This window comes from Paenibacillus nuruki (assembly GCF_963311185.1).
GTDB lineage: Bacteria > Bacillota > Bacilli > Paenibacillales > Paenibacillaceae > Saccharibacillus > Saccharibacillus nuruki.
The window spans coordinates 2,982,717-3,213,402 of the sequence record NZ_OY725677.1 but is presented as its reverse complement, the minus strand read 5'-3'; the positions used below and the strand labels follow the sequence as shown (position 1 = coordinate 3,213,402).

The following is a 230,686-nucleotide window of genomic DNA, read 5'->3' as shown; positions in this document are numbered from 1 at the left end:
ACAGCCTGCAATAATCAAAAATAGCGCTGTGAAGATAAGCAAAAAGGCTACATTTTTACGTGATTGACGCAACATCTGACGATTCATCTCCTTGGGGGTTATCAATTGTAATTTTGAATCCTTTTTAATCAGCAATCATTAGTATAAAACGTCTACAGAACAACATACAAGTTTGTATCAGAGTCATCCATTGAATCTTGATGTCTGATCATCCTCTTTATCTTATAAATGATGAGACAAAGCGATAACTGCTGTAATCGTAAATACATTGACTAAAGTCGATACTAATACTGTTTGAGCAGCAAAGTCAGGTTCATTCCGATACTCTTCCGCCAGGATCGATGTATTCACCCCTGTAGGCATCGCAGAAGCAATCAAAAGCGCTTGTGCAGGTATGCCATGAATATCCAGTACATAGATCAGGAGAAGCCCGATAGCCGGTCCTACGAATAAGCGTAATGTCATACTCAGATAAATATCTTTACGATAGAGACGTAATGGGTACTTCACTATCTGTGCGCCAAGAGTGATCAAGGCGATTGCTACCATGGATTGTTGTGCATAGGTTAACGGTTGAGACAGAATCACAGGCAAAGGAATAGCAAAAGCATGCATAAGTAGACCCAGTAACAACGCATACGGCACAGGCATTTTCAGAAATCCGATAATGACCGTTCGGTAATTACCATTTAACTTGGAACCTTGAATCGAAATTACACCATACGTAAATGTGAGTAGACTTTGCAAAGACATAATCAAAGCCTGCATCGAAGCAGCCAGTGGATCACCTTTGAACACTAGATCATTAATAGGCAATCCATAGTTGCCCGAATTATCGAGCATAATACTGTTGTTAAAAGCGGCTTTTTTGCCTTTTGTATATCCCATGATTTTGGATGTTGCTGATCCCAAAAGATACAGAATCAACACATACAGTGCGTAAAAAAAGATAACACTTCCAAGTAATTGAGCAGACATATCGGAATGATACAGACTCATAAAAACAGCCGCAGGTGTAATACAGTAAAAGTTGATTTTGGCGAGTGTATACAGATCCAACTGAAAAACACGCTGTAATATGGACCCGACCGCAATCAGAACAAAAATCGGTAGAACCACACTGTACAAAATCGTAAAAATCAATCTCTCCACTTCTTTCTCTAGGCATTCATTTTGGATCTTTTCATTTATGAAAGATCATCATTGTTTTTAGGTTTTGGATCGTTTAGCGGATGATCATCCTTGTTGCCTTCAGTATGTTGTTGATCTGTACCGTGATGCTCGGCAGGATTCGATATTTCTTGCTGTTGTAATGGAGGTTGTCCATTCGTATCCCGACGTTTGTAGAATAGACGCGATAATCCGAGTCCAACCACACCTAATATAATAAACAGAATCGCACGTACACCAATCGAAATATCAGGAAGATCGATAAAAATAATTTTGAGTAATGTGAAAAAGATAAACAGTATTCCGATAATCCGCAGTTTGGATTTCTGAACAACCATCCCGATCACGATAATTAGAATCGCGTAGATAATCCATGCACTGGAAAGGCTAAGATGACGAACATCTGCATTTTGCGACATTGAAGCGACCTGTACCAGTTGGCTGATATAGATCAATCCTAATATCGCTTCTGCCCACATCAAGATATAACGTTTGCGATACAGTGAACCATAGTTCTTATCATCTGAACGTACAAATTTGCCGATAATACGATAGATCACAGCAATCGTAATTAGTAAAATCAACCAGTTGAATGTATGTGCAGACCAGAAGCGTTCAATCGGAACAAGGAACGTTGCCAAAAAGGCATAAGCATATACAATACAAGCCAGCACCAATTGCAATTTGTTGCGGAATCGAAGAGCGAGTAAGAACGCAAGTGTACCTTCTACCAAAATCACAGCCATACGAGCCGGGAAATTGGGAATCATATTTAATAATAAGAACCAGCCAAAGATTGCCATTGCAGGATAAGCGATTCCGACAGGAGTACGCTTTTGAATACCTGAAGCATACAAAATGCTGTACATGAGCGATAGAATAGCAATCATCCAGCGAGCGCCTGTCTCACTGCCATCCAGATAGTAAATTGTAAGCCAACCACCGACAAAGGCGAAGCTGGTAAATAGAACACCGAGTTGCATGCTAGTATTGCGTTGTTTCCAGAGTACAGAAATTGCTAAAATCACAGCATGCTGAACCAAAACGGCTACTACATTTTGCACAGAGAAGCCATACCAGATCATACTCAATCCAAGCGTAATATGTAGTAATGCAAATGCCAGGATATAACTGACCCGGAATGAATATTTCATAGCTACGACTAACATGACCGCTGAGAAAATCGTTTCAAATCCAGCGAATATCCATAGATTCGGATGAGTAGGTGCAATTAATACGGGTGCAAGATAACCTGCAACCAATGTAATCCCAACAATCGATTGTGATCGTTGACTAAGAGCAATATAGACAGCAAAAACGAGTGCGCCTATATAAAGTAAAAACGCAAAAATAAACGGAAGCAGATCATATAATAGATACGATGCGACAATAGACAAAATCAGAATGGCGATTGAGCCGCCTAATAAGACTTTGCCAAGTGCGGGTCGTTCTTTGCTGACCTCACGTTCTCCTAACCAGTACAGCACAGCCGCTACAAGTACGCCTAAAATGCAACGAATCGGTTCAGACAAATAGCCTGCTTTGACGACAGCAATAAATCCCCACACAATCCCGAGAATAAGGACAACGATAAACACACGTGGTAACCATACACGCGCAATCAGATGTTCCCAGTCTTTGGGTGGCTTAGGAACAGGAGGCGTATAAGGCGGTTGCTGTGCTTGTGCAGGTGGACGTTGTGCACCTGCATACTGCCCCTGTTGTGGTGGCTGTGGTGGTCTCACGCCATAATTTGCATTAGGTGGTGGTGCATTCACGTGAGCGCCTTGCCAGTGAGGTTCTGGCGGAGGCGGAGTGAAAGGTGAACCAGATGGTGGAGCTGTTCGCTGGGGAGGAACAGGTGGACGAGGTGCTGAAGCCTGTCTGCGCTGCATTTCAAATTGCTTCAATTCAGCAACTTCATGCTCAAGCCTGCGTATACGCTGTTCCAGTTGTTCCACTTTATCGTTATGTTCCACAGTGATAGAGCCTCCTTTAGGAATGATTTGATTCACAAATTATACCATAAGGAGTAAAGGTTGAAGATGGATTTAAAGATCGTAAAGCGATATATTTAAGATAGCAACTTAATATAGTAAGGGTGTGACCTTTTGAATAAATGGTTAAATACGATTTTGCTGTTAATCGCATCTGCTGTTTTGACGCGGTTGATTCCATTTTCCTCGTTATTTCGTAATTTGAATACGATGATTCATGAATTCGGGCATGCCATGATTACGTTGATTACATCCGGTCAAGTAAGTGGTATAGAACTCAATGCAGACCATAGTGGAGTGACTTATACTACCATAAGTTCAACCTGGAGTGGACTTCCGATCGGATTAGCAGGATATATGGGTTCTTCGATTTTTGTGATTGTTTTATTTTACCTGTATCACAAACGCAAGCAAAAAGCAGGCATATTGCTAACGGGTATGATTGGACTCATTATGCTGATCTTGTATGTGCATCAGGGGTTCGGTCTATACTGGTTAATCGGATTTGTGATTGTAAGTGGTGTGATGATGATTGCACCGGAATGGTTACGTAATGGGTATTATTTAGTGATTTTATTTTTGACCTTAGAAGAATCCGTATTATCTTCGATTACGATTCTTTGGCTTAGTATTACCAGCCCTTCGGGAGCAGGAGATGCAGCAGGATTAGCCCAACAATTTGGGATTCCAGCTGTGGTATGGGGTGTGATCTTTACCGGCTTTTCATTGTGGTGTGCACACCGATCTCTTCAGTTGTTCTGGCGTAAACGAAAACCACCGGTATACCGAGCAGGAGGAGCAAGACGATGAATACACCTCTACAGCGTAATCGTCCATGGGCAATGCATGGTGCAAGTATACAGATTGATCCGTTATTTCCGTATTATGCGAACCGTTCACCAGACAGTATTGCAGATGAATTGGCACTTGCCGGATACCGAACGGTTCATTATTTTGTTGTTAATGAACAGCAGGTTGATGTGTTATTAGTAGAAGCTTTGCAACGGCGAGAAATCGCTGTCTGGGCATTGGTGCTAGGCAACGGTACATTCAGTGTTGAACTTGCTCCTGAAGCATGGTCATCCTGGCGTATGGAATTGATCAAGCCGATCAATGATGGATTTGAGCGTTTTTCTCATTTTTCAACCGACTATATTCAATGGAAAAAAGAAGTGATTGCTTATTTAGTCGAAAATGTTCCTTTTGATGGCATTGAGATTGCCGAACCTTATTTTCCAGAATGGAATGGGATTGAGCGTGGAGTCTATGGAGATGTAGGACCGCTTGCACAGCAGGCTTTTAAAGATAGATATGGTATGGACATGCCGAACTTTACCCATTCTTCAGCAGCCAATTATTATACAAAGATTCCTTATATTTACGAACGCTGGGTAGAGATGCGTGTAGAAGCAGTCAATGGATTAATCCATGAAATTATTAATGGCGAACATGGAGCAAGAGATGTGCGCCCGGATATCAAAGTCGCTACATGGTCACTAGCTGTACGTGATGCAGAAGCAACAAAGAAACTACGTGAATGGCAAGGGTTGGATGCACTAGCGATGATCGATCTAGTGAAGCCAGATATGCATATGTTGCAGACCCACTGGCCGGATTGGATGAAGCGAGGTCTACCGTCTAATTATATACGAGATTATGAAAGTATCGCTGCACCTATACGAGCTTTACATCCCAAATTACCACTTGGGATTCAAGCCGATATCGGTTCCAAATCCAGTATGATCAAAGGACGACGCTGGATTGATGAGATGGAACATCATGCGTATTCACTTGGATATCAGAACTGGACCGCTTATGAATACCATATTGGTGGGTATATGTATGCAGAGCCTCCTTTACCTTCATCAGGTCTACGTATAGCGCCTGATGAAGTGATGATCATTTACAATAAGCGCATTGATCCTCATTCGATCGGTACAGTAACGTTATATCCAGCCACAGGATTGGGTAAATCTTATGAGTTGAAAGTCAGTCAATCAGCTGTAGATGGTAATCGCTTATTTTTGCGTTTTAATCGAACGTTACCGAATACTTCTTTTCAATTAGAAGTGAAAGATGTAAGTGATACACCAGATCTATGGCTACTCAAAGGTAAAAAGGCGAATCGTACACCGCGCAAAACCAAAGTGTTTATCGTACAGGAAGAGTAAGCGGGAAAAGAGGAATCAACATGGTTTTGACCACCATTGAATGGTTGATTATTGTAGCGGTTGTCGTTGTTGTCATTTTATTTGTAATTAAGCGTCCTACCCGTGTAGTAAGCTTTGAAGAGTCTCCATTATACAAATGGAATCGTGTGGATCTAAGTGGTATTGTGGTTGCAGGCGATGGATCACCGTACTATTTGCTGACCAAGCGAGGAAGAAGTAATAATGTGGTTGTATATTTTTCAGGTGGAGGGATTAGCTGGGATCGCAATACAGCCTCCAAGCCATTTGGGTTACGTACATTGTTGCATAATCGAGAATTAGGTTATTATTTTGCCAATATTCCTTTTTACAAAACTGACTTATTAGGCGGTATGCTCGATAATCATCGTGAAGATAATCCTTTTTACGATTGGACGATTGTCTATATTCCTTATGCCACAGGAGACTTCCATATTGGTAACAATAAAGTGAAGTACAAAGGAAAAGGTAAAATTCATTTTACTGCTCATTACAGTGGCAGACCGAATACGTTAAAAGGATTAGATTGGTTATTCGATCATATGACAGAGCCGGACAAATTATTTATCGCAGGAGCCAGTGCAGGCGGTTTTGGATCAGCCTTCTGGGCACCTCATATTGCTGAACAGTATCCTAATGCTCAGATTTATCATTATGCAGATGGTTCGTATTTATCCTCTCATCAGTGGCACCATATTATGGATGAGGTCTGGCAATCCAAGTTCGAACAACATTTCGGTTATCCGATCGAAGAAGATATTATTGCTGCTGCTTTTCGTTATAATGCACAGAAATTGCCAGCCAATACGATTTTGCTACAATCGAATACGTTATATGATAAAGTACTACCTTCTTATGAAGCAGTGTTGAATCAACAGACGATTGGACTGGTGAGTGGGGACGACACGATGACTCAAAGTTGGTCTCAAGGTATGCTCGATTCCGCGGGTCAATTGGATCAAGAATTAGAAAATTATTATTACTTTGTAACCGACTATGGAGTGGGTACCAAAAAGCGAAGTACACCGCATACGTTATCTCCATCACGTGTTTTCTATACCGCAGAAGAGAGTGGTGTGAAGTTAAGCCGTTGGTTGGGAGATATTATTAACAAAGATAAACGGTATTCGGTAGGCAAAGAGTTCGTCGAATCACCTATGGGCAAATAAAATAAAGAGCGCTGAACATCATGTTCAACGCTTTTTTTATGATCAATAGACATCAAAACGGGTAAACTAACAATAACCCTAAACTCTGGAGAAAATAAGGATGTGACCCGATGCTACATTCATTAACCGCAATAGAACATTACCGAGAACTTGGATATCCGACGGTAGAACAGCCACAGCTCTGGTTAACATATTTGGTATCCGCAGAAGAACGTATTGTGAATCTGGAACGTGTAACCACTTTACAAGAATTAAGCCATGCGAATCCGGTGCTTGATTATGTAGAGCGTACTTTACGTATATTAGATCAATTACGAGTATCGTTCTGGCAAAAAGAACTGATCGAAGAAGTACTGATCTGGTCGGAAACAGCCAAAGGTGGAACAGTACGTGAGCGGATACGCTGGCAAGAACAAGGGATTAATTTATTTGTACATAATGAAGGCTCAGCAGAACTGTATCTGCATGCTTCAGCCGATCCAGAGCAAGAACGGACACAACTGGTAGCTACATTGATTCGTACGCATGGACTGATAGGTCAATGTCTGCGTGGAGAAGTACCTTTTGCAGAAAATCTTCCGCTTACCGATCAAGTCAGTCATGGTATTTTGTCTCCTGAAGAAATGAAAAGCACATTGCTTGTTTTGAATCGCTGTATTATAGAAGCTGTATCTCCAGAGTTATGGCAAAAGGTACAAGATGATGTGCTTTCTTTAATTCAACCGATCGTGTATGACCAGCAACCGGTAGGGTGGACAACAGAAGATCGTATCCTGCGTTTGCGTACTGCCAGTATCAACAAAGGGGAAAATACCGCCGAAAGTCTGCATCAGTTGAATACTGATTTTCCGGTAATATCCTCTTTTGAACGTCTTCACGATCAGACATTCTGGTATGTAGAAGCAGCGTTGCAAGACTTTTCATTTGAAGAGTTTGCAAAAATATTCACATGGATCAGTCGGATGATTCCTGAAGGGGTACGACATATTAGTTTTGAACGACTGATGAATACGATGTATTACGATTATAAAGGGATCAAAAAAGTGAATGTCTACAAAAAGCGAATCATCGAAAAAGTACTTGGTGATTGGTCATGGGATCAGTTGTCTTCCGGTAAATGGGTACAAGATAGTCCGCATTTGGAGTATGAATGTGTACAAGAACCTCATATTGCGGATACTGTCTTTTTTAACTTTGTTTTTTCACCAGCGGCAGAGAAATTAATCGAATTCTGTATCGAAGCAGAGAAATCTCCATTATATGAAAAAGCAGTATTGTTATTATTCGATCTATTTGGATTACGGCGGGATGCGTATGATCGTTTTCATAATGAAGAAAGTTATCTGGAAATGATGAATCAGACCGTCGATTACAAACGAATCTTACTTCAGTATATTGTCGGTCAGACGATTATTGATATCGGCCCGGGTGGCGGTGTGATGCTAGACTTGATCGAAGAAGAATGGTCGGATAAGCGAGCAATCGGAATAGATATTTCTGAAAATGTGATCGAAGCGTTACAGCGCAAAAAGCAGTTAGAAGGTCGTTCGTGGGAAGTGAAAAAGGGCGATGCACTAGCGTTACGAGATATCGTCGAACCTGGAAGTGTAGATAGTGTATTATTTTCGTCGATCCTACATGAGTTATATTCGTATATTCCATTTCAGGGCAAAAAGTTCAATCTGGAAACCGTAGCAGCAGCACTATCCAGTGCGTATGATGTGTTATCCACAGGTGGACGGATTATTATTCGAGATGGCATTATGACAGAACCGACAGGGCAGAAGCGACGTATTCAATTTTTACAAGAGGATGGTCTATCGACATTACAACGATATGCTCAAGATTTTGCTGGGCGTTCGATTCAGTTTGAAGTGATCGGAGAACAAGAAGTGTTGATGCCTGTGAACGATGCAATGGAATTTCTATATACGTACACATGGGGAGAAGAAGCATATGTACATGAAGTACAGGAACAATTTGGCTACTTAACACCATCTGAATATCGTGCATTTATCGAACAGACTTTAGGAACATCGGCAACTATAGTTCATGCAGAATCTTTTTTACAAGCAGGATATACCGAAGCTTTGCAAGATAAAGTTAAAATGATGGATGAATGGGGCGAATCGGTTCCTTTACCGGATAGTACTTGTATTATCGTTATTGAGAAGACGTAAGTAGAATATGTAGAGAATAGAATAACATTTAATATAAAATAAAAAGAACCTTTCCTAAGATGAATAAGGAAAAGGTTCTTTTTATTTAATCACATTCTATTCGATTTCAGGTTTGTCTTTATCTTTCTCATGACGTGGTAACTCGTTATCGTGAGGAAGTTCATTATCGATCACTCTTTTTTGAATCTCGTCTGGAGCAGAATCGGGAAAAGAGTCTTCTTTGAACAATCCAAATTCATCATCATTATCGCGTTCAGTGACCAAGTTTTTCTTTTCTTTGTCCTGATCTTTATCATGAGTACTCATATCTATTCCTCCTTATTAACGTCCAAAACGATCGGGTTCGTCTTCACCTGTTGATCCGTTTAATATATCGGTTCCATGCGCATCTTGATCTTCTAAAGGTACAGCGGCTGGATCGACAGGCGTCTCACCATCTAATACATCTGCATCTGGAATATCAGGGAATTCATCATCCAGTGTTACATCTTCCAAATCGGTCAATGGATCACTATTTAGATCATTACCTGTATCAACCGGTGTCTCTGCCACATCTAGATCAATACTGTATGGAGTCACATCATGTTCATTTTCAAGTTCTGCATTTGCTTCACGTACAGCTACATCTTCACCTGTGATTGGTTGAATACCTTCTTCATCACGTGCAGTAGGATTGATAATATCAAGATCATTTTCAGGAATCGTACGTAATTCATCCTCTATATCGGAAGTGACTGGTTCTGTTGTCCGGTATCTGTTATATTCTTGTGCCGCAGCATCTCTATTATCGTCAAATGGTTTGTTCATTATCATTCATCTCCCTTAGGTTATAAGTACATCTATTTTGATTTCGTTAATCATGGATTTGGCTTACATGTACTTTACCCGAATTTATAATATTGCAATCGCTCTCTTATAAATTGGTATCACTTTGTTTATTTGTAGATCATGAATTTGGATATTGGGTTAAACAAGAGTAGAATGTAAGATATTTGACTTGTCTACTGGAAAGGGCGTGCAGACATACGTGGTAGCTATCGAAGACTTTTCATGGAAACGAAATTTAGTTGTACTGTGGTTAGGTGTATTTTTTTGTAGTACAGCGTATTCGATCTCGATCCCATTTTTACCTATTTTTCTAAAAGCAGATTTGGGCGTGACAAGCAATTTGGAAATATGGTCAGGGGTCGCATTCGGCATTACCTTTTTAGCCAGTGCTTTGATTTCACCGTTTTGGGGATCATTATCGGATAAATATGGACGGAAACCGATGTTGATTCGTTCAGGCTTTAGTCTAGCGGCTTTATATTTGATTAATTATTTTGTGACCGATCCGTATTTATTTCTAGTGGTGCGTATTTTTCAAGGGTTGCTTGCTGGATTCGTTCCTGCATCGATCGCTCTTGTTGGAACAAATACACCAGAGAACAAAACGGGTTATGCGCTCGGTGTGATGGCAACATCAGGAGCGACAGGAACGATCATAGGTCCACTGATCGGTGGAGTCGTCAGTTACTATTTTGGTAATCGAAATACATTTTTATTTTCAGCAGGTATTGTATTGATAGCAGCTCTTATCGCTACATTCTGGGCGAAAGAACATAACTTTAATCGATCTGCTAAGCGTTCTCATGTACGTGATGATCTCAAGCAAGCCGCAGGTAATCCGATATTTGTCGCTTTGCTCACTCTTGCAGGGATTAGTACCTTCTCGATTATGATTTTGGAACCGTTGATTACTATCTATGTACAAAGTATAGGCGTATCCAGCAATAATGCTTCTTTAAGTTCAGGAATTGTCTTCTCTGCGGTAGGTGTAGCCACATTAATTATGGCTCCACGCTGGGGCAAAATAGGTGGTAAAATAGGATATGGAAAAATTTTATTTATTGGTTTATTAGGAAGTGGGATTGGTAATCTTCTGCAATTTTTCTTTACGAATATTTGGGGATTTGGTATATTGCGATTTGCATATGGTTTATTTTATGCGGCAGTCTTACCTTCGATCAACGCTATGATTGTCAAAGTCACACCGTCTGATTTTCGCGGTAGAGCTTTTGGCTTAAATCAATCCGCTTCCCAGATCGCAACGATGGCAGGGCCCATTATCGGTGGTCTACTTGGACATTGGATCGATATTCGCTGGGTATTTGTAATTAATGGACTGATGTTGTTGGTCTGTGCGATTTTTGTCAAACGGCGCAGTTGGGAGATTCCTATTCTTGAAAAGTCATCTCATTCAAATTAAACATGTAATACAAATACGGAGGTCTGTATGGCAAAGTCAAAATATTATGTAGTCTGGGAAGGGCACCGTCCGGGGATATACAGCTCTTGGGCAGATTGTCAGCAACATACCAATGGATACAAAGATGCAAAATATAAATCGTATGAAACGTTAGCTGAAGCTGAAAAAGTATATGCAGAAGGATGGAAAAAGCATTGGGGACAAGGAAAAAGTAGTTCTTCTTCCAGTTCTTCCAGTAGCGGGAATAGCTATAGCAAACGCACTTCGTCTTCCTCTACGATTTCCAAAGATCAAATAGAGTATGACAGCATCTCAGTAGATGTAGGCACACGTGGCAATCCAGGGCCTGTAGAGTATCAAGGGGTCGATACACAGACAGGCAAAGTGATCTTTAGTTGCGGTCCAATCGCCAAAGGAACCAATAATTTGGGTGAATTTCTAGCGATTGTGCATGCGCTGGCGTATCTTCACCGTCAAGGAAGTAACCGAACGATCTATAGTGATTCTGCCAATGCTCTAAAATGGGTGAAACAGAAAAAAGCAGTTTCAACATTGGTTCGTGATGCTTCTACAGCTGAAATCTGGGATCTGGTCGATCGTGCTGAACAATGGCTACGGACACACAAGTATGAAAATAAAATTCTAAAATGGGAAACGAAAAGTTGGGGCGAAATCAAAGCTGATTATGGTCGCAAGTAATGATCATCCCGGTGATATTGCTATTTTAAAATACAAAAAGAAACCTGTTTTCACTATTTACGTGAGAACAGGTTTCTTTTAATAAGTGATATTTTAATTCATATAAAATATCACATTATTCTTTATCGTTGTGCTCATGGTTAAGATGAGCAGCATCAGACTCAGGATCTTCGGGGTCAGCGCTAGGATGCGGACCTGCATCTTCTTCATCAGCAAGTTCTCCAAAAAGAGGCGTATCCATCTTTTCAGGTAAAATCACTGCTTTTTTAGCATCTTCAGGTAATTCATCATCAATGTTGGTTTGTGAATCTTCATCATTTAAAAGAGTGTTGCGTGTTTTCCAAAATACGTCGTCGTAATGTTCTTTGTCTGTCATTATTAATTCCCTCCAATACGTCCGTATATGAGTAGTGCTTACCCTAGTCTGCCTATAACCAAACGATAACTGCTTATTTTTATGAATAGTATTGTCTTTTTTTGTTATTTATTGATAAGGTATCTAGTATAGTTCATGTTTCCGAAAGCGTAATCACCACTTCATCAAATAAAGCTTAAATAAATGAAAAAACAGTCGATATAACAGGCTTTTTGCCATGTTTTGTAGACCTTTTCTGGTTATGAAATTAATGGTATCTCTGAAGTGAGAGAGCAAGTATAATACATAGAGGTGGGTATATTTTCCAAGAAATACGTATTCGATAGTTTATTTATAATGAGGTGCTGAAATGAAGATTCTGTCCAAAGCCTTAATAGGGGTTTTAATCGCAGTTATAGTAGTCGTACTGGCGTTATCTTTATTTTCAACTCAAAGTGAAAAACGAACAGGTCAGTCTATTAATTACTGGCAAATCAAATGGCAATCTCAAAATACACTCACATCCAAACCATGGGAAAGTGAACAAGATAGCTCATGGATCTCTTCCGAAATTATGAAAGATGGCAAACCAGTTAATAGTTCCTCAGCATGGATTCGTATACCATTGCCTGAACTTACATGGAACACAGCAGGTGTATTGATTCCTGAATTAAATGGTAAACATATTATCGTCTATTTGGATAAAGATAAGATTTTTGAATCTAAGCGAAGTTATGCGTATGAACAAAATCAATTGTTGCTTCCACTGATGAAGCAAGATTCTTATAAGATGCTGTATATCTGGGTTGAGTCCGCTCGTGAGCAGATTAGTCTCAAGCAAGGGATTATGGTCGGCGATTATCAGGATATGTTAATCCAGTATGTTAGTTCGGATCTGATTGATGTGGTACTGGGCAGTGCTTGTATCTTTATATCGTTGGTCATGGTGATCTGTTCTGTATTCTTGCGCCGCGATCAATTACGCATGTGGCTTAGTCTAGCAGCCATCATTCTTTCTTTGGGCATATTAGTGGTAACTTACTCGCCATTTTTGTTTACTTTTTATCCAACGTATTATAAATTGTATTCGGTTTTACTGGATTTAAGCTTATTTATATTATTGCCTGCATTACTTTATTTCTTTGAATGTGTTTTTGGTAGTGGATACAAAGGGATCATCACCAAAATGAAAAAGATACAATATGCGTATTCTTTTATCTGTGTGATGGCAATGGTTTTTAATATTTTGACCAGTGAACGCTATTTCTCTATTTATTACTTTGTTTCTGTCAAAGTATTAGGCATTTTACTGATTGTGCAATTGTTAATTTTGATGGTAGTCGCAATCACTTATGCTTTCCGTAAAAATAAAGATGCGATTTTGTTTGCTTCTGGATTTTCTATTTTTGCTTTGATTAGCGGTGGAGAATTAACATGGTTTTATATTCAAGGAGGCGCCTATAGTGTGACCCTGTGGAAATGGGGAGTTATGATTTTTGTGATATCGTTGATCTCTGTAATGGCAAGACGATTTGCACAAAATCATCAACAAATGGTGCTTTACTCCAGCCGATTAGAACTATTCAATAACGAATTACAACGCTCAGAGAAAATGGATATTATTAGCGAACTGGCTGCTTCTGTCGCCCATGAGGTACGTAATCCATTACAAGTCACACGAGGATTTTTGCAATTGTTACAGATGAATACCGATGATAAAGGCCGTGAACATTTAAAAATCGCTTTAGAAGAACTGGATCGGGCATCAGCGATTATTACAGATTTTCTTACCTTTGCGAAGCCTGAATTTGATAAAATAAACACACTGAATCTATCGCAAGAATTCCAACATATCGAAGGGATTATGCGACCACTGGCTACATTAGCAGGCGGAACGATCAGTATCAATATACCGGAAGATATTGAGATTCGAGGGAACTCTTCCAAGTTTAAGCAAGCGTTGATTAATATCGTCAAAAACAGTATTGAAGCTTTACCGGAAGAAGGCAAAATTCATATCTGGGCAGAACAGCAAGATCAAGAAATTGAAATTCATATTCAAGATAACGGAAGTGGAATGACAGAAGAAGAGTTAAAACGATTAGGAGAACCTTACTTTTCGAATAAAACCAAAGGAACAGGCTTGGGGCTTATGGTGACTTTCCGGATTATAGAAGCGCTCGGGGGAGTGTTAGAGTTTAAAAGTCAAAAGAATATAGGAACAGAGGCTGTTATTCATCTTCCAGCAGCGAACCCGCAAGATTAAGGGGTTCGCTGTTAGAAGAGTTTAACAGTTTTTTTGTGTGAAATAGCCTATGTGTTTTAAGTATAAAAGAACATACAAGTATCAAAGAGGAATATTACCAACCAGCATCAACTTTCACTTTAGCATCAGCCATCATAGATGAAGGCTTCGGAGGAATGACCAAATAGAACTCATCGCTTTTTTCTTCAACCGTTTTCAGTTGCACATGATCCGGGAAAGAAATACCTAATACATCTTTTAATGCTGTTTTTGGATCGGTTTTTAACATCTCCATAAAACTAGGGTCTTCCCATGCCTTTTGAATAACCTGTGCTTGAAAAATAGCTTGGCTGGACATATTAATCTTCCTCCCTCAAATGGTTATAATTACCTAATAAGTGTATCATGTCTAATTCTAAAAATCTATGAAGATGTCAGGTCTTTTTGGATATAGTACAGTAGGCTACCCTGTAAAAGGGTATTTCGAGCGTCATTTACCGAAGATGCTGCTTGGTATAGTTGTGTAATTAAATAGTTGCGAAATGCGATTAAAGACTCTGAACCAAAGGATGAAGGGTCCTCGGTAAAAGAAGATTCAGCATACTGAGCATACCGCTGAAGCACATCTTGATCATAAATTGCTTGCTGCACTTGAGTAGGAGTCACTTTATCTGTAAATAAAGCTTGTTTCTGTTCAACAGCCTCATGACGAATAAAAGCAAGCAGACAATTATAATTGCGTTCGACCATATCTTCTTCCCAATCCGTAAGATCATCATTCATTTGCAGAACGATAAGTGCTTGATCCAGTTGATGTAATAGATCAGGTAACATATCCATACGATCCGAATGAAGCAACATAGCAATAAGCGAAATTTTGAGCGGACTGACTTTGCCAGCAATCATTTCAGGTTGTTGGAACAAATAATCTGACTCTGCTTCATTGTAGACAGCGCTTGCCCATTGTGCTAAAAATTGCTTGTAATATGACCAGAATAAAGAATGATCCCCTAGATTTTCGCCACAGATACTAACAAACTCATTCCAAAATAACTGACTGAGCGGGATAAGATCATGTAATTGATCAGCAGGTAGATTGGGCGTATCCATCAGATCATCTTGAATAAAAAAATGAAGCATACAAAATATATTGGCTACGCCCATACGATGAGATAATTCAGGCAATGATTGAAGGGAAGATACAGATCTGGAGACAGGTACAGTCGTAGAATGTAGATTTGAAAATGGATGGGCTTGAAGAGTGTCTGCAATCCAGAAAGGTAACAAATAGCAGACATAATTTTTGGTGCTATGTTTTTGACGAATATCGAATTTGGCTAAATAGGTTAATCCTAATTCATTTAATGGCTTTGGAAAATGGGCTACTTTTTGCTTCGCTTCCTCAAAAACAGCATCTAATTGAAGTTCAAATGGTTGTAACCAAAGCATTAGCGTCCGCTCCTCAAATTCGTTTAGATCCCAAATACTTTTCATTATAGGTAGTATACGACATGATTTGAATATATTGGATGATTATTTGCTATTATATCGAACTTTGTACATGTTGACTAACAAATTCCTTTTTTATTTATGTATGATATTGTCGAAAATCATGCCAATAGACTACGTAAATAGACGGATTCAATCATTTCAAAAAATAAATACAGAATAGATACAAAAATCAAACACAGCTCGTCTTTCTTATAGCTGCAGCGGAAAGGAGCATGCAAAACATGGACATTCCGGAACCGGAACAATTTCAACAGATATTTTATGAACATTATCCGATCGTCAAACGCAAGCTTTATGCTTTACTACGGGATGAAGCGATAGCAGACGATCTGGCACAAGAAGTCTTTCTACGTTTATATCGCAATCCACCCGATGACCCTCAAGCGATAGGGGCATGGTTACACCGCGTATTAACACGGATTGCTTATGATTATATGGATAAAAAGGCTAGAGAACGCCGACTGCAAAATAAACAAGAACAATACTATGATCTTCAACATTCTCCACCTTCTGGTGAAGATGTGGTCATTCAACAAATGGAACAAGCGGAAGTACAAGAATGGTTAGAACAATTACCGCTGCGAGATCGACAAGCTTTACTGATGAAATACTCGGGTTACAGTTACGCAGAGATTGCGGAAGAGCTTCAACTCAAACCACTGCTTGTCGGTACACTACTACATCGAGCGACCAATAAATTACGTAAAAAGATGTTACGGTCTACGTAAATCAATCACAAAAGGAGGAATAGACGTGAGCAAATTTCCGCATGAACCAAGTGTCATTCAGCCTACAGAACCCACAGATTCATCTCATGCGACGGATGAAGCCTGGAAAAAACTACAACGTCGCCTTGTCACGGAGACACCACATCCGAAATGGCAACAATGGACAAATGAACCGCAATTATTTCAAATAGATGATCCATCATCACAACCACAACAATCTCAAAGGAGTGTAAATACTATGAAAAAACCGAATGAAGAACAATCTCATACTTCGTCAACAGAACCAACAGTTAAGCGTCGCCGTAAAATGAGTTCTGCTCGCAAAAGATGGACTACAGGTGTTGCTGCTTGTGTGATTGCTGGAGCAGTCATATCCACTCCATTTGGAAATAATGCAATGGCTGCACTGTTAGATCAATTCCGTGTACAAACATTAACGACTGTAGATGACCAGCAATTGTCTGATATGTTTGATCAATACAGAAGCAAAGGTGACTTAGGAGAAAGTGAAAATCGTTTTGGAACATTCACTTCAACATATGGCAAAGTAGAGGGAGACTTTAATCCTTCAAAAGCAGCTACGCTATTAAATTACACATTAATCAAAGAAGCTTCTAAAAATGATGAAAGCACGGCTTACGTACGAAGCTCAAGAACAGAGACATTAAATATGAATGTTGATGAGATTAACAAAGCGATCCAAAGTCTAGGAGGTACAGATTTGTTACCTCAATCGTTGAACAATACTCCGATTACAATGCATTTTCCAGAGACTATTGAATACACTATGACTACAGAAGATCGATTTGCAATGTTAACTCAAACTAAAGTTCCAACTGTACAATTTGATGCTTCTGTTTCAACAGAGGAAGTGTTTAAAGCTATTGCTAATTTACCTTTCTTACCGCAATCCCTTAAAGATGGATTGCAAAGTGATAAAATTATTGATGGTTCATTGCCATTACCTGTAGTATCAGATGGCACAAATGAACGTGTAACCATAGCAGGAGTACCTGTTTTAGTTACAACATATAATTATCACGATGATACAACAGCAGCTTATGGTGCAACATGGATTCACAATGGAGAATTATTTACGTTTGAATTGAATAGTGCAGACAAATCTAACACCAAAGAAACATTTACAAAAGAAATTGAGAAGTTGATCCAATCATGAATACAGTAGCGATCGATATTCAGCAATTAACCAAAGAATATGATAATGGTCGAGGTTGTCGCAATGTAACGATTAGTGTGGGAAAAGGGGAAGCCTTTGGCTTCCTCGGTCCCAATGGTGCAGGCAAAAGTACGCTGGTCAAAATGCTAGTTGGATTAACAGCACCGACTTCAGGAAGAGCTACATTATTTGGAGAACCGATTGGTTCTTTAGCCGCTAAGCAACATGTCGGTTATTTGCCTGAGCTGTATCGTTACCAAGAATGGTTAACCGGTGAAGAAGTGGTTCGATTGCATAGTCGTCTGTGTAGTATGGATCAGAGTACGATTAAGCCACGGATTAAGCAATTGTTAGATCAAGTCGGTATCGGTAAGCGTGGAATAGACAGAGTCAAACATTACTCTAAAGGGATGCAACAACGCCTAGGTATGGCTTGCGCATTAGTCAATGATCCACCTATTTTATTTCTCGATGAACCTTCTTCTGCATTAGATCCGATAGGTCGCTCAGAGGTACGTGAACTGCTTAAAAATTTAAAAAATGAAGGTAAAACGATCTTTTTAAATTCACATTTATTAGAAGAAGTAGAAAGTCTATGTGAACGCATCGCCTTACTGAATAATGGACAGATTTTGCGTCATGGACAAGTCAGTCAAGTGTTATACACACAGACCAAATGGCGTTTTAAAGTTGGCGGATTCACACCGGAGATTCTACCGTGGTTAAGCGAGACAAGCGGTATTTCGATAGAGCGATATATGAATCCATCTATAACATCGGCTACTTCGGTATTGCCTGTAGGACAAGAGACTGTTTGGTTAGAAGCAACAATAGATAACGAAGAACAGATTGGTTGGTTGAATACATTGATCGTAAATCAAGGGATGACCTTATACAATGTAGAACCAGTGAAAGAACGATTAGAAGAGTGGTTTATGGATGCTGTATCGGGTCTAAGTCACAGGGGGGAGCAATAATGACAACAGTGATTGGTATGACCTGGAAAGAATTAATGCGCAAAAAAGTGGTAATGATGACACTGATTATGACTGTGTTATTTATTATTGTTTTTTCATTTATTGCCCGAATTCTCGGGGAATCATCGGGTATAGATCCCAGTCAACAGTTAGTGATGCAGTTTATAAATGGAGCTTCTATTTTGACGTTAGGTTTCTTTTTTGGAAGTTTTATTTTAGCTTTTTTAATTATTTTTAGTTCTTTTTCTTCGATATCTGGGGAAGCCGAGATTAGCATGATGCAATCGATGTTAACCCGTCCAATTCAGCGTTGGAAATGGTATCTGGGACGCTGGCTCGGATACACTTTATTTGGCATCGTGTATGCTTTAGTTTTGTATATTGCTATCGTTGCTGTTGCAAACACCTATGCGACTGTACCGCAAAGTCTTGTTTTACATATACAATCGTTTTTATTATTTGCGCTTACCGTACCTCTACTAGTTACTGTGACTTTACTGGGCGCTACATTATTTTCAGCACTTGGAAATGGTGTATTTATGACGATGTTATATGGAGCAGGTTGGTTAGGGGGTATGGTGGAAAAATTATCTGCTGGAGCTGATATGAAGCCCGAAATGGCTCGTTCTCTGTACAATATTACAGGAATGATTTCATTGGTGATGCCAGCAGACGCCATCCAACGCAAAATGTTAGCTGTAATGTTAAATGTAGATCAATTAGCAGGGATGTTTAATATTGATCAGCAGATGCGTGGTGGTATGGGGATTGGACAAGCACCGTCTGCTACATTTATTTTTTATGCTGGTATTTATACGGTTATTTTATTCTTCTGGGGAATGCGTCGCTTTTACAAAAAAGACTTTTGAATGGTCAAGCAGCAGACGCTCTATTTTATAAAATCTATAGAACGTTCTTCAATACGCAAATACGCTTATTGAAAGAACGTTTTTATTTTGGAAATGATACATACGATAGAATATGGTAAAATGTTCAAGATCAAGTGTGTAAGCAAAGCAAGGAGATGAACGCATAATGAAACATCAATTTGTACTGGATGCGAATTGGTATGGCGGACGGAACAGTGAAGGTACGATTGAGTCAGGCAATCTCAAAACTGCGATTTCTATCCCCCAACCTATGGGTGGACCGGGTACAGGAACCAATCCGGATGAGATGCTTTTGGGTGCAGCAGCAACCTGTTATATTATTACACTTGCAGCGATGCTTGAACGTTCGAGTATTACGGTTGCACAGTTAACGATGAAATCTGAAGGTATTGTAGATGTAACCAATAATATCTTTACGTATGAACAGATTATTCATCGCCCGGAAATTGTACTCCACGCAGAGTCAGCCGATCAGGTAGAGAAAGCGACTGTACTGGCACATAAAGCAGAGCAATCGTGTATGATCTCACGCGCTATTACAGGCAATGTAACGATTACAACGCAACCTCTGATTAGTATTGCCGATTAACACCACACTCCAAACTTTGATGAAAGAAGGTTATTGCACATGGGAACGAAATTACCTTTATCTCCATTAGTGAAATTACTCGATATGAACGAACACCGTGAAGGCGGTTGGTACAAAGAAATGTGGAAAGCTTCTTTTGAAATTCCAAAAGATATTTTGCCTGAACAATATTCAGGGCCACGTTTCTCAGCAACATCGATCTATTTTATCCTGCATGGCGATGAAATCTCGGATTGGCATGTTGTGCATTCAGACGAATTGTGGTTGATTCACTCCGGTAGTCCGCTTGAATTAACATTAGGTGGAAAAGGCGATCAACCCGTAGAAGGCAAGAAAATGATTCTGGGTATGGATATTGAAGCCGGGCAGACACCACAAGTATTAATTCCAGCAGGAGAATGGCAAATGGCACGTCCACTAGGTAATGATCCTGTATTTGTATCTTGCGTGGTAGCACCAGGATTCCATTATGATGATTTCAAATTAATTCAACGCTAGGACGATCTATCTATGCAGTGGTATACGTTTGGACAAATGATAGCTATGATTCGTTTGGGGCAAAAAGCAAGCACAATAGACGAAGCACGTATCATTAGGCGTACAACAAAAGGCATCATTTGGGTCAATGGTAGACAACAAGGACAATGTGTTGCGATCCAAGACTATTTATTTTCAGATTTATGGCGTATTTACGATGATGAAGATAGTGTCATCTCTTTATCTGAGCGTCAGCAGTATGAACAACAGGAATACCATATGCTTGAAAATCAGTATATGGAATGGTGGGCTGAACGCAAACAGCAAAAAGATCAGTCTTAACCATAAAATATAGATTGGGTTCTATCCACAAAGGTCCTGAATAGCATTAATAGTGCTTACAGGACCTTTATTTATGGATTTATTTAGTTCACTCAGTTACAATAAATAAAGGTATCTTTTCCATAAATTAATAGTATAGTTTTGTGAAAATTAGGTGTAGTCCTATGCTGTTCATGGTATGATACTAAAAAAAGAATCGAAATTTGTCGATATTCGGACATTTGAGATTTTAATATGGCTAAAAGGCATGGAGTAAGTGCTGATATAGATGGGGGTTAATTTGCTAAAATGAAACAACGTAAGAGCCTGTTACCCAAACCTTTTCCGGTGACTGTATATATTTTGGCTGTTATGACAGTTGTCTTGATTATTGTGAATACTACCTATTACGTAACAACGCGAAAAGCATTAATTTCGGTTCAGGAACAAAATATGCGTGCAATCACAGATCAAATTAGATCGTCTATCAAGTTATCTCAAAGTGGCGAAGCTTTTGTAGAGGATTTGATCGGGGAGAACTTGAGAATGGCAGCGCAGGCTGCACAATCTAAAATTGGGACAGACATGAACAATATTACCAATAAGCAATTGGCTGAAGTGAGTAAACAAGTGGGTGTTGATCGAATTACGCTCTTAGCTCCTTCTGGTAATAATATTGTACCTGTACGATCTTCTGATCCTAGTGAACTAGCCGTCAAAGAAGAATGGCGAGCCGATTGGCTCAAAGCGGTTCAAGAATTACTGGCTGGCAAAATACCTACAGTTGAGATCGGGCAGAAGCTTCCTGATTATTGGGGAGCACCGATGATCTCCAAAGTAGATAATGCGAACTCGGCGGGTGAGAAGTGGGGCTATTATTATGATGGATCTACTAATTATGTTATTAACGTCTATACCAATGACAAATCGGTCCGGCAATATCAGGAAAATACAGGTGTAGAAGCGATTATTCGTGAAATATTGAATGGAGAGCGCAGTCGACAGACATTGGGGATCGCTATTTTTAATCCACCTATCTTTCTCGATCAAGCCAATCAATTCAATTCGCGCGGTGTCATCTGGTATTCAGACAATGAGACATTATATAACGATTATTCGTATAAGAGTGCAACTGACAAAACAAATATTAAGCAAGTTAATAAATCAGGAAATACGATATCGATTACCGACGAATTTGATAATGTTCCGGTGCTCAAAACCTTTATTCCCGTGGAGCTGACGTACCCGGCGATTATCACCGTAGTATCTGATCTGACCGAAGTACAACAGACACTGAATGAGCAACTAATCAGGTTAACCCTGACTATTTCTGCTTGTTCGGTTGCGATTATTGCTTTGGTATTAGGATTGATTACGATTCTGAATCGTCGTACAGAAGCAGCAGCGCAAAGTGTACAAAACGTCTATTTGGAAAATATAGATGCGCTATTTAACTCGATCAAAGAACAACGTCATGATTTCAATAATCATGTGAATACGATTCAATTATTGGTCAAAATGAAAAAGTATGATGATCTATCTACGTATACAGCTGAATTGGTCGGCGAATCAATCGCCATGAATCAGATTATCAATATTAATCTACCGGCATTATCGGCATTGATTCAAGCGAAGACGACACAAGCCTATGATCGCCGTATTAAGTTCGAATACGATATCAGTAATCTCAAATCGGTACAATTTGGAACAGTGAAGTCCACCGAACTGGTCAAAATTGTGAGTAATTTGATCGATAATGCTTTTGATGCTGTAAGTGAAACAGACCGTCCTGAGAAAATGGTTAAAGTGACCGGACGTGTTCGTGGAGAACAACTAACATTTACAGTCGGAAATAATGGCAATCCGATTCCCGAAAAATTAAAACAGCAAATCTTTGAAGCAGGATTCAGTACCAAGCCGCTTAACCGTAAAAATTCAGGGTTAGGTCTAGCGATTGTACAGAAAATTCTAGCCAAACATCGTGGTATTATTCGGGTTGAGAGTGATGAAGAATGGACAGAATTCTCTGTTCGTTTGCCCCTTTAATAGGGACTTATCCTGTGCTTGAAATGATGAAGTTGAACACCGTTTTCGGCATGAAATAGTGATGGCATTGTGCTGCATCACTACCATGGTATAACTAAAAAACCGCTACGTTCTCTGAGTATAGAGAGCATAGCGGTTTTGTTTGTTTAGGAGTCTTGAGGTAATGTGGATGAAGGTCTGGTGGCATGAGAAGGGATAGCCGGTTTGCTTTTTTTCCAGCTGATCCGGTTAACCATTGCCCTCCCGGTAATCGTGACAGAAAGCTCGTTAACGCTATCGCTGTAGGAGCGACAACCATAAAAGTCAGTATCGTCATGATTAGATTCAGCCCGGGCATTGTAATCTGACGTGTAAAATAAGACACGCCCATCAGAATCAGTGCATGAGATAAATAACCCCCGAACGAGTAACGACCACACCACTGTAAAAAGCGTACGATCACGCCTTTTCGTTCCACCAGTATTAACGCTAATCCATACATCAACAACATATGACTGACTACAGCTATAAAAGTAGTCGGTTTAAGATACGTAGAAACATTAAGATTGATAGCTACAGGATCAAAACGTAACAGATCGTAGCCTAAACAGATATACATGATTCCAAAAGCAAGAGCTGTCCAAGGCAATATTTTGAGCATAACGGCTCTCCAGCGCTGAATCGCTGAACCACAGATCCCACCAAGTACAAAATAAAAAAAGTAAAATATAAATTCACTGGTACGATGTTCTAAAGCAATTTTCCAAATGCCTTCAACTGTCCATGTAGGCATAGCATAATAGCATAACCACATGATCCATCCGTACACAATTCCGATCACCACTAACATTATGATAATACGCTGTTGTTGCTGTTTTGACGAACGATGAGCGAGTACATGAGTTCCAAATTGCTTACCTAGCCAGCGGAACAACGGAAATAACAGATAAAATTGAAAGATCATAATAACAAACCACAGATGATATCCATTGGTCGGAGCAAATAACTGCCCTACAATATCTTGTACACTGTCTGCTCGTAACAATGGAACTTTGAATATCCATTGCATTACAATCCAGTAAATAATTGTCCATACAACAAATGGAATATAGATATCACCAATGCGCCGAAAGATCACCGAACGGTAAGGTCGTCCATCTCCATATTGATAAAACAAAATCGCACCTGCTAAAAATACAAACGTTAACGTACCAAACCGTGTAAAATGATAAAGCATACCTAGCATGATTGAATCGGCTTGGATAATGCCACTTCGATAAATATATTCACCAATCGAATGTTGCATCACCACCGCCAAAAAGGCAAAACCACGTAGCAATGCCCACTCATTGATCCGTTCTTTAGACATGTATTCACCCCAATTATCCCTAACAATTCTTTACACTAATAAAGCATTATATCAGACATTTGTTAATAGAAGATGAATTATATTGCTCATCTACTTATCAATCATCAATATATGTTTTTATTGTAAATTACATACAAACTATCATTTTTCACTATGATCAATATGGACAATTACCCGAAAATAGAACTTTCATCTATTCCAAAAAGGTTATGTCTATAGACCTATTTTCCAAATATGGAATTGACAATTTCAAAATATACCGAGTATGATGGCTATATTATAAACAGGAAGGAGGTTGAGGAACATGATCTTACGTAAAGATATGAATATGCAGAATACCTATCAACCGGGTCAGCATTATGATCTAGGGTTAACACAGGATGAACGTCATATTAATCGCTGCTTGAAAACTTCATACTCTTGCTTCATGTTCATCAATCTCTTACGGACGACATAAACTGCAATACGGAAATCATTAAGCGTAGTCTATATTGAACCAGTTACTTATACGCATATTGTGTATATTCAATGCTAACTAGCTACCTATTTCCTTATTCAATCAGTGCCCCTAATCTCAATAGGCATCTAATTAAATATGCAGGGTTTATTCGATCGCAAATAGCGCCGTTACACCTATTTGCCTATAAACCACCAGCCGCAGACCGTTACAGAGGTCGCGGTTTTTTTGTGTCATAAACATCCATAAAGTTTATAAAAAGGATTTAAATAACATCTAAAACATAAAGTCAAGATATGACACCATTCAGCTATCATCCATAACAGTTAACCCAATAACCATTTATATATGTATATCTAAAATCTATTAAATAGACAAAACCATAAAAGAAAAAATAAAACCATTTCCAACGCCCAACCGTCTTATTTATAAACGATAAAAATATTCAACATCTCAAAATAAACTGAACTTTTTCAATGCATAGAACCAATACCAAATTTAGACTATTACTAAATTCTATCATCAACCCAATCATAACCAAGAAATACTAACAAATAATCAACTATTCTTAAAAGCGGCTATCTCCCCCAAAAGGAGAAAATAAATAACGCTCTAACTCAATCGTTTCTACACAAGCGGAAAAGTACCATCTAGCACAGAGCGAAAGAAATAGAATGGATTCTGAAAGAGTGCAGCACTCGCCTTTGAGATGGAATCCCGACTGCTTGCAGTCTCATCAAGGGATTCCATTTCACCAGTGACGACAAGAACCATTCTATTTCTGTAGCGGTCTTCATCACCAACCGCCAATTGTAAGTAAATTTTCACCCATCCCCTTCATATGAAAGGAGTGATCGATCATGTCCGTAACTCAAGCCATGACTTCTATCATTCAGACTGAATTAAAACGTATTGAACAAGAACAACAAGTTCGTATTTTATATGCTTGTGAATCCGGTAGCCGTGCATGGGGGTTCCCTTCTCAAGATAGCGATTATGATGTGCGCTTTATTTATGTGCATCCTCCAGAATGGTATTTGTCGATTTTTAACAGGCGAGATGTTATCGAATATCCAATCAGTGAGCAGTTAGATATCAACGGTTGGGACTTGCGCAAAGCACTGAATCTGTTCCGCAAATCCAATCCACCATTGATGGAATGGTTGCATTCTCCTATTCAATATGCTGAAAATGGTTCACTTGCTGAGCGAATTCGAAACGTTTCGCCGACTCATTTTTCTCCTCGTTCTTGCATGTATCATTACCTGCATATGGCAAAAGGGAACTTCCGTGGGTATTTGCAAGGGGATACCGTTAAGATCAAAAAATACTTTTATGTATTGCGTCCGATCTTAGCTTGCTTATGGATAGATCAAAAAGGAACGATGCCACCTGTAAGCTTTGATGAGTTGATTGAAGAGATGTTGCCACCGGGGCAATTGCGTAGTGATATCGATCAGTTATTGACTCGCAAAAAAGCAGGCGAAGAGCTTAATCTAGAGCAACAAATTCCGTCGATCCAGTATTTTTTAACCGATATGATCGATATTTTAGAACAACAAGTCGTGCATATGTCGACTTCGGAACAATTACAAGATGATCTACTGGATCAGTTGTTCCGCGAAGCATTGCAATATGCCTATCCAAACGAAGTTTCGCTTTTGTAAGCAGACTCGTTTACAATAATAAAGAAGCCCCTTTAGAACTAGAGGGGCTGACTTGAAAGAGGTTTTACCGATTATGAGTACTCCAATATCATCTTCTTATATTCATGAAGTGAAGCTTCCTGCGGGAAGTGTACATGTTTACGCCAATCCAGAATTATTTGCAGGATTGGACTATAAAGTATTTAATATGGCCAATAACAATTTACAAATCCCGGGTATTCAGTATATGGGGTATACACCTGATGTTCATGTAGGCATCGGCACCTGTATTGGCACAACCGCGGTCTGGGATGCAAGTGCTGGTTATGTATCGCCTTCGATTGTAGGAAGCGATATAGGCTGTGGGATGCGTGTGCATTTGACCAACCTGCATCGTGATGATCTACAAGACGTGAAGTTGCGTCGTAAATTAGTCAAAACCATCGAAAAGTATCTGCCGATGGAATCACAACAGCGTGGACATTTTGCAGATTTGAGATTGGAACATGTGGTACGTAAAGGGTTACAAGGTCTACCTAACAAATATATACCTGACAGTTATACACCGAAGAAATCCACATCACTGACGCATGTAGAAGAAAGTCGTTTTTCTTTTAATGAAGAAGTGTTAAATGGTGTGCGTGATCAGACATGGGGTAGAGCACATCGTCAACTGGGTACACTGGGTGGTGGCAATCACTTTGCAGAGATTCAAGCGCTTGAGATTGATGAAGAACATCGCCATATTGCTGAAGCATGGGGCATGAGTGATGGACAAATCGTTGTCATGATTCATTCAGGCTCTCGTTCATGGGGAGGAAGTATCAGTCAGGAAAGCAATCAAGTAATGCTGTCGCAGATGCAACGCTTGGGACTAGGGACTGCTGATCCTAGACTGGCTTTTCTACCGTTAGCTCATCCAGAAGGTCAGTATTACGTCAATATGATGTATTCTGCGCTTAATTATGCGACAGTGAATCGTCATCTGATCGCTTACAGTATCCGTGAAGCATTCCGTGATGTATTTGGTAATGGATGTGAGATGCGTACATTGTATGATCTGATGCACAATTACGCTTGGGCAGAAGAACGGGATGAAGGAGCTGTATTTATCCATCGTAAAGGTGCCACTCGTGCACTGCCAGCTGGTCATGCTGGCAATCCGAAGCCATATCTAGCAACAGGGCATCCAGCATTGATTCCCGGCTCGATGGGAACCTCATCGTATATTATGGTGGGTCAACCCGGTGGATATGACAACTATTATTCGATCTGTCATGGAGCAGGACGAGCCCGTTCTCGCTCAGCCACCAAAAAATTAGTGACTGTCGATCAATTTGCCAGTTCACTCAAAGTAGGAACAGCCGATGAGATCGTCGTCAATCAGCGTTCACTGGAATCAATATTAGATGAATCACCACAAGCCTATAAAGATGTCGATCAAATTATTGAAAGTGTCACAAGAGCAGGACTTGCTTCTGTCGTGGCAAAATGTAAGCCGCTTGCGGCAATCAAGGGGGCCAAATGAATGGATTCACTTTTTCAGACAAGTCATACAAATGTAGAACCGATTGAAAGTGAAAACACTCCTGAAGCGATTGTAATTTATACAACCGATGAACAAAAATTACCTACCGAATATGCAGATTATGCACGGGTTATTAAAGGCATCGAAGAATCGTTAACATCGCGTTATGGAGTGACTTATAAATTATATTCAAGCAGTGATCCGAATACCGAATATTGGGAGTTGCTTGATGAAGACTTACGTCATAGCAGTACTGATGTAGAACATGTGATTCGTATTTATGATCGTTTGGAAGAACGTACTTTTGTCTATGATGGAGATCGTACAGAGCCAGATTATTGTGTACATCCATCTGTGATGAATAATGTATTTGCGTATGCGCAAGCAGGCGTAGCATTAGCACGTATGCCCGTATTCCGTCCACATGGCGTGAGTAGTGAAGATCTTGTTTTCGCAACAAGTGATGAATCATTATTGAAATTTCTAGGTGATGTCCGTGTGCGTCAACGTGAACAAAGTTTGCGCCGTGTGACAGTGTTTACAGATACACGTCATGGCATTAATCGCCAAATGGAGCCGGTGAGTCGTGCGGTTTCTCGTGATGACGTGATTATGGCTCCAGAGATCAAACAAGATATTTATCGTTCGCTAGATCGCTTTTTTGCAGAAGATCGTTCTTTTTACAAAACATATGATATTCCGTATAAACGTGGTATTTTACTATACGGGCATCCGGGTAATGGTAAAACAACCCTTGTGAAATCAATCGCTGGTAGCGTACCGGGACCTGTAGCATACTGGCAGATTACCGAGTATACAAGCAGTGAATCGATCGAAGAAGTGTTCGATGCCGCTGTTCGGATGACACCGATGGTACTGGTGATCGAAGATATCGACTCGATGCCCAAAGACGCACGGTCGTTCTTCTTAAATACACTGGATGGAGCTACTTCCAAAGAAGGTGTATTTCTAATCGGAACAACCAATTATCCTGAAAAAATCGATCCAGGTTTGATGAATCGTGCAGGACGATTTGACCGTGCTTATGAAATTGTACTACCTGATGAGAAATTGCGTTCTGAATTTTTCTATCGCAAACGTCTGCATGAATTTGCAGGAGAAGAGATTGTACAGGAAACAGCCAAATTAACCGAAGGATTTACCTTTGCTCAACTGGGCGAATTGTATATCTCAGCAGCATTACACTGGCATGAAGATGGTCAATTGGATATGAAAGAATTGATTCAAGGGCTACGTGGAGAGCTAGATAAGAGTCGTAAAGGTGTCTGGCTTCAAAACAGTGAAGGTCGGGTCGGCTTTCATTTCTAATAGCGTTGAACAGGTAAATCTAGCATCCGTAAATATAGTGTGATCCAGAGGATTGGAAAAGTATGTAACTATACTTTTCTGATCCTTTTTTTGTGCGTTGGTGAATATGGACGATCAGACAGATAAGGATATTTGGTATTCGTTTTTCATATCCACAAGCGGGTAAAAATTTAATTTGACCTCTATAAAAACACGCTTTTAAGATTGTGGATAACTCGTTTTCTTTTTGCAATTTCATCGGGTTTATTTGACCGTTTACTGAAAAATAAAGATAAGATATTATTTTCGCTATTCTTATATGTAATTATTGAATTAAATAATCTATTTCTTATTAGATCGAATATGAAAATAGAACCATAAAATACATCGTTAATCGTATATGGAATAAACATACATAGAAATATATAATTGGATACATCGCAAAAGAGTAATATGGGATCAGCGATAGAAAGGAGCCGATAAGTAGCGAAATGGTATAGAACAAAGTTCGGCAGACAGGGTATAACTGCACCACTATAAATCATTCAGGAGGGTATACAATGACCAAAAGAAGTAAAAAATCTTTCGCAGGTATGACGATGTCCGTACTCAGTGTCATCATGTTATCCACATTGTTATTTCCAGGATTCACAATGAGTTATACACATGCAGCATCGACTGGTGGTTATGCAACAACAACAGGATCGAACGAAGCCGCTGTTACAGTAACTACACTTGCTGAATTGAAAAATGCGTTTAACGCAGGTAAACATCATATTGTGATTAAAGGCAATATTTATGGTGGAGCCAAACCATTAACACTGACGTTTGCTACAACCAATTGGAATAATACCACGATTGAAGGCGCAAGCGGTGGTGGTGCAGTATTACAAAATATTCAGTTGAAATTTAGTGGGGAAAATCTTCCGGCAGGAACCAATATTGAAAATGTAGTCATCAAAAATATTACGTTTTATGGGAATATCAAAGATTTACAAAATTTGAGCGGAGCAGATACACAGCCTGGCGGGATCGGTACTAACTATTTGGGCGTCTCTTTCCGTCGCACGAGTAATATTTTAGTCGATCATGTCACTATGTATAATATCAGTGATGATCTATTTGTGATCTCACAGGGTTCAGATTACGCAACCTTGTCGAACAGTCACTTTTATTTTACAGACAGCTGGTTGAATATGAATCCGAATCCGATCTGGAACTGGGTAGGAAGCAATCAAGATCTGGCTTCTGAACGTTTAGCACTGATTATCGGTTCGAACAAAAATGATTCCTATACTTACGGTGGTGGCAAATTACATGTGACTATGCATCATAACTGGTTCGGGCCGAATATGAAAGGACGCCCGTTGTTACGTGGATATGTGCATATGTATGATAACTATTTTGATAATAGTACAACACCATCGGGCAACAATGCACAAGGTTATTCACAGCAACAATACAATGCAGCACAGATCGGTAGTGGCGGTAATATTTTTTCGGAAAATAACTATTTCTACAAAACGAATAACAGTAATCAGATCGGTCTAGATAGCAACGGAGATGCTTATAAATTCTATGAACGCAATAATGTGTATAATGCAGTCACAGGCACATCAGCTACTGGAGCAGCCTTCCCGGGTGGCACTTCATTCCCGTATAGTTATTCACTAGATCCAGCAGCTAATGTACCAAATATTGTTCAAGCGAATGCAGGTCCTAAATAATAAATATGTATTTCAAAGAGAATGATTGTCAAAAAACAAAGAGTCTGCTAGAATAAACAAAAACGAATGTAAGCGTATTCATAAAGGAAAAAATTACAACGTTGTAATTTAAAAGAAAAAGAGATATACAAGATACAAGAGAGTCATTATATTTATATATGATAAATTGATAATACTTTTATATTTTGTTCATACTCTTATCTTTTATACTAAAATTACAACGTTGTAATTAAGTTGAATATCAGAAAGTATGATGGTTGAAGTAGTGAAAGGGAGTGGTATATAGTGGATAAAAAATCAATCTCACTGATGAAATTGATCAAGCGTGATAAGTACTTATTGATTATGTTTGCACCTGTTTTTGTGTACTATGTGATCTTTATGTATATTCCTATGCCCGGTGTACTGATTGCTTTCAAAAACTTTACACCAGGACATGGCATTTTCGGTGGAGATTGGGTAGGGCTACAGTGGTTTGCTCAATTTGTACATTCGATCTACTTCTGGCGGTTGTTACGCAATACCTTTTTACTCGCTTTTTTACCTCTACTTTTTGGTTTTGGTATTCCTATTTTGTTCGCTGTATGTATCGTCGAGATCAAAAATCAAGTCTTCAAACGATTCGCACAAACGATTACGTATTTACCTCATTTTATATCCACAGTTGTCGTTGCAGGTATGTTAATTAATTTTTTATCCCCAGCTGATGGAATTGTGAATACATTGTTAGCAAGATTCGGTATGGAAAAAGTTAATTTTATGATGGAAGCGGGTTGGTTTCGAACGATTTTTACCAGTTCTGAAATCTGGCAAAGTTTTGGATTCAGTTCCATTATCTATATCGCTGCGATTATGAGTATTGATCCTGAAATGTATGATTCGGGCAAGATTGATGGTGTTAGTAAATTTCAAGAATTGTGGCATCTGACGTTACCTAGTATTAAGCCTACGATTGTTATTTTGTTGCTGTTATCTCTGGGTGGCATTATGAGTGTAGGTTTTGAAAAAGTATATTTATTGTACAACGGTGCAACGTATGAGACGGCAGATGTATTATCCACCTATGTGTATCGAATGGGAATAGAAGGACAGAATTATGGATTTGCCACAGCGGTAGGTTTGTTTAATTCAATTATTACTTTTGTACTTGTATTCACAGTGAACCGGATCACAAGACGTATGACCAATATGTCTCTCTGGTAGATTTTGATACAGGTTAGCCACCAGATAGACAAAAGGAGACGCCCATGAAAAAGTCTATGCTCGACAGTCCACATCGTCCGTATGTGAATATCAACAGCAACACCTTTACGACTAGAAAATCATTAAGTGATCGCACCTTTTACGGGTTGATTTACTTGATGACGATTGTCGCAATTATTGTGACTTTGTATCCGTTCTTGTATGTGTTGAGTATTTCATTTAGTTCGGTCGAAGCGATAGATCAACAGAAAGTGATTTTGTTTCCAGTAGGGTTCACGTTATCGGGCTACAAAATGGTATTGCAGTACCAAGAGTTATGGGTGTCGTTTTATAATACGCTCTGGTATACGGTTGTAGGTACGGTGCTGAATATTTTGTTTACCTGTTTGGCGGCTTTTCCTTTATCCAGACCTCGATTCTTTTTACGCCGCAAATTGAACTTCTTTATCGCTTTTACAATGTACTTTTCCGGTGGATTGATCCCAGTCTATATGTTGATTACTTCATTAGGGCTCTACAATACACGCTGGGCAATGGTGCTACCTGTACTGGTGATCACGTTCAATGTCATGATTTGCCGATCTGCTTTTGAAGGCATACCGAATGAAATATTTGAGAGCGCTAACATTGATGGAGCGAACGATATTACGATGTTATTCAAATTAGCGATTCCGATCATTAAGCCTACACTGGCAGTGTTGACGCTATATTATGCAGTCTATCACTGGAACAACTTTTTCTCGGCTCTGTTATATCTGGGCAAACAGGATTTACAGCCGTTACAGATGTTTTTGCGCAGAGTATTAATTATGGCTTCACCTGAAGTGATGCAGAAAATGGGCGGATCTATGTCTACCAGTGCATTAGCAGTATCGACATTGCAAGTACGTTATGTGTCTATCGTGGTCAGTATTTTACCTATTGTAACGATCTATCCGTTTATTCAACGTTATTTTGTTAAAGGGATTACATTGGGTGCAGTAAAAGGATAAATAGATAAGCAATGTGTTATGAAGTGGAATGCACTACAGATGGATGATCATAAAGGGGGCAAGAAGAATGAAGGCTAAAAAAGTAGGTAAATTAGTACTGGTGACTGTATTAGCAGCAGGGATAGCAGGTTGTAATAGCGCAGGGAATGGAGCACAGACCAGTGCCCCAATGGAAGCAGAACCGAATTTTACATATACAGGGAAAGGACCTGTTACAGCGATAAAGGATGCAGAGTTATCGATACTTGCCACCAATGCGTGGACAACCAATGTCGATCTAGCACATGCCCAAATCGTACAAAAAATTACTGATAATGCTGGTATCAAAGCCAATTGGGATCTTATTCCGCCTCAAAACTATGCTGATGCAGTAAATCCAAGACTTGCCGCAGGTGTAGACTTGCCTGATATTATTTATATGCCTGATCAAGATCAATTGATGAAATATATCAATAGTGGTATTGTGATTCCGATTGATGAATTGTACGAAAAATATGGTGTGAATTTGAAAAAAATCTATGACCAATCACCAGATGTCAAAGCAAGTCTAACTACACCAAATGGGAAAATGTATTATGTTCCGCAGCAGACGCTCACTAAAAACTATATGCCTGTGTTTATGGTGAATGAACGATGGCTCCAAACATTAGGGTTACAAGAACCGACTACACTGGATGAATTTACCGAGATGTTGCGCCAATTTAAAGCAAAAGATCCGAATGGAAATGGCAAAGCAGATGAAATTCCAATGTCGATGGAACCTAAGTTTTTAGAAATGGCATTTGGTCCTGTATTTGGATTAGATTTGTCGAACCAATTTTATGCGGATGATCAAGGAAAAGTGCATTTTAGTTATAATGAACCTGCTTACAAGCAATACTTAACCTACCTTAATAGCCTATACAAAGAAGGATTGTTGGGTGTCGATTATGCAAGTACAACCAGCGATCAGGTGACTTCGAGAATTTCGCAGAATGTAACAGGAGCTACGTTTAATTTTAGCTGGTATATGTCGATGGTCTATAGCCCATTATTCAAAGATTACAATCCGAAAGAGCCGATCTTCAAAGGTATTCTTCCGCTTAAAGGACCCAACGGAGATCAATTTTATGTCGGACGCACACCGGTAAGTGGTATTTTCGGTATTTCAAGAGATAGTAAAAATCCTGCGTTAGCATTTAAATTTCTAGATTATGCAGTTAGTGAAGAAGCACAAACGTATTATACCTGGGGAATCAAAGACGATACGTATACAGAAAAAGATGGCAAAAAACAATTTACAACCAAAGGACAAGACAATGACTATATTCAGAAGCTAGGCATAGGTCCTGTCAATTTGCCTAATATTCAATCGGCTGAATCCGCAGATGCGTTAGTGCCTGCATGGCATTCTGAATTAGATAAAAAGTTAGAATCGTATATTCATCCTCCGTTCCCGTTTGTCTATGCTTTACCGGAAGAAGCAAGTACAGATAGCATGTCGATGCCTGATATTACGACTTATGTTGAAGAAATGAATTTCAAATTTGTTAGTGGTAGTCTAGGATTGGATCAATTCGATGATTATATCAATACGCTCAAAAGTATGAATATCGATCAAGTGATTGCTAACAAACAAGCTCAATACGATCGTTATCTAGCTGCTCAGAAAAAGTAACCCATGCTTATTGTGCGCTATCGACTTAGAAAATGGTTCCTCAACCCTATATAATAGAATAGTCACCCATCGTTTAAGAAAAAGAAGGTGTTATATGATTACGATCAAAGACATTGCGAAGCTAGCGGGCGTTAGCTATAGCACAGTGTCCAAAGCATTAAATCATGATCCACGAATCAAACCAGCTACACGTGAGAAAGTACTGGCTGTAGCTGAAAAACATCATTATCGTAAAAATATTATGGCACAACAGCTATCTTCAGGCAGAAGCAACATTATAGGATTTGTACTGGATGAACTGAACAATCCACTGTTTGCTAATATATCGGGTAATCTACATGCCGAATTGAAAAAGTTAGGATATCAGATGATTCTGGTGGTTGCCGATGAAGGCATGGACGTTTTAGATCATTTACGAGTGGATGGATGTATTTTTTGGGATTATGAAATGACTGATCGAGCTGCATTCTGGCAACGATTTGCTAATATTCAGATTCCCTGTTTTGTACTAGGAACAGATGATTCTCCTAATTCTCCATATATCAAAATTGATCGTAAAGAAGGCATTTACAAAGCAGTAGAGCATCTCAAAAACAACGGTCATACACAGATTGGATTTATCGGCAATTCTCAACCGATCAAGCTAGAGGGATATCGTGAAGCTCTACAGCGCACAGGATTGGAATGGAATGAAGATTATATTTTACCTGCATATTCTTCATGGGAAGATGGTTATTTTGCTATCCGCAATTATGAATGGACTGCACATGCACCGACTGCTTTTATCGGATTGAATAATATGGTGACACGTGGAGCTTTACGAGCTTTATTGGAAGCAGGGTACAAAGTGCCTTCCGATATTTCGTTAATCGGTTATGATGATCTGCCGGATATGCAATATGCAGAAGTGGCTTTGACTACGATTGGACCGCCATTAGATGAACTCGCTATTCAAGCTGCTGAATTGATTGTTGCTTTAATTCGGGGAGAACAGGTGCAATATCCTGTAGTAATCCAACCGCAATTATATCATCGTCAATCGGTTGCTTTATACCAAGCCACTTAAGTGAGGAGGGTACACTGTGCAGTATATTCCAGCTTCATTATTGGAAATAACAGTATCGTTAGATGGAAGTGGTGATTATACTAGCATTCAGAGTGCTATTGATGCGATACCACCTGATCGAGAATATCCGACGACTATTTATATTCAAGCAGGCATCTATAATGAAAAACTTCATATTGAAAAGCCTTATGTTCGATTGATTGGGGATTCTGATCAACCTACTGTTATTACTTATAATGATTATGCACGCAAAACGTTTCCTGATGGATCGTTATATCACACCTTTTATTCGTATACCGTATTTGTAGGTAGTGATGATTTTAGTGCAGAACATGTAACTTTTATCAATACTGCTGGTGCAGGGGAGCAAGTAGGGCAAGCATTAGCGATGTATGTGGATAGTGATCGAGCTGTTTTTCGTCATTGTCGATTTATTGGACAGCAAGATACGTTGTTCACCGGGCCGTTACCGCCTCAACCGATAGATCGTGGTACCTTCGGAGGACCTCGTGAGGGAGCGCCTCGCCGTAAGCAACGTCAATATTATAAGCACTGTTATATAGAAGGAAATGTCGATTTTATTTTTGGATCAGCAACAGCTGTGTTTGAGCAGTGTGAGATTTTTGCTAGAAAGCGAGCGCTTCTGTCTCAAGGTTCTGTTAATCCAGAAGGTTCAAATTCAGAAGCTATCGATCATACGCCTATTCATGGATGGTTAACAGCGGCTTCTACGCCGGAAGATGTAAAGTATGGCTATGTATTTATCGATTGTCAGTTAACAAGCGATGCACCAGCACATAGCTTTTATTTGGGAAGACCGTGGCGCAATTATGCCAAAGTAGCATTTGTACGATGTGATATAGGTGGGCATATTCATCCTGAAGGTTGGCATAACTGGAATAAGACTGAAGCCGAATCCTCTGTCATCTATAAAGAATATGGTAATCAAGGTGCAGGAGCTTTTAGAGAGCAAAGAGTATCTTGGAGTTCGCTATTAGATCGAACTGAAGTAGAAGAATATACAGTAGCACGTATTTTAGCAGGAGAAGATAGCTGGCTACCCGAAGCAGGATCATGAGTCTGTGTAAACGGTAATCGTTTAAAAACATACGAAAAATTATTTTATAGATACGTAAAGTCTTGAACATTATTGTTCAGGGCTTTTTTTATATTTGATTTTAAGTCAAAAATCAGTGAAAACCCTTGTGTAACAGTCTTAACCATATTAAAGTAATATAAAAGTTTGAGAACGGATTTGGCGGAATAAGAGATTAGTTTGTTATAAAATGATTGTTTATTCCGCATATTACCTAAAAAAGGTTTGACAAAAGGCGACAAATTTCTTAGGATTAGTGAAAACATACGTTAAATTTGGATGGAATGGGGAATAAAAAAGAATGAAGAAGCGTTTAATGTTCGTAATTACTATGGTTATGGTGTTCGCATTATTAGCAGCATGTAGTTCTGGTGAGTCTAATTCCGAACAATCAGCGTCCAATGGTAGCAGTGCTGAAGGCACAGGTAAAAAGATGAAAATTGCTCTTGTTCTTCCTGAAGAAATAGGGGTTAACCAGTTTTTTGTTCAAATGGATGAAGGTTTCCAAAAAGCAGGAAAAGAGTTTGGTGTAGAGACTAAAACAATCCAATCTTCTGACCCTACTGCTTTTGAACAAAATATGCGTGCAACTGTAGCAGAAGATTATGATCTGATCATTACAGCGACTTTCCAAGCAGAAGATGTGTTGAAACAAGTAGCTGAAGAAAATCCTGACAAATCATTTGCTATCATTGATACAAGTGTAGATCTTCCTAACGTACGTAGCGTAGGATTCCGTGAATATGAAGCTTCTTATCTATTAGGAGCAGCAGCAGGACTAGCAACAAAAACAAATGTAGTAGGTATGGTAGCAGCGCAAGATGTTCCATTGCTTAAAAAATATAGTGAAGGTTTCAAAGAAGGATTGGCTTCTGTAAATCCGAAAGCCAAATTCTTAATCGGTTATGTAGGTAGCTTTAACGATCCAGCCAAAGCCAAAGAATTAGCATTAGTACAATACGGTCAAGGCGCTGACTTTGTAGCTGGCGCATCAGCAACAAGTGATCTAGGTGTATTTGAAGCCGCAAAAGAGAAAAACTTATACACATCCGGTCAAGATACTGACCGTACGGTTGAAGATCCAGACCATGTGGTATTGTCTCAATTAAAAGGAACAGATGCAGTCGCTTACGAAACTGTAAAAGATTTCGTCGATGGTAACTTTAAATTTGGTTCTACTGCTTATGGATTGAAAGAAAAAGGTGTAGGTCTTACTTTTGTCACAACAGACAGTACATCGAAGCTGAGTCCTTTTATCGGTGAAGATGTGATCACTAGAGTTAAAAAAATCAGTGATGATATTATCGCAGGTAAGATCGTTGTTAAAGATCCGTTAGCACAAAAATAGTAGATATGATAAGCACGGCAAGTTGATCTAACCGGCTGCTATACCGAGCAGCCGGTTTTGTTGTTATCTGAGGTACTTTGTAATCTGGAATGGAGGTTTACACCGATGACGTTGTTATTAGAAATGAAAAATATAACTAAAAAATACGGCGATTTTACCGCTAATCACAATATCAATTTCGATGTCCGTAAAGGTGAAATTCATGCCCTCGTGGGTGAAAATGGTGCAGGTAAAACCACCTTAATGCGTATGTTATACGGTATGGAAGAACCGACTTCCGGTAGCATTATGATCAATGGTAAAGAAGTTCATTTTCATGATCCATCTGAAGCGATTCGGCAAGGGATTGGCATGGTACATCAGCATTTTATGTTATTTCCAAGTTTTACACTGGCTGAAAATATCGTGATCGGTGGAGAACCGAAGCGTAGTGGATTATTCGACCGCAAAGCGGCGGCAGATAAAGTGAATGAACTCGGACAAATGTATGGTATGCCTGTTGATCCGTGGCGCAAAGCAGGAGATTGTCCTCTTGGTGTGCAACAACGAACTGAAATTTTGAAAGTATTATATCAAGGCGCAGATGTGATTATTCTGGATGAACCTACAGGTGTGCTAACGCCTAGCGAAGTGAAAGAATTATTACAGTCGATTAAACGTCTGGCTGCGCAAGGGAAAAGCTTTATTCTAATTACTCACAAACTACATGAAGTCATGGAAGCGGCAGACCGGATTACAGTGCTACGTGATGGTGTGATCACCGGACATATGGAATCCAATACAACCGATGAAGAGCAGATTTCTCGTCTTATGGTTGGACGTGATCTGATTCCAATGAGTAGAGTAGCGAATGAACCGGGTGCGTCTGTGATGCATGTGCAAAATGTAACTCTTGCTGGAGCCAAAGGCGCTAAGCCCTTACTAGATAATGTCACGCTAACTGTACGTCAGGGTGAAATTGTAGGAATTGCAGGCATTTCAGGTAACGGACAATCTGAATTGTTGCAGGTTATATCAGGGCTTGTTCAGCCAGATAGCGGAATCGTAGAGCTTAATGGGAAAGATGTAACCGGAGATTCAGTGCGGGCGATCAGAGAGCAAGGCATGGCTCATATTCCAGAAGATCGGTATATGTGGGGAGCTTCGCGTGAAGCAACTGTACTGGATAATGGCTTAATGGGGCATCAACATCAGTACAAAAAAGGCGGTCTTATTCAAAGCCATAAACTTCGTAAAGTAGTTAGTGGATGGGTAGAACGTTTTGCAATCAAAACAGGATCACTGGATACTCAAGCTCAATTTCTATCCGGTGGTAATCTACAGAAGTTAATTGCCGCCCGTGAATTTGCCCAAAATAAACCATTTTTGATTGCAGCGGAACCTACTCGTGGGGTTGATGTAGGCGCAATGGAAACGATCCATGGTGAACTGCTTGCCAAGTGCAAAGCAGGCGATGGTATTTTGTTAGTCTCTTCCGAGTTAACCGAGATTCTTAAATTATCTGATCGTGTGCTGGTGATGTATGAAGGTGCGATTGCAGGAGAATTATCTGCCGCAGAAGCCACCGAAGAGCAGATCAGTCTATTAATGGCAGGAGGGAAGCGCCAACTATGACCAGACTCAAACGAAATCTATTTGCGCTTCTACAACCGATTATCGCTGTGATTATCGGTTTGCTTGCAGGAGCGATAGCCATAGTCTTACTAGGCGATTCCGTAATTGATACTTATGCTGAAATGTGGAATGGTGCGTTCGGAAGTTTTTACTTTTTAACCAATACATTAACCCGGGCAACACCGATTATTTTAACAGGATTGGGTGTTGCGCTTGCTTTTCGAGCGGGATTTTTCAATATGGGTTCTACCGGACAGATGGTACTGGGTGGACTCGCCGCAGCGATTACCGCTCTATATCTACCCGGACCGGGTTGGATGGTATTGGTGGTATCTCTCGTTGTAGGGATGGCAATCGGTGGGTTATGGTCACTATTTGCAGGTTATATGGATGCCAAATTCGGTATTAACTTGTTGATCTCTACCTTGTTATTGAACTATATCGCTTCATTATTTGCTGGCTATATGGTCGCTTTTCCTTTGAAAGATCAAAGTGGGTCAGCAGCGATGGCACAGACACCTATGATCGACAAAAGTATCTGGTTACCCAAATTATTTTCCGGTATGAGTCTACATGCTGGCTTTATTCTAGCGATAGTAGCAGCAATAGCATTGTACATCTTTATACAAAAAAGTGTATCCGGTTATGAGATTCGGATGCTTGGAAACAATCCTTTTTTTGCAGCTTATGGTGGAGTGAAAAGAGGGCGGATGATGGTCGTAGCGATGTTAACCAGTGGAGCACTGGCTGGACTAGCAGGCGCAGGCGAAGTACTCGGTACCCAGCATCGCTATCTAGATGGTGCACTTGCTTCCGCAGATTATGGATGGAGCGGAATTATGGCGACACTGTTAGCTTCTTCTAATCCGTTAGGAACAGCGGTAGCAGGTATCTTACTGGCGGCATTACAGACAGGTGCGATGGGTGTAGAACGTAATACCAATGTACCTTTAGAAGTAGCTAGCGTTATTCAAGCGGTATTGACGCTATTTGTATCGGCTCGGTTTGGCTATGCGTTCCTCAAACGCAGAAAGGAGAAGAAATAATGGATCAGTTATTCGATGTGTCTCTATTTAATTCCATGTTGCGTATTGTGACGCCAATTCTTCTCGCTGCTCTGGGTGGAGCCATCTGTGCTCGGGTTGGACTGTTTAATGTAGGTTTGGAAGGTCTGGTACTGGTTGGAGCCTTTTCTGCAATACTGGGTAATCATTTGCTTGGCAATGTGTGGTTGGCTATTATTTTTGCGATTTTATGTGTCATGTTATTCTCGCTGATCTTTGCTTATATCAGTATTAATCTGAGGGCAAATGTAATTGTAGTCGGGATCTCAATGAACTTTTTAGCCGCAGGATTAACAACATTCTGTCTACGAGCGATCTTCGATGTGAAAGGCGCTTATTACGATAAAAATATGATGGGGTTGCCGAAATGGGATATTCCGGTGATCAAAGACATTCCGGTATTAGGTGGCATTGTATCCGGTCATTCACCACTTGTATATTTAGCTTTTTTTGCCGCTATTCTTATGCAAATTTATCTATTCAAAACGGTTAGTGGATTCCGCTTACGTGCCGCAGGTGAAAATCCTGTTGCTGCTCAAAGTCTGGGTATTCCTGTGCGTCGTATTCAATATGGAGCCGTATTAATGTCAGGTGTATTATGCGGTCTAGCTGGAGCACAATTATCACTTGGACAAGTAACTATGTTTACAGAAGGCATGACCGCAGGACGTGGATTTATCGCATTGGTGGCGACGATGTTAGGTCAATCCAATCCGATTGGTGTAGTTGCATCGAGTCTACTGTTTGGCTTTATGGATGCATTTAGTATTCGTCTACAAGGTTTTGCTTTACCTGCTCAATTCACACAGATGTTACCGTATATTGTGACACTGGTAGCGATGTTCTTTTTCAAAGATCGTAGTTATCTCAAAGATGCTCAACGAGCCAACGGAAGCTCGCGTTAATTTGAACTGAAAAGGAGAGAATAGTTTGAAAAATAAAGCAGAACGGATCAAAAATGCTAAAGTTCCTTTTTCCAAAAATCTATTAGCAGAACAAGCCGATCGCTTGCCACCCGGACAGTTTTTAACAGAAACGTTTCCGATTCTTCATGAAGGTGATGTACCGAATGTGGATACAGACACATGGCAGTTGAAAATATTTGGCGAAGTGGAGCAAGAACAGATATTGTCGTATGCTGATTTGCAAGCTTTGCCCAAGTCACAGATGACGAGCGATATTCATTGTGTGACCCGTTGGTCGAAATTTGATACGCTGTGGGAAGGGGTACGTTTTCGTGATCTGTTAGACGTATTGCAAGTCAAGCCAGAAGCAAAATATGTTATGGTACATGGCGGTAACGATTACGAGACCAATGTTCCACTGGCTGACCTATTGTCTGAACATGTATTGCTAGCGTATCATTATGATCATAAGCCACTGACACCCAAGCATGGATATCCTGTGCGTCTAGTGGTACCGCATTTGTATTTTTGGAAAAGCGCCAAATGGATAACAGGACTTGAATTTATGAAAGAAGACCGCCCCGGATTCTGGGAGCAAAATGGTTTTCATAATGAAGCTGATCCGTTTGCCGAACAACGTTTCTCTGGTGAAGCTTTGCCGATACCGGAAGATGAATGGACAAAAAAGGAGTTTGATTAATTCAATGTTAATGCCTATTTTGCAAATCAATAGTGAAGATGTACCTGAATACGCCATTGTCTGTGGTGATCCTAAGCGTGCTGCTCATATCGCTTCATTGTTAGACAATACACGGGAATTAGCATTTAGTCGTGAATATCGTAGTTTTGTCGGTACACGTGATGGGATCGAACTTGCTGTTGTAAGTCATGGTGTAGGTTCTCCTGGAGCAGCGGTTTGTTTTGAAGAATTGATTCGTGCGGGTGTCAAAACCATTATTCGTGTAGGGACAGCAGGTTCGTATTCTGCGGATCATCCAGCAGGTAGCTTGATTGTCAGTACAGCGGCAGTCCGTACGGACGGCTTAACTCGTCAGCTCGTTCCTGAAGCGTTCCCGGCTGTAGCAGATAGCGAGGTTACCGAAGCGCTATATCAAGCGGCACGTCAAAGTGAGGGCATTGTACAAAAGGGGATTACAGTTACACTGGATGTCTTTTTCAACGGAGTCGAAGAATTTCCACATAAAAAGTATAAACAAGCAGGCGCTTTAGCTGTTGAAATGGAAATTTCAGCACTATACATTATCGCCTCACTACGTGGTATTCGTGCAGGAGCGATTGTAGCTCTAGATGGTTATGCCGATGCCGATCTAGCTGAAGAATATGATCCTAATACAGATACAGTTGCAAATGCTGTTCAACGTGAAATTGAAGCGGCGATTCAAGCAACCGTACAATTAGCAAAACGTGCATAAATGATGAATGATTATTCGTAGAATATGTCAATATAGTATGGAGAAAACCTGTATCTCGTATAACGAGTGCAGGTTTTTTTGGTATTATTTAGGGTTAAATTGTCAATCGTTGTACATACGCTAACAATTAGATTGACAAAACATTTAACCATCCCTATTCTTATTAAATGAATATGATAATCATTATCATGTTTGATAGATAAGAGAGAAAAGGGGTTTTATTATTGAAGTCATTTTATTCTAAAAAATCAGTTACACCGATCATGATCGTATTGGTTGCTATTCTTCTGGTCGTAGCTGGATGCAGTAGCAATCAGAACAGTACAACTGCAACGGATAACAAAGCGGTTCCCAAATCAATCACCATGTCATGGCCTCGTGATATCGGAACAATGAATCCGCATACATATAATCCTTCTCAATTATTCGCCCAATCCATGATGTATGAGCCGTTGGTCAGCTATCAATCCAATGGGAAGCTAACACCTGCCTTAGCGAAGTCGTGGGATATTTCCAAAGACGGTAAAGTCTATACATTTCATTTGCGTCCAAATGTGAAGTTCTCAGACGGGACTCCATTTAATGCTGACATCGTAAAGAAAAATTTTGATGCCGTCTTAAAGCATAAAGATACACATAGCTGGTTAGGAATTGTAGGAGTGATTGACCAGACAGAAGTGGTGGATGACCATACGTTCCGCTTAACGTTAACTGAACCTTATTATCCTGTACTGCAAGATTTATCGGTTGTACGTCCATTCCGTTTCTTAGGTGCAGCTGGATTCCCTGATAACGGTGATACTGCTGAAGGCATCAAAGAACCTGTTGGAACAGGACCGTGGTTACTTTCAGAATATAAGCAAGATGAATATGCTGTGTTTAAGCAGAATCCGAATTACTGGGGAACGCTTCCTGATGTCCAACAAGTTACTATCAAAATCATTCCTGATGCAGAGACACGGGTCGCTGCTTTTGAAAAAGGTGATCTTGATCTGATCTATGGTGAAGGTGTAATCAGTCTGGATGCATTCAATCAACTTCGTGAAAATCAAGAGTATACCACTCAGTTATCTGAACCTGTAGGTACACGTAGTCTATTGTTAAATTCATCTAATCCCAAATTAGCAGATATCAGAGTACGTACAGCGCTTAATCAAGGATTTAATAAAAAAGATATGGTTGAAGGCATCACTTCTGGTCTAGAAGAACCTGCGGATTCGCTATTGTCCAAAAACTATCCGTATACCAATATTGATCTCAAACCGGTTACGTATAATGTAGCATCATCTCAAGCTTTACTGGATGAAGCTGGTTGGAAATTGCCAGCAGGTGGAACCGTACGTGAGAAAAATGGAGAACCCCTAGAATTTGAATTGATTTATGACAAAACAGACCCTATTCAAAAAGCGATGGCAGAAACGATTCAAGCGGAATGGGGAGCATTAGGCGCTAAAGTCAATCTTTCCGGTCTAGAACTGACGGTACAGATCAAGCGCTTAAAAGCGAACGATTTTGATTTGTATTTCTGGTATAACTATGGTGCACCTTATGATCCTCATTCATTTATTAATGTGGTAGCAAGTCCCGGGTTTGGTATTTCGGAGACGCTTAGTGCTGTACCGAATAAAAAAGAATTGGATCAGCAGATTCGTGCCACATTATCTTCAACAGATGAGACCAAGCGTCAAGAATTGTATCGTTCGATTTTGACAACATTACAAGAACAATCAGCGATCGTACCTATTTCGTATATTAAGAAAACAGCAGTTTATCATAAAAATATTGCCCAATTCGTATTCCCGGCTAACCGTGATGAGAATCCATTCTCCGGGATTACATTGAATGCCCAATGATTGGTTATATCGGTAGACGAATCGTCGCTATTGTACCGATCGTTTTTATCGCTACACTGATTACATTTGCTTTAATTCATATTTCGCCTATTGATCCAGCCGAAGCTTATTTGACAGCCGCTCATATCTATCCGACAGATGAATTGTTACAGCAGAAAAGGCATGAATTTGGACTGGATCGTCCGTTACTTGTGCAATATGTCCATACCTTAGGGAATATCGCTACCCTTGATTTTGGCAAATCATATCTAACCAATCAGCCTGTCTGGAATGAAGTGGTCTCCAAGCTTCCTGCTACTGCTGAATTAGCCTTTTGGAGTATGTTATTTTCAGCATTAGTCAGTATTCCACTAGGAGTATTAGCCGCTGTTTACAAAAACAGTTGGATCGATATGTTAAGTCGTATTATTGCTTATCTCGGTGCTTCGATTCCGCAATTCTGGCTAGGTTATCTATTGATCTTCTTCTTCGCGGTAAAGTTAGACTGGTTACCTGTAGAGGGACGTGGGGATTGGAGAAATCTAGTATTGCCAACAATGACATTATCTATGGTGCTAATCGCAGTATATACAAGGCTGTTACGTGCGAGTATGCTCGATCAGCTTCAAGAAACATATGTACAATACGCACGGATGAGAGGATTGCGAGAACGAGTCATTATGTTAAAACATGTTCTCAAAATGGCAATCATGCCTCTGATTAGCGGAATGGGCATCAATTTAGGCAAGTTGTTAACTGGAACCATTATTGTAGAGCAGGTATTTTCATGGCCTGGATTCGGTCGTTACTTTGTAGAAGCGATCTTTAATCGGGATATTCCGGTTATTCAATGTTATATCTTTTTTGCCGCTTGTTTGTTTATTCTATGCAATTTGTTGGTTGATCTAGTGCAATTGTATATGGACCCGCGAATTTCATTGAAAGGACGGGCGAAACGTTGATCAAAAGATGGAAAGCTATATTTTTAGGGCAAAAAGCGATTATGATCTGCTCTATACTGATTATTATTTTTTTTGGAGCTGCATTGTTAGCGCCATGGATTGCTCCTCATGATCCGATAAAAGTAAATTTATTGCAAAAGCTCAAAGACCCTTCAGCAGAACATCTGCTAGGTACCGATCATCTAGGAAGAGATACCTTATCCAGACTGTTGTACGGTGCACGTATCTCTCTTGGATTTGCAACGGTGATCTTCATATCTTCTTTAGGCATTGGTCTTATTATAGGCGCATTGGCTGGTTATATGGGTGGTTGGATCGACAGTATATTGATGCGTCTGTGTGAAGGGATTATGGCTTTTCCCAATCTGGTACTTGTGCTCGGAGTGGTCGGAATCTTCGGTCCCGGACTGATGCAAGTATTGCTGGCACTGATGTTAGTACAGTGGGTATATTATGCAAGGGTTTGCCGAAATATGGTCGTTAGTTTGAAGCAACAAAACTTTATAACAGCGGCACGCATTAGCGGATCTTCTTCATGGAAAATCATTTACAAACACATTATTCCTAATATACAGCGACCTATTATTGTAATCGGTACATTGGAAATGGGCTGGGCGATTATGGATATCTCTGCTCTTTCTTTTCTAGGGCTGGGTATACAACCTCCTCATGCAGAATGGGGCGCTATGATTCATGAAGGAACCAGCTATATTCGTAGTCATCCTGAATTAATGATCTATCCCGGTATGTTTATTCTTGCAGTCGTAGTAACTTTTAATATTCTCGGTGAAGCTTTGTCAGAAAAATACGGGGTCAAAAGACGTTAATCGTGCATAGTGGTATACAGAAGGAGGCACATATGACAGCGGGCACAGATCATGTATTAGAAGTGGAACATTTACAAGTACAACTGAAATCAAATGCAGGTCTTATCCCTTTACTGGAGCCACTTCACTTTAAACTTCAAAAAGGACGTATTCTTGGGATTGTTGGTGAAAGCGGTAGTGGTAAATCGTTAACTTGTCATGCTATTTTACGCTTACTTCAACCACGCCAGATGGAATGTTCAGGTACGGTTCGGCTCAATGGACGTGATCTGGGAACTCTATCAGATAAAGAAATGCGAACGATACGTGGTAAAGAAATAGGGTCTATTATGCAAAATCCTATGAATGCTTTTACCCCTGTCTATACGATTGGATCGCAATTTGTAGAAACATTACGTACTCACACTCGCATATCCAAGCAACAGGCGATACAGCAAGCTATCAAAGCGTTAGCCAGTATGAATCTTCCTGATCCGCATAAGTTGTTGAAAAAGTATCCATTTCAGCTAAGTGGAGGGATGTTGCAACGAGTGATGATCGCTATCTCAATGTGTCTCAAACCGTCATTACTTATTGCAGATGAACCGACTACAGCGCTTGATGTTGTGAATCAGTTGCAAGTTCTGCGTGAACTGGATCGACTTCGTTATGAATGTGGAACTTCAATAGTACTGGTATCTCATGATCTTGGCGTTATTTCTCAATTGGCTGATGAAGTGGTTGTGATGTACAAAGGACGGATTGTAGAGCAAGGAGAAGTGACTCAGATCTTTGACCAACCTCAACATGAGTATACGCAGATGTTGCTTCGGTCACGTCCAACAGCGATTATGGATCGTTTGTCTTCTTCAACAGCTATTGAATTGTAGACGATAAAGGAGGGGATGACTTGTTAGAAGTAGCCAATATCAGCCATCAGTATGCGAATCGTAGTCATTGGTTGCGCCGAACACCACCTACTCCCGTATTAAATAACATCTCTTTTACTTTAGAAAAAGGTTGTTGTCTGGGTCTGCTTGGGATGAGTGGAGCAGGGAAAAGTACACTGGGCAACATTATACTAGGTCTGGAAAAGCCGACACAAGGACAGATTTTATTTGAAGGTCAGGATCTATATCGTGTGAATACACCCACACGTCACCGCATACGACGGGACTTACAGGTTGTTTTTCAAGACTGTTATTCTGCGGTGAACCCATTGATGACAGCTGCACAGATTATTGGTGAACCGCTAGATAATTACGAGAAGCTGACATCTGTACAACATAAGCAACGGGTGACGCAACTGCTGGAGCAGGTTGGACTTCGTGCTGAAGATGGCAACAAGCGTCCTCATCAGTTTAGTGGAGGGCAGTTGCAAAGAATCAATATTGCTCGAGCCATTGCACTGAATCCCAAGTTAATCGTGTTAGACGAGTCGGTTAGCAGTCTAGATATGGTCAATCAAATGCAGATTTTATCTTTATTAGCTGAATTGAAAAAAACGCATCAATTATCGTACTTATTTGTGACTCATGATATTCGAGCAGCTATGACAATCTGTGATCGTGTGATGGTAATTGATCAAGGTGAACTGGTCTATCAAGATGATATGCACCAATCCATGATGCAATCGAATCATCCAGCTGTGCAAAAGTTAATCGCTGCGATTTTGCCTGAACATCCGTCAGAACGTATTGTATTTGACCATCAAGTGTAAGAAAGATCAATCAGCAATAAAGAGTACAAAATGAATATAGATAGAAGAGGTCACTTTTTCGCTATGATTGCGAAAGAGTGGCCTCTTTTGTTAAATAAAGAATGCTAGGGAGAACACAAAGTTAATCGTTGCAAGCACTTCTAATTAAAGCGTTTTCTTAATAATTGATTTGAGTTATATTAGATCATATGAAGATTGTGCAGGGAATGGATCTGGAGGGAATATCGAATTATGCGTAAAATGCTGTTGATCTATATGATTTTGATCGGCGCTCTGATTATTTATATTATGCAATATCGATTAGACGAGAAATCTGCGGCTTGGACAGAGCAGGGATTAAAGGGGAATATTGACGAAAATTATGTCATGGTTACTTTCCAATCAGGCATGGAATACTGGAAAAGTGGACTCAAAGGATTTGAAGATGCTGCTGAAGCGCTAAATGTATCGGTTGAATACCGTGGAGCGACTCAATATGATGCTCGTGAGCAAGCACTTGTGTTGGATCAGATTATCGCCAAAAAGCCCGCAGGAATTGCTATCTCAGCTATCGATTCACCAGCTCTTGTAAAGTCAGTTAATAAAGCGGTAGATGCAGGTATTCCTGTCGTGATGTTCGATGCAGAAGCTTCGGGCAGTAAAGCGTACTCTTTTCTGGCGACAGACAATACCAATGCAGGCACGACAGCCGCTGATCAGATGGCAAAGTTAACGAAGCATCAAGGTAAAATAGCGATTATCACGTTAACCAATCAACAAAATCATAAAGAGCGTACACAAGGATTTGAACAAGAAATAAAAAATCGCTATCCTCAGATGAAGATTATTGCAGTAGAAAATCATGAAGGAGATGCCGTCAAAGCAGAACAGATTACGACCCAATTGCTACGTCAATATCCTGATCTCAAAGGTATATTTATTACCGAAGCGACTGGAAGTTATGGGGTAGGACGAGCGGTAGAACAGTCTGGACGTACAGGTTCAAGTAAGCCTGTCATTATTAGCTTTGATACTAATAAAGAAACGTTAGATATGATCAAGTCAGGTACAATCAATGCCACGATCGCGCAAGGAACATGGAATATGGGGTACTGGTCGCTACAATACTTATTTCATTTGCATCATGGATTAACGGTTCCTGCTCGCTCGCTAAGTGGAATTGTATCCCCTGTACCTGTTCGTGTAGATACCGGAATCTCTGTGGTTACTCAAGAAAATGTGGCTGATTATTATGCGAAATAAATGGATACGTCGATGGTTACAAAAAGATTGGCGGTACTGGCATCCTGAAAATTTACCTTTGCGTCATCAATTAATCGTTTTGTTTCTGATGGTAGGTATTTTGCCTGCTATTTTACTAGGCATCATGGTGAACTGGACATCCAATCAAATTATTGAGCGTCAGGTAACTGCCAATACGATGCAATTAATTAACAAAGTCAACCAAACGTTAGATACTTATATGGAAAATATGCAAAGTATCACTTATCTGATTAGCTTTGACCGTAATGTCGATCAATTTCTAGCCGGTCAATCGTTAAACAAAAATGATGCTTCCGATACATCAACCTATCAGATTCGGCAGTTTTTGCAAGGATTCACTACTGTTTATTCTGAGATTGCAGGGATCTTAATTGTAAATACCAAAGGCGATTATATCAGTAATGAACTGTACGCTAGATATAATCGAAGTCTGACGCAAGAAGAATGGTATCAACAAGCGATCAAGCAAAAAGGGATTTTCACCATTATCGGACATCCATCCGGTCGTAATATTACCAGTCATGCTAATTATGGTGAGGATGAAGTAGTCACAGTCGTACGTTCAATCAATGACCCCACAACAGGTAAAGTGAAAGGGGTTATTTTGATCGATCTCAAATTAAGAGTCATTGCTCAAGCTGCCAAAGATGTCACTCTGGGCAAAACAGGGTATCTGATGGTAACCGATCCGAGTGGACATGTTATCTATGCACCATCAGACACTTTTATGCAAAGTATTCCTGCGAAGTTGGCTGCTTCCTTGCGCCAGTCTGAGAATGTATTTACAGAAGAAATACAAGGACAGCAATTGCAATTTATTTATCGGACATCATCATATACCGGTTGGAAAACAGTAGGTGTCTTTCAATTTAGTGAATCCGTCGCCGAAGCGCGCACGATTCGCTTTTATATCGTTATTTTTCTATTTTGTGTGTGCTTTACAGGGCTAACTGCTTCCTATGGATTAGCGAGCTCAATTTCTAGACCGATCTATCGACTGTCTTCGTTAATGCAAAAAGCGGAATCAGGTGATATGACGTCTCGTTATATCAGTAATCGGCGAGATGAAGTTGGAATGCTGGGTCGTAGCTTCAACCGGATGATGAATGAGATTCGTAATCTTATCTCACTGAATCAGCAAAAAGAGCAACAAAAACGAGAAGCCGAATTACGTAGTCTACAAGCTCATATTCGTCCACATTTTCTATACAATACATTAGACACAATCCATTGGATGGCGCAAAAGAAAGGTGCAGACGATGTATCAAGTATGGTCGATGCACTATCCAAACTTTTCCGTATTGGACTAAGTCGTGGTAGTGATATGATCACCCTTGCAGAAGAAGAACAGCACATCGTCAGCTATCTCCAAATTCAGAAAACTCGTTATCGTGATCGACTGCAATATGATATCGATATACAAGAATCTGTTCATAACGTATATGTGATGAAATTATTGCTACAACCCATTGTAGAAAATGCAATCTACCACGGCATCAAAGCCAGACGTGGCCCTGGAAAAATTCATATTTCTGCTGAACAACAAGAAGATAAATTAGTCTATACGATCAGCGATGATGGTGCAGGCTTCAGTGAAGAACGATTGATTCAAATACAGCACCAACTGGCTGAACCGCTCGCATGGATCGGACAACAAGGCCCAGAACCGACAGGTAGCTACGGATTATTAAATATTCAAGCCCGTATCCACCTCGCCTATGGAACAAGCTACGGTGTCCAAATCTGCCCACGCCCAGAAGGCGGCACAACCATCCAAGTCACCCAACCACTGTTATGGAATATGCCCAGCGCTTGGCACCAGAAGCGCGACCAAGTCTAATGAAAAAATGATTTTTGCAAAGCAAAATAGAAAGTAAAGGAGACGAGCATAAATGAGTGCGGTATATAACGTATTGATCGCTGATGATGAGCCGATTATTCGTGAAGGGATTCGAGATTGCGTCGATTGGAACAGTCTGGGGATGATCGTTACCGCAGAAGCAGAAGATGGAGAAGAAGCATTAGAAATGGCGATGGAACAGCATATTGATATTTTGCTTGTGGATATGAACATGCCTTTTTTAGATGGGATTTCGCTGATGAAGCGATTACGTACTGAACGACCACATTGCCGATTTGTGATTATTACCGGACATGATGAATTCAAGTATGCGCAAGAAGCGATTCGGTTAGGGGTCAAAGATTATATTCTCAAGCCTGTGGATCCTCTTCATCTGTATGATGTGCTTCACCATATACGCACAGAAATGAACGGCTCTTTACATCAAGAACAATATTTGAAATTAGCGACCGATCAAATACAGAAAAATACGTCATTGTTGCAAGAACAGTTTTGTCTGGATTGGTTAAGTGGCAGACTTCATCATGATGAGATCAAGCAACAGTTATCCTTTTTGCATTTACCCGTAAGATTACCAGACACATTGACATTAATTCGCTGGTCTGGTCATGCCGAAGGAAGACCGATGCTCAAAGAACAAGATAAACAATTAATGCTGTTTGCGATTGGCAATATTGCTGCTGAACTGTTACAGCCTGCTCCGCTTGTCATTTGTAGAGAATCATCAGGATTACTGGTGATCTGTACATGGAATATGGAGCAAGAACATGATGATTCCCCATCGATCCATCAGTATGAGCAACAAGCCGATGAGATGATGACTGTGGTGAAAGACTATATCGGTCTACATGTTCAGGTACATCTACAACCTGTAGCTAAAATAGAGCAAGAGATTCATATCGAAGATAGGCTAACCGATCTTTCTGTCTATTCAGAACCATCTGTAGATTACAGTCAAGTGATGACACATGCTTACCGACATGCCAAATTACAATTGGATGGTCAATCTCGTTTATCTCCATTGGTGAGACGCGCAAGAGACTATATTCAATCTCATTATCATAATCCCGAGTTAACCTTGGAAAAGTTAGCAGAAGTATTGCAAGTATCTCCCACATATCTAAGCCGTCTGATGAAGCGTGAACTAGGTCATTCTTTTATCCATGTACTGGTACAAGTTCGCATACAAAAAGCAGTCCATTTACTCAAAGAAACCGATCACTCTATTTTAGATATTGCGCTCCAAGTAGGTTATGATTCACAACATTATTTCAGTACCGCTTTTAAAAAAATGATCGGCGTATCGCCTAATCAGTATCGACGTGAAAAAGTAGAGAATCAATGAAAGAGCTACTCAATCATAGTAAGCCAAAAGACCTTCTGTATATGCGTTGAAGGTCTTTTGGCTTTTTCTAGTTTTCGGATAATGGTAAAGTTTTTATTTTTCTTTCACCAGTTGAATAACCACTCCATACGGATCTTCGACAATAGCATACGCTGTGGAAAATAAGTTCGGCGCAAGTGGAATAATAATACGGGTCTGCGGATGCTCAATAAGTCGATTGTACAATGTACTGATCTCTTCTTGGGAAGCAGAAGTAATACATAATGAAAAGTTGGTACCTAAGACTAATTGCTTGGCATCACTCATTAATTCATCTGCGATCATCAACTGACTGTCTCCAATATTTAATACAGAATGAGCGATCCAATCATTCTCGCTTGCTGGATACGTATACGTAGGGTCTAGCCTTTCTGTAATTTCTTGATTGGTAATGCAGAATACAACTTGTGCTTGAAGATGATTTTGGTAAAAAGAGATAGCTTCTTTGGCTTTGCCATGTAGAGATAAAAACGTACTTACTTTTAATTGAGACATAGGTTTCACTCCTTTATTTGAATATCTTTAGTGTATGGTAGAATAGTGTCAAAACATGACACCATTAAAAATGAAAGGAATCATTTATGAATAAAAATGAACGTTTGATTCAGCAGATGATCTATATTAATGCTAAAAAGCAATTTAATCTTAGCGATCTTATCGAAACATTTGAGATATCAAGAAGTACAGCGTTACGGGATATTGCTTCTTTAGAAGAGTTAGGTGTGCCATTGTATTCGGAGAAAGGAAGTCATGGCGGTTACCGTATATTATCCAATTCCCTATTACCACCGATTTATTTTAATACTAACGAATTACATTCGATTTTCTTTTCGCTACAACTATTGAAAGGATTAGTCAAAACGCCTTTTCAATACGATTACCAAGAGATCAAAAGCAAATTATTAGCGACTTTACCTGACAAGCAAAAAGAGCAGATGACCGAAGCCGAACAATGGATTCAGTGGGTAGGTGTAGATCAGCAACAAGAAGTACCGTTGATTGTAGAATTATTTGCTTCGATTATTGCTAGACAAGTGATTGAAGTGGATTATCATCGGTATCAGCAAGATATTCGTGTTATTCAGCCGCTACGGTTATCCATATGGGATGGGCACTGGTATTGTTTAAGCTGGGATCTGAATAAACAAGCTTTTCGAAATTTTAGATGTGATTATATTCAAAAGCTACATATCACCGAGAAGCAAGCTATCGATTGGACAGCAGAACAGATTCACACCCTAGCGACAGAGCAGTTTAACGTCCAACGTCCGCTCACTTTTAAAGTTAAAGTGAATGCAATCGGTATCGAACACTTCCATAAAAAAAGCTATTCTAATATGTCTTTGCAACAGGTTCATTCTGAAAATGATTTAGAACCAACAGAGCATTATATCGTTGGAACGTTTGGCGAAAGTGAGATTTCTTTTTTGGTCGAGTACTTTTTGGGGTTTGGTCAACATATTGAAATTCTTTCTCCACCTCTATTACGAACTTCGTATCAGCAATATGTTCAAAACATATTAGCTCAGTATGAGTAGTCCTTTATTAGAGGTCGTCTATTCGGTTGTCTAAAATTTTAAAGAGTGCAAGTAAATAGCGATTCACCGATCACATATCCGTGTAATAATGCTCACAAGATGATAATGCGTACCGTACAGGGCGCTCAAAGGAGATCACGGACAATGGACGAAAATCGTAATGTAGATGTGGATAAAAAAGAGGTACGTGTAGAACGTAAATCGGATTCAAGTATGGTCGCGTCGACATTTATTAAATATGCTGCATATATTATTATTTTGGCAATTGTGTTATGGTTCTTAGTGAAGTATATTTTCCCTATGTTCTCATAAACATATCTTATCGGATTAGCAATCCATATTATAGCGCAACAAAAACGGAGGAGCCTGTCACCAAGGCTCCTTTTTGCTGTTTTTTGGGTTATTTTGAGCTAATTTAGCCTAAAATGATGAATTTAAGGGCAGAAGGTATTGTTTTTGGGTAATATAAAAGAAATAGATAAAGAAATTGGGGGTGTCAACAAGAGTGTATGTATTGCATGCTGCTATTATCATTCCGTTTTTATTTGCAATCTTCGTGCCTCTGATCCGTAAAGGATTGCCACGTGTACATACAGGTTGGATCGTTTTAGCCATCCCAACCTTACTCTTTGCAAATTTTTTGCGTTATTTACCATTGATTCAGTCAGATACCAGTCAATCAGTCAGCCTACCTTGGGTTCCTTCATTAGGAATTAATTTTACGGTGTATTTGGATGGATTAAGTCTATTATTTGCACTGTTGATTACAGGGATTGGAGCTTTAGTTGTTCTGTATTCTATCTTCTATCTCGATCCTGCCAAAGAAGCGATTCATCGATTTTATTTATATCTGATGATCTTTATGGGCGCAATGCTCGGGATCGTTCTTTCAGACAATATGATCGTATTGTATACCTTCTGGGAATTGACCAGTATCTCTTCATTCTTACTGATTGCTTTCTGGTATGAACGAGATCGTTCGCGTTATGGAGCACTCAAGTCGATGCTCATCACGGTACTTGGTGGATTTGCGATGTTAGCTGGTTTCATTTTGCTACATTCTATGACAGGTACATTTAGTATTCGTGAGACGATTGCTGTATTAGGCGATATTCAAGGACAATCTTTATTTTTGCCAGCGATGTTGTTGATTCTGCTTGGGGCATTTACCAAGTCAGCCCAATTTCCGTTCCATATCTGGTTACCGGATGCCATGGAAGCACCAACTCCAGTAAGTGCTTATCTACATTCCGCTACGATGGTAAAAGCAGGAATTTATCTAGTGGCACGCTTTAGTCCTATTTTTGCAGGACAAGCCGAATGGTTCTGGATTGTATCGACGGTAGGTATAGTCACGATGTGTTACGGATCGATACTGGCTGTCAAGCAGACTGATCTCAAAGCATTGCTTGCGTATTCTACAATTTCGCAATTGGGACTTATTATGTCCCTTTTCGGAGCAGGTTCAGCGGCTGTTTATTATGGATACGGCAATGAGTCTTTGTTATATACGACTGCCACAATGGCGGCTATTTTCCATCTGATTAATCATGCCACCTTCAAAGGTGCTCTATTTATGGTAGCCGGTATTGTCGATCATGAAACAGGTACACGCGATCTGCGTCGTCTGGGTGGATTGATGAATGTGATGCCGATTACCTTTACTGTAGCAGGAGTGAGTGCTTTTGCTATGGCTGGTATACCACCGTTCAATGGATTTCTGAGTAAAGAATTATTTCTAGAAGCGATGGTAGAACTAAGCCATATGGAAATGTTCCGCTTAGAAACATGGGGCATTTTGTTCCCTATTCTGGCTTTTGTCGGTAGTGTATTTACATTTGTATACAGTATGATTCTGGTGTTCAAGACATTCAGAGGACCGCTTCAACCGGATAAATTAGGTGGTACACCTCATGAAGCACCGATCGGTATGTTGATTTCACCGATTGTCTTGGGATTATGTGTTGTAGGGTTAGGATTTTTTCCGAATGTGTTGTCGTATAGCATTATCGAACCAACGATGCGTGCAGTATTACCAAGTCTGGTCGCATCAGGAGAACATTTTGAAGTACATATCTCCTTCTGGCATGGCATTACACCTGCCTTTTTAATGACGATTGGTATTATTGCACTGGGAACGATTATGTATCTATTGTTAAAACGCTGGAAAGGGATATATAGCAAATATCCTCAAGCTTTAACATGGAATAATCTGTATGACGGTACTTTAAAATGGGGCGAAAAAGGTTCCAATGCGCTCACTGAAAAATATATGAATGGTTCCGTTCATAGTTATCTCGTCTACATTTTTGTTTTTATGATTGTATTGATAGGAACTGTATTTATTCGAGCAGATGGATTGTCTCTACTGACCCAAGGAGCTGCACCGATCAGTATTTATGAAATTATACTGTTGATCGGCTTGGTAGCGACTGCTGTGGCTGTTCCATTTGCAGGTAAACGACTGACCGCTATTATTATGACCGGTGCTGTTGGATATCTGGTGACCTTGTTTTTTGTTCTTTTCCGCGCACCGGATCTAGCGTTGACCCAAATGATTGTCGAAACGGTCTCCGTCTCTTTATTTTTACTGTGCTTTTATCATATGCCTGAATTACGGCGTGAAATTGTATCGAATCGTTATCGGATCGTAAATATTATTGTAGCTGTAGGCGTAGGTGTTGTGATGACCTTTGTTGCTTTAGCGGCAAGTGGTAGTAGTACTTTTGATTCGATTGCTACATTCTTTGTGGAAGGTAGTCATGATCTAGGCGGTGGCGATAATATCGTTAACGTTATTCTGGTCGACTTCCGTGGATTCGATACGATGTTAGAAATTACCGTATTGGCGATTGCTTCACTCGGAATTTACTCTTTGATTCAACTGCAAGTCAAAGGAAATGATGCAGGCGCACGTATTCATTATCTACGTAATAAAGATGTACAGACGCATCGTGTCGATGTAGGTCGTACTCGCCGTGAGACATCAACCGTTCAACGAAATATGACGCAATTCAAAAGTAACGATGTCATTTTGGAAACAAGCACTAAAGTAATCGTGTTTATTATTTTGACGTTTGCACTGTATCTATTCTTTGCAGGTCATAACAATCCAGGTGGCGGATTTGTCGGTGGATTGATGACCGCTTCAGCATTGATTTTACTTGCTTTGGCTTTTAATGCAGAGACGGTTAGACGGATATTACCTGTCGATTATCGGACAGTGACAGCTGTAGGCTTAAGTATTGCGTATGCCACTGGAATAGGCTCATTTTTCTTTGATGCTCCTTTTCTCAGTCAGACGTTTGGTTATTTCGAATTACCTTTCTTGGGAAAAACCGAATTAGCGACAGCAACACTATTTGATCTAGGTGTGTTCTTAACGGTGCTTGGTGTGACGATGACAATTATTTTACAGATTGGGGAGGATCGCTGATATGGAAGTATGGATGTCCATTGCTGTTGGGATATTATTCGCAGTCGCGGTATACCTGATCTTGTCGAGAAGTCTACTACGCATTATTTTGGGAACTTCCATTTTGACACATGGTGTGCATTTATTGTTGCTAACGATGTCAAGACTCAAGTCAGGTGCGCCACCGTTATTAGGCGAAGAATCAGGTTCTTATGTTGATCCACTGCCACAAGCTTTGATTTTGACATCAATCGTGATTAATTTTGGTGTCACAGCGTTTTTCTTTGTCCTCGCTTATCGTTCGTATCTTAAGCTGAAGACCGATGATATGGAGGAGGTGAAGATGGAAAGTGACGAATAATTTATTAATTATGCCACTATTGATTCCTTTGATTGCTGCTGTACTTCAGATATTCGGGATGCGTCATATACCGATCCAACGCTGGCTAGGTGGAATTGCTGTAATTGTCAATGTAGGTGTGGCAGTATGGATTGTGATTACCGTGCGGATGGAAGGGATTCAGACTCTAGCAATGGGTGGTTGGGCTGCACCTTATGGCATTGTATTTGTAGCTGATATGTTCGCTGCTTTGCTGGTGCTAACCACTTCGATATTAGGAGCAGTATGTTTATTTTACGCCTTTGCCAGTATCGGAGAAGAACGTGAAAAGCATCACTTTTATCCGTTTTTCCAATTTTTATTAGTAGGCGTCTACGGTTCATTTTTAACAGGCGATTTGTTTAACTTATTTGTTTGTTTTGAAGTGATGTTGGTATCTTCTTATGCTCTGATTGTATTGGGTGGAACGAAGCGTCAACTACAAGTGACGTTAAAATATATTTTGATCAATATTGTATCGTCTTCCTTATTTGTCGCTTCGATGGCTTATCTGTATGCCGCTGTCGGTACACTGAATATGGCTCATTTATCCCAGCGTGTAGCTGAAGCAGGACAAGATGGGATTATAGGTGTGATTGCGTTTCTATTTCTAATTGTGTTCGGGCTCAAAGCAGGATTATTCTTATTCTTCTGGTTACCGGGTTCGTATGCTGCTCCACCTTCAGTCATTACAGCGATTTTTGCAGGCTTATTAACTAAGGTTGGATTATATGCGATTATTCGTACATTTACATTGATCTTTTACCATGATACCGGGTTTTTATATACATTGATTGGTTGGATGGGGATCGCCTCGATGGTACTGGGTGTGATTGGTGCTGTAGCTTATCGGGATGTGAATAAGATTCTTGTCTATAATGTTGTCGCAGGTGTAGGCTTGATCGCTTTTGGATTAGCGACTGCGAATGTAGCTGGGATCGAAGGCGCTGTCTTTTATATGCTACATGATATGATCGTCAAAGCTTTATTGTTCTTATTAGCAGGGATTATGATTGGAGCATTAGGGACAACGAATTTGAAAGACATGAGCGGCTTAATTAAGCGATATCCATTTACAGGTTGGATGTTCTTTATCACCGGTCTAGCGTTAGCAGGTGTCCCTCCACTGAGCGGATTTATCGGAAAATTATTGATCGTGCAAGGCGGTATGGAGCGCGGTTGGTATACGATGACGATTATCAGTCTTATCGCAAGTTTGTTAATGCTTTATTCAGTGATGCGAATCTTTATGCTAGCCTTCTGGGGCAAAGATCGTCCATTAATTGATGATCGTGCTGTATTTCAAGATAGCCCTGAGGTGAAGCGAGAAGTGTACCATGAATGGTCGCCTTTCCGTCCTCGTCGCTTGATGGCTGCATCTTCTGTATTGTTTGCGTTTGTTATTCTGATAGGACTTGGAGCAGGGTGGATTCAGACGTTTGTTGCACAAGCAGCCGATGTATTGGTTCATCCAACACTGTATATCCAAGCCGTATTGAAGGAGTAGGTGAAGCTATGGCTTTTCAAATTATACTTAATCTGTTGATAGCTTTGATCTGGATGTCCTTGCATACGACTTGGGATACTTTAAACTTCGTGATTGGCTATCTGATCGGGTTATTGTTAATCTACGTGATGCGCCGCTTTTTTCCCAGAGAATTTTATGGGCAGAAAATATGGGCGGTTATCAAATTGTTAGTCCTTTTTATCAAAGAATTGATCGTATCGAGTGTAGTCGTACTCAAGCATATTATCAGTCCACGTCTCAAATTCAAACCAGGTATTCTGACATATCAGACTGAACTGACTTCGGATTGGGAACTGACTTTATTGTCGACACTGGTGACGTTAACGCCGGGAACGATTTTGATTGAAATTTCACGTGATCAGCATCTGGTCTATATTCATGCGATGGATATTCAAGATGCCGATGAGTTATCTGCTCATATTCGTGGAACATTTGAAAAAGCGATCAAGGAGGTGACTCGGTAATGTTACAAGTCTCATTATTGATCGCACTGATTCTGTTATCTATTGCTATTGCGGGTTGTATGTATCGAGTCCTCAAAGGGCCTTCGATGGCTGACCGAATTACAGCACTGGATACCATCGGAGTGAACTTGATCGCCATTATTGCAGTATTGTCGATGATGATGGATACACAAGCCTATCTTGAAGTGATGCTGTTAGTCGGAATTTTAGCGTTTTTGGGAACTGTTGCATTTGCCAAGTATATTGAAAGGGGAGTGGTTATCGAACATGAAGACGAAGACAGAGATGATCGAGATGATTCAGTGGATCGGTGAGCCTGTAGTATCGGTTCTTGTTCTGATCGGTGCTATATTGAGTGTACTGAGTGCATTTGGTATTATTCGCTTCCCTGATGTGTACTTGCGCTCTCATGCGGCTACCAAAAGTGCAACGTTAGGCGTACTATGTGTACTTTCGAGTGCGTTTCTATTTTTCTGGATATACGATCATTATATAAGTGCTCGTGTGTTGTTAGGGATTGTGTTCGTATTTATCACTGCTCCTGTGGCAGGTCATTTGAATGCTAGAGCGGCTTATCGGACAGGTGTCCCTTTATGGAAGCTAGAAAAAGATGAATTAAAACCAGCCTTGAAAGAAAAAGGAATTGATCGCGAAAAAGCGAAAAAAGAACCTTTGAATTAAGTATTCAAAATAACTTCGTATGAATACGATATGAAATACAGTTATAAAATATATTTCTACAGCCTAAAAATCCCCCACCTGATCAATGATCTCAAGGTGAGGGGTTTTTAGTTTATTCTAAAGCGGTTATACGAAAAGATCATCTAAGTATAGTGAAGAGACAATGGAAGATAGACCGAATATCGTAGCTACTTAAGCTTGAGCCATCTCTATTCCTCGTTGTGCGAATACATCTTTAGCTACAGCAATCGCATTTAATACTCGTGGAAAACCGATATAAGGCGAGCAATGAATCATCGTTTCTATAATTTCAACAGGTGTAATCCCTACATTAAGACTGCCATGCAGGTGAACATTTAATTGGGATTCACAATTTCCTTGAGTGATCAGTGAAGAGATTGTAATCAGTTCGCGTTGTTGCAATGTAAGGGTAGGACGGGAATAAATATCACCAAAAGCAAACTCTATAATATAGTTGCCAAGATCAGGTGCAATAGAAGCCAAAGAATCGATCACTCGTTGCCCTGCTTCACCATCCACTTCCAACAATTTGTTCCACCCTTGAGTATAGCGTTCATTAGACATATAGATTGCTCCTTTATGATTCGATATGAAGTACAAGTGCAACATTACACGTTAGAGCGCGCTCTAAGGCAAATCTTTTTTTATTCGGCGTATCAATTAGCTATAAAAGTACAAGAAAAGGTGCCAATCATAGTATAATTAGAGGTATGGACACCTTATATTCGATTCAGCAGATCACTGAGATTACAGGATTATCTGCACATACGCTACGTTATTATGAAAAAATCGGCTTAGTACAAGATATTTATAGAGATGCTAAAGGGTATCGTCAATATACAGAAACAGATATATTATGGTTGGATTTCTTGATAAGACTTAAGGAAACTGGTATGCCTATACGAGAAATGAAAAAATTTGCAGATTTACGCAGTGAAGGAGAGACTACGGTATCCTTAAGGAAGGAACTGTTGGAACATCATTATCAATATGTACAATCTCAGATTAGACAACAGCAACACCATCTAGCTAAGATTGTGGACAAAGTACAGTATTATGCAACATTAGAAGAGCAAGCGAAACAAAGTTAGCTTTTTCAATAGATTGCTAAAGGAGATTATTCCTCATGAGTATAAAAGTCGTTCAAAATATATCTGAATTAGTCGGCGATACGCCAGTGGTACGTTTGCATCAGCTGATAGATGATGATCATGCGGCAGTGTATGTAAAGTTAGAATATTTTAATCCGAGTGGCAGTGTAAAAGATCGTGCGGCACTTAATCTGATTGTACGTGCTGAACAAGAGGGGCTTCTTCATCCGGGTAGTACGATTATTGAACCGACTAGCGGGAATACAGGGATTGGACTAGCGATGAATGCGGCGGCAAAAGGGTATAAAGCGATAATGATTATGCCTGATAATATGTCACGTGAGCGCATTCAGACTTTGCAAGCTTATGGAGCAGAAGTGATTCTGACACCGGCTGTTGAAAAAATGCCGGGTGCGATTCGTAAAGCTGAACAATTGCTGACTGAAATTCCCAACAGTTATATGCCCAGACAATTCGATAATCCAGCCAATGCAGATGCCCATCGGCAGACAACCGCTATCGAAATCTTAGAGCAAATGGAATATACACTGGATACCTTTGTTGCTTCCGCAGGTACAGGTGGAACGATTACAGGCACAGGTGAGACCTTAAGAGAGCATTTACCAGATGTGCGTATTCTGGTCGTCGAACCTCAAGGATCGCCTGTATTGTCTGGTGGACAGCCAGGACCGCATAAGCTAGTTGGCACCAGCCCGGGATTTGTGCCAGCGATTTTGAATACCTCTATTTACAATGAGATTGTACAGGTATCTGATGAGAATGCGATTCAGACGATGCGTGATCTTGCGAGATATGAAGGGATTCTAGTGGGGCCTTCATCTGCGGCAACCGTATGGACTGCATTGCAGGAAGCTAAGCGTCTCGGTGCAGGCAAAAAAGTATTATGTATCGCACCGGATAATGGAGAGCGGTATTTGAGTATGGATTTGTTTTAGCGTTATATAGTTCACTTCGATATAGCCTACAGTATCATCATGCTGTAGGCTTTTTTATTTGTATAACGAAGGATCATTAGCTAGTAGATTGAAAACACAACCAGCATCAAAAAGCGATGCAAGTTTTCTTACATAATAAGATCAGAAAGGAGAAGTGATCATGACCGATTGGATTCAAGAGATGATCGATTGGATTGAAGTCCATCTTTTTGAAGATTTTTCATTGCTTCGATTAAGCGAAAAGATGGGCTATTCTCCATACTATTGTTCGTTTAAATTTCGGCATCATACCGGAGTAAGTATCAAAAGCTATCGTACCCTTCGCCGATTATTTTTGGCATCCATCTCGCTTGCTGAGACGCGTGAACGAATACTCGATATTGCAATCGAGCATGGTTATTCTTCTCAAGAAGCATTTGCTAGAGCATTCAAAGAGGTATTTGGTGTAACACCTATGGTTTTTCGCAAGCACCCGAAGCCGTGGCAATCGTATTTCAAACTCAATATTGAACAAGGAGAGGATATTAAGATGTTAGACATTTCCCAAAAATTAGTCATTACCGAATTACAAAATCAATTAACTGCTTTTGCCGATCAAGACATTCTAAATGTATTAAATGGACAGGTAATGTATGAGCAATTCCGTACACAGGAATTAATGGGGCAAAGCGATTATGTTCCTTTTAATGAAGCGATGTGTGTACACGCGGCAACAGGAGATATTTTCAGCCCATCGTTCAATCAAGTACGTGCCGAGGGACATCATAGTTCAGTAACAGGTTATGAGAAAGTCGTTATTGAACCTTTGGAGCCTCTATTTACTCATTCATATCGTTGTATCGTCCTCTGGTTTGGTGAAGACATGTTCTGCCAGATCAACCTACTCACCATACTGTCTTATCTGGAGCAATCCGGGTACGATGGCATCGTCTATTTCAATGCTGTACAAGAGCAGACTTATGATGTACAACAAACTGAAATTACATTAGGCGGATATACGTCATTTTATCGTGAAGTCGTATTAGAGAAAAAGATGCCAGACAGTCCATTAATGCCTGTGATGTACCAAGGAGTTTCTTTGTATCTGGACTTGCACCAAGCTGATAATGAGCTCACCCGCTACATTGCAAGCCATCCCAAAGAAAGCAAAGAAGAAGTGATGCAAACCATGCTGAAGTTGTTCCAACGCTACGGACTTGGTGATCGCCAGTATTTGGAGTTGATCGAGAAGGTAAGAGGAGAGGTGTAAATAAAGAAGTAAGGTAGGCTGACGCTGATATTATCAGGTCAGTCTTTTTTTGCTTTTAAATAGTGGCATTTTAACGTGTATATTTTATACTTATTTACGATACTATTTATTTAAAAATGATAAAGGGAATGATTATTGAATGGAATGAAAATACTCATTTAAAGAGTGTTGAATCAAATAAATCTACGTAAACTATAGATTTATTAAAAATTTTTATTACAATAATTAAATATAGCATGTTTTCGATATATGATTTTCGTTAACTACAGAATATAATAAAGAAAAGAAAGGAGAAGAACTATTATGCAAAAAAATGTATTAGATCAATTTTCTTCGAGTATTCAATCAGGTTATGCCCAAAAAAGTGATGTCATTTTAGAAAAAGAGACGGATACCATTTTTAAAAATTTGTTTTTTTGTATTCTAACTTTGTTTTCAGATAAAGTTTCTAGTATCAAGGTTGACCCTAAGCCATTTAATTTACCCAAAGAATATTTATTTTCAGATAAACACAAGAAGAATTTAAATAAATGGCTTCAACGTTTAGAAGATATAGATGATCTTCATTCAGAACTAGAATTTGGCAAACTGAAAATAGATTTTGAATACTGGTATTATGAATTGGGTGGAGAAAGTATGCAATTTGTCTATCAAGAAGATTATTTGTTAACACCACAAGCTGCGGCTGATGCACTGGGTATATCCAAAGTCACATTGAATAAGTATGTGAAACAGGGCTTGGAATATATAGATAATCAGACTCATAAACGCATTCCAAAATACGTAATTGAAATTATGAAAGATCCTATTTATAGCATTCGAATGCAACAGATTGCTCAATCCAAAAAGCTTCTTCAACAAACACCTGAAGATCGTTACCATGAAGTAATTCAAGAATTGGCTGATCTTCAATTAAAATATGGAACTCAAACAGTACAAGAAACGTTTGGTGAATACAACGGAGATAGTATGGATGATCCTACTGATTACTATCGTTGGAAAGACTTACAAGAAGAAATGACAGAAATTCTAGGTTGGCGTGGAGGGAAAAAGGATCAGTGACTCTATTGCTACCAACAGATATTGATCAAATTTTAGAAGATTATGGTCATTTGCTAAAAGTGTATCCTGCTTTGCGCGAGCGTCATTCTATTTTTACTGATTATAAAAGAACTCATAAACGTCTTGAAGTATTATTCCCTCTTAAAGAACATCCTGTGCACGGGATTACAGGTCTACATGTGTACGAGAAATATAACGATGCAGGAACTGTAGAATTATATTCGTACTCTTGGAAACGAATTATTCCTACTCAAGGTATTCAATTTAGTCATATTTCTTCTTGGGGAAATGATCCTCACCCTCCAGAAACGACACCTCAGCATTTACAGGTGACTACAGAACCGCATCATCATCATTACGATCCTGATCAACGAAGTAAGCGAAAGAGCAGTTATATTCGCTCATTGGATCAGGTTTTCATGTATGTTGCTTATTATATTGAAACAGGTGAAATGTACTACAAAGATGTATCTAGCGCAGTTGATCTTAAAAGATAAATACTAAAGAGCCTTGTATTGAGACTACAAGGTTTTTTAGTATTGTAAATCAATTATTAATAGTCCAAATAATTAGCAAAAGTACTTTATGGTTTAATAAAAAGTAAAAATGAATTTGTTATCACAATAGAGGTAACAAATAACGGTAAAAATTTTTATAAGAAGAGAAGTTACATAAAGTGTTAAGAACTATAACATACATCTTGAAATCACTTGCTTAAAATCCTCGATAACTCCACACCATCTTTGATCCCTTGCTCATACATCGTGGATTCAGCCAACCCCTGAATTAATATCACCTTATCTTCATACTCTAACCATAACCGGTTCATTTCTTCCGACATCTCAGCATTCAGCATAGCGAACAACCCACTGCATTCATCATTCGATCTCTGAAAATCCTCCATTTCAGATAAAATATGTTCTCCTATGTAATCCATACGATTTGCTAATAATTGATTAAAAGCTTCTTGTATATTCATCAAAATACATCATTTCTAAGATCCTCCTTTCATTAATACTATTTGAAATAAAAACTGCTGAATACAACGTAAACTTTTGATACGCTTTTGAATATAAACTGTCCATTAAGATGAACTATAAGTACTATGTTATAAACTTCTAAAATTAATTAGGATTTCAATCCCATAAATCTTTTCCCTGCTCACTCCACCCAATGAAATGCAGGTGCATCAAGCGGAGGGAAGAGAATCATTCTGAAAGTCGCCTTGTAAGGATTTATCCTTATCGCGACTGCAAGAAGATTCTCTCCCCGTAGCGAATCCCCTCATTTCACCCCAATCTATAATTATGTCCGATTTTTATAAAAAAGGTCGGTTTATCAAAAAGACTCCCAATCTTTACCATGCTATTATACATAAAAGAAAGCGTTACCAAAAATAAAAGACGTTCATTGAACACCTACTCGAAAGGAGAATAACTGATGAAAAGAGGATCGTTATTAACCTTGATCATCCTCATGATGTTTACCTTATCTGCCTGTAATCTTGCGGAGAGCAGTGCAGGAAGTAAAGAAAAAGGATATATCGGCATCTCCATGCCTACCAAATCGTCTGCACGTTGGGTAGCAGATGGTAGCAATATGGTGAAGCTGTTCCAATCCAAAGGATACAAAACCGATCTGCAATATGCAGAAGACGTGGTCGAAAACCAAATTTCCCAGATTGAAAATATGATCACCAAACAAGTTGATGTGATTGTTATCGCTTCGGTAGATGGCAATACACTGACCGATGTAATCAGCAAAGCGCATGCACAAGGCATTCAAGTCATCGCTTATGATCGACTGATTATGAACACAGGATACTTAAGTTACTACGCGACTTTCGATAATTTCAAAGTCGGGGTGCTACAAGCATCGTACATTGAAGACAAATTGGGACTGAAAAAAGGCAAAGGTCCTTTCAATATCGAGCTATTCGGTGGTTCACCGGATGATAACAATGCCTACTTCTTCTTTAACGGAGCGATGTCTGTTTTGCAACCGTATATCGATTCAGGCAAATTAGTCGTTCGAAGCAATCAGAAAACGATGGCACAGATTTCCACACTACGCTGGGATGGCGCTTTAGCCCAATCTCGTATGGATAACTTGGTCAGTGCTTATTACGCTGATGCCAATCTAGATGCTGTTCTTTCTCCGTACGATGGTATCAGTATCGGAATCATTTCATCATTAAAAGGTGTAGGTTACGGATCAGCAGAGAAACCGTTACCTGTTATCACCGGACAAGATGGCGAATTAGCATCGATCAAATCAATCGTAGCCGGCGAACAAACACAAACCATTTTCAAAGACACACGCCAACTTGCTGAAAAAACAGCCGACATGGTAGACAGCATCTTGCAAGGTAAAAAAGCCGAAGTCAACGACACCAAATCATATAACAATAACATCATGGTCGTTCCAGCTTACCTACTAGATCCAGTCTCCGTCGACAAATCTAACGTCCAAAAAATCATCATCGACAGCGGATACTATACAGAAGCAGAAGTGAAAGGCAATTCATAACAATCTCTAAAACAAACCAATGATTGTCCTTAAAAAACTGCCAACCCCACCTCAAAAGTGGATAAAACATGCCCTTAATCTCTAAATCTCTAAATCTTTCCCATCTTTAAAAGGAAAGCGTACGTGCCAACGGAGCGAAGGGAGAGGAATCATTCTGAAAGTCGCCTTGTAAGGATTTATCCTGACCGCGACTACAAGAAGATTCCCCTCCCATAGCGTCTCCCAGCACACGCAAACCATCACCAACTCAAGAGTGTATTTTCCACTCCCACCATCTAATGAAAGGAGCACCACCATGTCCAACAACATCATTTTAGAAATGAAAAATATCACCAAAACATTCCCCGGTGTAAAAGCATTGGAAAATGTAAATCTACAAGTCAAGCAAGGTGAAATCCATGCCCTGTGCGGTGAAAATGGCGCTGGTAAATCAACGCTAATGAAAGTACTCAGTGGCGTGTACGGATATGGAACCTACGAAGGCGATATTATTTTTCAAGGCAAAACCTGTGAATTTCGCGATATCAAGCAAAGTGAAGAACTAGGGATCGTTATTATTCATCAAGAACTCGCCTTAATTCCTTATCTGTCGATTGCTGAAAATATCTTTCTCGGTAATGAACGTAAAAAAGGCGGCATTATCGACTGGAATGAGACACTTCAACGCACCCAAGAATTGCTGACCAAATTAGGCTTAAACGAATCACCGAATACATTAATCACTAATATTGGAGTCGGTAAACAGCAATTGGTTGAGATCGCCAAAGCCTTATCCAAAGAAGTGAAATTGCTAATTTTGGACGAACCGACAGCAGCTCTCAACGAGAATGATAGTGAAAATTTGCTGCAATTAATGCTTGAATTTAAACGTCAAGGTATCTCCTGTATTCTGATCTCTCATAAGCTCAACGAAATCTCTAAAGTGGCTGACTCCGTAACTATTTTGCGAGATGGACAGACGATTGAGACACTCGATATGCACAAAGACGAGATTACCGAAGATCGGATCATTAGTGGAATGGTAGGACGTGATCTGACCAATCGTTATCCACACCATGAATCGAAGATCGGTGAAGTCGTGCTTGAAGTGAAAGATTGGAACGTATTCCATGAGCAACATGCCGATCGTCAGATGATTCATAACGCTAACTTTAATCTACGCCGTGGTGAGATAGTAGGGATTGCTGGATTGATGGGTTCAGGTCGTACAGAGCTTGTGATGAGTATTTTCGGCAAATCGTATGGCAAAAAAATCACTGGTACATTGATTAAAAATGGTAAACCTATTACCAACAATACCGTGACACAAGCAATCGATAATGGATTTGCTTATGTAACCGAAGATCGCAAAAACTACGGTCTAATCCTAATGGACGATATCAAGCGCAATATTTCATTAACAGGGCTTGGTAAAATCACCAAAAATACAGTGGTCAATGAGCAAGAAGAAGTCATGGTTGCTGAAGATATGCGTGGACAAATGAAAATTAAAACACCAAATATTTTGCAGAAAACAGGCAATCTTAGCGGTGGGAATCAGCAGAAAGTGGTACTGGGGAAATGGATTTTTTCTGGTCCAGATATCTTGATTCTGGATGAACCGACACGCGGTATTGATGTAGGTGCTAAATACGAAATCTATACGATCATTAATCGCCTTGCAGATGAAGGCAAAACAGTATTGGTGATTTCATCCGAATTGCCAGAGATTTTAGGAATCTGTGATCGCATTTATGTGATGAATGCAGGACGGATTACTGGTGAAGTGAGCCGTGAAGAAGCCACTCAGGAAAAGCTAATGACGTATATGACACGCAGTTCTTCTTAATCGTACGGCTCTGCACTAAAACGTTACATTCAATCTATTTAACAAACGAAAGGGGTTAGCATAACGTATGTCTACATTAACCAAGCCAGAGGAAAAAAAGAATCGACACTTGGCAAAATGTTTAAAGGAAATATTCGTCAGTACGGCATGATTATCGCATTACTATTTATCATGCTGTTGTTTGAAGTTTTAACAGGAGGTTTGCTACTCAAGCCGATTAATATTACTAACCTGATTTTGCAAAATAGTTACATACTGGTACTCGCGATCGGGATGGTACTTGTTATTATTACAGGTCATATTGACTTGTCTGTTGGATCGATCGCAGCATTTGTGGGTGCTGTATCTGCAATCTTTATGGTGCAATGGCAGATGAATCCAATCGTAGCTGTTATTCTATCTATCGTAATCGGTGGATTGATTGGAGCATGGCAAGGATTCTGGGTGGCTTATGTCCGAATACCCGCCTTTATTGTGACCCTCGCAGGGATGTTATTATTCCGTGGATTGACGATGATCGTATTGGAAGGTCAATCGATCTCGCCATTCCCGAATGGTTTCCAGAAGATCAGTTCAGGCTTTATCCCTGACTTTTCTAATATGGCAACTAATATTGTAGCTGTTCTTGCCGGGATTGCATTATCTATTCTGTATATTATTACAGAACTACGTAACCGTGCAGCACAGCGTCGATATAACTTTGATACAGGATCACAAGCCCTCTTTTTCACCAAAATGGTTCTAGTGGTCGCTGTAATTAACGCATTTACCATTGTACTTGCAAGCTATGCAGGGATTCCAACGATTCTTGTATTGTTATTCTTGCTTATTATTATCTACTCCTTCGTGATGAACAAAACGGTTATGGGTCGTCATGTATATGCAATCGGTGGTAATGAAAAAGCAGCTGGATTATCCGGTGTGAAAACGAAAAAAGTAACCTTCTGGGTATTTGTGAATATGGGTGTATTGGCTGCTGTATCTGGCTTGATCTTCGCAGCTCGTCTAAATGCAGCAACACCAAGAGCAGGAACAAACTTTGAGCTAGATGCTATTGCAGCTTGTTTTATCGGTGGTGCTTCCGCTTCAGGTGGTATCGGAACAGTATTCGGAGCAATTATCGGTGGTCTAGTTATGGGAGTACTGAATAACGGTATGTCTCTTGTAGGACTGGGTATCGACTGGCAACAAGGCATCAAAGGTCTAGTATTACTACTTGCAGTTGCTTTCGATATTTACAACAAAAACAAAGGTACATCATCTGTATAAGAAAATGTTTTCGATAAAATAAGATCTGAATACGATGATTACTTTAGAAAAAATGAATTTTTCATACTATAATAATGCTAAAAACCGTCAGAACAATACGTTCTGGCGGTTTTTATTGGTGTTCACCCGAAAAATGAGACACCTAATACGAAATATGAAGCATTACCGATCTGACATCAGCAGGATATAATTAATTTAATAAATGTAATCGCTTACATAAAAGCAAAAAGAATGATACAGGCTGTTCACCAAATGGAGGATAAGACGCAACAGCAATACAGACATCGACAGAGAACGCAAAGGAGGATTTATGTATGGACACAGATCTCAAAAGAGAATCCAAAGCCACTCGAAAAACTAAAGATAAAATTACCACTTCACCGACCAAACGCTGGTTTCGTCGATTGTATACACAGCGACACTTGCAGGTGATGGCATTACTTGGTGTGGTATGGATGTTGATTTTTAACTATATCCCTATGTACGGCATCATTATTGCATTCAAAGAATTTAATATTGTTGAAAGTATTGCTGATGCACCGTGGGTCGGATGGGAACATTTCAAAGCATTTATGGATGATGAAAATCTACCCGATGTGATTCGAAATACACTCGGAATCAGCTTAATTAAGCTATTTATCGGTTTCCCACTACCTATTATATTTGCTCTTTTTCTCAATGAATTACGTTCAGTACGTTTCAAAAAAGCAGTTCAAACCATTTCGTATCTACCGCATTTTCTATCATGGGTTATTCTTGGCGGTATTTTGACTACATGGTTAGCGGATGTCGGTATTATCAATAATGTACTAATGGCACTTCATCTGATCAAAGAACCGATCTCTTACTTAGCCGAACCGCAATACTTCTGGACAATCGTGATCACTTCAGATATTTGGAAAGAACTGGGCTGGTCAGCGATTATCTACTTAGCAGCCATGGCAGGTGTATCTCCAGAAATGTATGAAGCCGCCACAATTGATGGCGCAGGACGCTTCCAGAAAATGTGGTACATCACTTTGCCAGGTATCCAAGCGACGATTGCTATTCTATTCATACTAGCCGTCAGTGGTGTACTGAACTCTAACTTTGACCAAATTCTCGTCTTACGTAACTCGCTCAACGAAAGCGCTAGTAACGTTATCGATATCTATGTCTATCAAACTGGTCTATTATCTGGCCGCTTCTCCTACTCAACAGCGATCGGTCTTATCAAATCCATTATCGCCTTGATTCTGCTCGTAATTGCCAATCAGGTGACCAAGAAACTAAACAACACTTCACTCTTTTAAAAGGGTGAGCGTTAGGCGCTTTGAGAATAGGGTATTCTTGTCGTCGCTGTTAAGAATGAATATTTTGATCCCTGCTTTAGCAGTAAATATTCATTCTTAAAGGCGATCGTTTCACTCTTTCAGAACACCCTATTCTCGCCGCTAAAGCTACCCTGAGTGGGGGGCGGCAGGAAAGATTAGTTAGTTTAACTGCCTTCACTGCTGCAATGATTTAGCTATGAGTTTTTAAGTTGCTAATCCCCTAACCTAAGCTTTTGCAAGAAGCATAATTTTTTGATCTAACGAATTTGATCTATTGCCTTTAAATTCTTGTATTTAATCTCTAATCTCAAAAATGGTTTAAAAGAAAGTGCGCCTGAAAGACCCCTCACTCTAATGATGAAGGAGAATGATGATGATTAGTCTAAAAGCAGATCGTAAAACGCGTGGTGAAGCGGTTTTTGATACATTGAATACAGTGTTGATGGTGTTGATTTGTTTTGTCACGCTGTATCCGATCTGGTATGTGTTAGTGAATGCATTGAATGAAGGAACCGATGCCATGCGTGGTGGCATTTACTGGTGGCCACGGATCTTTAGTCTTGAAAGTTTTAAAGCTGTATTCCAAAGTCCCGGTATTATGCAAGCCATGTGGATTACCGTCGCCAAAACATTGATCGGTACAGCAATTCATGTGTTTTTCACAGCAATGGTGGCATACGCTTTGTCTCGAAAAGGATTGATTGGAGGCAAAATTTATATCTGGATCGGAACGATTACTTTATTTTTTAGCGGTGGATTGATTCCTACCTTTTTGTTAATGAAAGATCTACAGTTGTTAGATAATTTTCTGGTCTATATTATTCCAGCGATGTTTAGCTTTTTCGATCTTATTATCTTTATGACCTTTTTCCGTGAAATTCCAGAAGGATTGGAAGAAGCTGCACGGATCGATGGTGCGAACGATTGGTCGATCTTTTTACGGGTCGTGTTACCTGTATCCATGCCTGTTATTGCAACGATCGCTTTGTTTCATGGAGTATTCCAATGGAATGACTATTTCACAGGGATGATCTATATGAATGATACTAATCTGCAACCTATTCAGACGTATCTGTACCGTGTGGTAGCCGAATCCAGTTCGAACCAGATGCTAGCGGCTGTACCGGGAGGGATTACGCGTTCAGTCACTTCACAGTCGATTAAGCTAGCGACCATGGTAGTAACAACAATGCCAATCGTATTCGTTTATCCATTTTTACAAAAATATTTTGTTAAAGGGATGATGATTGGCTCGATCAAAGGTTGAGTTCACTTGTATACCAAGTAAACAACTCCATCTGCAATCCCATATTTTGTATTCACTGTATGAAGCATAAATAGTACATTCTAAAAAAAGAAAAGGGGTATATCTCGGATGAAAGAAAATATAACTCATCGCAAATGGTACAAACCGGCACTGATGTTAACCCTAGCAAGCATGATGATGTTCACTACAGCTTGTTCTTACTTTGGTGGCGGAAGTAAAAGTGCATCGGAACAAAGCAATACACCGGTCAAAGCCGCTTCAGCCAACGAACCGGGCTGGAAAGTGGATACATCACCAATAACATTTGATTGGTATATGAACTTCTCCTGGTACACAGGAAGTGACTGGGGAACCGATCCTACCAGCCAATATGTAACCAAGAAAACAGGAGTAAGCTTGAAATTTATTGTGCCTGCGGGTAATGAAAATGAAAAGCTGAATACAATGATTGCTTCTGGTAAATTGCCTGACTTTATTACATTGGGTTGGGGTGAAGATGCTGTTAAAAAAATGATCGAAGGTAAATTGGTATTGCCACTCAATGAGTTAGCAGACCAGTATGATCCATACTTCTACAAAGTAACCGATCCAGCCAAATTAGCATGGTATACACAGCCAGATGGTAATGTGTATGGTTATCCGAATGCGTCTTCTTCTCCGGCGGACTTTGCGAAATACGGTAAAAACTATCTATCAAATCAAGTATTTGTCGTACGCAAAGATATGTATGAAGCACTTGGTAAGCCAGATATGCGTACACCGGAAGGCTTTTTGAAAGCGCTCAATATGGCAAAAGAAAAGTTCCCAGAAGTGAACGGACAGCCATTAATTCCACTAGGCTTACATGAGTTTACCGAAAATGGAAATTACTCATTAGAAGGATATTTACAGAATTTCTTAGCGATCCCGATGGAAAAAGACGGCAAGTTGTATGATCGTACCACCGATCCTGAATATTTACGCTGGCTCAAAACATTCCGTCAAGCGAATCAAGATGGATTACTATCCAAAGATATCTTTATCGACAAACGTTCTCAAATGGAAGAAAAAATTGCGCAAGGGCGTTACTTTGCAATGTTGTATCAACGTAGTGATTTCAATACACAACAAAATGCGTTATATGCCAAAGATCCAAATTCAGTCTATATTGCAGTCGATGGACCTTCTGATTCCAAATTAGATCAACCAATTTTATCAGGGCCTGTTATCTCAGGATGGACAGTAACCCTAATCTCCAAAAATGTAAAAGATAAAGCACGTGCTATCCGTTTCCTTGAATACATGATCAGTGAAGAAGGACAGAAAGATTTGTATTTAGGTGAAAAAGGAGTCACATACGATACAGTCGATGGCAAAGATCAATTTAAGCCTGAAGTGCTGAAATCACTGAATACCGATCGTTCAGAATTTGATACCAAGTATGGTGCTTCTCATAAATACTGGATGCAAATGAATACGAATATTACAGATCAATGGAAACCGGAAAGTGTAGCTCCATTCAAACAAATGGAAGACTGGACAAAAGGCAAAACGGTCAGTTCATCTGAATTCGATCAATTGAATCCAACCGGTAATTCACCTGAAGGGATTATCAATACCAAAATCTCACAACTGTGGGGTAAAACATTACCTAAATTACTATTGGCTTCTTCAGACAGTGAATTTGACCAGTTGTTTAATGAGTATCTAAGCAAACGTGAAGCAGATGGATTAGCGAAAGTTCAAGCGTATCAACAAACCGAATATGAGAAAAATAAAGCCAAACTAGAAGCGCAGTAACTTATATTTCCAACATGAAAAGCGAATAGAATTATAAACCAAGGGACTTGAGCAGAGCATCTTCTGTGAAAGTCCCTTTTTCTACACAATTTTCCAGTCAATTCGGGTACAATAGAATACATAGTTTAACCGCTTACATTTTTTGATAAAGAGACATATTTTTGGAGCTCAATGGATAGGGAGGAATAGCTTACGTTTCGTCAGATGCTACAGCCTTTTTTGCGCTGGATCAATAATCTTTCTTTGCAAAGTCGATTAATCGGCACATATATTATTGTCATTTTATTACCCACTACAGCGGTATCCCTTTATTTCTATAATCAAGTGAATGAGACCTATATTCAAGATACACGGCTCAAAAGTATAGATGCATTGCAAAATGAAAAGCAAGTATTGCTTACACAGATTGAGACGATGGAACGGGCAGCACAATTAGCGTTATCCGATCAGGAAGTGATTCAATATCTGGCAAGTAATCATGATACACCTACCGCTGAGTTGATCGAATTTAATAACAGTTCGTATGCTAATCTAGCACAGATTGGGATCAATAATCCGTCTATTTTGCATCTGCGATTGTATAGCGATAATGATCATACGTATGAAATGTGGCCGATCTTTTTTAAAGAGACAAGGGTCTGGGATGAGCCGTGGTATAAGCTGGCTCGAACACTCGGAGATCGAGAAGGTTGGTATGTACAACGCCAGAATTTGTTACCCCGTTCGACTCGCTTTATGGTGCCTGAACTGGACCCACCTAAGGTCTCTCTTTTACGAGAAATTCAAGTCCCGAAAGGTCATCATGCGGGTATTGTACAGATTGATATGTTGTTAGCTAATTTTGCTCCACGTACATTTGGTGCATTACAAGAAGATGAATCGCAAATGTTATTACTGGATGCAGGTGGCGGGTATATTCCTCCTTCGAGTAAGGATCAGCAGTATACCTTTCCTTTACAACAATGGTTAACAGCTAACCATACAGAGCAGAATGAGACTCGTTCTTATCAAGCCGATACGGCAGCTATAGCAGATCAGGAATTATCTTCGATACGGTATACGTATCAAGGAACCGCTTATTTAGCCACATCAACTAGCATTGATCGGTTGGGTGCTCAGTTGGTGCATATTGTATCGTTAGAAAAAGTATTGCAAGACACAAGACGTGCACGTAACGGAATTGTCCTCCTCAATATCGGATTTATTTTACTGGTATCTCTGATTACGTATCTAGCCAACACCTTTATTCTCAAAAATCTGCGGTTATTAACAGCAGCGATGAAAAAGGTACGTCGTGGTGAACTGCATCATGGAGTGGAAGTAGATGGTGGTGGAGAGATTGGCGAATTAGCCTACCATTTCAATCGAATGACTCTCACAATCAATGAATTAATCGCGCAAGCTGTCAGTAAGCAAGCCTTAATGAAAGAAGCAGAGTTACGCACATTGTACAGTCAGATTGATGCTCATTTTTTGTACAATACGCTTGAAAATATCAAAATGTTAGCTGAAATTGAAGATCAACGCCAAATCTCAGATGCGTTAACCTCTCTTGGCGGTATGATGCGCTATAACTTCAAATGGTCAGGTGAATATGTGAAGTTGAGTGAAGAAGTACGGCATATTCGCAATTATATCGAAGTGATGAATATACGATTTGAAGAACCGGTACGATTGGAATTAAATATTCCAGAACCCTTATTAGAACTGGAAATCTTAAAAATGTCGTTACAACCGTTAGTCGAAAATGCATTCAAACATGCATGGAATGAAGAAGAGGATATGGAACGTTGCTTATTGATCGAAGTCGCTGCCACACCTGATCGAGTCATTACAGTGATTGTTCAAGATAATGGTAGTGGCATGGATGCTCCACAATTAGAAGCGTTGCAACAATGGATCTATGTTCCAGACGAACCGGACCATCATCATATTAGCAACAGTTATCCAACCAATGCGCCCAAAGAACAGCAATTACGCAAAGGCGGAATTGGTCTACGCAATGTTCAGAGACGACTGGCTTTATTTTATGGAGAAGATTATGGATTACAGATTACAAGTACGGTAGGGGAAGGGACAAGAGTCACTTTACGATTTCCCAAAGTACTGCTGACAGGAGGAGAATCATAAGATGATACAGCTATTAATCGTAGATGATGAACGGAATATTAGACAAGGACTGCAAGTGATGATTGAACGGGAGTTCCCTAACCATTATGAGTGTATTCATGCCCGTCAGGGTCAAGAAGCATTGGATAAAGTGATGCAGATGTCTATTGATATTGTGATTACTGATATTCGGATGCCTGTTATGGATGGTGTGCAATTTTTGGAACAAATGCGTGGTCTGGATAGATCGATTGTAGCGACTCAACCGTATGTTATTGTACTGAGTGGATATGATGATTTTGAGTATGCCAAAGCCGCTATTCGGTATCAGGTTAGCGAATATTTACTGAAGCCAATTCGGCGTGAAGACTTATTTGATGCGTTGCACCGACTGGAAGAAGAGTTAGAAAAGCGTGATCTAGTGTCTCTTCGTCTGGCTGAAGTGGAACAGTATCATTTGCAAAAAGATCAAGAACGATTACAACGTCTGTTGTACACCTCTGAAAATGATCTAACTCTTCTTTCTGAAGTAGCAGAGGGGCTTGTATTACCAGAGCATTATCTTGTATGTGTATTTCAGTATAAAAATAAAGAAGGTACCTCTATTTCTCGAGAGGAGCTAGGTGTACTGGTCAGTCGATTGTGCTCCAGTTCATCCATTCAGTATGTCGCCCAGTTATATGATCGTGAAGATCGCTTAGTCTGGCTGATTCCAACCAGTGAAGTTCATGCGTTAGAACAATTGGCTGAACTTGCTGCACAACGGGAAGTGGAAGGATTATTGATCGGTGTAAGTAAACAAGGCAGTCTATTGCAACATATTCCTCATTATTATGATCAAGCCTGTCAGGCACTTAATTATGGATTTCTTCATCCCGGTGTTTATTTGATCCGTTATTCATTGATTCAGCAGACTTTTTCGACATGGAGTGTTCCTGAAGAAGAGATCCGTTTGTTAGGTAATACGCTGGGGAGTGATCGTGATCCAGAGATTGAGCAACGACTGTATCAGATTTTTCGGATTCATGAACTTATCTATCTTCCTTTAGCTTATATTGAACAAGTAGCTCAGCAGATCAATGAGCAAGTCTTAGATGAGATTTTCAGACACTATGGAGAAGCTTCAGTTGAAGTATTGCGTCTTTATCGGCGTGTAGGCAACCTAAATCATTATCGTTACTTTCAGGATTATTTTCACGATCTGGAAAATGTATTGATCTGTCTGGATGATTATATCCGGCAATTACGCTTAATCCATACTCAACCTCAACATCTCAAAGAAGCCGTCCAATTTATTCATGCGCATTATGATCGTCCACTAAATATGGCGATTGTAAGCAATCATGTGTCGCTGAATTATTCTTATTTTAGTGAAGCATTCAAAGCTTATACCGGAGAAAGCTTTGTCGTTTATTTGAAAAAAGTACGTATTGCCAAAGCAAAATTGTTACTGATCGAGAGCTCTTGTCGATTAAACGAAATCAGTCAACAGGTCGGATTCGAGAGCAGTCGACACTTCTCCAAAGTATTTCGTGAGCTCGAAGGAATCACGCCTCAAGAATATCGGTCAAAGATGAATTTGCGTTCATTGATCTAATTTAGAAAGCCGATAATAAAAAATAATTGCATATGCAAGAAATAGATTCCTTTTCATTAAAGTTTGCAGTAAAATAATGAAGCGAGAACCGATTAGATTGCGGAATATGGAGTAGGTATTGGAGGTTTTACGATTGCCCAAGCGTGCAAATTGGAGTATTCGCACCAAAATTATTTCTGGGTATGTTGTGATTATTTTATGCGTAGGCGTTGTGTTATTGATGATGTCTGGACGTGTGAATCAATTAGAACAGGAAAATAGATATATAAATGATCATGATCTGGAAGTTCATAACTTAACCAATCTGATCGAAAAGCATGTGCTTGATATGGAGACAGGACAGCGCGGCTTTGCTTTGACCGGTGATGATAGTTATCTGGATCCCTACAATAATGGGGTTCTGCAATGGGAATCTGATTATAACAAGTTAGTCACTCTAGTGGAAGATAACGAATTGCAACGTAGCAATTTGACAACGATCAAGTCAGGTATAGAGAAATGGATTGAAGATGCTGGCGATCCTGTTCTACAGATGAGACGTAATAACGATGAAGCTGGAATTACGCAATTTTTCAAAGTCGATCCGGGTAAGCAACAGATTGATCGATTACGTAGTGAGTTAGAAGCTTTTCGAGTCACTGAAAAAGCACTCACAGATGCACGTATTGAAAGTATTGCTGCTAGCAATCAACGTTTATTTGTAGCGATGGTGACCTTGTGGATTGTGGTTGCGATTGTATCGTTGATAACAGCATGGGTGATTGCTCGCCAGATTGTACGAACATTACGCGATGTCACCGATACGATTCATGATATTGGTGAAGGTGGCGATCTGAACAAACGGATCACTATTCGTACCCGTGATGAGATTGCAGAACTGGGTACAGCGACCAATCAATTATTGGATCATGTCCAGCATGAGAATTGGATCAAAGACCAGATTGCGATTGCATCAACTCGTTTTCAAGAATCTGATCGTATAGAATCGCTATCTTCTGCATTACTAACCAAAATGAATAAATGGTTTGATGCTTCATATGGAGTGGTCTATTATGATAGCGAAAATGAAGAAGAAGGCTGGGTCAAAACAGCTTCATTTGCCGCACATCATACAGATATTGAATTAGGTGCAGCTTATATTACAGAAGGCGAAGGATTAGCAGGGCAATGTATTGTTGAAAAAAGAATGTTAACGTACAGTCCGCTTCCTAAAGGTTATGTTCAGATTAATTCAGGTCTGGGTAGTACCGAAGCCAAAGCTTTAGTAGCGGCTCCGATTATGTTTGAAGGTAAAGTACTAGCAGTTGTTGAAATTGCTTTTATCGAGCCAATGACGATCGAACAATCCGATTTATTTGAACATTTACTCAATATTTTTGCAGTAACGATGAATTCATTATTGATTCGTAAAAAGATTGAGCAGATGTATCATGATTCTCAGAATATGAACTATGAACTACAAGTTCAATCAGAAGAATTACAAGTCCAATCCGAAGAACTTCAGACCCAAGCAGATGAACTGCATATGCAGACTGAAGAATTACAGATGCTGAATGAACGTTTGGAACAAGGTAAGATGGCTGCGGAAAGCACAGCGATTGAACTGGATAAATATGCACAACAGCTACAAGTGAGCTCACGGTACAAATCAGAATTTCTGGCAAATATGTCTCATGAATTACGCACACCGCTTAATAGTATGCTAATTCTTTCACAAATTCTGTCTGAAAATAGCGCGAATACGTTAACAGAGAAAGAGCAAGAATATGCTTCGATTATTCATCATTCAGGTAAAGACTTGCTTAATCTGATCAACGATATTCTTGATCTATCCAAAGTGGAAGCCGGTAAAATGCATATTGAGATCGATCCAGTCAGCACTCAAGCGATTCCTGAACAAATGGAGCGTTATTTCAAAGAAGGTGCGGCATTGCGTGACCTTTACTTCGATATTGATGTGAAAGATAATGTGCCTGATCTGATCTACTCCGATGATATGCGTCTACAGCAAGTGCTTCGTAACTTATTATCCAATGCTTTCAAATTTACTGAAGTGGGCGGTGTCACGTTAACGATTGAGAAGTTAGATCGTGTACAGACGCAGGAATATCAATCGGATCAACCAATGATTGCTTTTGTTGTTCGTGATACAGGTATAGGCATTTCACCTGAAAATAGCCGCTTAATCTTTGAAGCCTTTAGACAAGCTGATGGAGCTACCGCTCGCAAATATGGTGGTACAGGATTAGGATTGTCGATTTCCTCACAATTGGCTCATTTGTTAGGCGGAGAGATTACATTGGAAAGTCAGGTGGGTGAAGGTAGTACCTTTACGTTCTATATTCCTTGTTTGGAGTCGGATCCTAATGATGAGAGTGAATTGTTTACAGTAGCAGAGCCGATCAGTCACACCGTCTTTTTTGAAAAAGAGTCGCTGAATGTTATGGATACTGATTCGGATCTCAATCTACCGATTCAGTCAGCACGTCTAGCTGCATCATATGCTGAAACAGACCGCTTAGCTTTGCACGATAACGAAAATAAGATTAACCTGACTCCAACTGATCTCAATACAGAACAATATGAAGGTCTAGATGGTAAGAAAATTCTAATCGTTGATGATGATATTCGGAATGTGTATGCTTTAACAAGTCTGTTAGAGCGTCATAGTGTTAATATCCTGATTTCCCAAAATGGTCGAGATGCTCTGGAAATTTTGCATATGACACAGGATATTGATCTCATTCTGATGGATATTATGATGCCACAATTAGATGGGTATGAGACGATGCGTACGATTCGTAATCTGTATGGATATGCGCAGGTGCCGATTATTGTACTCACTGCCAAAGCAATGAAAGAAGATCGTGAAAAAGCAATTCAAGCCGGAGCTTCAGATTACATGAGTAAGCCACTGGAAATGCAACAAGTATTGCTTCGTATCGAGCATTGGCTAGGCAAAACGCAGAATGATTATTTTACAACATAAATAGTATCCAAAAAGATACTTTCCAAAAGGAAAGTATCTTTTTGCGTTTGGGTCTTAATACCCTTGTCGAAAAGTATAATTAATAGTAAATTTGAACTATTAATAATGCTAACTAACTTAATAAAAAAAGGGAGTTATTTCAAAAAAAGGAGTACGAATGATGAACATTTCTTCATCTACAGGCTATGCGGGAGCTAGTAATCCCGGATACAACGCATCAGCTAGCCAAGACTCGGTTAACAAGCCCTCTGGATCGTTACCCAAAACAGATCATGATGTCAAAACCTCAGCCTTACCAACCAGCGAAAAAAGTCTCCAAGAACAGCAATTAGAAGAAACCAAGCAATACAAAAAAGAAGATCAGCAAAAAGAATTAAAAAAACAGGAAGCTGATCAATTTTTTGAAAAGCAACAAAAGAAACAAGAAGAAATCAACAAAATGGCTTATGAGATGTTAGCCAATCAGGGGATTGCACAGATCGGCATTGATAATCAGCTAGCATTGAATAAAGACAATTATGAAGATACGGTCAAACATCTTGTCGCCAAAGGTTTTCAAATAGAAACCGATGAGCAAAAATTAACGATTAGCTCTCAACTCCATCAACTCAAGCTCGAGATTAGCAAAGAATCGTATAATCAATATGTCAAAACAGTATATGGCAAAGAAATAGCAGAAGCGTATACCGATATCGAAGATTCGCCTGCTCCTGTCTATCCAGAGAACTCGGTAGCCGAAACTAAAGCTACATCAATACCATCCGAACCAAGTCATTCATCTCCTTCACCGACAACACAGACCGAACACTCAACTTCTCAATCCACTTCATCAACTACTACCAACAGCACAGTTACACCAGATCCTGTTTCTTCCTCAGATCCAACACCTGTAACCAATAACAACAATAGTTCTACAACGGGAACCACCAACAGCTCTAATAATAGTAATTCTAGTACTTCCGCAAACGGATCGTCTGGAAGTCATACAACATCATCAGGTCCTTCATCGTCCACTAACAATGGAAATACCATTGGAGCTATTTTGACTGGTGGATTAGTGAAATAAAATAATGTAAAAGATCTTATTCGAATAGTCATGTCGAATAAGATCTTTTTTTGTAGAACGGTTAATATTCGACAAAATTCGATTACAAATTATGGAATTTTTTAAAAATTATAGTTCAAATTACCCTTGCTAACTAAGTCGTTAAACAGTAAATTATTACTATACTAATTTGGATAAATATTACTATTATGTTTTTGGAATGGAAAGAAGATACTCGCCGCTCGCTGGTTAATAAATATCAATATGTGAAGGAGACTGCCTTATGAATATTACATCTAATGCGAGTTACTCTTCGACGGCTAGCCAGAATTCATACTACTCCTCGTCCTCTAATGATTCTACAACTAGAGCTACAGCTAGCACTGTGAAAAGTCCTGTTACTACTAATTCTGCTACAACAGATAACAATCGTCCGGATAAAACGCCAGCAGAGCAAAAGATAGAAAGTAACAAAGAATACAAAAAAGAATTACACCAAAAAGAAACAAAAGATAAAGAATTGGATGAATTTTTTGATAACCAACAAGAGCGTAAACAAGAAATACACAAACAAGTTCATGAAGCTTTATCCAATAATAGCTTTTACCAATTAGGTGCTCAAAACGGAATGGCACTGACTAAAGAAAATATGGACGAAACGATGAAGAATTTGTTTAACAAAGGATTCAAAGTGGATTCCACTGAAGATAAAATGACGCTGACTTCTAAAGTGCATCAGATGAAAATGGAAATTAGCAAAAATGCATATGATAAATATGTAGAAGCGGTCTACGGACAATTGAATCCTGTAGCAGACCAAGGTGCCAAACCTAAAGCAGATCCTTCTATCATTAAAACAGGTATATATGCGCCGCCTGCAACGATGGTTAAGCCCGTATTAACCACAGTAGGTAATGTTACAGGACAGACGCCAACACCAGTACAAGTAACAACACCGACACCAGCACCAGTGCAGACCGCAACACCGACACCAGCACCAGTGCAGACGCCAACACCGACGCCAGAGCCAGTAGCAACAACGCCAACACCAGTACAGACTACACCAACACCAACGCCGGTAGTAACAACACCGACGCCAGAGCCAGTAGCAACAACGCCAACACCAGTGCCAGTGCAGACTACACCAACGCCGGTAGTAACAACACCGACACCGGAGCCAGTGGCAACAACGCCAACACCAGTGCCAGTGCAGACTACACCAACACCAACGCCGGTAGTAACAACACCGACACCAACGCCAGTACAGACAACTGCACCAACAACCAATACAATCAGTACACCAGTGAGTACAACAACGAATACGACAACCAATAATACAACAACAAGTTCAACATCTGTTAATATTCCAATCACTGTACCTAATGTGATTACAGTCAATACATCTATTCCTTTAGTATCTGCACCGACAACATCAACAACAGCACCGTTGATATCGGTAACCAGTCCATTGTTAACGCCAAAACCATCGACTACTGTTGTCCCAACAACAACATCGACTAGCACAACAACGGCTCCTACAACAAGTACACCTACTAAGAATCTACTTGGACTTTTGAAATAATGGGTAGTCTATGATAGAACAACGTAAAATCCCTTTGGTGCATACGGGATCAGGTCAAGACAGACCTTAATCTTGTAGGAGTATGCATCAAAGGGATTTATTTGTTTTAAGCTTGAATGACTTGCTGATTCGATTGTCTAGCATGAAGATATAATTTGGCATACGTTCCATGCTGAGCGACTAATTGAGCATGAGTTCCTTGCTCAATAATTTCGCCGTATTCCATGACCAGAATACGATCGGCATGCATGATCGTAGATAGACGGTGAGCGATTACAATCGTTGTGCGTCCATGGGATACAGTATCTAGCGCTTGCTGAACCAGTTGTTCGGTATGTGAATCTAGATTGGCTGTTGCTTCATCTAGAATCAATACTTTCGGACGGAACACTACGATACGGGCAAATGAAATCAATTGACGCTCACCTGCGGATAATCCACTTCCACGCTCGGATAGACGGGTATCATATTTTAACGGTAATCGTGTAATCATTTCATGCGCACCTACAAATTTACACGCTTCAATAACTTGTTCATCACTAATCTGTGGTTGGAACATTCGTACATTATCTATAATCGAACCGGAAAATAAAAACGGTTCTTGTTGAATTAATCCGACTATTCGGTGTAGTGTTTCTTGTGGCATATGTCGTAGATCAATATCATCAATCGTTACAGAGCCTTTATTCACATCGTAGAAACGGTTGAGTAGAGCAATCAATGTACTTTTACCAGCACCTGTTGTCCCAACAACCCCGATCATTTCGCCTGCTTGAATATGCAGATCTAGATGAGGAATCACCGTCTGATCTTTATCATATCCGAATGAAATATGATTGAAATCCACCTTGCCTTTGACTTTGTTTAGATCGACCGTCACTGCTTGTTCAGGTGCAGGATCTTGAATCTGTGGTTGAAGTTTGAGAATGCGCCAGATTCGATCCATTGAGACAGTGGTCGATTGAAATGTATTCCATTGCATCGTAATCTGGTTAATCGGTTGAAAAAACTGGCGAATATAACTGATAAAAGCGTATAAAACCCCGACTTCGATCTGCTTATTAAATACAGCCATACCTCCAAGCCAGACCATTAACACGAGTGCAATATTGCCCAAAATATCAAAGGTACGGTTAAAAAATACATTGGATTTTAATTGTTCCACATTAGCTTGCCAGTAATCAGCATTGTATTCATTAAATCGTTTTTTCTGTTCTTTTTCTTGATGGAAAATCTGGATTAAGCCCATGCCCGATAAGTTTTCTGCTGTAAATCCGACTAACTTGGATAAGCGGCTACGTGTATATTGATACACCTGTCGTAATTTTCCCCGGAACAAAATCGCTAGTGTGGCAATAACAGGTAACGTAATCATCGAATACCAGGCAAGTGTTGTATCCAGACGGAACATAAAGTAAATAATAAACACAAGCATCATACCATCACGAATCAGACTTAATAGTACTTGCGTGAAAAATTGGCTGATCGTCTCAGTATCACTCGATACATTGGTCACCAAGCCACCACTACTAGAGCGATCAAAGAAGCTCATCGGTAATTTGGTAATATGAGCGAATAGATCATTACGAATACTAGCTACAATATGTTGTCCTACATATTGCAACAGATTACTTTGTACATAAGAAAAGATAAAACTAACGACTGCGAGTCCAAGATAAATAGCCGCCATCCCTGTTAAAAAAGGCAAACCATTTTGTCCGGCAGCAATATGATCATCGATCACAATTTTGACCAGATACGGTTGTAACAGATCAGCCGCAATCGCCAGCATCGTGGCAAAGAAGATACCAACAAATGTCCAACGATGTGGACGAGCATACGCTAAAATGGCACGCAGTGCTTCATATCGGATCGGAGCGCTGGTGGATGTACTGGCTTTGGTCGTAGAAGATGTCTGGCTCATGCGCGCAACCCTTCTTCCTGTAATTGATACAAGGATGAATAGATGCCTTGTTGTTGCAACAATTGTTGATGGGTTCCTTGTTGTACAATCGTACCTTCGTCGAGCACGATAATCAGATCAGCATGTTTAACAGCACTGATTCGATGCGAAATAATCAAGTTCGTATATTGATCTCGTTCACGAATTAAGTTGTTCAGTATTCCTGTTTCGGTTACAGCATCAACAGCACTCATACTATCATCCAGAATTAGAATCGGCCCTTTTTTGACCAATCCACGAGCAAGACTGGTACGTTGACGTTGCCCACCGGATAAAGTGATACCACGCTCACCTAATTTGGTATCGAACCCTTCTGGGAAATTAGAGATTGGCTCATAGATCATCGCTTGTCGTGCATGATCTTCTACTTTTTCAAGCGGTGTATTCCGATCACTGAACGCAATATTATCTCGAATCGTCGTGCTGAATAAAAATCCATCTTGAGGTACATAAGCGATGCGAGAACGTAGACTTTGCAGTGAAATTTGCCGAATATCAGTGCCACCTAACCAGACGGTATTTTCAGGTGGATCGTAAAGGCGCAATAATAGCTTCACCAGTGTGCTTTTACCAGAACCTGTTTTGCCGACAATGCCTACTGTTTGTCCAGCTTCGATATGCAGGTTAATATCCGATAGGGCATAACGTTCACTGCCCGGATAAGCAAATGATAAATGTTCGATTTTGAGATCAGGGGTAGAAGCGAGCGGTTGCGCATCAGGATGATCTTCGATATCAGGCTTTTCGGCAAGTAAACGATTCACTCGATCCAAAGAAGCGCCTGAACGTTGCATCATATTGATCACGTTACCAATTTGTTGCAAAGGGCCTGACATAATGCGTAAATACAAAGTCAAAGCAATAAAGTTACCAATCGTAATCGTACCTTGAATCGTTAGATAACCTCCATATAGTAACGAAATAACTAACGACAATGCACCTAGAAAAGGGACAGCCGCTTGAAATAGAGATGACATTCGTACCAGATGCAACTGATTATCACGAATATGATTGACTGTTGTACCAAATCGCTGACGTGCCGTAGGTTCAATAGCAAAAGTCTTCGTCACTCGAATCCCGCTTAACTGTTCTTCTGCCGATTCTGTCATGACAGCTAACGATTCCTGTACATTTTGCGAGCGTTTGCGAATGCGTGGGCCAAAGTAAATCACTAGAAAAGGAATCCCCACCATCGGAACCACGCTCACCAGAATAAGATACAGTGGAATATGACTGAGTAACATCATCACAATACATGATAAAAATAGAAAAATAGCATTGGTGGTCATGGTCACACCATTCGAAATCGATTCACGTACCGAGTTCACATCATTGGTCATTGAGCTTAATAATTTACCTGTACCTTGTTTGGAAAAGTAATATTCACTTAGTGTAGAGAACTTGCTAAAAAGACTTTGACGCATTTCAAATTCGAATTTGCGTCCTAAGCGCATGACTGTGAATTGTCCAGCACCGAAAAAAAGATTATACATAATCCCAATTCCAGCTAATATCAGACTGTATTCAATAATCATTTGATACTGTATTCCACCATTCAGCAGAGCATCTGTAAATTGCCCCAGTACACGGGGAATTGCAGCCTGCCCGATATTAGACAGAATGATCAGACTGACAGCGAGTAGATAATATCGCCAATGCTTTTGGACATAATCAGTTAGAATACTCCGATCTTTCATATTTATATGTTCCTTCTTTCTTAAGCGGTATATCTTTTTACAACCCTTGAACTCTAATTGTTAAACAGTTCAGATAAAATATAATCCATATAGATAAGGTAAAGGGACAGTAGGGAAAGCCAAATTCATCTCAACGGTAAGTGTAGCAGCAGGATCAAAAAGCAGATCATACCATTCTTGCGCACTATTGAAAGGATAAGAAGCAGATGGTGTATGTAGTGCATAACCATTGTCTAATTGAACTTTGATATTATGAGCATTCAAAAAGTCGTGCACACCCGTCTGTTCTAAAAGAAGATCATGATCTATTACCAGCAAGGTACCGCCATTTTTCTCAATACTTACAGGAATATTTGCTTTAAGAAATAGATCGATTAATGATTTGTCTTGCCACGGAATACGAATGGTAAGAGAAGAGAGCTGATAATGAGTGATCGCGTCTACAAATAATTGATAGACCACTTCAGGATCACCACCATATTCAATCACACTACCGATTCGGGATGTTGCAGTATCTTCTTCATATGGAATAGACAAAATCACAAAACCAGCGACCTGATGATCAGCCGTCTCTGCGACTCGAATATGTTGTTGCTGTTTGTTAATATTAGCCATCGGGTGAGCAGCAATAAACTGCTGTAAATCGCCAAGCCCCCAACGAATATGAGCATATTGTGCTTGAATATGATGAGCAACAGCAAAAATATCCTGTGGTAAAAGATCACGATAACTTAAATGCAAACTAGCATCTGGTAATGTGCTAAAGGAAGCTGTAGATAATTCAAATACACTGATTTGTCCAAAGGGTACGCTTCCTACACGTGTATATAATGAACGATCTCCTGATATAAATAACACTGAAGCTCCAGCTGAACGTGCATGTTGTCTACACAACTCTAATAGCTGTCCAGCTAATCCTTGCCCGCGATAATCAGGATGAGTGCAGACTGCCCCGATCGAATAGGCGGATACTGTATATGTACCGGATTGAATCTGTACCGGAACCATTCCCATAAAAGAAACCAATACACCTTCCGGTGTAAATGCACCATAAGAGTGACTTATACCTGTCTGAAAAAGAGCAGGGAAAGAGGACTCCATATATCGATCTCCATCTGCGCAAAATACATCTTCTGCTAACAAAGCGGCTTGCTTCAGTTCATGTGTAAGAACACGTCTAATTTGCATATATTGCCCTCCTCGTGAGAATAATAGAGAAAAAGTAAGCCGAATAAATGAAAGAATAAGTCATTTACAGATAGTTCTAGCATACATTAGTTATAGAGCAAATACGATGGTTCACAAGGGCGATATATTGTATAAATACAAAAATCTCCAAACCTGAATATATCAGATTTAGAGATTATGATCGTCTGTATATTATAGATAACGTAATGAAGCCGGACGAATACATACAGCAGATACTTTAAAGCCTGGCATTTTACAATAAGCATCCAGTGTAGGGTCAGTAGCTTGATTTACATTTTGGGCACCACCCCAATGCATCGGGACGAATAATGTATCTTCACGAATATGATTTTTGATCCGGCAACGAATAGTAAATGAACCTCGAGCCGAAGAGACTTCAACCCAATCGTTATCTTTAATATGATATCGCTTAGCAGTCTGAGAATGAATCTCCATAAAATTCTCTGGTTCGCGTGCTGTTAATGTAGCACTGCGTCGGGTCTGTACCCCTGTTAAATAATGCGCAAGCACACGTCCATTAGTCATCAGCAGAGGATAATCTGAAGAAATCGTATCTTTGGTTGCTACATTAGCAATCGATGTAAATACAGCACGACCATCTGGATGAGCAAACGAATCTGCAAACATCGTAGGTACACCTGAATGATCTAGCGAAGGACAAGGCCAGTATATTCCTTCTTCTGTACGTAGACGATCATAAGTAATACCGTAATAATCAGCAAGTCCGCCACGACTGGCTAACCGTAATTCATTAAAGATATCTTCCGCCTGTGCAAAATCAAAACCTGTATGCTGACCAAGTGCTCGGGCTAACTCACATAGGATCTGCCAATCATGTTTACTTTCATATGGAATAGGGCGGGCTGCTTCTCGTAACAGTACCCGACCTTCTAAATTGGTTAATGTACCTGTATTTTCTAAATAGGCAGTAACAGGCAACACGATATCTGCTAATTGCGCAGTCTCTGATAGAAATAAGTCAGCTACAATCAACAAGTCTAATTTCTCTAATCCAGCACGTACCAGTGGAATATTAGGATTAGATACTACAGGATTGGAACCCATTACGAATAAAGTAGTGATCTGTTGTTGATCAATAAGTTCCATCATCTCGTAAGCAGATACTCCTTTATCTGGTAAATCTTCAGGATCAATATTCCAGACAGAAGAGATATAAGCACGATCTGCTGGATTTTCAATAGAACGATAGCCGGGTAATTGATCTGCTTTCTGTCCGTGTTCTCGTCCACCTTGCCCGTTGCCTTGTCCGGTAACGGCTCCATATCCACAACCAGGTTTACCAATTTTACCTGTTGCTAATACCAGATTTAGAAAATAACGGACAGCTAAATGCCCATCGGTCTGTTGTTCGACGCCACGAGCTGTAAAAATAATACCTGTACTTGCCTGAGCATAGACTTGGGCTGCTTGATAAATAAATGCGGCAGGTACATCACAAATGCTAGCTGTCTGTTCTATATCAATATCGCGGACAAGCTCGGCTAACTCCTCATATCCGTTGGTACGCTTTTTAATAAATTCATGATCGATCCAATCTTGTTCTAACATGATTTTGAGCATGGTGTTAGCTAACAATGCATCTGTACCGGGGCGAATTTGCAAATGAATATCTGCTATTGTAGCCGTTGCAGTCACTCTGGGATCTATAACTATAATCTGTGCTCCATTTTCTTTGGCTTGGTTAAAATAAGGCATTAAGGTAGGCTGACATTCAGCAATATTGGTACCCGCCAGAATAATACATTTAGCTAATGGAATATCGGACAACTGACATGTTAATCCACGATCGATCCCGAATGTTTTACTTCCAGCCGAAGCGGCGGCAGACATACAAAAACGTCCATTATAATCAATATATTTGGTACCTATCGCAACACGGGCGAATTTGCCTAATAGATATGCAGTCTCATTGGTGAGCGAACCTCCACCATAGATACCGATGGCATCTCGTCCGGATTGTTGAATAGACTGTTGTAGACGGTTGGCTATATAATCGTTCACTTCTTGCCATGAAGCACGTACAAGCTCTCCTTGACGACGAATAAGTGGATATTTCAATCGTTCACGGTTGAACACATGTTGATGAGCATTCATGCCTTTAATACATAGACGACCTTGTGAAGCCGCATTAGGTGTACCTTCTGCCTGATAAGTCATCAGAGGCAGAGTAGGATGTAATGTTGTAGATTCGGAGGAATGAAGAGTGATTTTACATTGTACGCTGCAAAAAGGACATTGCGTGTGCATCATAAGTTCCGCCTCCTTCACGGTCGTCATTCGAATGAGTGATCGCTTCATTGTAAAATAAAGATAATACCTGTTCTCGCAGTGGAAGTATCCCTGTACGTTCCATCCAATGCCATAAAGGTTCGCTGTAATATGAATCATAACGATACAATTCCAGAGCAATATTCACTACGTACAGTACATCTGAGATATGTTCTACTGTGGTTAATAATGAAGATGCTTGAATAGGATCTGTAGCGCATCCTCCTATACTTATTTCCCAACCTGCTGGTGAATATAATATGCCGATGTCTTGTACTCGTACACTAACAGGGGAATAGATATCAAGGGCTATCGCTATATTGACTGTATGCGGTAGGGGCATCTGTTCTATATTGGATTGCCATTGTTTGATCTGATGGATCACATCATTAGAATCTGTAACCTGTTGACCAATAGCATCAGAAGAAAGTAAGTTCCGATCTAATAATAGCTGTGCATAAGGTAAGCGATAGGTATCTAGCTGCGCTACAGCATTCGCTGAATACAGATGCTGATAATAATGAATCGTTGTACGGCAAGTGCTACAATCATGATCGTGCAATATGAATGGAGATATCATCTCTGGAGTATTGTTCCATATGTTATCTTTGACCTGTTCTTTAAGAGCAGTATGAGTTAACGATGTCGATAAACAGATAGGTACGGTATCAGGATGCTCTGGAAGCTCTATTATTAAAAGAGGATCTATAGCCGTTGTTGGATCTGCTTGTGCCTGATTATCTGCCAAGCTATAACGCACAAGGGATTCGACGATCGGACGACAACCTCCGCATGAGCCAGATGCTTTGGTATGTTGCTGAACTTCATCTGCTGTCTGCAATCCATGAGTCTGTATCGATTGCAAGATCGTCGCTTTAGTTACTGCATTGCAAGCACAGACTGTAGCGGTATGTTCTAATTTGGCAGTAGCTATATCGGTGGGGCTTTGTGATTGTTGTTCGCTTAATGTAGCCGTAGATTCTAATGGATGAAGATAGGACTCCACAGATGCACCTTGTTTGACCATTTCTAATAATGCAATGCCTTCTGCGGTATCTCCATATAAAATCGCCCCTGTAATTTTGCCTGCAACAGCACTCACTTTTTTGTATGTTTTGCGTACACCATCATATTGCTGAATAACAGGTTCACAATCAGGAGCAGTCGTATCACCGACTGAAAATACAGATACACCGGATATTTTTAACTGAGAATAAGGGATAGACCCTTGATAACGATAAGGACGTTGCTGACAAATATGCTGGGCAAGCACTTTACCTTGTTCATAGAGTGGAGCGACTAAGCCGTAAGTGATGCCTTGATGTTCTGCACATTCGCCTACAGCATAAATATGTTCAATACTAGTCTGCATATAATCATTGACTACAATGCCACGCTTAACATGTAGCCCTGCATATTCGGCTAAGCGGATATGAGGACGTATACCAACAGCCAGTACAACCAGATCAGCCGCTAACTTATCTCCACTGGCAAAACGTAACCCTTGCGCACGCGTAGTTCCGGTAATTCGAGTCGTATTTTGGTTCAGATGAAATTTCATCCCTTGTTGTTCCAGTTCTTGTTGTAGCAATTGTGCAGAAAGTTGATCCAGTTGTCGATTCATCAAGTATGAAGCATTGTGAATAACATGAGCTTCCATCCCTAAATGAAGCAGACCACGCGCAGCCTCTAGACCGAGTAACCCCCCACCAATTACAGCCGCTTGACGATATTTCTGAGCATAAGTTTTCATTTGTTCGCAATCTTCAACGGTACGGAAAGAAATAACTCCTTTTTTATCAGAACCTTGAATAGGCGGAATAAACGGAATAGAACCTGTAGCAAAAATAAGGGTATCGTAAGTCTGTTGTAGACCTGAAGCGGTGGTCAGCGTGCGAGTATCGGGATCGACGTGGGTGACTGTTTCGTTAGTATATAAAGTGATCTGTTGCTGTTGATACCATGACCAATCATGCAAAATAATATGTTCAAATGTATGTTCACCCTGTAATATTTTGGAAAGTAAAATACGATTATAATTGGGGTGTTGTTCAGTACCAAAAATCGTAATTTCAAAATCATCAGGGGCTAACTTTAAAATCTCTTCGACACAGCGTACACCTGCCATGCCATTGCCGATAACTACTAATTGTTGTCGCATAACAAGTTCCTCCTTTGTCTCTATTTCAAAGGTGCATCGTTATTTACACAGAAAAAGCCCTTCTCCGTATTCTGGAAAAGGGCATCGTTGCCGTTACATCATCACACTCCATTGTGTGAAATCTTATAGATAAGAGTAATAGATCAATCTTTTAATGTCAATATAATTAACACAAAATAAAAATAAATAGAATTTAAGTTAATTATATTGACATATTAGTCAGTCGTTCATATAATTTGAATCAAATTCACATTTTTGATGACAGACAATCGCACACCACTCATATTATTTATCTCATGGCACACAATGACGTGTACCATGTAACAACGGCAATGAAGCCGCAACTTGTCCTTCAGCAATATAAGGGCAAATTGCGGCTTTTTTTATGATTACCTATAGAAAAAAATAAACACACTGTGGAGAGGATGATACACAATGATGGACAAAAAAAGTTTTTGGCAAAGCGGGCATAAGCCTACATTATTAGGTTCTTTTTTGTACTTTGATATCAGCTTTATGATCTGGGGGATGATTGGGCCGCTTAGTGTAATTATTGCGCTCGATTATCCGATGGATCCTGTACAAAAAGCACAGTTAGTCGCTTTACCGGTTCTAGGTGGTTCGATTTTACGCTTAGTCTTAGGATTCTTGTCTGATTATATTGGTCCCAAATTAACCGCACAGATCGGAATGATCTTAACATTGATTCCACTATTATTAGGCTGGCAATGGGTGCAATCTTTAGAGCAATTGTATGTTGTAGCGATATTGCTAGGGATAGCAGGCGCATCTTTTGCCGCTGCTTTACCACTTGCTGGGCAATGGTATCCTAAAGAACATCAAGGGCTTGCGATGGGGATAGCCGGGGCAGGGAATAGCGGAACCGTTATCGCTACTTTATTTGCTAATCGACTGGCTCAACATTTTGGAAGCTGGGAAATTGTATTTGGAATTGCCATGATTCCGATTATACTTGTTTTTATTTTCTTTACGATTTTTGCTAAAAACAGTCCTAACCGTCCTGAACCTAAAAAGCTATCTCAATATGCTACTGTACTTAAACAACGAGATGCATGGGTATTCTGTGCATTCTACTGTGTGACCTTTGGTGGGTTTGTAGGGCTTGCCAATTACTTAACGATTTTCTTTAATACTCAATATGGATTAACAGCCGTACAAGCGGCAGATATTGCTACTATTTGTGTGATAGCAGGAAGCTTTTTCCGTCCGGTAGGTGGATTTCTGGCAGATCGTATCGGTGGAACCAAGATGTTGATGTATCTATATTCAGGTGCAGGCATCATGTTAGCATGTGTTTCGTTTTTACCACCACTTCCGGTAGTTGTCAGCTTACTCTTTGTCGGTATGATGTGTCTGGGGGCAGGGAATGGATCTGTGTTCCAATTAGTGCCTCAACGATTTGGAAATGAGATTGGTCTAATGACAGGGATTGTAGGTGCGGCAGGTGGATTAGGCGGATATGCATTACCTCTTATTTTGGGCAATCTATACAAAGCGACAGGCTCCTATACATTAGGATTTATTATGCTCAGTATTATTGTGTTATGTTGCCTTAGCTTGCTAGTAATTATGCAGATCAAATGGCGGACAAGCTGGTTAGACCATAACGTTACCAAAACAGCACGTCAGGCAAGCTAATCCTTGTCAAATCAGTACTTTTGAGCAGAGATTGATACCATTCATCATGCTAAATATGCACTGATAATGTTAAATATGCTATGAAAAAAGCGCGATCTTATGACTCTATTGCAGAGGATAAGATTGTGCTTTTTGTGTATAGGATTATAGGTAGGTGGCTCCTCCTAATTCAGATAAGATAGATAATCCAAAGATCAATTGGTTTAAATAGTGTGGTTTGAGATGATAAAGAGTATAATAGATAGCATTGATTCAAGATGAAAAGAATATACTTGCTAAGTAGTTAAGTTATAAATCATCTATAATTGATTCTTGCATTACTTGTTCGTAACGTGATTACAAAAGATCATAAAGGGGCGAAGAAAATGAGTGAATTCAAATTAATGTTAGAAAAATATGCAGAACTTGTTGTTAAAGTCGGCGTGAATATTCAGCCAGGACAAGTACTGATCGTACAAGCGCCTTTAGAAACAGTCGACTTAACTCGTCTGATTGTTGGCAAAGCGTATGAAGCAGGGGCGAAGTATGTACAGGTCGATTGGGATGACGAACAGATTACTCGTATTCGTTATGAAAAAGCAACAGACGAGTCATTTGGCTATTATCCTCAGTGGCATGCTGATATGTTGGAGAAATTCGCTGAAGAAGGCGGAGCGATTTTACATATTAAAGTGCCAGATCCTGAATTGTTCAAAGGAGTTGATTCATGGAAAGTATCTACAGCTGTTAAAGCAGCAGCGATTGCTCGTGAAAATTATCAGGGATATACACGGAATAGCCGAATTAGCTGGTCATTAATCAAAGCCCCTACACAAGCTTGGGCGAATAAAGTATTTGCAGATTTGCCAGAAGAAGAACGTGTATCTGCGATGTGGGAAGCGGTATTCCAGATGAATCGTGTCGGTTCAGATAATCCGGTCGCCGCTTGGAGAGATCATATTGATCATTTGAAAAAAAGTCAGGATATTCTCAATGCTAAACGCTATAAGAGCTTACATTACCGTGCACCAGGCACCGATCTACACGTTGTCTTGCCAGAAGGTCATCTATGGCGTGGTGGCGGTGGCGAAAATGAAAAAGGCGTTTACTTTGTTGCCAATATGCCTACAGAAGAAGTGTACAGTATGCCTCACCGTACAGGCGTAAATGGAACAGTGAGAAGCACATTACCACTTAACTTGAACGGTCGTCTGGTTGAAGGAATCGAACTTACGTTTAAAGACGGCAAAGTGATTGATTATCAAGCGACATCAGGACGTGAACATTTAACTTCTCTTTTGGAAACAGATGAAGGTGCTTCTTATCTAGGAGAAATTGCGTTGGTTCCTTACGATTCACCCATTTCACATTTAAAACGAGTCTTTTATAATACCGGTATTGATGAAAATGCTTCTTGTCACTTTGCGCTAGGTAGTGCGTACCCGACCAATATTGAAGGGGGTACACAAATGACGAAAGAGCAATTACAAAGCAAAGGTGCAAATGTAAGCTTAACTCACGTAGACTTTATGGTAGGATCAGATCAACTGGATATTGACGGAGAATTAGCAGATGGAACGATCGAACCTGTATTTCGTCAAGGAAATTGGGCTTTCTAAGCCCTTTTTCTTTATCTTTTTTTAATGTACAGATTTTTGATAGCGTTATCATTTTGAAAAAACGAAAAATTTAGTTCGAAAACAAGTGAAATTAGATGTAAGAAGACTTGTCATGAACTAAAGAATAACGGTAAGATAAGCGTAATTAATCGATCACGACACAATTTCACAATTTTCGACAGAAGGTGGCTAGGTGATGAAAGTATTACTTGTTGATGATGATGTCATAGTATCCCGCGGACTTCGTAATATTATTCCATGGCAAGAATTAGGAGCAGAAGTGATCGGAGAAGCTCGTAATGGCAAAGATGCTTTAGAAATTGCTTTGCGTCTGCATCCTGATCTGATTATTACCGATATCAAAATGCCTATCATGGATGGTCTGGAATTATGTTGTCGTATTCGTGAATTAATGACGGATACAGCAATCGTGTTACTCAGTGCTCATGAAGAATTTGATTATGCTCGTCAGGCGATGCAATACGGAGTAGATACGTATATCGTCAAGCCTATGGGACGCAAAGAAATCAGCCAATTAACCACTTATATTCAAGAAGTCTCCCGTCGCAAAAACGAAAAGCTACATCATTATTCTTCCCTTTTTAATCGTCAATTGGAACTGAACTGCTATGAAGCACTCAAAACAAGTAATCTACTTTTTTTTAAAGAGCTATTTGAACATGAATTAGCGTTATCCACAGCCAGTCATAATGAGATCAAAGAATTATGTATGCGTCTACTCAATATTTTATTTGATTTTTATCAAGGAGTAGGCGGAGATCGAGCGTCTACGTTATTACAATCCAAATCGACACGTTTTGATGATCTCTATAATCTCAAAACCCGTCATGAAGCAATATCATTTACGTATGATCTGTTCCGTCAGGTCAATGAACTAGCCACCGAGAAGAAGGAAGATCGTCAGCATTCATTAGTGCAATATGTGAAGCAGTATGTACATGATAATATCTACAATGTAAATCTATCACTTGCTGATATTGCTTATCATATGGAGCGTTCACCTGCGTATCTCAGTGCAGTATTTAGTCAAAATACCGGTGTGAAATTAAATGTATATATTACGCAGAAACGCATCGATCAAGCCAGACAGTTGTTACTTGATCCGTCTTTGCCGATCTATAGTATTTCGGAAAAATTAGGCTTTCAAGATCCGCATTATTTTGCCCGTGTATTCAAAAAAGTAGAAAGTATTACACCTTCAGAATATCGAAATCTATATCTGAACCATAGTGTACGTGCTGATGCTGAGGTGAAATAATCGTGTTCAAAAACAAGTCGATGTCTTTTATCCCCAAAGCGAGCATTAAAATCAAAATTGCAGTTTTATTTATCGTGCTGATTACTTTATCTGCACTGTTGTCTAATGGAATACTGTACTTTGTATTTATGAACATTATGCGAGAACAACTGCTGGAAGATCAGCAGAATATTATGCTTCAAAGTCGCAGTAATGTGCAAAATGTAGAGAATAGCATCGATCAGGCGACATACTACTTTTCAACAGACAAAACGATAGCTGATATTCTTAACAAAGCGACATTTGATGATATCGAAAGTTATCGGGATCTTAATACAATCAATCAGCAATTTATCAAGTATCTGGATGTGCCGTTGAGTAATGTGGTCAGTACGTATTCAGCTACTTTTTTTGTCAAAAATACATTTCCTGTTGCCGCAGAATTACCTACGATTCAGTTAGAGCAGTTGAGTAAGTTACCCGGTGGAACAGGCTCTAATCGCTTTTTTAATTCAGATGAAGCGGAAAATGAAGAGTGGTTTAAGCGTACCGTTGAATTGAGTGGTACATTAAATATCTTTTATGCAAATGACGATCGTGATCGTGTTTATTTTGCCAAGCAAGTACGTAATCCCTTAATTCTCAATACCACTAATGAAATGGGTGTTATTGTGATTGCGATTGATACGTCTGAATTTGGTAAGCAGATTGAAGCGTCACGACTGACACAGGGAACACAGTTATTATTAGCAGATCAGAATAATCAAGTCTTGTATAGCAATAATCCTACTTTAAAAGGAATGGATATTAGCAGTACACCTGACTTAGCACCTGTGTTGCAGTATACGGATATCGGCGGAACCAGTGATCTTAAGTACAATCAGACACGCTATATTGCAGATACGTATCCGCTTAAATGGGGCTGGAATCTAATCGCCTTAATTCCTTATAGTGATATTACAGATCGGTTATCGATTATTTTCGATATTATCGTAGGAATTACAGTAGCTGTTATTGTAGCAGGAATAAGCTTTACTCTACTCTTGTCCAACAGTATTGCACGTCCGGTGATCAAATTAGCCAATGTAATGAGAAATATCAAAGATGGCTCGACAATGGATGTATTTATTGAGCCACCAGAGCAAGATGAAGTGGGTGTGTTATATCGTCAGTTCAATAATCTTATGAAACGGATCAATGGATTAGTAGACGATGTAATCGAAAGCGGCGAACGAGAACGACAAGCCGAAATGAAAGCTTTGCAAGCTCAGATCAATCCTCATTTTATATACAATACACTTGATTCGATTAACTGGATGGCGCTTAGTAAAAATGAAGATGATATTGTCACCATGGTATCTTCACTGGCTCATATTTTGAGATACAGTATTAAGCAACCCAATGAACAAGTTCCATTACGACAAGAGATCGAGCATGTGCAGAATTACGTCAATATTCAATCTCTTCGTTATGGCGATAATTTTCAAGTGAGTTATGATATAGAACCTGAACTATACGATTATTTATTGCCCAAATTTATTATTCAGCCCTTAATCGAAAATGCGATCCTACATGGCACAGAACAAATTACAGGTCAAGGTAAGATTGTATTACGCGCTTATACAGACGGTATCGTGGTACGCATTATTGTAGAAGATAATGGCCCAGGAACCGATACAGCATTGTTAAATGATTATTTGGATCGAGAGCAAGAAGTATTGCATAGCTCAGATGGAATCGGAATTAGCAATATTCATCAGCGAATTAAGTTGCATTATGAAGATAATATGTTCGGTTTACGCTTTTATTATACAGATAATGTAATGAAATCTGTCATCACTGTTCCGTATAAAGTAAGTAAGAAAACGCTTACCGAAAAAATATCCACCTAATCTAAAGAAAATACGGTACACCTTTCTGACAGCCTGAAGGATAATAAAGATACAAAGTTTGAGCCATTCCAGAAGAAGAATTCTAAAGGAGTGGCTAAAGAATAATCCCTGTACGTTACAATTACAAAAAAGTACATATTATTCTTTAAACAACGGTTTAATAACATTATTTTGCAGTGAAGATGGATAAAGAACGAAAAAGGGGATGGGTCTATGTTACGCAAATCAAAAGCATGGTCTTTAAGTCTAGTCGTGATTATGATGTTATCTATTGTCTTGTCTGCCTGTGGCGGTTCCAAAGAAAGTAACGGAACAACAGCAGATGGTAAGCTGGCTCCTGTCGAATTGATCTTTTACAATTATGCAACGCCGATGAAAGGTCAAGATCGAGTGATGGAGAAAGTGAACGAATATCTGAAGCAGAAGATCAATGCTACGATCAAAGTAGTAACGATGGAAGGCAGTGACTTTGAAACCAAAGTACCTGTGATGTTGGCATCGGGTCAACCTATGGATATCGTATTTACAAGTTCATGGACCAATAACTATTTGTCCAACGTCTCCAAGCAAGCTTTCACACCCTTAACTCCACTACTGGATCAGTACGGACAAGATTTGAAAAAAACAATTCCTGATACCCTGTGGAAAGGGATGACAGTGAACAAAGAATTATATGCTGTACCGATCTACAAAGAAATCGGTCACCAAGTAGGCGTCTTATTCCGTAAAGACCTGGTCGATAAATACAAATTAAATGTAGCAGGTATTCAATCCTGGAAAGACATGGAGCCGATCTTACAGACTTTACATGAAAAAGATCCAAGTATTCTTGCTTTAGATGGTACAGAAGGAATGTATCGCTCTTTCCCTGTCCAACATATGTCTGGTGACTGGAACTTACCGGGTATCATCAATGTAGGCGACAAACCATATTATGCCCGTTCCGACGATAAAATTTTCAATCAATATGATACACCTGAATTTAAAGAGTTCGTGGAGACAGCTTACAAATGGAATCAAGCAGGCTATACACCTAAAGATGTCGATTACCAGAGCGAAAACGATTGGAAAGCAGGCAAAGTGTTTGCCGGTTCTCTACTATATGCTCCCAACTATGTCTACAAACGCAGTGCTCAATTAGGATATGAATTGGATTATCAAAATCTAGGTAAAGGCGTTGTGGAAACCAGTGATGTTCAAGGCGGCGCCTATGCGATCCCTCGTTCATCGAAAAATCCAGAACGTGCCATGATGTTCCTTAACTTGCTATACACTGATCCAACATTAGCGAACTTATTTGTACACGGTATTGAAGGACAAGATTATACTAAAGTCGATGATCAATTTATCAAGCCTGCAAAAGGTGTAGATGCCGCTAATCCAGATTATGACTACGGTTATGGTTGGATGTGGGGAAATGTGAATATGTTCTACTATGATCAATCGTATCCTAAAGATACGTTAGAACAATTCAAAAAGTTCGAAGACAATAACACCCCTGCACCAGCATTAGGATTTAACTTTGACACCACACCGGTACAGACTGAGATCGCTGCGATTAATAATGTGATCAGTGAATATTACAAACCACTAGTCACCGGAACCGTTAATCCAGATGAATATCTTCCTAAATTTATCCAGAAGTTAAAAGATGCTGGTGTAGATAATATGCTTGCTGAAATGCAAACTCAATACGACACATGGAAATCCCAACAAACCGGTTCCTAATTTCCAAAAGCATCACCAGCAATTCCATACCACACCAAAGGACGGAACCCCCATTCCGTCCTTTTCTTTTTAAACAAATCAAATAATAAATAAAATTTACAGGTATCCCACCTCAAGAACAGAAGTAGTTAATATAGCCAATTTTTTAAAAAGAAACCAAAGATCACGAAATCTCTATATTTTTTTAACTAAGATGCTATTCATAATCCTAAACAATCTATCTCAAACTCATGACCTCAAACCATATACAAATAAATAAAAAGGAACTAAAGCAAAATAACTAAAGTAAAAAATACCAGACTATCACTTATTAATACACTAACAGCCAAAAAGTAATAACTTCTCACCCAAACCAAACCTAAAAAACCTAAATTTAAATCCAAGTTTAAATCAAATCACCATACTAAAAGCAAAACTAAATATTTCTATCTTACATCACTATCATCTTTACCATGTCCTACCCTACCCACCCAAGTTGCTAGAAATAAAGGTGAGAAATTCGCACCTAGCACAGAGCGGAGGGGGAGGAGAGGCTATGAAAGAGCGAAGCGCTCGCCTTTGTAAAGAAATCCCGACCACTAAAAAATTCATTCAGGGATTTCTTTACACCAGCGACGACAATAGCCACTCTACCCCCGCAGCGGTGTACCCTAGACGTGCAGAAACTTTCCACTTTATTCCTACCCTGCAACTCCAATTGAAAGGATGATCACACATGACCAACTATAAAAATCCAGCACTTTCAATCGAAGAACGCGTACAAGACTTGCTTGCTCAAATGACATTAGACGAAAAAGTAGGGCAACTGATCCAATTGTTTGGCTGGCGTACTTTTAGCAAAAATGAAGATGGAACCGTTACCCTTACTGAAGAATTCAAAGAAGATATCCGCCAGGGTAAAATTGGTTCATTATATGCGACATTACGTGCCGATCCGTGGACAGAAGTGACACTGGAAACAGGGCTGTCTCCAGCAGAAGGAGCCGCCGCACTCAATGATATCCAGCGCTTTGTGATCGAACATTCCCGATTAGGGATTCCACTGATGTTTGGCGAAGAATGTTCACACGGACATATGGCAATCGGGGCTACGGTATATCCAGTTCCACTGCTTGCCGCAAGTACATGGAACCCTGCTTTGTATCAACAAATGTGTGAAGCGGTAGCGATAGAGACACGTAGTCAGGGCGGAGTAGCGACCTATTCCCCTGTACTCGATATTGTGCGTGATCCACGCTGGGGCAGAACCGAGGAGACATATGGCGAAGATCCTTATCTCGCAGGAGAACTTGCCGCCGCCGCTGTTATGGGTCTACAAGGAAAAGGCTTAGATTCACCAGATACCGTAATCGCCACGTTAAAACATTTTGTCGGTTATGGCGCTTCAGAAGGTGGACGTAATGCCGCACCTGTACATATGGGAATGAAAGAATTGCATGAGATCGATCTGGTTCCTTTCCGCAAAGCGATTGAAGCAGGAGCAATATCGGTCATGACCGCATATAACGAAATTGATGGGGTACCTTGTACATCCAGTGAGTACTTATTAGATGAAGTACTGCGCAAGCAGTGGGGATTTGATGGATTTATTATTACAGATGCAAGCGCTATGAATATGCTAGTGCACGGCTATAATGTCGCGGAGACAGGAGAAAAAGCGACTGCCTTATCGCTACAAGCAGGAATTGATCTGGAAATGTCAGGTTATATGTTTGGTAAATATCTCAAATCCGCATTAGAGCAAGGCATTGCGCAAGAAGCCCATTTGGATCAAGCGGTTAGCCGTCTACTCAAAGTGAAGTTTCAGTTGGGTCTATTTGATCAACCTTATGTCGATCCCGAACGTGCTGCCCGGGTGATCCACAGTCCAGAACATATTGAACTGGCTCGTGAAGTGGCGAGACAAGGGATTATTTTGCTCAAAAATAAAAATGAAGCATTACCTTTACAACCAACATCTACTGGAAAAATTGCAGTGATTGGACCCAATGCCAATAAACCATATAACCAATTGGGTGATTACACTTCACCTCAACCGGCAGGCAAAGTGATTACGGTGTTAGAAGGGCTTCGCCAGAAGCTCGGTGTAGACAGCGATCAACTGCTATATGCTCCAGGGTGTCGGATTAAAGACGAGTCACAGGAAGGATTCGATCTTGCGTTAGAGACTGCCAAGCAAGCAGAGACCGTAATTCTGGTATTAGGTGGATCAAGTGCACGCGATTTTGGCGAAGGAACGATAGACTTACGAACAGGGCAATCACTAGTGCATGATTCGGAAGAAAGCGATATGGAATGTGGAGAAGGTATCGACCGCTCTAATCTGAATTTGACAGGAGTGCAACTCGAATTATGTCAGCAGATCTATGCACTTGGCAAAAAGTTAATTGTAATTTATATCAATGGACGACCTGTAGCAGAGCCGTGGATTGATGAACATGCAGATGCGATTATCGAAGCATGGTATCCAGGGCAAGAAGGCGGTCATGCTTTAGCAGAGATTTTGTATGGCGAGGTAAATCCTTCCGGTCGGCTGACTATATCTGTTCCTAGACATGTTGGACAGTTGCCTGTTTATTACAATAGTAAGCGGACACGTGGGAAACGTTATTTGGAAATGGATTTGCAACCAGCTTATGCTTTTGGACATGGACTCAGCTATACCACTTTTGCATACAGTCTACCTGTAGTAAGTCCTGCTGAGATTGCGCGTGATGAACATACTCAAGTGAGTGTAGAGATCACCAATACAGGACAAGTCGCAGGTTGGGAAGTGGCTCAATTGTATTTGACGGATTTATTCGCTTCTGTTACTCGTCCAGAAAAAGAACTGAAAGGATTCCAAAAAGTCTTTTTACAACCTGGCGAGACACAGACTGTGACGTTCACACTCACACCAGAACATTTGGAATTAGTCACTTCTCAATTGGATCGTATTGTCGAACCCGGCGAGTTCCATTTACAAATTGGTAGCAATTCGGTTGAAGGTCAGGTCGTGACGTTGACGGTTCGTTAATCTCTAAGGGATATGAAATGAATATAGATATAAGATGATACCTTAAGTCAATGACTATTCGAGGAGGCAGTATATGTACCGGATCGAACGATTTATCAAACATTTATCTACCAAGCAATGGTTAGAGACCAAAGAACTGAATCAATGGACTGTAGAAGAAGCACGTTATGTGACACCTGATCATTATGAGATCACAGTTCCGCGCCAGAACAGTGATATGAACTTACGATCCACCTATGGCATCACTTACTTTTTACACACGCAAGAGCAGATTCCAGCTTCATGGTCAGCACATCCTGTCGGCTTAGTATTCAGTGCAGGCGGTGGAGAAGGATTACTTAAAATCAATGGCGAGTTCTATCATGGGCTGGATAAAAATCATACGTTTGTTCCTTTAAGAGAATCTTATACTGGTACAGAAATTCAGCTAGATATTGAATTATACGATCCTATTCCTGAACCGCACGATCCACTTAATGGGCAACCTGAATATGTAGCTCCATTAAGCCGGTACAATGCCAGTCTGGTAAGCATCAATGGTGGATTGCGTAGTCTAATGTACAGTGTACGTGTATTGCTACATAGTATGCGCCGTTTACCTGAAAATGAATTACGCCGAATTGCTATTCAGAAAGCGTTAGAACAAGTGATGAATACCGCTTATAATCTTCCAGAAGAATCATGGCAACTGGAAGAACCGTGGCAACAACTGGAACAGTTATTACGAGAACAAGTACAAGCTTTTGCTCCAACAGCAGCAGACAATGGCTATATGTATATGATCGGACAATCACATATTGATATCGCATGGTTATGGCCTGTACGTGAAACGGTACGTAAATCCAGTCGTACATTTTCAACGATGTGTACATTAATGGAGCAGTATCCTGAATTTATCTACTCTCAGAGTCAGCCACAACTGTTTGCTTATGTGAAAGATCATTATCCAGAGCTATACACCAAAGTCAAAGAACGGATCGCAGAAGGTCGCTGGGAATTGGTAGGCGGAATGTGGGTAGAACCTGATCTGAATATTCCGAGTGGAGAGTCGTTAGCACGTCAGTTATTGTATGGACAACACTTTTACCGTGATGAGTTCGGGATCACTTCAACGATTGAATGGTTACCGGATACGTTCGGATATTGCGCATCTTTACCGCAATTGTTGCGTCAAGCGGGAATCGATTATTTTATGACCACCAAGCTCAATTGGAATGATACCAATATCTTCCCGTATGATCTATTTCACTGGGTAGGTATTGATGGAACGCCAATATTGTCTTATCTCAATCATGGTGTGAATGAGTCGACAACTCCCAAAGATATTGGAGAGCACTGGGAATATTTCCGTCAAAAAGATGTCCATCCTCAACAAATGTTATTGTACGGGCATGGCGATGGTGGTGGCGGAGTCACTCATGAAATGATCGAATATGTAGAGCATGCAGACTTGATGGTAGGATTACCGCAAGCTGAATTTGGAACAGCTAAAGACTTTTTTGCACAGACATTAGAGTCAGCCGATGATCTGCCGGTATGGCGTGGCGATCTGTATCTAGAGTTGCACCGGGGAACGTATACAACACAAGCATGGAATAAACGCCACAATCGCAAAGCAGAACTCCTTTATCGTGAAGCTGAGATTTGGGAACGTTTAACAGCTATTTATTTTAATCAACATAGTCTAACAGAGACATCGGTAGTCGAATCATCCATAGAAGAGGCTTCATTTCAAAAGTCGCAACTGTTGTCTAAGCAACATGCAGATGATGGATTGTCAGTACATGCAAGTCTGTTTGAGCAATCAGAAGATGGCATGATTACCAAGCAACAATTTAAAAATGGATGGCTCGGTATTATGCTCAATCAGTTTCATGATATTGTACCAGGTTCAGCAATTCCTGAAGTCTATGATACTTCAGAAGTGGAATATGCTCAGATTTTACGTATTGGAGAAAGTGCTCTGAATCAAGCCCTAACTCCGTGGACAACCATGATCGCAGAACAGCTTGCATATTCTAATCAATATCATGGAACAGCCTATGCCATATTTAACAGTCTAAGTTGGGAACGTGGAGAATGGATACAGATCGAAGGTGGCGAAGAGTTAGCAGATGTGCAAGTCTATGATCAAGCTGGGCAATTACTACGCAGTGATCTAGTGACACCAAGCACTCTTGAACCATCAAGTATACCTTCTACACCGTCAAATTATGCGGATGTTCCCAAGCTTCTATTTACAGCAGCTCAGCCTATTTTACCCGGACATACCACCAATATAGATTCAGCTGCAACTCAAGAAACAAAAAAGTTATCCACAGAAAATGATGATCAATTGGAAAATAAATACACTCTACGTATCTATGTACCATCAATTCCAGCATTCGATTATCAAGTGATCTGGTTACGTGCAGAGGATGAAATGAATACAGTATCAGCGTATGCAGATATTCATTCGACGGTAGAAGTAGAAGTAGAAGATAGAATAGGAAAATCTGTTCCAGCAGTATGGGAAACTCCTTTTTATCGTATCCAGTTTAGTGAACAAGGTGAGATATCGTCTTTGTATGATAAAGAGTATGAACGTGAAGTGTTGAAAGAACATCAACATGGCAATGTGTTCGGCTTTTATCATGATCGCCCGTTGCTGTGGGATGCGTGGGATATTGATCCACATTTTGCAGAACAGATTGCAGATACAGCTCAATTGATCTCTTCACAAGTCATTATGCATGGACAGACAGGCGATATTTTACACTTCCGCTGGCAAATTGGGCAGTCGATTATTTCGCAAAAAGTGTTCTTGTATACCGATCATCGCCGAATCGATTTCAAAACAGAGGTAGAGTGGAATGAAAGTCACAAATTACTAAAAGTATCGTTCCCTGTAGATCTCGTTGCAGAGCAAGCCACCTATGAGATTCCTTTTGGTGCTCTAGAACGTACGATGAATAGGAATACCAGTTGGGATCAAGCACAGTATGAAGTCTGTGGACATCGCTGGGCAGATATTTCAGAAGGTAATTATGGGGTTAGTCTGCTTAATGATTGTAAATATGGCTACGATATTAAAGACTGCAATATGCGTCTGTCTTTACTACGAGCACCGAAATGGCCAGATCAAGGTGCAGATCTAGGTCATCATGAGTTTACGTATTCGCTATTACCACATGGTGACAATTGGCGTGAAGCTCATATTGTGCGTGCCGCCGCAGAACTTAATCAACCAGCATCACATCGGATCATCGAATTCCAGACTACAGCTGAACAGACACAACAACCAAGTCAGTTACAGGATAATTTATCTTATTCTATTTTCTCGTATGATAGTGAGCATGTTATTTTAGATACGATGAAGCCAGCAGAAGATGGTCAAGGAACGATTATCCGTCTCTATGAATCTTCAGGCAGTCGAGGTAAAGCGCATATTCAATTACCTGCACAAGCAGAAGATACCACCGAGCATGTAATGACATTAGTCAATATATTGGAAGATCATCTAGACACGTTAACTATCACCGATCATCTTGTAGAGCTACATTTCAAACCTTATGAGATCAAAACATTGAAATGGAATAAGGGGGATCTATCATCATGCTAGAAAAATTAGAACATGTTCAAATGTCCACATTCGAACTGCCACAGGCCGTTCAGGATGTGCTAGCAGAAGCAGAGCAAGCGTTAGTAGATCGTCCAAAGTTAGCTGAACTCTTTCGTAATTGTTTTCCAAATACATTAGAAACTACAACCAAATTAATGGACGATGGCTCTACATTCGTAATCACAGGCGATATTCCGGCAATGTGGTTACGTGATTCGGTCGAACAGTTAATGCACTATGTGCCATTGTGCAAAGAAGATAAACAGCTACAACGAATAATCAGTGGATTGATTAGACGACATATGTTTTATCTAGAGATAGATCCATATGCCAATTCATTTAATGAAACTGCCAATGATTGGCATTGGGACCCGGCAGATGAGACAGAGATGAGCCCGTGGGTCTGGGAACGCAAGTTTGAACTGGATTCGCTTTGTTTTACGATTCGCTTGGCGTATCACTATTGGAAAACAAGTGGCAATACCGATATTTTCGACGCAGGTTTTAAGCAAGGGTTACGTACTATTTTCCAATTATGGAGAACAGAACAACGTCATATGGAAGAATCACCGTATCGTTTTACCAGACGCAATTGTCCGGCAATTGATACGATCCGTAATAAGGGACTCGGGATGCCTGTTAACTACACAGGAATGATCTGGTCAGCTTTCCGTCCTAGTGATGATGCTTGCGAATTTCATTACAGTATTCCTTCCAATATGTTCGCTGTCGTTTCTCTGCGCCAAATGCAAGAAATGGTACGAGCTGTCTATCGTGATGAAGCGTTCTGCGCCGAATTGGCTGAAATGGAAGAAGAAATTCAGCATGGTATCGAACTATATGGTATTTATCGTCATCCTGTACATGGCAATATTTATGCTTATGAGACTGATGGTTTTGGCAATTATTGTCTGGTAGATGATGCAGGAACACCAAGCTTGTTATCAATGCCTTATCTTGGTTATTGTGATGTGAACGATCCGATGTATCTTAATACACGGAAGTTTATTTTAAGTACCGAAAATCCATACTATTTCGAAGGAAAAGCTGCCAAAGGCATGGGTAGCCCTCACACACCAGCAGGTTATATCTGGCATATGGGATTATCCATGCAAGGATTAACAGCCAATAATGATGCTGAAATAGTAGACATGATCCATTTATTAGAAACTACCGATGCAGATACAGGTTATATGCACGAAGGATTCCATTCAGATGATCCGACAATCTTTACCCGCCCATGGTTTGCATGGTCCAACAGCTTATTTTCACAGTTAATCTATAAAGCGATACAAAAAGGTTTACTTACCAAGCCATCATCATAAAACACATCAAAATGTTGAATAAAGTTGAAATTCATTATTTCAAAAATTACTTAATGCGTAACTTAATAAAATCAGTTATAGTAAAAGAGTACAAAATAACAAAGTACAACATCATCACCAGAAAACAAAACGATAACTAACCAATCTTGATCAAGCATTATTATTCAACTAAAGTTATTTCTAAATTTGTTAACCTTTACCCACCCTCATTACGAAAAAACGATTTAGAAATGAGGATGTAAAAGAAGAGAGCGAAGGGAATATGATTGTTCTGAAAGAGTTACAAGCTTTCGTAAGAAAGGTACTTCAGCGACAATAAGAACAATCCTATTTCCATAGCGGTCTATCTCACCATCCGAAACTTTCAAATCCAGTTTTATCCTAATCCAATATCAATGATGAAGGAGATTATTATGACATTAATTTCTAAGCTCCATACGGTAATTTTTTATGATCCTGCATTCCCTTTTGATGGACAACGACCGAATGAACAACAGCTAACCGAACTGCACAAGCAAGGCACAGTGGTTACAGCTAGCGAACTTTCTAAAGCGCTTACGCAAGCGGATTTATTTATTCATCTGCACGGCAGTTACTTTCCCAAACAAGCATGGACAGCGATCCATAATCATTTGAATAATAGCAAAGGATTTGTACATATGGGCGGTATTCCTTTCCGTATGCCTGTCAATGAAACGTTAGATGGCTGGAAAGTAGAAAATGAACAAACCGCTTATCATCAAATTTTGAATATTAACGAAGTATTACCGGTAGAAGTAACACCGATTGATCATTATGAAGCAAGCAAAGATTTTCCGTTATTTGCAGGACAAGAATCATTATTTGAGCGTCAAAGCACATGGGGATTTGCGCTTCATGTGACCAAAGCCAATGACCATCCTGCACAAGGCGGTTCCAGTGGACCGATGGATGCACATATTTATCCTCTGCTCAAAGGAATCTCCAAAGATGGACGTGAAGTAGCCGCTCCTGCTATTTTGCTTGAAAATACAAAAGGAGCTTATGCTGGTGGACGATGGATATTTGTTAACCAATTAGCAGGTGAAGCCTTCTGGGAAAAAGGAATCGAAGCTATTTCCAAATGGGGCGAATTTGCTGCCAAAGGGGTTACTGAAATCTGGGTGAAGCCCAACTATGCAAGTTATGAACCGGGTGAGCGTCCAACGTTAACAATTCAATTACAATCGCTACAACGTCATTCCACCAGTGTAGATATCAGTGGGGAATGGATATTCAATCTACAAGTATCCAAAGAAGATCAGGATTTATCCGGTCAATTTACAGACGTGTGGACCCAAAAATTAACGATTGCTGCTTCTCGTGAACTGGATATTGTACGCTTACCTGTTGAGATTACGATCGAAGCTGGATATTATCGCTTGGAAGGAACGATCACTTCACCATCTGGAGAAGTACGTAGCATTCATCAAGGATTCTGGGGATTTGATGCAGACTTTTTGGCACAAGGTGAAATGTTAACAGCTGATCGTGATTATTTCCGCAAAGAAGGTCGTCCATTACCGATTGTGGGAATGACGTATATGACTTCGGATGTGGCACGCAAATTCTTATTTTTACCGAATACAGCGGTGTGGGATAAAGATATGGCACAGATGAAACATGCAGGGATTAACTATCTACGTACAGGTGTATGGAGTGCTTGGCGACATGTGATGTTTGTCGATGGTCATCCCTATGAAGAAGTAATGCGTGCAATTGATGCGTTTATTTTGACAAGTAAAAAGCATGGGCATGAACTGACATTTAACTTTTTTGCATTTACACCGGAAGCTTGGGAAGGGGTTAACCCGTATCTTGATCCACGTAGTGTAGAAGCGCAAAAGCGTTTTATCTCAGCGATTGTAACCCGTCATCGTCATACCTCCAATATTCATTGGGATCTGATCAATGAACCGTCTATGTTTAATCCAGATCGTCCATTTTCAGGTCCGCAACCGGTGTACGATGAATTTGAGATTGCGGCTTACAAAGAATGGGTAGAAAAGCGTTACGATAGTGATATTACCCGAGTACAAGAACGCTGGAATATGACACCTGAAGAGTTACCTAATTTTGATGCGGTATATCCAGTACATGTTGATGATATCAGTTATAATCCAACATCGATTCATCCGAAAAAAGGAACTCGTTGGCTCGACTATAATCTGTTTACGATGGATATGCACAATCGCTGGGCGACAGACCTCACTCGTATGATCCAAAGTATTCAACCGAAGCAGTTAGTGACGGTTGGACAAGATGAAGGATTAGCAGGGCAACGTCCATCTCCATTGTTGTATGCAGAGACTGTCGATTATACGACAGTACACTCCTGGTGGGAAATGGATGATCTCGTGTGGGATGGTATTTTTACCAAAACACCACAGAAGCCGAACCTCATCCAAGAAACAGGGATTATGTATATTGAGACACCAGAAGGCAAAGCCAAGCGTACAGAAAATGAATTGAAGTATATTTTAGAGCGCAAATATGCCTATGCTTTTTCAACAGGTGGAGCAGGGGCGGTGCAGTGGATCTGGAATATCAATTTCTATATGCACAATGTCAATGAATCTCATATCGGTGCTGTACGAGCAGATGGAACAGAAAAGCCAGAAGCAGACGTATCTTATGACTTTGGACGCTTTATGAATGCAACTCGTGATTTATTTGAAAATCGTCAATTGGAAGAAGTAGCTGTTGTTTTCCCATATTCCAATGATTTGTCGAATCGCAAACTAGCACATGATGCAACAACCAAATTAATTCGTACCTTATCCTATGAACTGAATGTACATGCACGTGCTTTTGGGGAATATCATTTACATGAATTAACGACAGGCGATGCGCCGAAATTAATCATTGTATCAAGTCCTCATAATTTCCAGACAGCAGCGCTCAAGCAACTGGTCGATTATGTAGAAGAGCATGGCAGTACTTTATTATTTACAGGGCCGTTATCATTAGATGAATACTGGCAGCCTACAGATCGTCTAAGCAAAGTGACAGAGAGTGCTCCATTATCAAATGTCCGCCGTGAAGAAGCATTACAGTTAGGTGAAGAAGTGTTACCGGTATCATTTAGTGGCAAACGTATTGCTGAACTGGTCAAACAAGCTCCACTGACTGGTGTTGCTCAGGTGAAAAATGTAGCGATAGGTAAAGGTAAAATCATCTGGAGCCCATTGCCTGTAGAATTAAGCGATCGTACCGAAACTCAAATTGCACTGTATGAATATGCGCTAGCAGAAGCAGAAGTGTCTTCTGAACTGGAATGGTTGCAAGGCGATGAATTATCCGGTGTTTATGGACGTAAATTGTCTTTCGATCAAGGTAATCTGTATATCTTTGTATCCGAGTATGGAGCGAATGCTCAAATTCAAGTACAAGACCCGATCAGTCACAAAACGTACAGTTTCCAATTGGATGCCGAACGTACAGTGATGTTCGCTACCGATACAGAAGGTGCAATTAGCACCGTCTATCGTCCAGAAGAAGTAAGTATTGATGTGAAATAGCAACAACGACTATAGCAAGAATCAAAGGGGTTACCTACACAGGTAATCCCTTTTTTAAATAGGAATAGCTTCATATAACACGAAGTTAGCTTATATAAATAAAATACTTTATAATTGAAAGAAGTTACTTATTCATCAAGTCAATATTAAAGGAATGAATTTATGAAAAGATTACTCAAGTTTATGCTCAAAGCTATTGCAGTTGTTGTTGTATTAATCGTTATTTTTTTAGGAACGGTGTATACCGTTAATGTCTTCGCCAGTAAGTCTGAACAAAGCAAAATACAACCATACGGACAATCGGTTGCTGTAGATGGTAAAAACATGAATGTAATGATTCAAGGAGAAGGTAAAGAAACGATTGTATTGATTCCCGGTTTTGGTACAGCATCGCCAGCTCTAGATTTCAAACCATTGATTGATCAACTATCACCGCATTACAAAGTCGTTGTTGTTGAACCATTTGGTTATGGATTAAGTGATGTCACCGATAAACCTCGTACAGTCGACAATATTACGAATGAGATTCATGAAGCTTTGCAACAATTGAAGATCAATAAATACATTCTGATGGGTCACTCGATCTCAGGTATTTATGGATTAGATTATGTGAATAAATATCCTAATGAAGTGACTGCTTTTGCAGGTATAGATACAAGCTTCCCTACACAGCCAACTGAAGTGATGGATACTGAATCCGTTAGTATATTGCAAAAATCAGGCTTTTACCGCTTGCTCGTTAAACTTAATCCGACTCAGATCATGACACCTGATGTAGATGAAGCGACCAAAGAGCAGATCAAAATGATTACGCTCAAAAATATGATGAACCCAGATATTGTGAGTGAAGCACAGTTATTACCGACGAATTTCAAAGCTGTACAAGGCTTACAATTCCCTAAAAACTTGCCTGTGATTTTCTTTCTAGTCAAAGATGATCCTGATATTAAAAACTGGACAACTCAACATGAAGAACAAATCAAAAATTCACTACATGGCAAAATCGTTCTATTAGACGGTACTCATTATCTGCATTACACTCAATCCAAAGTCATGGCAGATGATTTGAAAAGCTTTATCGATAGCGCAAAATAATCAAAAAAGTCGAACGATATACACAAAGGTGTAGCGTTCGACTTTTTTTGATTATAGGTATAGGCTAAACTACTCTGATATCAAATTCTAAACATCCTATATTTATTCTGATACTATATATTATCCTTAACTTCCTGTAACAGTTTTTAATGTATCCTTCCTTCAAATATACTCCCAGCACAGAGCATAGATCAAGGAATGACCCGATAGAAGCGAAACGGTCTGCCTCTACTAAATATGTAACTAAAACTAACATAATGAAGTCGCCTTCAATCCCATAACTCTATTTTGAGAACGCTTACCTAAAAAAAGTACACATAACCTAAAGAACTTAGCGTAGTTTCCTTTCCTTCTCTTGCCCATAATTAAAGAATAAGCACACAAGAGAGATACCGGAGAGAAAGGGGACTTCAATCATGACCTTTTTGTACGAATTACGTAAAAATAAAGTTCTTTTTTTGATGGCGTTACCTGCACTAATCTTACTGGTCTTGTTCAACTACTTGCCGATGTTCGGAGTCATCCTTGCTTTCAAAAATTATAATTTCTACGATGGTATTCTAGGTAGTCCCTGGATCGGATTCAAAAACTTTGAGTATTTATTCAAAGGCGATGCATGGCTGATTACACGTAACACATTATTATACAACTTCGTGTTTATTATTTTCGGACTGATTCTCGCAGTTGCCCTTGCTATTGTGCTTGATGAGATTCGTAACCGATTTCTATCCAAAACCTATCAGACCATATTGATTATGCCTTACTTTTTATCATGGACGATTGTTGCTTTGATTTTTTATGCTTTCCTTAGTGCAGACAAAGGGATTATCAATCAAGCACTAACGTTTATGGGAATGCATCCGATTAATTTCTATTCTGAAACGACCTATTGGCCATACATTTTGATCTTCGTCTTTTTCTGGAAAAGTGTAGGGTATAGCAGTATTATCTACCTCGCTTCGATTACAGGTATTTCACCAGAGTATTATGAAGCCGCTACGATTGATGGCGCTAGTAAATGGCAACAAATTCGCTTTATCACGATTCCTTGTCTCAAGCCAATCATTATTATTATGACTATTCTCAGTATCGGCAAAATCTTTTATGCTGACTTTGGATTGTTCTATCAAGTGACCTACAACTCAGGCGCTCTGTACCCTGTTACACAGGTTATTGATACGTATGTCTACAACGGCCTAACTTCGATGGGGAACTATGGTATGACCGCAGCAGCAGGCTTATATCAGTCTTTTGTCGGGTTCGTGCTTGTCATCATCACCAACTGGATTGTGAAAAAAATGGACAAAGACAGCGCGCTGTTCTAGAAAAGGGGGAATTTCGATGGAGCAAACATCTAGTAAATTCAATCAGCTTCCAAAAAGTTGGAATCTTGTATTTAACCTGATTTTGATTGTACTGTGTGTGGTCTGTATTATTCCAATTATTCTGGTTTATGCGATCTCATTTACCAGTGAAGCGAGCTTGTCTGCTAAAGGCTATCAGTTTTTACCTTCCGAATGGAGCTTGGATGCGTATCGTTATGTGTTCCGCAATGGAGATCAGATTCTGCAATCGGCTTATGTGACGATTGGCGTTACAGCGATAGGAACGTTATTCAGTCTGTTAGTGACTGCGTTATTCTCGTATGTATTATCGAGACGTGATTTTCGTTATCGTAATGTGATGGCATTTTTCTTATTTTTCACAATGTTATTTAACGGTGGATTGGTGCCTTCTTATATTGTAAATACGAATGTTCTTCATTTAGCAGACTCATTCTGGATTTTGATTTTACCGTATTCACTGAGTGCTTTTAATGTTATTATTTTGAGAACGTTTATGCAGCAATCTATTGAAACAGCGATTCTAGAAGCCGCACGGATTGATGGAGCAGGCGAGTGGTATATCTTTGCTCGTATTGTGATTCCGTTGTCCAAGCCAGGACTCGCTACTGTTGGATTATTTACACTGGTTACCTATTGGAACGATTGGTTCCTTGGACAGTTGTATATTACCAATCCCAAATTAGTCAGTCTACAATATATGTTAATGAAATTGCAGTCTAATATCGACTTTGTAACCAGTAATGCGACTTCAGCGACTAACAATATGTTAATGGCGCAGATTCCAGCCGAAGGCGCACGTATGGCTATCTTAGTTATCGTATTAACACCGATTCTTTGCGCATATCCATTTTTCCAAAAGTATTTTGTAAAAGGATTAACAATTGGTGGTATCAAAGGTTAACACAAGGTAAGGAGGAATAGGATGAACCATTCCAGATACAGGTATCACCGAATGCTTTTGCTTCTGGTGGTATCTGTATTGTTGTGTATTGGGGCAGGTTGTCGGCAACAAGATCAGAAAGATGTGACCTTATATTCAGCCACTTCACAATCTTCACAGACAGGGCAAGAGACGATGCAAAGTAATCTTCCACCTGCGGAGTTGGTATTTTACAATTATGCGAATCCTATGCCAGATCAAGATAAAGTCATGGACGAAGTCAATAAATACCTTAAGCGCAAAATCAATGCAACTATTCGTATTATTACACTGAATCCAACCGAATTTGAAGCGAAAATACCAGCGATTCTAGCCTCCGGTCAACCAGCAGATCTGGTATTTACTAGCTCGTGGACCAATAATTATTTAGCCAATGTGTCTAGAGGAGCCTTTTTACCATTAGATCATTTGCTAAAGCAGTATGGAGTGGGGATGCAGAAATCGATTCCAGCTATTTTGTGGAAAGGAATGCTTGTGGATAATCAGACCTACGCTGTACCGCTTAACAAAGAAATTGGACATCAATACGGTGTGCTAATGCGTAAAGACATTGTAGATAAATATCATCTCAAGATAGATCGTATTCAGACATGGGAAGATGTAGAACCCCTTTTACAGATTGTGCATCAGCATGAACCTCAACTAAGACCACTGGATACACCGGAAATGTTATATCGGTCGATTCCAATGAATCATATTTCAGGTGATTGGTATTTGCCAGGTGCGATCAATATTGGAGAATCGCCTGCGTTTAAGCGTGATGATCATCAAGTGTTCAATCAATATGTCACACCTGAATTTAAGCATTTTGTAGAGACGATGTATCGCTGGAATCAAGCAGGATATTTGCCTAAAGACCCGATGTATGAAGCCGAAGGGGATTGGAAAACAAGTAAGATATTTGCAGGAGCACTATCCTATGCACCTAATTATGTGTATGAGCGCAGCAGTCAACTGGGATACGATCTGGATTATGTTAATATCGGGCAGGGGGTTATTGAGACAGGCGATGTGCAAAGTGGGGCTTTTGCAATTCCTCGTTCTTCCAAGCAACCTGAACATGCAATGATGTTTTTAGAATTGTTATATACTGATCCTTATCTGGCTAATCTGCTCAAGCATGGAATCGAAGGGGTTCATTATATCAAAGTAGATGATAAACATATCGAACCTGCACCAGGTATGGATCCGCTGAATCCAAAGTATGATTATGGATATGGCTGGATGTGGGGAAATATCTTTATCTCGTATTTTGATAAATCGTACCCTCAAGATACGTATGAGCAGTATGAAGCATTTAACAGCGGTAATATTCCAGCGCCAGCACTGGGCTTCAATATGAATATTGCTCCGGTATCTACAGAGGTAGCTGCTATCAATAATGTATTAGCAGAATACTATCGTCCACTGATTAATGGTACGGTTGATCCAGAGAAAGTATTGCCTGTTTTTTTGCAAAAATTACAGATCGCTGGAGTAGAAACGTTGATTGCTGAAGAGCAAAAGCAATTGGATCTGTGGAAAGCCGCCCAATCTTCGGCTTCTTCTATTCAATGATCGAGCGACTTTCTGTCTACTCATTCGGACAAACAAGCATACCTAAGCGAAATATCTTTGAACAGATTGTTTTCCCCTATGCTGTGTTTATGGTACATTTATAAAAAAGAACTGTATGTGAGTATAAGTTCTTACGGGAATAGGGGGATCATCATGGCTGTAGATGAGAATTATCAGCGTAAGTTAGAAGACCAAAAACGTTTATTTAAGCAGTTGGGGATTAAGTTCGATGCCCTTACCATTCATGAAAAAGATTTTGGGACCAAAATGCGAGGCTATTCTCAAGAAGAAGTCGACTTTTTTCTAGATGATGTTATTTTAGATTATGAGCGTTTTTACAAAGTCATTACAGACTTGCTTGATAAATATAATGAACTTCAACGTCGCCAGACGTATGAAAGTGAGCGTGCTTCTGCACGGATGAAAGAAGTCGAGGATTCGGTAGATCGCAGTATTGTAACAGATGCGATTGGAACACTAGAACGTACAATTGATCAACTTAAAGTTCGCTTGCGTGATAGCGACAATAAAAAAATGATCTAATCTTAAAGTGATATGGATACATTAATCCATGTAGAGATATATTTGAAATGAGCAATAAAAAAAGCTGCTTCCTGTGATCATAACAGAAAGCAGCTTTTTGGTATCAATAGGATTAGATATCCAGCACTGATTGTAACAGATGACATTTTTCAACCAGAGTGGGTTCTTGAGATAGAAAAGAAAACATTGCTTTAAGCATCCCTTTACGTTTTACATCGCTCAATATTTCTTGTTCTAGCTCTTGCAGAACCTGACGATACTCTTCTTTTTGCTCATCAGAGACTTGGAGGTGATGCAGTAATCGCTTGAGGTCTAGCAAAGCATCATGAATCATAATCCCTTTGAAAATAGGGCTATCTTTGATATGTTCAGGATCTACTTTGAGCTGTTTCCAATCCCAGATCGGTACATAGTTGTATTCCATCATACCCTTAATCCATAGATCGACAGTGTTAGCCAGTAGAGCAGCAAATTCTTCATCTGTTGTATTCGGCTTGAGTCCCATCATAGGCAGAATCAGGTATTGCATCATCATGCCTCTAATCATAAAGATCACATCATAAGCAAAAGGCTCTACTTGCTCACCATAAATATCCACCAGACAATCGGTAGTCCATTTGCTTAATTTGTATTCTACGATAAGAAACGCTTCGATTAACTTCTCGCTGTGAAATAGACTTTTATCATGCATCGAAATCATCATCGAATGGAATTTGGTATCCAAAGAGTTCTGTAAGTAAATGCGCACAAATTCAGCTATTTTTTGTTCAGGTGGTAAATGAGTATCGGAATACATTTTGCAGATGGCATCATCGATTTTGTGTCCATGCATTACAACAGTAGCGACAAGAACATCTTCTTTACTTTGAAAAAATTTGTAAAAAGAAGCTTTCGCTATTCCACTTTCTTTAGCAATCTCATCTACAGAAGTAGAAGTATATCCTTTTTCGGAAAAAAGTTGAAGTGCTACTTCAATAATTTCATGTTCTTTGTTTTTCAAGTGCACGTCTCCTTTACCGCTATATCATCACGTCATTATAAAATAAGAACAGGCTCTGTGAAAAGAAGCCTGTTCTTATTCAGTACAGATTCATGTATCTAGAATAATAAAATTACATTTTTTTGCTTAAATTCAGTTTTTCACGACGTTGTTGTTTGCGTTCTTCTTTACGAGCTGCTTTTTTTAATTTGCGTCTAGCCACAACCATATATAAAGAAGGAACTACAAACAGTGTCAAAATTGTCGAGAAGACCAGACCGAAAATAATCGTAACTCCCAGTGGTCGGAATAGTAATTCACCGACAGTAGCGATAGGAATCATACCGACAATCGCTGTCAAAGATGTTAAAAGAATCGGACGGAAACGAGCAGATGCAGCAGATATAATAGCATCGGTTAGTTCCATACCTTCATGCCTTGCATCTTCTATAAACTCGATCAATACGATACCATTCCGTACAACAATTCCGGCAAGAGCAATAATCCCCATGACTGACATAAATCCAATCGGCGTACGAGTGATAAATAATCCTAATATACCGCCCGCGGCTGCTAGATATACAGTTGTCATAATAATCATTGGAATTGAAAGCGAATAGAACTGAATCATAATTAAGATAATAATCAGGAAGATAACGACTACAAACAATTGACCTAAATCAGTAAAGGTATCTGTTTGACTGGACGTTGCTCCACCGACATCCCATGTGTATCCTTCAGGGAAATTAATTTGTTGTATTTTAGGTTCTAATTCCTGCATAACTTCTGTAGCTGTACGTCCATTCGCATCTGCCTCAATCGTATTCACTCGTGTTAAGTTGTAACGATCGATTTGTTGAATCGCAAATGATGGTTTCATTTCAACCACTTGTGATAATGGAATCTGAGTTCCAGCAGAGTTGGTAATACTGACTTGTTGGAATAGTGCTGTTGGACTAGCGTTGGTAGAATCTTTCATATAAAGCTTGATATCGATTAGATCTTCACCGTTATCAAAGTCACCTACACTAATACCGCTACCCATCATCAAAAGCGTACGTGTTAAGTTTTCATAACTCACTTTGTATTGATCCATAGCTTGTTTGTTTACGACAAAGTTCAAAGCATAATTTTCTACACCAATACTATCAGTGATACCGTATGTTCCTGGTGTATCAGCAATCGCAAGTTTCACTTTATCGGTTAGGCTACGAATTTCTTCTAGATCATCACCTAGAATACGGATCGATACTGCTTTACCTACAGAGACACCCAAATCTGTAGCTTTTACAGAGATACTGATACCTGGATAATCTTTTTTAAGTTGATCAGACCACTGTTCTGACGCTGTAGCTACATCGAGCTTATGTTCTTCACCGGTGACTAGAATCTGTCCGGTTGTGACACCACCGCCACCTAGACTAAGGTTGGTAAACAACTGAGGTGCACCGCCGCCAGAAGCATAAGCTATATTTTCAACACCTGGCTGTTTTTTGACCCATTTAGCAACACCTTTTACGACTTCATCTGTTTTCTGTAAAGAAGTACCTGTAGGCAACGATACATTGATCGTTAACTGAGGATCAGATGAACTTGGGAATAGCTCGACAGGTGTAAAAGCAGCTAACCCGTAAGCAAGTGTACTCACAATAAGCCCTGTTAAAGCCACAATTAATGGACGTTTTAACACTTTAGGCATTAATTTTTTAGCATAGCCATTAGTTAACGATTGGATTTGTTTACCTAATAGTCCAGCAGGTTTTTCTGTGCCATGTGTTTTACCTTGTTCATTACGACGCTCTTCATACCATTCACGGAAAATAGGAATGATCGTTAATGCCATAATCATCGAAGCTAACATACATAACGAGATAATGGTTGGAATCGGACGAATAAATGATCCCATATCGCCTTCAAGTAGCATCAATGGAGCAAAAGCTGCAATCGTTGCTAATGTAGCTGTAACGATAGAGATGGATACTTCTTTGGTACCATTGACTGCTGCATCTGTCGGATTTTCTTTGAGTACGGTTAATCGCCGTTCAATATTATCATTAACAACAACCGCATCATCGACCAGAATCCCCAGTACAATAATAAGTCCTACAATCGTGATCTGATTCAGTGATATTCCAAGTGTAGGCAGAAGGATAAGACCTAGTGCAATCGAGACTGGAATAGCCAAAGCTACAAAAGAAGCGGTTAACCAGTTCAATCCCAACATACAAATGATAATAACAGCCAAAATAGCAATTAACATTTCACGAATCAAATCATTAAAGATACGATCTACTTCTGTTTTTTGAGCAAACAAGGAAGTAAGTTTGATATTAGCAGGCAATGTTTTTTCAAGTGAAGTCATTTTTTCTGCTACACGCTCATGCATGGTAGGTACATCAGAACCTGTTTCACTACTAATATCAAGCGAAATGGCAGGTACACCGTTGTAATATCCTAAGTATGTTTCTTTATCAGTAATCAATTGTACATTTGCGATGTCTTTAACATAGACAGGAACACCGGCTTCGGTTTGAAAAACAACAATATTTTTGAGGGAATCTACATTATGAGATTCGTCTACAGTTAATTGATAAGTACGTGATTCGTATGCAATATCACCTGTAGGTACACGGTTATTTTCAGACTGGATCGCTTGCATAACCGATTCCCACGAAATATTATACTGTTTTAACTTCGCCATATCTGCATCAACTCGTACTTGTTGATCGGGAATACCTTTGATCGCTACATCGGTGATACCCGGTACAGAACGAAGTTGGTCACGCCATGTGTTCATAAGATCACTTAAAGCATAGATATCTTCTTTTGTTTTGCCATATAAAGCAAAAGATTGGACAAAGGTTTGTGTTAAGTTGTCATTGACAATAGGCGTGTTTGCATCAGCAGGAAGTTCACCTTCAGCATCCTGTACTTTACGACGCAATTCACTCCATGTATCTTTTGCATCTGCCGCTGGTAATGCTTGAATAATAATGCTGGATACACCATTACTTGAAGTAGAAGAAATGGTATCGAGATTAGTGACTTCTTTAATTTTTTGTTCTAATACTTTGGTAACCGTCTGCTCCATTAATTCTGGAGTTGCACCCGGATAAGTCGTCGTTACTGTTGCTGTTTTGATAACGATATCGGGCATTAATTGTTTAGGCAACTGCAATGCACTTACGATACCGAACAGAATAAGCATGATAAAGAAGACAAGCGTAATTTTACGCTTTTTGACGATATATTTGATCATTTAGCGGTCGCCTCACTTACTGTAAGGGCATCTCCATTAAATAAACGGTCCGCTCCTTGAGTCACCACCTGATCGCCTACTTTTAAGCCTTTAGTAATCTGATAACGATTATCGTATAGATTACCAATTTCAATAGGGGTTTGAACGGCTTTACCATTTACATTTTTAAATACATAAGGTTCAGATCCTGTACTAACGACTGCCTCTACAGGAATTGCGATTCCTTTTAATGAAGCAGCTTGACGTGAAGCTTTGACAACCTGACCTGGTTTCCAATCGAGTTTAGGGTTATCAATGGTAACTTCTGCATTAATAGAACCTGTATTTTCATTGGTTGCAGGATATAGCTTCGTCACTCTACCTGTACGCGTCTCATCATAAAGGTTCAAGCTAACTTGTTGTCCAACTTTCCACTTACTGATTTCACTATCTGCGATAGGAAGCAACACTTTAAGTTTGTTAATCTCACCTAGAGTAAACATAGCTGTTCCAGCAGTAACCGTTTGTCCGTTAGAAATCGTTTTTTCTAAAACGACACCAGATACTGGAGCGGCAAGTCCTACTCTTGATAAGTTCAATTGAGCGGTTTCTTTAGCGATAACAGCTTGCTCATAACTAGCTTGAGCTTGACTGATACCGGCATTGGCTTGTTCGATACCCGCATTGGCTTGTTCAATACCTGAATTAGCTTGTTCTACACTAGCTACAGCACTTTGACGACCTACTTCTGCTTCTTTTACTGTAGAAGCCGCTGCTGCACGATCGGAAGCACTTGCTCCTTCTAATAGAAGAGAAAGTTGTTCTTTCGCATCGTTAAGACTATCTTGTGCAGTTGCAAGAGTCGTTTGCGCTTGCTCATTTTCTTGCTGAGTTAGTAGACCATTTTGAAATAATGTTTTGGCACGATCTGCTGCTGTTTTGGCCTGGTTATAAGCCGTTTGTGCTTTGTTTACAGCATTTTGCGATTGTGCTCTTTCTTGTGTACGTGCTCCAGCAGCTACGCCTTGTTCACGTACTTTAGCACTTTGAATCTGTGCATCAGCGGATGCGATACCTGCTTGAGCAGCTTGTTTGGCGGCTTGCGCATTACTGAGGGAAGCTTGCGCGCTGGTAAGAGAAGCTTGTGCATTGCTGAGGGAAGCTTGGGCTGCAGCAACACTTTGGTTCGCATTGTCGAGGTCAAGTTGTAAATCTGCGCTATCTAATTGGGCTAAACTTTTCCCTTTTGTAACCTGATCTCCAATATCGGCATTCACTGAAGTGACTGTTCCACCGATTTTAAAAGAAACAGGGGTCTCATCATATGCTTGTAGTGTGCCTGATAAGTCATAGACCGCATCTAATGTTACTTCTTTGACGGCTGTGACTTCGACGCTACTACTTGCCGGCTCCACTGCAGCTTTCTCTGTCGAACATGCTGTCAAACTAACAGCTAACAGAATCGCTGTAAAGGCCGTTGGCCAGCTTTTTTTCATAGTTACAGTATCCTCCTCTGAACTCACCAGTTTAATTTATACTCTATAGTTCATGGCTGAATTATAGATTGTTTATACGATGCTTGTCAATTGTATCAAACTAAATTTGAAGAGACCTCAACCTCTGGATGTAGATTTGAAATGGATAAATTAAATCGGAGAGTGGATGCTTATTTTAATTGGAATCATATTGTGAATATTGTGTGACGGATGGTAAGATTGTAGTATCATAAGATATACAATATATGGAAGAGTAGGTGAGACACTGTGAAAACGACAGATCCTTACGATCCAGATCAGAGGAAGAATAATAGACCTAATCACAAACTTCATTATATAGATACGAAGCCTGCGATGATGAAGGAAAAAATACATCTTTCTATTGCTGCGTTTATTTTAGTAGGTGTAGTGGTCATATTGTTAGAGTGGACTTAGTCAAGCACACTATTATTTAATAATTTTATTTCAAAATAATGTTTAAACAAGGATTACGTATATGTCATTTAAGGTATATAATATAGAAGTAGGGTATTGGAACATTTATATAAGTAAGAAAGTGATTTTTTTCAACAGAACTTATTTATAATTATAAATGATTTATTGAATTGTAGTTGATTTATTTTGTTAGTAATGCTAAATTAATTTTATTAGCTATACTAAATGTTTTTGGCAGAGGCATTCATTTGAGATTGGAATTAGGGTTTTGAATATATGAAAAGAGGTAATTTGGATATGAAAAAAGGAATCGTCGGCGCTTCTCTTCTGGCTATGGTGCTTGTTGCATCACAACCATTAACAATGGCGCACGCTGCAGATGCAATCCCAACTCCAGTAGTGACAGACACAACAGCAACACCAGCATCACAATTAACGATCTCTGGAGCAGGCGAATTGAAAAAGCTTGATACTTTGGATCTAAATACAGTTATTAATTTAGCATTAAATGATTCATACAATCTAGCACTTCTTCAATTAAAATATAAAGTGTTGGATCAACAAAATGCGAGCTTAGGTGTGAACCTTGTTGATTTGAACAACAGTTTTAATATTCAAGCAGGTAATGGATCTCCTGTATTGCATGTTCCATCTGATAATAACAGTGGTACAGATTCAGGTGTAAATGGTGACGATCCACAAAGTGGTTCTGTTACTACGGTAAGTCCTGCATTAAAAGCAGCGAACACCGTTAGTGCTCAAGCAGATGAACCTACTCCAGCACCAACAACTGACAACAGCGGATCAGGATCTGCTGGTGCAGCTGCAACTGATCCTGCTGATCCCGCAGATCCTGGAACACCGGCTCCTGAACCATCCAAACCGGATCCAAGTGATGCTTATGAGCAACAATTGAAAGAACTTCAAAATGCTGTAGGTAAAATTTCCGATGGACTAAACAAAAGTGCAGCAGCTCAAAACACACAACTTGAAACTTCTCGTAAAACATTAGAGAAAAATATCAATAATTTGGATACCCAAAAAGAAAATACTGAACTTCAAATTAATGAAGCTAGAGAAGGCATCAAACTTGGAATGACAGGTCAATATGTACAGTTATTGGCAAGTCAAAAACAAGTCCAATTGTCTAAAGATTATATCGATGTATTGACTCGTGATGTACAACGTGCTCAGACATTACAATCTCTAGGATCAGGTACACAAGAAGATATCGATAAAGCTAATCGTGCTTTGTTAGCTGAAAAAGATAACTTAACGAATCTTGAAGATGCGTACCAAAAAGCGTTAATCACTATTTCTTTCGATCTAGGTATTGAATATAATCCAAATATTCAATTAACAGATATCGATGTAACTGTAGAACCAGTTGCTAAGAAAAATGTAGATAGTATCCTATCTTCTTCATACCAAGTACAGACGCTTGCTAATGGCATCGTTCAAGCTCAATGGGAAGAAGATAACCAAGATAAAAATGCAGCTAATAGCTTTGATGAGCAAGCAACCAAAGCAAATACTGAAATTGCTAGACAACAATTATCTCAAGGCAAAATAGATTTGGCTAAATCTATCGAATCCAGTTACACAGATGCAGATACAGCATACAAAAGTGTTGTAACAGCACAACGTACAGTAAGTGATGTAACATTGGATAATACCAATATGCAGATTCGTTACAATGCTGGTGTCGTAACAAAATATGATTTTGATAAATTCCAATATCAAGTGCATGTCGATCAAGTGAAACAAGACTTGGCTAAATTGCAATTCTATGTACAACAAGCTAAAGTACAAGCAATGGAAAATGGATATATTGCAGCTTCTTCTAGTTCTGCCGCTGCTGGTGCTTCCGGTGGCTCATCTGCTGCTAGTGCAGGCTAAATCAGTATTGTTTTCAAATAAAAGCCTATCCTTTTAGTACAGGATAGGCTTTTTCTTTTTTGCTTATTCAATTAAAATAAATCCTATACATATGATAGAGTACTAAGCTTCCGAAGCGCCTTCTGTCCATTCGCTTAATTTGCGATCAGAGGGAAGTAAGAATGTAATGACTCCAAGTAGTGGTAAAAAGCTGCATAACTGCATAACAGGTGATATACCAATTTTATCAATCCAGTTACCCACAACCAATGCACCAAGTCCGCCTAATCCAAAAGCAAGCCCTGTAATTAATCCAGATACGGTACCGATTTTGCCTGGAATCAACATTTGAGCATAGACGACAGTAACTGAAAAGCTAGAAATAAGAACAAAACCGATCACAGCTAGCAATACACCGCTCCAAAATAAATTAGCATAAGGCAGGATTAAAGCTAAAGGAGCAGAACCTGCCATGGATACAAAAATTAAATTTCGTTTACCAAAGCGATCAGCTAGTGTTCCACCAAAAAAAGTACCTAAAGCTCCAGCTGCTAAAAAAAGGAAAATATAAATCTGCGCATCGCCCACACTTAGTCCAAAACCTTCAATCAGATTAAAGCTATAATAACTTGCGATCGATGATGAATACCACGAACGTACAAATACAAGTGAAATCAAAATAATCATCGCAAAAGCTATTCGGTTTTTCAGCTCAGGACGTATTTTTCCAACGTTACGATGTTTTTTAGCAAAGCTTTCACTACGAATCGTGCGTCCATACCAGCGTGCAATAAAGATTTGCACAATAATACCTGCGGCTGCGACTCCTGTAAATCCGATAGCACCAAATTGACCATAAGGCACAAAGATCAAAGAAGTCAGCAGTGGAGCCAGTGATTGTCCTGCATTTCCACCGACTTGGAAAATAGATTGTGCTAATCCTCTTCGATTGCCTGCTGCCATGTGAGAAACTTTAGAACCTTCAGGGTGAAAAGTAGCAGAACCCAAGCCAACAAACACGACAGCTAATAAAACAGCAGAATAAGAACTTGCATAAGCAAGTAATAGCATTCCTGTAAACGTAAATCCCATTCCGATCGGTAACAATGCAGGCGTAGGGCGCTTATCTGAAAAGAGTCCTACAACAGGTTGCATAATCGAAGCGGTGAAGTTAATTGCAAAAGCGATCCAACCAATTTGCGTATAGCTAAGATTCATCGTTTCTTTCAAAATAGGAAAAATGGCTGGAATGACTGACTGCATCGAATCATTAAATAAATGAACAAGGGAGATCGCAAGTAAAACCCCGAATATGGTCTGATTCGCTGTAGAACCAGGAGAAGCATTGTTTATCTTTTTGGTGAGTGATGGCAACGACATGTTCGTAATACTCCTTTTTTCAGTATGATATACACGTTGTAACGCAAAAAAACCTTCTAGTTCATCACTAAAAAGGTACTGAGTCCAAAAAAGAATCACACGGCGATCATCTTTTCTGTCTCGGTCCCAAACAGGATCAGAGCAGAAAATAAGGTAAAGTCAGCTTGAATGGAAAATACATATGTATTGTATAGCTATTTGTAAAGCTAAAAGTACCATTCGGATCTACCGATATCGTCTTTTTATCAGTATATCAGAAATGACATACAGGTTCATTCTAGAAATCAAATAAAATAAAACGTATCTACATCTACAAGAAAGTAGACATAGATACGCAGAATATAGATCTGATGCATTTAAATATTGAGCAATCTAGCTATTGTTTGCGGTTTGAACAGTTTGGCAAGTTCTTCTTGAGCTGTTAGATAGACCATACCATTTCCTTCTAGACGAGGAGAATCACCGAGAGGAATCGTACGTTTGATCAATTGCGCATAAAGCTCAGGTTCTGTTAACTCTCGCTCAAAACTTTGATTTGCGATGACTTTGATCAATGCCATCGCACCGGAGACATGTGGAGTAGCCATAGACGTTCCGCTAAGTGTGGCATATTTGCCATCCAAATACGTAGATAATATATTTTCACCAGGGGCAACCAAATCTACTTCATTGTTAGAATTAGAAAATTCAGAAGACTGGCGGTTGAGGTTAATGGCACCTACACTAATGACTTCATTGTAGTAACCCGGATATCCGTATTCATCTGTATTTGAATCGTTATCACCTTCATTACCGGCAGCACAGATGACTAGAATATTGTTATTCACTGCTTTTTGAATCGCTTCATGTAATTCAGGCACATCCTCAGGGCCACCAAGCGACATCGAAATAATATCTACTTTTTGCTCAATAGCATATAGGATTCCATTGATAATCCAGTCGATTTGCCCGGAACCGTCTTTATTTAACACTTTTCCAATCAGTAAATTTACTTCTGGAGCTACACCGACAACACCTGTATTATTTTGAATGGCTGCAATTGTGCCCGCTACATGAGTACCATGACCATTATAATCTTCATAGATATCAGGGTGACTCTGATCATCGTCTGTAAAGTTACGCCCGTTGCGAATCCGTCCTTGCAGATCAGGATGATGAGTATCACAGCCTGTATCGAGGATAGCGATAGTGACACCTGCACCTTTGGTGATATCCCAGACCTTAGGCGCTTGAATCATTTCTACACCAGTAGGTGTTTCGGTGACCTGTTCTACATGAGCAATCACTTCATAAGGAATAATACGCATTTTACGTTCCATGTTTTGCCCTCCTTCAAATCATATCGGATCAGATCAACAACAATAAAGCTTGAAAGCTTACTTGCATGAACGAACGATAAAGTAGGACGGAAGTATGAATCAAAAGGATATATTCGAATATAGATACAGTGTAACAACAATACATCATCCAACACAGTTGCTATAGCCTTAGAAATACCATTTCTTTTATCAATAAATATACAAAAATTGTTAAAAAATGACGAATAAACATACAAAAAAAGAGCCTACCTATTCTTATTAAAAAGAAAGGTAGGCTTAGTATAGGGAGGGTATAACAGGTATTTCCTAAAAATATCATCAAACACTAAAAAGTGTGTTGATTTAATAAGCACCTTCAGCAGTCATGATATCGCGTTCCAAGTTCGGAGCTTCCAGATTAGCTTTTAAATAATCTTGATCATGTGGAAGAGCTAATTGAAAATCTTCACTGCTACATACTGAAATTGTGCAATGATCCACAATAAAGTCTAATACGTGACCACCACCATTACGTTCATCATTGATAAAGTGTAAGTGATATCCAGCCACACCAATACCTTGAGCAAATGCTGGTGTCCAGAAACCTGCAATCACTCCGCCTGTATTTGGAAAGTGGAAAGAAGGCTGTGACTTGGTCACTTCGATAAATGGTTTGTACGGTTTTTCTTGATGGGGAACGGTTCGTGTATTGACCTCACGGAACTGCCCATCAATACGAATCGCATGAAAAATATTAGGGCTCGCTAATAGATCATCTAATACTTTTTCCAATTGTTGACGGTTTAACGTACGATTGATTTGGAATGTTTTTTCCTCTTTGAAAAAAGTGACAGTAGAGAACGGTGTACTTTCTTCCATACCGACTTGTTTGGCACTACCATCTGGATAAAGATGATAAAATTTACCGTCAAAAGCAATCATTTCACCATCCAGTTGATGAAAAGTACCGATCCCAAAATCACCGTGTTTTTTGAGTTCACCAAAAGTGACTGAACCATCATACATACCACTGAGTAAAGCAATCATAGTTGAAGCTTGATAAATCACGTGATTTCCCATTTCGGTCTAGCTCCTTTTTTGAATAAAATCCAATCGATCTATTGTTCTAAATAAAAGATGTTTATCTCATAAGTCTAATTAGTTGATCGCATCCGGTAATAATTTCTCGCCTAATTTGATATTGTCTTGATAATCGATCGGTACATCAACTACAACAGGTCCTTGATGTGCCATCGCTTGGCGAAGTACACGTTCTAATTCTTCAGGTTTGTTAACTCGTAGCCCTAGAGCACCGAAGCTTTCAGCATATTTTACAATATCGACTTTACCGAAATCGACTCCGGAAGTACGACCGTATTTCATGACTTGTTGAAAAGCAACCATATCGTAAGCTCCATCACGCCATACAATATGCACCAGTGGAGTATTCAAACGGACAGCTGTTTCTAGTTCCATCGAAGAAAATAAGAATCCACCATCACCCGAAATCGAAATCACTTTCTCATTCGGACGAACCAATGAAGCACCAATCGCCCACGGCAGTGCCACGCCTAACGTCTGCATACCGTTACTGAACAATAGGCGACGAGGTTCGTAAGAACGGAAGTAACGTGCCATCCAAATGTAATGGGAGCCAACGTCGCAAGCCACAGTCACTTCGTCGCCGATCATCCCACGTAATGTTTTCATAAATTCTATCGGATGAACGAGATCAGGATGAGAGGAGTGGAATCCTTGACCGTCTTGTTCTAATTTGTGATGTAAGCGTGCAAGTACGTCAAGAGACTCGGCAGGAAGTCGCAACCCCTCCAAGTGTGTAGCTAAAGCTTGTATATTCAATGCAATATTACCGATCAATTCGCTTTGTGGTTGATAATAATGATCAATATCGGCTTTGCGATTATCTAGGTGGAACACCAATCGTTGGCCTTCTTGATTCCATAAATGAGGATCATATTCGATTGGATCATAGCCGACGGTAAGCACCAGATCAGATTGCTTGAGTAGTAGATCGCCCGGCTGATTACAGAACAATCCTACTCGGCCTAAAAAGTGTTTTTCCAGATCACGCGAAATCGCGCCTGCCGCTTGGAACGTTTCTACTACAGGAATATCGGTATCACGAATCAAATCACGAATCGCTTGCGTCACTTCGGGGCTACTTGCTTTCATCCCTAGTAAAATAACGGGTAATTTCGCTTTACGAATCGCTGAAGCTACTTCATCAATCAGATGAGTCGGTGCTGTACCCAATTGAGGAGTATGCATCGTATGGAAATTGAATTTTTTGGCTTCACTCACCAATACATCCATCGGTAGACTAACAAAAGCCGCGCCCGGTTGAGAAGCAGAAGCTTCACGGAAAGCATTCGTGATCGCTTCACCTACATTGTTAGGATGTTCGACTTCTACACTGTATTTGGTTATCGGTTCGAATAAGCCAGCATTATCCATCGATTGGTGAGTACGTTTGAGGCGATCTGTTCTGGAGACTGCACCTGCAAGAGCAACTACGGGATCACTTTCGGCATTTGCTGTCGCAAGCCCTGTGACTAGATTAGATGCGCCTGGACCTGAAGTCACTAGACATACACCAGGTTTCCCTGTTAAACGACCAATAGCGGCTGCCATAAAAGCAGCATTTTGTTCATGACGACATACGATTAATTCAGGACCTCGATCTTGTAGAACATCAAAAACGGCATCAATTTTGGCTCCTGGAATCCCAAATATATATTTAACCCCTTGAGCGATAAGGCTATCGACAACTACATCAGCACCTGTGGTTACCTTTGTTTTCGCTACGTCGGTTGGATTCGTTGTTTTAAGTTTGGTTTCTGTACTCAATCTGTCCATCTCCTTTTCTGTGTATGAAAATAATCATTTTCTTTTCTGTACTTTCTTGTAAGTATGGAAAAGAGTACATAATCTATTCTATTCCCAAATAAAGTAAAATCAACTGTTAAAATTTTAAGTATTTATATGGAAGCGATACCAGTAATTAATCTATGAACGATTTGAAAATCACAGAATATAATTATAACGAAATTTAAAATAACGCTTTCGTATCAATGTTTTGAAATAAGGAAAATGTATAAATACCAGATTGTTGATATAAAATTAAATGGAAATTAATGATTGAATAAGAAGTGAATAATTTCCAGATTAGAAATGCGGAGAAGATCATATGTAGGTCTATGACTGTAAGGATAGGGGTTCATTTGTAATTATAAGAATGATTTTTATATTAAAATTTTTGTATATGAAGAGGTAGCGGTAAAGGCATAAAACCAGATTGTTCATCTAGTTATTCCGACTAGATAGATGGGCTTTTATATGATTATGGAAGTAAGGCAGAGGATTAAAAGAGTAAAATTTAAAAATAATTTGGATTGAAAATATTTTTAGTATATTTTGTGAACATACAAAAAAGCTTCATCTCATTCACCAAGATGTGAAATAAAATAAAGCTTTTGGTGTACTAAATATTGAATATTATTTTGAAATAGTTAAGTAGTAAGATAGATATTTATTTCAAATCTATAGTTATTATTCTGGGTTATAATCTGCATCTTTTTCAGTAGAGCGATAATGATATGGATTAGCAACCTCGCTCATATTATCAAAAAGAGTTTGGAAATCTGCAATTCTCATGTCTATGCGAATATAAGCTTTCATTTCTTCATTGCTTATTTGCTCATGCGGAGACAAACTAGATGCTTCTTTAAGAAGATATATCGCTTCCCATACATCTGCTGGTACAGAAAATCCGATACCGTCTGCAATGATATCAATAATATCTTCTAAATTATCTATACTTGGAAAATCAGACTCAGAGTCTAAAGCATCATCGTAATCTTGATTGAATTGCGTAATTTCATCTTTTATATTTTGAAATACATTTTTATTTTGCCAATTTTTATTTTTTAAAATATCGTTTAACATATTTTCGATTTTTATGGCTGATTGTGCGAGAGTACCATTTTTAGTTCTTTCAACAGATGCTTTCATAAATTTAGTGGCCATATTTTTGCGATCTGCATAATGTGCTCTATATACTTGTACCATATTGCCGGTATCTCCCATATGCAATTTATCTTGAGTAAATGGAAATTGATCATCATCTCTTATATGGTCAATACCGGGTATGTTTTTCATATAAGTGTTAGCATTTATTTCGTTTATCCCCATATCTGCAAAGTAAATTGAACTAAATTTTTCGAGTAAATCACCTTGAACAGAACGACCAGGTAACTTTTTGTTTTTTTCTTTAACTTTTGCTTGATACTTTGTATACAGATCATCGTATATTTCTTGTTGATTCGGATCAAATTCATCTGCTTCAAAGTCTGAATCTTCATTATCTTCATCGGTGTTGGTGTGATCTTCTTCAATATTCATTTTTGTTGACTCTTGCTCAATAGTATGAAGCTGGTTAAACCAAGTATCAGGATTAATAGGATTATTTTTATTTTTTTCATATTCTAAACGGCTAAAAGTTGTCCTCAGCTGATTCAGGTCATTGTCGTCTAGTTTCCAGATATTTTCGTTCATATTGTGTTTAATCAAATTAAATTCTTCTTCAGTAATATTGTCCCAATTAACAGGAACTTCTTCACCTGTCTTAGTATCTATTATGCGCTGAATCGTTTCTTTAGAAGTAGATAGTTGATTTTTTAAAGTTAATTTTTTTAGATGCTGATTTCCTAAAATTTTTTGCAATTGTAGTATAGATACATGTGGACTTGAACTAGATTTAGAATATGAAGTTTTGGAAATTGATGCAGAGGTTGTTGGTGTTTTCTTTGTATCATCATAACTAAAATGAGTTGAACTTACAGCTCTCGAAAAAAGATCACTCTTTCTTTTCAATTCGATCACTACCTTTCATTGTGAAATCATTGAAGCTAGTATACAAATACAAACAGTTATTAGTAATTATAATTTACTTTAATATAACAAATTCCCCAAAATGAAGTGAGTAATTTTTTCGGTTGGTGTGCTTAATATAAAATTTGATTCAAATCATAAAAAAGCTAATGCTGGTTAGCATTAGCTTAAGTATAACTTTTAGGTTTTAACGATTATCGATCGTCTCAGGGTACATATCATGATTCATCATACGGTGTTCAGCCATTTGCTCGTATTTCGTTCCGGGCTTACCATAATTGGTATATGGATCAATAGAAATCCCGCCGCGTGGCGTAAATTTACCCCAGACTTCGATATAACGAGGATTCATTAATTTAACAAGGTCATTCAAAATGATATTCATACAGTCCTCATGGAAATCACCATGATTGCGGAAGCTAAATAGGTATAGCTTGAGTGACTTGCTTTCTACCATTTTCTGATCAGGGATATAACTAATATAAATCGTTGCAAAGTCAGGTTGTCCTGTAATCGGGCAAAGGCTTGTAAATTCAGGGCAGTTAAACTTAACGAAGTAATCACGATATGGATGTTTATTATCAAAATTTTCAAGAATACTTGGATCGTATTCAAAATTGTATTTGGTTCCTTGATTGCCAAGCAGTGTTAAATCTTGCATTTCATCGGGTTGTCTTCCGGACATAGAAATTAATCTCCTCTAAATATATAGTTACTTTCATCGTACTTCTTCTAGCGTTTTACGCGAAAAAATAGGGTATATCATGTTCTGCTAAACGCCGCGCTTATTGCCCCATACCAGAGTGTGCAATTGCGGTAAAATACGAGCATCGTTAAAAGCAGGCATATCCATCGCTTGATCAATCAGCCACTCATAATGCTTCAATAAAGAAGCTGCAATCTGATCATCGGCACTGGTCACATCAGGATTACCTGTCTGTAAATAAAGCAGTACATTTGGATAACGTAGATGCACTTTCTCTGCATAAGCCAGATCCTGTTCATCAAAGATCACGACTTTGAGGCTAAACGAATGAGCAAACTGTGATGTTCCCGCATAAGAAAGAGGTGCTTCTTGTGCTTGCGCTGTATAGCGACTGATCTGATTGTGCTCCAGACGGCGAATAATATCGTCTAACATCTCAAAATTAGTGGTCATTCCAGAACTTGGTGGCTTCGGTGAAATGGTGACTTCATTAATATCAGTCAACCAATCTTGCCATTTGGAACCTTGTGTTTCGACTGCGGTACGAATCCCTTTTTCACTTAGCAATTGTACAAGTTGTCCCAATTGAGGAAGCAGAGCAGGGTTACCGCCTGAAATCGTGACATGGTTAAAACGATCTCCACCAATGTCAAACAATTGAGCATACACTTCTTCAGCACTTAGACGCATAATCTGATCTTTGGCACTACCATCCCATGTAAAAGCAGAATCGCACCAGCTACAACGATAATCACAACCAGCCGTACGGACAAACATTGTTTTTTGCCCGATCACCATTCCTTCACCTTGAACGGTAGGTCCAAAAATCTCAAGTACTGGAATCGGAGCGATTTTCGGTGTATGAGGGTGTTCGGAATGATCATGATTATCTGTATCTGAACCTGCTAATTGATTGGCTTTGGCGATTTGTTCCGCATTCACTTTAAATGTTGTACTCATGCTTGCATCCACTCCCGTCTTGCTTCTGCATAACTGGTTGGTGTCTCATACAATTGTACAAATTCTACACGTCCGCCTTCGACTTGCCCTGCATAAGGTTCGCTTTGCAGTGCTAATTCCATTTGTTCATATAACCACACGACCATATTTTCAGCCGTTGTATTCATTGGAGGCAACGTTTCATTGAGATAGCGGTGATCAAGAAAAGGCTCAATATGAGCTTTCCAGATGTTTTTGATATCCCCAAAATCGACTACGATCCCGTTATCACTAGGGATACCGCTAATACCAAAAATCACTCGATACGTATGACCATGCAAATTCATACATTTGCCGTCATAAGCATGTAAATGATGCGCTGCATCAAAGGTAAACTCTTTATTGACAAGCACCCGTCTACGATGGTAGCGGAGCTGTTCGTGTTGAATATCTGTACCATACTGTTGCAACTTCTCGACGATACGGAAAGGTCCCGGTTGATTCATCGACGTGCACCTTCAGTAGAGTCATTAGATTGTTCACGTTCTGCAAGATAACGATCCAGTCCAGCTTGACGTAATTTACAAGCAGGGCATTCTCCACAACCGGAGCCTACAATACCGTTATAGCAAGTTAACGTTTTTTCACGTACATAATCAAAAGCACCTAATTGATCTGCCATTTCCCATGTTTGAGCTTTATCGAGCCACATCAAAGGAGTATGAATAACAAATTGGTGATCCATCGACAGATTTAACGTTACATTGAGTGATTTAACAAAAATATCGCGACAATCTGGATATCCGCTAAAATCGGTCTCACAGACACCGGTAATGATATGACGTGCTCCTTTTTGTTTGGCCATAATCGAAGCAAAACTCAAAAACAACAAATTACGTCCATCAACAAATGTGCTTGGTAATTCGCCTTCTTCGTGGGTAATATCAATATCCGAACGAGTCAATGCATTAGGAGCCAGTTGATTGAGTAGACTCATATCGAGAATCGTCTGCTCAACACCTAATTCTTGTGCAATTTGAGTCGCTACTTCGATCTCTGCACTATGGCGTTGACCGTAGTTAAAAGTCACCACTTCTACTTCAGCAAATTGCTCTTTTGCCCAGAACAAACAGGTTGTACTATCTTGGCCACCACTGAAAACGACGACCGCTTTTTCATTTTTAAGCATAAAAAAATCTCTCCATTTCCTTAAAGGGATATCAAGACATTAGAATGAGGATCACTTGGTTAGAAAAGAAGAAGCATGTATTTCTTTACTAGCGATACACTATGTATCTATAGTAAAAAAAGATCGGCTATATTCTGATCTGTAAAGTGTTCAACACACTATATCTTGTCGTCCTTCGGGAAGAAGAGAGTTCCATGAACCTATCCAACAAAAAACAAACCTCATATCAATGCTAAAAAAGACAGAGTCTTCTTTTGAAATACACGCATTGATCAGGATTGATAGTTTTTTATAGAGGGAGTTCGCGAACCTCTCCCGTGTTGCTCTGTACAGAACTACGATTTCTACTTATATAAAGAAGAAAGGAGTCTGATCAAGTACAACTACGGATTATCTTCTGTTCAGGATAAAACTTGAAAAACTGCTTCGTTAGTATAGCATATTTGTAGACAATGATGCATGATTAGAACTAAATAATTTATAAAGATATTGAAGGAGGTTAAGCTTATTATTCACGATATAGGACATATTACCTTTTCGGTAGCTGATATAGAGCGTGCGATGACTTTTTATATTAATGTATTCGCTGTTCAGCCGTTACTGGTTAAACCAAAGACTGTTTATTTTGAAATAGCCGGTATTTGGTTAGCATTGAATCTACAAGAAGACATACCAAGACAAGAGATTCATCAGTCATATACTCATATTGCTTTTTCAGCAAAAGAAAAAGATTTAGATGCTTTACGAGCTAGACTTCAAAGAGCAGGTGCAATAATAGAAGAAGGACGACAGCGTAATCCAGAAGGAGAAGGACAATCCATCTATTTCCGCGATCCCGATGGACATTTACTAGAGTTCCATACAGGGACGTTAGAACAACGATTGGATTATTATCGAAAATAACTAATAAAACAGAAAGAAGAGATAGCACTTTTTAATTAATCTTATTTAATAGTGGATGAGAGTTATAGTTGAATTGCTCAAATAAACAGAAGGATTTTAAAATAAAGAATGAACACTATGAATGCCATAGGTTTGATTTTAAAATTTGTATAGGATTAGGTGAATGGCAATGAAATACATATGTGCTGTATGTGGATATGATCAATTGGATGAACCACAATGGGAAGGTGATGCTCCAAGTTATGAGATATGTCCTTGTTGCTTTTTTCAAGCAGGGTTCGATGATGATGGAGCTAGTGAGCCTGTGACTGTCGAAGAATATCGTAAAAGTTGGTTAAGGTATAAGGGTACATGGGCTAACTTTCTTATACGCAGACCAGAAAATTGGAATTTGAGAGAACAATTAAAAAATATTAATGTGGATTTAGATAAAGAGGATAAGCCTGTTATTCGTAGTATAGGACATATCACTTTTTCTGTAGCAGATATGGAGCGTGCAGTAACTTTCTACATTGACATTTTTGGCGTACAGCCTTTATTAGTGAGACCCAAGACAGCTTATTTTGAAAGTGCAGGAATTTGGTGGACATTAAATCTGCAAGAGAATATTACAAGACAAGATATTCAACCGTCTTATACTCATATTGCTTTTTCGGTAAAAGAAGAAGATATGGAAACTCTACAAGCAAGATTGTTAAAAGCAGGTGCAACCATAGAGGAGAGTCATCAGCATAATCCAAATGGAGAAAGAAATTCTATCTACTTCCGTGATCCTGATTGACATTTACTAGAGTTCCATACAGGAACACTAGAACAACAATTGGATTATTATCGAACATAACTAAAAAGATGCCCTGATTAAAAGGACAAAATTGTACTAGAACTTTACAAAAATTAATAGAAGATAATCTTTTAAATAATAAAGACAAAGAAATTGCCAAAGTACTTTATGGATATTTGTAAAAGCCTTAAATGGGAATTGAGGAGTGAATGATTTGTTATATACAGAAATAATCCCAAAATTATTATCAGAAATACCACAAGTCAGATCTAAATATTGTGAAGAAATGGAATGGTTAGAAGAAGATTTGCCGCATGTTATTTTTGGATTAGTTGTTACACCTTTTATAATAGAATCATTGAAGAATAAATTGAATTTAAGTTTGATCTTTAATTTTCTAGAAGAAATGGCTACAAGTAACGAACAAGTTCAAGAAGTTTTACTTTTGTCTATTTTAGATTCTTTAATATTAGAAGAAAGAAACTTGCTAGATTTTGCTAAAACACAAATGGGAGAATATACAAAAACACTTTGTGAAAATGCAGAAAAAAGCTATGGCTTTTGAACGAAAAATTTTTGAATAATAGGCTTAGTAGAATGGAACTTTAATTGCTCGAAAAATAATTATAAAAGTACCCAACTGGAATAAGATTGTTGGAGTGGAAGGAAAAGGATTATAGATGAGTTCAATCCAAGAACAGCCTATTGGAAAATGTTGTGTATGCTCACAAGGTTGGATTATCGTTGTTAAAGAAGTTTTCGATATAGGTTGGTCTAAATATATTGATCAAACCATGTTACAATAAAACAAACAACTGATTTTCATCAATAAAGGAGAATACACAATGAATATCACGATACGTAATGCTCAATTGGAGCAAGTGCCTGAGCCAGACAAAGGCTATATTGGCAAAGTAGAATTAGTCGTCGAGGGGCATGCTGAACCGTATGAAGTAACTCTGTTCACCAAGCGTGGCAAAGAGTGGGATTATAGCTTGCACTTTCTAAATGAACCGGGCAAAGAAGAAGAAATTCTGGCGCTGGAAACACTTATTAGTGAAGATGATGATACGTTCGATCGTATTATTGATGCAGTTTGGGATTTCTATGAAGCGAATGAAGAACATTCAACTTCTGAGTAAATGATATAAACCATACTGAAAAGTAGCTGGTATCCGTCATGGTTAGACAGGATATTAGCTATTTTTTGTTGTTTTTACATGAAAAGGAGTTATAAGACTTGGCGTAAAGGGTTATTATAGGATAATATGCAAATGAAGAATACTGTACTCTTCATATATCTAACAACAGAAAGTAGGAATTCCAGGCCGCATGATTTCATGCCGCATTGATTGCACACATCGTAGCTGATTATAGACACAACAGATCGAAGGGAGATGTATGATGATCGGTTTTTTTCGCAATAAAACAGTACCTTTAGCAGATCAATGGACACGCCTCAAAGAAGCAGGAATTACAGTAAATGAGGGAATCAGTCTCGAACATTTAATGAATGGTCAAGATAAAGCGTGGTTTGAAGAAAAGCCTTATGTGCATCTATTAATTGCACTCGGAGGTCAGACATTGATCGAGGAAGAGTGGGTTAATCATACAAACAATATTTGGTATGTGGATCTCAAAGCTGTAGATAATACAGATATTTATACTCAACTGGCTGAACGTATGGTTCAAATGACAGACGGAGCGCTTGAAATGAAGCATATTCGTAGTTGTGTGGATCATGAGAAGCGTAACGTATTGTTTTCTTTTATCTATCATGGAGAACGTATCGAATGGAATTTGGAATATAAGAATGAATGGATTGATAAAAGCTTTTTCGATTATATAATTGCGCTTGATCGCAAACGTAATCCTGAAAAACAATTTGTAGCTAGTCCACAAGACCATCATCTATTAATAGCGTATATTGATCAGAAGCAGTTCAAACAGCTCAATAAATGGGTCAAACCGGAGTTCGAATTATGGGATAATGGAGCTCGGTAATGACAAAATGGATCGACTGGCTACCTGATTGGATAAGGTATGCTAATCGATCCATTTTTGTATAGTGGATTATTTGATAAAAATGCCTCCAAAAGGAATCACTTCACGCAATACACGTTTGAATAATCCATCTCCTTGCAAATGCTTTTCCAATTCACCGCTATCGTGTCCGCTTTGGATCAGTACGGAGCCACTACCAATCATCTGCCATTGATAATGCATATGTTGACTGGCAAGGTGGTTACCATAGACACTTAGCTTCAATTGAGCATTTTCTGGATAGGCAAGTAGACTACGAGCATCAACATACAGTGGTTCTGTAGGATGAAGTTTCATTTCCACCACAGCCCCTTTAGTCAAAATACCAATCTCACCTTCACCGCTAAATTTAACTTTGATGGCATCACGAGTAATCAGCATATTTTTGAATTGTAACAGTCGGGTCTGCATTTTGATACCATCGGTATAATAAAATAAATGACGAAAATCATAGAGCAGATCACTGCCACCACTAATCGGAATAGGCATTAGATTAAAGCCAGGCGGAAGAGAAGCAATAAAGCGACAGGCTCCTGTAAAATCGGCTCGAATCAGATTCCGTTTGCGGTACATGCCTTTGACATCCATAAAGCGATCGCTACGTCCTCCAGAAGGACCGGTATAAGCAATTACTTGTCCGGGATGCAGCATATGCAGTTTTTCAGCTTCACCGAGTACGATCGTAACCGCTTGACCGGACGCGGGCATTTTAGTTGATTGTTGCCATTCCAATTGCAAAAGGATTCCTCCTGAAATGTATACTCAAATTTGTACGGGCAGATAGGATGATCTATTCTATCGTTGTTAACGACGACGTAAGCCAAAGCGGATCAGACGGGTAGATACAAAGAAAAGGACGACTATCCCTATAGCAGTAAAGACTAATGCTTTCCAAAAGCGAGCGCTTTGTGCACGATTAGCTTCAGATTGTTTGAGTTGTTCTACTGTTTGAGCAAGTAGAGCATTTTGTTCAGCCAAACGAGCATTTTCTTCGCGATACGATTCTATATTGGATTGCGCTTGGTTAAGTTGAGTCTGAGCTTGATCGAGCTTGTTGAGTGCTTGATCATAGCCTTCTTTTAACTGATTGACTTCCTGGGGCAAATTCGTAAAAGTCTCAATCCCATTTTTGTAGTCTTCCCACCAACCTGCATGGGCCATTGTCTGACTGCTGAATACTCCAGACAATACTAACAATAAGACCAAAAATGTGCGTAACGGTTGAGTCCTTTTTGACATCGTAATCCCCCTTCCATATAAATAGCTATTGTGTACCTATTCATCATAATAGATATACCCTAATATTACATGGTTTAGATACAAAAATACATTTTGATCTGTACTTTATCATGTATTCCAAAGAAAAATAGTAGAAAAGTACAGATCAAATGTTTAGGTTGGAAAATATATGGGTAATACTAAGACAGGCTGAACAAAATAAATATTCTGGTTACACCACATACACCAAGAAGATTAACTATACTAGGAGTGAAATATAATATGTACAATTCAAATTTTGATAACAATTACAGAAAGATTCAAATTACAGTAAATGGCGAGCCTGTAGGCGATGGTCTGGTACTAGATCGTATCACTTATGCTCCTTTACGCGAAGAAGACGACAAAGCAGATAAAGCAAATCAACATAACGCTATATCTTCTATCTAAATACAACTTGTATACAAAGTATCACCGATAGACGCGGAGATCCACGACCCGCGGCTTTTTTTATATCTAAAATAGTGGCTATCGAACGGATATAGAGAGATATAAGCCGGATAACTGTTTTTTCGATCTACAGGAAAAATAGCTATACGGTTTTTTTATAAATAAATATTGAGTTATATTTGGTATCTGCTACGTATCTATTATAATAAGTAAAACAAAGTATTAATTATGGATTGAAGGAGCTCAATACGATGAACACTATGGAGAGTCAGGCTGAACTGGAACAAGCGTTACAACAGATCAAAAAGTGGGAAAAAGATCAAGGCGGCATTATGTTTTGGGACAAATTGGGACGTATTCCTTTTATGATTCTGGACAAAATGACACCGAAAATGATTCGTAACAAATTAGGCGTAGTATTAAATGAATTAGGACGTTTTATTCAAAGTGGTGGAACCTATCTTATTTCATCCAAAGCGGTCATGCAGCGTCTAGCCAAAGAACAAGGGCAAGCGGATCAAGAGTTGACGATAGCACAAGCTTCTCAATTGCCTCTTCAAGTGATGAACAAAACAGCAGATTCTTTATCTAAAAATCGCTCCAACTGGGCAGCACTTCAAGGCGCAACGACAGGCATTGGTGGGATTTTTACCATTTCAGCCGATATTCCAGCGATGATCGGAATGTCACTCAAAATTCTGCAAGAGATCGCTTTATGCTATGGTTACGATCCTAAAGATCCCAAAGAACGTTTGTTTATTATGAAATGCCTGCAATTTTCTTCTTCTGATATCGTTGGCAAAAAATCAATCCTATCCGAATTGTCTGACTTTGATCATGCAGATACGTCCAAAGAAGTCTTTTCCCAAATGAAAGGATGGCATGAAGTCATCACCACTTACCGTGATAATTTTGGGATCAAAAAATTATTTCAATTGATACCTGTTGCAGGAATTGCTTTTGGTGCATTTACCAACCATACAGCACTTGAAAGTGTCGCAGAAGCAGGCAAAATGTTATATCGCAAACGTCGTGTTCAAGAACGTCTGCAAGAATTACAACAAGCCGACTCAACGGCTACTTCTTTAGAAAAAATGTAACTGAATAGATACGATCACATCGATTCTATTTTACCTATATCGCTAGCTTATAAGTATAAAAAAAGACAAGCATTCTCCTTTTGAACATGGAGATGATGCTTGTCTTTCTCTTTTATACAAAAGCGAACATACGTGCTATAATGAGGGATGCATAGTCTCGCCTTGAATCGGTGAAAAGTGATTCGCAAACTGTACAGGTAACGAAGTGGATGCTGCCCAATTCGCTTGATCCATCACTTGAAAATGGATATGAGGTTCGCTGGAATTGCCAGAATTACCACATTGTCCGAGAACTTGACCACGCTTCACCGTATCACCGACTTGAACATCAATCGAGTGTTGTCGGAAATGAGCAAGCATACTATATTCACGATCAGCATGTTGAATGATGACATAATTACCAGCAGGTTGTTGTTCATTTGTTGAACCTACAGGCTCGTTATCTGCAATATTGTTCACGACTTTAACGATTTTGCCATCAGCGGGTGCAGTCACAGGTCTACCAAAAGCAAAATAACTTTTGTTCTTTTTCGGATTGCCTCGATAAGAAGATCCATTCTGAGTCACGATTAGATCATAAGCATACCGTTGATTAGGATATTCATAATGATAATTGACCAGTGTATTCGAACCACCCCAGACCACTTGCCAATTTTGCTGAACAGGTGGGCTAAATATCGTCTGTGTCTGAATATGATCGGTTGCCGGGTGCTTTTCTAGATCATTTACACGTAATCCTAAAATCGTATGATCTGGATAATCAGGAAGCTGATCTGCAAAGACAGCAACGATTCCACGGCGTTGTTGTTCATCGATCCATACTTTGCGAATCGTATGATCTTGCTTGAGTTCGGATATTGATTGATAACCTTGTACATCATCGCTAAAAGAAGAGATCACTTTTAAAAAAGTATCCCATGAAACTTCTTGTTTGAACGCTTGTGAAGTCTGCGAATAAATTTGCTCATAATTGCCTTTCATTAATTCATTTGTCAGATGATCGGGATGAATCGGATATTCAGATGTATCACTAGGAGTGACACGTACAGATTGTGAAGTTTTAGTTTTATGCATAAGATGTTCTCCTGACTGTATGGTAAAAGATGACGTAGCTACAGATGAAGAAGCAAGATGATCTGGATTACAACTGGTAAGAATAAGACTCATAAGTGAACCATATACAGTGATACGGAGCCATTTTGATAAGGTTCCCATAGTAACGCTCCTTTGAAAGATGGTAAGAAAAGGTTTTTCTATTTTGAACTATTGGTTTGTTTACAGCTATTTTACTATGGATTAGAAACATAAAAAGATGAATAGCAAAAAATTAACATTCACCGAACAAAATAAATCGTTCATTTACAAAACAACAAGAATAACTTGATGGCTCGGCAGAAAGGAAGATTTTTGTATTATGATGGGTAAATCGCATTTTATTATTAGTACTGGAGTCACTGTTTCTTTGATGACACTTGCAGGTATACCTGTGACATCAGCAGCTGTTGTAGCAGCGGCTGTTAGTTCTTTATTACCCGATATTGATGAGCCTAATTCACTACTTGTATCCAAAACATTATCTGAACCTCTGTTACGTGTATTGCAGACGGTTATGCTTGTAGCTGTTGTGTGGATTTTGTGGAAAGGGTTATTTGGAATGCCGTGGGATATAGGGATCGCTGTAGCGGTGGTCTTTATCGCTTTTTTACCAGTGCGTTCGTTACGCAAATTTGTAATGTTTATGATTGGTGTCGGTATGATTATTTATGGTCGAGACATAGCTCCGTGGAATTATATGGCGGGATGCTTGCTGATTATCTGTACATTTTTACCGCACCGGGGATTAACGCATACGATTTATGGAACAGCCGCATGGTCAGCATTGTTGTATGGAACAACTGCTCATTTAGGGAAAAGTATCTGGATTGCAGGTGGAGTCTCTTATTTTCTACATTTATTGGCCGATTCGCTTACAAATCGAGGAGTGAAGTTATTGCCTCCTTTGAAATGGAGATTGCGTTTTAATCTAATGAGCACAGGGACTAAAAAAGGAGATAAATTTGAAAATATCTGTATAGTACTGACACTTATTTTGCTTGGAATTGTCTTTTTACCAAAGTTATCAGGCTAGAACGAAAAAAAGTATACACAATCATAAAAGAATCATGCAGGAAGTTCCCTCTGTATCTCTAATTGATATAGTAAGCACGGAATATATGAATAAGCGACAGGGGGAAAAGACAATGAGTGAGCAACCGATGAATGAACAAGAACGTGAAATGATGGAAAAGCTGATGGAAGTACAGGGTGGAGTACATAATTACAGCAGTGAGGAATCTTGGGTTAAGCCAGAAGATCCGTACATTTTGGAACGATTAGAATGGTTCAAAGATCAGAAGCTAGGGCTGATGATGCATTGGGGTCCTTATTCGCAGCTCGGCGTAGTCGAGTCCTGGGCGCTTAGTGATGATGATGGTGATTGGTCAAGAGACGGCATCGATTGGCAATCGGATAAAGAAGAATTAAAAAGAGAGTATTTTGATCTCAACAAAACATTTAATCCGATTCGCTTTCAACCGGAAGTCTGGGCAGAACTTGCGGCAGAAGGTGGATTCAAATATTTAAATTTTACAACTAAGCATCATGATGGATTTTGTATGTGGGATACGCATACAACAGATTATCGTATTACAGGAAAAGATACTCCTTTTCACCAGCATAAATATGCCGATATTGTAGGTAACGTGTTTAATGCTTTTCGAGAAAAAGGGTTAGCGATCTCTGCTTATTTCTCCAAAGCTGATTGGCATACTCCGTATTACTGGGCAGATGGGATGGAGCGCGGACAAGATTCATGGCGTGGACCTACGTATGATCCTGCTGAATATCCGTGGTTATGGGAAAAGTTTGTTGAATTTACGCATGAGCAGATTTTGGAGTTATTGACGAAGTACGGACGAATCGATGTCTTGTGGTTAGATGCGGGTTGGGTTAGACCGGGCAAAGGTAATCAAGATATTCGTTTAGGTGAAGTGGTAGAAAAAGCGCGGGAACAGCAACCGTGGTTATTATCAGCAGACCGTACAGTAGGCGGCGCCTATGAAAATATCGTGACTCCTGAACAGACGGTTCCTGAGCATGCGATGTCGATTCCTTGGGAAAGCTGTGTTACGATGGGAACTTCTTTTTCTTTCCGATATGAAGATAAATATAAATCAGTACGTGAATTGGTGCATATGTTGATGGAGATTGTAGCCAAAGGTGGTAATCTAGCATTGAATGTAGGGCCACAACCTGATGGACGTTTGCCAGAAGGGGCTATCGAGCGCATCAAAGGATTAGGCGCGTGGCTCAATATATATGGAGAAGCAGTCTATGGAACACGTAGTATTGCGCCAGTCTACACACAAGGTTGGGCATTTACAGGTAAAGCTGCTCAGAAGACAGTCTATGCTACTTATTTATATACCAATGCAGCGATGGTGATTCCATCTACCATGAGTATCCCTTATATGGAGCAGATCGACAACATCGATTTGTTAGGCGAAGAAGTAATTGAAGGGCTAGACTTTGAACAAAATGAAGAAGGTATTATTGTGACATTGCCTGAATCGATCACCGATGTTACGACTGCACCAATCGCTCATGTATTTCGTATTCTACAATCATAAATTAATAATGAATCTATACGACAAAAAAGAGTGGTTATCGCAACCACTCTTTTTGTTTGGCATAAAGTAAACGTAAAAGCGCTAAAAAGAACGTATGTTCGATTAATAGTCAAAAAAATAATACATCTCTGGTGGGATGCCTGTTCGTTTGGCAAAAGCTTCGGTCGTTTCTCCGATCCGTTGCTCTTGCCCGGCGGTCAATAATGTAATCGCAAAATAGTTAGCTTGTCTTTCTAATTTACCCGGCCAAAAATAAGAATGTTCTTCTAAAAAAAAGCGATTAATGCCTTTATGCAACCGATCATGTCCAAGTTCGTGTGCACATACGAATCGCTGCCATTGATCCGAAAGCCCTTCATTAATAATAATAAAGCGTCGTCTCAATTTTTTGTAGTATAAACCTTTGGTGGATTTACCAAGATCCATGTAGCGAATATGTATGCCGAGCGCTTCAGCAATTTCAAAAGGGCAATTCGTTTTATACTTGCGGACCAGATGAGCTGCGTTCTCTTCCATCGTTACAAGCCACCTCCGAGCGCTTAATCGAATAAGCGCGACTTCTTCTAGTCTGATAAGAAAGTGATTTTGGCAAAGCAAAACTTCTTTCAATGAAGCGCTTGGCAGTAAAAGCGCATTTTTTCTATTGATATAATTGCTTACTATACATTAGATAAAGTGTTTACTTGGATGTAGAATCGTCGGAAGAAAGAGGTTTACGTTTATTCATATGTTTAGCTTCCCAGAACAAACCGGTTAATACATCTTTGATCCGTTGCTTATCTTCATCATCCAGTGGCACTCCATCAAACATTAATTCACCATCTTCCTCTAACATCTTTTTAAAATCTCGTTTATCGCGCGAGCTTGCCCATTCGGGGATTTGCTCTGCTTCTTCAGGGCGCAGATAACCTGCCTGATCCATCATTTCGGAATAAGAAACAGCCAGCGCTTTCGCTAGCTTTTCGATCGTTTGCGGTTTGGGCACACCACGTCTACCATTTTCGATTCGCGAAATTTGTGAAGTGCTGATGCCGGCGATCTCTGCCAACTGATTAATACTCCAGTGTTTTTGCTCACGTATTTGTTTCAAATATAGACCAAATGAAAGATTATCCACCGACAATACACCCTTTCTATAGGTACACTTGCGAAATATTCAATGAAAGTAAGAACACTTATAATATACCCTAGTATTGCCATTAGGTAAACATTGTCTTTTACTTCTTTGCCAAAAGGTATGGGTTTGCAAGAAAAAGCGAGATAATGTATCCTTTTTGCGCAAAAATCGCTTTATTTCCGGTTTTACCAATATTCTCCGGTGTGTTATTGTAAAAATATAAAATACGAACAAAATACGAACAAGATCAATAATTTGGAATTTATAATGATTTATTGATTGGAAAAGGATGTTTTATTTCTTGATTTATTGCCAAAAGGTAATGAAGAGAAAACCACTTTTATTGCCAACTGGTTGTATCTTTTCAGTTTCTTTCTACTTTATATCTATACTAACCCTATTAAAGGAGTGTTACCTCATGAATTTACTTACTGCTTTGCCTGAATTAGATCGCCGTCAAACACGTACTGCTGTAGAAGCTGTATTTGAAAAATATCGGATTTATAAAACTATCACTTTTGAAATGCGTGAAACGTCGATGACCGCTTCTTATCAAGAACGGATGCATGGATCAACCAATGTAACTAGCGATTCAACTGCGAATGCAGCTATCTATAATGTAGATACTCCTGCGGCACGACGTGCCTATTGCGAACGAATTGAAGCCATTGTAGAGCGCTTAGGCGAACGTGAACAATTACTATTAAAAGAAAGATATCTCAAACACGATGATGTATTCGATTATAAAGTGTACAGCTATCTGTTCGATCCACCAATCAGCAAAGATACGTATGTTAAAGTAAGAACCAAGGCTTTTTACAAAATGGCATTAGCGCTTGCCGATACAGGCATGATTAAGTTAGATGAATTGATGCCCAAAAAAAGTCGTACACGCCGAAGTACAGAAGTTCCTTATAGTTCTTAATCGTTACATCGTTGATATAGATTAATTCGATCATGTTCATGAAGATAAAGAGCCCAATGCTAAAGTGGAATAGAACTTATGTATTGTGTTACGTTTAGACAGATATCAATAGAAATGAGGCGTAATGATGAGTCTAAAATCAAAACCTGCATGGTGGATCAAAGTCGCAACAGCATCCGTATTGCTTTGTGCAGTGGATATCGTACGTTCTCGCAAAGTAGTCAGCCAGCCTTTTCCCAATACTGTAGACCCATCAACAGACGACCCTCTGGCGAAATGAATAAATGTCCAATCCTATATCAATTGTCCAAAACGTTTGCTTACGAGCAAGCGTTTTTTTGTTTTTCTCTTATCTGTTGGACTTTATCTTCTATAGAAGAAAAGCATTTCCAGAGGCGTAAAATCCTTTGTAAAGTCGTTACTATCCGCAAAAACCAAGCAGAGCAAGCCCTAATCTAAAGGCTCTTCTTTTTACCGCCGTAAGTCCCCTATTAACCGTCCTTTTTTCGTCCGATACACCGTCTCCATTAGGAGAAAAACGAGGTAAGATTGTATTATCGGAAATGAAGCAAAAGGAACACAATCAACCGAAAGCACATACGCTAATGTTCAGACTGATCCTAGAGATTCAGTCTTTTTTTCATGCGGTGAGATGATTCTTTTGCTTATATTTCTGGATAAAGGAGGTGAACAATATTCCTAAGATGCGAGCTACGATCAAGTCCAAACTGGCAGAAATTATTCCAGAATGGAAGGGTCAAGTGTATGATCTTTCACCACTTGATTTGATTTTGCCAGGGTCTTGTGCAGTGGTGACTTTTGCAGAAGAAGTTCAGAAATCATCTTGGGCAGGCTATCGTCGGATTGTCAAAATCTGGCCTTATGCCCGTATCAGTAATGGTGGCTTTGAACAAGTGGAAGCATGGACCCAAAAGTTAATTGAGGTCTTACATGATGCACGATTAGAAGATGAAGAAGGTCATGCATTTACATGTATCTATCTAGGGGCTTCAGACAGTGATCGAATTGATACGCTGAGTGGACTAGCGACGCGAGCGATACGATTCGGTATCTATGTTCCTGAACCATTAGATTCATCTACTAGTTCTCATGCACTTCAAGCTTCCAATGTTAATGCATCTACGGCAGTACTTGAATCTGTACAGCCTGATTCATGGCTCACAGCTCTACACCATTGGACACAAGCACAATTAGGTGAGGAGTGGACCATCTATGAAGAAGCATGGCCTATTGATTATAAGGCTCCTGCTGTACTTTGGCGACTGACTGCAAGTAATTTTGCAGCAGCAGGTACTTCTGCTTTCGATGTTCGTAAGCAATGGATTGGACATGTCTATGGGCGAAATGCACAAGAAACACAGCGAATAGCGACAGGTCTGGTAGAACGTTTGAGTTCGCAGACAAGAATTCCTTTGGATATTGCCGATCGTCGTTATTTGACAGTTAGTGAAGCATCTGTAGATATACAAGCAGATGCTTTTTTAAATGGTCAAATCCGCTTAACGTTGTTGCATCGTGTTCAACGAGCATTGCCTAACGCACCATTGATTCGAGAAGTAACCAACAAACCTGTTTTAGATTACTAATTTCATAGTTATTGCAGAGAAAATGAGGTGTTCTGATGGCAAATGCTAGCAAAAAGAGTGTGACTGCTAAAACAAGCGACACTCCAATCCATGAAGAGACAGAGCAATCTTCTTCCAAAGCTGTTCAGCCCCAATACCCGCTGAATGAACTTCTGCAACATGCAGATGAGCTTTTTGGAGTAAAAGCTGAAGTACTACATGGTGTGTTTTACGATGATTCCGACAAATTATTTTCAGTAGAAGAAGCTACACAAAAAATCCAACAATTTATGAAAGCGAAGGTGAAGTAAAATGGCAAGTGGCACATGGGAAAGCACGAACAAACCGGTACTTCCGGGTTTATATATGAATTTTGAGGCAGCAGCAGCTTCAGCAATTCAAGCAGGTAATCGTGGTACAGTGGTTGTTTTGGTCAAAGGAAACTGGGGACCTGTAGGAGAGTTTGTGGAAATTGGTAGTGAAACAGCAATCTCACAACACTTTTCTGGAGATAGCGAAAATGGAGCAACAGCTTACAATTCACTCTATCTAGCCTTGCTTGGCGGTCCTAAAAAATTGCTAGCTTACCGCTTAGCAGATGATACGGCTAAAGCTTCTAGCCTAGTGTTGAAAGCGGCAGGTGCTACAGAAGGTACAGCAGGAGCGAACGTACTTCAACTAGATACAAAATATACAGGTACACGCGGTAACGGCTTTACAGTAACTGTGCAACCTAATGTAACAGACAGTACACAACAAGAAATTCGTTTGTATGAAGGAACCAAATTGGTACGTACATTTGTAGCTAAAGATGGAAAAGCATCTTCTTTTGCCAAAGCGATCAATGAAGATACAGATAATCTGTGGATTACAGCAAAAGCTTTAGTAGATGGTGGGATTCCAGCTAACGTAGCAAATGCAGCATTCGCAGGTGGCGCAAGTGGTAATGCTGGTCTAGCAAATGCAGATTATATTGAAGCACAAGCAGCACTAGAAAGTGAAGAATTCGATGTATTGGCATTAGATTTTGCTGCTGATCCTGCGTTACTGAAAAGCTTTGCCGCTTGGATCAAACGTGTACGTAGTGAAGGGAAACATACGGTTGCAGTAGTCGGTGGTACAGCAGCAGATGATCTATCTTCCAAAGCAGCTACGATTGCAGCAACACGCTCTCTTTCATTGAACTACGAAGGTATTATCAATGTAGGTACAGGTGTGCGTATTGGTACAACAGATTATACTTCTGCACAAACAAGTGCTTATGTAGCAGGTCTGATTGCTGGTCAACGTCTAAATGAATCAACAACGTACCATATTACGCCTTTTGACGATGTGACTCGTCGTTGGACACGTTCTGAGCAAGAACAAGCTGTCAAAAATGGTGTGTTTATTTTCTTCCATGATGGTCGTCAAGTGAAAGCTCTTCGTGGTGTGAATAGTCTTGTGATTCCAGCAGCTGGACAAAATAATGCTTGGAAAAAAATCCGTTCCATTCGTGTGATGGATGCAATCAATGGTGACTTGCAACGTGCGGCAGAAGATTCTTATATCGGTAAAGTAAATAACACTGAAGAAGGTCGCCTTGCTCTTATTGGTGCCATGAAAGAATATCTGAATCTTTTGGCGCAAAGTAGCGTGATTGAAGCATCTGGCTTCGATGTAATTTTAGATCCTGCTTATTATGGCGCAGCTCCAATCTTGCGTCCTGAAGCAGATCAAGTATTCTTGCAATGGAATGTGAAATTGACAGATGTCATGGAACAATTGTTTGGCACATTTTACGTGCAATAAGTGATAGCAGTCAGCGCAATATCTATTCATTTAGGTATAGCTTTTTGGATTTCAAAATAAAAATAAGAACCGAAAATCGAAGGAGGAAATATATATGTTAGACGCTTCAAGAGTTATTCTGGGTACACATGGACAATTGCACATTGATGGGGTATGGCAAACGCATATCAACAAACTGGAAGCAAGCGTGGAAATTGAAAAACGTGAGCTGAATCTGGTAGGTAACGAATGGAAAGTACACAAAAATGGTTCCAAAAAAGGTACAGGTACAATGACGGGTTATAAAGTGACTTCGGATATGTTGGTACGTGGTTTCCAAAAATTCGATATCATTTCCAAACTAGACGATCCTGAATCTTATGGTCATGAGCGTGTACGCTTAATGCGTTGTATGCCAGACAAAATTCAATTGGCGAACTGGACAGCAGGTGAAGAAGTTCCAGAAGAAACAGCGTTTACGTTTGAAGGATATGAGTTGTTAGATCCAATCGTAGCGAACTAATGAATAAATAGCATATTACCAAAGCAATACAATTAAGTTATGTAGCTAGATAACTAATGGCTAATACGAAAAAAAGCTACTTTTAATATCTATAAGCGATGATGTCTTATTCCACTAGATCAGTAAGCGATAAGCGAAGGATGAGTATGTTTTTCTTCGTTTGTCGCTACTTGGCGTGGAATAAATACGAAATAATCTTTATTTTGATGTAAAAAACTATTATTGACGATCCTGAGGAGGACATAATCATGAGTTTGAACGAAAATTTATCAGAAGAACAAATCTTGGACAGCCTATTTGAAGCAGCAGACAAATTGCCAGAAGAAACAGTAGGTATTCAACGTCTGGATTTGCAAATGACATTGCGTGGACTCACTTCCAGTAAAGTAGACAGTATTCGTGAACGTTGTACGGTTCGCAAAACGACTAAAGGTCGCACAGAAGAAAAAGTAGATAGCGAAACGTTTAACGCACTATTGATCTCTGAAGCGACTGTTCAATTGGAAGTCAAAGGCTTGAAATTGAATGGATGGGGCGATCCGCGTATTACCAGTCGTTTAAAATTATCCGGTGGCGAACAAGCGGTGCGTCGTATGTTACTAGCTGGTGAACTGGATGCGGTCGGAGATAAAGTTCTTGAACTTTCTGGCTTCGGTGTGGAGCTTGATGACCTAAAAAACTAATTCACTCCGGAGGGATCACGACGATGCTGTATCACATGTGGGTACGGCACCACCTCCGTCCCGGAGAGTTTTGGAATTTGTCTCAAGGCGAGCGCTCACTATTGCTAGCTTTTTCGCAAGAAGAAATGGGAGCAACAAATGAAAAGACTAACAAGTAAATTCAAGGTGTAATCATTTAAGGAGGTGAAGAAGTGGCTGATTCTAAAAATTATAAAGTTAATTTAATTACAGATATAGAAGACCTTTTAAAAGGGAATAATGAATTACGAGCAACTAGTCGCTATATAGACAGCGTTAAACGAGCTACAGAACAATTCAGTAGAGCTAGATATCAAGGTTTAATCAAAGTAAATACAGAATTGAAATATATGCAACGTCATCTTAGCAATATTTATAGTTTGGCGGTACGCGTTTCACGTTTGCGTATTATTCCCACTGTTTATTTAATTGATCATGCTACTCCAGCATTAGAACGTCTGCTTAAAAAGTTAAAAGAAGTCAATTCGTATGCAGTAGTCGCTAGAGCAAATATCCATTTTAAAATGCAAGCATCGATGGCTCCTATGATGCCTGCAACTTCAGTAGTTACGCAAGTAGATACTACAACGACTACTACTATTGAAGGATTAAATATAGATGGATTAATCTCAGCTTTGAATAATAATACTACTGCTATAAATAATTCGAGTAGTGTGACGAGTAATTCAAATTCAGGAGGAAGTCCAAAAGAACCAGATAAGCCCAAAGGAATTTTTGATTCTATTTTGGGAGTATTTGATGGACTTAAAAGTTTTGGTGCAGGTGTCAAATCAACAGGAGAATCAATCGAAACTCTTAAAAAAATTCGTGATGCATCAAGGCTAACTCCTACAACTACTGCTGGAAAGATACTTAAATGGGCAACAATAGTGAAAGAATCAGGGAGCCTAATTAGTCATGTAGGTACATCTGTTTCAGGTATATTGGGTGGTGGAAAAAGTATAGGAGAAAATTTTTCTAGTCTTTGGAGTAATGTGATAGGGGATGCATCTTCAGGAGCTACAACAGAAGAGGCAGGGTCAGGTTTACTAAAAGGAGGACTCAAAGCAGGCGGAAGATTATTAGGTTTTTTAAGCTTACTTCCTGATACATTTGACTTTATGAAAGCTCAGAATAATGAAGAACGCGGTTCTGCTATAGGTTCAGCAGTAGGGGGAGTAGGAGCAGGGATATTGGGTGGTGTTGCTGGTAGTGCTTTACCAGGAGTTGGTACTGCTGTAGTAGGTGCCATTTTTGCAGTTGGAGGTAGCATCTTTGGAAGAGAATTTGGAAAAGCTGTTGGTGGATTGTTTAATCCAGCTACACCTAATCCATCAAGTGTTACTAAAGATACAACCGGAAACAATACAATGTTTATACCTGATTTATCTAATTTAACGGGTATACCTTTTCCACCCAATAAAAATATGTTAGCACCAAAACCTTCGTTTGCAGACAGATATGTTACGCCTGTTTGGGAAAATAATATAAAACCGCGTGTAAACAATCCTGCGCCATCTGTTCCCCCTCAACCGAAAGCTAATGAAGTAGCGAACAAAGCAAGGATTACCACAACAACTAAAACTAGTGTTCAATCAACAGTGCAATTGAGCGATACACAGATGGGAACTCTTTCTGGAATGCTTAAAGATTTCAAAGCACAAGTGACAAATAATGTTTCCGTAAATGTTCCTGCAGGTGCTGTTCAGATTACAGTCAAAGAAAATAAAATTGATTATGATGCTTTAGCTATAAAAGTAGGACAACGTGTTATTAAGCAAGTACGCCAAGCACTAGAAAATCAGAAACCAGCCTCAGCTTCTGGAACAGCTACACCTGCCTCATAAGTATGAATTAAAGTTGAATTACTTTTAGAAAGGAGGAGAGACATGGATATCTATCTCATTGATGGAACACGTAACTTTTTTCATTTTCCTGTTAATCCAGAAGAGCTTAGCATTTCCCGTTCTAAAGGATACGAGACGATCACTATGCTAGAATATGGCGAATTTGATTTTGCACAAGGCGATAAGATCAAGGAGATCAGTTTTTCATCCTTTTTCCCAAAAGATTATGATGCTTCTTATTGTCGTTATTCGAATCTACCGACTCCACAAGCAGCAACAAATTCGTTAAATCGCTTTCTAGTATCGAAACGTCCGGCACAGTTGGTGATTACAGAAACAGGAGTGAATGTTCCTGTATATCTTATTTCGTACAACACTTCGTTTCGTGGTGGAGAGCCGGATGATATTTCATTTGATATTACTTTTCGTACATGGCGAGATGCTAAAGTACAACAAAAGAAAACGAGTAACAACGGTAAAACAACAAGTAAATCAGGTTCACGTACAGATCTAAAAACTAACAACAAAACGTATACTGTCAAATCCGGTGATTCTCTCTCCAAAATTGCCAAGCTTGAACTTGGAGATAGTTCAAAATGGAATACGATTTATAAATTAAATACAAAATTGATCGGTAGCAATCCCAATCAGATTAAACCCGGGCAAAAGCTGGTGATGCCCACATGAGTTACAAAGTAATGATTAAAGATAAGTATGATGTCACATCTTTAGTAGAAACGATTAGTTTACGCGATTCTTTGGATCAAGTAGCTTATCAAGCAAGTATTCGATTAGCTGTTTCTTCTACGGTGGGATTACCGACGATCGCACCGGGAATGGATATTCGCATCAGTGGAATCCCATTTGCACAGAAAAATTTTCATCCTCTTTTGCCAGGGGTTATCTGGGAAGTTGAAAGTTCGAATAGTGGAACTAAACGCTTATCCATGACAGTCTATGATCGAATGATCTATTTAGAAAAGTCAGAAGATGAATACCTTTTACCCAAAGATCAGACAGCGAGTCAGCGTTTGAAAAAGTATGCAACAGACTGGAAAATCACATTAGGTAAAGTTCCAGATACGAAAGAAAAATTAGGTAAAGCGGTATATCGTTCACAAACCATTTTTTCGATGGTATTTGCAGATCTTAAAGAAACCTCTAAATCTGGTGGAGCGATGTATCATCCGCGTATGACGAGTAATGGTCTGGAATTATTTGAATTAGGAAGTAACAGTGAGGTTCATATATTGGATCATCTGATTGACCTTACTCAAATGCGTACACTTGAAGGAGCAGTAACAAAAGTGAAAATTGTAGCCGCAGCTGAAGCAGGAAGCGGTCAAGAAGTTCCTTCTAAAGTACGTGCTGTAGAAGCAAAAGGCACAGAAGAATTGGGAACATTACAAAAGTTAATGGAAGACGATCAAGTCAAAACCGCAGCAGCAGCTAAAAAATTAGCAAAAAGTTATCTGACAGGAGTACAGCAGACATTTACAGTAACTGCACCGGATATTAATACCATACGTGCGGGAGATGCTGTGATGCTGAAAGGAATGAAGCTTCTTGTTACTGCTGTGAGTCATGATCTAGGCAATCCTGGAACGATGACACTTGATCTAGCAACTGTAGAAGCGGTCAAAAGGAGGTTTTATCTTGAGTAAAAAAGATCCTTACGGACAATTCGCAGAAGTGATGCGCTCCACCATGTCCAAGCATACGCAACAAGCGACAAGTGGTCTAGGTGCAGTACTTGGAACGATGACGGGCTCTGGTGTAAAGCTAGATGATTTCAAACATGAAATTCAAGATTATATGATCGCTGAATTGCCAGGGATGTTCGAAATGCCTGAACGTACTGAGGTAGGACGCACTTACCCTTTAGGTCAAGGTGGTAACGGTGGAACAGCAACGAAAAGTGATTTTGTGTTCGATAAAGTCGAAGTCGAAGAAACGGTACTGCATTTAAACAAAGGTCTTAAAGCGGGTGATCGGGTGCTAGCGCTTCGTGTAAATAGTGGTAATGACGTTGTTATCGTATGCAAGGTGGTGAGTGGCAATGGCTAACCTTTTTCCTGATACCGATGCTTTTATCTGGGGAGATGAGTCAGATACAACTGCAATAGAAAGTACAGAAGTCATATTCGGCAAAAGTTGGCGTTACGACTATGATGCGGGTGAATTTGTGCTTACCCCTAGTGGGAAAGTAGCTATTGCTGATGAAAAAGAAGCATGGGTGCAATGGTGCCATAAAGCTATTTTGACCCCTCGTTATCGTCATGTGATCTACTCTCGTGATTACGGAAGTGAATTAGAAGAATTAGTAGGTCAAGGATACGGGCATGCGATCATGGAGAGTGAGATTACTCGCATGGTTACTGAAACGTTGTTGACCGATGAACGCACAGAAAGTGTAGATCAGTTTACTTTCAAATGGGTAGACGATCAATGTGTATTTACCTGCCGGATTACAAGCGTACAGGAAGATACGCAAATTTTAGAAAGTGAGGTGATCTAACTTGGCAGAACTTCCTATGTATTTGACGGAGCAAACCGAAGAAAATATTATGCAGCGCATGCTGGAGCGAGTACCTTCTGATCTAGACAAATCGGAAGGTTCTTTTATTTGGGATGCAGAAGCGCCTGTTGCTTTTATGTTATCTGAAGCTGCGATCTGGGCACAAGAATTATTGCGCCGTGGATTCGCAAGCACAGTTGCAAGTACAGATGACAATTTCCGTTCAGATGAATTGGATTTGCGGGCAGCAGAACATGGCGTGACTCGTAGAGAAGCGGTAGCTGCATCTGGCGTAGTTGTATTTACCGGTGAAGTCGGTAAATCGATCCCTACAGGTACAGTTGTTGCTACACCAGCCGATGAAAATTCAGGCGAAGCCTCATTGGAATATGAGACGACTGTAGCTGGTATTTTAGATAGCACAGGCAAAGCCACCGTGCCTGTTCGTGCAATCGTTGCAGGCAAAGCAAGCAATGTACCTACAGGTATTATTACGATTGTATCGACTTCGCTTAATGGTGTTACTGGTGTAACGAATACCGTAGAGATCAAAGGTGGAGCAGATATTGAATCAGACACCTCTTTGCTAGAACGGTTTTATGCGAAAGTGCGTAATCAAGGCACAAGCGGAAATAAAGCGCAATATATGCAATGGGCTGGTGAAATTGCTGGAGTAGGCGGAGCACGAGTAATTCCATTATGGAAAGGCCCGGGAACCGTAGGTATTTATATTTTGGACACAGACAAACGTGCAGCGAATGCAGATATCGTATCCAAAGTGCAAAAGTATATCGATCCTACACAAGATGGACAAGGCGAAGGAACTGCTCCAGCGGGTCCAATTATTACGATAATGCCTGCTGAAGAAGTACCTATGAATATTGATGTTACATTAACACTGGCTAGCAATGCGTCAGTAGCAGAAGTCCAAGCATTGATTCAGCAAGGAGTAAAAGCTTATCTCAAACAGTTGGCATTTGCGGATTCACTTGTACGTTATACACGAATTGCTGCGATCTTACTCGATATTCCGCCGATTATCGACTACGCCGAATTAAAGGTAAATGGTACTAGTGACAAAAATATTGAAATGAGTGCGAATCAAGTAGCCGTACTTGGGACGGTGACTGTTCATGAGTAATGTGTCTGGTCGTGCTCTGTTTCCTTTTTCTAGTGTAAAAGGAGTGGAGTTATTTTCTTATCTGCCTGCTTATTATGAGACCTCACGTGTTATGCGATCTGATATGGATACTAAAGGGCATGAAATGGATGATTTTTACCAAGCCCTTGAAGAAACATTTCAACAGTTTTTTGTACGGACAGCTACATGGGGATTGGTTCGATGGGAAACAGAGCTAGCGATTGAATCAGATCTGAACAAGCCATTGGAGCAACGCCGTGCAGTCGTTGAGTCTAAGCTACGAGGTGGCGGTAAGTTTTCAGGAAAATTGGTCAAGAATGTCGCTGAGGCATATGACGGAGGAAAAGTAGCTGTTACTTTTCAACCACAAGAGTGGAATTTTACGATTAAGTTTATCGATACTATTGGTATTCCACCTAATTTGGATGATCTTAAAGCAGTGATCGAAGAGATCAAACCTGCTCATCTATCTGTAGAGTATGAATTTAGTTATTTGTTAATAAGAGATATTCATGGCGTGAAAACATTAAAAGAAATGGATAATCTACCGTTATCCAAATTTGCAGGAGGTGTCGTGTAATGGCAAGTAATACGCCTAATTTAAGTTTGTTGAAAAAAGACCCGTTGACTGATGGTAATGAAACATTTAATATCCAGACGATGATGAATGATAACTGGGATAAAATTGATACAGCTGTCAAAAAAGTACAAGATGATGTAGCCAATATTGATCCAGATATTCCAGATGCTAGCACTACTACAAAAGGAATTGTACAGTTAACCAGTGCTACAAACAGTACAAGTGAAACATTGGCTGCTACAGCTAAAGCTGTTAAGACAGTCTCGGATAATTCATTTTCAAAAACAGGTGGTACTGTTTCTGGTGATATCTCTGTTTCAGGTAAATCAGTATTAGCTGGACCTGTTGATTTTCGAAATGGAATCGATGGTTCAGGAGATATCAAAACTACTGGTGGCATTAGAACAAACGGAACGGGTAATTTCACTGCGAAGTTATTTGTTAGTAGTGGCGACAATAATGGACAGCCTAGTTTGAGTTTGAGTATAGGCGATAATGATACTGGTTTTAACCATATTCGCGATGGATATGTAGATTTTGTAGCAAATGGAAGAACAGTGGCATTTATGAATGAAGTAGGTAGATTCTGTGTACGTGGTGATGGTGATGATTATTATGATGTAGCAAGAGATATTATAAATTTAAAGCAATCTGTCAGTAATGGTAAATCAGTAATTGCATCAGCAATTACTGACAGAGGTCTTAACACACCAGCTGATGCAATTTTTTCTACAATGTCTAACAATATACGCAATATACCAGCGAGAATTGTAGACGGTAATTTTAATACACAGTATGTAGAAATATCTCGGGAGAGCGGTGCTACTGTTCTAACTTACAATTTTCCTGATATTAATTTCACTCCTAAAGCAGTCTCAGTTATTATTGGTACAAGGTATACTTACAATAATGGACAATCTGTTTTATATGGTGATATGAATCCTGTAACACTGGATACAAGTAATGCATTTAGTGCTAGTGTTAATGGAGCAAGTGTTTCAACAACTATCTCTGGATCGCAAGTCACATTTAGATTTTTTAGACAGACTTCGGGAGCTTATTCTGCTGGTGTTATGTATGCACAAATCAAAAATTTCAGAGTTATAGGTTGAAATTTAACGATACAGTAAGATAAAAATATTATTTTTAATAATTAACTACTTTGTAAAAGAATCTTAAATCTTTTCCCAAAGCCTCCGGCATTACGCCTGGAGGCTCTTTTTTAGCCTAATGAAGCAACATACTACACAATAACAGGAGGAAAGGTCCATGGGTGGGGAGGTTGAAGCCATTGTCAAATCGGTATCGACTGGTGCGGGGGCCATGATCGGGTACTTTTTCGGGGAGTGGAGTGTAATGATCAATCTACTATTGATGCTTGTCATCGTCGATTGGGTAACAGGATGGGCAGCTGCATGGATTAATGGAGAGTTAAAAAGCCGAACAGGTTATAGAGGGATCGCTCGCAAAGTCGCTATTTTCGTGATGGTTACGATCGCTCATTTTATCGATAAAGCGGTAGGGGATCTGCATTATTTTCAAGATGCGGTTATCTTTTTCTATTTAGCGAATGAATTGTTATCTGTGATCGAAAATATGGGACGGATGGGTGTTCCAATGCCTAAAGTATTACGTCATGCTGTGAAAATATTCGAATCGCACAGTGGAGAAGATGAACCCAATGAAGATACTAATTCTTCTTTGAATCGTTCTAACCCTTCAACAACTATCAACTCTACAACCAATAGACAGATTGAGCCTGACATAAATGGAAATGTAGAGCCTAACGATTCGCACAATGACCCATCTCATCCAACAGCAGATGATAAGCCAAAGCAAGATGAAGATACAACCGTTACTGACGAACTGTCTCCAATGACACAAACTGAACGAGATCAGCAATTTGTACGTAAAGAAAACACGTTAGAAAATTTCATCTTTCCAGAGTGATATTATTGCTCATCGTAATCTATAAAGAACATGAGTCTCGCACCAAATCGAATCGCAAATAAAGCTGAAAGAAGGTGAATCTATGCAACCCAAAACACCTGATGGTGCGCAGGGGATTGATGTATCTCACTGGCAAGGAAGCATCGACTGGAACAAAGTCAAAGTGGATGGGAAACATTATGCGTTTATCAAAGCAACAGAAGGTACCCGGAATAAAGATGCTAAATTCATTTTTAATATCAAAGGTGCTAAAGCTGCTGGATTGTTAGTAGGAGCTTACCATTTTTTGAATGCTACCAGTCCAGCAGTAGCCAGACAAGAAGCGAACCATTTTGTGCAAAGACTACAAGAGATCGGTGGAGCCAACGTATTGGATTTCCCGCCTGTACTCGACTATGAGAACAATCCGGGTCGACTGGATAAAAGTACGATTAGCGCTATTGCTAGAGCTTTTTTGGAAGAGGTAGAGCGCTTAATAGAGATCAAACCTATGATCTATACAGGTAATGCTTTTGCGGCTAACTTTGATACCTCACTGAGCTCATATTCGTTGTGGATCGCAAGATATAGCACCACACGAATTCCAGATGATTGTACTGCATGGAAGTCATGGGATTTTTGGCAATATTCTGATTCTGGATATGTTAGAGGCATCGGTGGTAATGTCGATCTCAATATTTACAAAGGAACACTAGCCCAATTGATCTCTACGTATGGCAAAAAGCCAGAAGAAAAACCAACCGACAAAGGAGATGAACCGATGACAGCCGAAGAGAAAAAAGCATTTCAAGCTTTAGAAGCTACAGTCAAAGCACAAGCTGAACGCATTGCTGCATTAACAGACAGTCGGGATTTACTCAAAACCAGTATTAACAAAGTAGATACTCGTATTCAACGTATCGAACAAACGCAAAAAATGGATATCCCTACATGGGCAAAAGAAGCAGTAAGTAGCGCATTAGCTACAGGTGTTATTCAAGATCCAGAAGGCGGTAGTTACGACTTTTATCGCTTGTTAACTGTATTGCATCGCAAAGGTCTGATTTAATACCCTCTGCGTAATATGAATATTTCTATTCATGAATAGCTATAAACAAATAAACAAAATAAAAATGATATTAATAAACTTTTTGAGAAATAGAAAGGAGAATAACGATGGAAGAATTAAATATTGTTTTAGCCTTTGCATCTACTTTATCTCTGATCATCTTGGCACTTGTACAAGCACTCAAAACAGCAGTAGCTATTCCTAAAAATCTAATTCCAGTGATTGGCATTGTGATCGGTGTAGGTATTGGCGCGGCAGCGTATCCGTTTACAGAATTGGGATTAGTTCCTCGTCTATGGGCAGGTGGACTTGCTGGTTTATCTGCAACCGGATTATTTGAATTAGCTTTTAATCCGAAAGTAGGAACCAGTAAAAGCATCTAATAGTGTAATGTACAGATTCTATGATTTTTAAAATGTATGTAGACACAGTAAAAAGATCCTTGGTATATCACTATATTGGTAAGTGAGTACTACCTATCTAGTTTACGATATAAAAAGCATGTCTAGATCTAGAAGAGAATGAAACGATGGAAGCTATTCGACTCATTGTTGAATATTACTGCTATGCATACTATTTCTTATTTTTCTAAATGGATAACAAAAAAAGGATCTGGAATAATCCAGATCCTTTTTAATTTGAAAGTTACCACATTTACGTTGAAAGCTACCAAAGTGCATGATGGAATAACTTCTTTATTTACATATATCCGATGACTCTTATAGCATCTTTATGAACAGATTAGCTTAAGATGCAGCTGTTGCAGTCATAGCAGGTAATTGAAGTTTTTGACCTGGATAAATCCAGTGTGCATTCGTAAGGTCGTTAAGATCACGTAAAACTTTCCAAGTTGTACCATGATCTAAAGCGATTGAATACAATGTATCTCCCGCTTTAACAACATAAACATCGCTTGCTGCTGGAACCGGTTTGGTAGGAACTGGTTTTACAGGCGTTGCTGGTTTAGTTGTAGATGGTTTAGCAGGAACTGGCTTCGCTGGAGTTGCTGGCTTAGTAGCTGCATCTTTAGCAGGCATTGCTGCTTCGCTAATTCGTCCATCTGTTTTAATATTGACTTTGCCCAAAGACTGCATGTATTCGATCAATGCTTCGTCTAATGAACCGTAAATACCTGTTTGTGCTTTTCCTTTGAACATCGTGTATTCGTCTCCGCCTACAGCCATAAAGTCGTTGGTTGCTAGACTATACGTAGCTTTCAAATCAAGTGGTTTACCAGCTACAGTGACAGAGTGGACACGATCGCCTTTTTCTTTCGCTGTATCAATTTTGTAAGTCATACCTGAGACTTGAGTAAATGCGCCTTTTTCGTTCGGGAAATCGCTAGCACCGTTATTCAATGCTGCTAATAGTTCAGCACCGGTTACATTGATCGAAACGATTAGGTTACCAAAAGGAAGAACAGTGATCACATCACCTTTGGTCACTTTACCGGCTGCGATTGAAGCACGGATACCACCACCGTTAGTAATCGCTACATCTGTACCCGCTGTTTTGCGCATAGCATCTGTTAACAGATCACCAAGATTCGTTTCACCTGCACGAACTTGAGTACGCTCACCGTCTAATTTGACAGAAGATTCAGCAACCGTTTCTTCAAGGATCGACTTTTGTGATTCTTGAATAGAACTTACAAGTGCTGCTACTTTAGGATCTGGAGTAACATTTGCTGCTGCTTTTTCGTCTAATACATAAGCTTGTTTCTTCGTGACTTTACCACCATCTACCCATAGATCGATAACACCCATATGTTCACCGTATTCGCCTGTACTTGCGATCAGTGTTCCATTTTCGGTTTGACCATTTTCAAGCAAAGTATGGCTATGGCCATCGATAAATACATCAATACCTGGCACTTCTTTAACTACTTTCAAGCTTGTGTCTGTACTGGATTGGTCCATACCTAAATGTCCCAAAGCCACAATCACATCCACTTTACCTTGTAGTTCAGCTACCATTTTTTTAGCAGCTACCGCAGGATCAGTAAATTCAACATCCGTTACATTTTTAGGATTTGTTTTGTAAGCTGTTTCAGGCGTTTCTAATCCGAAAATACCAATTTTGACTCCGTCCAATTCACGGATAATATAAGGTTCGAATGGAGAAGTTCCATCTTTTTCAACAATGTTAGAAGAAATGATAGGGAAGTTCGCCATTTTGGAAAGTTCTAGCAAACGATCATAACCATAATCAAATTCATGATTACCCGGCTCCATTGCAGCATAACCCATAAGGTTCATCGTTTGAATAACGCTTTCACCTTTAACCAGTGTTGCAAAAGAAGTACCATGAATCTGATCTCCGTCATCTAACAACAACGTATTCGGATTCGCTTCGCGATACAGATTAGCAATTCCTGAAAGTTTGGCGTATCCCATATAAGGAGTAGCCTCTGTAGCATGAGCATGAACATCATTCGTATGTAAGAGAGTGATATGCTTCCCAGTACCAGCATCTTGCTGTACCTGTTGATTAATACCTTCTACCGTAAGTGATGAAGGTACAGCCGCAGACATGATGCTTGAAAAGCTCAAAGTCAGCAATGCTGACGCAGCTATTGATAAAACCGTTTTCTTTTTTAACATATGAATAATATGCCTCCCTTTTGATTGTATTCTACTTATTCTATCAGCTAATTGTTAACAGTGTCACTAGGTTTCCATAAACTATTTGTAAAAAATATAATAAAAGTTAGTTAATATGACATTATGTATATAAATGTAGTCACAGCAAAGGAAATTAGAAATTTAAAATCAAAGTATATTGCGAGAACAAAAGAAAATAGAACTCAAATAAAAGAAACATCCATATAATAAAACCGCAATAAATCGATATTACTGTCGTATGATGTAGCCTTTTGTAACAAATAAACGTTTTATGTGAAAAAACATTGCCAAACAAGTAACAATGATGTAAATTAAGTTCAACCTGTGGTCAATTCCAATTTTAGCCATCATTCTCAAAATACATATACAAGAGAATATGTTGGATAAAAAGGATTGAGTACGTATCCATGATTTTCCAATTCAGAAGGGAGTTTGTTGCTTGTGAAAAAGGGATTATTGTTAATGTTTACGTTGATGCTTACGTCTATTTTATTGTTGGCAGGTTGTACCGGAAACAAATCAGCTACAACAGCACCAGAAGCAAATGGAACAGAAGAAACCGCTGCTACAGGAGGCGGAACATTAATTGTAGGTCGTGGTGGAGATTCAGCCGCACTCGATCCAGCCATTGTTACTGATGGCGAATCGCTTAAGATTGCACAACAGGTATTTGATACACTATTAGATTACAAAGAAGGAACAACTGAAGTGATGCCATCTCTCGCAGAAAGTTGGACGATTTCAGAGGATGCTTTAACGTATACTTTTAAATTGCGTGAAGGTGTCAAATTCCATGACGGTACTGATTTTAATGCAGATGCTGTTGTGTTTAACTTCGAACGTTGGAGTGACACAAAAAGTAAATATAAATTCGAAGGCGATTCCTTCGATTATTATGATTCCATGTTTGGACCGGAAGAAGAGCGCGTTATTGCAAGCGTAACCGCAACTGATCCAACAACGGTTGTATTCAAATTAAACAAACCTCAAGCTCCATTTCTCCAAAATCTAGCGATGACTTGTTTTGGGATTGCAAGTCCTAAAGCGATTGAAGATGAAAAAGAAAACTTCAAATCCAATCCAGTCGGTACAGGCCCATTTGTATTTAAAGAATGGAAACGTAGCGATTCAATCACACTCGACAAAAATCCTAACTACTGGCAAGAAGGATTGCCAAAAATGGATCAAGTCATTATCCGCTCTATTCCCGATAACACTGCTCGTTACAATGCCCTTCAAAACGGCGAAATTGATATGATGGAAGATTTAAGTCCAGATGATTTAGCAAGCTTGGAAGCCAATCCAGCTCTTCAAAAAATCAATCGTCCACCATTCAATGTTGCTTATCTCGGTTTTAATACAACCAAAAAACCATTTGATGATCCTAAAGTGCGTGTAGCACTAAATCATGCTGTTGATAAACAAGGTCTAATTGATGCGTTCTTCGCAGGACAAGCAGAACCAGCTGTCAATCCAATCCCACCTACATTATGGGGATACAACAAATCAGTAGAAGATTATCCATATGATTTAGCCAAAGCGAAGCAATTGCTAGCTGATGCAGGCTACCCGAATGGAATTGAGCAAGAATTAACATTTTATGCAATGCCTGTACCACGTCCGTATATGCCAGATGGACGTAAAGTAGCAGAAGTCATTCAAGCAAGCTTTGAACAAATTGGTGTCAAAGTGAAAATTGAATCTCCAGAATGGGCAACGTATCTGGAAGATTTGAAAAATGGTACTAAAGACGATCTATTTATTATTGGTTGGACAGGTGATAACGGTGACCCTGATAATTTCTTCTATCCATTACTTGATAAAGATTCTATTGGTGGTAACAACTACAGTCAATATGATAGTAAAGAATTCCATGACTTGGTCGTTAAAGCTCAACAAGAGACCGATCAAGCTGAGCGTAGTAAGTTGTATGAACAAGCTCAAGTCATTGTGAAAAAAGATGCACCATGGGTTCCATTGGTACATTCTACACCGCTACTCGCAGCTAAGGCTGAATTGAAAGGTTATGTACCTTCACCAACCGGCTCAGAAGCATACACCAATGTGTATATCGAACAATAAAAGCATGGTAGGTGATCAACGACATGGGTTCTTACATTTTGAAGCGTCTGATTGTACTGATTCCAGTATTGTTAGGAATGACTATTATTGTATTTTCGATTATCCATGCGATTCCAGGTGATCCAGCAGATACAATTCTAGGTGAAAAAGCGACAGAGCAATCTAAGCAAGCTTTGCGTGAACAGTTAGGATTAGATCGTCCGTGGTTAGAACAGTATTTCGCTTATTTAGGTGATTTACTGACAGGTGATCTAGGAAGTTCGATCCGCACGAAGGAGCCTATTTCGCAAGAAATAGGTCCTTACCTAGCGGCAACGATGGAATTGACGGTAGCTAGTATGTTATTTGCTATCGTTATCGGGGTAAATGCAGGAATTGTCAGTGCTTGGAGACATAATTCATGGTTCGATTATATTTGTATGATTATTGCTCTTGTAGGTGTATCGATGCCGATTTTCTGGCTAGGCTTAATGGAGCAATGGATTTTTGCAAATAAACTGCATTGGTTACCTTCTATTGGGCGGCTCAATGTACGTGAACCGTTAGAAGCTGTGACAGGATTCTATGTGATTGACGCTATTATTTCAGGGCAGACTTCGCAGTTATGGACAGTCATTAAGCATCTTGTTTTACCTTCAATAGCACTCGGAACGATTCCGATGGCAGTGATTGCACGGATGACACGTTCCAGTATGTTAGAAGTAATGCAATCTGATTATATCCGTACAGCCAAAGCCAAAGGATTATCTCAATTTTATGTCGTTTATCGACATGGGTTGAAAAATGCGTTTATTCCAGTCCTGACCGTTATCGGTCTTCAGACAGGAGCACTTCTGGGTGGAGCCGTATTGACTGAGACTATTTTCGCTTGGCCAGGCGTAGGCAGATATATTTATGAAGCAATTAGCAATCGTGATTATCCGGTAATCCAATCAGGCATTTTAATTATTGCTATCATTTTTGTTGTTATTAATCTGCTGGTGGATCTGCTGTATGCCTTATTTGATCCACGTATCCAGTACAAGTAAGAGGTGATTAGATGACACAAGCATCCCTGAATACCGGATCAGGTGGCAACGTCAAAGAAGTAAAGTCTGGTCCCTGGCGTGATGGTATACGTTCATTTATGCGTAACAAAACAGCCGTGGTCGGATTCGCAATTGTAGTGTTCTTTATTATACTGGCTTTACTTGCGCCGCTTATTTCGCCTTACGATTACAAAGCACAGGTATTGTCTGAACGTCTGCAAGCTCCATCCGCTACACACTGGTTTGGCACAGACGATTTAGGCAGAGATATTTTGACCCGTACACTGTATGGAGCACGTATTTCATTATGGGTTGGTTTTGTATCGGTGATCGGTTCTATTATTATCGGTACTTTTTTAGGGATACTGGCTGGATTTTATGGTCGCTGGGTAGATATGATTATCTCGCGTGTGTTCGATATCTTGCTCGCTTTTCCAGCTATTTTATTAGCTATTGCGATTGTAGCTATATTAGGACCTTCTTTGCAAAATGCGCTTTATGCGATCGCTATCGTCAATATTCCGACTTATGGTCGGTTGGTACGATCGCGTGTGCTTTCATTACGGCAAGAAGAATTTATTACAGCTGCTCGAGCGACAGGTGTTCGAGATGCACGGATTTTGTTTAGACATATTTTGCCGAACAGTCTAACACCGATTATTGTACAAGGTACTCTAGGTGTAGCGACAGCGATTATAGAAGCCGCAGGATTAGGCTTTCTAGGAATGGGTGCGCAACCGCCCGAACCCGAATGGGGCAAAATGCTATCCGATTCACGTCAGTTTATTCAGACGGCTCCGTGGACTGTTATTTTTCCAGGGGTATCGATTTTGCTGACTTCTCTTGGATTCAATCTTATGGGCGATGGATTACGGGATACATTTGATCCACGAATGAAGCGTTAATCTTGAGCTAACTGTATAAAAGGAAAAGAAGATATACGAACCGTTTGTAGGCTCGTGTATCTTCTTTTTTGATTATAAATAGAGAAGTGCTAAATTTTTTCTTCTATAATATACTGTCATTTTGTATCGTATATTTTTCAGTGTAAAATGGGTATAAATAGTTTACGATCTAGATAGACATGGATTCGCAACCGTGCTTTACTTTGATAAGTGAGCAAAAATGTGTATAATCACTCCAACCATGTATAGACAATCGATATAGAGATATAGGAGAAACCATATGGAAAATAATTTGAAATCGATGCGTGAACATCGTCAATACACTGAAGACAAACATGAAGCTTCCAGAGAAGCATACGAACGTGATTATTCGCGTCTGATCCATTCACCTACTTTTCGCCGTTTACAAGGAAAATCACAGGTGTTTGGAGCAGGTACCGGTGATTATTACCGTACACGATTAACGCATTCTTTGGAAGTAGCGCAGATTGCAAGACAAGCCGCCAAAAGTCTGCTTAGTCGTTATCCTGAAATTGATGAATCGGCTGCCAGTAATCCAGGTCTGATTATTCATCCTGAAGTGGTCGAGTGCGCTTCGATCGCTCATGATTTTGGACATCCTCCGTTTGGGCACAAAGGAGAAGAAGTACTGGAAAGCATTTTAGAAAATTTAATTACAGAGAAAACGCAAAAAGCGTTGAAGGGCAAAAAAGTAACGCCTGCTGAACGTGAAGCTGTGCGTCAGCAAATGCGAGAGAAATATGAACATTTTGAAGGCAATGCACATAATTTTCGTTTGATTATGTTTTTGGAAAAGCGTGAAAACTTAGATGGGCTTAATCTGTGTGATGCAGTACTACTTGGAATTAATAAATATCCGTATACCGGTATTGTTAACAAAAAAGGGCTGTATCATCGGGAATGGCAATATATAAATGAGATTCGTCAACAATGGCAAATTCCTGATCGCAAAATTACACTGGAAGCGCAATTGATGGATTTGTGTGATGATATTGCTTATTCTGCTCATGATCTAGAAGATGGGATCAAAGCAGGCAAGATTGAAGTGCATGAACATTTTATGCATGATCCGTATACGCACAAATTAATTATTGAAAAAATTATGACACTTGAAGATCGCTTCTGGTTAGGATGGAGTCGTGAAAGTATAGCGGCTAAAGTGGATGAAGTGCTTACAGCTTATTTGCGTATTTGGCGTGAAAAACTTCCTGTCTGTGATCATGATTTTTCCCGTACTCGTCGCGAAGTGAAGGCGTACTGGGTCAGTCATTTTGTCAGTCATCTAGGTGTAATTGATGATGGAGATTGGAAAAAGGTAACTTTTATCAACGATCAATCAGAAGATGAAGATCTGTTACGAACTGTAAGTGTACTCAAAAGTTTTGCATGGGTGACAATGATTCGTGATCTACGGGTACAACGATTGCAAAAACGCAGTGAATGGATTATTCGCCGCTTGTGGGATGCTTTTCTGGATCAAGAATCGTCCGTTTCGATTATTCCTTCCGATTGGTTACAACGATTTGAACGTGATCAATTAAGTCCTAACCCGGTATGGACATGGGAACGAATGGTCATTGATTATATTGCGGGAATGACTGATGCTTTTGCTGAGAAAATTTATAATGAATTGTATGGGCTCAAAGTGGGTTCGATATACGATCTTGATTAAATCGTATTCTGTCTACCGAAGCATATATATAGAAGAAACATCATAGAAGAGGTGAGACCATGAAAGCAATATCCCTTGGTATTCTAGATATGTCACCTGTATTAGAAGGCGTATCGGTTGAAGAAGCTTTACAACAATCTGTACGATTAGCAAAAATGGCAGAAGAACAAGGTTATGAGCGATTCTGGTTATCTGAGCATCATGATATGGCTGGACTTGCTTGTACAGCACCTGAAATTATGATTACTTATATAGGAGCACATACGTCTACAATACGTCTGGGTTCTGGAGGTGTATTATTACCTCATTACAGTGCACTCAAAATCGCAGAAACGTTTCGGATGTTATCTGCGCTTTATCCGGGAAGAATCGATCTGGGTATTGGACGTGCACCGGGAGGATCAGCCCATGCATCGATTGCGCTAAGTGGTAATTATTTAGCGCATGTTTCCCAGATGCCTTCATTAATGCAAGACCTTACTCAATTATTGCAAAATAACTATGAGATTGAAGGCGGACAAGTTCAGGCAAGACCGATTCCTGCGCAAGAGCCAGAATGTTGGTTACTGGGCACGAATATTAAAAGTGCAGGTTTGGCTGCTGAATATGGAACAGGATATGTTTTTGGATATTTTATGAGTGATAATGATGGTCAAAAAGCGATACAACATTATCTTGATCAATATCAATCTACCTCATTGCAATCTCATCCTAAAGTCATGATGGCGATATCTGTTATTTGCGCAGATACGCAAACAGAAGCAGAGCAATTATATGAGAATTGGAAAAGTAATTCGCAAGCACAGGGAGGAAGTACCGAAGAATCCCCATCTCCTATTGTAGCGAGCACCGAAAATATTATTCAGCAACTTCAACAATTACAGACGGAATATAAGGCGGATGAACTATTAGTGATTTGTCCATTACAGACCTATGATCAACGTATCGGCGTGTATCAAAAAATTGCTGAAGCGAATCAATCGGTATCTTCATTTTTAGCACAATAAACTACTAAAACTGGAAATTATCATAGGGAACAATGTGATGCGATCAATTGAATAAATAATCGAACCGTTGAATAAATGTTACTTTTTCACACACAAAAAAGACTCGTTCCTGAGTAAAGGACGAGTCTTTTTGTTATTTTATTTAATACTTTTTACCATAATCAACCAGATTAACAGGAAGAGTCTGATTTTCTTGATATGATTTTAAATTGGTTAAAAAGATATCTAAAACACGTTCTGTATAATGTTCATTACTGCCAGCAATATGAGGAGTAATAATGACTTGTTCCATATTCCATAACACATGATCTTCAGGCAAAGGTTCTGGATCGAACACATCAAGTCCAGCGCCTGCAATCACTTTTTCTTCCAAAGCATGAACCAATGCATCGGTGTCCACTGTAGAACCACGCCCGACATTAATAAAAATAGCATTTTTCTTCATCGCTGCAAAACGTTCTTGATTGAACAATTGCTGCGTCTCATCGGTTAGTGGCAAAATATTCACCACATAATCAGCTTCAGCAAGAGCGGTATCTAATTTATCCATTGTATACATCTGTTTAATATATTCTGTTGCTTCACCAGAACGCCGAACACCGATTGTATGCATACCGAATGCTTGAGCAAGTCGAGCTGTTTCTTGTCCGATATTACCAACACCTACAATAGCGATCGACTTTCCTTTGAGTTCAGTAAATGTTCCACTGGTATCCCATGTCTGTTTACTTTGCTGACGAATAGCTTGATGAAAGTTGCGAGAAAATGCAAGCATGTATCCAAAAATCTGTTCGGAGATAGGAACGGTATGTACACCATTCGCACTGGTCAACTGCACTTGTTTATGATGCAATTTTTCTAAAGGCATATTATCTACACCGGCTGACCATGTTTGAATCCATTTAACCGGACAGTCCTCCGCTAGAATATAATCGGCTAACTTTTTAGACCATCCTACAATAATTTCTGCATCTTTAAAAAGAGAGGCATCGGCTTGTTTAGCAGGAACTGCTTTTAATTGGTATTGGGGTGCTGTGGATTGAATCTGTTGTTGTTGAGCTTCATCTAGTTCTTGTAGAAATAGAATAGTAGACATCGTATTCCCTCCCTGAGTGATCAAGCTGATCGATCTATGACCTTTTTAAATCATATCAAATAATAACCCGCACACCAAATCAGAAACTACGCATTACTGTAGTGTTTTGCAGATTTGGAGCAATTGGTGTATACTAGGTGGAAGTAATGATAGAACGTGTGTTCGTTAATAAGAAGGTTTGAATCAAGGAGGTGATATGAATCATGGGTACACAATTAGGACAAGAACGTATTTTTGTTGCTTTGCGAGTAGGTCAAGAAGCATCAGAATCGTTAAGTCATTGGAGTGCTTCTATACGTGAGACATATCATTTTCGTAAATGGACACATCCACAAGACTTACATATCACGATTCAGTTTTTAGGTGATGTGTGGGAAGAAGAAATAGAAACAATAAAGTATGCACTTTATCAGGTCGCCAAGCAGAATCATTCCTTTGCTTTGCAGTTAGGATCATTAGATACATTTGGTCTGATCGAAGCGCCCAAAGTATGGTGGGTACAGCCTGAAGGTGATCTTCAATCTTTGGATCATCTACAAAGTGAAATTGGGCACACTTGTACAGCATTAGGGTATTCTCCGGAAGATCGTCCGTATCGTCCGCATATTACAATCGCTCGTAAGTACAAAGGTGAGGTTCCTTTTTCAGAGCTGGAACATTCTTTTGAATTGCCGTCACTTTCATGGCAAGTTACAGAGATTGTATTGTGCAAAATACGAGTAGGATCTCAACCGACTTATGAAAATTTAGCAACATTTCCGTTGTTGACCAAGTAACCTATACCTAATATTGCTTATTTGTCAATTTGACAAAAGATAAGTAACTATACTACTATACGTTCTGCTGCAATTTTGTAGTTGAAGGCGGGATGGAAATCGAATTTTCATAGAGCTGAAAATTCAAAATTAGGTTAGTCACTTCGACTTGTAATCGAATATTCGAGTGAATCATAAAATGACAAAATGATTCAAAATTTGATCGTTGGTGTATTCAAATGAAATCGGATAGGTTACATAGAGGATGGAGTAAGCTAACAATATTGGAGGAAAAAAATGGAGTTTATTAAACGCAATCAGTGGATTACGCCGTTGCTAGGCGTGCTTTTTATATTTGTAATGTCTATGCCTTTCTGGATGGATAACCGTACAACCCAAGAAGAAACATTTACCGAGTTGCCTATGTGGGGAACTAAGCCTGTAGTAGCTTCTGCATCTACACTAGAAGCAAGGACAAATATAAATTTTGTCACCTGGAATAATACCCATACCAAAAAAGTCGTTAAACAAGTCAAAGCAGAAACTGTGGCCGCTCAAGCAAAAGTGACAAAAGCTAAAAAAGTAGCAGAGCAAGCCAAAATAAAAACAGCCCATGCAAAAATTAAAGCAGCGAACGCACGTTCAGCCAAAGCGAAAGCATCGTCAGGCATTGTAACGGCAAGTTCGTCTATTAATCATTCAACTCCAACCCACTTATACTTTACTCGGACCGAGCTACTTAACCAGAAGGAGAAATCCGAAGCAACCTGGACCTACGCGCTGTCTAGTAAAGATCGGCTACTGTTAGAACGTATTGTTATGGCAGAAGCTGAAGGCGAACCGTACGAAGGCAAAGTGGCAGTTGCTAACGTTGTCTTGAATCGGCTACGGTCAGCTAATTTTCCCAAAACTATCAAAGATGTTATTTATCAAAGATACCAGTTTTCGCCTGTAAACAACGGTAGATTTGATCGTGTTCAGCCTAATGCTGACTCTGTTAAAGCAGTAAGTGAAGCTCTATCCGGTCATAAACAAGTGCCTGATGATACGTATTATTTTGTATCTTTATCTCTAGCAACTGACGATACGATTGAACGTACACGTACCAAAGTGGTGCAAATAGGGCATCATACTTTTTTTAAATAAAACCACGAAATGTGCTGGTTTGTTTTATTTTGCTCTTTTCTAGTTTATAAGAAGTAGAGGAATTATACTTTCATGTATGAGAATGATAAGATCAATTCTGAAGCATATGAATCTATTTCGGAGGTGCATTTATTTATGAAAATCACATATTATGGTCAGTCTTGTTTACTGGTTGAACACGATGGGAAAACAGTTATTATTGACCCTTTTCTTTCAGGTAATCCGCATGTAAATGTTTCTCCAAAAGATATTAAAGTGGATGCGATTATTTTGACTCATGGTCATGGTGATCATTTTGGAGATACAGTAGAAATCGCTAATAACAACAATTGCCCTGTGATTGCAGTCGTAGAATTGGCTCAATACACAGCAAGCAAAGGTGTTGAACATACAGTAGGAATGAACCTGGGGGGTAGCAAACAATTCGATGGGTTCAAAGTGAAGTACACGTTGGCATTCCATTCTTCCTCGATTGAAGAAGGCGGTCAAAATATTTATCTTGGAGAGCCTGCCGGTATTTTGTTAACAATGGGTGACAAGACGTTGTACCATGCAGGAGATACAGCGCTATTCGGAGATATGAAGTTAATCGGCGAATTGAATCATATTGATGTGGCTGCATTGCCAATCGGAGATTTCTTTACGATGGGACCTGAAGATGCTCTTCTTGCTGCTAAATGGATCAAAGCGAATCAAGTGATTCCGATCCACTACAATACATTCCCGCCGATTGAGCAGGATGCTCATGCCTTTGCAACAGAGTTGCAACGGGATAATATCAAAGGATTACCACTAGAGATTGGTGAAAGTGTAGAGATTTAAGTAACGTCTACATGTTAACTTTGTAATAAAAGAATGAATCTTTAGATAAATAGTATAAACCCGTATCCAAATCGAAAGCCTACCTTTACTATAAAAGGGTAGGCTTTATTTTTTATCAAAAAGAATAAAATAATGAATCTACATATATATTAAATATTAATTTTAATGTATAATAATACACTATATTATTAAGTAGCTTATACGATACGTTATTGCACTAATGCTTTGACGCAAAATAATATTTTATCAGAACTATAAAAATTTTGAATTGCCACGATGTCAGGTCAGTGTTAAAATGAGATAACTAATCCAGGGTAAGAGCATAAACACTTGTGCTATGTATAATCTCTCTTAGTAGAGATTCGGATAATTATACTACTACTATTCATTTCTAATATCATATTCAGAGAGGCTGCTTCCAACCATCTGTATCGTAAATGTACGTATACAGGTCGTGATGATTGGAAGAGCAGCCTGTTTTGTATACCCTGTCTTTGAGCTTGCGATCTTCAATGTCGTCCTCGTAGTGCCGTCCACTGGCTGTTCTCTTGACATCTTATTTCATAATAGAAAGGTTGCGTATTATGAACATTACAGGTTTGCCTCCAAAACAGGGGCTTTATGATCCTCAATTTGAAAAAGATGCTTGCGGTATGGGTTTTACTGCACACATCAAAGGAACACCTAGTCACCAGATCGTTAGCCAGGCGCTGACGATGCTTGAAAATATGGAGCATCGCGGTGGTCAAGGTAGCGAGCCGAATTCCGGTGACGGAGCCGGTATTATGGTACAGATTCCTCATCGCTTTTTTGTTAAAGAAGCCAAAGCACTTGATTTTGAATTGCCAGAAAAAGGTCAGTATGGTGTAGCGATGGTGTTCCTCTCCCGTGATGAAGAACTACGTAACCGTCATGAAGACCTGTTGAAAGATATTATTGCTCAAGAAGGACAGGTTCTTCTAGGTGTACGTACAGTACCAACAGATGACAGTACACTTGGCAAATCCGCTAAAGATGCGAAGCCAGTCGTTCGCCAATTTTTTATTGGAAGAAGCTCAGAGTTACAAGCTCAAGATGAATTATCTTTTGAACGTAAATTATATGTGATCCGCCGTTTGGCAGAACGTCATATTCGTTTTGCTAGTGAACCGGGTGGAGAAACATTTTATATCCCAAGTTTGTCTTGTCGTAAAGTCGTATACAAAGGTATGCTGACAACGATTCAAGTGGGCGAATTTTATTTGGACTTGCGTAACGAAGAATTCGAATCAGTGATGGCATTGGTTCACTCCCGTTTCAGTACAAATACATTCCCGAGTTGGGATCGTGCCCATCCATATCGCTTTATGATCCACAATGGTGAGATCAACACGATGCGTGGAAACGTAAACTGGATGCATGCTCGTCAATCTCTGTTCGAGAGCGAAGTATTTGGTGATGATATCGATAAGATTCGTCCTGTGATTAATCCAGATGGATCCGATACAGCGATGTTTGATAATACACTAGAATTTTTGTATCTGAATGGACGTTCATTGCCACATGTTGCGATGATGATGGTTCCTGAACCGTGGAGCAATCATGACAGTATGGATGCGAAGAAAAAAGCATTCTATGAATATCATAGTTGTCTGATGGAGCCGTGGGATGGACCTGCTGCAATGGCATTTACCGATGGTATTCAGATCGGAGCAACACTTGACCGTAACGGTCTGCGTCCAGCACGTTATTATGTCACTAAAGATGATCGTATTATTCTTTCGTCTGAAGTGGGTGTGCTCGATATTCCGGCAGAAGATATCCTGTACAAAGATCGTTTGCGTCCAGGTCGGATGCTACTTGTCGATACAGCAGAAGGTCGTATTATTTCAGATGAAGAAATCAAAGATAAAATTGCTTCAGAACAACCGTATGGTGAATGGCTAGAAGAGCATTTGATGAATTTGGATGAAATTCCAGATGCGCCAGAAGCGATTCAACCAGACCATAGCAATATCGAACAATTGCAATTGTCATTTGGTTATACATTTGAAGAATTGCGCAAAGTATTAGAGCCTATGGCATCTACAGGTGCAGAAGCGATTGGCTCGATGGGATATGATGCACCGCTTGCGGTATTGTCTGATCGCCCGCAACGACTGTTCAATTATTTCAAACAGATGTTTGCACAGGTAACCAATCCTCCTATCGATTCGATTCGTGAAGAGATTGTAACGTCAACTGCAACATCTATAGGACCTGAACGCAATTTGCTTGATCCACAACCGGAAAGTTGTCGTCAGATTATTCTGAATACACCGGTATTGTCGAATGAAGATTTTGCTAAGATTCGTCATGTTCGTCGTCCGGGATTCAAAGCAATGACCATTCCTATTTTCTACACCGCAGCAGAAGGTGCAGAAGGATTGCGCAAAGCACTGGATAATTTATGTGCAGCAGCAGATCGTGTTATTCGTAAAGGTCATAATTTCTTGATCCTTTCTGATCGTGGTGTGGATAAAGAAAATGCGGCTATTCCTTCATTGCTAGCTGTTGCTTGCTTACATCATCATTTGATTCGTCAAGGAACAAGAACCAAAGTCAGTCTATTGCTTGAATCAGGCGAACCGCGTGATGTGCATCATTTTGCATTGTTGTTAGGTTACGGTATCAGTGCAGTCAATCCGTATCTGGTATTTGAATCGTTGCAAGATATGATCAAGCAAGGGTTACTACGTGGTATTTCACATGAAAAAGCTGTGAAAAACTATGTTAAAGGTGTAACCAAAGGCGTAACCAAAATTCTGTCCAAAATGGGAATCTCAACGATTCAGTCTTACCGTGGTGCACAGATTTTTGAAGCTGTAGGCTTGCAGCAAGATTTCGTTGATCAATACTTTACATGGACAGCTTCTCGTATAGGCGGTATTGGTTTGGAAGAAGTAGCCGCAGAAAGTCTGTCTCAGCATTATCGTGCATTTACAGACAAAGATGGTAACGATAAAGTATTGGATTCTGGTGGTGACTATCAATGGCGTAATGACGGGGAAAAACATTTGTTCAACCCGCAAACGATCCATTTGTTACAACATGCAGTCCGTACTGGTGATTATAAATTGTACAAAAAATATGCAGCTTTAGTTGAAGGCGAGAATGAAGAACGTCTTACACTACGTTCTATGCTCAAATTTAAGCCTAATGGTGCACCGATTCCTTTGGAAGAAGTAGAGCCGATTGAATCGATCTTCAAACGCTTCAAAACAGGCGCAATGTCGTTCGGTTCAATCAGTCAAGAAGCGCATGAGAGTCTGGCTATCGCAATGAACCGGATCGGTGGTAAAAGTAATACCGGTGAAGGTGGAGAAGATCCTGCTCGCTTTGTTCCTGATGCGAATGGAGATTCACGCCGTAGTGCTATCAAACAGGTTGCTTCTGGACGATTTGGTGTCACATCGAATTATCTGGTCAATGCGGATGAAATTCAGATCAAAATGGCGCAGGGTGCTAAACCCGGTGAAGGTGGACAATTACCAGGACGTAAAGTGTATCCTTGGGTAGCAGAAGTTCGTGGTTCTACACCAGGTGTAGGTCTTATTTCACCACCACCGCATCATGATATTTATTCGATTGAAGATCTAGCTGAACTGATCTATGATCTCAAAAATTCAAATCCACGCGCAGATATCAATGTAAAATTGGTTGCTGAAGTAGGAGTAGGTACGATTGCGGCAGGTGTTGCTAAAGGTCGTGCAGATATTATTTTGGTAAGTGGTTACGATGGTGGTACAGGTGCGTCTCCACAAGGTTCGATTCGTCATGCAGGCTTACCGTGGGAATTGGGTCTAGCAGAGACACAACAAACATTGATTATGAACAATCTTCGTGATCGTGTTGTCTTGGAGACAGATGGTAAAATGCTGAGTGGACGCGATCTAGCAGTAGCAGCTCTATTGGGCGCAGAAGAATATGGCTTCTCTACAGCTCCATTGGTAGCATTAGGCTGTATTATGATGCGTGTCTGTCAGATGGATACTTGTCCTGTAGGTGTAGCTACTCAGAATCCAGAACTCCGTAAAAACTTTACAGGTGATCCTGCTCATGTTGTTAACTTTATGAGATTTGTAGCGGAAGATTTCCGTGAAATTATGGCAGAGCTTGGATTCCGTACGGTACAAGAAATGGTTGGACGTATGGATTGTCTGGATGCTGTCGATGCCGCAGAGCATTGGAAGAAAAAAGGTCTGGATCTGTCTGTATTGCTTCACGAGCCTAAGCTTGCAGAAGGCAGTGAACGCTATAGAGTTCAAAGACAGAATCATCAATTGGAAGAGACATTGGATATGCAACAATTGGTTCCTCTGGCGACTCCAGCTTTGGAAAATGGAACTCGTATTGAAGCCGATCTTGCCATCTGTAACGTAAATCGTGCGACTGGTACGATTCTAGGTAGCGAGATTACACGTAAATATGGCGCAGCAGGTCTGCCAGAAGATACCATTACATTTAACTTCAAAGGATCAGCAGGTCAAAGCTTTGGTGCATTTGTTCCTAAAGGAATGACGCTCAAAGTGGAAGGCGACTGTAATGACTATGTAGGTAAAGGATTGTCTGGTGGTAAATTAGTGGTTCGTCCAGATGCCAAAGCTACATTTGTAGCAGAAGACAACATTATTATCGGAAATACGGCTCTGTATGGCGCTACAAGCGGCGAAGCCTATATTAATGGTATCGCAGGCGAGCGATTCGCTGTACGTAACTCTGGGGCAAACGTTGTGGTTGAAGGCGTAGGTGATCATGGTTGTGAGTATATGACAGGGGGACGTGTCATCGTTCTTGGAGATACAGGTCGTAACTTTGCAGCAGGGATGTCCGGCGGTATCGCTTATGTGCTTGATCCAGATCGTAGCTTCGTTGAGCGTTGCAATCTTGAAATGGTTCTACTCGAATCCATTGAAGATGCAGCGGAACTAGAAGAAGTACGTACTCTGATCGAACGTCACGTAGAGTACACAGGTAGTCAAGCAGGGCAACGTGTATTGCAGGATTGGAATCAACAATCTCAAGACTTTGTTCGTGTTATTCCAAAAGACTACAAACGGATGACCGAGCAGATTCAAAAAGTTCACGATACAGGCTTAACAGGCGAAGCCGCTTTACTGGCAGCCTTTGAAGCTAATATGCGCGAACTGGCACGTTCCGGTGCATAGTCTATTGTCTTCACTAGGATGGTTGCTGGCACTTTTCGACTTTTTAGAATAGAAAAGAGTTAGATCATTTTATGCTTCAACATTAAAGTTCATGTATCAAAGAACCTGTAGTTACTGGAAGTATTCAGTAAGCAGGTTCTTTTTTTGCCTATATGATGTCTGTTCATAAACTGTGATACACTGGATAAAGATTTAGAGAAGTAGTGCCTATTTCGATTCATACTTAGAGCAGGAGGAAAATATATGGAATCCAACTCCAATCCGGTTGTACCTTCTACCGTACATATCTCCAAAGATCCAATGCCTGATTCCAATGAACATCATGGAGCAAATCATCTCCCTGTCGTTCAATTTCAGAATGTAAGCAAAGTTATCGGTGGCAAAACATTAATTGATCATTTAACTTTAGATATTCCAGCTGGAAAAGTATTCGGTTTTCTGGGTCCTAACGGAGCTGGTAAAACCACAACCATACGAATGATGGTTGGTTTGATGAGTATTACAGAAGGCGATATTTTGATTGATGGTCAAAGTATACGCACGCATTTTGAAGAAGCGATTGCCAAAGTAGGCGCGATTGTCGAAAACCCAGAAATGTATAAGTATATGACAGGTCGACAAAATCTAATGCAGTATGCGCGTATGTCTCCTGGAGTAGATCCTCAGCGAGTCGAAGAAGTAGTACAATTTGTAGGGCTAACCGGACGTATTCATGAAAAAGTAAGTACGTATTCACTGGGTATGCGTCAACGCCTTGGTGTAGCTCAAGCACTGCTTCATCGTCCCAAGCTACTTATCTTGGATGAACCTACCAATGGACTTGATCCGCAGGGTATTCGGGAACTACGAGATTATTTGCGTGCATTAACTCGTGAAGAGGGGACTACTGTTTTTGTATCCAGTCATTTGCTCGCCGAAATGGAATTGATGTGTGATGCGATTGCAGTGATTGATGGCGGAAAATTAATCGATGTACGAGAACTGCATACGACTGCTGAAGCCGAAGCAGATCTGATCGCCAAAACAACAGTTATCTTCGAATTGGATCAACCCGAGCGAGCAGTTGAATTGACTTCAGTAGGACAGGTGCAAGGTAACACATGGACCATTGAAGCAGATCGTCAACAAGTCGCTCAATTCAATATGTTATTTGTAAGCAATGGCATAGCCGTATATGCGATTCGTCCAATCAAGCGAAGCTTAGAAGATCAATTCTTAGAGTTAACGCGGGGAGGGCAATTATAATGGATTTTTGGAGACTGGTGCATAACGAAAATCTCAAAATTGTACTTAAAAAGTCCACATGGATTTTGACGATCTTGATGATTATTGGATCACCGATCGTACCTATTTTTCTCAAATTAATCGATATTCCTTTTTCAGCACCTGACGTTATTTATCAGTCATTTAACTTATATTTTATTGTGATTATGTTATCGCTTATTATCGCTTCTGAATCGGTATCCAGTGAGTTTTCAAGAGGAACGATTAAGCTATTATTGATTCGTCCGTGGGATCGTTGGAAAATTTTATTATCCAAATACATTTCAGTGATTTTATTTTCACTAGCGGCTACGATCGTATTTGTTATTTTAAATGTAATCTTTGCTTATATCTTATTTCCGGCTTCAGGCAATAGTATTTTATCAGCAGCTTCATCGACACCGGATCTAGTGCTTACTGTGGTCTACAATTACATTCGTGCATTAGTATTGATCACTGTTGCTTTTATGTTATCTTCTTTATTCCGTTCCACTGCATTGTCGATTACGATCTCAATTTTGCTTTATTTTTCGGGCAATACATTGAATGGCATTTTCCGTCTTTTTTTAGAGCAAGAACATCGTGAGTTTATTAAATATTTGCTCTCCACGAACTTGGATCTAACTCAGTATTTTGCTTCACCTACAGGAACATTCGGAATGACATCATTAGGGTTCTCTTTAGGGGTATTGCTTGTTTATATGATCGTGTTTATCGCAATCACATGGTTTTCTTTTGTAAAACGAGATGTACGAGCTTAAGTTAGACCAAGCTATGATTAGAGAGGCGCTATTCTTCTTTTGAAGAGTAGCGTTTTTTATATGGTAATAATTGCATTTCAATTTGTGAATCAACAGACAATGAGTTGGTTATATGGATAGAAGAAGTGATTGGATTATCGAACAAATTGGATTTGAAAGTTCAAGGAAAGGAAGCACAGTATGATTTGGATTGTATTGATTTGCCTTGTTTTTATTTGTCAGACAGGAATTATATTGATTCTTGAGTTTCGTCGCCCATCCAAAGCTGTTGCGTGGATGTTTATTTCATATTGTGTTCCGTTTCTAGGATTTGTTTTGTATTATTTTGTAGCACGTAATTACCGGATTCGTCGTACGATTCGTAAAAAAGGAACGATTATTTTCCGCGAAGTTCGGCATCGGTTATGGAGACAATCACATGTAATACGTGAAGCACAAGATATGGGGAATCCCCATTTTCAAACCGAAGAGCGTCTATTCGGTCTTCTTTCTCATCTGACTGAAAATCCGATTACTGCATGTAACAATGTTAAAGTACTGACAGATGGTAAAGTGACATTTGCAGCGATGCTTCGAGCATTAGAGCAAGCAGAACACCATATTCATATTCAGTTTTATATTTTTAGAGATGATATGATTGGCAAAGAATTCACTGATGTTCTGATTCGCAAAGCACAAGCCGGTGTGAAAGTACGAATGTTATGTGATGGGTTGGGCAGTTATCATTTGAAATATACATTTGTCCGTCGACTAAAAGCCGCAGGAATAGAGTTCCACTTCTTTTTACCTCCATTTACTTCGTTTATTCAACGTGAAGTGAATTATCGTAATCATCGCAAAATTTTGGTGATTGATGGTGAAGTTGGATTTATGGGTGGATTAAATATTGGTGATGATTATTTGGGCTATGATCCTAAGCTGGGATATTGGCGGGACACTCATCTGGAGACACGTGGCGATATTGTTTATTTTCTACAGACGGTCTTCTTGGAAGACTGGGAATTTGCTTCAGGGCAACGGATTACTGATCCGATCTATTTTCCGAAGCATCAATGTGAAGGCAATGAACGAGCATTGATTGTATCGAGTGGACCTGATCGGAACTGGGATGCGATTCAAGAATTGTGTTTTAGTGCGATTGCTGTAGCCAAGCAGCGTATTTGTATCACTACACCTTATTTTATACCGGATGCAGGCATCTATACAGCACTCAAAACAGCCGCAGTCAGTGGTGTACAAGTCGATATTATTATTCCGAAAATATCCGATTCACAAGTTGTTCATTATGCCTCGTTATCTTATATGCAAGAGTTGATGCGTGCTGGAGTGCGTATTCATCAATATGAAAAAGGATTTGTGCATGCCAAAGTGATGGTGATCGATGATCTACTGGCTTCAGTAGGTACAGCAAATATGGATATGCGTAGTTTTTATAGCAATTTTGAATTGGTAGCTGTTTTGGTAGAACCGTCGACTATCGAGCGCTTAATGGAAGACTTTGAACGTGATCTTGGACATAGTCGTCTATTGAATTATGAGCAGTTTATCAAGCGATCTCGTGTTCAGAAAACGATGGAGACGTTATCACGCATGTTATCACCACTTCTATAAAATAACCTGCTGATTGCTGAACGTATTTCTACAATGGTCTATGATCTTAACAAGGAACTCGATCAAGAATATGGTATAATCGCTCTATCAAACGATTTGGCAGACGATAGTTATTAGATATCGTATCACTTGTCATTTTATATGGAGGAACACATGTCTGAACGATTACCAGCAACATCATATACATTTACCAGTCCAAGCTTGGAAGATACCGATCAACTAGCTGCTTTTTTAGCCAAGCGTTCATTGCCTGGCACTATTATTACACTAGACGGAGATTTGGGAGCAGGGAAAACTCATTTTTCCAAATCATTTGCTCGTTATCTAGGTGTAACATCATTGGTGAACAGCCCAACATTTACGATCATTAAGGAATATGAAGGAAATATGCCTTTTTATCATATGGATGTATACCGGATTAGCGAAGATGAAGCGGCTGATCTGGGGTTAGATGAATACTTTTATGGACAGGGTGCTACATTGGTCGAATGGGCGAGTATTATTCCTGACTTATTACCTGCTCAGCGATTAGGGATCGAGATTACAGTCAATGAAGACAACACACGCAAGTTCGTCTGTACAGGTTATGGAGAACCTTATTCAGAGTGGTGTCGTGAGTTAATACAGAATGGAGTTAGTGACAATCAATGAATGAAATCAACGAACAGCCGCGCAAGCGGTTTTTGGTTTTGGATACATCTACAGCTTCTCAAAATGTAGCTGTTATGCAAGAAAATGAAGTACTTGTAGCTGAAAATAGTTATGCTGATCGCAATCATTCTGTCGGTCTCGTGAATGGAATCCAGAAGCTGATGGAACAGTCTAATACATCTCGCAGTGAATTAGCAGGTATTGCTGTAGGTGTGGGTCCTGGTTCATATACAGGTATTCGTATTGCGGTAACAACAGCCAAAACATTAGCATGGACATTACAGATTCCAGTCGTAGGCTTTTCCAGTCTAGCAGCGCTGGCTTGGAGTGGATATCGTGAGTATCTGTCTACCCATATAGAATCATCTGAATTATCTCAAACAACAGCATCCTCTCAGCCGTCCGTATGGATTATTCCACTGATGGATGGTCGCCGTGCTCAGGTATATACTTCGTTATTTGATATTCAATCTATGTCTACAGAATCTACAGCAGAGACAGTAACTTTGCCAAAGCGTATCGAAGAAGATCGGATTATGCTTATGGATCATTGGATGGATCAGATTGCTGCTCAGTATCAGGGGTTGTCTGAACAAGAACGTCCGCATCATATTTTGATCGTCGGAGAAACGGCTAACCATCAAGAGCGAGCAGAGCGTTTACAGGATGTTATTGAAGCGAAGATCACCATACTAGCATGTGGACTTGATGCAGGATGTGCAGGAGAAGTCGGAGCAAGTCTACTTTTAGATGGCAAATATGATGATACGCATCATTTACTACCCAATTACACACAACTGTCAGAAGCTGAAGCGAATTTGCTACGCCAGTCAAAATAGAAAGGAAGTGTGCTCATGGCATTACGATACGAGCAGAATCAACAACAACCTGTGCTACGTAAAATGACGATTGATGATATTCCAGAAGTGATGGAGATTGAACATGAAGCATTCACACTCCCCTGGACAGAAGAAGCATTTCGTAATGAATTGACGATGAATCATTTTGCTCGTTATATGGTGATGGTAATCGATGGACGAACGATCGGTTATGCAGGCATGTGGACGATTATGGATGAAGCTCATGTTACCAATATTGCGATTCGGGAAGCTTATCGTGGACGTAAGCTTGGAGAAGCTTTATTAGTCGAACTGATGAACTGGGCGCTAGAATTAGGAATGTTACGCATGACACTTGAAGTACGCGTCTCCAATGAGATCGCACAGCAATTATATATGAAATTAGGTTTCAGTAACGCAGGTATTCGTAAAGGGTATTATTCGGATAATAATGAAGATGCCATGATTATGTGGTGCGAGTTAGCCGAAGCGCAAGGTCATCTGGAAGGAAGCGTGGAATAAACATGATGCAACAAGATATACAACGTGAAGGATGCCATATTCTAGCGATAGAGACGAGCTGTGACGAGACGTCCGTGTCTATTGTGAAAGATGGTAAAATCGTGCTGTCCAATCTCGTATCGAGTCAGATAGAGACACACAAAGCTTTTGGCGGTGTGGTACCCGAAGTCGCTTCACGCAAACACGTAGAAAGTATTACATTGATGATTGAAGAAGCAATCCAAGAATCGGGAGTTGCATTAGAAGATATTTCAGCTATTGCAGTTACTCAAGGCCCCGGCTTAGTAGGTGCTTTATTAGTAGGCATTATGGCGGCAAAAAGTTTGGCATTTGCATTAGACAAGCCTTTGATCGGAACCCACCATATTGCAGGTCATATTTATGCAAATAATTTAACCGCAGAGATACAATATCCTTCGATGGCATTGGTCGTATCAGGTGGACATACTGAACTGGTATTACTAGAATCTGAAGGACAGTTTCAATTGATCGGTAGCACTCGTGATGATGCAGTAGGGGAAGCGTACGACAAAGTAGCACGAGCATTAGGATTCCCTTATCCGGGTGGACCTTATGTAGATAATCTGGCGATGGAAGCAGAATCGGTAGTATCTTTGCCACGAGTATGGTTAGAAGCCAATTCATATGATTTTAGCCTGAGTGGATTGAAGTCAGCCGTTCTGAATGTAGTCAATCAGAAGAAGATGCGCGGCGAAGAACCGATGATAGGCGAGATCGCACGAGGTTTTCAAGAATCGGTAGTTGAAGTACTGGTGGAAAAAGCTGTTCGTGCAGTGCGCCAGTATGGAGCGAAGCAGTTGTTATTATGTGGTGGAGTAGCTGTTAACCGTGGGTTACGAGCGAATCTAACTGATCGTTGTGAAAAAGAAAAGATTGAGTTGTTGATTCCACCGTTTGAGTATTGTACTGATAATGCAGCAATGATCGGAGCAGCTGCTTATTTGAAATGGAAACATAGTCAATTCACTACATTGGATATGAAAGCAGAGCCATCTCTTTCACTTGAAAAATGGTCGGTCACGTATCAACCTGTAGAGCAAACTGAAAATAGTATTGACTAATGCAACTCGCGCTTTTATAATATCAATAATTCGTTATCTATAATGATCTTCATCTTAAATAGAATAAACGCTTGGAACGGGATTAGTAGGGAGATTCGCTTGAATCCAGAGAGCTGCGGGATGGTGCAACGCAGTATGAAGGCAACCCTGAACTCACCCGGGAGCGGAATGATGGAAAGTCTAACGAGTAGACAGGTACATCATTACGGTTGATCCCCGTGATCGGATACCATTAGATTGTATTTCATATAATGCATTTTAATGGATAAAGCGGGACGCCGTTTTGAATGATTCTAATCAGCGTCCAATAAGAGTGGTACCGCGAAGGTAAATCAACCGTCGTCTCTTTTACAGAGATGGCGGTTTTTTGGTATTTTCATAAAGAGATACTATCGCTCTATTGGAATAGATAACGAACTGTGAATTCACAAACTTACTAATAACATCATATACACACACGCAAAGAACAGGAGTAGTAAAAAGAAAGCTACCACAATCAGAGAGTTGCGGGAAGGTGCGACGCAATACGGTAGATGGTCTTTTGAACTCGCCTGGGAGCGGAAGTAGGGAACATGATGATAGATGTCATCATCGTACTTACTTACGGGTCATTCCCGTCATCCAATGCTGATCCAGTACATATGCCTATTATCTATGTACATCTACTGGATCAGATTAAGCGGGAATCAATACGATTCCAACAAGAGTGGTACCGCGACAGCATCGTCTGGCGTCTCTTACATTAGTGAGAGAAGTCAGGCTTTTTTTGTATTCTTTTTTCTTGAAATGTATCTAATCATGTATGCAAATAAAGAATTTGGGAGCGTGAATAAGATGAGTCAGATCAGTCAACCAAGCTACAAAAAGATTGCTATTTTAGATACCACTTTGCGTGATGGAGAACAAGCACCGGGAGCGACACTACAATGGGATCAGAAAATAGCATTGGCAGAACGGCTACAAGCGTTAGGTGTCGATGTGCTAGAACCTGGTTTTCCTATTTCCAGCCCGGGAGAGTTCGAAGCCGTACAGAAAATAGCTAGAACATTTCAGCAATTTGAAATTTGTGGATTTGCACGAGCTGTAAAAATCGATATCGAAGCCGCCGCCAAAGCAACAGAGGATGCTGTTAATCGCAGAATTCACTTGTTTTTGTCCTCTTCCGATATCCATTTACAACATCAATTACGCAAAACAAGAGCAGAAACGGTGCAGATTGCGCATGATATGGTGTCTTTTGCCAAGCAGTTTACCGATCGTGTGCAATTTACAGCGATGGATGCTTCTCGGACAGCAATAGATGATCTGATTGAAATGGTAGAGGTGGCTATTGCCGCAGGGGCAACGATTATTAACTTGCCTGACACTGTAGGATATGCTTTGCCAGACGAATATGGACAGATGTTTAGAGCTGTTCGTCAAGGAGCACGAGGAGCTGAAAATGTTCAGTTGAGTGCACACTGTCATAACGATCTAGGATTAGCAGTAGCGAATAGTCTAGCAGCGGTTCAAGCAGGTGCAGATCAAGTAGAAGTCACTGTTAACGGAGTCGGTGAACGTACAGGGAACTGTGCATTGGAAGAATTGGTCATGGCAATTGAGACACGCCGTAATAGTCTAGATGTAACAACGAATATACGCGCAGAAGCATTATATGAAATTTCACATGAAGTGAGCCGAGCGATGAGATTTCCAGTAGCTTATAACAAACCAGTAATCGGTAGAAATGCATTCCGACATGAATCAGGAATCCATCAGGATGGATTATTAAAAGACCTATCGACGTATGAAATTATGAGTCCAGAACGATTAGGTATTCCGCGTACGATGATTATATTAGGAAAGCATTCAGGTCGACATGCTCTTTCTAATCGTCTAGCACAATATGATATTTATCCTGAAGAGCAACAACTTCATCAATGGTATGAAGATTTCAAAAAATACGCCGATCACAAACATCATGTGACAGATGAAGAGCTATTAATGTTGACAGGAAATTCAAACGCAATCACCCAGTCTCAACTTTCGATTGAAGATATTCAGTGGAATGCTCATTCAGATGGAACGATCGCATCCAAAGTCACCTTAAACAGTCATGATCATCCATATACGACTCAATCGATTGCTATTGGAGCGATGCAATCGGTGATGAATAGTCTTCAACAAGCCGTTCAACAATATATGGGCCAAGAGATGATTGAACACTCAGAAGATGAAATAGAAGGTATACAATTGGAAGATATGGAAATGCAATCGTTCTATACGAACGGTATAGCATACACAGATGCTGTGGCAACAATCTGTTATCAGAAACAGACCTTCCGTGGTACCGCTTCCGGACAAGATTCGTTACAAACGGCAGCGATTGCTTTTGTATCTGCATGTAATCAGGCGTTTACAGAAACCATTAGAATGAAGAATGATTTGTCAAGATGTTAACAAAGTTATCCACATATCCCCCACAAAGTGTGTATAAGTACAAAATAAGTGATTATACGAAGCTTTTTCAAAATGATGAAATAGGGGATATGTTTATCACCTGATTTGCTCGAAATCTGTGGATAATGTGCATAACTCGGTGGATAAATATGGATATGGATAAAAAATAGTAGTATAACAGTGAAAAATGACCCTAATGGGTCATTTTTTGTGATCAATAAATCGCTAATTTTGTGGATAACTTTGTTTGTAAACTTTTTTACTTGCTTAAAATAAAGTTTTTGATCTTTTACAATCTCGTGTACAAGTCTTGACAAAACGAACTATTATTCCGCAGCTAACGTTTCCCATTCTTCATAAGCCTCTTCTAATGACTGTTGCAATTGAGCAATTTCCTCTTGATGCTTTTGGACAGCTTCATAGTCTTGATAGACCTCAGGAAGTGTTAATTGTTGCTCCAATTCACTGATACGTTCTTCCCAATCGGCAATATCTTTTTCCAATTGTTCTGTGCGTCGTTGACGATTACGCTCATCTCGTTTGGCTTGTTTGCTTTCTTCATACGAATTGGCAAAGGGTTCTTCTGTTGTCCCTGTTGTAGTCGTATTATTTTTGGATTGTTGTAGTGCATTTTCAGCAGCGATTTCGAGTAATTCTTGTTTTTTAGCTGTATAATCATCGAAATTCCCAAGATAAGCCGTTAATCCTTCAGGACGCAATTCTAAGATTCGTTCTGCCATTTTATTTAAGAAATACCGGTCATGTGAAATAAATAATAGGGTGCCTTCATAATCCATCAGCGCGGATTCTAACACTTCTTTGCTCATTAAGTCCAGATGGTTGGTTGGCTCATCTAGAATCAGCATATTGGCATCCAGTAACATCAATTTGGTCAAAGAAACTCTGGCTTTCTCACCACCGCTAAGCGCAGATATTTTTTTGAGTACATCTTCACCACTGAACAAGAAGTTACCAAGCACTGTACGAATACGTACTTCTTCTAAATGAGAGAAACTACCCCATACTTCCTCAAGCACAGTATTGTTGGGATTCAAATGACCTTGTTCTTGATCATAGTAGCCAATTTTTACTTTTGCTCCCCATTCGATCTTACCAGTGTCTGGCTGATGCTCATCAATAAGTGCTTTTAGCATAGTGGTTTTACCGGTTCCGTTCGGTCCAATAAGTGCAACCATATCTCCACGTCTTAATTCAAATGAAATCGGTTCAAAAAGCTTTTGCTTATCTTCATACGAAAGAGTCAATTGATGTACACGCAACACTTCTTTACCAGAGACGACAGATACACCGAATGAGAAGTTTGCTTTTTTGAGGTCACCTGCAGGACGATCCAAGCGATCCATTTTATCAAGTGCTTTACGACGACTTTGTGCACGTTTGGTCGTGGATGCGCGTACAATATTTTTTTGCACAAAAGCTTCCATACGTGCGATTTCACCTTGTTGTTTATCGAACTGTTTCATTGCCGTTTCATATTCAGCGGCTTTGATATCAATATAACGACTGTAGTTACCGGTATATCGTTTGGAACGATGACGCTCAATCTCGACAATTGTAGTCACTAAGCGATCTAGAAAATAACGGTCATGCGATACAACCAGTAATGAACCCGAATAACCACGTAAATAATCTTCTAGCCATGTCAGAGTATCGATATCCAAATGGTTGGTCGGTTCATCCAGCATTAATAGATCAGGTGCTTGTAACAGAATACGTGCCAGTGCTAATCTTGTTTTTTGCCCGCCACTTAGCGTCTCGACAGTGGTTTCTTGAGAAAAGTCACCAAATCCCATACCATGCAAAATACTGCGAATCCGTGTATCCATTTCATATCCGCCTTGTTCACGGAACCACTCGGAACGTTCTGCATAACGAGCGAGAAGATCAGCATATCCTTTGTCATCTTCCATCATGGCAGAATCAGCAATCTGTTGTTCCATAACACGTAATTCTTGTTCGGTATCAATTAAGTTAGCAAATACAGAACGCATTTCTTCGCCGATCGTATGGCCATGATGTAATCCACTATTTTGCGCTAGATAACCAAGTGTCATTTCTTTATTGCGGAAAATCTGCCCACTATCATAAGACATTTCACCTGCAATAATTTTGAGCAAGGTTGATTTGCCTGCGCCGTTTACCCCGACCAGACCAATCCGTTCTCTTTCTTCAATTTGCAAATTCAAACCTTCTAAAATAGGTGTAATTCCGTACAGTTTAGTAATTCCATTTGCTTGCAGTAACATTGACTGATTGAGCCCCCACATCATATATATAATTGAAAATCATGAATTTGTATAAAAAGTTATTGTATTTAGTTTACATGAAAGGATGTTAATTTGCACCGTAGATCATTTTTAATAGAGGGTGAAGTTGGTTTTTGGAAAGAACAATGATACACTGTCACTATCGGGATTTTTGCGAAATTTGCGATGATCATACAGGCTTATTATTCCTACAACAGCCTGGTCTGTGCAAGGAGGTAAACCATGGAAATCGTCTCAAATAAACAGCGTTTACGACAAGAGTTGAAACGTAAGCGAATGGCATTAACTCCTGAACAACGATTACAAGAATCAGCAGACATTTGTGCTGCTGCTGCCTCATATATGAATCAATTGCGTCAACAAAAACAAAAATCAACACTAACTTTATTTACTTATCTGGCGTATCGTGATGAACCAGATACAATGCCCTTATTGCATCAATGCTGGCAAGCAGGAGATACTGTTTTTGCCCCGCGTATTGATGCAGCGCAAGATGCTCTTTTTCATTTATACCCAATTACAGGTATTCATGATATCGAACCTGGAGCTTTTGGTATTCCCGAACCTAAGCACGACCTGCCAATAGTACCCGAATCAGCGTGGCAAGAGATAGATCTTATTCTTGTTCCGGGACTTGGATATGATAAGCAAGGTGGACGTATTGGTTATGGTGGTGGATACTACGATCGTTTTATGTCCAGATTAGAGCAGACTTCTTCTCATCTATCTGTATGTGGAGCATTTGTTTTTGGCACGCAAATCACGGAAAAGATTCCGATGGAATCGCATGATTTCCGTATCGACGTGCTGTTTATGGCGTCTGAATATAAAGTAACAACAAAAAGCGAGAAGTAGACACAATAGGTGGGATAGATAACGATGAGTGATCAACATAATCAAGAGTATGAAGGTCTACCAACACCGGCAGGGAAACTGACTCATTTTAATGAGCAAGGACGTGCGCGGATGGTCGATATTTCAGATAAAGAAAGTACATCACGTACAGCGATTGCAGTAACTACCGTTCAGATGTTACCAGCAACACTGGCTGCGATCAAAGCAGGACAGGTAGGTAAAGGCGATGTATTGGCTGTTGCACAGGTAGCAGGAATCCAAGCTGCCAAGCGTACATCAGATTGGATTCCAATGTGCCATCCTTTACCTTTAACAGGTGTAAATATTACCTTTGGAGATAATGATCATGATGAGCTTCATATTGAAGTTCAAGTGAAAACAGAAGGTAAAACAGGTGTAGAGATGGAAGCTTTAACCGCGGCTTCTGCTGTTGCTTTGACCGTATATGATATGTGTAAAGCATTACAAAAAGATATGGTGATTGGACCGACGATGCTGTTATCCAAAAGCGGCGGAAAAAATGGAGATTTTAAAAGAAACGAATAGAAGTCATCCATATACGTGATAGAGACGAATCCTTATAGTAAGAATAGTGATCCACCTGAATCGATGAATACAGATGTAATAGATAGAGGAAGATGGCAGATAGATGGGGAGGGTGAGAGCATGGTTTGGAGAACGGCTATTCTTACAGCCAGTGACAAAGGTGCACGAGGAGAAAGAGAAGACACAAGTGCACAAGTCATTCGGGAATTAATTGAAGAAGAATTAGGTGGAGAAATCGTTGAATACCGGGTCGTGCCTGATGAGCCTGATGAAATTATTGCAGCATTGATTGAGATGACAGAGTATTTCAATGCAGATCTGGTATTAACGACTGGGGGCACCGAGCTAGCGCAGCGAGATGTTACTCCTGAAGCAACACGGCGGGTGATTCAACGTGAAGTACCCGGAATGGCAGAAGCGATGCGTGCTACAGTAATGAAGAAAAATCGTTCTGCTATGTTATTTCGTGGCATCTGTGGTATCCGTGAACGCAGTCTTATTGTGAACTTGCCAGGTACACCCAAAGGGGTACATGAACACTTAGCCGCTATTATGGATCAATTGCCTGAAGCGCTACTGATGATTACAGGTCAATACAGTAATCCAGATGAGCGTTAAGAACGATCAAGCTTAGCCGTTATAAGAGTAGGTGTACCACAATTTTTTTGAATAAAGAATTGTGTCTTTTTGTCGTTGTTATATCCTATCTCCAAAGATGAACTGTACATTTGAATATGCTATGATAAAAAAGACAAAGCTAGCTTTGTCTGATTAATAAGGAGGAATACCAAATGCTTAGTGGTATAGGACCTACAGGATTTATATTGTTGATAGTGTTGGCGCTTATTTTATTTGGTCCAAATAAACTACCTGAATTAGGACGTGCTGTAGGAAGAACTTTCCGTGAGTTCAAAGAAGGCACACGGGATATGATGAAAGATGATGATACAACATCAAAGACTCGTACCGATTCTATTCAGTCCGCAGAAGTTATTCCACCTGTTCAACCAGAAGATAAACGTTAAAAGGATGCAGACCATTCCGAATCCCTTCCCTACGGAAGGGATTTTCTTTTGAGATAGGAGGAACCTATGGATAATCCTGAAAAGCAGATGTCCTTGATCGAACATATAGGAGAATTACGGCGACGATTGATTATGATTATCGCTGTGTTATTTATAGGTATGATTTTGGGGCTATTTGTCGCTCAACCAATATATCAGTATTTAGTTGCCGCAGAGACTGCGCGAAATCTTGTATTTCATGTCTTTTCATTTTGGGATGGAATTGGCTTGTATATGAAGATTGCAATGGTCGTTGCTTTGTTACTTGCTTTACCGGTCACCGTCTATCAAATATGGGCATTTGTTAGCCCTGGACTGTTAGATAAAGAACGCAGAGCTGCTTTACGTTATGTTCCTTTTGTATTTATGATGTTTTTACTAGGCGTTTTATTTGCTTATTATGTCGTCTTTCCGATGGCGCTCACGTTTACCTCCAATGTCACGCGTAATATGGGATTAGCGGAAACATACGGAGTCGTGCAATACTTCACGTTTATGTCGAATATCGTATTTCCAGTAGCAGCGCTATTTGAATTGCCGATCTTGATTATGTTCCTAACGACATTACGTATTCTTAATCCAACGGTACTGCGTAAATGGAGAAAAATCGCTTACTTGGTTCTGGTATTTATAGCAATCGTGATTACACCGCCTGATTTTATATCTGATATTTTGGTTGCGATTCCGTTGTTATTTTTATATGAGTTAAGTGTGATCCTGTCAGGTGTTGTTCATCGTAAACAACAACGATTAGATGCTACACGATTGGAGCAAGAGCTATAAGATTTCAATAGGTGAAGAGTAGCATATATCAAAAAGTAAATACTATCTATAAAGTGAAAAAGAGTATTTTTGCAAAGTAGCTATGTTCTGGAAATTCAGGCAAAGCTAGCAAAAATACTCTTTTTATTTGAAGTTTTTATAAAAAAATCACTATCTTTTTTAAACATCAACTATTATAAATAATAGAGAGAAGAAATAGAAAAAATAACTTATTTTAGAAAGGAAAATAAAATAATCGTCAAAATATGACAAATACTGCATAAAAGCATAGATAAAGCAAAAAAGAGAGTGTTTTGTTCAGTATTTGTACAGAGTGGTTGGTTTAAAATGATAAGGTAAGGAACGAAAAAAGGGGATAAGTATCATGAAAAAAATCATATTTTTATTGTCTACATTTGCGTTGATTTTTATTTTGCCATTACTGGGGAGTTTGGCGAAATGGGATGGATTGCCTCCGGGATATGGAGTATTTCCTGTACAAAATAATGTACAAGATCCGGGGTTTAATTTAATTTATTTTATAGGTGCATGTTGTATCGCAGCATTCATACTTATATTTTTATTATTTCCACGTTTGTTCGGATTTAAAAAAGAGAAGATTGTACGTGTCGCCAAAACAAGTGTACCTTTTCCGATCTGGTTCTGGGCTGCTTTCCCAATATTGCTGATTTGTTGGTTTATTATATGGTCACGTGCTGGATTTGTTAGTTTACTTGAGCCGTATACTTTTGTACCCTTATGGTGGGCATTCATTCTGATTCTGGATGGTATCGTATACAAAAGAAATAACGGTGTATCTCTTTTATCCAGCAAGCTATACATAATGCAGTTGCTGGCAATCGTATCTTGTTTTAGTTGGTTTGCATTTGAGTATTTGAACTTTTTCGTGATGGAAAATTGGTATTATCCGAATAAAGATGTATTTTCTAATTTTGGTAATATCTTTTGGTTTGCGTTATCGTATACCACAGTACTTCCAGCGATTATTGAATGGTATTTGTTACTACAAACGTTCCCAAGCTTGAAAAAAAGATACAGCAATGGACCTAAGATTCATTTGAATAAGCCATTGTTGATTGCATTTTACATTGTAGGTTTAATTCTTGCTTTTGCGATGGGGTATTTCCCATTCGAATTATTTTTTGTACTGTGGGTAGCTTTAGTACCTATGTTGTCTGCGGCTATGGGTCTGATCGGGTTTTGGACACCGTTTACCTCGATCAAAAACGGAAACTGGTCACCATTACTACTTATCGCTATTGCTACAGTAGCGAACGGTTTCTTTTGGGAAATGTGGAACTTTGGTAGTGAATGGTTTAATCAAGGGATTCCAGTCAATCCAAATTACTGGAAATATTCTGTACCGTATTTAGATAAGATTCACATCTTCTCAGAAATGCCGATCTTAGGTTATTTTGGCTATCTATTCTTTGGTGTCAATTGTTGGATTATTTGGTTGACAGGTGCATACGTATTTAAATTTGATCCTAATTTTGAAATTGTCGGAACAGGGGATAAAGCGAGGGAACACTAATGATATGGAAAGATCAGAAATATACAGTGGTCGAAGAGATCGCCGATAACGGCAGTAAAGCGATCTATCGTTGCATTGATAATCTTTCCGGACAGACAGTCATTGCCAAGGTTCTAGGAGCCAAAGCATCCACATATGAAGCAGTGATGCGTATCAAAAAAGAATACAAAATGCTATCCGAATTGAAAGGTGTAGTTGAAGGGGTTATTCAACCGATTCAGCTGGAAGAACGCGGTGGTTTTTTTGTACTAACTTTGGAAGATATCGACGGGCAATCGCTAAGAAATGTAATCCGGGATGAACAACTAGAATTATCAACTATTTTACGGTTAGCTATAAAGATTGTAGATATTGTCGGACGTATTCATGAGCAACAGATTATTCACAAAGACCTCAAACCAGCCAATTTGATTTGGAATCGTCAAAGTGACCAGATTCAAATTATCGATTTTGATCTATCTGTCAAACTGACCAATGAAAAGCAAGAATTTCAAAATGCAGGTGTGATGGAAGGTACATTATCTTATATTTCACCTGAACAGACAGGACGCATTAATCGGAATATCGATTATCGTTCTGACTTTTATTCGTTGGGTGTTGTTTTGTACGAAATGGTCACTGGTCAAAAGCCATACCCTTCGGATTCGGTTGTCGAGCAAATTTATTCGATTATAGCGAAGAAGCCAACATCTCCGTATGACCTTACACAGGGGCAAGTATCTCGCTCGCTATCAGATATCATTATGAAATTGTTAGAAAAGTCACCGGAAGATCGTTATCGCAGTGCATATGGAATCAAAGCGGATCTTAGAAAATGTTATGATCCTCAAGCAGAGTTTCAAATAGGACATGAAGATCGCTTAAGTCTATTTCATATTCCACAACGATTGCATGGACGTGATGAAGAATTAGCCCGGATGAAGCACATTTTAACAGAAGGTATTCAAGAGCATGTTCAGCTGGCTCTGGTATCTGGAGAAGCAGGAATCGGAAAGACTGCTTTTGTTAATGAGTTGCACAGCTTTATTTCGAAAGAACGCGGTTATTTTATTCAAGGTAAATTTGAGCAATACAATAAAAATATCCCGTATAGTGCGATTATCCAAGCATTTCGTACATTGCTGGTGCAGTATCTTAAAGGGTTGCCTGAAGAAACCCAACAGTTACAATTGGCTCTTCGCAATGGATTAGGGAATAATGCAGGTGTGATTACCAAATGGTTACCAGAACTTGAGCAAATACTAGGCATACAGCCAATGGTCGAACCCCTTAATCCAACCGAAGAAAATAATCGCTTTTTCTTATCGTTTATTCGCTTTCTTGAAGGATTAACAGCAGGGCAACGTCCGCTTTTATTATTTCTAGATGATCTACAATGGGCAGATGTAGCCAGTATTCAATTGGTAGGGCGATTGATGGAAAGTAGCAGTTTGAAAAAGCTGTTTATTATCGGTTCGTATCGTCCCAATGAAGTGAATCCAGGACATCCATTAGCAACTACGTTGGAAGAAATTGAAAAGCAGATGACGATTCATCATATTCAATTGACTTCGTTATCTGCTGAACATGTACAATACCTGATTGAAGATACGCTAAATACAACCAATACGGATATTATTGAGCCGTTGCGTGAAAATATTTATCATCAGACCAAAGGGAATCCATTTTTTATTCATGAAATCCTTAAAGATTTGTACAAAAATAAAGCGATCTTTTTCGACGATCAATTAGGAACATGGAACCTGAATCAGACTCAGGTGAAACAGATGACAATGAATGAAGATTTGATTGATTATCTGATTCAGAAAATGCAAACGCTCCCTGTCCATATGCAGCACATTTTAGGATTGGCGGCATCGATCGGTCGTAGTTTTGATTGGCAGATTCTTCATCTGGTCAGTGATGAGACAACGACAGTTATCATAGAATCTTTAATACACGCAGTACAAGAAGATATCATTACACCACTTCATTCGAATTACCAAATGTTAAGCAGTGTAGAAGAAGTCAGTACTGAACTGAAGCAGTTGGATATTCCGTTTGCGTTTGGACATGATAAATTGCAACAAGCTTTGTACCAAATGATAGATCCACAGAGCCGTCAAAGTCTGCATCTTCGGATTGGCTGGTTATTACTGGATCATTGGTCAGTAGATAAAGTCCGCGAAAATAGTATGGAAATAGCAGGGCATTTGAATAAAGGTGTATCTCTGGTGGACTCTGTAGAAGAGCGCGAACGTATAATTATCATCAACCTTCAAGCGGCTAAGCGTGCTAAAGAATCTTTTGGCTATGAGATTGCTTGTCAGTTTTTGGAGACTGCGCTCAGTCTATTAGGCTCCAATAGCTGGACAACGCATTATCAGACTACATTTGATATTTATTATCTGTACAGTGAATGTTCGTATTTGATTCATCAGCTAGAGTCAGGAGATCAAGCTTGTCGTGCACTGATCGAACATGTACAGATTCCGATGGAACTGGCTAGAATCTATGAGATGCAGTCTAATCATTATATGTACCTCGGAATGATGAAAGAAGCGATTGAAGCAGGGAAATTAGGTCTGGCGAGTCTAGGTGTATACGTGCCCACTAAGCTCAATATGGCGATTGTAGGTAAAGAAATGATACGCGTCAAGCTCAAGCTCCGCGGCAAAACCACTCATGATTTATTACATGGCCCTGAAGTACAAGATGAGAAGATTAAGTTGGTTATGCGGTTGTTAGTAAGCTTTATTCCACCTGCCTTTATTTCAGGAGAACAGACCTTATTCGCATGGGCAGTTCTGAAAAAAGCTTATTTATCTATCCAATATGGAAATGGCCCAGAATCGGCGGGTGCTTATATCGGTTATGCCATGTTGCTCTCTGGTATGGGTGATCTCAAAGGCGCACAAGAATACGGCAAGCTTGCAATGGATATCAACGAGAAATTCAATGATCTACAGTGGCGTAGCCTTGTAAAAGTGCTCTACACACTGTTTTGTTACAGTTGGAGTCATGAGTGGGAACTGCTAGAGGAACAATACAGTCAGGCAATCGATTCCAGTATATTGTCAGGTGATATGCTCTATCTGGCACATGCTTGTTATTATATGAATCTCTGGAATCCAGCACTTGAGATTGAAAAGTATTTGCAAGAAAGCGATCAGATGATCTCTATGATCGAAAATACCAAGTATAAAGAAGCGCTGGCAACCGCTCAGTTATCACGCCAAAAGTTCCGGATACTGGCTGGAGAGTTGAAGCAGACCGATTCTTTTGACGATGAATCTTTTAGCGAACAAGCTTATTTAGCACAATTAACAGAAGCCAATTATTATTCAGGCATCGCTATTTATTATATTAATAAGATCCAGATTGCATTTATTTTTGAAAATTATCGTGAATCGTTGAGTGATATCGACAAAGCGTATAAAGTCGTAGGCACATTAGCAGGTTCAACCTTTTTGGAAGAGTTCTCTTTTTACACCTTTATGAACATAGCGGCTTGTTATGAACATATGAGTGTAGGAGAAAAGCAGACTGCTCGTCTACGTATGCGCAAAGAGTACCGAAAAATGAAAAAATGGGCAATTCATTTTCCTCATAACTTTTTGACACAGCAGCATATGATGAAAGCAGAATGGCTACGCATTAATCGAAGACACAAAGAAGCTGAAAAGTATTATCATCTTGCTTTATCTGCAAGTGGACATGGTAACTTTACAAGATACAAAGCGATTGCAAGTGAACTTATGGCTCGCTTTTACCAATCCAGAAGATTAAATGAACTGGCAGCTTACTTCTTCAAGCAGGCTTCTTATTATTATTCTGTCTGGGGAGCCAAAGCCAAAGTTAAGCATCTAGAGAAACGTTATCAGGATCTGATGTATCATGTGCAATGGATTCCTTCTCATACCGAGAATACGCTCACTTCTTCTACAGAAAATATTGATATTCATCTGTTGTTCAAAGCATCGCAGATCATTTCCAAAGAGATTGAATTGGATCAGTTGCTACAAAAAATTATGGAAGTTGTGATTATGAACGCAGGCGCAGAACGTGGTTGTATGGTGATGCAGTCTAATTTTTCTTTGTGGGTTGAGGGAGAATACAAACATACCGAAAATCAGATCGAAGTCTTGCTTCATCATGAACAACGTAGAGATCAGCAACAGCATTTCCCATGGGACATTATTGATTATGTAGCGGAAAGCGGGCAAATCTTACTTCAGAGTGATGCACGTTCAGGAATTGGTCTAGCAGCATACTCGTATATTGCAGAATATCAGCCAAAATCGATGTTGTGTATGCCTCTTTATAATCAGAATAAGCTGATTGCGATTATTTATCTGGAAAATAATTTGATGACAGGTGCATTTACCAATGAACGTCTGAAAATGATTAATTTGCTATCACGAGATATGGTCTATTCTATCGAAAATGCAAGTCTGTATGCGAACATGGAAAACCTGGTCGCAGAACGTACAGAAGAGCTAGCGATCAAAAATGAACAACTAAGTAAATACTTTAACATTGTTGATAAAAATGTCATTATTGTGCAGACGGATCTGCATGATGAGATCACGATGGTGAGTGAAGAATTTTGCATTATGACTGGCTATTCTCGGGAAGAATTAATTGGTAAAAAGCATCGTTTCTTATATGCCAAAGATCGTCGCGAAGGCTCTTATCAGGTCTTTGTGATGAACGAAGAAAAGACATGGACAGGCGAATTAATTCAACCGAAAAAAGATGAAAGTTTACTGTGGCTGGATATGATTATTGAGCCTATTTTGAATCATAATCAGATTACAGGATATACCTTTATCGGTCATAATATTACAGACAAAAAGCAAATTGAACGTATCTCTATTATTGATGATTTGACTGGTTTGTATAATCGCCGACATTTTAATGATCGTATTGTGCACAAAATTTTGAAAGCAGCCAAAGAGCAAAAAGGGCTTGCTTTTATGTTGCTCGATATCGATCATTATAAGAAATACAATGATACCTACGGGCATTATGAAGGTGATCATGTACTACGAATGATCGGTTCCACATTAACGGCTCAGATGCGAAAAAGAACAGATATGGCTTTTCGTCTGGGTGGTGAGGAATTTGCGATCTTGCATATCAGTACAGGGATTGAAGAGGCGCATGAATTTGCAGAGTCTTTACGTGCTTGTATTGAAGATCTTCATATTCCTCATAATCAAAATGATGCCAGTCCATATATTACTGTTTCAGTAGGTCTAGCTGTAGTGACGGCTGTCGATGATGAATTAACCGAAGAGAAGATTTATCGATTAGCAGATGAAGCCTTATATCGCTCCAAAACCAAAGGTAGAAACTGCATCACGATCAATGTATTGTAAGAAAAAAGAAATTAACGTGAAGGTATCCAAATCGCGTTGATTTCTTTTTTTATAACTCGATTGATGTTTTATTCCCTAGGATTGGGTAATTGTAAGAGTGATTGTATGGTAGAATAATCGTTATTTTGAACCTAACTTTTATAAATTTACACAAAGAGACTTGAAATTATCGCTCAAGTTGAGTATCATAAAGTTGGTTGTTAGCACTGAAAGGTGTCGAGTGCTAATTACATAAATAACAACCATCATATGAAACAAATCAATATATTATTTTAAGGAGGCTATTTTTCATGATCAAACCTTTAGGTGAACGTGTATTGGTAGAAGCGATCGAACAGGAACAAACAACTTCATTTGGTATTGTCCTTCCAGACTCTGCTAAAGAAAAGCCGCAAGAAGGCAAAATTATTGCTGTAGGTAGCGGTCAATTAAAAGATGGAGTGCGTATTCCTTTGGAAGTGAAAGAAGGCGATCGTGTCCTTTTCTCCAAATATGCTGGAACAGAGATTAAATTCGAAGGTAAAGAATATTTGATTATGAAAGAAAGCGATATTCACGCTATTCTATCTTAATACCAACGAATATACATGTACACAGTCGGTGTAAGCCGGTCTGTCATTATAATGATTTTAAAATATCAAGGAGGTAACTATTCTTATGGCTAAAGAAATTAAATTCAGTGAAGATGCTCGTCGCGCAATGCTTCGTGGTGTAGATGCTCTTGCAAATGCAGTAAAAGTAACATTGGGACCTAAAGGACGTAACGTGGTTCTTGAGAAAAAATTCGGTAGCCCATTGATCACAAATGATGGTGTAACGATTGCAAAAGAAATCGAACTTGAAGATGCTTTCGAAAACATGGGTGCGCAATTGGTTAAAGAAGTAGCAACTAAAACCAACGATGTAGCTGGTGATGGTACAACAACTGCAACTGTTTTGGCTCAAGCGATGATTCGTGAAGGTCTTAAAAACGTAACTGCTGGTGCTAACCCTATGGTTATCCGTAAAGGGATTGAAAAAGCGGTTCGTGCAGCTGTTCAAGAATTGCAAAACATCTCTAGACATGTAGAAGACAAACAGTCTATCGCTCAAGTTGCTTCTATTTCTGCGGCTGACGAAGAAGTAGGTCAATTGATCGCTGAAGCTATGGAAAAAGTAGGTAAAGACGGTGTTATCACTGTTGAAGAATCTCGTGGATTCGCTACTGAACTTGAAGTGGTAGAAGGCATGCAGTTCGACCGTGGATACCTTTCTCCATACATGATTACAGATACAGATAAAATGGAAGCTGTTCTAGAAAATCCATATATCTTGATCACTGACAAAAAAATCACAAACACACAAGAAATCTTGCCATTACTTGAAAAAGTAGTACAACAAAGCAAACCATTGGTATTGGTTGCTGAAGATATTGAAGGCGAAGCTTTGGCTATGCTAGTTGTGAACAAATTGCGTGGTACATTCAATGCTGTAGCTGTTAAAGCTCCAGGATTTGGTGACCGTCGTAAAGCAATGTTGCAAGATATCGCTGCTCTTACTGGTGGTCAAGTGATCACTGAAGAATTGGGTCTAGACCTAAAAACAGCAACCATCGAGCAATTGGGTACAGCACGCCAAGTACGTGTAACGAAAGAAAACACAATCATCGTAGACGGTTTTGGAGACAAAGCGGATATCGATGCTCGTGTTAACCAAATCCGTTCACAACTGGAAGAAACAACTTCCGAGTTCGACAAAGAGAAATTGCAAGAGCGTCTAGCTAAATTAGCTGGTGGCGTTGCAGTAATCAAAGTCGGTGCAGCAACAGAAACAGAATTGAAAGAGCGCAAACTACGCATCGAAGATGCTTTGAACGCAACTCGCGCTGCGGTTGAAGAAGGTATCGTATCTGGTGGTGGTACAGCGCTTGTGAACGTATATGCAGCAGTATCTGCTGTACAAGTTACAGGTGACGAGCAAACAGGCGTAAACATTGTACTACGTGCGCTTGAAGAGCCAATTCGCACAATCGCTGCGAATGCTGGACAAGAAGGTTCTGTTATCGTTGAGCGTCTGAAAAAAGAAGTAGTGGGTATTGGTTACAATGCAGCTACAGGCGAATGGGTAAACATGTTCGAAGCGGGTATCGTTGACCCTGCGAAAGTAACTCGTTCTGCACTACAAAATGCAGCTTCTGTAGCAGCTATGTTCTTAACAACAGAAGCAGTTATCGCTGACAAACCAGAACCAGCTGGATCTGGTGGCGCTCCTGATATGAGTGGCATGGGCGGTATGGGGGGAATGGGCGGCATGATGTAATAAGATTCTTTTGAATCTTTTACATGATCCAACTGTTCTTTCAACAAAAGAGGTTGTCCACAGGCTTAATCACCTGAGGGCAACCTCTTTTTGCTATTTTAAATAGACTTCTATTAGATATATCGTATGTTCTGTATAAGTTAGAGCAATGAAGTGTAATGGCGTTATACTATGTGACCAGAGATCATAGTCCATTGTACTTGAAAGGTATCATCCAGTAGCACTAAGTCTGCATCCATGCCTACTGCAATTGCTCCTTTTTGCTGTAGATCTAGAATACGTGCTGGTGTAGTCGAAGCCATTTGCACAGCATCTGTCAAAGAAATCCCTGTTTCAACCGTATATCGGAGTGCTTCATTCATCGTAACTGTACTTGAGGCTAACGTTCCATCATGTAATCTAGCGACACCATCGGTTACAGTTACATGGTGACCTCCAAACAGATAATCACCGTCTCCCATACCCATCGCTTGTAAAGCATCTGTAATCAAGACCATCCCTTCAGGCCCTTTTGAACGATGCATTAATCGAATAATAGCAGGATGCAAATGAATATGATCTACAATAGCTTGAAGACTGACATGTTCTTCTTCAAAAGCCGCAACGACAATTCCCGGATCACGATGATGGATCGGTCGCATCCCGTTAAAACAATGTGTGACATGACTTGCACCAGCTTTAAATGCTTTTTTGGCTTCTTCATAAGTCGCATCCGAATGTGCAATAGATATAATAACACCTTGTTCTTTAAGAAATGAGATTAATTCCATCCCTCCCGGTAACTCTGGAGCGATCGTTACCATTTGAATAAGAGAGTCGGCTTCTTTAAAGATCATCTTCATTTCTTCTATATCAGGATGACGTAAATATTTTTCATTTTGCATTCCTTTACGTATGGGATTCAGATAGGGTCCTTCTAAGTGAATCCCTGCAATTTTGGCGCCTACTTCATGACCGACGACGCGTTTCACACTATGGATCATCGCTAAAAGATCTTCAATCGTAGAACTGACAGAAGTAGCTAGAAAAGAGGTACACCCTGTAGAAGCACACGTACGAGACACTTCTTGTATACTTTCTTCACGACCATCCATCATATCAAAGCCATTCGCTCCATGAATATGAACATCAATCATGCCAGGGATTAACCGTTGCCCTTTACAATCGATTTGTTGATATTCTTCATATGTAGAAATAGGATCTGCATCAATCTTTACGATTATTCCTTGTTCGATCCCTACATGAACGTTTGATAGAATTTTATTTGGAAGTATCAGTTCTACATTTTGCAAAATAGTATACATCGATATTCTCATCCTCATCATATGACTTAGTCATTATAGTTCGTTCCATGCTCCTCATCTTGATACGTAATAACCGTAATATTGTTCTGACTAAGTATTTCTTTTAAGGGGTTAGGAACAGGCTGATTCGTAATTAAAATATCTATATAATCAAAATCTAATCGATAAAATGATTTACTTGTAAATTTAGTATGATCTGCTACCACAATCACTTGATCTGATCTTCTAGCCATTTCTTGCTTCACCCGAGCATCTTCTTCATAAGAGTAGTAGATACCATCTGAACCGATAGCTACAGCCCCAATAAAGGCTTTATCTGCACGAATCTGACTAAGCTTATCGAGAATAGAAGGGCCAAATAAAGAACGATTTTTTACATTCAAATAGCCACCAAGTAAATAAATCTGCATATCTTCTCTATCTGATAAAATCCCTACATTATCAATAGAGTGTGTAATCACTGTAAGATGTTGAGCTTTGATCTGTTCTGCGACGAATTGTACCGTAGTGGATACATCCAAAATAACAGTCTCATGATCTTGAATAAGTTGAGCGCCAAGCACTCCAATTGTTCGTTTAGGTTCGGCTTCATCAATAAGACGATCTTGGTACGATAATATTTCTTTTTTTAATTGAGGTAAAGAGACTCCGCCATGAGTACGGATAACGACTCCTTCTTGCACTAATCTAACAATATCTCTGCGGGCTGTATCTTTGGATATTTCAAATTCAGTACATATGTCAGTTACGCTCATTGATTGATGCTGTTTTAAATATTCTAATATTTTCAATAATCGTTCTTCTTGATACATAATAATCACCTCTTATAAGTAATATTATTCGTTTATATAATGATATTCAAGTAATTTATTTTAATTATTAATGATTTGTAAGTTTTTAGAGATTATAATAGTAATGAAAAGCGTTATATCATTTAACATAAGCATTTAACAAGTATGTAAAAAATGAATATCCATTTGTGATTGATGACTTGAAGCTTTAAACTAACTATACTGAGCTACATATTAGTATAAAGACGTGTTATTCAGTTAATAGATGAATTTAGAAGAAGGGACATACATATGGAATACGGAAATGTAGTTACACTGATCGTTTCGATCGTTACCGTTATTAATATTGCTTTGTCGATCGGATTTCTGTTTTTTGAAAAAAGAGATGCAGGGTATACTTGGGCATGGTTGATGATTCTCTTTTTTATTCCGATTGTTGGGTTTCTGGTGTATATCTTTCTGGGACGTAATCTTAAAAAGAAAAATTTCTACGGGCTTTCTGCGGAAGAACGAGGATTTGTACAATCTGAGGTCGATAAGCAGTTACTTACATTACAAGATAAACAGTCACAAGAATTTCCGATACCATCCAAATATGATGAATTAGTCACGCTGAATCTTAGATCAACCAATGCTTTATTATCGAATGACAATGAGATCGTTATTTTCGATGATGGTCATGTTAAGTTCGATGCTTTGCTTCAGGATATTCAAGCAGCTACGGAAGAAATTAATATCCAATATTATATTATTCAACCTGATACGCTGGGCAGAAGGCTAAGAGATGCTTTAACTCAAAAAGCTCAAGAAGGCGTGAAAGTAAGATTACTTTATGATGAAGTAGGTTCTAAAAAAATCTCAGGTTCCTTTTTTAAAGAATTACAGTTAGCTGGTGGAGAAGTAGAAGTATTTTTCCCTTCCTTTTTCAAATTAATCAATTTCCGCATCAATAATAGAAATCACCGCAAACTTTGCATTATTGATGGAACGATTGCTTATATTGGTGGGTTTAATGTAGGTGATGAATATCTTGGATTAAATAAAAAATTCGGTTATTGGAGAGATACCCATTTTAGAATAGAAGGCGATTCAGTCAATCATATTCAGGGCAGATTTATTCTGGATTGGCATCAAGCTCGTAAAGAACAAAAAGAAGATTATCATGAATTTGAATACCGTTCTGAAAAGCATCAGGGTAACAGTATGATCCAGATCGTGTCCAGCGGGCCTAACTCGGAGACAGAACATCTCAAAAATATGTATATTAAGATGATTTTATCGGCTAAAAAGAATGTCTATATTCAGACTCCTTATTTTATTCCAGATGCGAGCTTTATGGATGCGTGTAAAATTGCTCTTATCTCAGGGATTGATCTGCAAATTATGATCCCTAACAAACCAGATCATCCGTTTGTGTATTGGGCAACATGGGCACATGTAGGGACATTACTGGATTATGGAGCTAAAATTCTGTTATATGAAAAAGGATTTTTACATGCCAAAACGATTGTGGTGGATGAAGAAGTGGCTTCTGTAGGGACGATGAATATTGATTCTCGCAGCTTTCGGCTGAACTTTGAAATTAATGCGATTGTGTACGATGAGCAGATCGCGAAGAAACTGCATGATTTATTTGATCAAGACAGCCTGGAGAGTAGTGAACTTACATTAGAGCGATATCAGAGTAGATCATGGATCATCAAGTTTAAAGAAGGTATTTCCAGGTTGCTTTCACCTATTCTGTAAAAAATAACAATCAAGTGTAGATAATTAATATTGTTTGTATAACAAAAAAGCAATTTCTAGATAACCTCTAGAAATTGCTTTTATTTGCTTATAATTAATTTTTTTGGATAGTAGAAACAGTTAATAATACAGCATTCGTTGTTCCGCCACCAACATTCTCAAAAGAATAAGATGCTGTAGGCACACCTCTCATCGTAACATTATCTCCATCAAGTATGTCACCTGTAGAACCTTTATAAATGCCTACAATAGAATTATCATTTTCATCAGTAATGTGAATCGTTGCAACTGTACCATAAGCGGTTTCTTGTTCTTGAACTTGTATAATATCACCAGTAAGTGAAACCATAGTGTCTAAATAAGGATTGATATTTTTAAAAAGGTGTTTTGAAGTAATAGTAGAATCAACTTCCGCTTTAGCTAGCTTCTTGTCAGCAGCAGTAGTTGCAGGAAATAGGTTAGAATTGTCTACAATATAGTTATAGGTAGAATCATCCAGAGCACCATCTTCTACCACATTAGGTACAACTTCAGTCATCATATCAGCTGTTACTGTTTGAGCAGAGCTTGTTGCTTGTTCAGCAGTTACTTCATTATTTGTATTTGTTTCATCATTTAGTGTAAATGATTCAATCATTTGGTCAACCATAGCTTTTCCACCATTATCATATGAAGCTTTACCCAAACTTAAAGAAATAGCATAAAAATTTCCGTTGGAAGGAACCAAGTATTGAGTTAATACAACATTTTCTTTAGTTTCTGGTTGAGTATATTCGCCTACAAGAACTCCAGAGTTATTATCATTATCTTTATATTCAATTAATTTAAAGTTCTCCATGTATGTGGCACTTGTTTCATAAAAATTTATTAATTGTTCAGAATTAGCTTTAGCAGTAATATTGGAGCTTGAAGCTTCCATTGTTACATTTAGATTGTCAGCAAATTTAGCTTTAGGTGCAGGATCTACAAATGCTATTTGAACAGAAGGTTGATTGAGATTAGAAGTATCATATTCTTTCCAAGATGCAGGATAGTCTATTGAAAATAAATCAGCATCATACGTTTTAAATTCTGTGGTAGTTGCTTGTGCAGTTGTTGTTGCAGATTCATTCGTTGCTACTGTTTTGCTTTCGGCTGCTGGAGTCGCTTCTTTATTAGCAGAACCACAAGCTGTTAAAGCTACAGATAGTAAAATGACAGGTACGATTTTTTTGTACATTTGAATAATAACCCCTTTTATGTGTATTGTCTCATCGGCTGAGAATATAACTTGTGCCTTATGTCGGAAAATAAATATAGCCATGTATCTACAAAATATACATAACACTATCTTTATCGGTAAATTCAGGAATAATATGAAGAGTCATGCTATTTATTAGATATGACAAAAAAACAAGCGCACCCCTATACATGGATTGCGCTTGTTTTAAATAGACCGTATCGTTTCTACCAATGTAGAACAATTAGATGGAAGAGCGATTTCAGGAATCGTTGCAGCATACGTAAGGTGAATCTGATGAGTTTCAAAGATTAATCTAGCGGTCTCATTTAAATAATAAATATATTTATAAGGAGAATCTTCTTCATCGTGATGAGTTGTGCAGTACAGTAGAACTTTGTCTGAACTGGTGGTGGGGTGACCTGATTCTATCCCCTCCAGGTGTTCTTTTTGGATCAACTGATTCAACGTCTCTTGAATATAACTAGAATATTTCTCTTCTCTAACCATATAAAATTTAGACATGCTATCAGCTCCTTTCATAATATAACCATTCTAGATAGACTTACAGATTCCTTTTGCATATACTCACTTCTTTAGACACATTTTATTTATTAATAATGATAGATAATGTGTAATTGACATGCTCATTTAATCGAATCAGAAATTCATTTAATTCCTCGTTAGAAGGAAATTTACATTCCAGAATGTAACAGCTATCTCCGCTAATTTTATAGTTATGAATCACGTAGGATTCTTGTGTTTTTAGGAAAGAAAGATAAGGTTGATGATGGGTACTTTTGGTAAAGATATTGATCATAGCATGAACAAAATACCCCATTTTTATTTGATTAATATTGATCGTATAGTCTTCAATAATTCCACTATTTTCTAATTTTTCTACTCGTGCTGAAGCGGCAGGCCCACTTAAATGTATTTTTTCTCCTAACTCTTTCATCGAGATTCGGCTGTTCTTCGAAAGCTCTTCTAGGATTTGCCTATCTGTATTATCTAACATTTGTTCAAATCCCTTCATTAATAAAGTTAAACGGTAAAAACACTTTATTTATACCATGTATTTGCAATGTTTCAATAGTATACACTGTATGTAAATCAAACAAAAGGAGTTACACACATGAATATACAGCAAATCCGAAGTGCAACATTGATCATCCAGTATGCAGGCAAAAAGTTTTTGGTAGATCCATTTTTAGCTGAAAAAGGTACGTATCCTCCTTTCTCAAATTCAGCAAGACAAGATCAAAATAATCCGTTGGAAAGTTTGCCTATTCCTATGAATGAAATTATCGACCATATCGATGCGGTGATTGTAACTCATTTGCATTTAGATCATTGGGATGATGTAGCCAAAGAAGTCTTGCCCAAAAACGTAAAACTGTTTACTCAAAACGAAGAAGATGCAAAAGAAATTCAAAGTGCAGGATTTCAAAATGTAGAGATTTTGCAAGCAGATACATTGTTTGAAGGGATTCAATTGATCAAGACAACAGGGGAGCATGGGAGAGGAGATCTAGTCAGTCTTATGGGACATGTATCTGGAGTAGTCTTTAAGCATCCAGAGGAGCAAACATTATATGTAGCTGGCGATACTGTATGGTATCCGAGTGTTCAAGACACGATTCACACGCATCAGCCAGAAGTAATTGTAGTGAATGCAGGCGCTAATCAATTTCTAGAGGGTGGTCCAATTATTATGGACAAAGAGGACGTATATCAAGTTCATCAAGCGGCAACTACTGCAACGATCATTTCTGTTCATATGGAATCGGCTAATCACTGGGGATTGTCTAAAAAAGAATTGAAACAATTTGCAGTTGAAAAACAGTTCTCTTCTCAATTGTTAATACCGGATAATGGAGAGTCATATCCATTTTAAAATAAGAAAGTATAAGAAATAGAGGAAACAAAATGATGAAAACAGCACAACCGAAATTATGGACAAAAGATTTCATCATTCTCTCTTTAGTCAATTTTTTCTTGATCTTTATTTACCTGTTATTAAATGCCACGATTGCTCTTTATGTGCTAAGAGAATTTGATGCGACTACGGGACAAGCAGGTCTGGCAGCAGGAATTTTTATTATTGGTGCACTGACAGGACGTATCTTTACAGGATCCCTTATGAAAAGACTCCAATATAAACGACTATTGGTGGCTGGACTTATATTCTTTGCCTTAACGATTCTTCTATATCTGGTGAATTACGGACTTTCTTTTTTCATTATCAGCCGATTTTTTAATGGCATTGCATTAGGGATCACGACAACTGTGATTGGAACGCTTGTGGTGCTTACGATACCGATATCTAAACGAGGTGAAGGTATTGGCTATTTTGCTGTTAGTACAGCAGTAGCAACTGGTCTAGGTCCATTTGTGGGTCTATATATGGCTCAGCATACTGGATTTTATATGATTTTTATCGTGTGTCTACTATTAGCGATCGTAAGCATTATCATTGGATTTTTCGTCCGTATTCCTGAAATGAAAAAAGTAGACGTGCTAGAAGAAAAGGGTAAAGGTATTAAACTTTCAGAGTATATTGAACCGAAAGCACTGCCGATCAGCTTTATCGTTCTGATTATGACTTTTTGCTTTTCTAGTGTTTTGTCCTATATCAATTTATATGCTATTGAGCTGAATTTAATAGATACTGCTAGTTTCTTCTTTATTGTGTATACAGTTACTGTTTTGATTTCCCGTCCATTTACCGGGCGATTGATGGATAGTATCGGGGCTAATTATATTATGTATCCTGCTTTTATTATTTTCGGTATTGGAATGGTTCTTTTGGGTACTGCACATAGTGCATTAACTCTTTTAATTGCAGCAGGGTTGATTGGTCTTGGTTTTGGAAATATTTCTTCGATCAGTCAGACGATAGCCGTAACCGTGGCTCCTCCTCATCGCATGGGACTGGCTAGCGCTACATTTTTCATTTTTTATGATATTGGAAATGGATTTGGGCCTTCACTTTTGGGACTTGTTATTCCCATTACTGGATATCCCACTATATATATGATTTTAGGAGTAGCTGTTATCGCAACATCTGTTCTTTATTATGTATTGTATGGAAAGAAAGAAAAAGCTAATCGGTATATCCTTAATAAAAAAACAGGTTAGCAATCGAATATAGTAAGGAATTGATGATATGAGTCTGAGAGTAGAATCACTAAAGAAACATCCGCAACAAATCAATAAAGTCAAAGAATTATATTTAAATTCGTTCCCTGCCAACGAGCGGATACCGATCAACCTTTTACTGTGGAAAGCTAAAAGAGATTTTGTAGACTTTCTTATTATGTATGAGGATGATGTATTTGTAGGATTTACGTACTTGATCACTCGTAAAGACTTAACGTATGTCTTATATATAGCTATAGACAACAATATTAGATCCAAAGGGTATGGAAGTCGTGCACTTACTCTAATTAAAGAAAAGTACCCGAATAATCGGATAATACTTAATATAGAATTTGTGGATGAGATGGCTAATAACTATGAGCAACGGTTAACGAGAAGGAAGTTCTATGTTCGTAATGGTTTTGAAGATTCAACTTTGATTTATCAAGATCGTTGGGGTCTATACGAAGTTCTGATTTATAGAGGTCAGGTGGATAAAGAAGAATTTTATGATTTACTAAAAAGATTTGCAGGTACTTTACTATTTTCAGTATTCAAACCTCATATCACTTCATCAAAAGCATTAAAAGTTATAAAGTGAAAAAAGGATGATCTACACCTGTTAGCGTAGATCATCCTTTTTGATCTCTATTGCGTATACATTATTAGCCACTTCAGAAAAATATGAAAAGAATATTTACTTCTTATACAAATTAACGACTTTGTTGAATAATTAGATTTTCTAATTGATCAGCAATATGTTCTACACCACGATTTAAGTCACTGTTGCTAAGTTCTAACCACGCATGACGCTCATCCATATCGAAAGCTTGAGCAAATAATCCACCTAGACCCCGTCCACGGCGATCGACTTCAACCAGAACTTGAAGACCATGAGGTTCTAAGCGCATCACTAATTCCAACTCTGTAATCCGGTTGCTGAATTCACGACCTGGTGTAAATTCGAATTCTTGAACAAATGGAACACCGTAACGTGAACGGGACAGGTATTCAACAGATGAGCTATGGAAATGGAATCCTAGTAATTCAGCTGCTTGAAGTACTGTTTCCATGTAAGGATGTGGATGCACTGTAATATAGTCGTGATCGGTAGGGTCAAGGCTCATACCAATATCCAATCCGGTATGCAACCATACTTTTTGACGATCCAAAGTGATCGGCGTTTGCGAAGGTAATATAAAGGAGAACGGAATTTCTAACTTTTGCCCTTTTTTGACAACCATTTCATCAGATACTTTGTATTGAGCCATGGCATACTGTACATGTTCTTTTTTCTCATCGTGTTCACGAATATACTCAGTCATCACTTTAATATAGATATTACCGACTTCTTGATCAACGTTGCCTCCTTGAATATGAACGACTCCGTTCATATCTTCATTAGGATAATACTCGGTACGTTCTAAGATGGTATCAATTTTGGCTGCGCCTACTCCTACGCGAGCAAGCATTTTGTTAAAGAATGACATTGGACATTTCCCCTTTTGGATGATGAGTAACTTATTTAGATATGAACATATACGGAAGAAATATATATTACGTTTCTTATTTCTATACTATTTTTATCGACAATTTTTGTGTAAAAGGTGATTTCTTGTATAGTCTGACTATATCTTTTTGTTTCATAATTTATAAATATAGGTATTAAGATATAGAACTAAAGTTTAATTGTTAAATAAAAAGGAGAAATGAAGTATACATATGTAATCTGTAAACGCTTATACACCTACTCATAAACTACATTTTTAGCACTAAATAAAATAATATGTCGATTTTTATCGAAAATAGGTATAAATGCTCATAAAACATATGGTGGATAACCCGATAATCTTATTATTAGCATTTCCTGAATTTGTAATTTTAAATTGTGAACAATAGATATGAAAGTAGAGTGATAAAAAATGAACATTAAACAGAAATTGTCAGGCGTATTTTCAATCATGATATTTATAGTTTTGCTTGTAGGTGCTATTGGAGGATATGAAGTTCATGTAGCTAGCAAAAATTATCAAAATTTACTTAATGACAGGGTTCAGACCATACTAGGGATTAAAGATCTAAGATACTTGGCGGGCGATCAGACCAAATATTTAAGAGGGTACTTACTTACAGGCGATACGAATCAACTGGATATGTTTAAGCAGAATAAGGAGAAATTGATTGCTGGTATCGCTACGATGCAACAGAAGCTAGCCGATGATTCTACAACGCTTAACATGTTACAAGAATTATCTGATCTAGAAACTCAATATGGCGGTATTACCGATCAACTGATTACGTACAAAGAACAAAATAATGTGGTTGCTTATACTAAAATGGTCCAAGAGCAATGTGTACCGATGGCATTATCTTTAGCAGACAAAGCGCAACAGATGGAAGAATACCATTCTAATCTATTAAAAGAAGCACAAGCTGAAACCAATAGTGATGCTAATGTAACACTCTATACATTGATGGTTGTTAGTGTTATTGCTGTTATTGTAGGAATAGTCATTGCATACTTTGTGATTCGCATGTTCTCCAAACCTATTGCTCTTGTAGCTGAAGGTGCCAAAGAAATTGCACAGGGGAACTTAACGATTGAGGATCTTCAGATTTCAAGCAAAGACGAATTGGGTCAAATGGCTAATTCATTTAATGAAATGAAGAATAATTTACGTGGTTTGATGCAAGTGATTGGTTCAAGTGCAGAACAAATGGCAGCCGCTTCTGAAGAATTAACAGCAACTTCTGAAGAATCAGTGAAAACAGCTGACGAAGCTACGATTACGGTCAAAGGCATTTCATCTTCAGCAGGACTTCAATTACAACAAGTGATGGACAACCAACAATTGTTAGAAAAAAATACAGATAATATTTATCGTATAGCTGAATCAGTGGCATTAGTTGCAGATTCTTCAAGCAAAGCATTAAGTGATGTTGAACATGGAGAAAGCAATGTAGAACAAACAGTGCTACAAATGAAAAATGTAGATCAGACCGTACAAGCGACAGCAACAGCATTGTATGAGTTAGCAGAACAGTCTAAAGAAATCGCTACGATTGTACAAGTGATTCGTGATATTGCAGGACAGACTAACCTTCTTTCTCTTAATGCTTCTATTGAAGCTGCTCGTGCAGGTGAACATGGACTTGGATTCGCTGTTGTAGCAAGTGAAGTGAAAAAATTATCTGAATATTCTAATGATTCTGCTAGACAGATCAATGACAAAATCGAAGATATTATTCAAAGAACGTCACATGCTGTAACCAAAATGGAAGAAGGCGCCAAAGAAGTACAAAGCGGTACCAAAGCAGTACAGCAAATGGGAGAGATTTTCCATAATGTACACAGTGCAATCCAGTTGGTAACAGAGCAAGTAAAAGAAGTTTCTACTGCTTCGAATCAAATTTCATCCAGTTCATCCAAAATTTTGGATTCTGAACGTCAAATTGCAGGTCTTTCTCAACAAATCACTTCAGATTCAAAAGAAGCGACTCAAGCATCTACTATTCAGTTAGAGTCTATGCGCGAAATCTCGAATGCTGCTGAATCATTAAGTCATTTATCGATGGATTTGCAGACAGAAGTTTCGAAATTCCGTGTTTAAGTCAAATCTTCATTCATTCGTCTGATTGAATTTAATACAAAATTCTTCTATATAGAGGATGAGCTGATGATTTCCGGTTCGTCTTTTGTATAGAAGAATTTTGTATTTTTTTGTATATTGAAACGTCTGTTCCTATTTAGGGAGACAGCAGGTTATAATAAAGAATGAGTACGATAGGAGGAACTTAATCGATGTCTTCTAAAAAAATATGGGGATTTGTGGTTACTGCTATTCTAGCAGGGGTTATTTATCTAGTGAATGGACAAGTGGATCTTGGCAATATATTGAATCCCAATCAAGCGTCTAATGGACAAGCCGATTATACCCTTGTTGTGCCTGCTGATCGCTATCCCAAAACAGCCGCTCATATCAAAGACGCTATCGCAGAAGGACATTCTGCGATCTGTACCATAGACCGTGGAGGCGCCAAAGCAAATAGACAGTTATCTTTACGAGGAATAGCTACCAAAAAAGGCTATGATCGAGATGAGTGGCCGATGGCGATGTGTCAAGAAGGTGGAGAAGGGGCAGATATCCGTTATATCAAACCTTCAGATAATCGAGGCGCAGGTTCATGGATAGGTAACCAATTAGACAATTATTCGGATGGCACAAGGGTATTATTTGAGGTAAAATAAGATAAGGATTGATTAAAAATTCGTTATTGAAAATTTATAAAGGAGGAATACCTGATGGGAACTTCTATTTTGCCGGCTGTGTTGCCTTTATTTATGGAATTTAATGCACACACACCTTACATTTTATTGTATGCAGTAATGATAGTGGTAGCATGTATTGCTTTTGGATTGTGGGTTAAAAAACTTAACGATACCAAAGATGATCCAGAATAAGCTTTAACTTATGTATACTGCTATAGTTAGGCATTAAAAAAGCTATCTTTGAAATCACTGACGATTTCAAAGATAGCTTTTTTTGTATTTCTATTTAAATTCTATGAAAGATAAAGATTATTTAGTAGCTGCTTGAGGCTGCAAATCTTGAATCGAATCCACATTTACATATTTAGGAACAACAAGTCCTACTTTAACACCGGTCATACTAGGGCCGAGGTCATCCAGTTTGGCTTTGTATTTTTCCCAATAGTCAGCATGGGTAAGTGGTAACCAAGCTGCTACGGTAGCATCTGCATCGCCATTAGCAACACCGGTAAACATAGGGCCTGCTTCTACTTGCAAAGCAGTTACTTTGTAACCGAGTTGAGTTTCTAAAATGTATTTTATTAGGTTCGTACTGGCAATTTCAGAATCCCACGCTACATAGCTTAATGTAAGTGTATTGCCATTTACTTTTTTCAAGCCTTTGGTCCATTCAGCAACACGGTCAGGATGAGCTTCAGCCCAATCTTTAGCCGCTACAGCAGAATCAGTACCCGCTTGAATAGCTACCATCATTTCGCCCATTTCATCAGAAGACCATTCAAAACGGTCTAAAAATTGATAAGCGGTTGGATCGTCTTTTTGTAATCCTTTACGAGCAAGCGTATGAATTTCTTCAGCATCTCCGTAAGATTTCTTCGGATCTTCTAAATATTTAAGATCGTATTTACTAAACATCCAGTGTGGTGTCCAACCTGTAATGATAATAGGTTCTTCATTTTTGATTGCTTTATCCAGTGTTGCTGTCATCGCTGCACTAGAACCTTCAACCAATGTCCAGTCTGTTAATTTATAATCTTCGATAGCTTTGCGTGTAGCTTTCATTATGCCTGCGCCTGCATCGATACCGATAATCTGGTAACCGACTTGATCGCCAATAGCGTCAGAGCTATTGGTTGTTTTACTGCCCGGGAACGATGGAAATGGTTGACGGTTCGGGTTACAGGCAGAAATGATCATGATCAATATAATACAGGAGAAAAGCAGCAAGTTTTTATGCTTTTTCATGCGTATAATTCGCCCCTTTAATCAATATTTTCAAATGTTGCTAGAGTATACAGTTAGTTACTATTAAGCGCGTTGTTTGCGTCCACCTTTGAATAAGCTCTGAGAAAGACGGTCAAGTACAATAGCAAGAACAACAACAGCTAGACCTGCTTCGAAACCTTCACCAATTTTGAGCTGTCCAACGGCACGATATACAACAGCACCGATACCTTGTGCACCAATCATAGATGCGATAACAACCATAGATAGAGATAACATAATCGTTTGGTTAATACCTGCCATAATCGTTGGTAAAGCAAGTGGTAATTGAACTTTAAATAATTTCTGTCCACCGGTTGACCCAAATGCGTCAGCCGCTTCAACTAATTCTTCCGATACTTGTCTAATTCCCAAATGGGTTAAACGAATTGTTGGTGGAATAGCGAAAATAACAGATGCGACTACACCAGGTACAACACCTAGACTGAAGAAAGTTACAGCCGGTAATAAGTATACAAATGCTGGCATGGTCTGCATAAAATCAAGTAATGGTGTAATAATTTGTGCAGCTAATTTGCTAGAACCACACATAATACCGAGTGGAACACCGATCAAGATTGAGATTAGAGCAGAAGTGATAACAAGACCTAATGTGTTCATGGTTTCTGTCCAATATCCCAAGTTGTAGATTAATAAAAATCCAAGTGCTGAGAATATGGCGAGCGACCATCTATTCGCGATATACCCGAGAATACCGATAATAATGACGAATAAGAATGGGTGTGGCAACATAAAGAAATACGTAAAAATATCGACGACATAACTGATGATGTTAGATACGCCTTTGAAAAATCCTGCCCAGTGCAGGCTCAGCCAATCTACTAACGTTTGTATCCATTGTGCTAAAGGAATCTTAGGCATACTCATTCACCTCTCCATTATCTACTTCGCCGGCAAGTGCACCGAGTAATGCTCCACGGATCAATACACCTGTTAAGCGATCACGTTCATCTACAACAGCAACAGGCAATTTAGCTGTGCTGACTAATTCAAATAGTTCATTCAACATACGTTCTGGTTCTACTTGAGGCACATCACGAATTAAGATGTCTTCAAGTTTTTGTTGTGTTTTCATTGCGGTAACAGCATCTTCTGCGGTAATAATACCGAGTAGTTTTTTGGAACGATCAATAACGAATAGATTAGATACACCGCGTTCACGCATCAATTCAAGTGCTACACGAGGTCCACGATCCAATGTGATCGTCTCAGGTCTGCGCATCACATGAGCAGCAGTTAATACTTTAGACAAATCAACATCTTCTACAAAGCGTGCAACATAAGAGTTAGCAGGTTGGATCATGATTTCTTCCGGTGTACCGATTTGGACAACAGCACCATCTTTCATCAGTGCAATACGATCACCGATACGAAGAGCTTCATCTAGATCATGCGTAATAAAGATGATTGTTTTTTTCATTTTATCTTGTAATTCAAGCAATTCATCTTGCATATCACGGCGAATCAGTGGATCAAGTGCACTAAATGCTTCATCCATTAAAAGAACTTCAGGATCATTCGCTAGAGCGCGTGCTAGGCCGACACGTTGTTGCATACCACCACTAAGTTCGTCAGGCATTTTCGTTTCCCAGCCTTTAAGACCTACTAACTCAAGCGACGTTTCTGCTTTGGTACGACGTTCAGCTTTAGCTACTTTTTGAATCTCAAGTCCGTACTCCACATTTTCGAGAACACTACGATGAGGGAATAGAGCGAATTTTTGAAAGACCATACTGATTGTTTTGCGACGCACATTGCGAAGTTGTTCTTTATTCATTTTGCGAAGATCTTTACCATTGACTAGAATTTCACCAGAGGTAGGTTCGATCAGGCGATTGAACATACGTACTAATGTAGATTTACCACTACCAGACAATCCCATGATTACGAAGATTTCGCCTTCTTCAATCTCCATATTGACACGATTGACACCAACAGTAATCTGTTTTTCTTTAGCCATTTTTTCTTTTGTCCAACCTTGATCCAATAATTTTGCATTTTGTTCTGCGTTTGGACCGAACAACTTACTTACATTTTTGATTTCTAAAATAGACACTATTTGTCACCCCTTTTATATAGTAGGAAGATAAAGATGAAAAACATTATACTTACAGAAAATAAATGATTATTTTCATCATTTGCAAACCGACGAGATTCATTGTAACAAATATAAGTTTGCAAATCAACCGTAAAACCCGTATATTTAGTATGTACAGAAAAAACTGTACAGAAAGTTTATAAGGAATACTTTAATATACGCTCATATTCTCAGTCATACTATTCATTTTGAGACTTTACTTTTGAGATTATCTTTTTTAAAATGATTTAAGAAAACATAATATCCAGATCATAAAGAATAAACTGTATATATAGAATAGGAGTGTGCAAGCATGAGCTTGGACCAATTAAATGAATCACAGCAAGAGGCAGTAGAAAAAGTAAGAAAACGTGTTATCGAAGTCATCGGACGTAATATGGATCTATATGGAGTAACATTATCTACAGGACATTTATATGGAATGTTGTTTTTTGCAGACAAACCTATGACTTTAGATGATATGGGTACTGAAATGGCGATGAGTAAAACAAGCATGAGTACAGGTATCCGTAATTTGCTAGATTTACGTATGGTTAATAAAGTCTGGGAAAAAGGGTCACGTAAAGACTTATATGAAGTCGAATATGACTGGTATCAGACATTTACTGATTTTTTCGCTATCAAATGGCGCAAATCGGTTGAAAGTAATATTTTGGTGTTACGCAAATCGGTCAAAGAAATCGATAAATTGATTGTTGATCTCGATAGTGAGTCACCAGCGACCCAAGTATTGATGAAAGATAAAGAGAAAATGGAAGAAGCAGTACGTTATTATATGTGGTTAGATCGTCTGATTGATCTTATGGAAGAAGGACAAATTTTCGATTTTGTACCTAAAGAAGAATAGAATCGTACCCTATAAAATAGAACCACTTTCGCCTGTCATAAGGTAGAAGTGGTTTTTTGTTCCAATAAAAGTAATAACTATTTCATTTCACCAGAATATGATTATTAAAAGCGTATATTTTAATTATAACTATCAAAATAGGATAAATAGTTCTATATTGGGTCTAGTCGATCACTACATCTTAATGATAATATAGCTTTGTATTACAAAATTAGCATAATGAACAGTGAAGTATTCTGTATTTATGAAGTCGTCATTACCTATTACTTATGTATGTCAAACGATTGTTAGAGAAAGAAAACGATTTGAATTTTAGTCATCGAAAAGAGGGATATCATTTGAATAAAGTCAAAGCTATGCGTACATGTTCTATGATCACATTAACAGCCTTGCTTACAGTAAGTACCTTGTTATCGCCAAATCGTTCTTTTGCTGCTGAAGAAGGTACCATCACATCTCCTTATGAATTAACATCAACAGCGAATGCATCATTATTACATTCATCTGCGAATACAGCTCCTATCATTTCACGGCATATCAATCTCAAATCCAGCCAAATCATTCGAGTGATTGTCCAGCTTAATAATGAACCTGTTGCAGTGGGGCGATATGAAGCAGATCAAGCAGTACAAGGATTCACTACTCAATCGATAGAAGATTCGCAAGTGATGGCTTCTACAGCAACAACGATAGATTCACAACAGTCTACTTTTACCAATGCCGCCAAAGCTAAAGGGATTAAGATGACAGTGAATTATCGTTATAACACTGTACTCAACGGGATGGAGCTTTCGATACCTGCTAATCAAATTTCGACTCTAGCTGAGATTCCGGGTATCAAATCTATTTATGAAAATAATAATTATTATACGATTCCTGTACAGGAACCAGCTACACTCACTGCAACCAGTGCTACATATGATGCTTCACCACTCAACCTAATCGGTGCTCCGATGGCCTGGCAAAAAGGGTTAACTGGTAAAGGTGTCAAAGTCGGCGTGATCGATACCGGGATAGATTATGAACATCCAGATTTGAAAGGCGCTTATAAAGGGGGTTATGATTCTGTTCACCATGATAATGACCCTTATGAAGATCCACCGTTATCTGTACAAGATGATCCTCAAGGATTGGGATTTGCAGGAACATCTCATGGTACCCATGTATCCGGTACAATCGTAGGGCAAGCGGCGAATAAAACAAGCGAAATTGCGCAAAAAGGAGTCGCTTATGATGCAGAACTTCATGTCTACAAAGTATTAGGACGTGACTCGCAGACAGGGCGTTCTACAGGTACGACAGCGCAAATTATTGACGGTATCGAACATGCAGTTAAAGATGGTATGGATGTTATTAATTTGTCGTTAGGAACAGACGCAGACAAAGATGTGAATTCACCAGATGTGATTGCTATTAATAATGCTGTATTAAGCGGTGTTGTTGTGGTGGTTGCGAACGGAAATGCAGCTGCTCCAGGTTCCTATTACTATTCTTTAGGTTCTCCAGCTACTTCGCCATTGGCGATTTCAGTAGGTGCTTCAACTGTTCCGGGTACTCAATATCAAGCATCGGTTACAGCTTCTGTGTATGATGCTGATTCGGTGAGTCAAGATACGTATGCACAAAGTTATCCGTTACAGGCGATCGCATGGCGCACCCAGCAAGATGATTTTGCTCAATATTTGGGAGATACGTTGTATCAAGGAGTATATGTAGGCTTAGGATTGGATGATGATTATAAAGGCAAAGATGTACAAAATAAAGTGGTATTGATCTCACGTGGAGGTTCTAAATTCACAGATAAAATAACCCTTGCCAAATCTAAAGGAGCCAAAGCGGTTATTATTTTCAATGGAGATGCTCAAATCAATGATTCTACTCAAGCTGACTTATCCGAACATATAGCAGGGCGAGATGGAAATATTGGAAGCGGAGCTTATATTGGAGATGGTTATCCTTATATTCCAAGCTTTGATATGGCAGGTGAAGCAGGACGTGCCTTAGCAAGAAAAGCTATACAATCTCCTACAACGCCATTAACATTTACATTCGGAAAGCAATATCCCAAAACATCTTCTATTGGAGATACTATCGCTGATTTTAGTTCCCGTGGACCGAATCAAGATGGATTGCTCGGGATCAAGCCTGATTTTGTGGCTCCAGGAACGAATATTGAATCAACATTCCCGGCATATGGCAAATTAATTAAAGATGCTTCGTATAAAGAAGCTTATTTACGACAAAATGGAACGAGCATGGCTAGTCCTCATGTGGCTGGTCTAGCGGCTTTGTTAAAACAGGAGCATCCTGACTGGACTCCATTTGATATTCGAGCAATTCTAGCCAACACAGCCAAGCCGCTTAAAGATGAAAAAGGCACTTTATATGACGTCTATTCTCAAGGAAGTGGACGTGTAAATGTAATCGATGCTGTCTATTCACCAGCTGTGCTTGAAACCGTAGAACCGATTACAATTTTGGATAAAGAATTGAAAAAGAAAACAGTGACCAACTATGGTTCTTCTGCTGCTTTTGGCGTAGTTGCGGCAGGTGGAGTAGAACAGTCCAAAACATTGCAAATTAAAAATACATCGACCACGAGTATACAATATCAAGCGACTGTACACATGAATCCAAGCGTGACATCAGATCCTTATCAACCTGTAGCAACGCCAGATGTAAGTCATATTGCAGCACGGTTAAAAGGAGTAAATCCAGACGGCTCTATTCTGGTTAGTGGGCAATCGACTAAATCGTTTGCTTTAGCTGTTCAACCGGATACTACTGCTGTAACAGGAGAATATGAAGGCGATGTGGTATTAACAGCTAATGGTTATCCTACATTGCATCTACCATTCGTTCTCCATGTAGGAACCAATCTTCCTGATGCTGGATTAGGACTACAAGAAGTGACGTTAAGTGATCGAGACATTCGTTTAGATGGAAAAAAAGATGCTATAGATATTGGTTTTCACTTAACAGCTACCGATTCCAATGTCATGGAATTAAATGTGTATGATATGAATGATGTTGCTCAAGGAACACTGGCACAAGTCGTTCAACCGGTTACTGATGAGGGATACCCATTATTTAAGCCAGGGTATTATAACTTTAACGATATAGATAATGTCGTGATGGTATCTGACAATAACGGAACTTCTCTCAAAGCACTCCCGCCGGGACAATACAAATTAGAACTGGCTGTATATCATGTGAATCCGCAGGGGGTGACAGATCCTAACTCTGTTCATCCTGCTTACACCTCTTATCGCATTACAGGTACGGAGAAAGATCGAATCCATACCGCCGCAAAACCGTTCCATTATATTTTGGATGGACAAAATAAGATCGGTAAACCCATGATTGCACTAAATGATACAGAACGGATCACCTACAAAGTATTATCTACAAATGATGCCAAATATGTAGATAATACTGGAACACTTTTGAAGTATCCTGCTTCTGGTTCGCGTATCGTAAAATTAAATATTCAGATTCGTTCAGTAGCAGATCCTACTGTCCAGACAACGGTCAAAGCATTAGTCAAAATTAAAGCACCTGCAAAATAATGAAAAAATATCGATCTAAATAGTAAACAAAAAAGAACCTTTCACAATAGATACTATCCAACCTGCGGGTAAGGTAGTACTATAGGAGAGGTTCTTTTTTTATTCCATTTAATGTAATATATATTATAAATTTGGTTAAAGATTGATAAAAATTCATTATTTCATTATAACTAACGCAAATTTTCTCTATAGATGGATAAAATATCTAGCCACTGGTTAATTCAGGTGGTAATATAACTTTATGTTACAAAATCTTCCTCACATTCTCATTAAAGGAGGTTACTATAGCTTACACTTAAAGTAAGATGTTAACGGTTTAATTCTGGGGCTACCTTTTAGTTCGGTAAAAAATCATTATACACACTATCTAACTTAACGAAACGAGGGAAATCATTTGACGAAGTTACACGTTATCCGTAAATTTTCGGTTGTTTCCATGGCAGCTGTTCTAGCTGTAGGTACTTTATTATCGCCAACTGCTTCTTTCGCAGCTGAAGCAGGTACAGCAACATCTCCGTACGAAATAGGACGCAATCTACCGACAGTGTTGCTTAATCAGACTTCAAACGAAGCACCTGTTATTTCGCCTAAATTAAATGTGACTTCTAGTAAAGTGGTACGCGTTATCGTGCAATTATCTAATCAACCGGTTGCTATAGGTCAATATGCTGCTGAAGCAGGCGTACGTAGCTTTGCTACAGAATCTACAGAAACAGCAATTGATTCTCAACAATCTGCTATTGTGAATGCAGCCAAAGCGCAAGGTATTTTGCTTAAAGTCAATTATCGCTACAATACGGTACTTAACGGTATGGAAGTATCGATTCCAGCGAATCAAATTCCCAAGTTGGCTGAATTGCCAGGTGTAAAGTCTATTTATGAGAATAGTGTGTATTACACGATTCCTGTACAAGATCCTCCTTCGCTTACAGCAACAGCAGCTACATATGATGCTTCTCCTTTGAACTTAATTGGTGCACCTGTGGCTTGGCAAAAAGGATTAACAGGTAAAGGTGTTAAAGTGGGCGTTATCGATACAGGTGTTGATTATGAACATCCTGATTTGAAAGGTGCTTATAAAGGCGGATACGATTCATTTGAAAAAGATAACGATCCGTACGAAGAGCCACCTATCGCTATTGAAGACGATCCGTACGGTACAGGATTTGCCGGTACATCGCATGGTACTCACGTATCAGGAACGATTGTAGGTCGTGCAGCGAACAAAACAAGTGATATCGTACAAAAAGGGATCGCTTATGATGCAGATCTTTATGTATACAAAGTATTGGGACGTAACGCAGAGACAGGACGTTCTTCCGGTTCTTCCGCACAGGTTATTGATGGAATCGAACGTGCGGTTAAAGACGGTATGGATGTTATCAACTTATCTCTAGGTTCTGATGCTGAGAAAGATGTCAACTCACCAGACGTTATCGCAATCAACAATGCTGTGCTCAGTGGAGTTGTAGCCGTTATTGCAAATGGTAATGCAGCCAAACAAGGATATTACTACTATTCTATGGGTTCACCTGCATCTTCCCAATTGGCTATTTCTGTAGGAGCTTCTACTATTCCTACCAAACAGTTTGCTTCAACCGTAACGGCTTCGGTATACAGTAGTGAAGCTGCTGCGACAGCAGAGGCAGTCAGTGCTGCGGCAGTTAATTATCACAATGCAAATGAGACAACAACGGTAACAGCAGATGCTTATGGTCAATCGTATGGATTGAACTTAATGGCTTGGCGTACAGGAAACGAAGACTTCCAAAGAGTTCTAGGTACTTCTCCATTAGATGGAGTGTATGTAGGATTGGGTCTAGTGGGTGACTACAAAGGCAAAGATGTGAAAAACAAAGTGGTTTTGATCTCGCGTGGTAGTGCAACATTCGTAGACAAAATCAAAGTAGCTAAAGACAATGGAGCCAAAGCAGCTATCATTTTCAACGGTAATGTTAAAGCTTCCAATCCGTTAGAAGCTGACTTGTCTGAAAGTGTGGTTGGACGTGATGGTCCAATCGGTTCGAGCGCATTCTTAGGGGATGGATTCGAATATATTCCAACATTTGATATGGCAGGTAAAGAAGGACGTGCTTTAGCTAAAGAAGCATTGAAATCTTCTGCGGATGCATTAACATTCAAATTCGGAAGCAGCTATCCAAAAACAGAACAACGTGGCGACACGATGGCTGATTTCAGTTCACGTGGTCCTAACCAAGATGGACTTCTAGGTATTAAACCTGATCTAGTGGCTCCAGGTGTAAGTATTGAATCTACAATTCCTGCTTACGGTAAATTTATCAAAGATGCTTCTTATGCTGAAGCATACACGCGTCAAAACGGAACAAGTATGGCAAGCCCGCATATTGCAGGTCTAGCTGTATTACTGAAACAAGAACATCCGGATTGGACACCATTTGATATTCGCGCAGCATTGGTGAATACAGCAGATGTGATCAAAGATGAGAATGATACACAGTACGATGTCTATTCTCAAGGTGCTGGACGTGCCAATGTAGCATCAGCAGTCTACTCTCCAGCATTATTGGAAACGGTAGAATCGATTGTTATTTTGGATAAAAACTTGAATAAGAAAACAGTGACTAACTATGGTTCTTCCGCTGCATTTGGCGTATTAAAACCAGGTAGTGCAGAACAAACGAAAAAATTACAATTGAAAAACACTTCTGCTTTAACAGTGTCTTACAAAGCAAGTATCCAATTGCATGCTGATGTCACTTCTGATCCTTACAATCCGACTTCAACACCGGATGTAAGTAATATCAGTGCTACACTTAAAGGATTGGATGCTAATGGTTCGATCTTGCTAGGTGGCAACTCAACCAAAGAATTCTCATTAGCCGTCAAACCGAACGCTGCTGCGGCAACAGGGCCTTATGAAGGTGAAGTGGTATTAACAGCTAATGGTTATCCTACATTGCATTTACCATTTGTATTGCATGTAGGTACTGAATTACCAGATACAGGCTTAGGTATTCAAGAAGTGACAGTAAGCAATACCAATATTCGTTTGGATGGCAAACAAGATGTAACAGATGTAGGTTTCCATTTAACGTCGCAAGATTCTAATGTTATTGAATTGAACGTGTATGGTCTGGACGATGAGCTTAGAGGAACAGCCGCTCAATATGTTCAATCTCCAACTGAAGAAGGTTATCCTTTATTTGACCCGGGATACTACCAGTTCAATGATATTGATAATGTAGTCATGGCTTCAGCTAATGGTACCGTTTCTCTCAAAGCATTAGAGCCAGGAACGTACAAATTGCAATTGGCTGCATACAATGTTTCTCCAACAGGTGCAGTAGATAGCAACTCGATTCATACATCTTCTGCTCAATACCGTATTGTAGGTACAGAGAAAACACGTATTGCTACAGCGAAAAAACCATTTAACTACATTATTGATGGTAACAATGTTCTTGGACAATCTGTGATTACATTGCCAAACGATAATCGTCTAGATTATAAAGTATTGTCTAGCGATGATCTGAAATATGTAGATAACAAAGGTGTATTGATTAAGTATCCAGCTTCTGGATCACGTATGACTCGATTGAAAATCCAAATCACTTCGGTAACAGATCCAACAGCAACGGTTACTGTAAATGCCTTGGTAAAAATTACGACTCCTAAAAAGTAACACTGAATAAAAGGGTACACACCTGATTAACCCGATCATAAGTAACAAAAAAGACGCTCAAGCTAATATAGCTGAGCGTCTTTTTTTGATGTGAATAACATCATTATTCATATCATAGGGGATAGACTAGGAAGCAGTCACACCTAATTGACGATACAACAGTTGTTGTTGTTTTAAAGCTTCTTGGTATTTAGGATGATCTTCTTGCTCCAGCATAAATAATAGATCATCATGGAAATCTTGAATCATATATCCTTCAGGCAAATCTTCAAATAGACTATGGAAATCCATCACAGGCAAATCAAGCTTTCCTTGAGATGCTTGTTCCATCCAATGAATCCAATCTCCTAATGTCAGAACATTGGTCATCCACAAGTCTTCCTGTAAGCTGATACAGTCTTGCAACACTTCATATACATCCGGTTCAGCAAAGCGGCGAGAAGCTTCTACAGATAGCTCATATAGTGATTGAGCAGCAGCATAAGCTTCTACACCCAATGAATGTTCGAGATGATTGAAATAGTCTTCGACTGCAATCTCGTGACCATCATCATAAAGCAGTGGCACGACTGCCCATTGATGCAAAATATCAGTTAGCGTATCGTCATTAATAATACCTTCAACATATAATTGTTCGATTTGATGTGTTGTCATGTATAGACCTCCAAAAATTCAATACGGGTTATCGTAGTACTTAACCATTCCCGTTTGCATTATACCTTAGAATGTCTGACAACACATCTTCTTTTTCCCATTGCGATCCATAGGGAGAAGGGCAATAAGAGGCAGATAAACGTGTACGGATATGCACAAGGCAGCCACAATGTTTGCACGTTGTCCCATATTGTAAAGAAGGACAAGACAAGCAAGTGTTCATTCGTGCTTGCTGTACAGAC

At 39.3% G+C, this 230,686-nt stretch carries 187 protein-coding genes, 2 pseudogenes, 1 riboswitch and 2 other annotated features (2 of these 192 only partly in view); of the genes and pseudogenes, 142 read left to right on the top strand and 47 right to left on the bottom strand.

From position 1 onward, the window contains the following. The 3 genes from RCP16_RS14370 to RCP16_RS14360 form a co-directional block, all read right to left on the bottom strand. Positions 1–75, bottom strand: partial view of a peptidylprolyl isomerase gene (locus RCP16_RS14370; RefSeq protein ID WP_273593348.1) — the 5' portion only. It extends 714 nt beyond the left edge of the window; 75 of the gene's 789 nt are visible here — the first part of the coding sequence; its start codon is at positions 73–75; its stop codon lies beyond the left edge, outside the window. 147 nt (positions 76–222) lie between these two features. Continuing rightward, positions 223–1,143 carry an AEC family transporter gene (locus RCP16_RS14365; protein ID WP_308642490.1) on the bottom strand — a complete coding sequence of 307 codons (921 nt, stop codon included), beginning with the start codon at positions 1,141–1,143 and terminating at the stop codon, positions 223–225. 44 nt (positions 1,144–1,187) lie between these two features. Then, positions 1,188–3,149, bottom strand: a complete 1,962-nt coding sequence (locus RCP16_RS14360; protein WP_308640611.1) for a DUF2339 domain-containing protein — start codon at positions 3,147–3,149, stop codon at positions 1,188–1,190. A 132-nt stretch (positions 3,150–3,281) separates the two neighbouring features. Between RCP16_RS14360 and RCP16_RS14355 the strand changes: the two genes are divergently transcribed. The 4 genes from RCP16_RS14355 to RCP16_RS14340 all read left to right on the top strand — a co-directional run bounded on the left by RCP16_RS14355 (position 3,282) and on the right by RCP16_RS14340 (position 8,705). Beyond that, positions 3,282–3,977 carry a M50 family metallopeptidase gene (locus RCP16_RS14355; protein WP_273593351.1) on the top strand — a complete coding sequence of 232 codons (696 nt, stop codon included), beginning with the start codon at positions 3,282–3,284 and terminating at the stop codon, positions 3,975–3,977. Next, positions 3,974–5,338: an N-acyl-D-glucosamine 2-epimerase gene (locus RCP16_RS14350; RefSeq protein WP_069326676.1), complete on the top strand. Its 1,365-nt coding sequence runs from the start codon at positions 3,974–3,976 to the stop codon at positions 5,336–5,338. Before RCP16_RS14355 ends, RCP16_RS14350 begins: the two co-directional genes overlap by 4 nt. A gap of 20 nt (positions 5,339–5,358) precedes the next feature. After that, entirely contained in the window at positions 5,359–6,525 is a 1,167-nt protein-coding gene (locus RCP16_RS14345; protein WP_069326675.1) for a pectin acetylesterase-family hydrolase, read from the top strand. Positions 6,526–6,635: 110 nt separating this feature from the next. Beyond that, on the top strand, positions 6,636–8,705 hold the full coding sequence (locus tag RCP16_RS14340; protein ID WP_308640610.1) for a class I SAM-dependent methyltransferase: 2,070 nt from the start codon (positions 6,636–6,638) through the stop codon (positions 8,703–8,705). A 96-nt stretch (positions 8,706–8,801) separates the two neighbouring features. On the opposite strand, the gene RCP16_RS14335 is transcribed toward RCP16_RS14340, so the two are convergent. Together RCP16_RS14335 and RCP16_RS14330 are read right to left on the bottom strand one after the other, a co-directional pair. Further along, positions 8,802–9,011 (bottom strand): hypothetical protein, encoded by a 210-nt coding sequence (locus RCP16_RS14335; RefSeq protein WP_069326673.1) that lies wholly within the window; start codon positions 9,009–9,011, stop codon positions 8,802–8,804. A 15-nt stretch (positions 9,012–9,026) separates the two neighbouring features. After that, entirely contained in the window at positions 9,027–9,512 is a 486-nt protein-coding gene (locus RCP16_RS14330; protein ID WP_308640609.1) for a hypothetical protein, read from the bottom strand. A gap of 190 nt (positions 9,513–9,702) precedes the next feature. On the opposite strand from RCP16_RS14330, the gene RCP16_RS14325 reads away from it, so the two are divergent. Beyond that, positions 9,703–10,953: an MFS transporter gene (locus tag RCP16_RS14325; RefSeq protein WP_308640608.1), complete on the top strand. Its 1,251-nt coding sequence runs from the start codon at positions 9,703–9,705 to the stop codon at positions 10,951–10,953. Between the two features lie 27 nt (positions 10,954–10,980). Then, positions 10,981–11,652 (top strand): ribonuclease H, encoded by a 672-nt coding sequence (gene rnhA / locus RCP16_RS14320; protein WP_308640607.1) that lies wholly within the window; start codon positions 10,981–10,983, stop codon positions 11,650–11,652. Positions 11,653–11,767: 115 nt separating this feature from the next. Here the strand turns inward: rnhA and RCP16_RS14315 are convergent, their stop codons facing one another. After that, positions 11,768–12,028 carry a hypothetical protein gene (locus RCP16_RS14315; RefSeq protein ID WP_308640606.1) on the bottom strand — a complete coding sequence of 87 codons (261 nt, stop codon included), beginning with the start codon at positions 12,026–12,028 and terminating at the stop codon, positions 11,768–11,770. Positions 12,029–12,377: 349 nt separating this feature from the next. Between RCP16_RS14315 and RCP16_RS14310 the strand changes: the two genes are divergently transcribed. Beyond that, the gene (locus RCP16_RS14310) at positions 12,378–14,273 is read left to right on the top strand and encodes an ATP-binding protein (RefSeq protein WP_069326669.1); all 1,896 of its coding nucleotides are present in this window, start codon (positions 12,378–12,380) and stop codon (positions 14,271–14,273) included. Positions 14,274–14,367: 94 nt separating this feature from the next. Here the strand turns inward: RCP16_RS14310 and RCP16_RS14305 are convergent, their stop codons facing one another. After that, complete coding sequence (locus RCP16_RS14305; protein WP_069326668.1) at positions 14,368–14,610, bottom strand: NHLP leader peptide family RiPP precursor; 243 nt, start codon at positions 14,608–14,610, stop codon at positions 14,368–14,370. 65 nt (positions 14,611–14,675) lie between these two features. Further along, the gene (locus RCP16_RS14300) at positions 14,676–15,701 is read right to left on the bottom strand and encodes a hypothetical protein (protein WP_308640605.1); all 1,026 of its coding nucleotides are present in this window, start codon (positions 15,699–15,701) and stop codon (positions 14,676–14,678) included. Positions 15,702–15,985: 284 nt separating this feature from the next. Between RCP16_RS14300 and RCP16_RS14295 the strand changes: the two genes are divergently transcribed. The 8 genes from RCP16_RS14295 (at position 15,986) to RCP16_RS14260 (ending at position 22,969) form a co-directional block, all read left to right on the top strand. Next, positions 15,986–16,492: a sigma-70 family RNA polymerase sigma factor gene (locus tag RCP16_RS14295; protein WP_069326666.1), complete on the top strand. Its 507-nt coding sequence runs from the start codon at positions 15,986–15,988 to the stop codon at positions 16,490–16,492. Positions 16,493–16,517: 25 nt separating this feature from the next. Beyond that, complete coding sequence (locus RCP16_RS14290) at positions 16,518–17,669, top strand: hypothetical protein (protein WP_308640604.1); 1,152 nt, start codon at positions 16,518–16,520, stop codon at positions 17,667–17,669. Then, on the top strand, positions 17,666–18,646 hold the full coding sequence (locus RCP16_RS14285; RefSeq protein WP_308640603.1) for an ABC transporter ATP-binding protein: 981 nt from the start codon (positions 17,666–17,668) through the stop codon (positions 18,644–18,646). The genes RCP16_RS14290 and RCP16_RS14285 overlap by 4 nt, the downstream gene beginning before the upstream one ends. Next, the gene (locus RCP16_RS14280) at positions 18,646–19,515 is read left to right on the top strand and encodes an ABC transporter permease subunit (protein WP_083243380.1); all 870 of its coding nucleotides are present in this window, start codon (positions 18,646–18,648) and stop codon (positions 19,513–19,515) included. Before RCP16_RS14285 ends, RCP16_RS14280 begins: the two co-directional genes overlap by 1 nt. Positions 19,516–19,681: 166 nt before the next feature. Continuing rightward, the gene (locus RCP16_RS14275; protein WP_069326663.1) at positions 19,682–20,125 is read left to right on the top strand and encodes an OsmC family protein; all 444 of its coding nucleotides are present in this window, start codon (positions 19,682–19,684) and stop codon (positions 20,123–20,125) included. A 39-nt stretch (positions 20,126–20,164) separates the two neighbouring features. Next, positions 20,165–20,623 (top strand): cupin domain-containing protein, encoded by a 459-nt coding sequence (locus RCP16_RS14270; RefSeq protein ID WP_069326662.1) that lies wholly within the window; start codon positions 20,165–20,167, stop codon positions 20,621–20,623. 12 nt (positions 20,624–20,635) lie between these two features. Beyond that, positions 20,636–20,944, top strand: coding sequence for a hypothetical protein (locus RCP16_RS14265; RefSeq protein WP_308640602.1), 309 nt, complete (start codon positions 20,636–20,638; stop codon positions 20,942–20,944). Between the two features lie 288 nt (positions 20,945–21,232). Next, positions 21,233–22,969, top strand: a complete 1,737-nt coding sequence (locus tag RCP16_RS14260) for a sensor histidine kinase (protein ID WP_069326660.1) — start codon at positions 21,233–21,235, stop codon at positions 22,967–22,969. Between the two features lie 94 nt (positions 22,970–23,063). On the opposite strand, the gene RCP16_RS14255 is transcribed toward RCP16_RS14260, so the two are convergent. Next, positions 23,064–24,317: an acyltransferase gene (locus tag RCP16_RS14255; RefSeq protein WP_308640601.1), complete on the bottom strand. Its 1,254-nt coding sequence runs from the start codon at positions 24,315–24,317 to the stop codon at positions 23,064–23,066. Between the two features lie 304 nt (positions 24,318–24,621). On the opposite strand from RCP16_RS14255, the gene RCP16_RS14250 reads away from it, so the two are divergent. From RCP16_RS14250 to RCP16_RS14135, 24 genes are all read left to right on the top strand, one after another. Then, a complete protein-coding gene (locus RCP16_RS14250; RefSeq protein WP_175425128.1) occupies positions 24,622–24,774 on the top strand; it encodes a hypothetical protein in 153 nt (50 codons plus the stop codon). 860 nt (positions 24,775–25,634) lie between these two features. Next, positions 25,635–26,441 carry a nucleotidyltransferase domain-containing protein gene (locus RCP16_RS14245; protein WP_069326658.1) on the top strand — a complete coding sequence of 269 codons (807 nt, stop codon included), beginning with the start codon at positions 25,635–25,637 and terminating at the stop codon, positions 26,439–26,441. A gap of 73 nt (positions 26,442–26,514) precedes the next feature. Next, positions 26,515–27,948 (top strand): RtcB family protein, encoded by a 1,434-nt coding sequence (locus RCP16_RS14240; protein ID WP_308640600.1) that lies wholly within the window; start codon positions 26,515–26,517, stop codon positions 27,946–27,948. A gap of 42 nt (positions 27,949–27,990) precedes the next feature. Next, on the top strand, positions 27,991–29,277 hold the full coding sequence (locus tag RCP16_RS14235) for an AAA family ATPase (RefSeq protein WP_069326858.1): 1,287 nt from the start codon (positions 27,991–27,993) through the stop codon (positions 29,275–29,277). Positions 29,278–29,816: 539 nt separating this feature from the next. After that, positions 29,817–30,983, top strand: a complete 1,167-nt coding sequence (locus RCP16_RS14230) for a pectate lyase family protein (RefSeq protein WP_206665594.1) — start codon at positions 29,817–29,819, stop codon at positions 30,981–30,983. A gap of 285 nt (positions 30,984–31,268) precedes the next feature. Next, positions 31,269–32,186 carry an ABC transporter permease gene (locus RCP16_RS14225; RefSeq protein ID WP_308640599.1) on the top strand — a complete coding sequence of 306 codons (918 nt, stop codon included), beginning with the start codon at positions 31,269–31,271 and terminating at the stop codon, positions 32,184–32,186. Positions 32,187–32,230: 44 nt separating this feature from the next. Further along, on the top strand, positions 32,231–33,178 hold the full coding sequence (locus RCP16_RS14220) for a carbohydrate ABC transporter permease (RefSeq protein ID WP_241669256.1): 948 nt from the start codon (positions 32,231–32,233) through the stop codon (positions 33,176–33,178). Positions 33,179–33,245: 67 nt separating this feature from the next. After that, a complete protein-coding gene (locus tag RCP16_RS14215; protein ID WP_308640598.1) occupies positions 33,246–34,835 on the top strand; it encodes an extracellular solute-binding protein in 1,590 nt (529 codons plus the stop codon). Positions 34,836–34,929: 94 nt separating this feature from the next. Further along, positions 34,930–35,901 carry a LacI family DNA-binding transcriptional regulator gene (locus RCP16_RS14210; protein ID WP_069326656.1) on the top strand — a complete coding sequence of 324 codons (972 nt, stop codon included), beginning with the start codon at positions 34,930–34,932 and terminating at the stop codon, positions 35,899–35,901. Between the two features lie 16 nt (positions 35,902–35,917). Further along, positions 35,918–36,979: a pectinesterase family protein gene (locus RCP16_RS14205; protein ID WP_308640597.1), complete on the top strand. Its 1,062-nt coding sequence runs from the start codon at positions 35,918–35,920 to the stop codon at positions 36,977–36,979. Between the two features lie 319 nt (positions 36,980–37,298). Continuing rightward, entirely contained in the window at positions 37,299–38,345 is a 1,047-nt protein-coding gene (locus RCP16_RS14200; protein ID WP_308640596.1) for a BMP family lipoprotein, read from the top strand. A gap of 105 nt (positions 38,346–38,450) precedes the next feature. Continuing rightward, positions 38,451–39,959, top strand: coding sequence for an ABC transporter ATP-binding protein (locus tag RCP16_RS14195; protein WP_308640595.1), 1,509 nt, complete (start codon positions 38,451–38,453; stop codon positions 39,957–39,959). Further along, positions 39,956–41,005, top strand: a complete 1,050-nt coding sequence (locus RCP16_RS14190) for an ABC transporter permease (protein WP_069326653.1) — start codon at positions 39,956–39,958, stop codon at positions 41,003–41,005. The genes RCP16_RS14195 and RCP16_RS14190 overlap by 4 nt, the downstream gene beginning before the upstream one ends. Further along, on the top strand, positions 41,005–41,928 hold the full coding sequence (locus RCP16_RS14185; protein WP_069326652.1) for an ABC transporter permease: 924 nt from the start codon (positions 41,005–41,007) through the stop codon (positions 41,926–41,928). The genes RCP16_RS14190 and RCP16_RS14185 overlap by 1 nt, the downstream gene beginning before the upstream one ends. Before the next feature lie 25 nt (positions 41,929–41,953). Then, complete coding sequence (locus tag RCP16_RS14180; RefSeq protein ID WP_069326651.1) at positions 41,954–42,628, top strand: sulfite oxidase-like oxidoreductase; 675 nt, start codon at positions 41,954–41,956, stop codon at positions 42,626–42,628. Between the two features lie 4 nt (positions 42,629–42,632). Further along, positions 42,633–43,361, top strand: a complete 729-nt coding sequence (locus tag RCP16_RS14175; RefSeq protein ID WP_069326650.1) for a nucleoside phosphorylase — start codon at positions 42,633–42,635, stop codon at positions 43,359–43,361. A 263-nt stretch (positions 43,362–43,624) separates the two neighbouring features. Then, positions 43,625–45,214: a nickel ABC transporter substrate-binding protein gene (gene nikA, locus RCP16_RS14170; protein ID WP_308642489.1), complete on the top strand. Its 1,590-nt coding sequence runs from the start codon at positions 43,625–43,627 to the stop codon at positions 45,212–45,214. Further along, positions 45,211–46,155 (top strand): nickel ABC transporter permease subunit NikB, encoded by a 945-nt coding sequence (gene nikB / locus RCP16_RS14165; protein ID WP_137221111.1) that lies wholly within the window; start codon positions 45,211–45,213, stop codon positions 46,153–46,155. The genes nikA and nikB overlap by 4 nt, the downstream gene beginning before the upstream one ends. Beyond that, positions 46,152–46,982 carry a nickel ABC transporter permease subunit NikC gene (gene nikC, locus RCP16_RS14160; RefSeq protein ID WP_137221109.1) on the top strand — a complete coding sequence of 277 codons (831 nt, stop codon included), beginning with the start codon at positions 46,152–46,154 and terminating at the stop codon, positions 46,980–46,982. The genes nikB and nikC overlap by 4 nt, the downstream gene beginning before the upstream one ends. Before the next feature lie 32 nt (positions 46,983–47,014). Continuing rightward, positions 47,015–47,851 (top strand): ABC transporter ATP-binding protein, encoded by an 837-nt coding sequence (locus RCP16_RS14155; RefSeq protein ID WP_308640594.1) that lies wholly within the window; start codon positions 47,015–47,017, stop codon positions 47,849–47,851. A gap of 20 nt (positions 47,852–47,871) precedes the next feature. After that, complete coding sequence (nikE, locus tag RCP16_RS14150; protein ID WP_273593374.1) at positions 47,872–48,681, top strand: nickel import ATP-binding protein NikE; 810 nt, start codon at positions 47,872–47,874, stop codon at positions 48,679–48,681. A gap of 231 nt (positions 48,682–48,912) precedes the next feature. Next, positions 48,913–49,923: a substrate-binding domain-containing protein gene (locus RCP16_RS14145; protein WP_069326645.1), complete on the top strand. Its 1,011-nt coding sequence runs from the start codon at positions 48,913–48,915 to the stop codon at positions 49,921–49,923. Further along, positions 49,913–51,784, top strand: coding sequence for a cache domain-containing sensor histidine kinase (locus tag RCP16_RS14140; protein ID WP_308640593.1), 1,872 nt, complete (start codon positions 49,913–49,915; stop codon positions 51,782–51,784). The genes RCP16_RS14145 and RCP16_RS14140 overlap by 11 nt, the downstream gene beginning before the upstream one ends. A gap of 52 nt (positions 51,785–51,836) precedes the next feature. Further along, entirely contained in the window at positions 51,837–53,150 is a 1,314-nt protein-coding gene (locus RCP16_RS14135) for a response regulator transcription factor (RefSeq protein WP_308640592.1), read from the top strand. A 93-nt stretch (positions 53,151–53,243) separates the two neighbouring features. Here the strand turns inward: RCP16_RS14135 and RCP16_RS14130 are convergent, their stop codons facing one another. After that, positions 53,244–53,684, bottom strand: coding sequence for a VOC family protein (locus RCP16_RS14130; protein ID WP_308640591.1), 441 nt, complete (start codon positions 53,682–53,684; stop codon positions 53,244–53,246). Between the two features lie 86 nt (positions 53,685–53,770). Between RCP16_RS14130 and RCP16_RS14125 the strand changes: the two genes are divergently transcribed. From RCP16_RS14125 to mnhG, 8 genes are all read left to right on the top strand, one after another. Next, positions 53,771–54,727: a helix-turn-helix transcriptional regulator gene (locus RCP16_RS14125; RefSeq protein ID WP_308640590.1), complete on the top strand. Its 957-nt coding sequence runs from the start codon at positions 53,771–53,773 to the stop codon at positions 54,725–54,727. 144 nt (positions 54,728–54,871) lie between these two features. Then, the gene (locus RCP16_RS14120; protein ID WP_175425127.1) at positions 54,872–55,039 is read left to right on the top strand and encodes a hypothetical protein; all 168 of its coding nucleotides are present in this window, start codon (positions 54,872–54,874) and stop codon (positions 55,037–55,039) included. A gap of 193 nt (positions 55,040–55,232) precedes the next feature. Continuing rightward, complete coding sequence (locus RCP16_RS14115; protein WP_308640589.1) at positions 55,233–58,163, top strand: Na+/H+ antiporter subunit A; 2,931 nt, start codon at positions 55,233–55,235, stop codon at positions 58,161–58,163. A gap of 1 nt (position 58,164) precedes the next feature. Further along, entirely contained in the window at positions 58,165–58,503 is a 339-nt protein-coding gene (locus tag RCP16_RS14110) for a Na(+)/H(+) antiporter subunit C (RefSeq protein ID WP_069326639.1), read from the top strand. A 10-nt stretch (positions 58,504–58,513) separates the two neighbouring features. After that, positions 58,514–60,028: a Na+/H+ antiporter subunit D gene (locus RCP16_RS14105; RefSeq protein WP_308642488.1), complete on the top strand. Its 1,515-nt coding sequence runs from the start codon at positions 58,514–58,516 to the stop codon at positions 60,026–60,028. Between the two features lie 8 nt (positions 60,029–60,036). Then, positions 60,037–60,513: a Na+/H+ antiporter subunit E gene (locus RCP16_RS14100; protein WP_069326638.1), complete on the top strand. Its 477-nt coding sequence runs from the start codon at positions 60,037–60,039 to the stop codon at positions 60,511–60,513. Beyond that, positions 60,513–60,827 carry a Na(+)/H(+) antiporter subunit F1 gene (locus tag RCP16_RS14095; RefSeq protein ID WP_069326637.1) on the top strand — a complete coding sequence of 105 codons (315 nt, stop codon included), beginning with the start codon at positions 60,513–60,515 and terminating at the stop codon, positions 60,825–60,827. Before RCP16_RS14100 ends, RCP16_RS14095 begins: the two co-directional genes overlap by 1 nt. Then, positions 60,781–61,194: a monovalent cation/H(+) antiporter subunit G gene (gene mnhG, locus RCP16_RS14090; RefSeq protein ID WP_371748101.1), complete on the top strand. Its 414-nt coding sequence runs from the start codon at positions 60,781–60,783 to the stop codon at positions 61,192–61,194. The genes RCP16_RS14095 and mnhG overlap by 47 nt, the downstream gene beginning before the upstream one ends. Positions 61,195–61,386: 192 nt before the next feature. Here the strand turns inward: mnhG and RCP16_RS14085 are convergent, their stop codons facing one another. Continuing rightward, entirely contained in the window at positions 61,387–61,779 is a 393-nt protein-coding gene (locus RCP16_RS14085) for a carboxymuconolactone decarboxylase family protein (protein WP_308640588.1), read from the bottom strand. Between the two features lie 146 nt (positions 61,780–61,925). On the opposite strand from RCP16_RS14085, the gene RCP16_RS14080 reads away from it, so the two are divergent. From RCP16_RS14080 to RCP16_RS14060, 5 genes are all read left to right on the top strand, one after another. Next, positions 61,926–62,306, top strand: coding sequence for a MerR family transcriptional regulator (locus RCP16_RS14080; protein ID WP_308640587.1), 381 nt, complete (start codon positions 61,926–61,928; stop codon positions 62,304–62,306). Between the two features lie 35 nt (positions 62,307–62,341). Further along, a complete protein-coding gene (gene cysK, locus RCP16_RS14075) occupies positions 62,342–63,262 on the top strand; it encodes a cysteine synthase A (protein WP_308640586.1) in 921 nt (306 codons plus the stop codon). A gap of 160 nt (positions 63,263–63,422) precedes the next feature. After that, positions 63,423–64,511 (top strand): helix-turn-helix domain-containing protein, encoded by a 1,089-nt coding sequence (locus tag RCP16_RS14070; protein ID WP_308640585.1) that lies wholly within the window; start codon positions 63,423–63,425, stop codon positions 64,509–64,511. Positions 64,512–64,814: 303 nt separating this feature from the next. Beyond that, positions 64,815–65,573, top strand: a complete 759-nt coding sequence (locus RCP16_RS14065) for a helix-turn-helix domain-containing protein (protein WP_308640584.1) — start codon at positions 64,815–64,817, stop codon at positions 65,571–65,573. After that, on the top strand, positions 65,570–66,070 hold the full coding sequence (locus RCP16_RS14060; protein WP_308640583.1) for a toxin-antitoxin system TumE family protein: 501 nt from the start codon (positions 65,570–65,572) through the stop codon (positions 66,068–66,070). The genes RCP16_RS14065 and RCP16_RS14060 overlap by 4 nt, the downstream gene beginning before the upstream one ends. Before the next feature lie 209 nt (positions 66,071–66,279). Here the strand turns inward: RCP16_RS14060 and RCP16_RS14055 are convergent, their stop codons facing one another. Next, positions 66,280–66,552 (bottom strand): hypothetical protein, encoded by a 273-nt coding sequence (locus RCP16_RS14055; protein ID WP_308640582.1) that lies wholly within the window; start codon positions 66,550–66,552, stop codon positions 66,280–66,282. Between the two features lie 461 nt (positions 66,553–67,013). Between RCP16_RS14055 and chvE the strand changes: the two genes are divergently transcribed. From chvE to RCP16_RS14000, 11 genes are all read left to right on the top strand, one after another. Further along, entirely contained in the window at positions 67,014–68,102 is a 1,089-nt protein-coding gene (gene chvE, locus RCP16_RS14050) for a multiple monosaccharide ABC transporter substrate-binding protein (RefSeq protein WP_069326628.1), read from the top strand. A 295-nt stretch (positions 68,103–68,397) separates the two neighbouring features. After that, the gene (gene mmsA / locus RCP16_RS14045) at positions 68,398–69,930 is read left to right on the top strand and encodes a multiple monosaccharide ABC transporter ATP-binding protein (protein ID WP_308640581.1); all 1,533 of its coding nucleotides are present in this window, start codon (positions 68,398–68,400) and stop codon (positions 69,928–69,930) included. A gap of 117 nt (positions 69,931–70,047) precedes the next feature. Continuing rightward, entirely contained in the window at positions 70,048–71,199 is a 1,152-nt protein-coding gene (gene mmsB, locus RCP16_RS14040) for a multiple monosaccharide ABC transporter permease (protein ID WP_308640580.1), read from the top strand. Positions 71,200–71,513: 314 nt separating this feature from the next. Next, the gene (locus RCP16_RS14035; RefSeq protein WP_069326624.1) at positions 71,514–72,491 is read left to right on the top strand and encodes an ABC transporter permease; all 978 of its coding nucleotides are present in this window, start codon (positions 71,514–71,516) and stop codon (positions 72,489–72,491) included. A gap of 394 nt (positions 72,492–72,885) precedes the next feature. After that, positions 72,886–73,779 (top strand): carbohydrate ABC transporter permease, encoded by an 894-nt coding sequence (locus RCP16_RS14030; RefSeq protein ID WP_137221071.1) that lies wholly within the window; start codon positions 72,886–72,888, stop codon positions 73,777–73,779. 108 nt (positions 73,780–73,887) lie between these two features. Then, positions 73,888–75,558 carry a type 2 periplasmic-binding domain-containing protein gene (locus RCP16_RS14025; protein ID WP_308640579.1) on the top strand — a complete coding sequence of 557 codons (1,671 nt, stop codon included), beginning with the start codon at positions 73,888–73,890 and terminating at the stop codon, positions 75,556–75,558. A 204-nt stretch (positions 75,559–75,762) separates the two neighbouring features. Then, on the top strand, positions 75,763–77,688 hold the full coding sequence (locus RCP16_RS14020) for a sensor histidine kinase (RefSeq protein ID WP_308640578.1): 1,926 nt from the start codon (positions 75,763–75,765) through the stop codon (positions 77,686–77,688). A 1-nt stretch (position 77,689) separates the two neighbouring features. After that, the gene (locus tag RCP16_RS14015; RefSeq protein ID WP_308640577.1) at positions 77,690–79,264 is read left to right on the top strand and encodes a response regulator; all 1,575 of its coding nucleotides are present in this window, start codon (positions 77,690–77,692) and stop codon (positions 79,262–79,264) included. Between the two features lie 133 nt (positions 79,265–79,397). Then, entirely contained in the window at positions 79,398–82,253 is a 2,856-nt protein-coding gene (locus RCP16_RS14010; protein WP_308640576.1) for a CHASE3 domain-containing protein, read from the top strand. Between the two features lie 160 nt (positions 82,254–82,413). Further along, positions 82,414–83,319, top strand: a complete 906-nt coding sequence (locus tag RCP16_RS14005; protein WP_308640575.1) for a hypothetical protein — start codon at positions 82,414–82,416, stop codon at positions 83,317–83,319. 262 nt (positions 83,320–83,581) lie between these two features. Further along, positions 83,582–84,880, top strand: coding sequence for a hypothetical protein (locus tag RCP16_RS14000; RefSeq protein WP_308640574.1), 1,299 nt, complete (start codon positions 83,582–83,584; stop codon positions 84,878–84,880). 106 nt (positions 84,881–84,986) lie between these two features. On the opposite strand, the gene RCP16_RS13995 is transcribed toward RCP16_RS14000, so the two are convergent. The 5 genes from RCP16_RS13995 to RCP16_RS13975 all read right to left on the bottom strand — a co-directional run bounded on the left by RCP16_RS13995 (position 84,987) and on the right by RCP16_RS13975 (position 94,199). Further along, a complete protein-coding gene (locus RCP16_RS13995) occupies positions 84,987–86,804 on the bottom strand; it encodes an ABC transporter ATP-binding protein (protein ID WP_308640573.1) in 1,818 nt (605 codons plus the stop codon). Then, a complete protein-coding gene (locus tag RCP16_RS13990; protein ID WP_069327835.1) occupies positions 86,801–88,540 on the bottom strand; it encodes an ABC transporter ATP-binding protein in 1,740 nt (579 codons plus the stop codon). Before RCP16_RS13990 ends, RCP16_RS13995 begins: the two co-directional genes overlap by 4 nt. Positions 88,541–88,609: 69 nt before the next feature. After that, positions 88,610–89,728 carry a GNAT family N-acetyltransferase gene (locus tag RCP16_RS13985; protein ID WP_308640572.1) on the bottom strand — a complete coding sequence of 373 codons (1,119 nt, stop codon included), beginning with the start codon at positions 89,726–89,728 and terminating at the stop codon, positions 88,610–88,612. Positions 89,729–89,920: 192 nt separating this feature from the next. After that, positions 89,921–92,068, bottom strand: a complete 2,148-nt coding sequence (nasC, locus tag RCP16_RS13980; protein ID WP_371748100.1) for an assimilatory nitrate reductase catalytic subunit NasC — start codon at positions 92,066–92,068, stop codon at positions 89,921–89,923. Further along, entirely contained in the window at positions 91,980–94,199 is a 2,220-nt protein-coding gene (locus RCP16_RS13975; protein ID WP_308640570.1) for an FAD-dependent oxidoreductase, read from the bottom strand. Before RCP16_RS13975 ends, nasC begins: the two co-directional genes overlap by 89 nt. 438 nt (positions 94,200–94,637) lie before the next feature. Here RCP16_RS13975 and RCP16_RS13970 point away from each other — a divergent pair, with 438 nt between their 5' ends. The 14 genes from RCP16_RS13970 to RCP16_RS13905 all read left to right on the top strand — a co-directional run bounded on the left by RCP16_RS13970 (position 94,638) and on the right by RCP16_RS13905 (position 119,296). After that, a complete protein-coding gene (locus RCP16_RS13970; RefSeq protein ID WP_137221429.1) occupies positions 94,638–95,858 on the top strand; it encodes a nitrate/nitrite transporter in 1,221 nt (406 codons plus the stop codon). A gap of 365 nt (positions 95,859–96,223) precedes the next feature. Then, positions 96,224–97,456: an aminopeptidase gene (locus tag RCP16_RS13965; RefSeq protein WP_308640569.1), complete on the top strand. Its 1,233-nt coding sequence runs from the start codon at positions 96,224–96,226 to the stop codon at positions 97,454–97,456. Positions 97,457–97,652: 196 nt separating this feature from the next. Continuing rightward, on the top strand, positions 97,653–98,735 hold the full coding sequence (locus tag RCP16_RS13960) for a response regulator (RefSeq protein WP_308640568.1): 1,083 nt from the start codon (positions 97,653–97,655) through the stop codon (positions 98,733–98,735). A 2-nt stretch (positions 98,736–98,737) separates the two neighbouring features. Further along, on the top strand, positions 98,738–100,606 hold the full coding sequence (locus tag RCP16_RS13955; RefSeq protein ID WP_308640567.1) for a cache domain-containing sensor histidine kinase: 1,869 nt from the start codon (positions 98,738–98,740) through the stop codon (positions 100,604–100,606). Between the two features lie 213 nt (positions 100,607–100,819). Next, on the top strand, positions 100,820–102,334 hold the full coding sequence (locus tag RCP16_RS13950; RefSeq protein ID WP_137221051.1) for an ABC transporter substrate-binding protein: 1,515 nt from the start codon (positions 100,820–100,822) through the stop codon (positions 102,332–102,334). Positions 102,335–103,049: 715 nt separating this feature from the next. Further along, positions 103,050–105,350, top strand: a complete 2,301-nt coding sequence (locus RCP16_RS13945; protein WP_308640566.1) for a glycoside hydrolase family 3 N-terminal domain-containing protein — start codon at positions 103,050–103,052, stop codon at positions 105,348–105,350. 73 nt (positions 105,351–105,423) lie between these two features. Next, complete coding sequence (locus RCP16_RS13940; RefSeq protein WP_308640565.1) at positions 105,424–108,951, top strand: alpha-mannosidase; 3,528 nt, start codon at positions 105,424–105,426, stop codon at positions 108,949–108,951. After that, the gene (locus RCP16_RS13935) at positions 108,945–110,276 is read left to right on the top strand and encodes a glycoside hydrolase family 125 protein (protein WP_308640564.1); all 1,332 of its coding nucleotides are present in this window, start codon (positions 108,945–108,947) and stop codon (positions 110,274–110,276) included. Before RCP16_RS13940 ends, RCP16_RS13935 begins: the two co-directional genes overlap by 7 nt. 413 nt (positions 110,277–110,689) lie before the next feature. Beyond that, positions 110,690–113,815 carry a type 1 glutamine amidotransferase family protein gene (locus RCP16_RS13930; protein ID WP_308640563.1) on the top strand — a complete coding sequence of 1,042 codons (3,126 nt, stop codon included), beginning with the start codon at positions 110,690–110,692 and terminating at the stop codon, positions 113,813–113,815. A gap of 162 nt (positions 113,816–113,977) precedes the next feature. Next, positions 113,978–114,910 (top strand): alpha/beta hydrolase, encoded by a 933-nt coding sequence (locus RCP16_RS13925; RefSeq protein ID WP_308640562.1) that lies wholly within the window; start codon positions 113,978–113,980, stop codon positions 114,908–114,910. A gap of 416 nt (positions 114,911–115,326) precedes the next feature. Next, positions 115,327–116,235 (top strand): ABC transporter permease, encoded by a 909-nt coding sequence (locus RCP16_RS13920; protein ID WP_069327848.1) that lies wholly within the window; start codon positions 115,327–115,329, stop codon positions 116,233–116,235. Between the two features lie 16 nt (positions 116,236–116,251). Beyond that, a complete protein-coding gene (locus RCP16_RS13915) occupies positions 116,252–117,157 on the top strand; it encodes a carbohydrate ABC transporter permease (RefSeq protein WP_069327849.1) in 906 nt (301 codons plus the stop codon). 21 nt (positions 117,158–117,178) lie between these two features. After that, entirely contained in the window at positions 117,179–118,753 is a 1,575-nt protein-coding gene (locus RCP16_RS13910) for an ABC transporter substrate-binding protein (RefSeq protein ID WP_308640561.1), read from the top strand. A gap of 153 nt (positions 118,754–118,906) precedes the next feature. Next, positions 118,907–119,296 (top strand): DivIVA domain-containing protein, encoded by a 390-nt coding sequence (locus RCP16_RS13905; RefSeq protein WP_069327851.1) that lies wholly within the window; start codon positions 118,907–118,909, stop codon positions 119,294–119,296. A gap of 112 nt (positions 119,297–119,408) precedes the next feature. Here the strand turns inward: RCP16_RS13905 and RCP16_RS13900 are convergent, their stop codons facing one another. From RCP16_RS13900 to RCP16_RS13890, 3 genes are all read right to left on the bottom strand, one after another. Continuing rightward, on the bottom strand, positions 119,409–120,296 hold the full coding sequence (locus RCP16_RS13900) for a TetR/AcrR family transcriptional regulator (protein WP_069327852.1): 888 nt from the start codon (positions 120,294–120,296) through the stop codon (positions 119,409–119,411). Between the two features lie 112 nt (positions 120,297–120,408). Next, positions 120,409–123,534: an efflux RND transporter permease subunit gene (locus RCP16_RS13895; protein WP_069327853.1), complete on the bottom strand. Its 3,126-nt coding sequence runs from the start codon at positions 123,532–123,534 to the stop codon at positions 120,409–120,411. Continuing rightward, positions 123,531–125,009, bottom strand: a complete 1,479-nt coding sequence (locus RCP16_RS13890) for an efflux RND transporter periplasmic adaptor subunit (protein WP_069327854.1) — start codon at positions 125,007–125,009, stop codon at positions 123,531–123,533. The genes RCP16_RS13895 and RCP16_RS13890 overlap by 4 nt, the downstream gene beginning before the upstream one ends. 267 nt (positions 125,010–125,276) lie before the next feature. On the opposite strand from RCP16_RS13890, the gene RCP16_RS13885 reads away from it, so the two are divergent. After that, complete coding sequence (locus RCP16_RS13885) at positions 125,277–125,444, top strand: hypothetical protein (RefSeq protein ID WP_308640560.1); 168 nt, start codon at positions 125,277–125,279, stop codon at positions 125,442–125,444. Positions 125,445–125,741: 297 nt separating this feature from the next. Further along, positions 125,742–127,343 (top strand): TolC family protein, encoded by a 1,602-nt coding sequence (locus RCP16_RS13880; protein ID WP_308640559.1) that lies wholly within the window; start codon positions 125,742–125,744, stop codon positions 127,341–127,343. 102 nt (positions 127,344–127,445) lie between these two features. On the opposite strand, the gene RCP16_RS13875 is transcribed toward RCP16_RS13880, so the two are convergent. The 9 genes from RCP16_RS13875 to queC form a co-directional block, all read right to left on the bottom strand. After that, a complete protein-coding gene (locus RCP16_RS13875; protein ID WP_308640558.1) occupies positions 127,446–128,702 on the bottom strand; it encodes an MFS transporter in 1,257 nt (418 codons plus the stop codon). A 356-nt stretch (positions 128,703–129,058) separates the two neighbouring features. After that, positions 129,059–130,021: a S8 family peptidase gene (locus tag RCP16_RS13870; protein WP_308640557.1), complete on the bottom strand. Its 963-nt coding sequence runs from the start codon at positions 130,019–130,021 to the stop codon at positions 129,059–129,061. A gap of 342 nt (positions 130,022–130,363) precedes the next feature. Next, the gene (gene budA / locus RCP16_RS13865) at positions 130,364–131,080 is read right to left on the bottom strand and encodes an acetolactate decarboxylase (RefSeq protein ID WP_137220983.1); all 717 of its coding nucleotides are present in this window, start codon (positions 131,078–131,080) and stop codon (positions 130,364–130,366) included. Positions 131,081–131,158: 78 nt separating this feature from the next. Beyond that, positions 131,159–132,877: an acetolactate synthase AlsS gene (gene alsS, locus RCP16_RS13860; RefSeq protein WP_308640556.1), complete on the bottom strand. Its 1,719-nt coding sequence runs from the start codon at positions 132,875–132,877 to the stop codon at positions 131,159–131,161. A 693-nt stretch (positions 132,878–133,570) separates the two neighbouring features. Further along, positions 133,571–134,893, bottom strand: a complete 1,323-nt coding sequence (locus RCP16_RS13855) for a hypothetical protein (RefSeq protein ID WP_308640555.1) — start codon at positions 134,891–134,893, stop codon at positions 133,571–133,573. A 205-nt stretch (positions 134,894–135,098) separates the two neighbouring features. Continuing rightward, positions 135,099–135,596: a preQ(1) synthase gene (gene queF, locus RCP16_RS13850; protein ID WP_308640554.1), complete on the bottom strand. Its 498-nt coding sequence runs from the start codon at positions 135,594–135,596 to the stop codon at positions 135,099–135,101. Between the two features lie 87 nt (positions 135,597–135,683). Then, positions 135,684–136,577 (bottom strand): 7-carboxy-7-deazaguanine synthase QueE, encoded by an 894-nt coding sequence (gene queE / locus RCP16_RS13845; RefSeq protein WP_308640553.1) that lies wholly within the window; start codon positions 136,575–136,577, stop codon positions 135,684–135,686. Continuing rightward, positions 136,574–137,062 carry a 6-carboxytetrahydropterin synthase QueD gene (queD, locus tag RCP16_RS13840; RefSeq protein ID WP_069329138.1) on the bottom strand — a complete coding sequence of 163 codons (489 nt, stop codon included), beginning with the start codon at positions 137,060–137,062 and terminating at the stop codon, positions 136,574–136,576. The genes queE and queD overlap by 4 nt, the downstream gene beginning before the upstream one ends. Beyond that, positions 137,059–137,745 (bottom strand): 7-cyano-7-deazaguanine synthase QueC, encoded by a 687-nt coding sequence (gene queC / locus RCP16_RS13835; protein ID WP_308640552.1) that lies wholly within the window; start codon positions 137,743–137,745, stop codon positions 137,059–137,061. The genes queD and queC overlap by 4 nt, the downstream gene beginning before the upstream one ends. 275 nt (positions 137,746–138,020) lie before the next feature. Next, positions 138,021–138,064, bottom strand: a riboswitch (PreQ1 riboswitch). 167 nt (positions 138,065–138,231) lie between these two features. Here queC and fosB point away from each other — a divergent pair. The 5 genes from fosB (at position 138,232) to RCP16_RS13810 (ending at position 141,433) form a co-directional block, all read left to right on the top strand. Further along, positions 138,232–138,648, top strand: coding sequence for a metallothiol transferase FosB (gene fosB, locus RCP16_RS13830; protein WP_308642487.1), 417 nt, complete (start codon positions 138,232–138,234; stop codon positions 138,646–138,648). A gap of 169 nt (positions 138,649–138,817) precedes the next feature. Further along, positions 138,818–139,429: a VOC family protein gene (locus RCP16_RS13825; protein WP_308640551.1), complete on the top strand. Its 612-nt coding sequence runs from the start codon at positions 138,818–138,820 to the stop codon at positions 139,427–139,429. Between the two features lie 214 nt (positions 139,430–139,643). Next, positions 139,644–139,994: a DUF7674 family protein gene (locus tag RCP16_RS13820; protein ID WP_308640550.1), complete on the top strand. Its 351-nt coding sequence runs from the start codon at positions 139,644–139,646 to the stop codon at positions 139,992–139,994. A gap of 280 nt (positions 139,995–140,274) precedes the next feature. Further along, complete coding sequence (locus RCP16_RS13815; protein ID WP_137220971.1) at positions 140,275–140,571, top strand: hypothetical protein; 297 nt, start codon at positions 140,275–140,277, stop codon at positions 140,569–140,571. Positions 140,572–140,833: 262 nt separating this feature from the next. After that, positions 140,834–141,433: a hypothetical protein gene (locus RCP16_RS13810; RefSeq protein WP_308640549.1), complete on the top strand. Its 600-nt coding sequence runs from the start codon at positions 140,834–140,836 to the stop codon at positions 141,431–141,433. A gap of 69 nt (positions 141,434–141,502) precedes the next feature. On the opposite strand, the gene RCP16_RS13805 is transcribed toward RCP16_RS13810, so the two are convergent. Together RCP16_RS13805 and RCP16_RS13800 are read right to left on the bottom strand one after the other, a co-directional pair. Beyond that, on the bottom strand, positions 141,503–142,180 hold the full coding sequence (locus tag RCP16_RS13805) for an AIM24 family protein (protein WP_137221427.1): 678 nt from the start codon (positions 142,178–142,180) through the stop codon (positions 141,503–141,505). A gap of 96 nt (positions 142,181–142,276) precedes the next feature. Continuing rightward, entirely contained in the window at positions 142,277–142,711 is a 435-nt protein-coding gene (locus tag RCP16_RS13800) for a hypothetical protein (RefSeq protein WP_069326184.1), read from the bottom strand. Between the two features lie 261 nt (positions 142,712–142,972). Here RCP16_RS13800 and RCP16_RS13795 point away from each other — a divergent pair, with 261 nt between their 5' ends. Then, the gene (locus RCP16_RS13795) at positions 142,973–143,140 is read left to right on the top strand and encodes a hypothetical protein (RefSeq protein ID WP_308640548.1); all 168 of its coding nucleotides are present in this window, start codon (positions 142,973–142,975) and stop codon (positions 143,138–143,140) included. 251 nt (positions 143,141–143,391) lie between these two features. Beyond that, complete coding sequence (locus tag RCP16_RS13790; protein WP_069326183.1) at positions 143,392–144,240, top strand: EcsC family protein; 849 nt, start codon at positions 143,392–143,394, stop codon at positions 144,238–144,240. Positions 144,241–144,375: 135 nt separating this feature from the next. On the opposite strand, the gene RCP16_RS13785 is transcribed toward RCP16_RS13790, so the two are convergent. Further along, the gene (locus RCP16_RS13785) at positions 144,376–145,314 is read right to left on the bottom strand and encodes a M23 family metallopeptidase (protein WP_308640547.1); all 939 of its coding nucleotides are present in this window, start codon (positions 145,312–145,314) and stop codon (positions 144,376–144,378) included. Between the two features lie 340 nt (positions 145,315–145,654). Between RCP16_RS13785 and RCP16_RS13780 the strand changes: the two genes are divergently transcribed. After that, on the top strand, positions 145,655–146,368 hold the full coding sequence (locus tag RCP16_RS13780; RefSeq protein WP_069326182.1) for a metal-dependent hydrolase: 714 nt from the start codon (positions 145,655–145,657) through the stop codon (positions 146,366–146,368). Between the two features lie 112 nt (positions 146,369–146,480). Then, positions 146,481–147,908 (top strand): alpha-L-fucosidase, encoded by a 1,428-nt coding sequence (locus tag RCP16_RS13775; RefSeq protein ID WP_308640546.1) that lies wholly within the window; start codon positions 146,481–146,483, stop codon positions 147,906–147,908. 102 nt (positions 147,909–148,010) lie between these two features. Here RCP16_RS13775 and RCP16_RS13770 read toward each other — a convergent pair whose 3' ends face one another. Beyond that, on the bottom strand, positions 148,011–148,424 hold the full coding sequence (locus RCP16_RS13770; RefSeq protein ID WP_069326180.1) for an ImmA/IrrE family metallo-endopeptidase: 414 nt from the start codon (positions 148,422–148,424) through the stop codon (positions 148,011–148,013). A 163-nt stretch (positions 148,425–148,587) separates the two neighbouring features. Next, positions 148,588–149,025 (bottom strand): helix-turn-helix domain-containing protein, encoded by a 438-nt coding sequence (locus RCP16_RS13765; protein WP_069326179.1) that lies wholly within the window; start codon positions 149,023–149,025, stop codon positions 148,588–148,590. Between the two features lie 418 nt (positions 149,026–149,443). Here RCP16_RS13765 and RCP16_RS13760 point away from each other — a divergent pair, with 418 nt between their 5' ends. The 18 genes and pseudogenes from RCP16_RS13760 to RCP16_RS13675 all read left to right on the top strand — a co-directional run bounded on the left by RCP16_RS13760 (position 149,444) and on the right by RCP16_RS13675 (position 163,997). Further along, on the top strand, positions 149,444–149,950 hold the full coding sequence (locus RCP16_RS13760) for an ArpU family phage packaging/lysis transcriptional regulator (RefSeq protein ID WP_137220962.1): 507 nt from the start codon (positions 149,444–149,446) through the stop codon (positions 149,948–149,950). Positions 149,951–150,077: 127 nt separating this feature from the next. Beyond that, the gene (locus RCP16_RS13755) at positions 150,078–150,230 is read left to right on the top strand and encodes a hypothetical protein (RefSeq protein ID WP_308640545.1); all 153 of its coding nucleotides are present in this window, start codon (positions 150,078–150,080) and stop codon (positions 150,228–150,230) included. A 424-nt stretch (positions 150,231–150,654) separates the two neighbouring features. After that, the gene (locus RCP16_RS13750) at positions 150,655–151,557 is read left to right on the top strand and encodes a hypothetical protein (RefSeq protein ID WP_308640544.1); all 903 of its coding nucleotides are present in this window, start codon (positions 150,655–150,657) and stop codon (positions 151,555–151,557) included. Between the two features lie 35 nt (positions 151,558–151,592). Beyond that, positions 151,593–151,847 (top strand): YqzN/YkzM domain-containing protein, encoded by a 255-nt coding sequence (locus RCP16_RS13745; protein ID WP_308640543.1) that lies wholly within the window; start codon positions 151,593–151,595, stop codon positions 151,845–151,847. 1 nt (position 151,848) lies between these two features. Then, the gene (locus RCP16_RS13740) at positions 151,849–153,327 is read left to right on the top strand and encodes a phage tail sheath family protein (protein ID WP_308640542.1); all 1,479 of its coding nucleotides are present in this window, start codon (positions 151,849–151,851) and stop codon (positions 153,325–153,327) included. A gap of 94 nt (positions 153,328–153,421) precedes the next feature. Further along, complete coding sequence (locus RCP16_RS13735; RefSeq protein ID WP_308640541.1) at positions 153,422–153,829, top strand: phage tail tube protein; 408 nt, start codon at positions 153,422–153,424, stop codon at positions 153,827–153,829. A 248-nt stretch (positions 153,830–154,077) separates the two neighbouring features. Next, entirely contained in the window at positions 154,078–154,512 is a 435-nt protein-coding gene (locus RCP16_RS13730) for a phage tail assembly chaperone (protein WP_273615240.1), read from the top strand. A gap of 191 nt (positions 154,513–154,703) precedes the next feature. Continuing rightward, entirely contained in the window at positions 154,704–156,377 is a 1,674-nt protein-coding gene (locus tag RCP16_RS13725; RefSeq protein ID WP_308640540.1) for a hypothetical protein, read from the top strand. A gap of 42 nt (positions 156,378–156,419) precedes the next feature. After that, entirely contained in the window at positions 156,420–157,064 is a 645-nt protein-coding gene (locus tag RCP16_RS13720) for a LysM peptidoglycan-binding domain-containing protein (protein WP_308640539.1), read from the top strand. Then, a complete protein-coding gene (locus RCP16_RS13715) occupies positions 157,061–158,041 on the top strand; it encodes an XkdQ/YqbQ family protein (RefSeq protein ID WP_308640538.1) in 981 nt (326 codons plus the stop codon). The genes RCP16_RS13720 and RCP16_RS13715 overlap by 4 nt, the downstream gene beginning before the upstream one ends. A 31-nt stretch (positions 158,042–158,072) precedes the next feature. Continuing rightward, positions 158,073–158,444 (top strand): hypothetical protein, encoded by a 372-nt coding sequence (locus RCP16_RS13710; RefSeq protein WP_308642486.1) that lies wholly within the window; start codon positions 158,073–158,075, stop codon positions 158,442–158,444. After that, positions 158,437–158,895, top strand: coding sequence for a DUF2634 domain-containing protein (locus tag RCP16_RS13705; protein WP_308640537.1), 459 nt, complete (start codon positions 158,437–158,439; stop codon positions 158,893–158,895). Before RCP16_RS13710 ends, RCP16_RS13705 begins: the two co-directional genes overlap by 8 nt. Before the next feature lies 1 nt (position 158,896). Next, on the top strand, positions 158,897–160,036 hold the full coding sequence (locus RCP16_RS13700) for a baseplate J/gp47 family protein (protein ID WP_308640536.1): 1,140 nt from the start codon (positions 158,897–158,899) through the stop codon (positions 160,034–160,036). Continuing rightward, the gene (locus tag RCP16_RS13695; protein ID WP_308640535.1) at positions 160,029–160,616 is read left to right on the top strand and encodes a YmfQ family protein; all 588 of its coding nucleotides are present in this window, start codon (positions 160,029–160,031) and stop codon (positions 160,614–160,616) included. Before RCP16_RS13700 ends, RCP16_RS13695 begins: the two co-directional genes overlap by 8 nt. Then, positions 160,616–161,728: a tail fiber protein gene (locus RCP16_RS22565; RefSeq protein WP_308640534.1), complete on the top strand. Its 1,113-nt coding sequence runs from the start codon at positions 160,616–160,618 to the stop codon at positions 161,726–161,728. The genes RCP16_RS13695 and RCP16_RS22565 overlap by 1 nt, the downstream gene beginning before the upstream one ends. Before the next feature lie 157 nt (positions 161,729–161,885). Then, positions 161,886–162,326: pseudogene (locus tag RCP16_RS13685) on the top strand (phage holin family protein); the annotation flags it as partial. Between the two features lie 322 nt (positions 162,327–162,648). Next, positions 162,649–163,614, top strand: coding sequence for a glycoside hydrolase family 25 protein (locus RCP16_RS13680; RefSeq protein WP_308640533.1), 966 nt, complete (start codon positions 162,649–162,651; stop codon positions 163,612–163,614). 107 nt (positions 163,615–163,721) lie between these two features. Next, positions 163,722–163,997, top strand: a complete 276-nt coding sequence (locus RCP16_RS13675; protein WP_069326162.1) for a holin — start codon at positions 163,722–163,724, stop codon at positions 163,995–163,997. Positions 163,998–164,360: 363 nt separating this feature from the next. Here RCP16_RS13675 and RCP16_RS13670 read toward each other — a convergent pair whose 3' ends face one another. Beyond that, positions 164,361–166,217, bottom strand: a complete 1,857-nt coding sequence (locus tag RCP16_RS13670) for a 5'-nucleotidase C-terminal domain-containing protein (protein ID WP_308640532.1) — start codon at positions 166,215–166,217, stop codon at positions 164,361–164,363. A 483-nt stretch (positions 166,218–166,700) separates the two neighbouring features. Here RCP16_RS13670 and RCP16_RS13665 point away from each other — a divergent pair, with 483 nt between their 5' ends. The 5 genes from RCP16_RS13665 (at position 166,701) to RCP16_RS13645 (ending at position 172,953) form a co-directional block, all read left to right on the top strand. Continuing rightward, entirely contained in the window at positions 166,701–168,320 is a 1,620-nt protein-coding gene (locus tag RCP16_RS13665; RefSeq protein ID WP_308642485.1) for an ABC transporter substrate-binding protein, read from the top strand. Between the two features lie 23 nt (positions 168,321–168,343). Beyond that, positions 168,344–169,348 carry an ABC transporter permease gene (locus tag RCP16_RS13660; RefSeq protein WP_069326159.1) on the top strand — a complete coding sequence of 335 codons (1,005 nt, stop codon included), beginning with the start codon at positions 168,344–168,346 and terminating at the stop codon, positions 169,346–169,348. 11 nt (positions 169,349–169,359) lie between these two features. After that, the gene (locus tag RCP16_RS13655; RefSeq protein ID WP_069326158.1) at positions 169,360–170,253 is read left to right on the top strand and encodes an ABC transporter permease; all 894 of its coding nucleotides are present in this window, start codon (positions 169,360–169,362) and stop codon (positions 170,251–170,253) included. 280 nt (positions 170,254–170,533) lie between these two features. Next, entirely contained in the window at positions 170,534–171,946 is a 1,413-nt protein-coding gene (locus RCP16_RS13650) for a deoxyguanosinetriphosphate triphosphohydrolase family protein (RefSeq protein ID WP_137220937.1), read from the top strand. A gap of 59 nt (positions 171,947–172,005) precedes the next feature. Continuing rightward, entirely contained in the window at positions 172,006–172,953 is a 948-nt protein-coding gene (locus RCP16_RS13645) for an MsnO8 family LLM class oxidoreductase (protein WP_308640531.1), read from the top strand. Positions 172,954–173,095: 142 nt separating this feature from the next. Here RCP16_RS13645 and RCP16_RS13640 read toward each other — a convergent pair whose 3' ends face one another. After that, positions 173,096–174,049 carry a D-2-hydroxyacid dehydrogenase gene (locus RCP16_RS13640; protein ID WP_308640530.1) on the bottom strand — a complete coding sequence of 318 codons (954 nt, stop codon included), beginning with the start codon at positions 174,047–174,049 and terminating at the stop codon, positions 173,096–173,098. A gap of 203 nt (positions 174,050–174,252) precedes the next feature. Between RCP16_RS13640 and thpR the strand changes: the two genes are divergently transcribed. The 12 genes from thpR to RCP16_RS13580 all read left to right on the top strand — a co-directional run bounded on the left by thpR (position 174,253) and on the right by RCP16_RS13580 (position 191,126). After that, a complete protein-coding gene (gene thpR / locus RCP16_RS13635; protein WP_308640529.1) occupies positions 174,253–174,825 on the top strand; it encodes an RNA 2',3'-cyclic phosphodiesterase in 573 nt (190 codons plus the stop codon). 276 nt (positions 174,826–175,101) lie between these two features. Continuing rightward, complete coding sequence (locus RCP16_RS13630) at positions 175,102–175,950, top strand: cell wall hydrolase (RefSeq protein ID WP_137220931.1); 849 nt, start codon at positions 175,102–175,104, stop codon at positions 175,948–175,950. A gap of 135 nt (positions 175,951–176,085) precedes the next feature. Continuing rightward, positions 176,086–176,772, top strand: a complete 687-nt coding sequence (locus RCP16_RS13625) for a metal-dependent hydrolase (RefSeq protein ID WP_069326196.1) — start codon at positions 176,086–176,088, stop codon at positions 176,770–176,772. Between the two features lie 584 nt (positions 176,773–177,356). Continuing rightward, complete coding sequence (gene gltB / locus RCP16_RS13620; protein WP_273593434.1) at positions 177,357–181,958, top strand: glutamate synthase large subunit; 4,602 nt, start codon at positions 177,357–177,359, stop codon at positions 181,956–181,958. A gap of 300 nt (positions 181,959–182,258) precedes the next feature. Further along, a complete protein-coding gene (locus RCP16_RS13615) occupies positions 182,259–183,203 on the top strand; it encodes an ABC transporter ATP-binding protein (RefSeq protein WP_137221425.1) in 945 nt (314 codons plus the stop codon). Continuing rightward, positions 183,203–183,982, top strand: a complete 780-nt coding sequence (locus tag RCP16_RS13610; RefSeq protein ID WP_308640528.1) for an ABC transporter permease — start codon at positions 183,203–183,205, stop codon at positions 183,980–183,982. The genes RCP16_RS13615 and RCP16_RS13610 overlap by 1 nt, the downstream gene beginning before the upstream one ends. Positions 183,983–184,162: 180 nt before the next feature. Beyond that, on the top strand, positions 184,163–185,593 hold the full coding sequence (cls, locus tag RCP16_RS13605; protein WP_308640527.1) for a cardiolipin synthase: 1,431 nt from the start codon (positions 184,163–184,165) through the stop codon (positions 185,591–185,593). Positions 185,594–185,746: 153 nt separating this feature from the next. Then, positions 185,747–186,244: a tRNA (adenosine(37)-N6)-threonylcarbamoyltransferase complex ATPase subunit type 1 TsaE gene (gene tsaE, locus RCP16_RS13600; RefSeq protein WP_308640526.1), complete on the top strand. Its 498-nt coding sequence runs from the start codon at positions 185,747–185,749 to the stop codon at positions 186,242–186,244. Next, positions 186,241–187,083: a tRNA (adenosine(37)-N6)-threonylcarbamoyltransferase complex dimerization subunit type 1 TsaB gene (gene tsaB, locus RCP16_RS13595; RefSeq protein WP_308640525.1), complete on the top strand. Its 843-nt coding sequence runs from the start codon at positions 186,241–186,243 to the stop codon at positions 187,081–187,083. Before tsaE ends, tsaB begins: the two co-directional genes overlap by 4 nt. 15 nt (positions 187,084–187,098) lie before the next feature. Then, entirely contained in the window at positions 187,099–187,605 is a 507-nt protein-coding gene (rimI, locus tag RCP16_RS13590; RefSeq protein WP_069326147.1) for a ribosomal protein S18-alanine N-acetyltransferase, read from the top strand. Between the two features lie 2 nt (positions 187,606–187,607). Next, a complete protein-coding gene (gene tsaD, locus RCP16_RS13585; protein WP_308640524.1) occupies positions 187,608–188,687 on the top strand; it encodes a tRNA (adenosine(37)-N6)-threonylcarbamoyltransferase complex transferase subunit TsaD in 1,080 nt (359 codons plus the stop codon). A 63-nt stretch (positions 188,688–188,750) separates the two neighbouring features. After that, positions 188,751–189,037: a binding site (T-box leader), on the top strand. Positions 189,038–189,140: 103 nt separating this feature from the next. Beyond that, positions 189,141–189,428 (top strand) — a binding site (T-box leader). Between the two features lie 93 nt (positions 189,429–189,521). Next, on the top strand, positions 189,522–191,126 hold the full coding sequence (locus RCP16_RS13580) for a 2-isopropylmalate synthase (protein ID WP_069326145.1): 1,605 nt from the start codon (positions 189,522–189,524) through the stop codon (positions 191,124–191,126). Between the two features lie 326 nt (positions 191,127–191,452). Here RCP16_RS13580 and RCP16_RS13575 read toward each other — a convergent pair whose 3' ends face one another. Next, on the bottom strand, positions 191,453–193,393 hold the full coding sequence (locus RCP16_RS13575; protein ID WP_308640523.1) for an ABC-F family ATP-binding cassette domain-containing protein: 1,941 nt from the start codon (positions 193,391–193,393) through the stop codon (positions 191,453–191,455). A gap of 243 nt (positions 193,394–193,636) precedes the next feature. Between RCP16_RS13575 and RCP16_RS13570 the strand changes: the two genes are divergently transcribed. The 9 genes from RCP16_RS13570 to groL all read left to right on the top strand — a co-directional run bounded on the left by RCP16_RS13570 (position 193,637) and on the right by groL (position 205,857). Continuing rightward, positions 193,637–194,269 (top strand): 5-formyltetrahydrofolate cyclo-ligase, encoded by a 633-nt coding sequence (locus tag RCP16_RS13570; RefSeq protein WP_273593439.1) that lies wholly within the window; start codon positions 193,637–193,639, stop codon positions 194,267–194,269. Positions 194,270–194,293: 24 nt separating this feature from the next. Beyond that, on the top strand, positions 194,294–194,815 hold the full coding sequence (gene moaC, locus RCP16_RS13565; RefSeq protein ID WP_137220911.1) for a cyclic pyranopterin monophosphate synthase MoaC: 522 nt from the start codon (positions 194,294–194,296) through the stop codon (positions 194,813–194,815). A gap of 120 nt (positions 194,816–194,935) precedes the next feature. Further along, positions 194,936–195,433 carry a MogA/MoaB family molybdenum cofactor biosynthesis protein gene (locus RCP16_RS13560; protein WP_069326141.1) on the top strand — a complete coding sequence of 166 codons (498 nt, stop codon included), beginning with the start codon at positions 194,936–194,938 and terminating at the stop codon, positions 195,431–195,433. A gap of 173 nt (positions 195,434–195,606) precedes the next feature. Further along, positions 195,607–195,840 carry a twin-arginine translocase TatA/TatE family subunit gene (locus RCP16_RS13555; protein WP_069326140.1) on the top strand — a complete coding sequence of 78 codons (234 nt, stop codon included), beginning with the start codon at positions 195,607–195,609 and terminating at the stop codon, positions 195,838–195,840. A gap of 66 nt (positions 195,841–195,906) precedes the next feature. Further along, entirely contained in the window at positions 195,907–196,662 is a 756-nt protein-coding gene (gene tatC, locus RCP16_RS13550) for a twin-arginine translocase subunit TatC (RefSeq protein ID WP_308640522.1), read from the top strand. A gap of 364 nt (positions 196,663–197,026) precedes the next feature. Continuing rightward, positions 197,027–198,196: a small-conductance mechanosensitive channel gene (locus RCP16_RS13545; RefSeq protein ID WP_069326138.1), complete on the top strand. Its 1,170-nt coding sequence runs from the start codon at positions 197,027–197,029 to the stop codon at positions 198,194–198,196. Continuing rightward, a complete protein-coding gene (locus RCP16_RS13540) occupies positions 198,196–203,559 on the top strand; it encodes a diguanylate cyclase domain-containing protein (RefSeq protein ID WP_308640521.1) in 5,364 nt (1,787 codons plus the stop codon). The genes RCP16_RS13545 and RCP16_RS13540 overlap by 1 nt, the downstream gene beginning before the upstream one ends. Before the next feature lie 290 nt (positions 203,560–203,849). Beyond that, the gene (groES, locus tag RCP16_RS13535; RefSeq protein WP_069326136.1) at positions 203,850–204,131 is read left to right on the top strand and encodes a co-chaperone GroES; all 282 of its coding nucleotides are present in this window, start codon (positions 203,850–203,852) and stop codon (positions 204,129–204,131) included. An 85-nt stretch (positions 204,132–204,216) separates the two neighbouring features. After that, positions 204,217–205,857, top strand: a complete 1,641-nt coding sequence (groL, locus tag RCP16_RS13530) for a chaperonin GroEL (RefSeq protein ID WP_069326135.1) — start codon at positions 204,217–204,219, stop codon at positions 205,855–205,857. Between the two features lie 164 nt (positions 205,858–206,021). Here groL and nagA read toward each other — a convergent pair whose 3' ends face one another. After that, positions 206,022–207,161, bottom strand: coding sequence for an N-acetylglucosamine-6-phosphate deacetylase (nagA, locus tag RCP16_RS13525; protein ID WP_308640520.1), 1,140 nt, complete (start codon positions 207,159–207,161; stop codon positions 206,022–206,024). Between the two features lie 26 nt (positions 207,162–207,187). After that, on the bottom strand, positions 207,188–207,973 hold the full coding sequence (locus RCP16_RS13520) for a DeoR/GlpR family DNA-binding transcription regulator (protein ID WP_069326133.1): 786 nt from the start codon (positions 207,971–207,973) through the stop codon (positions 207,188–207,190). A 270-nt stretch (positions 207,974–208,243) separates the two neighbouring features. Between RCP16_RS13520 and cls (RCP16_RS13515) the strand changes: the two genes are divergently transcribed. Beyond that, complete coding sequence (gene cls, locus RCP16_RS13515; protein ID WP_308640519.1) at positions 208,244–209,698, top strand: cardiolipin synthase; 1,455 nt, start codon at positions 208,244–208,246, stop codon at positions 209,696–209,698. A 94-nt stretch (positions 209,699–209,792) separates the two neighbouring features. Here cls (RCP16_RS13515) and RCP16_RS13510 read toward each other — a convergent pair whose 3' ends face one another. The 3 genes from RCP16_RS13510 to RCP16_RS13500 form a co-directional block, all read right to left on the bottom strand. Continuing rightward, a complete protein-coding gene (locus RCP16_RS13510) occupies positions 209,793–211,001 on the bottom strand; it encodes a PsbP-related protein (RefSeq protein ID WP_308640518.1) in 1,209 nt (402 codons plus the stop codon). 123 nt (positions 211,002–211,124) lie between these two features. Then, the gene (locus RCP16_RS13505) at positions 211,125–211,442 is read right to left on the bottom strand and encodes a hypothetical protein (protein WP_308640517.1); all 318 of its coding nucleotides are present in this window, start codon (positions 211,440–211,442) and stop codon (positions 211,125–211,127) included. Positions 211,443–211,524: 82 nt separating this feature from the next. Beyond that, positions 211,525–211,935, bottom strand: coding sequence for an Lrp/AsnC family transcriptional regulator (locus RCP16_RS13500; RefSeq protein WP_069326129.1), 411 nt, complete (start codon positions 211,933–211,935; stop codon positions 211,525–211,527). A gap of 117 nt (positions 211,936–212,052) precedes the next feature. Here RCP16_RS13500 and RCP16_RS13495 point away from each other — a divergent pair, with 117 nt between their 5' ends. Genes RCP16_RS13495 through RCP16_RS13485 form a run of 3 tightly spaced genes read left to right on the top strand, consistent with a single transcriptional unit; the run spans position 212,053 to position 214,659 of the window. After that, positions 212,053–212,814 (top strand): MBL fold metallo-hydrolase, encoded by a 762-nt coding sequence (locus tag RCP16_RS13495; RefSeq protein WP_308640516.1) that lies wholly within the window; start codon positions 212,053–212,055, stop codon positions 212,812–212,814. Positions 212,815–212,846: 32 nt separating this feature from the next. After that, on the top strand, positions 212,847–214,058 hold the full coding sequence (locus RCP16_RS13490) for an MFS transporter (protein ID WP_308640515.1): 1,212 nt from the start codon (positions 212,847–212,849) through the stop codon (positions 214,056–214,058). Between the two features lie 28 nt (positions 214,059–214,086). Beyond that, entirely contained in the window at positions 214,087–214,659 is a 573-nt protein-coding gene (locus tag RCP16_RS13485) for a GNAT family N-acetyltransferase (protein ID WP_308640514.1), read from the top strand. Between the two features lie 112 nt (positions 214,660–214,771). On the opposite strand, the gene RCP16_RS13480 is transcribed toward RCP16_RS13485, so the two are convergent. After that, positions 214,772–215,548, bottom strand: a complete 777-nt coding sequence (locus RCP16_RS13480; protein WP_137222061.1) for a sporulation protein — start codon at positions 215,546–215,548, stop codon at positions 214,772–214,774. A 432-nt stretch (positions 215,549–215,980) separates the two neighbouring features. On the opposite strand from RCP16_RS13480, the gene RCP16_RS13475 reads away from it, so the two are divergent. From RCP16_RS13475 to RCP16_RS13465, 3 genes are all read left to right on the top strand, one after another. Continuing rightward, on the top strand, positions 215,981–217,669 hold the full coding sequence (locus RCP16_RS13475) for a methyl-accepting chemotaxis protein (protein WP_308640513.1): 1,689 nt from the start codon (positions 215,981–215,983) through the stop codon (positions 217,667–217,669). Between the two features lie 191 nt (positions 217,670–217,860). Continuing rightward, positions 217,861–218,307 (top strand): NucA/NucB deoxyribonuclease domain-containing protein, encoded by a 447-nt coding sequence (locus RCP16_RS13470; protein ID WP_069326124.1) that lies wholly within the window; start codon positions 217,861–217,863, stop codon positions 218,305–218,307. A 54-nt stretch (positions 218,308–218,361) separates the two neighbouring features. Next, complete coding sequence (locus tag RCP16_RS13465; protein ID WP_161594229.1) at positions 218,362–218,520, top strand: hypothetical protein; 159 nt, start codon at positions 218,362–218,364, stop codon at positions 218,518–218,520. A gap of 117 nt (positions 218,521–218,637) precedes the next feature. Here RCP16_RS13465 and RCP16_RS22505 read toward each other — a convergent pair. Then, positions 218,638–220,473 (bottom strand): annotated as a pseudogene (locus tag RCP16_RS22505) (glycine betaine ABC transporter substrate-binding protein). After that, positions 220,466–221,668: a quaternary amine ABC transporter ATP-binding protein gene (locus RCP16_RS13450; protein WP_069326122.1), complete on the bottom strand. Its 1,203-nt coding sequence runs from the start codon at positions 221,666–221,668 to the stop codon at positions 220,466–220,468. Before RCP16_RS13450 ends, RCP16_RS22505 begins: the two are co-directional and overlap by 8 nt. Before the next feature lie 334 nt (positions 221,669–222,002). Here RCP16_RS13450 and RCP16_RS13445 point away from each other — a divergent pair, with 334 nt between their 5' ends. The 3 genes from RCP16_RS13445 (at position 222,003) to RCP16_RS13435 (ending at position 229,790) form a co-directional block, all read left to right on the top strand. Then, positions 222,003–222,557, top strand: coding sequence for a GbsR/MarR family transcriptional regulator (locus RCP16_RS13445; RefSeq protein WP_137222065.1), 555 nt, complete (start codon positions 222,003–222,005; stop codon positions 222,555–222,557). A 338-nt stretch (positions 222,558–222,895) separates the two neighbouring features. Then, positions 222,896–226,126 (top strand): S8 family serine peptidase, encoded by a 3,231-nt coding sequence (locus RCP16_RS13440; RefSeq protein WP_308640512.1) that lies wholly within the window; start codon positions 222,896–222,898, stop codon positions 226,124–226,126. A 436-nt stretch (positions 226,127–226,562) separates the two neighbouring features. Further along, on the top strand, positions 226,563–229,790 hold the full coding sequence (locus tag RCP16_RS13435) for a S8 family serine peptidase (RefSeq protein ID WP_442789692.1): 3,228 nt from the start codon (positions 226,563–226,565) through the stop codon (positions 229,788–229,790). A 126-nt stretch (positions 229,791–229,916) separates the two neighbouring features. On the opposite strand, the gene RCP16_RS13430 is transcribed toward RCP16_RS13435, so the two are convergent. Together RCP16_RS13430 and RCP16_RS13425 are read right to left on the bottom strand one after the other, a co-directional pair. Beyond that, a complete protein-coding gene (locus RCP16_RS13430) occupies positions 229,917–230,444 on the bottom strand; it encodes a hypothetical protein (protein ID WP_137222069.1) in 528 nt (175 codons plus the stop codon). Positions 230,445–230,484: 40 nt separating this feature from the next. Further along, positions 230,485–230,686: the 3' portion of a hypothetical protein gene (locus RCP16_RS13425; RefSeq protein ID WP_308640510.1), read on the bottom strand. Its footprint extends 122 nt past the window's final position; 202 of the gene's 324 nt are visible here — the last part of the coding sequence; its start codon lies off the right edge, out of view — the gene reads right to left on this strand; it ends in the stop codon at positions 230,485–230,487.

Bases quoted from the DNA above. Each gene is read 5' to 3' on its own strand.
- RCP16_RS14350 (WP_069326676.1), top strand. From the start codon at position 3,974: ATGAATACACCTCTACAGCGTAATCGTCCATGGGCAATGCATGGTGCA.
- RCP16_RS14345 (WP_069326675.1), top strand. From the start codon at position 5,359: ATGGTTTTGACCACCATTGAATGGTTGATTATTGTAGCGGTTGTCGTT.
- RCP16_RS14340 (WP_308640610.1), top strand. From the start codon at position 6,636: ATGCTACATTCATTAACCGCAATAGAACATTACCGAGAACTTGGATAT.
- RCP16_RS14335 (WP_069326673.1), bottom strand. From the start codon at position 9,011: ATGAGTACTCATGATAAAGATCAGGACAAAGAAAAGAAAAACTTGGTC.
- RCP16_RS14330 (WP_308640609.1), bottom strand. From the start codon at position 9,512: ATGAACAAACCATTTGACGATAATAGAGATGCTGCGGCACAAGAATAT.
- rnhA (WP_308640607.1), top strand. From the start codon at position 10,981: ATGGCAAAGTCAAAATATTATGTAGTCTGGGAAGGGCACCGTCCGGGG.
- RCP16_RS14315 (WP_308640606.1), bottom strand. From the start codon at position 12,028: ATGACAGACAAAGAACATTACGACGACGTATTTTGGAAAACACGCAAC.
- RCP16_RS14310 (WP_069326669.1), top strand. From the start codon at position 12,378: ATGAAGATTCTGTCCAAAGCCTTAATAGGGGTTTTAATCGCAGTTATA.
- RCP16_RS14305 (WP_069326668.1), bottom strand. From the start codon at position 14,610: ATGTCCAGCCAAGCTATTTTTCAAGCACAGGTTATTCAAAAGGCATGG.
- RCP16_RS14300 (WP_308640605.1), bottom strand. From the start codon at position 15,701: ATGCTTTGGTTACAACCATTTGAACTTCAATTAGATGCTGTTTTTGAG.
- RCP16_RS14295 (WP_069326666.1), top strand. From the start codon at position 15,986: ATGGACATTCCGGAACCGGAACAATTTCAACAGATATTTTATGAACAT.
- RCP16_RS14285 (WP_308640603.1), top strand. From the start codon at position 17,666: ATGAATACAGTAGCGATCGATATTCAGCAATTAACCAAAGAATATGAT.
- RCP16_RS14280 (WP_083243380.1), top strand. From the start codon at position 18,646: ATGACAACAGTGATTGGTATGACCTGGAAAGAATTAATGCGCAAAAAA.
- RCP16_RS14275 (WP_069326663.1), top strand. From the start codon at position 19,682: ATGAAACATCAATTTGTACTGGATGCGAATTGGTATGGCGGACGGAAC.
- RCP16_RS14270 (WP_069326662.1), top strand. From the start codon at position 20,165: ATGGGAACGAAATTACCTTTATCTCCATTAGTGAAATTACTCGATATG.
- RCP16_RS14265 (WP_308640602.1), top strand. From the start codon at position 20,636: ATGCAGTGGTATACGTTTGGACAAATGATAGCTATGATTCGTTTGGGG.
- RCP16_RS14260 (WP_069326660.1), top strand. From the start codon at position 21,233: ATGAAACAACGTAAGAGCCTGTTACCCAAACCTTTTCCGGTGACTGTA.
- RCP16_RS14255 (WP_308640601.1), bottom strand. From the start codon at position 24,317: ATGTCTAAAGAACGGATCAATGAGTGGGCATTGCTACGTGGTTTTGCC.
- RCP16_RS14250 (WP_175425128.1), top strand. From the start codon at position 24,622: ATGATCTTACGTAAAGATATGAATATGCAGAATACCTATCAACCGGGT.
- RCP16_RS14245 (WP_069326658.1), top strand. From the start codon at position 25,635: ATGTCCGTAACTCAAGCCATGACTTCTATCATTCAGACTGAATTAAAA.
- RCP16_RS14240 (WP_308640600.1), top strand. From the start codon at position 26,515: ATGAGTACTCCAATATCATCTTCTTATATTCATGAAGTGAAGCTTCCT.
- RCP16_RS14230 (WP_206665594.1), top strand. From the start codon at position 29,817: ATGACCAAAAGAAGTAAAAAATCTTTCGCAGGTATGACGATGTCCGTA.
- RCP16_RS14220 (WP_241669256.1), top strand. From the start codon at position 32,231: ATGAAAAAGTCTATGCTCGACAGTCCACATCGTCCGTATGTGAATATC.
- RCP16_RS14215 (WP_308640598.1), top strand. From the start codon at position 33,246: ATGAAGGCTAAAAAAGTAGGTAAATTAGTACTGGTGACTGTATTAGCA.
- RCP16_RS14210 (WP_069326656.1), top strand. From the start codon at position 34,930: ATGATTACGATCAAAGACATTGCGAAGCTAGCGGGCGTTAGCTATAGC.
- RCP16_RS14200 (WP_308640596.1), top strand. From the start codon at position 37,299: ATGAAGAAGCGTTTAATGTTCGTAATTACTATGGTTATGGTGTTCGCA.
- RCP16_RS14195 (WP_308640595.1), top strand. From the start codon at position 38,451: ATGACGTTGTTATTAGAAATGAAAAATATAACTAAAAAATACGGCGAT.
- RCP16_RS14190 (WP_069326653.1), top strand. From the start codon at position 39,956: ATGACCAGACTCAAACGAAATCTATTTGCGCTTCTACAACCGATTATC.
- RCP16_RS14185 (WP_069326652.1), top strand. From the start codon at position 41,005: ATGGATCAGTTATTCGATGTGTCTCTATTTAATTCCATGTTGCGTATT.
- RCP16_RS14175 (WP_069326650.1), top strand. From the start codon at position 42,633: ATGTTAATGCCTATTTTGCAAATCAATAGTGAAGATGTACCTGAATAC.
- nikA (WP_308642489.1), top strand. From the start codon at position 43,625: ATGATCGTATTGGTTGCTATTCTTCTGGTCGTAGCTGGATGCAGTAGC.
- nikB (WP_137221111.1), top strand. From the start codon at position 45,211: ATGATTGGTTATATCGGTAGACGAATCGTCGCTATTGTACCGATCGTT.
- RCP16_RS14155 (WP_308640594.1), top strand. From the start codon at position 47,015: ATGACAGCGGGCACAGATCATGTATTAGAAGTGGAACATTTACAAGTA.
- RCP16_RS14145 (WP_069326645.1), top strand. From the start codon at position 48,913: ATGCGTAAAATGCTGTTGATCTATATGATTTTGATCGGCGCTCTGATT.
- RCP16_RS14140 (WP_308640593.1), top strand. From the start codon at position 49,913: ATGCGAAATAAATGGATACGTCGATGGTTACAAAAAGATTGGCGGTAC.
- RCP16_RS14135 (WP_308640592.1), top strand. From the start codon at position 51,837: ATGAGTGCGGTATATAACGTATTGATCGCTGATGATGAGCCGATTATT.
- RCP16_RS14130 (WP_308640591.1), bottom strand. From the start codon at position 53,684: ATGTCTCAATTAAAAGTAAGTACGTTTTTATCTCTACATGGCAAAGCC.
- RCP16_RS14125 (WP_308640590.1), top strand. From the start codon at position 53,771: ATGAATAAAAATGAACGTTTGATTCAGCAGATGATCTATATTAATGCT.
- RCP16_RS14120 (WP_175425127.1), top strand. From the start codon at position 54,872: ATGGACGAAAATCGTAATGTAGATGTGGATAAAAAAGAGGTACGTGTA.
- RCP16_RS14110 (WP_069326639.1), top strand. From the start codon at position 58,165: ATGGAAGTATGGATGTCCATTGCTGTTGGGATATTATTCGCAGTCGCG.
- RCP16_RS14105 (WP_308642488.1), top strand. From the start codon at position 58,514: ATGCCACTATTGATTCCTTTGATTGCTGCTGTACTTCAGATATTCGGG.
- RCP16_RS14100 (WP_069326638.1), top strand. From the start codon at position 60,037: ATGGCTTTTCAAATTATACTTAATCTGTTGATAGCTTTGATCTGGATG.
- RCP16_RS14095 (WP_069326637.1), top strand. From the start codon at position 60,513: ATGTTACAAGTCTCATTATTGATCGCACTGATTCTGTTATCTATTGCT.
- mnhG (WP_371748101.1), top strand. From the start codon at position 60,781: ATGAAGACGAAGACAGAGATGATCGAGATGATTCAGTGGATCGGTGAG.
- RCP16_RS14085 (WP_308640588.1), bottom strand. From the start codon at position 61,779: ATGTCTAATGAACGCTATACTCAAGGGTGGAACAAATTGTTGGAAGTG.
- RCP16_RS14080 (WP_308640587.1), top strand. From the start codon at position 61,926: ATGGACACCTTATATTCGATTCAGCAGATCACTGAGATTACAGGATTA.
- cysK (WP_308640586.1), top strand. From the start codon at position 62,342: ATGAGTATAAAAGTCGTTCAAAATATATCTGAATTAGTCGGCGATACG.
- RCP16_RS14070 (WP_308640585.1), top strand. From the start codon at position 63,423: ATGACCGATTGGATTCAAGAGATGATCGATTGGATTGAAGTCCATCTT.
- RCP16_RS14065 (WP_308640584.1), top strand. From the start codon at position 64,815: ATGCAAAAAAATGTATTAGATCAATTTTCTTCGAGTATTCAATCAGGT.
- RCP16_RS14055 (WP_308640582.1), bottom strand. From the start codon at position 66,552: ATGAATATACAAGAAGCTTTTAATCAATTATTAGCAAATCGTATGGAT.
- chvE (WP_069326628.1), top strand. From the start codon at position 67,014: ATGAAAAGAGGATCGTTATTAACCTTGATCATCCTCATGATGTTTACC.
- mmsA (WP_308640581.1), top strand. From the start codon at position 68,398: ATGTCCAACAACATCATTTTAGAAATGAAAAATATCACCAAAACATTC.
- mmsB (WP_308640580.1), top strand. From the start codon at position 70,048: ATGTTTAAAGGAAATATTCGTCAGTACGGCATGATTATCGCATTACTA.
- RCP16_RS14035 (WP_069326624.1), top strand. From the start codon at position 71,514: ATGGACACAGATCTCAAAAGAGAATCCAAAGCCACTCGAAAAACTAAA.
- RCP16_RS14030 (WP_137221071.1), top strand. From the start codon at position 72,886: ATGATTAGTCTAAAAGCAGATCGTAAAACGCGTGGTGAAGCGGTTTTT.
- RCP16_RS14025 (WP_308640579.1), top strand. From the start codon at position 73,888: ATGAAAGAAAATATAACTCATCGCAAATGGTACAAACCGGCACTGATG.
- RCP16_RS14020 (WP_308640578.1), top strand. From the start codon at position 75,763: ATGCTACAGCCTTTTTTGCGCTGGATCAATAATCTTTCTTTGCAAAGT.
- RCP16_RS14015 (WP_308640577.1), top strand. From the start codon at position 77,690: ATGATACAGCTATTAATCGTAGATGATGAACGGAATATTAGACAAGGA.
- RCP16_RS14005 (WP_308640575.1), top strand. From the start codon at position 82,414: ATGAACATTTCTTCATCTACAGGCTATGCGGGAGCTAGTAATCCCGGA.
- RCP16_RS14000 (WP_308640574.1), top strand. From the start codon at position 83,582: ATGAATATTACATCTAATGCGAGTTACTCTTCGACGGCTAGCCAGAAT.
- RCP16_RS13995 (WP_308640573.1), bottom strand. From the start codon at position 86,804: ATGAGCCAGACATCTTCTACGACCAAAGCCAGTACATCCACCAGCGCT.
- RCP16_RS13990 (WP_069327835.1), bottom strand. From the start codon at position 88,540: ATGAAAGATCGGAGTATTCTAACTGATTATGTCCAAAAGCATTGGCGA.
- RCP16_RS13985 (WP_308640572.1), bottom strand. From the start codon at position 89,728: ATGCAAATTAGACGTGTTCTTACACATGAACTGAAGCAAGCCGCTTTG.
- nasC (WP_371748100.1), bottom strand. From the start codon at position 92,068: ATGAAGCGATCACTCATTCGAATGACGACCGTGAAGGAGGCGGAACTT.
- RCP16_RS13975 (WP_308640570.1), bottom strand. From the start codon at position 94,199: ATGCGACAACAATTAGTAGTTATCGGCAATGGCATGGCAGGTGTACGC.
- RCP16_RS13970 (WP_137221429.1), top strand. From the start codon at position 94,638: ATGGACAAAAAAAGTTTTTGGCAAAGCGGGCATAAGCCTACATTATTA.
- RCP16_RS13965 (WP_308640569.1), top strand. From the start codon at position 96,224: ATGAGTGAATTCAAATTAATGTTAGAAAAATATGCAGAACTTGTTGTT.
- RCP16_RS13960 (WP_308640568.1), top strand. From the start codon at position 97,653: ATGAAAGTATTACTTGTTGATGATGATGTCATAGTATCCCGCGGACTT.
- RCP16_RS13950 (WP_137221051.1), top strand. From the start codon at position 100,820: ATGTTACGCAAATCAAAAGCATGGTCTTTAAGTCTAGTCGTGATTATG.
- RCP16_RS13945 (WP_308640566.1), top strand. From the start codon at position 103,050: ATGACCAACTATAAAAATCCAGCACTTTCAATCGAAGAACGCGTACAA.
- RCP16_RS13940 (WP_308640565.1), top strand. From the start codon at position 105,424: ATGTACCGGATCGAACGATTTATCAAACATTTATCTACCAAGCAATGG.
- RCP16_RS13935 (WP_308640564.1), top strand. From the start codon at position 108,945: ATGCTAGAAAAATTAGAACATGTTCAAATGTCCACATTCGAACTGCCA.
- RCP16_RS13930 (WP_308640563.1), top strand. From the start codon at position 110,690: ATGACATTAATTTCTAAGCTCCATACGGTAATTTTTTATGATCCTGCA.
- RCP16_RS13925 (WP_308640562.1), top strand. From the start codon at position 113,978: ATGAAAAGATTACTCAAGTTTATGCTCAAAGCTATTGCAGTTGTTGTT.
- RCP16_RS13920 (WP_069327848.1), top strand. From the start codon at position 115,327: ATGACCTTTTTGTACGAATTACGTAAAAATAAAGTTCTTTTTTTGATG.
- RCP16_RS13915 (WP_069327849.1), top strand. From the start codon at position 116,252: ATGGAGCAAACATCTAGTAAATTCAATCAGCTTCCAAAAAGTTGGAAT.
- RCP16_RS13910 (WP_308640561.1), top strand. From the start codon at position 117,179: ATGAACCATTCCAGATACAGGTATCACCGAATGCTTTTGCTTCTGGTG.
- RCP16_RS13905 (WP_069327851.1), top strand. From the start codon at position 118,907: ATGGCTGTAGATGAGAATTATCAGCGTAAGTTAGAAGACCAAAAACGT.
- RCP16_RS13895 (WP_069327853.1), bottom strand. From the start codon at position 123,534: ATGATCAAATATATCGTCAAAAAGCGTAAAATTACGCTTGTCTTCTTT.
- RCP16_RS13890 (WP_069327854.1), bottom strand. From the start codon at position 125,009: ATGAAAAAAAGCTGGCCAACGGCCTTTACAGCGATTCTGTTAGCTGTT.
- RCP16_RS13880 (WP_308640559.1), top strand. From the start codon at position 125,742: ATGAAAAAAGGAATCGTCGGCGCTTCTCTTCTGGCTATGGTGCTTGTT.
- RCP16_RS13875 (WP_308640558.1), bottom strand. From the start codon at position 128,702: ATGTCGTTGCCATCACTCACCAAAAAGATAAACAATGCTTCTCCTGGT.
- RCP16_RS13870 (WP_308640557.1), bottom strand. From the start codon at position 130,021: ATGGAACGTAAAATGCGTATTATTCCTTATGAAGTGATTGCTCATGTA.
- budA (WP_137220983.1), bottom strand. From the start codon at position 131,080: ATGGGAAATCACGTGATTTATCAAGCTTCAACTATGATTGCTTTACTC.
- alsS (WP_308640556.1), bottom strand. From the start codon at position 132,877: ATGGACAGATTGAGTACAGAAACCAAACTTAAAACAACGAATCCAACC.
- queF (WP_308640554.1), bottom strand. From the start codon at position 135,596: ATGTCCGGAAGACAACCCGATGAAATGCAAGATTTAACACTGCTTGGC.
- queE (WP_308640553.1), bottom strand. From the start codon at position 136,577: ATGAGTACAACATTTAAAGTGAATGCGGAACAAATCGCCAAAGCCAAT.
- queD (WP_069329138.1), bottom strand. From the start codon at position 137,062: ATGAATCAACCGGGACCTTTCCGTATCGTCGAGAAGTTGCAACAGTAT.
- queC (WP_308640552.1), bottom strand. From the start codon at position 137,745: ATGCTTAAAAATGAAAAAGCGGTCGTCGTTTTCAGTGGTGGCCAAGAT.
- RCP16_RS13825 (WP_308640551.1), top strand. From the start codon at position 138,818: ATGAAATACATATGTGCTGTATGTGGATATGATCAATTGGATGAACCA.
- RCP16_RS13815 (WP_137220971.1), top strand. From the start codon at position 140,275: ATGAATATCACGATACGTAATGCTCAATTGGAGCAAGTGCCTGAGCCA.
- RCP16_RS13810 (WP_308640549.1), top strand. From the start codon at position 140,834: ATGATCGGTTTTTTTCGCAATAAAACAGTACCTTTAGCAGATCAATGG.
- RCP16_RS13805 (WP_137221427.1), bottom strand. From the start codon at position 142,180: ATGCCCGCGTCCGGTCAAGCGGTTACGATCGTACTCGGTGAAGCTGAA.
- RCP16_RS13800 (WP_069326184.1), bottom strand. From the start codon at position 142,711: ATGTCAAAAAGGACTCAACCGTTACGCACATTTTTGGTCTTATTGTTA.
- RCP16_RS13795 (WP_308640548.1), top strand. From the start codon at position 142,973: ATGTACAATTCAAATTTTGATAACAATTACAGAAAGATTCAAATTACA.
- RCP16_RS13790 (WP_069326183.1), top strand. From the start codon at position 143,392: ATGAACACTATGGAGAGTCAGGCTGAACTGGAACAAGCGTTACAACAG.
- RCP16_RS13785 (WP_308640547.1), bottom strand. From the start codon at position 145,314: ATGCATAAAACTAAAACTTCACAATCTGTACGTGTCACTCCTAGTGAT.
- RCP16_RS13780 (WP_069326182.1), top strand. From the start codon at position 145,655: ATGATGGGTAAATCGCATTTTATTATTAGTACTGGAGTCACTGTTTCT.
- RCP16_RS13775 (WP_308640546.1), top strand. From the start codon at position 146,481: ATGAGTGAGCAACCGATGAATGAACAAGAACGTGAAATGATGGAAAAG.
- RCP16_RS13770 (WP_069326180.1), bottom strand. From the start codon at position 148,424: ATGGAAGAGAACGCAGCTCATCTGGTCCGCAAGTATAAAACGAATTGC.
- RCP16_RS13760 (WP_137220962.1), top strand. From the start codon at position 149,444: ATGAATTTACTTACTGCTTTGCCTGAATTAGATCGCCGTCAAACACGT.
- RCP16_RS13755 (WP_308640545.1), top strand. From the start codon at position 150,078: ATGAGTCTAAAATCAAAACCTGCATGGTGGATCAAAGTCGCAACAGCA.
- RCP16_RS13750 (WP_308640544.1), top strand. From the start codon at position 150,655: ATGCGAGCTACGATCAAGTCCAAACTGGCAGAAATTATTCCAGAATGG.
- RCP16_RS13745 (WP_308640543.1), top strand. From the start codon at position 151,593: ATGGCAAATGCTAGCAAAAAGAGTGTGACTGCTAAAACAAGCGACACT.
- RCP16_RS13740 (WP_308640542.1), top strand. From the start codon at position 151,849: ATGGCAAGTGGCACATGGGAAAGCACGAACAAACCGGTACTTCCGGGT.
- RCP16_RS13735 (WP_308640541.1), top strand. From the start codon at position 153,422: ATGTTAGACGCTTCAAGAGTTATTCTGGGTACACATGGACAATTGCAC.
- RCP16_RS13730 (WP_273615240.1), top strand. From the start codon at position 154,078: ATGAGTTTGAACGAAAATTTATCAGAAGAACAAATCTTGGACAGCCTA.
- RCP16_RS13720 (WP_308640539.1), top strand. From the start codon at position 156,420: ATGGATATCTATCTCATTGATGGAACACGTAACTTTTTTCATTTTCCT.
- RCP16_RS13715 (WP_308640538.1), top strand. From the start codon at position 157,061: ATGAGTTACAAAGTAATGATTAAAGATAAGTATGATGTCACATCTTTA.
- RCP16_RS13710 (WP_308642486.1), top strand. From the start codon at position 158,073: ATGCGCTCCACCATGTCCAAGCATACGCAACAAGCGACAAGTGGTCTA.
- RCP16_RS13705 (WP_308640537.1), top strand. From the start codon at position 158,437: ATGGCTAACCTTTTTCCTGATACCGATGCTTTTATCTGGGGAGATGAG.
- RCP16_RS13695 (WP_308640535.1), top strand. From the start codon at position 160,029: ATGAGTAATGTGTCTGGTCGTGCTCTGTTTCCTTTTTCTAGTGTAAAA.
- RCP16_RS22565 (WP_308640534.1), top strand. From the start codon at position 160,616: ATGGCAAGTAATACGCCTAATTTAAGTTTGTTGAAAAAAGACCCGTTG.
- RCP16_RS13680 (WP_308640533.1), top strand. From the start codon at position 162,649: ATGCAACCCAAAACACCTGATGGTGCGCAGGGGATTGATGTATCTCAC.
- RCP16_RS13675 (WP_069326162.1), top strand. From the start codon at position 163,722: ATGGAAGAATTAAATATTGTTTTAGCCTTTGCATCTACTTTATCTCTG.
- RCP16_RS13670 (WP_308640532.1), bottom strand. From the start codon at position 166,217: ATGTTAAAAAAGAAAACGGTTTTATCAATAGCTGCGTCAGCATTGCTG.
- RCP16_RS13665 (WP_308642485.1), top strand. From the start codon at position 166,701: ATGTTTACGTTGATGCTTACGTCTATTTTATTGTTGGCAGGTTGTACC.
- RCP16_RS13660 (WP_069326159.1), top strand. From the start codon at position 168,344: ATGGGTTCTTACATTTTGAAGCGTCTGATTGTACTGATTCCAGTATTG.
- RCP16_RS13655 (WP_069326158.1), top strand. From the start codon at position 169,360: ATGACACAAGCATCCCTGAATACCGGATCAGGTGGCAACGTCAAAGAA.
- RCP16_RS13650 (WP_137220937.1), top strand. From the start codon at position 170,534: ATGGAAAATAATTTGAAATCGATGCGTGAACATCGTCAATACACTGAA.
- RCP16_RS13645 (WP_308640531.1), top strand. From the start codon at position 172,006: ATGAAAGCAATATCCCTTGGTATTCTAGATATGTCACCTGTATTAGAA.
- RCP16_RS13640 (WP_308640530.1), bottom strand. From the start codon at position 174,049: ATGTCTACTATTCTATTTCTACAAGAACTAGATGAAGCTCAACAACAA.
- thpR (WP_308640529.1), top strand. From the start codon at position 174,253: ATGGGTACACAATTAGGACAAGAACGTATTTTTGTTGCTTTGCGAGTA.
- RCP16_RS13630 (WP_137220931.1), top strand. From the start codon at position 175,102: ATGGAGTTTATTAAACGCAATCAGTGGATTACGCCGTTGCTAGGCGTG.
- RCP16_RS13625 (WP_069326196.1), top strand. From the start codon at position 176,086: ATGAAAATCACATATTATGGTCAGTCTTGTTTACTGGTTGAACACGAT.
- gltB (WP_273593434.1), top strand. From the start codon at position 177,357: ATGAACATTACAGGTTTGCCTCCAAAACAGGGGCTTTATGATCCTCAA.
- RCP16_RS13615 (WP_137221425.1), top strand. From the start codon at position 182,259: ATGCCTGATTCCAATGAACATCATGGAGCAAATCATCTCCCTGTCGTT.
- RCP16_RS13610 (WP_308640528.1), top strand. From the start codon at position 183,203: ATGGATTTTTGGAGACTGGTGCATAACGAAAATCTCAAAATTGTACTT.
- cls (WP_308640527.1), top strand. From the start codon at position 184,163: ATGATTTGGATTGTATTGATTTGCCTTGTTTTTATTTGTCAGACAGGA.
- tsaE (WP_308640526.1), top strand. From the start codon at position 185,747: ATGTCTGAACGATTACCAGCAACATCATATACATTTACCAGTCCAAGC.
- tsaB (WP_308640525.1), top strand. From the start codon at position 186,241: ATGAATGAAATCAACGAACAGCCGCGCAAGCGGTTTTTGGTTTTGGAT.
- rimI (WP_069326147.1), top strand. From the start codon at position 187,099: ATGGCATTACGATACGAGCAGAATCAACAACAACCTGTGCTACGTAAA.
- tsaD (WP_308640524.1), top strand. From the start codon at position 187,608: ATGATGCAACAAGATATACAACGTGAAGGATGCCATATTCTAGCGATA.
- RCP16_RS13580 (WP_069326145.1), top strand. From the start codon at position 189,522: ATGAGTCAGATCAGTCAACCAAGCTACAAAAAGATTGCTATTTTAGAT.
- RCP16_RS13575 (WP_308640523.1), bottom strand. From the start codon at position 193,393: ATGTTACTGCAAGCAAATGGAATTACTAAACTGTACGGAATTACACCT.
- RCP16_RS13570 (WP_273593439.1), top strand. From the start codon at position 193,637: ATGGAAATCGTCTCAAATAAACAGCGTTTACGACAAGAGTTGAAACGT.
- moaC (WP_137220911.1), top strand. From the start codon at position 194,294: ATGAGTGATCAACATAATCAAGAGTATGAAGGTCTACCAACACCGGCA.
- RCP16_RS13560 (WP_069326141.1), top strand. From the start codon at position 194,936: ATGGTTTGGAGAACGGCTATTCTTACAGCCAGTGACAAAGGTGCACGA.
- RCP16_RS13555 (WP_069326140.1), top strand. From the start codon at position 195,607: ATGCTTAGTGGTATAGGACCTACAGGATTTATATTGTTGATAGTGTTG.
- tatC (WP_308640522.1), top strand. From the start codon at position 195,907: ATGGATAATCCTGAAAAGCAGATGTCCTTGATCGAACATATAGGAGAA.
- RCP16_RS13545 (WP_069326138.1), top strand. From the start codon at position 197,027: ATGAAAAAAATCATATTTTTATTGTCTACATTTGCGTTGATTTTTATT.
- RCP16_RS13540 (WP_308640521.1), top strand. From the start codon at position 198,196: ATGATATGGAAAGATCAGAAATATACAGTGGTCGAAGAGATCGCCGAT.
- groES (WP_069326136.1), top strand. From the start codon at position 203,850: ATGATCAAACCTTTAGGTGAACGTGTATTGGTAGAAGCGATCGAACAG.
- groL (WP_069326135.1), top strand. From the start codon at position 204,217: ATGGCTAAAGAAATTAAATTCAGTGAAGATGCTCGTCGCGCAATGCTT.
- nagA (WP_308640520.1), bottom strand. From the start codon at position 207,161: ATGTATACTATTTTGCAAAATGTAGAACTGATACTTCCAAATAAAATT.
- RCP16_RS13520 (WP_069326133.1), bottom strand. From the start codon at position 207,973: ATGTATCAAGAAGAACGATTATTGAAAATATTAGAATATTTAAAACAG.
- cls (WP_308640519.1), top strand. From the start codon at position 208,244: ATGGAATACGGAAATGTAGTTACACTGATCGTTTCGATCGTTACCGTT.
- RCP16_RS13510 (WP_308640518.1), bottom strand. From the start codon at position 211,001: ATGGCTATATTTATTTTCCGACATAAGGCACAAGTTATATTCTCAGCC.
- RCP16_RS13505 (WP_308640517.1), bottom strand. From the start codon at position 211,442: ATGTCTAAATTTTATATGGTTAGAGAAGAGAAATATTCTAGTTATATT.
- RCP16_RS13500 (WP_069326129.1), bottom strand. From the start codon at position 211,935: ATGTTAGATAATACAGATAGGCAAATCCTAGAAGAGCTTTCGAAGAAC.
- RCP16_RS13495 (WP_308640516.1), top strand. From the start codon at position 212,053: ATGAATATACAGCAAATCCGAAGTGCAACATTGATCATCCAGTATGCA.
- RCP16_RS13490 (WP_308640515.1), top strand. From the start codon at position 212,847: ATGATGAAAACAGCACAACCGAAATTATGGACAAAAGATTTCATCATT.
- RCP16_RS13485 (WP_308640514.1), top strand. From the start codon at position 214,087: ATGAGTCTGAGAGTAGAATCACTAAAGAAACATCCGCAACAAATCAAT.
- RCP16_RS13480 (WP_137222061.1), bottom strand. From the start codon at position 215,548: ATGTCATTCTTTAACAAAATGCTTGCTCGCGTAGGAGTAGGCGCAGCC.
- RCP16_RS13475 (WP_308640513.1), top strand. From the start codon at position 215,981: ATGAACATTAAACAGAAATTGTCAGGCGTATTTTCAATCATGATATTT.
- RCP16_RS13470 (WP_069326124.1), top strand. From the start codon at position 217,861: ATGTCTTCTAAAAAAATATGGGGATTTGTGGTTACTGCTATTCTAGCA.
- RCP16_RS13465 (WP_161594229.1), top strand. From the start codon at position 218,362: ATGGGAACTTCTATTTTGCCGGCTGTGTTGCCTTTATTTATGGAATTT.
- RCP16_RS13445 (WP_137222065.1), top strand. From the start codon at position 222,003: ATGAGCTTGGACCAATTAAATGAATCACAGCAAGAGGCAGTAGAAAAA.
- RCP16_RS13435 (WP_442789692.1), top strand. From the start codon at position 226,563: ATGGCAGCTGTTCTAGCTGTAGGTACTTTATTATCGCCAACTGCTTCT.
- RCP16_RS13430 (WP_137222069.1), bottom strand. From the start codon at position 230,444: ATGACAACACATCAAATCGAACAATTATATGTTGAAGGTATTATTAAT.